The sequence below is a fragment of the Actinokineospora terrae genome, assembly GCF_900111175.1.
GTDB lineage: Bacteria > Actinomycetota > Actinomycetes > Mycobacteriales > Pseudonocardiaceae > Actinokineospora > Actinokineospora terrae.
In genome coordinates this window covers 171,465-402,150 of record NZ_FOGI01000004.1, presented here as the reverse complement: position 1 = coordinate 402,150, position 230,686 = coordinate 171,465, and the positions used below count along the sequence as shown (strand labels likewise).

202 protein-coding genes, 3 tRNA genes and 2 pseudogenes (2 of these 207 only partly in view) are annotated in these 230,686 nt (G+C 71.8%); 127 read left to right on the top strand and 80 right to left on the bottom strand.

Annotation, left to right across the window (positions count from 1 at the left end; all coding sequences use genetic code 11):
- From BMY07_RS10365 to BMY07_RS10340, 6 genes are all read right to left on the bottom strand, one after another.
- Positions 1 to 150: the 5' end (the start) of an acyl-CoA carboxylase subunit beta gene (locus BMY07_RS10365; RefSeq protein ID WP_092776909.1), read on the bottom strand. Its footprint begins 1,293 nt before the window's first position; the window shows 150 of its 1,443 coding nt (coding positions 1–150); the start codon lies at positions 148 to 150; its stop codon lies beyond the left edge, outside the window.
- A 61-nt stretch (positions 151 to 211) separates the two neighbouring features.
- Positions 212 to 1,459, bottom strand: coding sequence for a beta-ketoacyl-[acyl-carrier-protein] synthase family protein (locus tag BMY07_RS10360; protein ID WP_092776907.1), 1,248 nt, complete (start codon positions 1,457 to 1,459; stop codon positions 212 to 214).
- 101 nt (positions 1,460 to 1,560) lie between these two features.
- A complete protein-coding gene (locus BMY07_RS10355; RefSeq protein ID WP_092776905.1) occupies positions 1,561 to 1,812 on the bottom strand; it encodes an acyl carrier protein in 252 nt (83 codons plus the stop codon).
- Positions 1,813 to 1,882: 70 nt separating this feature from the next.
- The gene (locus BMY07_RS10350) at positions 1,883 to 2,857 is read right to left on the bottom strand and encodes a beta-ketoacyl-ACP synthase III (RefSeq protein WP_092776903.1); all 975 of its coding nucleotides are present in this window, start codon (positions 2,855 to 2,857) and stop codon (positions 1,883 to 1,885) included.
- Positions 2,854 to 3,777 (bottom strand): ACP S-malonyltransferase, encoded by a 924-nt coding sequence (locus tag BMY07_RS10345; protein ID WP_092776901.1) that lies wholly within the window; start codon positions 3,775 to 3,777, stop codon positions 2,854 to 2,856. The genes BMY07_RS10350 and BMY07_RS10345 overlap by 4 nt, the downstream gene beginning before the upstream one ends.
- Positions 3,778 to 3,939: 162 nt before the next feature.
- A complete protein-coding gene (locus BMY07_RS10340; protein WP_092776899.1) occupies positions 3,940 to 5,127 on the bottom strand; it encodes a PucR family transcriptional regulator in 1,188 nt (395 codons plus the stop codon).
- A 203-nt stretch (positions 5,128 to 5,330) separates the two neighbouring features.
- On the opposite strand from BMY07_RS10340, the gene BMY07_RS10335 reads away from it, so the two are divergent.
- A complete protein-coding gene (locus BMY07_RS10335; protein ID WP_092776897.1) occupies positions 5,331 to 6,098 on the top strand; it encodes a hypothetical protein in 768 nt (255 codons plus the stop codon).
- Between the two features lie 435 nt (positions 6,099 to 6,533).
- Entirely contained in the window at positions 6,534 to 7,154 is a 621-nt protein-coding gene (locus BMY07_RS10330; RefSeq protein ID WP_092777347.1) for a nicotinamide mononucleotide transporter family protein, read from the top strand.
- Between the two features lie 52 nt (positions 7,155 to 7,206).
- Here the strand turns inward: BMY07_RS10330 and aceE are convergent, their stop codons facing one another.
- Positions 7,207 to 9,972 (bottom strand): pyruvate dehydrogenase (acetyl-transferring), homodimeric type, encoded by a 2,766-nt coding sequence (aceE, locus tag BMY07_RS10325; protein ID WP_092776895.1) that lies wholly within the window; start codon positions 9,970 to 9,972, stop codon positions 7,207 to 7,209.
- A gap of 295 nt (positions 9,973 to 10,267) precedes the next feature.
- Here aceE and BMY07_RS10320 point away from each other — a divergent pair, with 295 nt between their 5' ends.
- The 3 genes from BMY07_RS10320 (at position 10,268) to BMY07_RS10310 (ending at position 11,378) form a co-directional block, all read left to right on the top strand.
- A complete protein-coding gene (locus BMY07_RS10320) occupies positions 10,268 to 10,699 on the top strand; it encodes a DUF3052 domain-containing protein (protein ID WP_092776893.1) in 432 nt (143 codons plus the stop codon).
- A gap of 106 nt (positions 10,700 to 10,805) precedes the next feature.
- Positions 10,806 to 11,264: a peroxiredoxin gene (locus BMY07_RS10315; protein WP_092776891.1), complete on the top strand. Its 459-nt coding sequence runs from the start codon at positions 10,806 to 10,808 to the stop codon at positions 11,262 to 11,264.
- A gap of 42 nt (positions 11,265 to 11,306) precedes the next feature.
- Positions 11,307 to 11,378: transfer RNA gene (locus BMY07_RS10310), tRNA-Val, on the top strand.
- Positions 11,379 to 11,525: 147 nt separating this feature from the next.
- Here the strand turns inward: BMY07_RS10310 and BMY07_RS10305 are convergent.
- The 3 genes from BMY07_RS10305 to BMY07_RS10295 form a co-directional block, all read right to left on the bottom strand.
- A complete protein-coding gene (locus tag BMY07_RS10305; protein WP_177215515.1) occupies positions 11,526 to 13,175 on the bottom strand; it encodes a TIGR04141 family sporadically distributed protein in 1,650 nt (549 codons plus the stop codon).
- A gap of 656 nt (positions 13,176 to 13,831) precedes the next feature.
- Positions 13,832 to 15,028 (bottom strand): hypothetical protein, encoded by a 1,197-nt coding sequence (locus tag BMY07_RS10300; RefSeq protein ID WP_092776887.1) that lies wholly within the window; start codon positions 15,026 to 15,028, stop codon positions 13,832 to 13,834.
- 174 nt (positions 15,029 to 15,202) lie between these two features.
- Positions 15,203 to 17,035 (bottom strand): trypsin-like serine peptidase, encoded by a 1,833-nt coding sequence (locus BMY07_RS10295; protein ID WP_245782304.1) that lies wholly within the window; start codon positions 17,033 to 17,035, stop codon positions 15,203 to 15,205.
- Between the two features lie 227 nt (positions 17,036 to 17,262).
- Between BMY07_RS10295 and BMY07_RS10290 the strand changes: the two genes are divergently transcribed.
- Both BMY07_RS10290 and BMY07_RS10285 read left to right on the top strand, forming a co-directional pair.
- The gene (locus tag BMY07_RS10290) at positions 17,263 to 19,920 is read left to right on the top strand and encodes a hypothetical protein (RefSeq protein WP_143073429.1); all 2,658 of its coding nucleotides are present in this window, start codon (positions 17,263 to 17,265) and stop codon (positions 19,918 to 19,920) included.
- A complete protein-coding gene (locus BMY07_RS10285; RefSeq protein WP_143073428.1) occupies positions 19,913 to 20,149 on the top strand; it encodes a hypothetical protein in 237 nt (78 codons plus the stop codon). The genes BMY07_RS10290 and BMY07_RS10285 overlap by 8 nt, the downstream gene beginning before the upstream one ends.
- Before the next feature lie 2 nt (positions 20,150 to 20,151).
- Here the strand turns inward: BMY07_RS10285 and BMY07_RS10280 are convergent, their stop codons facing one another.
- The 7 genes from BMY07_RS10280 to BMY07_RS10250 all read right to left on the bottom strand — a co-directional run bounded on the left by BMY07_RS10280 (position 20,152) and on the right by BMY07_RS10250 (position 27,215).
- The gene (locus BMY07_RS10280; protein WP_092776881.1) at positions 20,152 to 20,907 is read right to left on the bottom strand and encodes a hypothetical protein; all 756 of its coding nucleotides are present in this window, start codon (positions 20,905 to 20,907) and stop codon (positions 20,152 to 20,154) included.
- The gene (locus BMY07_RS10275; protein WP_092777345.1) at positions 20,894 to 22,381 is read right to left on the bottom strand and encodes a substrate-binding domain-containing protein; all 1,488 of its coding nucleotides are present in this window, start codon (positions 22,379 to 22,381) and stop codon (positions 20,894 to 20,896) included. Before BMY07_RS10275 ends, BMY07_RS10280 begins: the two co-directional genes overlap by 14 nt.
- Positions 22,381 to 23,604, bottom strand: coding sequence for a hypothetical protein (locus BMY07_RS10270; protein ID WP_245782303.1), 1,224 nt, complete (start codon positions 23,602 to 23,604; stop codon positions 22,381 to 22,383). Before BMY07_RS10270 ends, BMY07_RS10275 begins: the two co-directional genes overlap by 1 nt.
- Positions 23,605 to 23,730: 126 nt before the next feature.
- Positions 23,731 to 24,438, bottom strand: a complete 708-nt coding sequence (locus BMY07_RS10265; RefSeq protein ID WP_177215514.1) for a DedA family protein — start codon at positions 24,436 to 24,438, stop codon at positions 23,731 to 23,733.
- Between the two features lie 264 nt (positions 24,439 to 24,702).
- A complete protein-coding gene (gene lipA / locus BMY07_RS10260) occupies positions 24,703 to 25,704 on the bottom strand; it encodes a lipoyl synthase (protein WP_092776879.1) in 1,002 nt (333 codons plus the stop codon).
- 17 nt (positions 25,705 to 25,721) lie between these two features.
- Positions 25,722 to 26,651: an oxidoreductase gene (locus tag BMY07_RS10255; protein ID WP_092776877.1), complete on the bottom strand. Its 930-nt coding sequence runs from the start codon at positions 26,649 to 26,651 to the stop codon at positions 25,722 to 25,724.
- Positions 26,652 to 26,711: 60 nt separating this feature from the next.
- The gene (locus tag BMY07_RS10250) at positions 26,712 to 27,215 is read right to left on the bottom strand and encodes a hypothetical protein (protein WP_092776875.1); all 504 of its coding nucleotides are present in this window, start codon (positions 27,213 to 27,215) and stop codon (positions 26,712 to 26,714) included.
- A gap of 96 nt (positions 27,216 to 27,311) precedes the next feature.
- Here BMY07_RS10250 and BMY07_RS10245 point away from each other — a divergent pair, with 96 nt between their 5' ends.
- The 8 genes from BMY07_RS10245 (at position 27,312) to BMY07_RS10210 (ending at position 35,216) form a co-directional block, all read left to right on the top strand.
- Positions 27,312 to 28,019 (top strand): TetR/AcrR family transcriptional regulator, encoded by a 708-nt coding sequence (locus BMY07_RS10245; RefSeq protein ID WP_092777339.1) that lies wholly within the window; start codon positions 27,312 to 27,314, stop codon positions 28,017 to 28,019.
- Between the two features lie 236 nt (positions 28,020 to 28,255).
- Complete coding sequence (locus tag BMY07_RS10240) at positions 28,256 to 29,146, top strand: hypothetical protein (RefSeq protein WP_143073427.1); 891 nt, start codon at positions 28,256 to 28,258, stop codon at positions 29,144 to 29,146.
- Between the two features lie 89 nt (positions 29,147 to 29,235).
- Positions 29,236 to 30,330: a hypothetical protein gene (locus tag BMY07_RS10235; protein ID WP_143073426.1), complete on the top strand. Its 1,095-nt coding sequence runs from the start codon at positions 29,236 to 29,238 to the stop codon at positions 30,328 to 30,330.
- Positions 30,327 to 31,430 carry a hypothetical protein gene (locus BMY07_RS10230; protein ID WP_092776869.1) on the top strand — a complete coding sequence of 368 codons (1,104 nt, stop codon included), beginning with the start codon at positions 30,327 to 30,329 and terminating at the stop codon, positions 31,428 to 31,430. The genes BMY07_RS10235 and BMY07_RS10230 overlap by 4 nt, the downstream gene beginning before the upstream one ends.
- Positions 31,427 to 32,458 (top strand): hypothetical protein, encoded by a 1,032-nt coding sequence (locus tag BMY07_RS10225; protein ID WP_092776867.1) that lies wholly within the window; start codon positions 31,427 to 31,429, stop codon positions 32,456 to 32,458. Before BMY07_RS10230 ends, BMY07_RS10225 begins: the two co-directional genes overlap by 4 nt.
- Complete coding sequence (locus BMY07_RS10220; RefSeq protein WP_092776865.1) at positions 32,455 to 33,492, top strand: hypothetical protein; 1,038 nt, start codon at positions 32,455 to 32,457, stop codon at positions 33,490 to 33,492. The genes BMY07_RS10225 and BMY07_RS10220 overlap by 4 nt, the downstream gene beginning before the upstream one ends.
- A 185-nt stretch (positions 33,493 to 33,677) precedes the next feature.
- Complete coding sequence (locus tag BMY07_RS10215) at positions 33,678 to 34,565, top strand: hypothetical protein (protein ID WP_143073425.1); 888 nt, start codon at positions 33,678 to 33,680, stop codon at positions 34,563 to 34,565.
- 9 nt (positions 34,566 to 34,574) lie between these two features.
- Entirely contained in the window at positions 34,575 to 35,216 is a 642-nt protein-coding gene (locus BMY07_RS10210) for a hypothetical protein (protein ID WP_143073424.1), read from the top strand.
- Between the two features lie 546 nt (positions 35,217 to 35,762).
- On the opposite strand, the gene lipB is transcribed toward BMY07_RS10210, so the two are convergent.
- The 5 genes from lipB to lpdA form a co-directional block, all read right to left on the bottom strand.
- Positions 35,763 to 36,485 carry a lipoyl(octanoyl) transferase LipB gene (gene lipB / locus BMY07_RS10205; RefSeq protein WP_092776859.1) on the bottom strand — a complete coding sequence of 241 codons (723 nt, stop codon included), beginning with the start codon at positions 36,483 to 36,485 and terminating at the stop codon, positions 35,763 to 35,765.
- On the bottom strand, positions 36,482 to 37,090 hold the full coding sequence (locus BMY07_RS10200) for a phosphatase PAP2 family protein (RefSeq protein WP_092776856.1): 609 nt from the start codon (positions 37,088 to 37,090) through the stop codon (positions 36,482 to 36,484). Before BMY07_RS10200 ends, lipB begins: the two co-directional genes overlap by 4 nt.
- Positions 37,087 to 37,962: a TIGR01777 family oxidoreductase gene (locus BMY07_RS10195; protein ID WP_092776855.1), complete on the bottom strand. Its 876-nt coding sequence runs from the start codon at positions 37,960 to 37,962 to the stop codon at positions 37,087 to 37,089. The genes BMY07_RS10200 and BMY07_RS10195 overlap by 4 nt, the downstream gene beginning before the upstream one ends.
- Positions 37,963 to 38,070: 108 nt before the next feature.
- Positions 38,071 to 39,828 (bottom strand): 2-oxoglutarate dehydrogenase, E2 component, dihydrolipoamide succinyltransferase, encoded by a 1,758-nt coding sequence (sucB, locus tag BMY07_RS10190; RefSeq protein ID WP_092776853.1) that lies wholly within the window; start codon positions 39,826 to 39,828, stop codon positions 38,071 to 38,073.
- A gap of 65 nt (positions 39,829 to 39,893) precedes the next feature.
- Positions 39,894 to 41,264 (bottom strand): dihydrolipoyl dehydrogenase, encoded by a 1,371-nt coding sequence (gene lpdA / locus BMY07_RS10185; protein WP_092776851.1) that lies wholly within the window; start codon positions 41,262 to 41,264, stop codon positions 39,894 to 39,896.
- Between the two features lie 202 nt (positions 41,265 to 41,466).
- Here lpdA and BMY07_RS10180 point away from each other — a divergent pair, with 202 nt between their 5' ends.
- A complete protein-coding gene (locus tag BMY07_RS10180) occupies positions 41,467 to 41,802 on the top strand; it encodes an oxidoreductase (protein ID WP_092776849.1) in 336 nt (111 codons plus the stop codon).
- A gap of 59 nt (positions 41,803 to 41,861) precedes the next feature.
- Here the strand turns inward: BMY07_RS10180 and BMY07_RS10175 are convergent, their stop codons facing one another.
- Positions 41,862 to 43,358 carry a leucyl aminopeptidase gene (locus tag BMY07_RS10175; RefSeq protein WP_092776847.1) on the bottom strand — a complete coding sequence of 499 codons (1,497 nt, stop codon included), beginning with the start codon at positions 43,356 to 43,358 and terminating at the stop codon, positions 41,862 to 41,864.
- 176 nt (positions 43,359 to 43,534) lie between these two features.
- On the opposite strand from BMY07_RS10175, the gene BMY07_RS10170 reads away from it, so the two are divergent.
- Positions 43,535 to 44,740, top strand: coding sequence for a hypothetical protein (locus tag BMY07_RS10170; RefSeq protein WP_143073423.1), 1,206 nt, complete (start codon positions 43,535 to 43,537; stop codon positions 44,738 to 44,740).
- 75 nt (positions 44,741 to 44,815) lie between these two features.
- Positions 44,816 to 45,916: a branched-chain amino acid aminotransferase gene (locus tag BMY07_RS10165; RefSeq protein WP_092776843.1), complete on the top strand. Its 1,101-nt coding sequence runs from the start codon at positions 44,816 to 44,818 to the stop codon at positions 45,914 to 45,916.
- Positions 45,917 to 47,509: 1,593 nt separating this feature from the next.
- On the opposite strand, the gene BMY07_RS10160 is transcribed toward BMY07_RS10165, so the two are convergent.
- The 3 genes from BMY07_RS10160 to BMY07_RS34255 are packed head-to-tail and all read right to left on the bottom strand — an operon-like array spanning position 47,510 to position 48,760.
- Positions 47,510 to 48,214: an alpha/beta hydrolase gene (locus BMY07_RS10160; RefSeq protein ID WP_092776841.1), complete on the bottom strand. Its 705-nt coding sequence runs from the start codon at positions 48,212 to 48,214 to the stop codon at positions 47,510 to 47,512.
- Positions 48,215 to 48,223: 9 nt separating this feature from the next.
- Positions 48,224 to 48,514: a hypothetical protein gene (locus tag BMY07_RS10155; RefSeq protein WP_092776839.1), complete on the bottom strand. Its 291-nt coding sequence runs from the start codon at positions 48,512 to 48,514 to the stop codon at positions 48,224 to 48,226.
- Positions 48,515 to 48,559: 45 nt separating this feature from the next.
- The gene (locus BMY07_RS34255) at positions 48,560 to 48,760 is read right to left on the bottom strand and encodes a hypothetical protein (protein ID WP_092776837.1); all 201 of its coding nucleotides are present in this window, start codon (positions 48,758 to 48,760) and stop codon (positions 48,560 to 48,562) included.
- Between the two features lie 73 nt (positions 48,761 to 48,833).
- Between BMY07_RS34255 and cobT the strand changes: the two genes are divergently transcribed.
- The 3 genes from cobT to BMY07_RS10135 all read left to right on the top strand — a co-directional run bounded on the left by cobT (position 48,834) and on the right by BMY07_RS10135 (position 51,577).
- The gene (gene cobT / locus BMY07_RS10145) at positions 48,834 to 49,934 is read left to right on the top strand and encodes a nicotinate-nucleotide--dimethylbenzimidazole phosphoribosyltransferase (RefSeq protein ID WP_092776835.1); all 1,101 of its coding nucleotides are present in this window, start codon (positions 48,834 to 48,836) and stop codon (positions 49,932 to 49,934) included.
- Positions 49,935 to 50,234: 300 nt separating this feature from the next.
- Positions 50,235 to 50,840: a hypothetical protein gene (locus BMY07_RS10140; protein ID WP_092776833.1), complete on the top strand. Its 606-nt coding sequence runs from the start codon at positions 50,235 to 50,237 to the stop codon at positions 50,838 to 50,840.
- 8 nt (positions 50,841 to 50,848) lie between these two features.
- Complete coding sequence (locus BMY07_RS10135) at positions 50,849 to 51,577, top strand: alpha/beta fold hydrolase (RefSeq protein WP_092776831.1); 729 nt, start codon at positions 50,849 to 50,851, stop codon at positions 51,575 to 51,577.
- Positions 51,578 to 52,185: 608 nt separating this feature from the next.
- On the opposite strand, the gene BMY07_RS10130 is transcribed toward BMY07_RS10135, so the two are convergent.
- A complete protein-coding gene (locus tag BMY07_RS10130) occupies positions 52,186 to 52,638 on the bottom strand; it encodes a universal stress protein (protein WP_092776829.1) in 453 nt (150 codons plus the stop codon).
- A gap of 94 nt (positions 52,639 to 52,732) precedes the next feature.
- Between BMY07_RS10130 and BMY07_RS10125 the strand changes: the two genes are divergently transcribed.
- Positions 52,733 to 53,173, top strand: a complete 441-nt coding sequence (locus tag BMY07_RS10125) for a nucleoside deaminase (RefSeq protein ID WP_245782302.1) — start codon at positions 52,733 to 52,735, stop codon at positions 53,171 to 53,173.
- 12 nt (positions 53,174 to 53,185) lie between these two features.
- Here BMY07_RS10125 and BMY07_RS10120 read toward each other — a convergent pair whose 3' ends face one another.
- Positions 53,186 to 53,593, bottom strand: a complete 408-nt coding sequence (locus BMY07_RS10120; RefSeq protein ID WP_092776827.1) for a VOC family protein — start codon at positions 53,591 to 53,593, stop codon at positions 53,186 to 53,188.
- A gap of 59 nt (positions 53,594 to 53,652) precedes the next feature.
- On the opposite strand from BMY07_RS10120, the gene BMY07_RS10115 reads away from it, so the two are divergent.
- The 4 genes from BMY07_RS10115 to BMY07_RS10100 all read left to right on the top strand — a co-directional run bounded on the left by BMY07_RS10115 (position 53,653) and on the right by BMY07_RS10100 (position 58,644).
- Positions 53,653 to 54,228, top strand: coding sequence for a TetR/AcrR family transcriptional regulator (locus BMY07_RS10115; RefSeq protein WP_092776825.1), 576 nt, complete (start codon positions 53,653 to 53,655; stop codon positions 54,226 to 54,228).
- Between the two features lie 116 nt (positions 54,229 to 54,344).
- Entirely contained in the window at positions 54,345 to 55,676 is a 1,332-nt protein-coding gene (gene ccrA / locus BMY07_RS10110; protein ID WP_092776823.1) for a crotonyl-CoA carboxylase/reductase, read from the top strand.
- Between the two features lie 99 nt (positions 55,677 to 55,775).
- Entirely contained in the window at positions 55,776 to 56,954 is a 1,179-nt protein-coding gene (locus BMY07_RS10105) for a chromosome segregation protein (RefSeq protein WP_092776821.1), read from the top strand.
- A 229-nt stretch (positions 56,955 to 57,183) separates the two neighbouring features.
- The gene (locus BMY07_RS10100) at positions 57,184 to 58,644 is read left to right on the top strand and encodes a peptide MFS transporter (RefSeq protein WP_092776819.1); all 1,461 of its coding nucleotides are present in this window, start codon (positions 57,184 to 57,186) and stop codon (positions 58,642 to 58,644) included.
- 13 nt (positions 58,645 to 58,657) lie between these two features.
- Here the strand turns inward: BMY07_RS10100 and mce are convergent, their stop codons facing one another.
- Positions 58,658 to 59,104, bottom strand: a complete 447-nt coding sequence (gene mce, locus BMY07_RS10095; protein ID WP_092776817.1) for a methylmalonyl-CoA epimerase — start codon at positions 59,102 to 59,104, stop codon at positions 58,658 to 58,660.
- A 132-nt stretch (positions 59,105 to 59,236) separates the two neighbouring features.
- Between mce and BMY07_RS10090 the strand changes: the two genes are divergently transcribed.
- The 5 genes from BMY07_RS10090 to BMY07_RS10070 all read left to right on the top strand — a co-directional run bounded on the left by BMY07_RS10090 (position 59,237) and on the right by BMY07_RS10070 (position 63,951).
- Complete coding sequence (locus BMY07_RS10090; protein WP_092776815.1) at positions 59,237 to 60,424, top strand: acetyl-CoA C-acetyltransferase; 1,188 nt, start codon at positions 59,237 to 59,239, stop codon at positions 60,422 to 60,424.
- A gap of 3 nt (positions 60,425 to 60,427) precedes the next feature.
- Positions 60,428 to 61,429: a methylmalonyl Co-A mutase-associated GTPase MeaB gene (meaB, locus tag BMY07_RS10085; RefSeq protein ID WP_092776813.1), complete on the top strand. Its 1,002-nt coding sequence runs from the start codon at positions 60,428 to 60,430 to the stop codon at positions 61,427 to 61,429.
- A 36-nt stretch (positions 61,430 to 61,465) separates the two neighbouring features.
- A complete protein-coding gene (locus BMY07_RS10080) occupies positions 61,466 to 62,380 on the top strand; it encodes an ABC transporter ATP-binding protein (protein WP_092776811.1) in 915 nt (304 codons plus the stop codon).
- Positions 62,377 to 63,426, top strand: a complete 1,050-nt coding sequence (locus BMY07_RS10075; protein WP_245782301.1) for an ABC transporter permease — start codon at positions 62,377 to 62,379, stop codon at positions 63,424 to 63,426. Before BMY07_RS10080 ends, BMY07_RS10075 begins: the two co-directional genes overlap by 4 nt.
- A gap of 174 nt (positions 63,427 to 63,600) precedes the next feature.
- On the top strand, positions 63,601 to 63,951 hold the full coding sequence (locus BMY07_RS10070) for a DUF3817 domain-containing protein (protein ID WP_092777333.1): 351 nt from the start codon (positions 63,601 to 63,603) through the stop codon (positions 63,949 to 63,951).
- A gap of 121 nt (positions 63,952 to 64,072) precedes the next feature.
- On the opposite strand, the gene BMY07_RS10065 is transcribed toward BMY07_RS10070, so the two are convergent.
- Positions 64,073 to 64,576: a MarR family winged helix-turn-helix transcriptional regulator gene (locus tag BMY07_RS10065; RefSeq protein WP_092776809.1), complete on the bottom strand. Its 504-nt coding sequence runs from the start codon at positions 64,574 to 64,576 to the stop codon at positions 64,073 to 64,075.
- An 81-nt stretch (positions 64,577 to 64,657) separates the two neighbouring features.
- Here BMY07_RS10065 and BMY07_RS10060 point away from each other — a divergent pair, with 81 nt between their 5' ends.
- The 3 genes from BMY07_RS10060 (at position 64,658) to BMY07_RS10050 (ending at position 66,964) form a co-directional block, all read left to right on the top strand.
- Complete coding sequence (locus tag BMY07_RS10060; protein WP_092776807.1) at positions 64,658 to 64,969, top strand: MTH1187 family thiamine-binding protein; 312 nt, start codon at positions 64,658 to 64,660, stop codon at positions 64,967 to 64,969.
- A gap of 44 nt (positions 64,970 to 65,013) precedes the next feature.
- Positions 65,014 to 65,895, top strand: a complete 882-nt coding sequence (locus tag BMY07_RS10055) for an SCO6745 family protein (RefSeq protein WP_092776805.1) — start codon at positions 65,014 to 65,016, stop codon at positions 65,893 to 65,895.
- A gap of 106 nt (positions 65,896 to 66,001) precedes the next feature.
- The gene (locus BMY07_RS10050; protein ID WP_092776803.1) at positions 66,002 to 66,964 is read left to right on the top strand and encodes a tetratricopeptide repeat protein; all 963 of its coding nucleotides are present in this window, start codon (positions 66,002 to 66,004) and stop codon (positions 66,962 to 66,964) included.
- Positions 66,965 to 67,049: 85 nt separating this feature from the next.
- Here BMY07_RS10050 and BMY07_RS10045 read toward each other — a convergent pair whose 3' ends face one another.
- From BMY07_RS10045 to BMY07_RS10015, 7 genes are all read right to left on the bottom strand, one after another.
- Positions 67,050 to 68,537: a neutral zinc metallopeptidase gene (locus BMY07_RS10045; protein ID WP_245782300.1), complete on the bottom strand. Its 1,488-nt coding sequence runs from the start codon at positions 68,535 to 68,537 to the stop codon at positions 67,050 to 67,052.
- A gap of 85 nt (positions 68,538 to 68,622) precedes the next feature.
- The gene (locus tag BMY07_RS10040; protein WP_245782299.1) at positions 68,623 to 70,026 is read right to left on the bottom strand and encodes a neutral zinc metallopeptidase; all 1,404 of its coding nucleotides are present in this window, start codon (positions 70,024 to 70,026) and stop codon (positions 68,623 to 68,625) included.
- Between the two features lie 37 nt (positions 70,027 to 70,063).
- A complete protein-coding gene (gene glgB / locus BMY07_RS10035) occupies positions 70,064 to 72,370 on the bottom strand; it encodes a 1,4-alpha-glucan branching protein GlgB (RefSeq protein WP_092777329.1) in 2,307 nt (768 codons plus the stop codon).
- 9 nt (positions 72,371 to 72,379) lie between these two features.
- The gene (locus BMY07_RS10030) at positions 72,380 to 72,820 is read right to left on the bottom strand and encodes a CBS domain-containing protein (protein ID WP_092776799.1); all 441 of its coding nucleotides are present in this window, start codon (positions 72,818 to 72,820) and stop codon (positions 72,380 to 72,382) included.
- A gap of 132 nt (positions 72,821 to 72,952) precedes the next feature.
- A complete protein-coding gene (locus BMY07_RS10025) occupies positions 72,953 to 74,311 on the bottom strand; it encodes a maltokinase N-terminal cap-like domain-containing protein (RefSeq protein ID WP_092776797.1) in 1,359 nt (452 codons plus the stop codon).
- Positions 74,308 to 76,107: a maltose alpha-D-glucosyltransferase gene (treS, locus tag BMY07_RS10020; protein ID WP_092776795.1), complete on the bottom strand. Its 1,800-nt coding sequence runs from the start codon at positions 76,105 to 76,107 to the stop codon at positions 74,308 to 74,310. The genes BMY07_RS10025 and treS overlap by 4 nt, the downstream gene beginning before the upstream one ends.
- 384 nt (positions 76,108 to 76,491) lie before the next feature.
- Positions 76,492 to 78,459, bottom strand: a complete 1,968-nt coding sequence (locus BMY07_RS10015) for an alpha-1,4-glucan--maltose-1-phosphate maltosyltransferase (RefSeq protein ID WP_092776793.1) — start codon at positions 78,457 to 78,459, stop codon at positions 76,492 to 76,494.
- Between the two features lie 389 nt (positions 78,460 to 78,848).
- Here BMY07_RS10015 and glgP point away from each other — a divergent pair, with 389 nt between their 5' ends.
- Positions 78,849 to 81,389: an alpha-glucan family phosphorylase gene (gene glgP / locus BMY07_RS10010; RefSeq protein WP_092776791.1), complete on the top strand. Its 2,541-nt coding sequence runs from the start codon at positions 78,849 to 78,851 to the stop codon at positions 81,387 to 81,389.
- 46 nt (positions 81,390 to 81,435) lie between these two features.
- On the opposite strand, the gene BMY07_RS10005 is transcribed toward glgP, so the two are convergent.
- Positions 81,436 to 83,328: a hypothetical protein gene (locus BMY07_RS10005; protein ID WP_092776789.1), complete on the bottom strand. Its 1,893-nt coding sequence runs from the start codon at positions 83,326 to 83,328 to the stop codon at positions 81,436 to 81,438.
- A 111-nt stretch (positions 83,329 to 83,439) separates the two neighbouring features.
- Here BMY07_RS10005 and BMY07_RS10000 point away from each other — a divergent pair, with 111 nt between their 5' ends.
- Positions 83,440 to 83,631 carry a hypothetical protein gene (locus BMY07_RS10000; protein WP_092776787.1) on the top strand — a complete coding sequence of 64 codons (192 nt, stop codon included), beginning with the start codon at positions 83,440 to 83,442 and terminating at the stop codon, positions 83,629 to 83,631.
- Between the two features lie 7 nt (positions 83,632 to 83,638).
- On the opposite strand, the gene BMY07_RS09995 is transcribed toward BMY07_RS10000, so the two are convergent.
- Entirely contained in the window at positions 83,639 to 84,784 is a 1,146-nt protein-coding gene (locus BMY07_RS09995; RefSeq protein ID WP_092776785.1) for a tetratricopeptide repeat protein, read from the bottom strand.
- An 86-nt stretch (positions 84,785 to 84,870) separates the two neighbouring features.
- Between BMY07_RS09995 and BMY07_RS09990 the strand changes: the two genes are divergently transcribed.
- On the top strand, positions 84,871 to 85,464 hold the full coding sequence (locus BMY07_RS09990) for a phosphoribosylanthranilate isomerase (protein WP_092776783.1): 594 nt from the start codon (positions 84,871 to 84,873) through the stop codon (positions 85,462 to 85,464).
- Positions 85,465 to 85,493: 29 nt separating this feature from the next.
- Here the strand turns inward: BMY07_RS09990 and BMY07_RS09985 are convergent, their stop codons facing one another.
- The 6 genes from BMY07_RS09985 to BMY07_RS09960 all read right to left on the bottom strand — a co-directional run bounded on the left by BMY07_RS09985 (position 85,494) and on the right by BMY07_RS09960 (position 91,345).
- A complete protein-coding gene (locus tag BMY07_RS09985) occupies positions 85,494 to 85,892 on the bottom strand; it encodes a rhodanese-like domain-containing protein (RefSeq protein WP_092776781.1) in 399 nt (132 codons plus the stop codon).
- 83 nt (positions 85,893 to 85,975) lie between these two features.
- Complete coding sequence (locus tag BMY07_RS09980) at positions 85,976 to 86,518, bottom strand: cysteine dioxygenase (RefSeq protein ID WP_092776779.1); 543 nt, start codon at positions 86,516 to 86,518, stop codon at positions 85,976 to 85,978.
- A 230-nt stretch (positions 86,519 to 86,748) separates the two neighbouring features.
- Positions 86,749 to 88,869 carry a glycogen debranching protein GlgX gene (gene glgX / locus BMY07_RS09975; RefSeq protein ID WP_425426257.1) on the bottom strand — a complete coding sequence of 707 codons (2,121 nt, stop codon included), beginning with the start codon at positions 88,867 to 88,869 and terminating at the stop codon, positions 86,749 to 86,751.
- A gap of 79 nt (positions 88,870 to 88,948) precedes the next feature.
- Positions 88,949 to 89,581: a hypothetical protein gene (locus BMY07_RS09970; protein WP_092776775.1), complete on the bottom strand. Its 633-nt coding sequence runs from the start codon at positions 89,579 to 89,581 to the stop codon at positions 88,949 to 88,951.
- Between the two features lie 49 nt (positions 89,582 to 89,630).
- Positions 89,631 to 90,965, bottom strand: coding sequence for a hypothetical protein (locus tag BMY07_RS34250; protein WP_092776773.1), 1,335 nt, complete (start codon positions 90,963 to 90,965; stop codon positions 89,631 to 89,633).
- Complete coding sequence (locus BMY07_RS09960; RefSeq protein ID WP_092776771.1) at positions 90,962 to 91,345, bottom strand: WXG100 family type VII secretion target; 384 nt, start codon at positions 91,343 to 91,345, stop codon at positions 90,962 to 90,964. The genes BMY07_RS34250 and BMY07_RS09960 overlap by 4 nt, the downstream gene beginning before the upstream one ends.
- Before the next feature lie 103 nt (positions 91,346 to 91,448).
- Here BMY07_RS09960 and BMY07_RS09955 point away from each other — a divergent pair, with 103 nt between their 5' ends.
- The 7 genes from BMY07_RS09955 to BMY07_RS09925 all read left to right on the top strand — a co-directional run bounded on the left by BMY07_RS09955 (position 91,449) and on the right by BMY07_RS09925 (position 98,498).
- Positions 91,449 to 92,297 carry an ABC transporter ATP-binding protein gene (locus BMY07_RS09955; protein WP_092776769.1) on the top strand — a complete coding sequence of 283 codons (849 nt, stop codon included), beginning with the start codon at positions 91,449 to 91,451 and terminating at the stop codon, positions 92,295 to 92,297.
- 56 nt (positions 92,298 to 92,353) lie between these two features.
- On the top strand, positions 92,354 to 93,133 hold the full coding sequence (locus BMY07_RS09950; RefSeq protein ID WP_092776767.1) for an enoyl-CoA hydratase/isomerase family protein: 780 nt from the start codon (positions 92,354 to 92,356) through the stop codon (positions 93,131 to 93,133).
- Entirely contained in the window at positions 93,123 to 94,079 is a 957-nt protein-coding gene (locus tag BMY07_RS09945; RefSeq protein ID WP_092776765.1) for a class I SAM-dependent methyltransferase, read from the top strand. The genes BMY07_RS09950 and BMY07_RS09945 overlap by 11 nt, the downstream gene beginning before the upstream one ends.
- Before the next feature lie 114 nt (positions 94,080 to 94,193).
- The gene (locus BMY07_RS09940; protein ID WP_092776763.1) at positions 94,194 to 94,940 is read left to right on the top strand and encodes an acyltransferase; all 747 of its coding nucleotides are present in this window, start codon (positions 94,194 to 94,196) and stop codon (positions 94,938 to 94,940) included.
- A 46-nt stretch (positions 94,941 to 94,986) separates the two neighbouring features.
- Positions 94,987 to 95,721, top strand: coding sequence for a class I SAM-dependent methyltransferase (locus BMY07_RS09935; RefSeq protein WP_245782297.1), 735 nt, complete (start codon positions 94,987 to 94,989; stop codon positions 95,719 to 95,721).
- The gene (locus BMY07_RS09930) at positions 95,718 to 97,235 is read left to right on the top strand and encodes a 1,4-alpha-glucan branching protein domain-containing protein (protein ID WP_092776759.1); all 1,518 of its coding nucleotides are present in this window, start codon (positions 95,718 to 95,720) and stop codon (positions 97,233 to 97,235) included. The genes BMY07_RS09935 and BMY07_RS09930 overlap by 4 nt, the downstream gene beginning before the upstream one ends.
- A 12-nt stretch (positions 97,236 to 97,247) precedes the next feature.
- Positions 97,248 to 98,498: a glycosyltransferase family 4 protein gene (locus tag BMY07_RS09925; RefSeq protein WP_092776757.1), complete on the top strand. Its 1,251-nt coding sequence runs from the start codon at positions 97,248 to 97,250 to the stop codon at positions 98,496 to 98,498.
- Positions 98,499 to 98,554: 56 nt separating this feature from the next.
- Here BMY07_RS09925 and BMY07_RS09920 read toward each other — a convergent pair whose 3' ends face one another.
- Positions 98,555 to 99,370 (bottom strand): SAM-dependent methyltransferase, encoded by an 816-nt coding sequence (locus BMY07_RS09920; protein ID WP_092776755.1) that lies wholly within the window; start codon positions 99,368 to 99,370, stop codon positions 98,555 to 98,557.
- 144 nt (positions 99,371 to 99,514) lie between these two features.
- On the opposite strand from BMY07_RS09920, the gene BMY07_RS09915 reads away from it, so the two are divergent.
- From BMY07_RS09915 to BMY07_RS09850, 12 genes are all read left to right on the top strand, one after another.
- Positions 99,515 to 100,390, top strand: a complete 876-nt coding sequence (locus BMY07_RS09915) for a helix-turn-helix domain-containing protein (RefSeq protein WP_092776753.1) — start codon at positions 99,515 to 99,517, stop codon at positions 100,388 to 100,390.
- Between the two features lie 216 nt (positions 100,391 to 100,606).
- Positions 100,607 to 101,224 carry a DUF397 domain-containing protein gene (locus BMY07_RS09905; RefSeq protein ID WP_342741531.1) on the top strand — a complete coding sequence of 206 codons (618 nt, stop codon included), beginning with the start codon at positions 100,607 to 100,609 and terminating at the stop codon, positions 101,222 to 101,224.
- A gap of 298 nt (positions 101,225 to 101,522) precedes the next feature.
- Positions 101,523 to 102,308: an electron transfer flavoprotein subunit beta/FixA family protein gene (locus BMY07_RS09900; protein ID WP_092776751.1), complete on the top strand. Its 786-nt coding sequence runs from the start codon at positions 101,523 to 101,525 to the stop codon at positions 102,306 to 102,308.
- 23 nt (positions 102,309 to 102,331) lie between these two features.
- Complete coding sequence (locus BMY07_RS09895) at positions 102,332 to 103,300, top strand: electron transfer flavoprotein subunit alpha/FixB family protein (RefSeq protein WP_092776749.1); 969 nt, start codon at positions 102,332 to 102,334, stop codon at positions 103,298 to 103,300.
- A 168-nt stretch (positions 103,301 to 103,468) separates the two neighbouring features.
- Entirely contained in the window at positions 103,469 to 104,233 is a 765-nt protein-coding gene (locus BMY07_RS09890) for a GNAT family N-acetyltransferase (RefSeq protein ID WP_092776747.1), read from the top strand.
- A 4-nt stretch (positions 104,234 to 104,237) separates the two neighbouring features.
- A complete protein-coding gene (locus BMY07_RS09885; protein ID WP_092776746.1) occupies positions 104,238 to 105,107 on the top strand; it encodes a lysophospholipid acyltransferase family protein in 870 nt (289 codons plus the stop codon).
- Between the two features lie 539 nt (positions 105,108 to 105,646).
- Positions 105,647 to 107,023, top strand: coding sequence for an MFS transporter (locus BMY07_RS09875; RefSeq protein WP_092776743.1), 1,377 nt, complete (start codon positions 105,647 to 105,649; stop codon positions 107,021 to 107,023).
- A 49-nt stretch (positions 107,024 to 107,072) separates the two neighbouring features.
- A complete protein-coding gene (locus BMY07_RS09870) occupies positions 107,073 to 108,293 on the top strand; it encodes a cysteine desulfurase family protein (RefSeq protein WP_092776741.1) in 1,221 nt (406 codons plus the stop codon).
- 3 nt (positions 108,294 to 108,296) lie between these two features.
- Complete coding sequence (gene mnmA, locus BMY07_RS09865; protein WP_092776739.1) at positions 108,297 to 109,385, top strand: tRNA 2-thiouridine(34) synthase MnmA; 1,089 nt, start codon at positions 108,297 to 108,299, stop codon at positions 109,383 to 109,385.
- Positions 109,386 to 109,901: 516 nt separating this feature from the next.
- Entirely contained in the window at positions 109,902 to 111,605 is a 1,704-nt protein-coding gene (locus BMY07_RS09860) for a S8 family serine peptidase (RefSeq protein WP_143073422.1), read from the top strand.
- Between the two features lie 80 nt (positions 111,606 to 111,685).
- The gene (locus tag BMY07_RS09855; protein WP_245782295.1) at positions 111,686 to 114,277 is read left to right on the top strand and encodes a CHAT domain-containing protein; all 2,592 of its coding nucleotides are present in this window, start codon (positions 111,686 to 111,688) and stop codon (positions 114,275 to 114,277) included.
- Positions 114,278 to 114,355: 78 nt separating this feature from the next.
- On the top strand, positions 114,356 to 116,137 hold the full coding sequence (locus BMY07_RS09850) for an AMP-dependent synthetase/ligase (protein ID WP_092776733.1): 1,782 nt from the start codon (positions 114,356 to 114,358) through the stop codon (positions 116,135 to 116,137).
- Positions 116,138 to 116,538: 401 nt separating this feature from the next.
- Here the strand turns inward: BMY07_RS09850 and BMY07_RS09845 are convergent, their stop codons facing one another.
- On the bottom strand, positions 116,539 to 117,543 hold the full coding sequence (locus BMY07_RS09845; RefSeq protein WP_218150640.1) for an S-adenosylmethionine:tRNA ribosyltransferase-isomerase: 1,005 nt from the start codon (positions 117,541 to 117,543) through the stop codon (positions 116,539 to 116,541).
- The gene (locus tag BMY07_RS09840; protein ID WP_092776731.1) at positions 117,540 to 118,253 is read right to left on the bottom strand and encodes an SDR family NAD(P)-dependent oxidoreductase; all 714 of its coding nucleotides are present in this window, start codon (positions 118,251 to 118,253) and stop codon (positions 117,540 to 117,542) included. The genes BMY07_RS09845 and BMY07_RS09840 overlap by 4 nt, the downstream gene beginning before the upstream one ends.
- A gap of 169 nt (positions 118,254 to 118,422) precedes the next feature.
- Here BMY07_RS09840 and BMY07_RS09835 point away from each other — a divergent pair, with 169 nt between their 5' ends.
- From BMY07_RS09835 to BMY07_RS09815, 5 genes are all read left to right on the top strand, one after another.
- Complete coding sequence (locus BMY07_RS09835; protein ID WP_218150639.1) at positions 118,423 to 119,550, top strand: GAF domain-containing sensor histidine kinase; 1,128 nt, start codon at positions 118,423 to 118,425, stop codon at positions 119,548 to 119,550.
- Positions 119,540 to 120,184: a response regulator gene (locus BMY07_RS09830; RefSeq protein WP_092776727.1), complete on the top strand. Its 645-nt coding sequence runs from the start codon at positions 119,540 to 119,542 to the stop codon at positions 120,182 to 120,184. The genes BMY07_RS09835 and BMY07_RS09830 overlap by 11 nt, the downstream gene beginning before the upstream one ends.
- Positions 120,185 to 120,459: 275 nt before the next feature.
- Positions 120,460 to 121,449: an efflux RND transporter periplasmic adaptor subunit gene (locus BMY07_RS09825; protein ID WP_092776725.1), complete on the top strand. Its 990-nt coding sequence runs from the start codon at positions 120,460 to 120,462 to the stop codon at positions 121,447 to 121,449.
- Positions 121,446 to 122,162, top strand: coding sequence for an ABC transporter ATP-binding protein (locus BMY07_RS09820; protein WP_092776723.1), 717 nt, complete (start codon positions 121,446 to 121,448; stop codon positions 122,160 to 122,162). Before BMY07_RS09825 ends, BMY07_RS09820 begins: the two co-directional genes overlap by 4 nt.
- A complete protein-coding gene (locus BMY07_RS09815; protein WP_092776721.1) occupies positions 122,162 to 123,481 on the top strand; it encodes an ABC transporter permease in 1,320 nt (439 codons plus the stop codon). Before BMY07_RS09820 ends, BMY07_RS09815 begins: the two co-directional genes overlap by 1 nt.
- Before the next feature lie 60 nt (positions 123,482 to 123,541).
- Here BMY07_RS09815 and BMY07_RS09810 read toward each other — a convergent pair whose 3' ends face one another.
- Positions 123,542 to 124,435, bottom strand: coding sequence for a serine/threonine dehydratase (locus BMY07_RS09810; protein WP_218150638.1), 894 nt, complete (start codon positions 124,433 to 124,435; stop codon positions 123,542 to 123,544).
- Positions 124,436 to 124,499: 64 nt separating this feature from the next.
- On the opposite strand from BMY07_RS09810, the gene BMY07_RS09805 reads away from it, so the two are divergent.
- Positions 124,500 to 125,537 carry a methionine synthase gene (locus BMY07_RS09805; protein ID WP_092776717.1) on the top strand — a complete coding sequence of 346 codons (1,038 nt, stop codon included), beginning with the start codon at positions 124,500 to 124,502 and terminating at the stop codon, positions 125,535 to 125,537.
- A gap of 2 nt (positions 125,538 to 125,539) precedes the next feature.
- Here BMY07_RS09805 and BMY07_RS09800 read toward each other — a convergent pair whose 3' ends face one another.
- On the bottom strand, positions 125,540 to 126,466 hold the full coding sequence (locus BMY07_RS09800) for a LysR family transcriptional regulator (protein WP_092776715.1): 927 nt from the start codon (positions 126,464 to 126,466) through the stop codon (positions 125,540 to 125,542).
- A 71-nt stretch (positions 126,467 to 126,537) separates the two neighbouring features.
- On the opposite strand from BMY07_RS09800, the gene BMY07_RS09795 reads away from it, so the two are divergent.
- The 7 genes from BMY07_RS09795 to BMY07_RS09765 all read left to right on the top strand — a co-directional run bounded on the left by BMY07_RS09795 (position 126,538) and on the right by BMY07_RS09765 (position 134,578).
- A complete protein-coding gene (locus tag BMY07_RS09795) occupies positions 126,538 to 127,233 on the top strand; it encodes a succinate dehydrogenase cytochrome b subunit (RefSeq protein WP_092776713.1) in 696 nt (231 codons plus the stop codon).
- A 4-nt stretch (positions 127,234 to 127,237) separates the two neighbouring features.
- Complete coding sequence (locus BMY07_RS09790) at positions 127,238 to 129,166, top strand: fumarate reductase/succinate dehydrogenase flavoprotein subunit (RefSeq protein WP_092776711.1); 1,929 nt, start codon at positions 127,238 to 127,240, stop codon at positions 129,164 to 129,166.
- Complete coding sequence (locus BMY07_RS09785) at positions 129,163 to 129,909, top strand: succinate dehydrogenase/fumarate reductase iron-sulfur subunit (RefSeq protein ID WP_092776709.1); 747 nt, start codon at positions 129,163 to 129,165, stop codon at positions 129,907 to 129,909. The genes BMY07_RS09790 and BMY07_RS09785 overlap by 4 nt, the downstream gene beginning before the upstream one ends.
- 34 nt (positions 129,910 to 129,943) lie before the next feature.
- Positions 129,944 to 130,576: a hypothetical protein gene (locus BMY07_RS09780; RefSeq protein WP_092776707.1), complete on the top strand. Its 633-nt coding sequence runs from the start codon at positions 129,944 to 129,946 to the stop codon at positions 130,574 to 130,576.
- A 38-nt stretch (positions 130,577 to 130,614) separates the two neighbouring features.
- Positions 130,615 to 132,789 (top strand): NAD-dependent DNA ligase LigA, encoded by a 2,175-nt coding sequence (ligA, locus tag BMY07_RS09775; RefSeq protein WP_245782294.1) that lies wholly within the window; start codon positions 130,615 to 130,617, stop codon positions 132,787 to 132,789.
- Positions 132,790 to 133,259: 470 nt separating this feature from the next.
- Positions 133,260 to 133,760: a GNAT family N-acetyltransferase gene (locus BMY07_RS09770; protein ID WP_092777323.1), complete on the top strand. Its 501-nt coding sequence runs from the start codon at positions 133,260 to 133,262 to the stop codon at positions 133,758 to 133,760.
- A 104-nt stretch (positions 133,761 to 133,864) separates the two neighbouring features.
- The gene (locus BMY07_RS09765) at positions 133,865 to 134,578 is read left to right on the top strand and encodes a 3-keto-5-aminohexanoate cleavage protein (RefSeq protein WP_092776703.1); all 714 of its coding nucleotides are present in this window, start codon (positions 133,865 to 133,867) and stop codon (positions 134,576 to 134,578) included.
- 93 nt (positions 134,579 to 134,671) lie between these two features.
- Here the strand turns inward: BMY07_RS09765 and BMY07_RS09760 are convergent, their stop codons facing one another.
- Complete coding sequence (locus tag BMY07_RS09760) at positions 134,672 to 135,325, bottom strand: ACT domain-containing protein (protein ID WP_092777321.1); 654 nt, start codon at positions 135,323 to 135,325, stop codon at positions 134,672 to 134,674.
- Positions 135,326 to 135,535: 210 nt separating this feature from the next.
- On the opposite strand from BMY07_RS09760, the gene gatC reads away from it, so the two are divergent.
- Genes gatC through gatB form a run of 4 tightly spaced genes read left to right on the top strand, consistent with a single transcriptional unit; the run spans position 135,536 to position 139,033 of the window.
- Positions 135,536 to 135,835 carry an Asp-tRNA(Asn)/Glu-tRNA(Gln) amidotransferase subunit GatC gene (gene gatC / locus BMY07_RS09755; protein WP_092776701.1) on the top strand — a complete coding sequence of 100 codons (300 nt, stop codon included), beginning with the start codon at positions 135,536 to 135,538 and terminating at the stop codon, positions 135,833 to 135,835.
- A complete protein-coding gene (gene gatA / locus BMY07_RS09750; protein ID WP_092776699.1) occupies positions 135,832 to 137,343 on the top strand; it encodes an Asp-tRNA(Asn)/Glu-tRNA(Gln) amidotransferase subunit GatA in 1,512 nt (503 codons plus the stop codon). Before gatC ends, gatA begins: the two co-directional genes overlap by 4 nt.
- Positions 137,343 to 137,534, top strand: a complete 192-nt coding sequence (locus BMY07_RS09745) for a hypothetical protein (RefSeq protein ID WP_092776697.1) — start codon at positions 137,343 to 137,345, stop codon at positions 137,532 to 137,534. The genes gatA and BMY07_RS09745 overlap by 1 nt, the downstream gene beginning before the upstream one ends.
- A complete protein-coding gene (gene gatB / locus BMY07_RS09740; protein WP_281245055.1) occupies positions 137,531 to 139,033 on the top strand; it encodes an Asp-tRNA(Asn)/Glu-tRNA(Gln) amidotransferase subunit GatB in 1,503 nt (500 codons plus the stop codon). The genes BMY07_RS09745 and gatB overlap by 4 nt, the downstream gene beginning before the upstream one ends.
- A 564-nt stretch (positions 139,034 to 139,597) precedes the next feature.
- On the opposite strand, the gene BMY07_RS09735 is transcribed toward gatB, so the two are convergent.
- Complete coding sequence (locus BMY07_RS09735) at positions 139,598 to 140,782, bottom strand: PQQ-dependent sugar dehydrogenase (RefSeq protein WP_092776695.1); 1,185 nt, start codon at positions 140,780 to 140,782, stop codon at positions 139,598 to 139,600.
- Positions 140,783 to 140,826: 44 nt separating this feature from the next.
- A complete protein-coding gene (locus BMY07_RS09730) occupies positions 140,827 to 141,711 on the bottom strand; it encodes an alpha/beta fold hydrolase (protein ID WP_092777317.1) in 885 nt (294 codons plus the stop codon).
- Positions 141,712 to 142,688: 977 nt separating this feature from the next.
- On the opposite strand from BMY07_RS09730, the gene BMY07_RS09725 reads away from it, so the two are divergent.
- Together BMY07_RS09725 and BMY07_RS09720 are read left to right on the top strand one after the other, a co-directional pair.
- Complete coding sequence (locus BMY07_RS09725) at positions 142,689 to 143,597, top strand: 2-hydroxyacid dehydrogenase (RefSeq protein WP_092777314.1); 909 nt, start codon at positions 142,689 to 142,691, stop codon at positions 143,595 to 143,597.
- A gap of 40 nt (positions 143,598 to 143,637) precedes the next feature.
- Positions 143,638 to 144,336, top strand: a complete 699-nt coding sequence (locus BMY07_RS09720; RefSeq protein ID WP_177215512.1) for a DoxX family protein — start codon at positions 143,638 to 143,640, stop codon at positions 144,334 to 144,336.
- 60 nt (positions 144,337 to 144,396) lie between these two features.
- Here the strand turns inward: BMY07_RS09720 and ilvD are convergent, their stop codons facing one another.
- Positions 144,397 to 146,241 carry a dihydroxy-acid dehydratase gene (ilvD, locus tag BMY07_RS09715; RefSeq protein WP_092776691.1) on the bottom strand — a complete coding sequence of 615 codons (1,845 nt, stop codon included), beginning with the start codon at positions 146,239 to 146,241 and terminating at the stop codon, positions 144,397 to 144,399.
- Between the two features lie 103 nt (positions 146,242 to 146,344).
- Entirely contained in the window at positions 146,345 to 147,010 is a 666-nt protein-coding gene (locus tag BMY07_RS33595) for a PH domain-containing protein (RefSeq protein ID WP_143073421.1), read from the bottom strand.
- Positions 147,011 to 147,347: 337 nt separating this feature from the next.
- Between BMY07_RS33595 and BMY07_RS09705 the strand changes: the two genes are divergently transcribed.
- From BMY07_RS09705 to ilvC, 3 genes are read left to right on the top strand one after another with little or no spacing between them, the layout of a single operon-like run.
- Complete coding sequence (locus BMY07_RS09705; protein ID WP_092776689.1) at positions 147,348 to 149,192, top strand: acetolactate synthase large subunit; 1,845 nt, start codon at positions 147,348 to 147,350, stop codon at positions 149,190 to 149,192.
- A 28-nt stretch (positions 149,193 to 149,220) separates the two neighbouring features.
- Positions 149,221 to 149,727 carry an acetolactate synthase small subunit gene (gene ilvN, locus BMY07_RS09700; RefSeq protein ID WP_092776687.1) on the top strand — a complete coding sequence of 169 codons (507 nt, stop codon included), beginning with the start codon at positions 149,221 to 149,223 and terminating at the stop codon, positions 149,725 to 149,727.
- Between the two features lie 59 nt (positions 149,728 to 149,786).
- Complete coding sequence (gene ilvC / locus BMY07_RS09695) at positions 149,787 to 150,800, top strand: ketol-acid reductoisomerase (RefSeq protein ID WP_092776686.1); 1,014 nt, start codon at positions 149,787 to 149,789, stop codon at positions 150,798 to 150,800.
- 62 nt (positions 150,801 to 150,862) lie between these two features.
- Here ilvC and BMY07_RS09690 read toward each other — a convergent pair whose 3' ends face one another.
- Complete coding sequence (locus BMY07_RS09690) at positions 150,863 to 151,573, bottom strand: hypothetical protein (RefSeq protein WP_143073420.1); 711 nt, start codon at positions 151,571 to 151,573, stop codon at positions 150,863 to 150,865.
- A 125-nt stretch (positions 151,574 to 151,698) separates the two neighbouring features.
- On the opposite strand from BMY07_RS09690, the gene BMY07_RS09685 reads away from it, so the two are divergent.
- The 5 genes from BMY07_RS09685 to BMY07_RS09665 all read left to right on the top strand — a co-directional run bounded on the left by BMY07_RS09685 (position 151,699) and on the right by BMY07_RS09665 (position 159,189).
- Positions 151,699 to 151,974 (top strand): DUF397 domain-containing protein, encoded by a 276-nt coding sequence (locus BMY07_RS09685; RefSeq protein ID WP_092776682.1) that lies wholly within the window; start codon positions 151,699 to 151,701, stop codon positions 151,972 to 151,974.
- Positions 151,975 to 153,349: 1,375 nt separating this feature from the next.
- Positions 153,350 to 154,942, top strand: a complete 1,593-nt coding sequence (gene serA, locus BMY07_RS09680; RefSeq protein ID WP_092776680.1) for a phosphoglycerate dehydrogenase — start codon at positions 153,350 to 153,352, stop codon at positions 154,940 to 154,942.
- 429 nt (positions 154,943 to 155,371) lie between these two features.
- The gene (locus BMY07_RS09675) at positions 155,372 to 156,409 is read left to right on the top strand and encodes a 3-isopropylmalate dehydrogenase (RefSeq protein ID WP_092776678.1); all 1,038 of its coding nucleotides are present in this window, start codon (positions 155,372 to 155,374) and stop codon (positions 156,407 to 156,409) included.
- Between the two features lie 300 nt (positions 156,410 to 156,709).
- Entirely contained in the window at positions 156,710 to 158,377 is a 1,668-nt protein-coding gene (gene cimA, locus BMY07_RS09670) for a citramalate synthase (RefSeq protein ID WP_092776676.1), read from the top strand.
- A gap of 41 nt (positions 158,378 to 158,418) precedes the next feature.
- A complete protein-coding gene (locus BMY07_RS09665) occupies positions 158,419 to 159,189 on the top strand; it encodes a fumarylacetoacetate hydrolase family protein (RefSeq protein ID WP_092776674.1) in 771 nt (256 codons plus the stop codon).
- Between the two features lie 255 nt (positions 159,190 to 159,444).
- On the opposite strand, the gene BMY07_RS09660 is transcribed toward BMY07_RS09665, so the two are convergent.
- Positions 159,445 to 160,689 carry an FAD-dependent oxidoreductase gene (locus BMY07_RS09660; protein ID WP_092776671.1) on the bottom strand — a complete coding sequence of 415 codons (1,245 nt, stop codon included), beginning with the start codon at positions 160,687 to 160,689 and terminating at the stop codon, positions 159,445 to 159,447.
- Positions 160,690 to 161,267: 578 nt separating this feature from the next.
- On the opposite strand from BMY07_RS09660, the gene BMY07_RS09655 reads away from it, so the two are divergent.
- The 3 genes from BMY07_RS09655 to BMY07_RS09645 all read left to right on the top strand — a co-directional run bounded on the left by BMY07_RS09655 (position 161,268) and on the right by BMY07_RS09645 (position 162,439).
- Complete coding sequence (locus BMY07_RS09655) at positions 161,268 to 162,104, top strand: HAD family hydrolase (protein ID WP_177215511.1); 837 nt, start codon at positions 161,268 to 161,270, stop codon at positions 162,102 to 162,104.
- A 100-nt stretch (positions 162,105 to 162,204) separates the two neighbouring features.
- Positions 162,205 to 162,279, top strand: a tRNA-Gln gene (locus tag BMY07_RS09650).
- A gap of 87 nt (positions 162,280 to 162,366) precedes the next feature.
- A tRNA-Glu gene (locus tag BMY07_RS09645) sits at positions 162,367 to 162,439 on the top strand.
- Positions 162,440 to 163,031: 592 nt separating this feature from the next.
- On the opposite strand, the gene BMY07_RS09640 is transcribed toward BMY07_RS09645, so the two are convergent.
- On the bottom strand, positions 163,032 to 163,733 hold the full coding sequence (locus tag BMY07_RS09640; protein ID WP_177215510.1) for an IclR family transcriptional regulator: 702 nt from the start codon (positions 163,731 to 163,733) through the stop codon (positions 163,032 to 163,034).
- 63 nt (positions 163,734 to 163,796) lie between these two features.
- Here BMY07_RS09640 and leuC point away from each other — a divergent pair, with 63 nt between their 5' ends.
- The 3 genes from leuC to BMY07_RS09625 all read left to right on the top strand — a co-directional run bounded on the left by leuC (position 163,797) and on the right by BMY07_RS09625 (position 166,817).
- Positions 163,797 to 165,236, top strand: coding sequence for a 3-isopropylmalate dehydratase large subunit (leuC, locus tag BMY07_RS09635; RefSeq protein WP_092776667.1), 1,440 nt, complete (start codon positions 163,797 to 163,799; stop codon positions 165,234 to 165,236).
- A gap of 12 nt (positions 165,237 to 165,248) precedes the next feature.
- Positions 165,249 to 165,845, top strand: coding sequence for a 3-isopropylmalate dehydratase small subunit (leuD, locus tag BMY07_RS09630; RefSeq protein WP_092776665.1), 597 nt, complete (start codon positions 165,249 to 165,251; stop codon positions 165,843 to 165,845).
- 279 nt (positions 165,846 to 166,124) lie between these two features.
- Positions 166,125 to 166,817 (top strand): HU family DNA-binding protein, encoded by a 693-nt coding sequence (locus tag BMY07_RS09625; RefSeq protein ID WP_092776663.1) that lies wholly within the window; start codon positions 166,125 to 166,127, stop codon positions 166,815 to 166,817.
- A gap of 326 nt (positions 166,818 to 167,143) precedes the next feature.
- Here BMY07_RS09625 and BMY07_RS09620 read toward each other — a convergent pair whose 3' ends face one another.
- The 3 genes from BMY07_RS09620 to cofC all read right to left on the bottom strand — a co-directional run bounded on the left by BMY07_RS09620 (position 167,144) and on the right by cofC (position 170,919).
- On the bottom strand, positions 167,144 to 168,004 hold the full coding sequence (locus BMY07_RS09620; protein WP_425426256.1) for an NUDIX hydrolase: 861 nt from the start codon (positions 168,002 to 168,004) through the stop codon (positions 167,144 to 167,146).
- Positions 168,005 to 168,009: 5 nt separating this feature from the next.
- Positions 168,010 to 170,172 carry an RNA degradosome polyphosphate kinase gene (locus tag BMY07_RS09615; RefSeq protein ID WP_092777310.1) on the bottom strand — a complete coding sequence of 721 codons (2,163 nt, stop codon included), beginning with the start codon at positions 170,170 to 170,172 and terminating at the stop codon, positions 168,010 to 168,012.
- 117 nt (positions 170,173 to 170,289) lie between these two features.
- Positions 170,290 to 170,919, bottom strand: coding sequence for a 2-phospho-L-lactate guanylyltransferase (cofC, locus tag BMY07_RS09610; protein ID WP_425426255.1), 630 nt, complete (start codon positions 170,917 to 170,919; stop codon positions 170,290 to 170,292).
- Between the two features lie 150 nt (positions 170,920 to 171,069).
- Here cofC and BMY07_RS09605 point away from each other — a divergent pair, with 150 nt between their 5' ends.
- Genes BMY07_RS09605 through BMY07_RS09595 form a run of 3 tightly spaced genes read left to right on the top strand, consistent with a single transcriptional unit; the run spans position 171,070 to position 173,893 of the window.
- On the top strand, positions 171,070 to 171,792 hold the full coding sequence (locus BMY07_RS09605; RefSeq protein WP_092776657.1) for a lysophospholipid acyltransferase family protein: 723 nt from the start codon (positions 171,070 to 171,072) through the stop codon (positions 171,790 to 171,792).
- A gap of 5 nt (positions 171,793 to 171,797) precedes the next feature.
- On the top strand, positions 171,798 to 172,802 hold the full coding sequence (locus tag BMY07_RS09600) for an NAD(P)H-dependent glycerol-3-phosphate dehydrogenase (RefSeq protein WP_092776655.1): 1,005 nt from the start codon (positions 171,798 to 171,800) through the stop codon (positions 172,800 to 172,802).
- Positions 172,799 to 173,893: a cystathionine gamma-lyase gene (locus BMY07_RS09595; RefSeq protein WP_092776653.1), complete on the top strand. Its 1,095-nt coding sequence runs from the start codon at positions 172,799 to 172,801 to the stop codon at positions 173,891 to 173,893. The genes BMY07_RS09600 and BMY07_RS09595 overlap by 4 nt, the downstream gene beginning before the upstream one ends.
- A 21-nt stretch (positions 173,894 to 173,914) precedes the next feature.
- Here BMY07_RS09595 and BMY07_RS09590 read toward each other — a convergent pair whose 3' ends face one another.
- Both BMY07_RS09590 and BMY07_RS09585 read right to left on the bottom strand, forming a co-directional pair.
- Positions 173,915 to 174,649 carry an anti-sigma factor gene (locus tag BMY07_RS09590; RefSeq protein ID WP_092776651.1) on the bottom strand — a complete coding sequence of 245 codons (735 nt, stop codon included), beginning with the start codon at positions 174,647 to 174,649 and terminating at the stop codon, positions 173,915 to 173,917.
- Entirely contained in the window at positions 174,646 to 175,245 is a 600-nt protein-coding gene (locus BMY07_RS09585; RefSeq protein ID WP_092777308.1) for a sigma-70 family RNA polymerase sigma factor, read from the bottom strand. Before BMY07_RS09585 ends, BMY07_RS09590 begins: the two co-directional genes overlap by 4 nt.
- 351 nt (positions 175,246 to 175,596) lie before the next feature.
- Between BMY07_RS09585 and BMY07_RS09580 the strand changes: the two genes are divergently transcribed.
- Entirely contained in the window at positions 175,597 to 176,076 is a 480-nt protein-coding gene (locus BMY07_RS09580; protein WP_092776649.1) for a cysteine dioxygenase, read from the top strand.
- Here the strand turns inward: BMY07_RS09580 and BMY07_RS09575 are convergent.
- Positions 176,045 to 176,743 (bottom strand): pyridoxamine 5'-phosphate oxidase family protein, encoded by a 699-nt coding sequence (locus BMY07_RS09575; RefSeq protein ID WP_245782293.1) that lies wholly within the window; start codon positions 176,741 to 176,743, stop codon positions 176,045 to 176,047. The two genes, BMY07_RS09580 and BMY07_RS09575, sit on opposite strands and share 32 nt — an antisense overlap.
- 70 nt (positions 176,744 to 176,813) lie before the next feature.
- On the opposite strand from BMY07_RS09575, the gene pdxR reads away from it, so the two are divergent.
- Entirely contained in the window at positions 176,814 to 178,235 is a 1,422-nt protein-coding gene (gene pdxR / locus BMY07_RS09570) for a MocR-like pyridoxine biosynthesis transcription factor PdxR (RefSeq protein ID WP_425426254.1), read from the top strand.
- Positions 178,236 to 178,246: 11 nt separating this feature from the next.
- A complete protein-coding gene (locus BMY07_RS09565) occupies positions 178,247 to 179,383 on the top strand; it encodes a D-alanine--D-alanine ligase family protein (protein ID WP_092777306.1) in 1,137 nt (378 codons plus the stop codon).
- 40 nt (positions 179,384 to 179,423) lie between these two features.
- Here the strand turns inward: BMY07_RS09565 and BMY07_RS09560 are convergent, their stop codons facing one another.
- Positions 179,424 to 179,999 (bottom strand): DUF3515 domain-containing protein, encoded by a 576-nt coding sequence (locus BMY07_RS09560; RefSeq protein ID WP_092776643.1) that lies wholly within the window; start codon positions 179,997 to 179,999, stop codon positions 179,424 to 179,426.
- Positions 180,000 to 180,018: 19 nt separating this feature from the next.
- Positions 180,019 to 180,252, bottom strand: coding sequence for an Lrp/AsnC ligand binding domain-containing protein (locus BMY07_RS09555; protein WP_092776641.1), 234 nt, complete (start codon positions 180,250 to 180,252; stop codon positions 180,019 to 180,021).
- Between the two features lie 108 nt (positions 180,253 to 180,360).
- Here BMY07_RS09555 and BMY07_RS09550 point away from each other — a divergent pair, with 108 nt between their 5' ends.
- From BMY07_RS09550 to BMY07_RS09530, 5 genes and pseudogenes are all read left to right on the top strand, one after another.
- Complete coding sequence (locus BMY07_RS09550) at positions 180,361 to 181,326, top strand: thiamine-phosphate kinase (protein WP_092776639.1); 966 nt, start codon at positions 180,361 to 180,363, stop codon at positions 181,324 to 181,326.
- Between the two features lie 21 nt (positions 181,327 to 181,347).
- Positions 181,348 to 181,797, top strand: coding sequence for a GNAT family N-acetyltransferase (locus tag BMY07_RS09545; protein WP_092777304.1), 450 nt, complete (start codon positions 181,348 to 181,350; stop codon positions 181,795 to 181,797).
- A gap of 37 nt (positions 181,798 to 181,834) precedes the next feature.
- A complete protein-coding gene (locus BMY07_RS09540; protein ID WP_092776637.1) occupies positions 181,835 to 182,509 on the top strand; it encodes a uracil-DNA glycosylase in 675 nt (224 codons plus the stop codon).
- Between the two features lie 186 nt (positions 182,510 to 182,695).
- Positions 182,696 to 182,818: pseudogene (locus BMY07_RS35315) on the top strand (uracil-DNA glycosylase); the annotation flags it as partial.
- Positions 182,819 to 183,003: 185 nt separating this feature from the next.
- Positions 183,004 to 183,120: pseudogene (locus BMY07_RS09530) on the top strand (uracil-DNA glycosylase); the annotation flags it as partial.
- A 49-nt stretch (positions 183,121 to 183,169) separates the two neighbouring features.
- Here the strand turns inward: BMY07_RS09530 and recG are convergent.
- On the bottom strand, positions 183,170 to 185,332 hold the full coding sequence (gene recG / locus BMY07_RS09525; RefSeq protein ID WP_092776635.1) for an ATP-dependent DNA helicase RecG: 2,163 nt from the start codon (positions 185,330 to 185,332) through the stop codon (positions 183,170 to 183,172).
- 108 nt (positions 185,333 to 185,440) lie between these two features.
- Complete coding sequence (locus tag BMY07_RS09520; RefSeq protein WP_092777302.1) at positions 185,441 to 187,060, bottom strand: DAK2 domain-containing protein; 1,620 nt, start codon at positions 187,058 to 187,060, stop codon at positions 185,441 to 185,443.
- Positions 187,061 to 187,519: 459 nt separating this feature from the next.
- Between BMY07_RS09520 and rpmB the strand changes: the two genes are divergently transcribed.
- The gene (gene rpmB / locus BMY07_RS09515; RefSeq protein WP_018682090.1) at positions 187,520 to 187,711 is read left to right on the top strand and encodes a 50S ribosomal protein L28; all 192 of its coding nucleotides are present in this window, start codon (positions 187,520 to 187,522) and stop codon (positions 187,709 to 187,711) included.
- 141 nt (positions 187,712 to 187,852) lie between these two features.
- On the opposite strand, the gene BMY07_RS35865 is transcribed toward rpmB, so the two are convergent.
- From BMY07_RS35865 to BMY07_RS09490, 5 genes are all read right to left on the bottom strand, one after another.
- On the bottom strand, positions 187,853 to 189,409 hold the full coding sequence (locus tag BMY07_RS35865) for a coiled-coil domain-containing protein (RefSeq protein WP_092776633.1): 1,557 nt from the start codon (positions 189,407 to 189,409) through the stop codon (positions 187,853 to 187,855).
- 105 nt (positions 189,410 to 189,514) lie between these two features.
- Complete coding sequence (locus tag BMY07_RS09505; protein WP_143073418.1) at positions 189,515 to 190,192, bottom strand: DUF6230 family protein; 678 nt, start codon at positions 190,190 to 190,192, stop codon at positions 189,515 to 189,517.
- Complete coding sequence (locus BMY07_RS09500) at positions 190,189 to 190,803, bottom strand: hypothetical protein (protein WP_092776629.1); 615 nt, start codon at positions 190,801 to 190,803, stop codon at positions 190,189 to 190,191. Before BMY07_RS09500 ends, BMY07_RS09505 begins: the two co-directional genes overlap by 4 nt.
- A complete protein-coding gene (locus BMY07_RS09495) occupies positions 190,800 to 191,267 on the bottom strand; it encodes a DUF6114 domain-containing protein (protein ID WP_092776627.1) in 468 nt (155 codons plus the stop codon). Before BMY07_RS09495 ends, BMY07_RS09500 begins: the two co-directional genes overlap by 4 nt.
- Positions 191,268 to 191,279: 12 nt before the next feature.
- Positions 191,280 to 191,993: a DUF6230 family protein gene (locus BMY07_RS09490; protein WP_092776625.1), complete on the bottom strand. Its 714-nt coding sequence runs from the start codon at positions 191,991 to 191,993 to the stop codon at positions 191,280 to 191,282.
- Between the two features lie 330 nt (positions 191,994 to 192,323).
- On the opposite strand from BMY07_RS09490, the gene lepB reads away from it, so the two are divergent.
- The 5 genes from lepB to BMY07_RS09465 all read left to right on the top strand — a co-directional run bounded on the left by lepB (position 192,324) and on the right by BMY07_RS09465 (position 201,614).
- Positions 192,324 to 192,869 (top strand): signal peptidase I, encoded by a 546-nt coding sequence (lepB, locus tag BMY07_RS09485; RefSeq protein WP_092776623.1) that lies wholly within the window; start codon positions 192,324 to 192,326, stop codon positions 192,867 to 192,869.
- Between the two features lie 177 nt (positions 192,870 to 193,046).
- A complete protein-coding gene (locus tag BMY07_RS09480; protein WP_245782292.1) occupies positions 193,047 to 194,147 on the top strand; it encodes a S8 family peptidase in 1,101 nt (366 codons plus the stop codon).
- 164 nt (positions 194,148 to 194,311) lie between these two features.
- Positions 194,312 to 195,439, top strand: coding sequence for a discoidin domain-containing protein (locus tag BMY07_RS09475; protein WP_143073417.1), 1,128 nt, complete (start codon positions 194,312 to 194,314; stop codon positions 195,437 to 195,439).
- A 199-nt stretch (positions 195,440 to 195,638) separates the two neighbouring features.
- Positions 195,639 to 199,013 carry a pyruvate carboxylase gene (locus BMY07_RS09470; RefSeq protein WP_092776617.1) on the top strand — a complete coding sequence of 1,125 codons (3,375 nt, stop codon included), beginning with the start codon at positions 195,639 to 195,641 and terminating at the stop codon, positions 199,011 to 199,013.
- Between the two features lie 300 nt (positions 199,014 to 199,313).
- The gene (locus tag BMY07_RS09465) at positions 199,314 to 201,614 is read left to right on the top strand and encodes an ATP-binding protein (protein WP_092776615.1); all 2,301 of its coding nucleotides are present in this window, start codon (positions 199,314 to 199,316) and stop codon (positions 201,612 to 201,614) included.
- Between the two features lie 210 nt (positions 201,615 to 201,824).
- On the opposite strand, the gene BMY07_RS33590 is transcribed toward BMY07_RS09465, so the two are convergent.
- Together BMY07_RS33590 and BMY07_RS09460 are read right to left on the bottom strand one after the other, a co-directional pair.
- Complete coding sequence (locus BMY07_RS33590; RefSeq protein WP_177215509.1) at positions 201,825 to 202,322, bottom strand: DUF4760 domain-containing protein; 498 nt, start codon at positions 202,320 to 202,322, stop codon at positions 201,825 to 201,827.
- Positions 202,323 to 202,900: 578 nt separating this feature from the next.
- The gene (locus BMY07_RS09460; protein ID WP_092776613.1) at positions 202,901 to 204,988 is read right to left on the bottom strand and encodes a HelD family protein; all 2,088 of its coding nucleotides are present in this window, start codon (positions 204,986 to 204,988) and stop codon (positions 202,901 to 202,903) included.
- 206 nt (positions 204,989 to 205,194) lie between these two features.
- On the opposite strand from BMY07_RS09460, the gene rsmD reads away from it, so the two are divergent.
- A complete protein-coding gene (gene rsmD / locus BMY07_RS09455; protein WP_092776612.1) occupies positions 205,195 to 205,752 on the top strand; it encodes a 16S rRNA (guanine(966)-N(2))-methyltransferase RsmD in 558 nt (185 codons plus the stop codon).
- Positions 205,753 to 205,804: 52 nt separating this feature from the next.
- The gene (gene coaD, locus BMY07_RS09450; RefSeq protein WP_092776610.1) at positions 205,805 to 206,296 is read left to right on the top strand and encodes a pantetheine-phosphate adenylyltransferase; all 492 of its coding nucleotides are present in this window, start codon (positions 205,805 to 205,807) and stop codon (positions 206,294 to 206,296) included.
- A gap of 71 nt (positions 206,297 to 206,367) precedes the next feature.
- Here coaD and BMY07_RS09445 read toward each other — a convergent pair whose 3' ends face one another.
- Positions 206,368 to 206,808, bottom strand: coding sequence for a GNAT family N-acetyltransferase (locus BMY07_RS09445; protein WP_218150636.1), 441 nt, complete (start codon positions 206,806 to 206,808; stop codon positions 206,368 to 206,370).
- 72 nt (positions 206,809 to 206,880) lie between these two features.
- On the opposite strand from BMY07_RS09445, the gene BMY07_RS09440 reads away from it, so the two are divergent.
- The 9 genes from BMY07_RS09440 (at position 206,881) to BMY07_RS09400 (ending at position 213,681) form a co-directional block, all read left to right on the top strand.
- Positions 206,881 to 207,336, top strand: a complete 456-nt coding sequence (locus BMY07_RS09440; protein ID WP_092776608.1) for a guanyl-specific ribonuclease — start codon at positions 206,881 to 206,883, stop codon at positions 207,334 to 207,336.
- Positions 207,337 to 207,492: 156 nt separating this feature from the next.
- On the top strand, positions 207,493 to 208,212 hold the full coding sequence (locus BMY07_RS09435) for a DivIVA domain-containing protein (RefSeq protein WP_092776606.1): 720 nt from the start codon (positions 207,493 to 207,495) through the stop codon (positions 208,210 to 208,212).
- Between the two features lie 156 nt (positions 208,213 to 208,368).
- Entirely contained in the window at positions 208,369 to 208,947 is a 579-nt protein-coding gene (locus BMY07_RS09430) for a YceD family protein (RefSeq protein WP_092776604.1), read from the top strand.
- A 46-nt stretch (positions 208,948 to 208,993) separates the two neighbouring features.
- On the top strand, positions 208,994 to 209,176 hold the full coding sequence (rpmF, locus tag BMY07_RS09425; protein WP_092776602.1) for a 50S ribosomal protein L32: 183 nt from the start codon (positions 208,994 to 208,996) through the stop codon (positions 209,174 to 209,176).
- Positions 209,177 to 209,200: 24 nt separating this feature from the next.
- A complete protein-coding gene (rnc, locus tag BMY07_RS09420; RefSeq protein WP_092776600.1) occupies positions 209,201 to 209,947 on the top strand; it encodes a ribonuclease III in 747 nt (248 codons plus the stop codon).
- A complete protein-coding gene (gene mutM, locus BMY07_RS09415) occupies positions 209,940 to 210,800 on the top strand; it encodes a bifunctional DNA-formamidopyrimidine glycosylase/DNA-(apurinic or apyrimidinic site) lyase (protein ID WP_092776598.1) in 861 nt (286 codons plus the stop codon). Before rnc ends, mutM begins: the two co-directional genes overlap by 8 nt.
- A gap of 556 nt (positions 210,801 to 211,356) precedes the next feature.
- Complete coding sequence (locus BMY07_RS09410; RefSeq protein ID WP_092777298.1) at positions 211,357 to 211,686, top strand: PadR family transcriptional regulator; 330 nt, start codon at positions 211,357 to 211,359, stop codon at positions 211,684 to 211,686.
- Positions 211,683 to 212,861, top strand: coding sequence for a DUF1700 domain-containing protein (locus BMY07_RS34245; RefSeq protein ID WP_092776596.1), 1,179 nt, complete (start codon positions 211,683 to 211,685; stop codon positions 212,859 to 212,861). Before BMY07_RS09410 ends, BMY07_RS34245 begins: the two co-directional genes overlap by 4 nt.
- 139 nt (positions 212,862 to 213,000) lie before the next feature.
- Positions 213,001 to 213,681, top strand: coding sequence for a response regulator (locus BMY07_RS09400; RefSeq protein WP_092776594.1), 681 nt, complete (start codon positions 213,001 to 213,003; stop codon positions 213,679 to 213,681).
- Between the two features lie 87 nt (positions 213,682 to 213,768).
- Here BMY07_RS09400 and BMY07_RS09395 read toward each other — a convergent pair whose 3' ends face one another.
- Both BMY07_RS09395 and BMY07_RS34240 read right to left on the bottom strand, forming a co-directional pair.
- A complete protein-coding gene (locus BMY07_RS09395; protein WP_245782291.1) occupies positions 213,769 to 214,515 on the bottom strand; it encodes a CAP domain-containing protein in 747 nt (248 codons plus the stop codon).
- 43 nt (positions 214,516 to 214,558) lie between these two features.
- On the bottom strand, positions 214,559 to 215,077 hold the full coding sequence (locus BMY07_RS34240; protein ID WP_177215508.1) for a hypothetical protein: 519 nt from the start codon (positions 215,075 to 215,077) through the stop codon (positions 214,559 to 214,561).
- 219 nt (positions 215,078 to 215,296) lie between these two features.
- On the opposite strand from BMY07_RS34240, the gene BMY07_RS09385 reads away from it, so the two are divergent.
- The 5 genes from BMY07_RS09385 to smc all read left to right on the top strand — a co-directional run bounded on the left by BMY07_RS09385 (position 215,297) and on the right by smc (position 222,412).
- Entirely contained in the window at positions 215,297 to 216,802 is a 1,506-nt protein-coding gene (locus tag BMY07_RS09385; RefSeq protein WP_092776590.1) for an alkaline phosphatase family protein, read from the top strand.
- 47 nt (positions 216,803 to 216,849) lie between these two features.
- Positions 216,850 to 217,134 (top strand): acylphosphatase, encoded by a 285-nt coding sequence (locus BMY07_RS09380; RefSeq protein ID WP_092776589.1) that lies wholly within the window; start codon positions 216,850 to 216,852, stop codon positions 217,132 to 217,134.
- Between the two features lie 52 nt (positions 217,135 to 217,186).
- A complete protein-coding gene (locus BMY07_RS09375; protein WP_092776587.1) occupies positions 217,187 to 217,702 on the top strand; it encodes a sigma-70 family RNA polymerase sigma factor in 516 nt (171 codons plus the stop codon).
- Positions 217,699 to 218,433 carry an anti-sigma factor family protein gene (locus BMY07_RS09370; RefSeq protein ID WP_092776585.1) on the top strand — a complete coding sequence of 245 codons (735 nt, stop codon included), beginning with the start codon at positions 217,699 to 217,701 and terminating at the stop codon, positions 218,431 to 218,433. Before BMY07_RS09375 ends, BMY07_RS09370 begins: the two co-directional genes overlap by 4 nt.
- Positions 218,434 to 218,551: 118 nt before the next feature.
- Complete coding sequence (smc, locus tag BMY07_RS09365) at positions 218,552 to 222,412, top strand: chromosome segregation protein SMC (protein WP_092776583.1); 3,861 nt, start codon at positions 218,552 to 218,554, stop codon at positions 222,410 to 222,412.
- A gap of 103 nt (positions 222,413 to 222,515) precedes the next feature.
- Here smc and BMY07_RS09360 read toward each other — a convergent pair whose 3' ends face one another.
- Complete coding sequence (locus BMY07_RS09360; RefSeq protein WP_092776581.1) at positions 222,516 to 223,016, bottom strand: hypothetical protein; 501 nt, start codon at positions 223,014 to 223,016, stop codon at positions 222,516 to 222,518.
- 347 nt (positions 223,017 to 223,363) lie between these two features.
- Between BMY07_RS09360 and BMY07_RS09355 the strand changes: the two genes are divergently transcribed.
- On the top strand, positions 223,364 to 224,281 hold the full coding sequence (locus tag BMY07_RS09355) for a GNAT family N-acetyltransferase (protein ID WP_092776580.1): 918 nt from the start codon (positions 223,364 to 223,366) through the stop codon (positions 224,279 to 224,281).
- Positions 224,282 to 224,332: 51 nt separating this feature from the next.
- A complete protein-coding gene (locus BMY07_RS09350) occupies positions 224,333 to 225,757 on the top strand; it encodes an FAD-binding protein (protein ID WP_092776579.1) in 1,425 nt (474 codons plus the stop codon).
- On the opposite strand, the gene BMY07_RS09345 is transcribed toward BMY07_RS09350, so the two are convergent.
- Complete coding sequence (locus BMY07_RS09345; protein ID WP_092776578.1) at positions 225,754 to 227,265, bottom strand: sodium:solute symporter; 1,512 nt, start codon at positions 227,263 to 227,265, stop codon at positions 225,754 to 225,756. The two genes, BMY07_RS09350 and BMY07_RS09345, sit on opposite strands and share 4 nt — an antisense overlap.
- A 162-nt stretch (positions 227,266 to 227,427) precedes the next feature.
- Here BMY07_RS09345 and ftsY point away from each other — a divergent pair, with 162 nt between their 5' ends.
- From ftsY to BMY07_RS09330, 3 genes are all read left to right on the top strand, one after another.
- Positions 227,428 to 228,843, top strand: a complete 1,416-nt coding sequence (ftsY, locus tag BMY07_RS09340) for a signal recognition particle-docking protein FtsY (protein WP_092776577.1) — start codon at positions 227,428 to 227,430, stop codon at positions 228,841 to 228,843.
- Positions 228,844 to 228,982: 139 nt separating this feature from the next.
- Positions 228,983 to 229,660 carry a response regulator transcription factor gene (locus BMY07_RS35860; RefSeq protein ID WP_092776576.1) on the top strand — a complete coding sequence of 226 codons (678 nt, stop codon included), beginning with the start codon at positions 228,983 to 228,985 and terminating at the stop codon, positions 229,658 to 229,660.
- A 61-nt stretch (positions 229,661 to 229,721) separates the two neighbouring features.
- A protein-coding gene (locus tag BMY07_RS09330; protein ID WP_143073415.1) for a glycosyltransferase family 2 protein crosses the window boundary here: on the top strand, positions 229,722 to 230,686 show its 5' end (the start). Its footprint extends 1,336 nt past the window's final position; only the first 965 of its 2,301 coding nucleotides appear in the window; it begins with the start codon at positions 229,722 to 229,724; its stop codon lies off the right edge, out of view.

Below are 230,686 nucleotides of genomic sequence, written 5' to 3'. Positions count from 1 at the left end.
GCGGACGGCGAACACGCCACTGGCGTCCTCGGGCCGCAACGGCGACAGCGAGTCCTCGTCGAGCAGGGCCGCGAGGCGCACCCGCGGGGTCCGCGGGTCCACCTCGCGCTCGCTGTCGGGGCATGGCGTCAGCGTGACCACGGCGGTCATCCGATCCGAACTCCTCTTGTCCCTAGCCCCCTCTGGCTGGAGACCCGCCGAAGACCCGCGGTCAGGCGGCGGTGAACAGCACGGCCACGTTGTGGCCGCCGAAGCCGAACGAGTTGTTGATCGCCGCGGCGAGCTCGACCTTGCGCGGCTGACCGGTGACCACGTCCAGGCCGACCTTCGGGTCGAGGTTCTCCAGGTTCCTGGTGGCCGGGATCGTGCCGTAGTAGATCGACAGCAGCGTCACGATGCTCTCCACCGCGCCCGCCCCGCCGACCAGGTGGCCGATCGAGGCCTTCGGCGCGGTCACCACGACGTGCTCGCCGAGCGCCTTGCGGATCGCGGCCGCCTCGCCGATGTCGCCCACCACCGTGGAGGTGGCGTGCGCGTTCACGTGGGCGATGTCGCCGGGGGTCAGCCCGGCCATGCGCACCGCGTTGGTCATGGCCGCGATCTGGCCGATGCCCTCCGGGTGGTTGCCGGTGATGTGGTGCGCGTCGGAGGTCATGCCGTAGCCGGACACCTTCGCGTACACCCGGGCACCGCGGGCGGCGGCGTGGTCGGCGCGCTCGAGCACCACCACACCGGCGCCCTCGCCGAGCACGAACCCGTCCCGGTCGACGTCGAAGGGCCGCGAGGCCCGCTCCGGCGCGTCGTTGCGGGTGCTCAGCGTCCGCGACTGGCAGAAGCCCGCCACGGTGATCGGGTGGATGCACGCCTCGGCGCCACCGGCGACCACCACGTCGGCCCGGCCGTTCTGGATCATCTGCCAGGCGTTGGCGATGCCCTCCGCGCCCGAGGCGCAGGCCGAGGCCACCGTGTGCACCCCGGCCCTGGCGCGCAGCTCGATGCCGACGTGCGCGGCCGGGCCGTTGGGCATCAGCATCGGCACCGTCAGCGGCGAGACCTTGCGCAGACCGTGCTCCTCCAGGATGTCGTCCTGGTCGAGCAGGGTCACCGGGCCGCCGATGCCGGTGCCGATGCTGATCGCGAGCCGATCCGGGTCGACCGGTTCGTGCTCGTCGGTCGGGATGGCGAACCCGGCGTCCGCCCAGGCCTCCCTGGCGGCGATGACCGCGATCTGCTCGCACCGGTCGAGCCTGCGGGCCTGCACCCTGGGCAGGACCGCGGTCGGCTCGACGGCCAGCGTGGCGGCGAGCTTGGCAGGCAGGTCGAACCGCTCGACCCACGGTGCCGTGTTGACCCTGACGCCGTTGTTTCCGGCGAGCAGGGCATCCCAGGTGGACGAGACGTCACCGCCGAGCGGCGTGGTGGCGCCCAGCCCGGTGACGACGACATCGACGTTGCTCATCGGGTTTCCTTCGCGAGCGGGATGGGGGAACTCGCCGGCCCTTGGCCGGCACGGAGGGGGAGCGGGTGGAGCCGGGGAGTCGTGCTGGGGGTGCCCGCGTCTCAGACGTGCTTGGAGACGTAGTTGACGGCGTCGCCGACGGTCTTGAGGTTCGCCAGCTCGTCGTCCGGGATCTTCACGCCGAACCGGTCCTCGGCCTGCACGGCGATCTCGACCATCGACAGCGAGTCGATGTCCAGGTCGTCCACGAAGGACTTGTCCGCGGTCACGTCGTCGGTCGCGACACCGGCGACCTCTTCGACGATCTCGGCAAGGCCATCGAGGATCTGGGCGTCGCTCGGCTTCTCCGACATGCGAGGTGTCCTTCCTAGTGTTCGAACCCGCCGGGTACGACACCCGGCGGGGAGTTGCGGTGCCCCCGGATCAGGGGCAGATCACGACCTGTCCCGCGTAGGACAGGCCCGCGCCGAACCCGACCAGCAGCGCCACGTCGCCCGGCTTGATCCGGCCTGCGGCGCGCATGTGGTCCATGGCCATCGGGATCGAGGCGGACGAGGTGTTGCCGGAGTGCACGATGTCGTCGGCGACGACCATGTCCTCCCTGGCGCCCACGGCGCGCAGCTTCTTGGCGATCGCCTCGACGATGCGCAGGTTCGCCTGGTGCGGGATCAGCACGTCCACCTGCTCGGGGCCGACCCCGGCCGCCTCCAGGGCGCGCAGCGCGATCGGCGCGATCTTGGTGGTGGCCCAGCGGAACACCGACTGGCCCTCCTGGAAGATCCACCGGTCGTCGCGCATGCCGATCATGTCGACCAGGTCGCCCGCGCTGCCCCACACCACCGGCCCGATGCCGGGCTCGGTCGACGGGCCCACCACCGCGGCACCGGCGCCGTCGGCGAAGATGATCGCGTTGGCCCGGTCGGTCGGGTCGACCCAGTCGGTCAGCTTCTCCGCGCCGATCACCAGCACCCGCTTCGCCGACCCGGCCCGGACCAGGTCGGAGGCGGTGCCCAGCGCGTAGCAGAAGCCCGCGCAGGCGGCGTTGAGGTCGAACGCGCCTGCGGCCTTGACCCCGATCCGGTCGGCGACCTGGGCGGCGCCGTTGGGGATCGGGGTGGGCATGGTGCAGTTGGCCAGGATCACCGTGTCCACATCGGTCGGCGCCAGGCCCGCGTTGGCCAGCGCCTTGGACCCGGCGGCCACCGCCATGTCGACCAGCTTGAGGTCGGGCCCGGCGAAGCGGCGCTCGGCGATGCCGACCCGCTCGCGGATCCAGGTGTCGCTGGTGTCCATGTGCTGGGAGAGCTCGTCGTTGGTGACGATCCGCTCCGGCTGGAACGAGCCGACCCCGAGGATGCGGGTGGCCGTGGCGGTCTGGGCCAGGCGCAGCGCCGTCATGCCGCACCCCCGACCAGCTCGACGACCGCGTCCAGGTCGTCCGGGGTCTTGAGCGCCACGGTCGGCACCCCCTTCAGCTCGCGCTTGGCCAGTCCCACCAGGGCACCGGCGGGTGGGAACTCCACGATCGCGCCGACTCCGCGCTCGGCCAGGGTGGCCTGGCAGCGGTCCCACCGCACCGGGCTGGTGACCTGCGCGACCAGCCGCTCGAGCACCTCGGTGCCCGAGCCGACCACGGCGCCGTCGGCGTTGGACAGCAGGGTGCGGGTCGCGTCGGCCGGGGCCGACAGGGTCGCCGCGTGCGCGCGCAGCGCGTCCTGCGCCGGGGCCATGTAGTGGGTGTGGAAGGCGCCCGCGACCTTCAGCGTGATCGCCTTGGCGCCCTCCGGCGGCTCGGCGGCCAGCTTCTCCAACGCGGACTTGCTGCCCGCGGCCACGATCTGACCGGCGCCGTTGCGGTTGGCCGCGATCAGGCCCAGCTCGTCGAGGCGGGCCAGGATGCCCTCCTCGGTGCCGCGCACCAGCGCCGCCATCCCGGTCGGCTCCAGCTCGCAGGCGGCGGCCATCTCCCGGCCCCGCACCGCGGCGAGCGCGACCGCGTCCTCGGCGGTGAGCACCCCGGCGATGGCCGCGGCGGCGAACTCGCCGATCGAGTGACCCGCGATGACCGCGTCGTCCGGGATCCGCACCCGGCGGGCCAGCTCCTCGGCCGCCAGCAGCGTGGCCGCGACGATCAGCGGCTGGGTGATCGCGGTGTCCTTGATCTCGTCGGCGTCGGCGGTGGTGCCCAGCCTGGCCAGGTCGAGCCCGACGAGCTCCGACCACGCGGCCAACCGCTCGGCGGCACCGGGCAGCTCCAACCACGGGGCGAGCATGCCAGGGGCCTGGGAACCCTGTCCTGGCGCGAGTAGTGCGATCACGTCGTCCAGCCAACACTGCGTCGGCCGTTCGGCTGCATGCCGCTGCTCACCAAGTCGGGGCACCGTGTTTGTGGAGACCCTCCAAATGTCACCACGCTATTACCACCCGAGACGGCCATTTGTTGTCAGTTGTCGCGCGCGACACCATGCCGTTGCCGTCCGTTACCAGAGACCGCGCGACCGTGACAGCCGTCCGACCGCCAGCGCGACCCGCAGCACGAGCGCGTCGCGCGGGTCGCCCGCGTTGCGGCCCGTGAGCTCGGCCGCCTTGCGCAACCGGTAGCGGACCGTGTTCGGGTGCACGAACAGCTGCCGCGCGCAGGTCTCCAGGACCCCGCCGGTGGCCAGGTACGCCTCGACGGTCTCCTGCAGCGCCCCGCCCGCCTCCTCCAGCGGCCGCGCCACCCGGTCGATCAGCTGCCACTCGGCCTCCGGGTCGCCAGCCAGGGCCCGCTCCGGCAGCAGGTCCGCCGAGCGCACCGGCCGCGGCGCGTCCGGCCAGGCGACCACCGCGCGCAGGCCCGAGAGCGCGTCCGACGAGCTGCGGTGCGCGTCGGCGATGCTCGCCACGGTCGGCCCGGCGACGACGGCGCCGTCGCCGAACGCGGCCGACATCTTCACCAGGACCTCCTGGTCGACGGTGTCCTCGGCCGGTCCGGCGAGCACCACCACCAGCCGGGAGCCCTGCACGCCCAGCAGCACCGGCCTGCTGACCCTGGCCGCCCGGCTGCGCACCTCGTAGACCACGGTCGGCTGGTCGTCCGACGGCGGGTTGCCGACCAGCACGGTCGCCTCCGCCGCCGGGTCCCAGCCCAGCGCCGCGGCCCGCGACAGCAGCGACTCCTCGGCGTCGCCGCGCACGATCCCGTCGACGACCAGCGCCTCCAGCCGCGCGTCCCAGGCGCCGCGGGACTCGGCGGCCGAGGCGTAGGACATCGCCGAGGCGAACGCGACCTCCCGGCCGTAGCGCAGCACCGCCTCGGACAGCACGGCCCGCTCGGCGTCGTCGGCGGCCAGGCCGGGCACCAGGTCCTCGAAGATCTGCAGCGACACCCGCACCATCTCGACCGTCTGCCGGAGGCTTATCCACCGCGACAGGTCCCTCGGCGCGCCGCGGAAGGTGTCGGTGGTCAGCCGCAGCGCCTCACGCGGGTCGCGCAACCACGCGGTGAACCCGGCGACGCCGTTCTGGGCCACCAGCAGCACCGACGCCCGCTGGTCGGCGGGCATCCGCCCGAACCACGCGAACTGCTCGTCCATCGCCGCGACGGCCGCCGCGGCCAACTTCCCCGAAGCCCGCTCGACCGCCCCGAGCGTCCCCGCCGACAACCCGGCCGACCCCGCATTCATCCCACCACTCTCGCACGCCCCCCGCCCTTGTCCCCCGGCCCTACCGCCCACCACACTTCTCGATCACCGGCAGGGGAGGCGCCATGGGGGCTCGGACCAGGATTTCCGCGACAGCACTGGCGGTCGCCACACTCACGTCCTGCGCCGCGGCGGATCACCGGCCACGCGCCCAGACCACACCCGGCGACCAGGGGTCGCTCTCGATGTCGGTCGCCCTCGGCGACCTCCCGCTCCTGCACGACGGCGACCAGGCCGTCGCCACTGGCACCGTCCACACCGAACCGGGCCGCCCACCCCGCTTCTGCGCCCCGGCGCCGGTCCTCGGCACCGACACGAACCCCTGCCGCTTCGGCGTCCCCATCACCGGCATCGACCCCGAGGGCCTGCCCACCCCCGTGACCCTCCGCGGCACCTGGCGCGGCAACACCCTCGAGGTGTCGACCCGGGAACCCAATCCCCCTACCGCGCCGGACACCGACATCTCCGTCCCCTGCCCCACCCCCACCGCCGGCTGGAAACCCGGCAACGACGCCGACACCAAACAGCTGCACGACTACGTCCACAGCCACCCCGAGGACTTCCGCCCCCTCCGCGTCGGCTGGCCCAACGGCTTCCCCACCACCACGACCACCGAGGCCGCCGCCCGCGTCCCCCAGGTGATGGTCGTCGAGGTAGCCCACGGCGACCCCGCGGACGTCCGCAAAGCCCTCGAACCCCTCTACCAGGGCAACCTCTGCGTGATCCCCGCCGCAGCCGACTCCCTCTCCATCGCCGACCAACAGCACGTCCGCGACGTCACCGAGAAGGCGATCGAGCCCTTCATGGCCGACCCCACCACCGGCATCTACGCCACCACAACCGCCGACAAACTCACCGTCGACCTCGTAGTCCTAACCCCCGACCTAGCCGCCCGCTTCACAACCCTCCCCCTAGCCCTGATCACCCTCCACCCCTGGCTACACCCCGCCTAACCCCCGCCCCACACACCCACAGCACGACCAAGAATCGAATGCCCCCACCGGTTCCCTCACGGGCGACAACCCCATTGGTCACAGGCCTTGATGCGATAACCGGAGGCCAAGCGCCTCTCGCTGGTTCCGCCGTCCCCCGCCCCCGCACCGTGGGGGTCTGGGGGGTCGCCCCCCAGATACAACAAACGCCCGATCCCCCTTGAGCGCGTTCCGCGAACACGCAAGGCGAATCGGGCGGGCCGCCCGGCATGTCGGTGCGCTCGATGCCGGGCGGCCCATCTCCCCGGTCCCCACCGGTAGTTCCACTATGGAACGTGGCGGGGGCCGATGCCAGGCGAGGCGGGGGAGTTCCCTCTTTCGTGGCATATCGCCGGGGGGAACATCGGGGGTGGGCCGGGTGTTCGGACTGGGTGTCGCCTGCGGTGAGGGGGAGTGGTGGGGGTTCTGCTGGAGAGTTCGGTGACCGTGTTCGGTCAGCGGATCGCGTTGGCGGAGTTGTTCGGGCAGTTCTTCGCGTTGGCCGTGGTGTTCCTGGCGCGGCGCCGGTCGATGGTCACCTGGCCGGTGCAGTTGGCGTCGGTGGTGCTGCTGTTCAGCGTCTACGCCTCGGCGCACCTGGGTGGGTTGGCGGTGCGGCAGGTCGTGGTCGGGGTGATCGCGGTCTACGGGTGGTGGGCGTGGGCGCGGCGCCGGGACCCGGTGTTCGGGGTGGCTGTGCGGCGCGCCACGGGCCGGGAGTTGGCGGTGACGGCCCTGGCCTTCGCGGCGGGGACGGCGGCGTTCGCGAGCGTGCTGGACGCCCTGGACGCGTCGTGGGCGCCGTGGCCGGACGCGGCGATCTTCGTCGGGACGGTGCTGGCGTTCGCGCTGCAGGCGTGGGGGTTGGTGGAGTTCTGGTTGGTGTGGCTGGTGGTCGACGCGATCGGGGTGCCGCTGCAGTTGCGCGGTGGCCTGTGGTTCAGCGCGATCGTCTACACCGTGTTCGCCGGGTTGGTGATCCACGGCTGGGTGAGCTGGTACCGCTCCGCCAAGCGCCAGGTCCCCGCGACCGTCTAGACGCGAACGGCCGGGTCCCCTCCGACGAGGGGACCCGGCCGTCGTGCGCGGATCAGGCCGAGCCGGGGTCCGAGGTCTGCGGTCCGGCGGCGGCCACGTCGTCGATGCGGTAGCGGCGGGCGGCCTCGACGACCGTGTCGCGCGACACCTCGCCGCGGCGGGCCAGCGCGGCCAGCGTGCCGACCGTCACCGACTCGGCGTCGACCAGGAAGTGCCTGCGGGCCGCGGGCCGGGTGTCGGAGAAGCCGAACCCGTCGGTGCCCAGGGTGAGCATGTCGGTGGGCACCCACGGCCGGATCAGGTCCGGGACCGCGCTCATCCAGTCCGACACGGCCACGACCGGGCCGACGCCCTCGGACAGCACCGAGGTGACGTACGGCACGCGCGGCTCGGCCTGCGGGTGCAGCAGGTTGTGCCGCTCCACCTCGACCGCGTCGCGGCGCAGCTCCGCCCACGACGTCGCCGACCACACCTCGGCGCCGACGCCCCACTCCTCGGCCAGCAGCCGCTGCGCCTTGAGCGCCGCGGGCATCGCGACACCCGAGACCAGGATCCGCGCGCGCGGGCCCTCGGTCGACGGCGCCTCCTGGTAGCGGTAGAGGCCGCGCAGCAGGCCCTCGACGTCGAGGTTCTCCGGCTCCGCGGGCTGCTGGTACGGCTCGTTGTAGACCGTCAGGTAGTAGAAGATGTCCTCGGCCTGCTCGCCGTACATCCGGCGCAGACCGTCGCGCACGATGTGGGCGATCTCGAAGGACCACGCGGCGTCGTAGGAGACCACCGCCGGGTTCGTCGCCGCCAGCAGCAGCGAGTGCCCGTCGTTGTGCTGCAGGCCCTCGCCGGTCAGCGTGGTGCGGCCCGCGGTGGCACCGAGGACGAAGCCCCTGGCCATCTGGTCGGCCGCGGCCCAGAGGCCGTCACCGGTGCGCTGGAAGCCGAACATCGAGTAGAAGATGTAGATCGGCACCATCGGCTCGCCGTGCGTGGCGTACGAGGTACCCGCGGCGGTGAACGACGCCGTCGACCCGGCCTCGTTGATGCCCTCGTGCAGGATCTGGCCCTGCTCGCTCTCCTTGTACGACAGCATCAGCGACGCGTCGACCGAGGTGTAGAGCTGGCCCTGCGGGTTGTAGATCTTCTGCGTCGGGAACATCGAGTCCATGCCGAACGTGCGTGCCTCGTCCGGGATGATCGGCACCAGCCGCGGCCCGAGGTCCTTCTCCTTGGCCAGGTCGCGCACCAGCCGGACGAACGCCATCGTGGTGGCGACCTCCTGCTTGCCGGAGCCGCGCTTGAGCACGTCGTAGACCTTGTCGCCGGGCAGCACCAGCGCCTTGGACTTGGTGCGCCGCTCCGGCAGGAATCCGCCGAGCTGGCGGCGCCGCTCCTGCAGGTACTGGATCTCCGGCGCGTCCTGGCCCGGGTGGTAGTACGGCGGCAGGTACGGGTTCTTCTCCAGGTCCTCGTCGGAGATCGGGATGCGCAGGGTGTCCCGGAACGCCTTGAGGTCGTCCAGGGTCATCTTCTTCATCTGGTGCGTGGCGTTGCGGGCCTCGAAGTGCGGGCCGAGGTTGTAGCCCTTGATCGTCTTGGCCAGGATCACCGTGGGCTGGCCGACGTGCTCGGTGGCCGCCTGGTAGGCCGCGTACACCTTGCGGTAGTCGTGGCCGCCGCGCTTGAGGTTCCAGATCTCCTGGTCGGTCATCGGCGTGACCAGCTCCTTGGTCCGCGGGTCGCGGCCGAAGAAGTGCTCGCGGACGAAGGCGCCGTCGTTGGCCTTGTAGGTCTGGTAGTCGCCGTCGGGGGTGGTGTTCATCAGGTTGATCAGGGCGCCGTCGCGGTCGGCGTGCAGCAGCGAGTCCCACTCGCGGCCCCAGATGACCTTGATGACGTTCCAGCCCGCGCCGCGGAAGAACGCCTCGAGCTCCTGGATGATCTTGCCGTTGCCGCGGACCGGGCCGTCCAGCCGCTGCAGGTTGCAGTTGATCACGAAGGTGAGGTTGTCGAGCTGCTCGTTGGCCGCGACGTGCACCAGGCCGCGCGACTCCGGCTCGTCCATCTCGCCGTCGCCGAGGAACGCCCACACCCGCTGGTCGGAGGTGTCCTTGATGCCCCGGTCGCGCAGGTACCGGTTGAACCGGGCCTGGTAGATCGCGTTCATCGGGCCCAGGCCCATGGAGACGGTGGGGAACTCCCAGAAGTCCGGCATCAGCCGCGGGTGCGGGTACGACGGCAGGCCGCCGCCCGGTCCGGCGTGCGAGAGCTCCTGGCGGAACCCGTCGAGCTGCGAGGTGGAGAGCCTGCCTTCGAGGAACGCGCGGGCGTAGATGCCGGGGGAGGCGTGACCCTGGACGTAGATCTGGTCACCACCGCCCGCGTGGTTCTTGCCGCGGAAGAAGTGGTTGAAGCCCACCTCATAGAGGGCTGCTGACGACGCGTAGGTCGAGATGTGCCCGCCTACGCCCACGCCGGGGCGCTGCGCGCGGTGCACGGTCATGGCCGCGTTCCAGCGGATCCACGCCCGGTAGCGGCGCTCCACCTCCTCGTCACCGGGGAACCAGGGCTCCTTCTCGGTGGGGATGGTGTTGACGTAGTCGGTGCTGGTCAGCGCCGGGACCCCGACGTGGCTCTCCCTGGCCCGCTCAAGCAGCCTCAGCATCAGGTAGCGCGCGCGCTGCTGACCGCCGCCCGCCAGCGCGGCGTCGAAGGACTCCAGCCATTCCGCGGTCTCCTCCGGGTCGATGTCCGGCAGGTGCGCGGCGAGGCCGTCGCGGATGACGCGAACGCGCTCGGGGGCGGGCTGGTTTTTCTGCGTGGCCAACTTGGAGCTCCAGCCTGATCAGAGGACAAGATTTCGCGCGCGCGATACCACGCGCTTGAGTGACACTCTGCCATGTTCCGCTCGCCGGGCGGTGGCGTCGTCCTTACTGTTCGGTAGTGGGTACCCGTCTGAGCCGATCGGCGGGTGTCGGAGCGGCGTGTCGAACAGCGGACGGTTGCGCAGGTGGCCACTGTCAGTGTTCGCTATCGCCTAACCGAACAGGCAGAACGCGGCAGACGGCCCTGGCAGATCAGGTCCTGACCCGTCGCGAGAGCACAACTGGAGGAGTGACACCGTGGTGGCCGCGGGAGACGCCGGGAGTACCGACGTCGCCGACAAGCTGGGGATCGATGCAGGCGCCGTAGTCCAGGAGCTCGGCTGGGACGAGGACGTCGACGACGACCTGCGTGCCGCCGTAGAGGCGCGCACCGGCTCAGACCTGCTCGACGAGGATGCCGACGAGGTCGTCGAAATCGTGCTGCTGTGGTGGCGCGAGGACGACGGTGACCTGGTCGACACCCTCATGGACGCGATCGGACCGCTCGCAGACAACGGGGTGATCTGGGTACTGACCCCCAAGACGGGCAGGCCGGGGCACGTCGAGCCGAGCGATATCGCCGAGGCGGTGCCCACCGCCGGGCTCGCCCAGACCTCGAGCATCAGCGTCGGGCCGGACTGGTCCGGTACCAGGTTGGTGGCGCCCAAGTCGGCCAAGACCAAGCGCTGAGACCGTGTCCGCGGTCACCCGGGTGGTCATCCACCCGGGTGGCCTAGGCTGGTCTGGAACAGTCACGGGCGCGACCGCGCGCCCTCAGCCACGGAGGATGCCGGGTATGTCGGTAGAGGTCGGTTCGAAGGCCCCGGACTTCACGCTCAACGACTACAACAAGCAGCCGGTGACGCTCTCCGAGCAGTACACCGCCCGCAACGTCCTGCTGGTCTTCTACCCGTTCGCCTTCAGCGGCACCTGCCAGGGCGAGCTCTGCCAGGTGCGCGACGAACTGGCCAGCTACACCGACAACAACGTCCAGGTCATCGGCGTCTCCGTCGACACCCCCTTCAGCCTCAAGGCCTGGGCCGACCAGCAGGGCTACCAGTTCCCCCTCCTGTCCGACTTCTGGCCCCACGGCGACGTGGCCAAGCTCTACGGCGTCTTCAACGAAGCCGCGGGCCTGGCCAACCGGGGCACCTTCCTCATCGACACCACGGGCACCGTCCGCTTCGCCGAGATCAACTCCCCCGGCGAAGCCCGCGACCAGAACGCCTGGAAGAAGGCCGTCGCCGAGCTGTAGGTTTGACCCCTGCGACCGCGCCTCGCGCGGCCGCGGGGCCCCGGGCGCATAGCTCAGCGGGAGAGCACTCGGTTTACACCCGAGCGGTCGCAGGTTCGAATCCTGCTGCGCCCACCCGAATCCGCCTGCTGTGTCTGCAAGTCGGTGCAGCGATATCCGCAGGGCGGGTATCGCGGACGTGGCCGCGCTGTCCTCCGAGGAACTCTGGCGTTTGGGGAAGACAGCTGTCTCGCATTGAGTTCGACCGCACGGCTGCCGGGGTCATGCGGCCTGATTGGCCGCCCCCTTGCGTTTCGGCTTCGCGACGAACGGGATGTTGGCGAACTCGAGGGTCACGCCGAGGTACGACAGGTCTTGGACCAGTCGGAGCAGACCCACCTGGGACAGGGTGAACAGCGTGTTCACGTCCCATCGGCGGCCGCCGATCGCCAGGACCACCGTCCGCGGGCGAGTGGTGATCGTTCGGGTGCTGTCGAGCGCCCATACCTTGTCCCGCAGCTGCACCAACGCCTCGGGCTCCAGGCGCTGCGCCCACGCGGAGGCCCGGGCCTGGGTGAACAGGTGGCCCATCTCGGTGGCCCGACTCGGCCACTTCACGTGGACCAGTTCGTCGCCAAGCCCGATGAGGTCCGCCAGTTCGAGCTTGGGGTGCATGGGCGTGCGGGCGAAGTCCTTGTCCAGGCACAGGAAACCGGGTTGCTGCTCCGCCACCAGTTCGCAATAGCGGTGTTCGTCGTCGCGGGCGCCGCTTCGGTGCCAGGTGGAGAACCGCAGGTCGCTCGTGCTGGCGAGGCGTTCGGCCACCAGTTCCCGCACCCGGTTGACCGCGGTCTCGCCGATCTCGTACCAGCGGCCCTGGTTCAGGCAGAACGTCGTGCCCTCAATCGCGGTCTCGAATGCGATCCACCTGCGCATCGTGATCGGCCGGGTGAGCGCTTCCTCGCCTTGGTCGTCTGCGCACGGCGTCAGGTGCGCCCCAGCCAGCTCCGCGAGGCGCGCGCTCTCGGGGACACGGGCGAACCGTTCGGTGATCTCACTGATGTCGAGGTCGGGGTCGAGCCGCAACCTCCCGAGGCTCCCGAAGCTCGTGAAGGTGAAGGAGTCGGCCTCCTCCGCCGCGCGCGCCGCCGCGGTCGGCCAGCAGATGCCGATCGGCCCGAACCGCTCATCGCCCCCAAGGGCGACCGCGAGCCTGGCCTCGAGCCGGGCCACCAGGGGGTGGCTCGCACCGACCGGCCGCACCTCGTTGACGAACCGCAACGGCGAGGTCTCGTCACTGGAGTCGGCCACGCGGCAGATGGCGCGCAGATCGGCCACGAAGTCCTCCGGAGACCGGCCCAGTTGGATGTGCAGCGAGTCGCCTGCCCTGATCTGCCAGGCCTTGCCGCCGGTCGCCCGGTCGTAGGTCAGACCCGCCAGGCTGGCAGGCCCGGCCAGCCGCGTCACGATCTCCCCAGCAGGCTCGATCGGGAAAGCCGACAGCGGGCCACCGAGCGGGTACGAGGTCTGCGTCTGCCTCGACGCCGTGTCCAGGGCGGCGCTGTTCACGGTCCGCAGCGTCGTGGGATCAAGGCGGCGGATGGCGTATGCCAGCCCGAAGCCCTCGTTCAGCAGTGTTTCGTCGAGCAGGTGGCGCGCGGCCGTGCCCCAGGTGGCGGCGCACACCCAGTTCTCATCCACCTCGACCAGCAGGACGGTGAAAGGTGACACCACCGCCAGTGGCAGGTCCAAGCCGGTCACCTGCCGGGGGTGCCCGGCCCAGTGGGCCTCGTCGCCGATGCGTACCCCGGCTGACACGTACGCGGCCAAGCCCGCTATCTCCACGGGGCCGTCGAAGTCGTACTCGGCGTCCTCGGCGGGCTTGAGGTAGTCGACAAGGGGGAGTCCGGCCCGAAGTCGGTAGATCGTCACGGGCGCTGTGGGAAGGGTCTTGCCTGTCAAGAAAATGCCGTCCTTGCCTGTATTGGGCGAGGGCGGCTCGGGTGAGTGCGCGGTCGCCGTCATTTGTTAAGTCCACTGTGTACGGTCCGTCGCGGGTGCGATCGACCGTGGGCGTGTTCCATTCGAACCGTCCGCATGCACGGGAAAGTCACCGAGTGCAGCGAGAACGGGGCAAGCATGCCCCAATCGGGCGACAGTTGTCTTCTCGCAACTGCGGTGTGTCGCCGAGCGGCCGTGATCTCACGGTGGGTGGCTGATGAGTTCAGTCGAACCGATGAGTGGTTGTTAGCCCGATTGTGCCATCTGGGCCACGGGAACAATGACAGGTCAACCCACGGTTGGCGCTGGGTTCGCACCAGATGTGCGAATGCCTGACAAACCCTGGACACATCAGTGACGAGATCGACCAGTCGCGATCGAATGGTGACTGGATGTAGTTTCTCGGCGGTATCGCAAGTTCGGTCCAGCCGAACGGCGAGCGGCCGCGAAGGAACCGTTCGGCGCACCGGATGGCTTCGCGGTGCGAATGGGCAGCTGATGAGAAGCGATGTGAGCACCCGTGCAATTCCGCCGTATTGCGGAATGCTGGACTGCGGTGGGGCAAATGGATTTCTGGGCCCGTGGAGCTAGGCGTGGTCGTGCTGGGGTTCGCGGTCTTGGGTGGGGATAGGCGGTGAGATGGCGCCGGGCGGGGTCGAGTGGCGGAGGCGGTGCCACGGGGTGAAGAGGGCGGTGAAGATGAGCAGGGCCAAGGCTTCCATGGGCAGGGTGGCGGAGGTCCAGCGCAGTTGGATGGCGGTGTAGAGGGCGGCCAGGAGGACGATCCACGGGCGGTGCCAGGGGGACTGGAGGGTGTCCAGGGTGACGGCGACCACGATCAGGACTATGGGGACCATCATGGTGAAGACGCGTTCGGTGTCTGTGGCCATGAGGCGGCCCAGGAGGCAGGTGAGGAGGGTCCAGGCGCTGGTGGGGATGAGGGGGTGGCCTGCTCCGGTGCGGCGCAGGTGGTGGAGGCCGACCAGCCAGATGAGCCAGGTGAAGGACAGGACGCTCCAGATGGCCAGGTGGTCTCGGCCCTGGGCGGTGGAGATGGCGAAGCGGATGTTGTCGACGAGCGAGTGGTTGGCCTGGCCGGTGCCCAGGTTGTAGTCGGCGCCGATGCGGGCGATGGCCCAGGTGCGGAAGGCGAAGTAGGCGCAGGCCGCGAAGGCGACGGCGGCGGTGCCGAGGAGCACCTCGCGGGTGACGCGGCGGGACCTGGTCAGCGCGAGCAGCGGGTACAGCGGCGCCAGCAGGAGCATGGTCTCCTTGTTCACCGACCCGATCACGACCACGGCGGTGAACCACCCCAGCCTGCCGCTGAAGGCCAGCCAGAGGCCCAGCACGATGAACAGGTTGTTGAGCGGGTCGACCAGCCACGGGTTGCCGAACAGGTACGGGGCGTACCAGAACGTGCAGGCCAGCATGGACGCCACCACCACCGCCACGAACCCGCTGACCGCGAACCGGCGGCGCAGCAGCTCGTGCAGCACGATCACCGACGCCAGGGTCGCGGTGAAGGTGAGCGCGATCCACACCGTGTCCGGGCTCAGGCCGGTCAGCCGGTGGCCGGTGTGCACCAGCCAGGGCGACAGCACGCGCAGCGCGAACGGGTTGTCGACCGGGGCGAACGTGCGCTGGCTCATCTGGAAGTACTCGACGGCGTCGCCGCCCGCGCCCAGGTGGGCGTCGCGGCGCCACGGCACGTACGACACGAGGTTGACCCAGCACACGACGAACAGCAGTGACCAGGCGGCGAAACGCTTTTTGAGAACCCCCACCGCAGCGAGGGTAACGACGGCGGACAACCGCGCAAGCGAACACTGTGTTCCGCGCCGGAAAACAGCCGATCGGGTGACACGTCTCTTTTTCGGCGACCGGCGAATCGACTGTGACGCCCACCGCACAATGATCATGAATGCCTGCCCGGTGGCCGGACCGGGCAGGCTACTGCGTCATGGGGCGGTGTAGCCCAGGGTGTACGCGCCGCTGCCGGTCACGGATTTGACCTGGTAGCGGTAGTAGCCCGCGGTTCCGTTGTAGGACAGGGTCTCGCTGGAGCTCGATGTGGTGCCCTGTGCGACGGTCGGCCAGGTCGACCCGTTCCACTTCTGCAGGTACAGGTCGAAATTCGCCGACGCGGGGCCGGTGAGGCAGGCCTTGTGGGTTCCGGAAACGGTTGTTTGGAAGAACGACCCGTCGGGTTGGTATTGGCTGCCGCCCGCGGCCAGGGTCCCGGTTTTGGTGACCTTCATGCCCTGGCACGGCGTCTGTCCACCTGGGACGGTCAGGGTGTAGGTGGCGGGCGCGGTCGTGGCACCGGTGGCCGAGGCCGTGATGGTGTACGTGCCGGGTGCCGTTGTGCTGCCGACGGTGATGGTGAGGGTGCTCTGCTGGCCCGCGGTGACCGCGCTCGGGCTGAACACGGCCGTGGTGCCCGCGGGGGCGCCGCTGGCGGACAGGGTCAGGGTGGGGTTGCCGGTCACCGTGGGGGTTTGGAGGGTGGCCGTCGTCGTGGTGCCGGGGGCCGCGGTGCCCGAGGCGGGGGTCAGCGACAGGACCGGGGTGTTGCCGCCGCCGGAGGTGTTGTCGATGTCGTTGCGGATCTCGTTGTAGACCAGCGTGATCCGCGTGCCCCAGTTCGGGCAGCCGCCGAGGTGGTGCAGCGCGATGACCTTGTGCGATGACCCGGCCAGCACCGGCGAACCGGAGTTGCCGCCTGAGGAGTCGCAGCGGTAGCCGGTGTTGACGCCCGAGGACGCCACGTCGATCTTGCAGGTGGCGCCGCCGTCGGACTCCTCGAACAGGGACATGCGCTTGGGCAGGATGTCGCCGTGGCCCGCGATGTAGATGCGCTCGTTGGCGGTGGGTTCGCGCACGTCCAGGTAGAGGGTGCCGTACTGGCGGATGCTCTCGAAGTTGGTGACGCTGAACAGGGTGTAGTCCAGCTGCGCCAGCGCACTGGTGCGGATCAGGTCCTGGCCGCTGACCTTGGTGCCGGTGCGCGGGTTGTTGCCGCCGCAGGTGGCGCACTGGTAGTCGAACTGGAACTCGCTGGAGCGCAGCTCGGCGGCGTCGGCCACGCAGTGCGCGTTGGTCAGCATCCGGTTGGTGTTGCCGACCCGCCACGCGGTGCACGACCCGAGGCCGTTCACCAGCTGCCGGGCGACCGCGTGCGAGCGCGCGTACTCGGTGGGGTGGCTGTTCTGGTAGCAGACCACGTCCTTGCGCGCGTCGTTGCCGCACACGCTGAACGGTGTCGGGTTCTGCGCGGCGTACTCGGTGGCGCTGTAGCCGCGGTCGTAGCTGGTCACCCGGGTGCCGTAGCCCTGCCCGCTCAGCCGCGCGCCGTCGCGGGCGCCGGTGGCGTGCAGGGTGACCACCGCGGTGTCGCCGTCGATCGACATGGCCGCGAAGCCCGGGTCGCCGTGTTCGGTGAACGGCGACCCCTTGGCCCGGTCGGCGTAGTAGGTGTAGACCTCGCGGCCGTCGGGGGACGCGACGGTCACGTAGTCACCGCCGACGAGTTTCAGCGGCGCGAAATGCACCTTCACATAAGTCGCGCCCGCCGCCTTGATCTCGGTGCGCCACGAGTTCCCAGTATTGCCATACCGGATCGCGGTCTGCGCGGACTCGCTGACCCCGGTCCTGGTGACCCGGGTACCGGCCACCGACTCGGCGCTGACCGGTGCCGCTGTCGGTCCGCCCAGCTCAGCGGCCCCGACCGGCGGTGCGGGACCCAGCGCGGCCGCCACCAGCACGGCGGCCGGGATAAGACGTCGAAGCATTTTCGCTCCTGGCTGCAGGGTGTCAATTCCTAGAAAAGACTGCACTGCCGCCAACACGTCCGGGGTAATCTCAGATCCCCATAACAGAATGGCAGCCGCGATCACCCCGCGTCGCTATCGGCCCCGAGGGAATCGGTCGGCCCCGGCCAACGGGGGTAACGCGCACCGGACGGCGTACGAACTCATCGGGGCAGACCGGACAGCGCAGCCGAGGAGGGATCGCGACCGTGCGGCCGAGGACCCGCCGAACCAGGGGCGACACACCGCTGGAGGGGATGTTGTCCGCCTTGCGCAACGGGATGCCGGTGACCGCCGAGGTACTGGCCGACCGGGGCTCCCGGCTCGTCGAGGCGGCGGGGTGGGACCAGGACCCGGTCAAGGCGCACCGGCAGTTCCGCAGCTCGCTCGACCAGGTCGCCGGGATCGAGGGCGAGGCGCTGCGCGCGGCCATGGGAACCGCCCTGGGCAGCGCCGACACGTTGCGGGAACGCCGGGAGGCGTTCGTCCTGTTCCGGGCGGGCATCGCCGTCGAGAGCTGTCCCGACCTCGAGGAGCGGGCGATCGATGAGCTGGCTCTGCGCCTGCTCGGGGGCCACTACCCCGGCGCGTCCCGGCCCTGCGCGGTCCCCGGGAACGTCCTGGTCCGCCGCCAGGAGTCGACGGCCATCTACCGGCACGCGAGCCTGGTCGGCAGGCGGCACCGGTTCACCGTGATCACCCTTGCCCCGGGTGCGGTGCTGCGCTACCGCGCCCCGGCGGGCACCCGGCTCGACGGCCTCGTCGGCGTCGAGGTGGCGGCGATCGAGGTGGAGGATGATGAGGCGGTGTTCGCGCTGCGACCCGTCCCCGCGCGGCCGGGCGGGCGGGTGATCGAGTTCGGCTTCGCCGAGGTGCTGCCGCGCCCCGGCCACCTCCCGCCGATGAACTGGCGGGCGCGCGACGTGGTGCGGACCCAGTACGCCGTGCTCGACTACACCCCGCGCATCGAGTTCGACGGCGAGTCGACCGACCAGGTGAGCCTGCGCCGCAGCGGGACCGCCCGGCGCAAACTCGTGGTGGAGGGCAAGCAGGTGCCCGCCGAGATCCTTTCCCGGCACCGGTGGCGGCAGACCCGGCACGTCGGCCTCACCGATCTGCGGCCGGACACCGAGATCGCCATGCAGTGGACCTGGGGGCTGCCCGCGTTGTCCAGCCTCGCGGCGGTGTTCGGCTACGCCGCCGCGGCCGCCGTTGACCTGCCCGGCATCATTGGCCACGAGTCCGACGCCTCCCGCAACATGCTCGTGGCGGCCAGGGTCATCTTCCTGTTCCTCGCCCTGCGCGAGGTGTACGCGTACTACCAGCGGTGGCACCGCCTGCGGTTCAAGGCTGGGCACAGTTCCCTGTCGCTGCGCCAGATCCCGATCGAGGCCGTCGACCCGCTGCGGGAGAAGGCGGCGGACACCCGGTTGTGCAGCAACCAGCAGGCGATCCTCTTCTCCCTCGGGATCCTGCACAGCCGCCAGCTCCGCCAGCGCCTGGTGGAGACCTACCAGTTGGACCAGCGCGCGGTGCGCCAGCACGTGTCCATCGACATCGAGGTGCCACGACCGCTGTTCGCGCAGCGCGACCGCGAGCAGACCATCTACTTCCCGGTGCTGATGCCGGTGAAGTCCAAGTTCCAGGACGACTTCAGCGTCCACGGTCCTGACGGCGCGGCCCTGCACGTCTTGCCCTACCGGCAGTACCTGCAGTTGGCGGCCAGAGTCTTGCGGGTGCTGCTGGTGCGGGCCATGGGTGGGACGACCGCGTTCGACAACTCGCCCGCGGCGAAGTCGGCCGAGCGCGAGGCCATCGCGCTGATCGCCGCCCGCCGCACACCCGATGGCGACGCACCGGGCATCGTGCTCAACCCCGGCTGGCACAAGGCGATCGAGATCGATGCCGACGCCGACCCGGCGCGGGACAAGGCGTTGACCGAGGCGCGCGAGTTCGTCGAGATGCTGTCCCACCACTACGCGATCGTCGTCCCGCTGCGCCTCGACGAGAACGGCCGCGCGCTGGTGAAGTTCGAGCAGACGCTGATCCCCGAGCTCACGCTGGTCAGGAAGAAGCGCTTGGCGCTGCTGCTGGGGGCGCGGCCGATAGACATGTCCTTCAGCATCAGGATGGCCAGCACCTGCCAGTCGTACCACCTCAGGGTCGTCGGGACCGACGGGCTCTACCTCGGCGACCAGAACCTGGTCGACAGCGCCGCGACGCTCACCCACCTGGCCAAGCACGAACAGGTCCCACCGCACTTCCGGTTCCGCAAGCGGTTGGGGCAGCCGCACGCCCACGTGTACGCGCGGTTCTTCCCCGAGCCCGCGCGCATCGGCGTCGACGACCGGCAGCGGCTGGAGCGGCCGAGCATCCGGCTGAAGTTCTTCGAGACCCCGCCGGGTTCGCTGCTGCGCGCCGTGGTGTCCGCGCTGGCCTGCCTGGCCCTGGTGTGGATCGTCGGGGTCATCAACACCAGGGTGCCGGACGCCGACACCGACGCGCCCGCGTTCCTGCTCGTCTTCCCAGCCGTGGTGGGGGCGTGGCTCGGGTTCGACTCGGCCGGGCGCCGGTTGCTGGAGGGCACCCTCGCCGCGCGGCTCAGCCTCACCGCGACCGTGCTGCTCTCGATCGTCAGCACCGGCCTGTTCCTCGGCCACAAGGGACTGCAGGAGACCCACCACTGGTACCTGCTGCCCGACGGGTGGTCGCTGCTGTGGATCAAGGACGTCTCGTGGCTCGTCGTGGTGCTGCTGGCACTGGGCAACGCCTTCGTCACGACCGCGCTGTACCTGCGCAGGACCGCGTTCTACTCCTACCTCGCGACGAGATCGCAGGGTGAGGGCGAGGTGCTGGCGCATGGCTGACCGAGCCGAGGAATCCGCTGTCGACACGGGGGTAGTGATGGACTGGACGCGAGACCCGAGCGAGTTGCCGCCCGACTACGCGGTACCGGTCGTGCCGCGCGGGGAAACCGGGTACTGGGTGCGCAACGACCACGACTGGCCCGCGCGGATCTGCGGGTCGTTGAGCCTCACCGACGTGGTGGACATCGCCCGTGGGCTGCTGGGGGCCGAGCAGGACAAGCGGTCGTAGCGCTACTGGAAGATGGCGATGGGGCGGATGACCAGTTCGCCGGTGGTGGACTTCCAGGACTGGACCTTGCCGAGGCAGCGGGCGCGGAAGGGGCCGTCGGGGATCTCGTCGTCGCGGAGACCGTCTTGGTGGCACTCGACGCGGACCTGGGGGCCTTCCTCCGGGTCGTCGGGGTCGCCGAAGGGGGCCAGGAGGACGGTGCGGGTGCCGGTGTGCTCGGAGACCCGGAACAGGCCGCGGACGGAGACGTAGTCGTCGACGGCGCGCAGGCGCAGGGTGGGGGAGTCGGTGTGGACGCGGGTGACCGCGGGGGTGCGGGTGATGGTGCGCTTGCGCAGGTCGACGTGCACCACGCCGTGCGCGGCCTCCAGCACGTCGAGCAGGATGCCGATCACCGCGATCGGTTCCGCGCTGCTGATGTAGCGGCTGACCACCTCGCGCCCGCTGGTGCGGCCGCCGTCGACGCCGAGGTCGTGGACCTTCAGGGCGATCTTGTGGTCGCTGTTGGTGCCGACGCGCTCCTCGACCTCCCTGCGCATCGCGTCGCCGTAGCCGCCGGAGAGGTAGAGGTCCATCACCGACTTCTCGTGCAGGTAGAACGTCAGCCCGGGGACCTCGCGGACCGGGGCGAAGCGGCGCCGCGACCGCCAGGCCCAGCCCAGCGCCGCCAGGGCGACCACGATCGCCACCGCGGTCGCGGTCCACACGAGCGCCCACGGCCACCACACCGACCACCACAGAGCCCTATCGACAGCCACGGATCTCCCTCACCGCCGCCTCGAGCGACGCCTCGGTCGCCTCGACCACCCGACCACCGGTCGAGCGCGCCACCCCGTCCAGTTCCGCCGGGTCTGCCTCGCCCAGCGCGACCGCGTACGTCGGCACCGGTCGCTTGCCCGCGCCGAGGAACTCCGCCGCGCTGATGCCCGCGTTGTTCTCGCCATCGGTCATCAGCACCACCACCGCGTCGCCGCGCACCGACCGGTACGCCTGGTCCAGCGCCGACCAGATCGCCGTTCCCCGCCCGTCCGCCGCGGCCGCGACCACCGGCGCCAGCGAGTCCACATCGGACTGTCCGGTGATGGTGACTTCCTGTTGCTGGAGAACGGTTCCCGCGAAGCGCAGCACCGTGATCGTCTCGCCGAGGTGGAACCGGGCGAACCCGCCGGTGCCCGTCCCGCTCAACGCCGCGAACGCCGCCCGCAGCCGTTCCACCCGCGGACCGGCCATCGACGCGGAGTAGTCCAGCACGAACACGACCTGGTGCGTGCCACCCGAGGTGAGTCGCCGGTACGCGGCGAGCAGGGCGTCCAACACCTCCTGGCGGTCCGGGAAGTACAGGGCGTTGCCGATCGGCGCGCGCAACCGCTGCGGCCGCTCCAGCGCGGGGTCCGCCGCCCGCCGCGACGTGTGCTCCATGATCCAGCGCTGCGCCCGCTCGCCCTGCAACCACGTGGTGGCCCGCTGGTAACCGTCGCGGCGGGCCGGGTCGAGCAGGATCAGCGGGAAGCGGGACAGCATCATCCCGTCGCGCGGGTAGACGATCTCCAGCGGCGCGCGCAGCTTCCCGCTCGCGTTGAGCGCCAGCAGCGTCGACTCGTGCTCGACGACCGCGTCCACCTCGTCCTGGCGCGCGATGAACTGGGCCAGCAGTTCGGTGCTCGTGCGCGGCCGCAGCACCTGCCCGGTGAGGAACCCGCCGAGTGCCACGCAGCTCACCTGCTCGCTGGTCAGCGCGCCACCGGTGCCCGCCGCCGCGGTCGCCACCCCCACCAGCGCCGCCAGCCCGGACCCGGACCCGGCCGGATCGGTCATGCCGAACCGCAGCTCACCGGCCGCCGCGCGATCGGCGATGTCGGCCCAGGACGGCGTCGCCCCGAGCCTCGCCGCCGCCGCGGGCCGCACGCCGACCACCAGCGGCGAGGACATCACCGTGGTCGACGTCGGCAGCGCGTTGCTCCGGCCTTCGGCCTTCTCCCGCAGGTGCAGGTACCGGTCGGTGACCGGCCAGGCGAGGTCGTGCCGGTAGCGGCCAGACGCCAGTTCGACGTCGGGGTCGTCGACGTACTCCATCGCCAGCTCGACACCGGTCTCGCGCCGCAGGTCGTCGAGCAGCGGCCGCAGGTCGGCCAGGTCGCGGTCGGCCAGCACCGTCAGCCGGACCTGCTCCGGCGGGCTCGCCACGCACCCGGCCAGCAGCGCCAGCAGGACCAGCAGGGCCGCGGTCCGCATCAGCACTCGCCGATCTCGGTGATCATCTTCTCCAGCAGCGGCAGCGACGGCAGGAACGTCTCGGTGTCGCCGATCCCGGAGCTGGGCACCGGCAGGTGCCGCTCGGTGAGGAACTCGGCGAACTGGCCGGTGGTCAGCGTGTCGTCCGCCTCGAACACCCGGAAGCCCAGCTCGAGTGCCCGCCTGCGCAGGTGCGGGTCGGTGGTGATCAGCTCGCCGAGCCGCTCGCCCTCGGGTGTCAGCGCCAGGAACTCCGGCACGGTCTGCAGCTGGGCGGCCGGGTAGAGCAGCACCCTGCGGTCGTCGACCTTGCCGGTCTGGCCGAGGGCGCGCAGCTGGTGGGCGAGGAACTGGTGCTCGTAGATCACCGCGATCGGCGCCAGCCCCTGCCCGTCCGGGGCGAGGTAGCTGCGGGACAGGTCGTCGCCGGGCAGGCCCTGCGCGGTCAGCAGCGGTTTGATCTTCCTGGCCAGCGCGACCGCGTCCGCCTCGGTCTGCGGGATGACGTTGCCGTTGGCCACGAACGCGACCAGTCCCAGGTAGGTGGCCGAGGAGTTCGACGAGCACAGGTCCGAGGTCTGCGCGAGCACCCGGTTGCTGTTGTCCAGCCGCCGGTCCGGCGCGGCGAGCCGGTCCCAGGTGGTGCCCCGCTGGATCACCCCGATGAACCGGTCCATCGGCATGTCGTAGTACAGCGGCGGGGTGTCCTGCCGAGCCGCCTTCTGCACCGTGGCCACCGGTTCGGCGGCGGGCTTGGCCAGCACGTCGGCGTACTCGCGGTAGGTCGCCAGGACGATCGGCGAGAAGAACGGCTTGTAGGTCTTCGCGGGCCGGTGCCCGGACTGCGCGAGCCGCTGCTTGATCAGCAGGGCCGCGGGCTGCCCGGACGGGAACACGAAGTCGTAGCCGTCGATCGAGTTGACCGCGATGTCGCGCGAGCCCGCCCGGTCCAGCGACACCTGGATGCCGTGCGCCATCAGGATCCGGCGCACCTCGGCGTCGGTGAAGAACTCCGCCTTCGACGCCAACCGGCCGCTCACCACGACCACGTCGCGCAGCGGCAGCGCCAGCACCCCGCCCGCGAACAGCGCGATGGCCCCGGCCACGGCGACCAGCCCGGCGGGCAGGAACACGCCGAGGAAGCGCTTGCGGCGGAAGATCGATCTCGGTGGCTCGACGACGGTGAACTCCGGCTCGGCCACACCCCCCGGGCTGATGGTCACCAACCCCCTCCGGTTCCCGCGACCCGTCCCACTGTGAGATCGCTCGCCGATCACCGGCATTACGCCCGGCGGCGGCCGATCTTCACGAGGAGATCGGCCGCCGCCGGGGTGGGTTCGTCGACCGGGTCAGACGCGCTCGAGCTCCGGCTCGTCGTCCGGCTTGCGCTCGGAGGTGCCGGAGGGGACGGTCAGCGTGATCGCGGTCGGCTCGGCCTGCGCGGCCTTGGCCTTCTTGCGCTTGCTCAGCAGGATCTTGACCACCACGACCAGCACGACCGCGCCGAGCAGGATCGCCGCGCCGCCGCTGAGGTAGGACTCCAGCCGGTGCGCCGCCTCGCCGAGGGCAGCGCCGATGCTGATGTGCACCGCCGACCAGCAGGCCGCGCCCGCGACCACGGCGGGCAGGAACTTGCGGTACGGCAGGTTCGAGGTGCCCGCGGCCGCCGGGGTCAGCGTCCGCACCACCGGCATGAACCGGGCGAAGAACACCGCCCACGCGCCGCGCCGCCGCAGGATGTCGGTGGCCTTGTCCCAGCCGTCCACCCCGTACTTCTGGATCAGCTTGGTCTCCCGCAGCTTCACCCCGTACTTGCGGCCGATGAAGTAGCCGATGGAGTCGCCGATCCCCGCGCAGACCGTGACCACGGCCCACAGCAGCAGGAACCGGGGCACGCTGTTGACGGTGGTGGCCGCGATCAGCAGGCCACCCTCGCCGGGGGCGATGAACCCGAGGCCGATGGTGCACTCGGCGAGCACGAGGCCGCCGGTCGCGGCCACCAGGGCGGGCTGCGGCAGCGCCTGCAGCCACTCCAGGACGTCGGTCAGCAAGGCCACGGTCGGGTTCCCCTCCACCAGCGGGCACCAGACCCTCCGGTGCCGATCTGCCCGCGCGCCGGTCCCCACCGGCCGCGCTCGGGACATGGGACGCGCCGCACCCGCACCCGGTTGCCGCGCGCCCGCACTCAGTCTTTCGTCCGCGAGCAGCGTGACATAACCGGGATGCCCCCGAGATCGCCCCGGGTGTGGATCCGCCGGGTCATCCCCCGGGGGGAGGGCGGGAGGGAGAAAGGGGGGAGGGCGGGTGTTGACCGGGTGGACCTACCGCTTGAGCAGGGCGCTGATCTCCTGGCTGGACTCGCCCGCCTCGGCCAGGTGGCGCAGGTTCTCCGGGACCTGCTGGCCCCGGTGCTCCACGGCCTGGGTGTAGAGCCGACCGGCCCGGTAGGACGAGCGCACCAGCGGCCCGGCCATCACCCCGGCGAAGCCCAGCGCCTCGGCGGTCTCCTTGTGCGCGAGGAACTCCTCGGGCTTGACCCACCGGTCGACCGGGTGGTGGCGCACGCTGGGCCGCAGGTACTGGGTGATGGTGATGATGTCGCAGCCCGCACCGTGCAGGTCGGCCAGCGCCTCGGTGACCTCGTCCGGGGTCTCGCCCATGCCCAGGATCAGGTTCGACTTGGTGACCAGGCCGTCCTCGCGGGCGGCGGTGATGACCGAGAGCGACCGGTCGTAGCGGAACGCGGGCCGGATCCGCTTGAAGATCCGCGGCACCGTCTCCAGGTTGTGCGCGAGCACCTGCGGCCGGGAGCCGAACACCTCGGCCAGCTGCTCGGGCACCGCGTTGAAGTCGGGGATGAGCAGCTCGACGCCGGTGCCCGGGTTGAGCGCGTGGATCTGGCGGACGGTCTCGGCGTAGAGCCAGGCGCCGCCGTCCTCGAGGTCGTCGCGGGCGACGCCGGTGATCGTCGAGTAGCGCAGGCCCATCGCCTGCACCGACTCGGCCACCCGGCGCGGCTCGTCGCGGTCGAGGTCCGCGGGCTTGCCGGTGTCGATCTGGCAGAAGTCGCAGCGGCGGGTGCACTGCTCGCCGCCGATCAGGAAGGTCGCCTCGCGGTCTTCCCAGCACTCGTAGATGTTGGGACAGCCCGCTTCCTCGCACACCGTGTGCAGGCCCTCACGCTTGACCAGGCCCTTGAGCTCGCGGTACTCCGGGCCCATCTTGGCCCGGGTCTTGATCCACGAGGGCTTCTTCTCGATCGGCGTCTGGCTGTTGCGCACTTCCAGGCGCAGCATCTTCCGACCCTCAGGCGCGACTGTCACCCCGCCAGGTTACGCCTCTAGGCCGGATCCGGGGAAACGCCGGTCAGTTCCGCTGTCCGCACCCACAATGTCCGGCCGATGGTGGGGTCCAGCACCAGTGATCGCGGTTTCGCCGGACCCACGGCGCCGAACATCTCACCCGGTCCGGTGGGGCCGTAGTACTGCCCGCCGGTGACCCCCGGCGCGGTGGCGGCGTAGAGCTGGGGCAGCACGGCGCGGTCGACGGGGGCGGTGACCAGGCGGGTGCCCGCCCGCACGACGGCGGCCACGCCGCGGCCGACCGGACCGGCCACCCTGGCCCTGGCCGAGTTGCTCGCCAGTTCCGTGTTCGCCAGCCCGGGATGTGCCGCGACGCTCACCAGGTCCAGCCCGGCCGCCTGCGCGCGGCGGTGCAGCTCGACGGTGAACAGCAGGTTCGCGGTCTTGGACTGCGCGTACGCGGCGGTCGCCCGGTACCCGCGGTGCTGGAAGTCCAGGTCGTTGAGGTCGAAGCCCTGGTTGCGGTGGGCGATGCTCGACAGCGTCACCACCCGCGCGCCGGGGACCCCGCGCAACGCGGGCATCACCAGCCAGGTCAGCGCGGCGTGCCCGAGGTGGTTGGTGCCGAATTGCAGCTCGAAGCCGTCCGCGGTGGTCGACCTCGGCGGCACCATCACGCCCGCGTTGTTGACCAGCAGGTCGAGCCGGTCGCCGGTGCGCTCCCGCACCTGCGCCGCGGCCGCCCGCACCGACCCCAGGTCGGCGAGGTCCAGGTCGAGCAGCTCGGCCGCGCCGGACACGGTGGCCAGCGCCGCCCGGCCGCGCTCGACCGACCGGCAGGCCATCAGCACGTGCGCGCCCCGGTCGCTGAGCACCTGCGCGGTGCGCAGCCCCAGCCCGGAGTTCGCGCCGGTGACCAGCGCGGTCTTCCCGCTCAGGTCGGGGATGTCAGCGGCGGACCAGGCCATCAGGTGCCTCCTCGGGATCTTGTGCTACCCGAGGGTAGGAAGTCCGGACTGAGGAACCGCTCAGGCGCTCGCGGCGTATCGCCCGAACAGGTGCCGCACCGGTGGGGTCCGGCGCGGGGCGGAGCGCAGCAGCGCGGTGAACGCGGCGCCGACCCGGGTGATCTCCGTGCGCGGCTCGCCCGGCCCGACCAGACCCGCGGCGAGCGCCAGCATCCGCTGCTCGCTCTCCAGGCCCGGCCGCAGGACCTCGGGGTCGGCCGCGGCGTGCGCGTCGATGACCGCCCGGAGCAGGCCGTGCTCGGCGGCGGTGTCCAACCAGGCCGTGGTGACCGCGTCGACCAGGTCGACGTCGGGGTCGCGGTCCGCGTCGGACTGGGCGAGCCCGACCCGGCCGGTCAGCTTGAGCGTCCACCGGTAGTGCAGGGCCAGCAGCACCTGCGCCGGGCTGTCGAAGAGCTCGGCCACCTCGTCGGTGAACGGGACCGGGGCGCCGGGGTCGGGCCGCAGCCGGGCCAGCACGTCGTCGAGCGCGGCGCGCCTGCGGTGGTAGTCGGACCAGCTCATGGCTTCCTCCCCCGGAGGTGGCATACCACGGGTCTGCGGCATACCAGCGGTATGGACCAGGTCCCGGCCAACGTACCACCGGTACGTACCGTCGGTATGTCGTGCCGATGTCCTAGGGTTGTGAGCGTGCCGACAGCCCGCCCCCGCCGGGAGGACTACAGCGAGTCGACCAGGCAGGCCCTGGTCGACTCCGCGGTCGCGCTGTTCACCAAGCAGGGTTACGCCGCCACCAGCCTCGACGCCATCGCGCGCCGGGCCAGGGTCACCAAGGGCGCGCTCTACCACCACTTCAGCGGCAAGCAGGCCGTGTTCGAGGCCGCCTTCGGCGCCGTGGAGCGGGCCGTGCTGGCCAAGCTCGGCCAGGTCGTCGCGGGCCCCGGCACCCCGTGGGACCGGGCGGTCAGCGGGTTGCAGGCCTACGTGCAGGTCTGCCTCGAACCGTCCTACCAGCGCATCGCCATCCACGAGGGCCCGGTGGTGATGGGCTGGGAGCGCTGGCGCGAGGCCGAGGAGCACTTCAGCTTCGGGCTGGTGAAGGGCGCCGTCGAGGCGCTGGTCGAGGCGGGCGAGATCGACGACCTGCCGGTCGAGGTCACCGCGCGGATCCTGTTCGGCGCGCTGCAGACCGGCGCGGCGATCATCGCGGGCGCCGACGACCCGAGGAAGGCCGGGACCGACGTCTCCCGCACCATCATCCGGGTGCTCGAGGGCATGCGGGTCGCGGGCCACGACGGCGGCGCACCGACCGGGAACGCGCAACCGGCCCAGCCCGCGGCGTCATTGCTGCGCAAACTCCGCGGCTAATCCACTCGCGGCCGCGCCGGTGCGCGGTACTACAGTTCGCCCGCTGAATCGCATCTTTCACTGGGGTGAACGAGATGTCCTTATTGACCGAACCCGCGCCGGGAATGCCGGTTCTGGGTGATCCGACCACCGCTCGGCTGCTTGACCTGCGCCCTTTGCTCACCCGGGCCGTGCGGTGGCTTTATCCGGTCCAACTGGCGCTGATCGGTTGGGTCGTTTTCCACCTTTGGCACGGAATGCCGCTCCTGGCATTGATCTCCGGTTCGTTCTTCGCGATTTATCTCAAGTCCCTCTGGTACTGGCGCCGTGATTCCCGCGCGGCCCAGCCCATCGCCGCCCTCGTGCGGGACGCGACCTGGCGCCACGTCGGCGTCACCGTGCTCGGCGGGGTGGCACACCTGACCACCCTCGCGGTCCTGGTGGACGGGGCGACCGTCGTCCTGCGGGTTCCCTCGCTGTACGGGGCGCACCGGACGCAGCTGCGGCGCCAGCAGCAGGCGTGGCTGGTCGGCCCGGACGCCGACGGTGTCGCCGCGTTGCGGATCGACGGCTCGCACGAGGCCCACCCGGCGACCACGGTCCCCGCGCCGACCGGGCGGCGCGCGATCCCCAAGGCCGAGCAGGTCGAGCCGACCCTGGCCTGGGCGCTGCACCTGCGCCGCCTCGCGCGCAGGCCGCTGACCACGCTGGTGCTGGCGGCGGTGTTCGCCACCCCGGTGTTCACCGGGGACACCGACCTGGGGTTGCCCGCGATCCTGATCGTCTCCTGCCTGTTCAGCCTGACGCTGACCTGGTCGAACTTCACGGCGTGGTGCCTGTGGCCCGCTTGGCGGCTGCCGCGCCTGGTGCGCCGCGGCGGCTGGGTGACCGCCCAGGTCGCCGCCGAGCCGTTGCCCGCGGGAGCGCGATCCAGCCGGGGCGCGACCGCGAGGCTGACCCTTCCCGGTGGTACCACGGCCGTCGCCGCCATGCCCTACGTGCTGTTCGACGTGGTGGGCACCTTCACCGAACTCGGGTGGCTGTCGGTGGCGGGCGAGGTCAAGCGGGGCCGTTGGGTGGCACTCGGGTACCCCGGCTACCCGGTGCTGACCATCGCCAAGATCACCTCGGTCGACGGCACCGCCTGACGCCGCGGGTGATCGCCTAGAGTCGTCCTCGGTCGGGGATGGCTACCTGGGGGTCAGTCGTGTTGATCGAACCTGTCCTGGACAGGCCTGTGCTGAGCGATCCGACCACGGAGCTGTTGGTGCGCCTGCGGCCCGGCGCGACGCGGTCGCTGCTGCTGGTGTCGCTCGCCCAGGGCGTGTTCCTCACCCTGATCGCCGTTTTCGTTGCCGCGTTCGGCGACCCGCTGCTGGCCGCGGTGTGCGGGGTGGTGGCCGTGGTGGCCCTCCGCAACGCCTGGCACGTGGGGCGGGTCGTCCGGCTGGGCAGGCTGGGCGCCGCGCTGCTGCCCGGCGCGCACTGGCGTCCCGTCGAGGTCACCGTGCTGCGGCGATCGTTGTACGGCAGCGATCTCGGCGTCGTGGTCGACGGGGTCACGGTCCCGTTCCGCGTGGTCGGGCTGGTCGCCGCGCACCGGGTGGTGGTGCGGCGGACCGGTAGGGCCTGGCTGGTCGACGGCGGTGCTGTCGCGGCGATCCGGGTGGAGGGCTCGCACGAGGCCTACCCGGCGACCCGACTGCCGAAGGCCCCGGCAGCGCGCCCGGTGCCCAAGGCCGAGACCGGCGACCCGATCGCGATCTGGGCCCGGTTGCTCGCCGCGCGCGCCTGGCAGCCCGTGCTCCCGTTGACGGTCGTGGTGCTGCCCTCCGTGTTCGTCGTCGGAGTGCTGGACTCCGACGGGTTGGCCGGCCTGGTGACGGTGCTCGTCATGGCCGTTCTCATCGGCGCGGTCGCGGCGCGGACCTGGTACCGGGTGGTCGACCGCCGGTTGCCCGGGCTCGTCGCGGCGGGTGGCTGGTTGCCCGTGAGTGCCTCGGTCGCGCCGTGGTCGCCCCGGCGGGACTCGTCGGCCAAGACCACGGCGGCCCTGCGGTACGCCGATGGCACCACCGCCGAGGTCGCCCTGCCCAACGCGATGACGGACCTGCTCGGCGCCGTCCACGACACCGGCGGCGCGTGGGTGGCGGGTCGGGTCGAGCCAGGACGCTTCGTCGCGGTCGGGTACCCGGGGTACCCGATGGTCGCCGTTGGTCGCGTCACCACGGTCGGCCACGTGCCGGTGGGCAGTGACGTGGCCGCGGGCAGCTCGGCCTCTTCGGGCAGTGTTGCCGCGCCGCTGGGTGACGCTTCGGGGAGCCAGGCGTGAGCAGCGGGACGTGGTCGGCGCGACGTGACGAAACCCGTGTCGCCGACGATCACGCAGGTGTGCGCACCGACGTCGAACCGCCCGTCGCCGCCCCGCCCGCCGGGGTGATCGCCGTCCGGGACCGGACGACGTCGGTCCTCGTGCGGGTGTGGGACCAGCAGTACCGACCCGGGATCGGCCACCGGGCGATGTCCGGCTTCCTCCTGCTGGTCGTGGCGTTCTCCGCGGTCGTGCAGATCCTGGCGGGCGACCCGGGCGGGTCACCCTCGCGGATCCACCTCGTGACCGTCGTGGCGTTCCTGCTCGGCAACCTGCTGCCGGGCTCGCGCGTGTTCTGGCGCCCCCTCGCCCTGCGCCGGTTGGGCACCGAGCCGTGGCGGGCGGTGCCTGCCAGGGTGCTGCGAGCGGGTCGGCGCTCGGCGGTGGTCGAGGTGACCGACGACGGCGACCCGGTGCGGTACACGGTGTGGATCGACCCGGCGCACCTGGCGATGGTGACCGACACCGTGTACCTGGTCCGCGGCAAGCGGGACCGGGCGGTCGTGCGGGTTCCCGGTTCGCGCGAGCTGTTCCCGGCCAAGGTGTCACGGCGACCGGTGACCACCGTCGAGATCCCCGCCGTCCCTGTGACGCAGCGGTGGGCCGAGGAGCTGCGCGACCGGATCCGCCGGGTCTACGCGCAGGCGGCCGTGGCGCTCGGTGCCGTGCTGGTCATCGCCGAGATCACCACGCCATCGCTCGTCACGGCGCTGATCTGGCTCGGGTTCACCCTGGTCGTCGGGCTGGCCGTGGCCACCACGACGCGCCACCGCGCCCTGGACCTCCAGTTGCCCGCGCTGGTCGACTCCGCCGAGTGGCTGCCCGCCGAGGCCGAGCTCGGCCCGTGGCTCGCCCAGCACGACGGCACCGTGCCCGCGACCGCGACCCTGACCTTCGACGACGGCACCGTCCGCGTAGTCGTCCTGCCCGCCGCCTCGGTCGACCTGATCGGCGCCATCGCCGACAGCGCGGAGCTGTGGATCACCGGAACCGAGGGCCGGGTGGCGGTCGGCTTCCCCGGCTACCCGTTGCTCGCGGTAGGAGAGGTCGTCTCGGCATGACCGGTACCGGCACCCCGCCCGTCGCCGCCCCCCGACCAGAGGTGGTCGCCGCCCAGGACCAGGTGACGTCCACGCTGATGCGGGTGTGGCACCTGCGGTACCGGTTCGGCGCAACGCCCCGCACGTTCGCCCTCTCCACCGGCGCCTTCCTGCTGCTCGGCGCGCTCCAGGCCCTGCTCGCGGGCCCGACCAGCGCGACGTACGCGGTCTACTTCATCGTGTTCGCCCTCGGATTCCAGGCCTGGTACTGGTTCCCCGGCTCAAGCCTGCGCTGGGCGCATCCCGCGCTCGGCCTGCTGCGCGCCCAGCCGTGGCGGGTCGTGCCCGCCCGGGTGCTGCGCGGTGGCCGGTGGTCGGCGGTGGTCGAGGTGGTCGACCGGGTGCCGGTGGAGCTGTCGGTCTGGATCGACCCGGCGCACCTGGCGATGATCACCGACACCGCGTACCTGGTGCGCCACGGTGAGCAGGCGGTGCTGCGGGTTCCCGGGTCGCGGGCCATGTTCCTGGCCAGAGCACGGGGACCGGTCGCGGCCGTCGAGGTACCCGCGGTCCGGGTGACCGAGCGGTGGGCCAGGGTGCTGCGCGAGCGGATCCTGCTCCTGCCGGTCCAGGGCGCGCTGCTCGTCGGTGCACTGCTGCTCGGCGTCTGGCTCACCGACCCTCCCGCCCGCCTGGTCGTGGCGATGGCGGGCTGCTACCTGCTCATCGCCGTGGTCGGGTTGATCGCGGTGAGCCACCGCCTCGCGGATCTCCGGCTGCCCGCGCTGGTCGACTCGGCGCAGTGGACGCGGGCGGACGCTGCTCTTGGTCCGTGGAAGGCCCGCCGGGACGGCACGGCCGAGGCGAAGGTGTTCTTGCGCTTCGAGGACGGCGCGATGCGCGCGGTGGCCATGTCCGCCGCGTCCGTCGATCTGTTGGGCGCTGTCGCGGACAGTTCTGAACTGTGGACTACGGGCACGGAAGGCCGGGTGGCGGTCGGGTTCCCGGGTTATCCGTTGCTCGCTGTAGGGGAGGTCGTCCCAGCATGACCAGCACTCATGACTCGCCCGTCGCCGCGCCGCGGGAGGGGGTGATCGCCGCACACGACCCGACGACGTCGATCCTGATGTGGGTGTGGCACCTGCGGTACCGGTCCGGGGCCAGCACCCGCGCGCTCACGGTCGTCTCCAGCGTGCTCCTGCTGTTCGCCATCGCCATGTTCCTCCTGGCGGAGAGCATCAACACGCCGCTGCCGATCATCCTCGTCGTGAACAACGCCCTCATCCTGATCGGCTACTGGCTGCCGGGTTCGCACTACCGCTGGGTGCGCTCGACCCTCCGGCAGCTGAACATCCACCCGTGGCGGGCGGTCCGGGCACGGGTGCTGCGCGCCGGTCGGTGGTCGTCGGTGGTCGAGGTGACCGACGACGGCGCGCCGGTCGTGTTCCAGGTGTGGATCGACCCGGCGCACCGGGCCATGATCACCGACACCGCGTACCTGATCCGCGAACGGGGCAAGCGCGCGGTCCTGCGGGTACCGGGGTCGCGCGAGATGTTCCCGGCCAGGGTCCGGGGTCCGGTCGAGCCCGCCGAGGTGCCCGCGGTTGCGGTGACCGAGCGGTGGGCGGGCCTGGCCCGTGACCGTCTCTTGTGGGTGGCCGCCCAGCTGGCCCTCGTGCTGGGGGTGCTCTCGCTCGTCAGCGCGCTCATCTGGAGCTCGCCCTACGCGATCGCCTTGGCCGCGGGTGTCTTCGTGTGCGTGCTGGCCGTCGCCGCTTTCGTGATGCGCCACCGCCTCGCGGACATCCGGCTACCCGCGCTGGTCGCCTCGGGGGAGTGGGTCCGCGCGGCCGCGGCACCCAGCAACTGGACCACGCGCCGAGACAGCACCGCCAACGCCACAGCCACCCTGCGCTTCGACGACGGCACCACACGCGTGGTGACCATGCCCGCCGCCTCCGTGGACCTGCTGGGAGCCGTGGTGGACAGCGGCACCCTGTGGGTCACCGGCACGGAAGGCACGGTCGCAGCAGGCTTCCCCGGCTTTCCGCTCCTCGCGGTCGGCACCATCACCCGGCCATGACACCCGCTGCTCGCGACCCGATCACGGCGATCCTGGTCCGCGTGTGGGAACGGCGGTACCGGACGGGGGTGAGCTCCCGGGCCCTCGGTGTCGCGGGTATCGCCTTTTGCTTGGTGTTCTGGGCTTTCGCCGCAGTGGTGGACCACTTTGGACTGCCTGGGGGGTTGACGGCACTTACACCGTTGTTGCTCACCGTGCTGTGGGCTCCGTTGCCGGGCAGTAACTCCACGTGGGTGAACCACGGCCTTCCTTGCCTGCACTCACATCCGTGGCAGACGGTGCCTGCCCGCGTGCTGCGCCGTGGCCGCTGGTCTTCGTTGATCGAGGTGACCGACGACGGCCTGACGGTGTTCGAGGTGCGTATCGACCCAGCCCACCTGGCGATGATCACCGACTCGGTGGACCTGGTGCGCGGGCGGGGGAAGTGGGCGGTGCTACGGGTGCCTGGGTCACGCGAACTGTTCCCAGCCAAGGTATCCCGGCCGCTCCTGGGCGTTGCCGAACCGGCGGCGGTGACAGAATCGGTGGCTGGCGTGACAGGGCAGGTGTCGGGCGCGGCGCCGGAGTCCGCCACAGCGGTGGCAGTGCCGGTGTCGGGGGCGGCAGGGGTGACTGAGCGGTGGGCTAGGACTCTGCGTGATCGGGTGCTCTTGGTGTTTGCGCAGCTCGTTCTGGTGTGGGGTGTGGGGTTGGTGGGCTTGGCCTTGGTCGCTGCGCATTACGTGGGTGTGATGTGGTTGGTGTTCGTGGTGGTCAGCGGGGTGTTCACGGCGCTTGTTGTCGGCCATCGGGGGTGGGACCTGGTGCTGCCTGGGTTAGTCGGCTCGGGGGAGTGGGTGCGGGCGGACGCTGTGCTTGGTGTGTGTGAGACGCGTCGGGGCGGTACTGCTCGTGTGGTGGTGGTGTTGCGGTTCGCCGATGGGGGCAGTCGCGAGGTGGTGCTGCCTGCTGCGTCGGTGGATTTGGTGGGGGCTGCGGGCGACAGTTCGAGTCTGTGGGTCGCGGGGAACGGCAGGCGGGTGGCGGTTGGATTCCCTGGGCTGCCCCACGCCGCTTACGCGCGGGTGGGCTAAGGGGGTGTGATGGTCGTTCGTGCGGTGTTAGCCGTGATCGGGTTGGTCAGTGTTGTGCTGTACGCCGTCCACGACTTGGGGCGTGGGCTGGTGTACGGGGCCGCGGTGGCCACGTTCGCCCTGGGGCTCGCCTCTCCGCACCTGTCCGCAGTGCCGCGGTCGACCCTGGCCAGGGAGGTCCGCGTCCGGGCGGCGATGGCGATGACCCCGGCGGTGGTCGTGGTGCTGGTGTGGCCCGCCGCCGCGGTGGTGACCTTCGCCAAGGCGCCGACGACGTCCGGGGTCGGGTTCCTGGTGGCCGTGTTCTGCCTGACCGGCTTCGGCCTCGCCCGCCTCGGTGGCCGCGTCGCCGAGTGGCGCCTCCCGTGGCTGACCCGCCGCGGCCCCTGGTGCCGGGTCCCCGCCACCCTCGACCCCTGGCCCACCGACTCCGGCGACCTCACCACCGCCGCGGCCACCCTCACCCTCCCCGACGGCACCACCCTCCACGCCACCCTCACCGCCGTCCCCACCCCGCTCGTCGACCACCTGACCACCACCGGCCACATCTGGCTCGCAGGCCCTCCCGCCCCCCTCACCGCCCTCGGCTACCCCGACCACTCCCTGGTCGCCGTAGCCCGCCTCAGGTCGGGCACCCCAGCCCACACCTGACCCACTCCCCGGTGACGCCCCTTCGGCTCCCCGGACCGCTCCTTGGTCGCTGCGGCCGTCTCGAATCCGGCGCGTCCATATCTGACCTATTTCCGGATGACGCCCCTTCGGCTCCCCCGACCATTCCTTGATCGCCGCAGCCCGTCGCAAGTCCGGCACGTCCACTTCCGATTGACGCCGGCTCGGCTACCCGACCGTGCTCTGGCCGCCGTAGCCCGTCCCAATCCGGCACTCCAGTCCACACCGGACCCACTTCCGGGTGATGCCTCCCCGCGCCCCAGCCTCTTTCCCCAGCTCGCGTCCATCCACAACGCCCGACCTGTCCACAGCTTCCGCCAACCCGCTTGGCCCGCAACCGTCACCCGATAAAATGGAGCCGGGGCCGCCCCCCGGAGAGGGTGGGGGCTGGGGTTGACGGGGAGGGCCTCCGGCAGCGCATGGCGAAGCACCCCGGGGCGAGGGCGCCCGGGGGTGTGCCGGTGAAAGCCGTCACCAGAAAGCCGACGCCCCCAGGGGCGGCTCTGCCGCGGCGGTGGGTGTGGCGGGTCAGGCCAGGGCGAAGGTGACGCCGGGGGCGGTGGGGCGGGGGATCCAGTGCTCTGCGACCGGGAGTGCGCCGTCGAGGGCGTCGGGGATTGCGGTGCGGGCCAGGTCGAGGACCTCGGCGACGGTGACCTGGCGGCCGAGTTCCTCGGTCAGGGAGGTCACGCCCGCGTCCTTGATGCCGCACGGGACGATCGTGTCGAACGCCGAGAGGTCGGCGTCGCAGTTGATCTGGAAGCCGTGCAGGGTGACGCCGCGTTGGACGCGGATGCCGATGGCGCCGAGTTTGCGCTCGGGCCGACCCCCGCCCGCGGGGAGCCAGACGCCGCTGCGGCCCTCGACGCGGCCGGTGGTGAGGCCGAGGTGGGCGCACATCGCGATCAGGCCCTCTTCGACGCGGCGCACGTAGTTCACCACGTCGACCGGGTCGGACAGCTTGATGATCGGGTAGCCGACCAGTTGCCCCGGCCCGTGCCAGGTGATCTTCCCGCCGCGGTCGACGTCGACGACCTCGGTGCCGTCGGTCGGGCGCTCCTCGGGCGTGGTGCGCTTGCCCGCCGTGTAGACCGAGGGGTGCTCCAGCAGCAGCAGCGTGTCGGAGCCGGTGCCGTCGGCGCGCGCGTCCACCAGGTCGCGCTGCAGTGCCCAGGCCTCGTGGTAGTCGATGGTGCCGACTTCGCGCACCGAGACCGGGTGGGTGTCGGCGCGGCAGGAGAGGGTGCTCACGGCCCCAGCGTACGCGCGGGCAGCAGCCGGAGGGCGACCCCGGCAAGCAGACCGACCGCCGTCACACCCAGCGTCGCGCCCACCACGTCGGTCAGCCAGTGCACGTCGAGCAGGATCCGGCACAGCGCGGCCAGGGCCACCGCGACCGACGAGATCGCCACCACCAGCCGCAGCCGGTGTCTGGCCAGCCACGCGCACAGCACGACCGCGGTGAACCCGACCGACGCCACCGACACCACGTGCCCGCTGGGGAAGCTGAGGTCCGGGTAGTCGCGCGGCCGCGCCCGGTCGAACAGCGGCTTGACCAGCGACACCGCCCGGCACACCGCCAGCAGCAGCACGCACCGCAGCAGCAGCCCCATCAGCCGCGGCCTGCCCCGGTTCACCACCGCCGCCACGACCAGCCCGAGCGCCGCCACCGCGGGCAGCACCGGCCCGAGCACCAGGCTGCCCGCGTACGCGACCCGCCCGACCCCGCCCTGCCAGTCGGCGCCCAGGGTGTCGGCGACCGCCACGTCCAGCCCCGGTGTCACGTCGGAGACGACCTTGCCCAGCACGAAGAACACGCCGAGCAGCAGGACTCCGATCGCCGCGAGCCGCCTCACCGCGCCTCGGTGGCGGCCAAGGCCCGTTCGACGGTGTCGTACCGGAAGACGAACCCGTTGTCCCGCAACACCTTCGGCGCCACCAGTTGGCTGCGCAGGATCTCGTCGGCGAAGTCGCCGGTCGCCAGCCGCAGCGCCGCCCTGGGCACCGGCAGGACCGCGGGGCGGGACTTGGCCGCGCCGAAGGCCTTGGTGAACTCGGCGTTGGTCGCGGGCGCGGGCCCGACCAGGTTCACCGGCCCGGCGATGTCGTTGCGCAGCACGAACGCCAACGCGTCCACCTCGTCGTCCACGTGGATCCACGGCAGGTACTGGGTGCCGTCGCCCAGCCGCCCGCCGAGCCCGAGGGCGAACAGCGGCCGCAGGCGCCCCAGCAGCCCACCGCGCTGCGACAGCACCTGACCCGACCGCGCCAGCACGACCCGGGCACCGGCAGCGGCCTCCGTCGCCGCTTCCCACCGCACGCACAGCTCGGCCAGGAACCCCGACCCCGCTGGCGTGCTCTCGTCGGCCGGACCGTCTGTGTCGCCGTAGTACCCGACCGCGGACCCGTTCACCAGCACCGGGATCCCGTGCTCGGCGACCGCGGCGGCCAGCACCTCGGTCGGCTCCACCCGCGAGTCCAGCAGCACCTGCTTGCGCGCGTGGCTCCACCGCCGGTCGCCGATCCCGGCGCCGCACAGGTTCACCACCGCGTCCACCCCGGACAGCGCGTCCGCGGCGATCACCCCGGCAGGCGGGTCCCAGGTGCGCTCGTCCGGAGCCTGCGCCCGGCGCCGCACCAGCCGCACCACCTCGTCGCCGTCCGCGCGCAACCTGGCCACGAGAGCGGTGCCGATGAGACCGGATGACCCGGCGACGAGTACGCGCATGTCCTGATCGTCCCAACCAGCCGGGCACCCCGCACGTTCGGGTCGATCAACCCCGGACGCGGCGAGGGCCGCCCCCCACCGGGAGACGGCCCTCGCGCTCAGGTACGACTACAGCCCGAGGTCGCCCTCGAACGCGCCCTCTTCCAGGCGGTTCTTCACCGCGGTGAGGAACCGGCCCGCGTCCGCGCCGTCGACGAGGCGGTGGTCGTAGGTCAGCGCCAGGTACACCATGGACCGGATGGCGATGGTGTCGTCGCCGCCGGAGTCGGTCACCACGACCGGCCGCTTCACGACCAGGCCGACACCCAGGATCGCCACCTGCGGCAGCTGGATGATCGGGGTGTCGAACAGCGCGCCCTGGCTGCCCAGGTTGGTCAGGTTGAACGTCGCGCCGAACAGCTCGTCCGGGGTGACCTTGTTCGCCCTGGTGCGCGCCGCGAGGTCGGCGATCTTGTGCGAGAGGCCGCTGATGCTCAGGTCACCGGCGTCGCGGATGGCCGGGGTGAGCAGGCCGCGCTCGGTGTCCACCGCGATGCCCAGGTGCTCGGCGCCGTGGTAGGTGACCTCGTTGGTCTCGTCGTTGATCGAGGCGTTGAGCTTCGGGTGCTGCTTGAGCGCCTCGACCGCCGCCTTGGCGAAGAACGGCAGGAAGGTCAGCTTGACGCCCTCGCGCTGCTCGAACGCGGTCTTGGACTTGGCCCGCAGCTTGGCGATGCGGGTCACGTCGACCTCGATCACCTGGGTGAGCTGGGCCGCGGTCTGCAGCGACTCGACCATGCGCCGCGACACCGTCTGGCGCAGGCGGGTCAGCTTCTGCGTGGTGCCGCGCAGCGAGGCGTCCGAAGTGGACGCGGACGGCGCCGGCGAGGCCGCCGCGGCGGGCGCCGGGGTGCTGGGCGCGCTCTGCTGCGGGGCCGGGGCCTTCTTGGCCTCGGCGGCGGCGAGCACGTCCTGCTTGCGGATGCGGCCGCCGACCCCGGTGCCGGAGAGCCCGGACAGGTCGACGCCGTGCTCGGCGGCCAGCTTGCGCACCAGCGGGGTCACGTACGGGGAGCCACCGCCGTTGCTCGACGGCTCCGCCTTGGCGACCGGCGCGGGCTCGGCCTTGGGCGCCGCCTGCTGGGGCGCTTCCTGCTTGGGCTCCGGCTTCGGCTCCGCCTTCGGGGCCTCCTGCCTCGGCTCGGCCTTGGGGGCTTCCTGCTCGGGCTCCGGTGCCTGCTCCGCCGCGGGGGCGCTGCCAGCCTCGCCGATCACCGCGAGCTTGCCGCCGACCTCGACCGTGGCGTCCTCACCGGCGCTGATCTCCAGCAGGGTGCCCGCGACCGGCGACGGGATCTCGGTGTCGACCTTGTCGGTGGACACCTCGACCAGCGGCTCGTCGACCTCGACGCTGTCGCCGACCTGCTTGAGCCAGCGGGTGACGGTGCCCTCGGTGACGCTCTCGCCGAGCGCGGGCATGGTCACGTCGGTGCCCTTGCCGTCGCCGCCCTTGGGGGCGTCGGCGGAGGGCTCCGGCTTGGGCGCCTCGGCCTGCGCCTGCGCCTGCTCCGGCTGCGCCTCGGGCTCGGCGGCCTGCTCGGCACCGGAGTCGGAGCTCGCGTCGGAGCCGGCACCCGGGTCGGCGTCCGAGCCGTCGCCGATGATGGCCAGCTGCGCGCCGACCGCCACCGTCTCGTCCTCGGCGGCGACGATCTTCTGCAGCACACCGGCGGCGGGCGAGGGGATCTCGGTGTCGACCTTGTCGGTGGACACCTCGACCAACGGCTCGTCGAGCTCGACGGTGTCGCCCTCCTGCTTGAGCCAGCGGGTGACGGTGCCCTCGGTGACGCTCTCACCGAGGGCGGGCATCTCAACGGAGAACGCCATGGTTGTTCAGACTCCTCGTGCTTGCTGCTTGGCTGACGGGCGGGTTGGGGCTGAGCCGTCCACGGTCAGCCGTGCACGTGCAGGGGCTTGCCCGCGAGGGCGAGGAACGCCTCGCCGAGGGACTCGTTCTGGGTGGGGTGGGCGTGCACCAGCGGGGCGACGTCCTCGGGGGTGGCCTCCCAGCTGTAGATCAGCTGCGCCTCGCCGATCAGCTCGCCGACCCGCTCGCCGACCAGGGTGATGCCCACCACCGGGCCGTCGGGGGACTTGACCAGCTTCACACCGCCGCTGGTCTTGAGGATCTGGCTCTTGCCGTTGCCGGAGAGCGCGTAGACCAGCGTCTCCACCGAGCCGTACTTCTCCTTGGCCTGCGCCTCGGTCAGGCCGACGGAGGCGACCTCCGGGTTGCAGTAGGTGACCCGCGGGATGCCCGCCTCGTCGATGACCTTCGGGTTCTGGCCCGCGATGTCCTCGGCGATGAAGATGCCCTGCTGGAAGCCGCGGTGCGCCAGCTGCAGGCCCGGCACCAGGTCGCCGACGGCGTACACGCCGGGCAGGTTGGTGCGCAGCCGCTCGTCGGTGAGCACGAAGCCGCGGTCGAGCTTGAGCCCGGCCTCCTCGTAGCCGTGCCCTGCGCTGTTGGGGCCGCGGCCGACCGCGACCAGCAGCAGGTCGGCCTCCAGGCTCTCGCCCGACTCCAGGCTGACCACGACGCCGGTGTCGTCCTGGGTGGCGCCGGTGAAGCGGACCCCGGTCTTGAACTTGATCCCGCGCTTGCGGAAGGCGCGCTCGAGCTGCTTGGAGGCCCACTCGTCCTCGGCCGGGACCAGCCGGGGCAGCGCCTCGACGATGGTCACCTCGGCGCCGAAGGAGCGCCACACGCTGGCGAACTCGACGCCGATGACGCCGCCGCCGAGCACGACGACCTTGCTCGGCACGTAGTCGAGGTTGAGCGCCTGGTCGCTGGTGATGATCCGGCCGCCGATCTCCAGGCCGGGCAGCGAGCGCGCGTACGAGCCGGTGGCGAGCACGACGTGCTTGCCGGTGTAGCGGGTGCCGTCCACCTCGACGGTGTTCGGGCCGACGAAGCTGCCGGTGCCCTCGACGACGGTCACCTTATTCGCTTTAAAGAGGCCCTGGAGCCCCTTGTAGAGACCGGAGACGACACCGTCCTTGTAGGAGTTGACGCCCTGGATGTCGATTCCCTCGAGGGAGGATTTCACCCCGAACCGGTCGCCCTCGCGCGCGTTGTCGGCGACCTCGGCGGCGTGCAGCAGCGCCTTGGTCGGGATGCAGCCGCGGTGCAGGCAGGTGCCCCCGACCTTGTCTTTCTCCACCAGGATGACCGAGAGTCCGAGCTCTGCGGCGCGGAAGGCGCAGGCATAGCCACCGGACCCGCCACCCAGGATCACAAGGTCAGCGGAGGTGTCAGTCACGGGATCTCCTCGACGAACGACAGCGACGGTGGTGCCGGTGCGTGGCGTGGTCGCGGACCCCGCCAGCCACCACAAGACATCTTGTCACTACGCGGGCCACGCCTGCGAGGTGGCCGGGGTGTCCCAGACCCCTGTTCGGGTTACTCCCCGGTACCCCGATCGGGGTCGGGGACAATGGTGGTAGCGGAGACGGATAGCGGAGGTGGCACAAGTGGGTCTGTTCGACTCGCTGCGCAGGAAGCAGAAGCCGGGCGTGCTGCGCTCGGCGACCAAGCAGGACACCGCTCACCTGGACGAGTGGGCGGGCAGCAGGCACGGCGTGGAGGCCTACGTCGAACCCCGCACGAACGTGACGGACACGACTGTGGTGCTCGTCGCGCACGACGGCGAGTGGACCAGGCGGCGCATCCCGGACTTCGACGCGGCGCTGGACTTCGGCAAGAAGCGCGGCATCCCGGTCTACGAGGTCGCCAGGGTCGGCTACCCGCAGCGGATGCGCGACTACATGGCGCGGCAGAAGCGGCAGGGCAAAGGCTGAGGGGCGGGTGCGCGACCGCACCCGCCCCCCGCTCAGCCCGGTGTCCGGCCGTTGCCGACTCAGCCGTTCTCGGCGATGTCGGCCAGCACGGCCGCGATCGTGCGCACCGGCACGCCCGTGCCGCCCTTGTGGGTGTAGCCGTACGGGCCGCCGACGTTGTACGACGGGCCCGCGATGTCGATGTGCGCCCACGGCAGGCCCGCCGGGACGAACTCGCGCAGGAAGATGCCCGCCGCGAGCATGCCGCCCCAGCGGTGCCCGGTGACGTTGGCCAGGTCGGCCAGCCGCGAGTCCAGGTCCGCCCGCAGCTCCTCCGGCAGCGGCATCGCCCAGCCGCCCTCGCCGGTGGCGCGCGCGATCTCGGCGACCCGGTCGCGGAACTCGTCGGAGCCCATCACGCCCGCGGTGCGGTTGCCCAGCGCGATCGGCTGCGCGCCGGTCAGCGTGGAGGTCTCGATCAGGTAGTCCGGGGCGTCCTCGGCGGCGCGCACGATGGCGTCGGACAGGATCAGCCTGCCCTCGGCGTCGGTGTTGAGGACCTCGACGGTCTTGCCGCCGTACATGGTCAGCACGTCGCCGGGGCGGTAGGCGTCACCGGAGGGCATGTTCTCCGCCATCGGCACCGTCGCGGTGACGTGCAGCGGGTACTTGAGCTTCGCGGCCAGCACGACCGCGGCGATCACCGCCGCCGCGCCGCCCATGTCGGAGCTCATGACCTCCATGTTGGGCGCGGGCTTGATCGAGATGCCGCCGGTGTCGAAGGTGATGCCCTTGCCGACCAGGGCGACCCGCTTGCGCGCCTTGGCGCCCTTGTAGGTGATGCGCACCAGCCGCGGCTGCCGGGTCGAGCCGCCGCCGACGCCGAGGATGCCGCCGAAGCCCGCCTTGCGCAGCGCCTTCTCGTCGAGCACCTCGACCTCGAGGCCCGCCTCCTTGGCCAGCGTGGTGGCGCGCTCGGCGAACGAGGCCGGGTACAGGTCGTTGGGCGGGGTGTTGACCAGGTCGCGGGCGGTGGTGACGGCCTCGGCGATCGCGGTCGCGGCCTTGAGGGTGGCCCGGTGCTCCTTTGTGCTGCCCTCGGCAGGTGCGGCGAGGTCGACCTTCGCCAGTTCCGCGCCCGCGGCGTCGGACTTGTAGGTGGAGAAGGCGTAGGCGCCCAGGACGGTGCCCTCGACGGCGGCCTGGAGGTCCACAGTGGACAGGGTGTTGACCACGTGCTTGCTCGAGCCGAGCGCGCGGGCGGCGGCACCGCAGGCGCGGCGCACCTGCTCGGGGGTGATCGACCCGTCCTCGGCGGGCTTGCCCAGGCCCGCGGCGACGACCAGGCGCGCCTTGAGCTTGCCCAGGGTCGGGACCTTCACGACCTCGTCCGCCTTGCCGGTGGCGCCCAGCGCGGCCAGCACCTCGGCCAGGTTTCCCTCGAACGCCTCGTCCACCGCGTCGGCGCCCGCGGCGAGCGCGGCACCGGAGCCGTTCTGGACGGTGCCGACGACGATGGCGTCGACGGGGGCCTGCGCTACCGGTGTGGTGGCCAGGGCCAGCTTGGGGGCGGTCACAGGTGTGCTCCTCGGATGTCGCTCTGGTGGACCGGGCCGGAGTCCTCGTGGGACTGTCACGGACCCTGGTCCGGGGGGTCCTACGGCCAGGTAATGACGCATGCTAACGAGTTGGTCGCGGCTTTCAACCAGTGGTCGGATGGAGATCGCGGCGCGTGTCTGGCACGGTTGTGCCCGTGACAGCGATGGGACAGGTCCGCGGTGCCGCCTGGACTAGGGTGCCCGCCGCCGCGGCGGCCGCCCTCGGTGCGGGGGTACCGCTGGTCTGCGCGCCCGCCGCCGCTGCCGCCGGGTGGTGGTCGGTGGCCGGGGTGGCACTGGCCGGGCTTGTGGCCCTGTTGACCGCGGTGTCGCTCGCCGATCTTGCCGCCCAGTCTTGTCTCACCGGGGTTTCCGCGCATGTCAGAACCCGACTGGGCGTCCTACCGGGACGCATGGCGGGCGTGCTCGACATCGGCGGCCGGGTGGTCGGCGCCGCCGCGGTCGCCGGGACGGCGGGCGCCTACCTGGCGCCGTCGCAACCGAAGGTGGCCGCGGTCGGCGTGGTCGTGGTGGTGGCCGCAGCGGCGCTGGGCCGGGCGGCCTTCTCGGCTCCGTCGCGGTGGGTAATCACAGGTGTGACGATCGTCACTCTGGTCGTGTTCGTGACAACGGGGCTGGCCATCGAGCCCGTCCAGCAGGCCGTCGCCGCGACCGCGGGCAGCCCCGGGTCCGATGATCCCACCGGCGTGATCGCCGCCGCGGGCTTCTTCGCCTTCGGTTTCCTGGGCGTCGAACGCGCGGTCGGCACCCGGGCGCGGGTCGGGATCGTCGCGGTCGTCGTCGTGGCTGTGGGTTACCTCCTGGTGTGCGTCGCGGCGCTGCGCCAACTCGGCGGGCCGCGCCTCGGCCTGTCACCCACCCCGTTGCGGGACGCCCTCGCCGCCGCGGACGGCGCCGCGATCGACCCGATGCTCACCGCCGGGATCCTCGTCGGCTCACTGCTCGCGGTGCGGACGCTGCTCGCAGGCGCCGGGGTCGGGCTGGCGGACCTGGTCGAGGCGGGGGAGTTGCCCGCCGCTGCTACCACCCGTCGTCACCTGATCACCGCTGTCGCCGCTGCCGCGGTGGCCCTGATGGTCGACCCGGCGACGGCGGTGGCCATCGCCGCGACCCTGCTGCTGGGAGCCGCGGCGTTCCTCAACTCGGCGGCGCGCACGCTCGCCCGGCCCCAGCGCTCGTCATGGGTGCCGACGGGGTGCTGCGGGCTCGCGCTCAGCGTCGTGGTCGGCGTCAACATCTCGACGGGCTCGTTGCTGGCGGCGGTGGTCGTGCTGTTCATCGGCGTCGGGCTGTGCACGCTGCGTGTCCGGCGGGCCGCGGTGGCCGACCCGCCGGAGTGACGTCAGGTAGTCGGGCGTCCGAGTATCGGGATAGGCGATTTTCCGGCAGCTCATCAGCGGATACTGTGCTCAGGTATGACGCCTACGCTGCCGTTCACGCGGACCCCCAACCCAGACCCGGCGACCCCGGAGCGGGTTGCGGAGGTACTCGCCAGGCCGGGCTTCGGGCAGTTCTTCACCGACCACATGGTGACCATCCGCCACACCGGCGACGAGGGCTGGCACGACGCCAGGGTCGAGCCGTACCGGCCGATCACCCTGGACCCCTCCGCGATGGTCCTGCACTACGGTCAGGCGATCTTCGAGGGGCTCAAGGCCTACCGGCAGCCCGACGGCTCGATCGCCTCCTTCCGCCCCGAGGCCAACGCCGCCCGGTTCAACGCCTCCGCCCGCCGCTTGGCGATGCCGGAGCTGCCGGAGGACCTCTTCCTCGCCTCGCTGCGCGAACTGGTCGCCGCCGACGCCCGCTGGGTGCCGGAGCAGGCGGAGGAGTCGCTGTACCTGCGGCCGTTCATGATCTCGACGGAGGCCGCGCTCGGCGTGCGCCCGTCCAACGAGTACCTCTACGTCGCCATCGCCTCCCCGGCGGGCGCCTACTTCGCGGGCGGCGTCAAGCCGGTCACGGTGTGGCTGTCCACCGAGTACGTGCGCGCCTCCCCGGGCGGAACCGGCGCGGCCAAGTTCGCGGGCAACTACGCCGCGTCGCTGGTCGCCCAGGCCCAGGCCGCCGAGAAGGGCTGCGACCAGGTCGTCTGGCTCGACGCGGTGGAGCGCCGCTGGGTCGAGGAGATGGGCGGCATGAACCTGTTCTTCGTCCTCGGCAGCGGCGCCGACGCCAGGGTCGTCACCCCGGAGCTCTCGGGCGCCCTGCTGCCCGGCATCACCCGCGACTCCCTGCTGACCCTCGCCGCCGACCTCGGCTACGGCGTCGAGGAACGCCGCATCTCCACCGAGGAATGGGAGAAGAAGGCCGACTCGGGCGAACTCACCGAGGTCTTCGCCTGCGGCACCGCCGCCGTCATCACCCCCGTGGGCCACGTCAAACACGCCGACGGCGACTTCTCCATCAGCGGCGGTTCGACCGGCCCGGTGACCACGCGACTCCGCGAAACCCTGACCACCCTCCAGCGCGGCGGCTCCCCGGACACCCGGGGTTGGCTGACGACGCTGAGCTGATCTTGGTTTCTCCCGCGCCCCCGGTCTTGCGGCCGGGGGCGCGGTGCGTTCTCTGTCTATTGTGGACACTCTCGGGCGCTGTCCTGCCCTGGTTGATCTCCGCCTGAACGACTTGCGCCTGCGTGGCTGTTCTTGATGTGGTGGGTTGCCTCCGACCTGGCGATTCCTTGGCTTGGCCGTCTTGAGATTCACCCGGTTCAGCGACAGAAGTTGTCCACATGTGGATCTTCGCCCGGCCGTTTCAAGATCGATTGTCGGCGGCTCCCGGTAGGCTGGGACCTGGGACGCCCCCCGGAGAGGGTGGGGGCTGGGGCCGGACTGGCGTGCGCGCGAAGCGGTCTGGGGCGGTGTAAGCGGCAAGAGGTCCGGCATGGGCAAGAGCGCTGTCGTGGGGCAAGTCTGCGCGGGCTGCTGTCTGGGTTGAGTGGAGCCGGTCGGGTCGAGAGGGTCTGCCCGGGCTAAGCGGGGGCGTCTGGGGTGAGGGGGCTGGCGAGAGGCGGGAGCCCTGGGGCGGGTGGGAGAGCTGACGCGGGGCGCGTGGCTGGCTTGCGGCGAGGAAGCTGTTGTGGGGCAAGGTAACCAGCGCGGGGTGGGGGAGCTGGGCTGGAGCGCTGATGTGAGGCGCGGAAGTCGGCGTGGGGCAAGAGGGCCAGGATGAGGGTGGAAGCCAGCGCGGGCCTCAAGGGCTGGCGGCGGGGTAGGGGAGCAGCGGCGGGCCTAGAAGGTCGGTGAGAGGCGAGGAGTCAGCGCGGGCCTAGAGGGCCGGTGCGGGGTGGGAGAGTTGCGGCGGGCCCAGAGGGCTGGTGTGAGGCGCGGAAGTCAGCTTGGGCCTGGGGGCGAGTGTGGGGCGGAAGCCAGCGCGGGCCTGAGGGCTGGTGCGGGGTAAGAGGACTGGTGTGAGCGCGGATGTCAGCGTGGGGCTATAGGGCGAGTGTGGGGGCGGAAGTCAGCGCGGGCCTAAGGGCCGGTACAGGGTGGGAAATTGCGGCGGGCCCAGAGGGCTGGTGCGAGGTGGGTAGGCCAGCGCGGGGTGAGAGGGCTGGTGTGAGGCGCGGAAGCCGGTGTGGGCACAGGCTGGTGTGAGGCGCGGAGTCAGGGTGGGGCTAGAGGGCTGGTGCGAGGTGAGGAAGCCAGCGCGGGGCTAGAAGGCCAGTGTGAGGCGCGGATGTCAGCGTGGGGCAAGAGGGTCAGTGTGAGGGCGGAGGCCAGCGCGGGCCTGAGGGCTGGCGCGGGGTAGGAGAGTTGCGGCGAGCCTATAGGGCCGGTACAGGGTGGGAAATTGCGGCGGGCCCAGAGGGCTGGTGCGAGGTGGGTAGGCCAGCGCGGGGTGAGAGGGCTGGTGTGAGGCGCGGAAGCCGGTGTGGGCAGAGGGCCAGTGTGAGGCGCGGATGTCAGCGTGGGGCTAGAGGGCGAGTGTGAGGGCGGAGGCCAGCGTGGGCCTAGAGGGCCGTTGCGGGCTAGGAGAGCGGCGGGGCTAGAGGGCTAGAGGGCTGGTGTGAGGTGGGGGGAACCAGCGGAAGCAAGAGAGCTGGCGTCGGGTTGCGAGGGCGACTCGGGTTAGAGGTGGGGCCCGAGAGGCTGGGTGGGCGGGGATCACCACTCGCGGGGGAGGGGGGTTGGGATGTGCGGGGCCACCAGGTCGACCAAGGCGTCAAGAGCTGGGTCGGTGTGGCCTACGAAGAGGTGTTTGCAGGCGGCGAACGGGATTACCTCTGCCTGGGGGATGGCGGCGAAGTGGGTGCGGGCGGCGGCGGGGCGGATGTAGTCGTCCAGTTCGGGGATGAGGCAGCGCAGGGGTTTGCCGGACTCGGCCCACGCGGTGAGGTGTTCGGGTTGGCTGCGGCGCAGGGTGGGGGCCAGCAGCAGCGCGCCCGCCACCTCCGGGCGCAGGCCGTGCATGAGCACCAGGTCCGTGCCGAACGACCAGCCCGCGAGCCAGACCTCCGGCAGCCCCGCCTGGGCCACGAACGCGAGCGCGGCGTCGATGTCGTGCCGCTCGGCGCCGCCGTCGTCGTGGGTGCCGGTGCTGGTGCCGGACTCGCTGACCGTGCCGCGCGTGTTGAACCGGAACGTGGCGATGCCCGCCAGCGCCGGGAGCCGGGCGGCGGCCTTGCGGATCAGGTGCGTGTCCATCGACCCGCCGCCGGTCGGGTTCGGGTGCACCAGCACAACGGTCGCGGTCGGGTCTGTCTCCGCCGGTAGCGCCAACTCCCCGGCGAGGCGTTCGCCGTCGGCAGTCGTCAGGACTACCGGTGTGCGGCGGGCGGGTAGGACTGTGTTCGGTCCGATCCTCGTCACCCGCCCATCTCACCACCGACCGGGCGGGCGGCGGGCGCGGGAGTTCCAGCAGTGCGGGTGCCAGTGCCTGCGCTGCTCCACCGACCCGTACTCCTGCGCGGGCCACACGACCAGGTGCGGCGTGCCCGTCCGGATCTCGTGGTCGCACCCCGGGCAGCGGTACACCTTCGTCGCCTGCGCGCCGGGGATGTGCCGGACCTGCCAGTCGCCGTCACCGCCCGACTCGACGCGCTGGCTGCCGAGGCCACCGCCGAGGGGGCGTGGCTCGTCGTCTCGACGGGAATTGTTGCGGCGCGGCACAGGTCACCAGGTTAGGCGAGGGCGGGTGAGGACCGGGTGACCGTCTCAGGCTGGCGGGCGCAGGCTCATCGGCCCGTACACCTCGTCGGCGCCGTCGAGCAGCACGACCTGCTCCACCCCGGCCGCGAGCAGCCCGGCCCACGCGTCGCCGAACCACGCCTCGGCGGCGTCCTGGTCGGCGAACCCCACGTCCGGACCGGTGACCGGGTTGCCCGATGCGTCCTCATAGCGCCAGCGCAAGCTCACCAGGTCACGGTAGCCCAGGGCTGATCTGGCAGGCTCTTGGTGGACCCCACCATGAGCACGCGGAGGTAGCACGGTGAGCACCGAGTTCCCCCACATCCCGACCCCGGACGCGCAGGCGCACCGGGAGGCTGTGGCGCGCCACTTGACGCTCACCAAGCCCGCCGGGTCGCTGGGCAGGCTGGAGGAGCTGGGTGTGTGGGTCGCGGCCTGCCAGGGCCAGTGCCCGCCGCGCCCGTTCGCCCGGCCGCGGGTCGTCGTGTTCGCCGGTGACCACGGCGTCGCCGCGCACGGGGTGTCGGCGTTCCCGGCGGAGGTGACCGGCCAGATGGTCGCCAACTTCCTGACCGGCGGTGCCGCGATCAACGTGATGGCCGCCGTGGCCGGTGCGACCGTGCGCGTGCTCGACCTGGGGGTGGACACCGACGCGGAGTTCCCCGAGCAGGTCACCGCGCACAAGGTCCGCCGCTCGTCCGGCTCGGTCGACCGGGTGGACGCGCTCACCGACGACGAGGTCTACGCCGCCATCGCCGCGGGCCGCGCCATCGCCGACGAGGAGGTCGACGGCGGCGCCGACCTGCTGGTCGCGGGCGACATGGGCATCGCGAACACCACCCCGGCCTCGATCATCATCGCCGCGCTCTCCGGCAGCGAGCCGGTCGCGGTGGTCGGCCGCGGCACGGGCATCGACGACCAGGCCTGGATGCGCAAGGCGGTCGCCATCCGCGACGGCCTCCGCCGCGCCCGCCGGGTCAGCGCCAACCCGGTCGCGCTGCTCAGGACCGTTGGCGGTGCCGACATCGCCGCCATGGCCGCGTTCCTCGCCCAGGCCGCCGTCCGCAAGACCCCCGTCATCCTCGACGGCCTGGTCTCCGGCGCGGCCGCGCTCGTCGCCGAGGAACTGGCCCCGGGTGCCTCCGAGTGGTGGGTCGCCGGTCACCGGTCGGTCGAGCCCGCGCACGCCCTGGTGCTCGAGCAGCTCAACCTCACCCCGATCCTGGACCTGGACCTCCGCCTGGGCGAGGGCACCGGCGCCATCGCCGCCCTCCCGCTGGTCACCATGGCCGCCCGAACCCTCGCCGAGATGTCCACCTTCACCGACGCGGGCGTCACCGAGGGCGACATCCGGCTCCCCGCGGCCGTGGACGAGAACGGCCGCAACGGCGGCTGGCGCTAACCCGTCTCCTCACGCTCCGCCGCGGCCGACGGCTACCTCCGCGCGCGGATTCCGTGACGCACGGTGGAACGCCCCAGTGAGCGGACCGGGCGCCGGGGTGGTCTTGTCCCGGGGTGGTCGACCGGGATGGTGGGGCTCAGCCGTTTGGTGCGGATAACGGATGGGCGGTTCGTGGTGGCTGGCGAGAGGGGGGTCTCGTGCGATTCCATGGTCATCATGGATCGAGTGCACGCCTTGCCGTGTCCCCAGCCCTGGCGTAGGACCGATGGATCACCGAACCCGGCGGGGGTGCCGAGCGGGGTGGTCGCGACCGTCGAGGCCGAGGGGGCGGCGGGGTTGTTGCTGCCGACGCGGCCCGCGACGGTGGCGGCCGGGGTGGTGCTGGTCCTGGTGGGGTTGGGGCTCGCGGTGCCGGGCGGGCTGCTGATCGCGGGGGGCGGTGGGCTCGCGGTGGTCGGCGGGGTGGTCCTCGGGCTGCTCGGCCTGCTGCTGCTCGCCGCCGGGGTGTTCGCGCTGACGAGGAAGCAGCGCGACTCCGGGATCGTGCTCACCCCCGAGCACGTCGTGCTGACCTGGGTGCGGCCGGTCGTGCGGGTGCCGTGGACGTCGATCACCGAGGTGCGGCCGCTCGCGCTGCGGGTCGGGCGGTCCAAGGGGGCGCTGAGCCAGAACTACCTGGGGTTCGCCGCACGCGACCACGACGTCACCGGGGAGCGGATGCGCAAGGTGGCGGTCAAGTTCGGGCCGGACCTGGTGTGCGCGGTGCCGATGCGGACCCTCAACCTCGACCAGCTCGTCGTCCTGCACGCGCTGCGGTTCTACCTGGCCAACCCGCACCACCGGGCCGAGCTCACCGGCGACGACGCGGTGCGCCGGGTCACCGCCGGGCAGCTGACCGAGGGCTGAGCGCCAGAATGGGCACCGTGCAGCCACTGCTCCTCTTCCACGCCTTCCCGCTCGACGCCCGCATGTGGGACGGGGTGCGCGACGGCCTCGCCGAGCACGCCCGGGTGATCACGCCGGACCAGCGCGGGTTCGGCAGGTCACCGCTCGGCGCCGCCGTCCCGTCGCTGGACGTGGTCGCGGCGGACGCGATCGCGCTGCTGGACTCCCTGGCCATCGACCGCGCGGTCATCGGCGGCTGCTCCATGGGCGGTTACGTCGCGATGGCCTTGCTGCGGGCGGCTCCCGAGCGGGTCTCGGGCCTGTTGTTCGTCGACACCAAGGCCCCTGCCGACACGGAAGAGGCTGCGGCTAACCGACTCGCCATCGCTGAACGTGCCGAGAGAGAGGGCATCGTGCCGTGGCTCGCGGACACCATGCTGCCTGTTCTCGGTAGCCCTGCCGTCCACGGGCAGGTCCGTGAATGGCTAGAGGAGCAGTCACCCGAGACCGTCGCGTGGACACAACGCGCGATGGTGGCTCGACCGGACTCACGGGACACGCTGCGCGCGACCAACGTCGACACGCTTGTCGTGCACGGTGACGCTGACGGCCTGATGCCCGTGTCGCTGGGGGAGGAGCTGGCCGACCTCACGCGCGGGTCGCTGGTAGTCCTACCGGGAGTCGGTCACCTGCCGCCGGTAGAGGCGCCGGAGGCGTTCGCCGCCGTCGTCGGGCCCTGGCTGGCCTCGGTCCGGTAAGGGGTTCCCCGGTCCGAGCCCCGCCCACAAGGGCTCGGACCGGGGGTGGTCCGCTCCGTCCGAGACGCGCCGCCGCCGCGGACCGGAGTCCGGGTACAGGGGGGTGCGGGACACCTCGGATATCGCCACGTGCTCCTCTTCCGGTACGCGGCGGACCGCGGTCCTGGCGGCCCGACGCGGCACGCCGCGTCCGACCCCTGGGTGACCGCGCACCGAGACCGGTCTCCGTGCGCGGGTGCTGAAGTCTGCGCTATCACCCAGTGCTATGACCAGACCCTTGTCGACAAAATCTGCCCCCGATCGCGCGACCGTGACCAGCCTCTTGATCGCTTCACGCCCCTCTCCGTGATGGCTCGCCACCCGTTCGTGGGCTCGCTGCTCGGGGCTGCCTGTGTCGCCGCTGGGCCTGGCCACGCGCGAACATTCACCCGGTTCAGCGACAGAAGTTATCCACATGTGGATCTTGTTCGGGGTGCTTTCAAGATCGACTGTCGGGGGGTGCCGGTAGGCTGGGACCTGGGACGCCCCCCGGTGAGGGTGGGGGCTGGGCCGGGTCGGGACCGCGTGCGCGCGAGGCGGCTGGGTCGGGGGCGTGGGGGCTGCGGGGGTCAGGTTGTGTGGACGATCAGGACGTCGACGGTGGATTTTCGGGCGGTTTCGGCGGGGACCGAGCCGAGGATGCGACCCGCCAGGGTGTTGAGGCCGCGGTTGCCGACGACGAGCAGGTCGGCGTTGTGGTCGGCGACGACTTTGGCCAGGGCCGGGGCGGGGTCGCCCGCGATGACGACGGTGTCGATGGTGGTGGCGCCCGCTCGCCTGGCGCGTTCGGCGGCGGTGCGCACCGACTCCTCGGCCGGTGCCGAGCCGACGACCTGGTAGGCGACGTCGGCGCCGAGGGCGTCCTGGGCGCGCTCCACGTCCCGGCCCGTTCTGGGCTGGTAGGCGGAGGTGATGACCAGGGTCGCCCCGCTGTCGGCGGCGATCGCGGCGGCGCGCTCGACGGCGCGGAAGGACGAGTCGGAGCCGTCGGTGCCGACGACCACGGTCTGGTAGGCGGTCATAGTCCCTCCCGGTGGCTACTTGCCAGTAGACTTAACCAGGACAACGACCGATCAAGCCAGGGGTAGCGGGATCCGGGTCACACGTGGGGAGCACATGACACCTGTCGAGATGCTGGCCGTGGCGATCCGGGAGGCCGAGGCGGGCCGCGCCTCCGGTGGCGTCCCGGTCGGCGCCGCGCTGTTCGGCCCGGACGGCGACCTGTGGGGCAGCGGCCACAACCGCCGCGTCCAGGACGACGACCCGACGATCCACGGCGAGACAGCTGCCTTCCGCGCCGCGGGCCGCCGCCGCTCCTACCGCGGCACGACGATGGTCACCACGCTGTCCCCGTGCTGGTACTGCAGCGGCCTGATCCGCCAGTTCGGCATCACCGCCGTCCTCATCGGCGAGTCCCGAACCTTCACCGGCGCCCACGACTGGCTGGCCGCCCACGGCGTCGCGGTGACCGTCCTCGACGACCCCGGCTGCGTCCGCATGATGACCACCTTCATCGCCGAGCACCCCGACCTCTGGCACGAGGACATCGGCCGCTGACCAGGCTCGGGGTCACAAGCCGTTGGTCGCCATCCACGCCGGGTCGGGGGCGATCTGCTGCACGAACTCCACCACCGGACCCGGCGAGGCGACGAAGAAGTGCCGCTGGCCCCAGGGTTCGTCCCGGCATCCCGCCACGACCTGCACTCCGGCGGCGAGCAGTTCGGACTCCAGCGCCCGGGCGTCGTCGACGACGAACGCCAGCACTGTCCCGGCCGTCGCCACGCGCACCTGCGGTGGCATCGCCGGGTGGTCGCGGTGGACGAAGTCGACCATGAACGACGGGTCGTCCGGGTGGCCGAGGTCGACGTACCAGCCGAGGTCGACTGTGACGGTTGCGCCCAGGTGGTGGACGAAGAAGTCCCGGCACGCCGCCGGGTCGTCGACCATGAACGCCACCGCGAACCTGCTGAACCGCATTCCCGCTCCTTCCACTATGCTTGTAGTACTGTAACCGTAGTGGTCAAGGAGGTTCCACCGTGCCCAACCCGGCCCGCCGGACCGCGCTCGCCGACGCCGCCATCGACGTCCTCGCCGAGGAGGGCGCCCGCGGTCTGACCTTCCGGGCGGTCGATGCCAAGGCGGGGGTTCCGGCGGGGACGACGTCCAACTACTTCGCCAGCCGGGATGCTCTGTTGGCCGCCGCAGGTGCGCATGTCTTCGTCCGCCTCGCGCCCGACCCCGCCGAGGTCGATGCCCGGTTGCGGCAGCCGCGGGATCGCGAGCTCGTCGCCCGGTTCATGCACGACATCCTCGACCGGGCGACCGCCGACCGGGCCGGACACCTGGCGCTGCTCGAACTGCGGCTGGAGTCCACCCGCAAACCCGAACTCGCGGCGCTGTTCACCGACACCATGACCCGCGGCCTGCGCGACAACACCGCCTTCCACCTCGACGCGGGCCTGCCCGGCGACCGGACGACCGTTGAGCTGCTGCACGTCGCGATGACCGGCTTGATCGTCGAGCACCTCACCCTGCCCGGTTTCCTGGGCCGCGCGGCCGTCACCGTGTTGATCGACGCGCTGGTGGACAAGGTCGTCACGCCGGGCGAGTGACCACAGTGGACGACAACGCGCCGTCGTGCTGTCAGTCACATCGGCGCGCTCTGAATCGCTACTCATGAGTAACGTCCCGCTGCACCGCAGGTCCGACGAACCCCAGGAGGTCCGCCGTGCAGGAGATCCTCGACGCGATCCAGGCAGGCGAGCGGGAAGCCGTTGGCGCGCTGCCGGTACCGGAGCACTACCGCGGGATCACCGTGCACGCCGACGAGGTCGAGATGTTCGACGGCCTGGCCGCGCCGGACAAGGACCCCCGCAGGTCGCTGCACCTCGACGAGGTCGCCACCCCCGAGCTGGGACCCGGCGAGGCGCTCGTCGCGGTCATGGCCAGCGCGATCAACTACAACACCGTGTGGACCTCGATCTTCGAGCCGGTCTCCACCTTCAAGTTCCTCGAGCGCTACGGCCGGGTGTCCCCGCTGGCCAAGCGGCACGACCTGCCCTACCACGTGGTCGGCTCCGACCTGGCCGGTGTCGTGCTGCGCACCGGGCCCGGCGTGCACAACTGGAAGCCCGGTGACGAGGTCGTCGCGCACTGCCTCAGCGTCGAGCTGGAGGGTCCCGACGGCCACGACGACACGATGATGGACTCCGAGCAGCGCATCTGGGGCTTCGAGACCAACTTCGGCGGGCTCGCCGAGCTGGCGCTGGTCAAGTCCAACCAGCTGATGCCCAAGCCCGCGCACCTGACCTGGGAAGAGGCAGCGTCACCGGGGCTCGTCAACTCCACCGCATACCGGCAGCTGGTCTCTCGCAACGGCGCTGCCATGAAGCAGGGCGATGTAGTGCTCATCTGGGGCGCGTCCGGTGGCCTCGGCTCTTACGCCACGCAGTTCGCGCTCAACGGCGGCGCTATCCCGGTGTGTGTGGTGTCTAGTAAGGAGAAGGCGGACATCGCGCGCAAGATGGGCGCCGAGCTGATCATCGATCGCAGCGCGGAGGGGTACCGGTTCTGGAAGGACGAGCACACCCAGGACCCGCGCGAGTGGCAGCGGCTCGGCGCCAGGATCCGCGAGCTGACCGGCGGCGAGGACCCGGACATCGTCTTCGAGCACCCCGGCAGGGAGACCTTCGGCGCGTCGGTCTACGTGGCCCGCCGCGGCGGCACGATCGTCACCTGCGCGTCCACCTCCGGGTTCCTGCACCAGTACGACAACAGGTACCTGTGGATGAACCTGAAGCGGATCATCGGCTCGCACTTCGCCAACTACCGCGAGTCCTGGGAGGCGAACCGGTTGATCGACAAGGGTTTGGTCCACCCGACGCTGTCCAAGACCTACCCGCTCGCCGAGACCGGGCAGGCCGCGCTCGACGTCCACCGCAACGCCCACCAGGGCAAGGTCGGCGTGCTGTGCCTGGCGCCGGAGGAAGGGCTCGGCGTGCGCGACCAGGCCAAGCGGGAACGGCACTTGGACGCCATCAACCGCTTCCGCGGCGTGTGACCGCTCCCCGGCGGCCACGCGTTGGGCACGTGGCCGCCGGGGAGCACCACTCACCGATCTACTCGTAAGTGGTCTATCCGATGCAGGTAGCGTGGGCGCATGGGCTTGGGTGAGGAACGCGATCTTGTACCGCTCGGTGCCGGTTTCGACATCACCAAGCGGGGCTACAGCCGCGCGCAGGTGGAAGAGCACCTCGAGCGGCTCGACGCCGAACTGCAGCTGCTGCACGCCGACCGCAACGCCGCCGTCTCGCAGGCGACCGACCTGGCCAAGCAGCTCGAGTCCGCGCGCGGCGACCTCAGCGACCTGCGCGGCCAGATCGACCGGCTCTCCCAGCCGCCGACCACCCTGGAAGGGCTGAGCGAGCGCCTGCAGCGGATGCTGCGGCTGGCCACCGAGGAAGCCCAGGAGACCCGCTCCCGCGCCGACGCCGAGGCCAACGGCATCCGCGCCAAGGCCGAGGCCGACGCCGGTGCGCTGCGGCAGCGCTACGAAGGTCTCATCGCCGAGCTCGACGCGCGCCGCGCGGCCATGGAGGCCGAGCACCGCGGCATCGTGGACAAGGCCCGCGCCGACGCCGAGCAGACCGTCGGCACCGCCCGCGCCGAGGCCGCCCGCCTGGAGGCCGAGTCCGAGCGGCGCCGCACCACGGTCGAGGAGGACTTCGACATCGCGATGTCGGCCCGCCGCACCGAGGCGATGCGCGCGCTGGCCGAGCAGGAGGCCACCAGCAAGACCGAGGCCGAGCGCCGGGTCCGCGAGGCCACCGAGGAGGCCAACCGCCGCCGCCACGACGCCGCGACCGAGGCCACCGCCCGCCTGCAGGAAGCCACCAGCGAGGCGCACCGCCGGGTCCGCGAGGCCACCGAGGAAGCCAACCGCCGCATCAGCCACGCCGCCCAGCGCGTCGCCGCCCTGCGCGCCCTGCGCTCCCGCGTCGCCGACCAGCTCCACTCGGCCCGCGACCTCATCGCCGACGCCCACGTCCAGCTCGCGGACGCCGCCCCGATCCTCGACCCCCTCCCCGAGGAACGCGTCACACCCCCCAAGACCATCGACGGCAGCCCGGCCGACGAATCCCCCACCCAGGCCATGAAGCCGGTCGTCGGCCCGCCGAAGGAACATTGGGAACCAGCCGAGGTCGAACCGGAACGCGCCCCCGCCGCCCCCCAGGGCCGCCCCGCGGAGCCGTCCACCCCCGCCGCCTCCCCAGCCGACCGCACCCAGAAACTGGTCCGGCCGACCACTCAGCCCAAGCGGCCTGCGGCTCGCCGCTAGTTCTACCGCTCTCCACCCCGCAAGCCCGGTGTCCTAGCGACGCCGGGCTTGTTGGCGTTCACTGAGGGCCAGCAACGGCGTGGCGGTGGGTGACAGGCGAGGGGGACGTCACAGTGAGGGGAGGTTTCCGGGTGGGGAACGGCACGTGTCAGGGGGGTGGGGGCGGGGCATGTTGTGGGCGGTTGATGTGTGGCGGCGTGGCCATGCCTGGGTGAAAAGGGACAGACGGGTGAGTAGCGCTACCGGGGTCGGGCAGGAGCGAGGGTTCTTCGGGCACCCGCGGGGGTTGGCGAACCTCTTCGGCACGGAGATGTGGGAGCGGTTCTCCTACTACGGCATGCAGGCGATCCTGCTGTACTACTTGTACTTCTCCGTCGCCGAGGGTGGGCTCGGGGTGGACAAGGCCACCGCGGCCGGGATTGTGGGGGCGTACGGCGGCTCGGTCTACCTGGCGACCATTGCCGGGTCGTGGGTGGCGGACCGGTTGTTCGGGCCGGAGCGGACGCTGTTCTACAGCGGGGTGCTCATCCTCGTCGGCCACATCGGGCTCGCGGTGCTGCCCGGGGTGGCGGGTGTCGCGGTTGGACTGATCTGCGTCGCGATCGGTTCTGGGGGGCTGAAGGCGACGGCGACCACGCTCGTCGGCGCGCTCTACGAGGACGGTGACGAGCGCAGGGACGCCGGGTTCTCCATCTTCTACATGGGCATCAACATCGGTGCCCTGGTCGGCCCGCTGCTGACCGGGCTCCTGCAGACCCGCCTCGGCTTCCACTGGGGCTTCGGCCTCGCCGCGGTCGGGATGGCGGTCGGCTTGGCGCAGTACGCGCTGGGGCGCAAGAACCTCCCCGAATCCGGCAAGGTCGTGCCCAACCCGCTCGACGGTCCGGCGAAGCTGCGCGCGTTCGGCGCCATCGCGGTCGGGATCGCAGCCATCGTCGTCCTCGCGCTGACCGGTGTGGTCGACGCCGACAACCTGGCCACCGTCGTCACCTGGGTGATCGCCGCCGCCGCGGTCACGCTGTTCGCGGTGCTGCTGCTCAGCCGCCAGGTCGACCGGGTGGAGCGGCAGCGCGTCCTGGCGTTCATCCCGATGTTCCTGGTGAGCTTCGGGTTCTGGTCGCTGTTCCAGCAGCAGTTCACCGTGCTGGCGATCTACGCCGAGGAGCGGGTGGACCTCGACCTGTTCGGCTGGCAGATCCCGCCGTCGTGGTTCAACTCGGTCGAGCCGCTGTTCGTGGTGCTGCTCGCCCCGGTGTTCGCCGCGCTGTGGGTGCGCCTCGGCGACCGCCAGCCGTCCACCCCGGTGAAGTTCGCCATGGGCGTCGGCGCGATGGGCGTCGCGTTCCTGGTGATGGCGCTGCTCGGGTTCATCGAGGGCGAGCACGTCGTCCCGCCGCTGCTGCTGGTCTTGGTGCTGATCATCTTCGTGCTCGGTGAGCTCTGCCTGTCGCCGGTAGGACTGTCGCTGTCGACCAAGTTGGCCCCGCGCGCTTACACCGCGCAGATGGTCGCGCTGTTCTACCTATCGCTGGCGCTGGGCAGTTCCGTCGCCGGTGCGCTCGCCGAGTACTACACCGCTGACGCCGAGACCACCTACTTCGGCATCCTCGGCGCGGTCGCGATCGGCCTCGGTGTGGTCATGGCAGCGCTGACCCCGTTCGTGCGCAAGCTGATGAACGGCGTCCGCTAGAGGCCTGGAGCAGCTAATGCCCGGGAGCGGGCTCCACCAGTTCGACCAAGACCCCGCCCGCGTCCTTCGGGTGCACGAAGTTGACCCGGCTGTCGCTGGTCCCGCGCCTGGGCTCGTCGTAGAGCAGCCGCAGTCCCGCGGCGCGCAGGGCGTCGGCGGCGGCCACGACGTCGGTCACCCGGTAGGCGAGCTGCTGCAAACCGGGGCCGTTGCGCCCGAGGAACTTGGCGATCGTGGAGTTCTCGTCCAGCGGCGCCAGCAGTTGGACCGCGGTGCCCGAGCCGTCGTCACCGGGGGCGCGCAGCATCGCCTCGCGCACGCCCTGCTCGGTGTTGACCTCCTCGTGCACGGGCTCCAGTCCGAAGTGCTCGCGGTGGAAGGCGATAGCGGCGTCGAGGTCGGGAACGGCGATCCCGACGTGGTCGATCGCCACGACGAAGGGAGCGACTACATCGCGCATGACGTGAGGATACGCCCTTCCTACTGATGGGTAACCAGGGCCTGTGCGGCTGCTCACACCGGCACGTGGCAAACCGCGTGACCGCGAGTATGGTCCACGTTAACGCCCGTTCGCATCGCTTAGGAGACCGCTGTGTCCGGATCCGTCATCGTCGCCGGGGCCCGTACCCCGATCGGTCGTCTGCTCGGCTCGCTCAAGGACTTCACCGGCGCTCAGCTCGGCGGCGTCGCGATCAAGGCAGCCCTGGAGCGCGCGGGTGTGCGACCGGACCAGGTGCAGTACACGATCATGGGCCAGGTCCTCACCGCGGGCGCGGGCCAGATCCCGGCTCGCCAGGCCGCCGTCGCCGCGGGCATCCCGATGGACGTCCCCGCGCTGACCATCAACAAGGTCTGCCTCTCCGGCCTCGACGCGATCGCGCTGGCCGACCAGCTCATCCGCGCGGGCGAGTTCGAGATCGTGGTCGCCGGTGGGCAGGAGTCGATGACCCAGGCGCCGCACCTGCTGCCCAAGTCCCGCTCCGGCTTCAAGTTCGGCGACGTGACCCTGCTCGACCACATGGCGCACGACGGCCTGTTCTGCGCGTTCGACCAGGTCGCGATGGGCGCCTCGACCGAGAAGCACAACTCCCGCTACGGCATCACCCGCGAGGAGCAGGACGCGTTCTCCGCCGCCTCGCACCAGCGCGCCGCCGAGGCCATCGCCGCGGGCCGCTTCGCCGACGAGATCGCCCCGGTGAGCATCCCGCAGCGCAAGGGCGACCCGGTCGTGTTCGACACCGACGAGGGCGTGCGCGCCGACACCACCGCCGAGGGCCTGGCCAAGCTGCGCCCCGCGTTCGCCGGCGACGGCACCATCACCGCGGGCTCCGCCTCGCAGATCTCCGACGGCGCCGCCGCGGTCGTGGTGATGAGCAAGGCCAAGGCCGAGGAGCTGGGCCTGAGCTGGATCGCCGAGATCGGCGCGCACGGCGTGGTCGCCGGGCCGGACGCGAGCCTGCACGAGCAGCCGTCCAACGCCATCAAGGCCGCGCTGGCCAAGCAGGGCCTGGCCGCCACCGACCTCGACCTGGTCGAGATCAACGAGGCGTTCGCCGCGGTCGGCGTGGTCTCCACCCGCCAGTTGGGCGTCGACCCGGAGATCGTCAACGTCAACGGCGGCGCCATCGCCCTCGGTCACCCGATCGGGGCGTCCGGCGCCCGCCTGGTCGTGCACCTGGCCTACGAGCTCAAGCGGCGCGGCGGCGGCGTCGGTGCCGCGGGCCTGTGCGGCGGCGGTGGCCAGGGCGACGCACTGATCATCAGCGTGCCGAAGGCCTAGCCCTTGGTCAGGCAGCCGCCGACAGCCGAGCTGGTCGACCGCGCGCTCGAACGCCACCCGCGCGCGGTCGCCCGGCTCATCTCCCTGGTAGAGGCCGACAGCCCGCACCTGCGCGCGGTCGCGCGGGCGCTCGCCCCGCACACCGGCCGGGCCAGGGTCATCGGCCTGACCGGGCCGCCCGGCGTCGGCAAGTCGACCACCACCTCGGCCCTGGTGTCGGCCTACCGCGCCAGGGGGCAGCGGGTCGGCGTGCTGGCGGTCGACCCGTCGTCGCCGTTCTCCGGCGGCGCGCTGCTCGGCGACCGGGTCAGGATGGGCGAGCACGCCGCCGACCCGGACGTCTTCATCCGGTCCATGGCCACCCGCGGCCACCTCGGCGGGCTCGCCGTGGCCACCCCGCAGGCGCTGCGCGTGCTCGACGCGGCGGGCTTCGACGTCGTGCTCGTCGAGACAGTCGGGGTAGGACAGTCCGAAGTGGACGTCGTGGCGCTCGCCGACTGCGCGGTGGTGCTGCTCGCCCCTGGCATGGGCGACGGCGTGCAGGCGGCCAAGGCGGGCATCCTGGAGATCGCCGACGTGTTCGCCGTCAACAAGGCCGACCGCGATGGCGCCGAGGCCACCGTGCGCGAGCTCAAGCACGCGATCTCGTTGGGGCGCAGGGAGATCCGTGGCCCGAGCTGGCGCACCCCGGTGGTCAAGACCATCGCCGCGCGCGCCGAGGGCATCACCGACCTGGTCGACGCGATCGAGGCGCACCAGGCGTGGGCGGGGGAGCGCGGCGAGTTCACCGCCAGGCGGCTGGCCCGCGCCAGGGCCGAGATCGAGTCCATCGCGGTGCGCGAGCTGCGCGCCCGGCTCGGCGAGCTGCGCGGCGACCTGCTCGACCGCTTCGCCGCGGAAGTCCGGTCCGGCACCCTCGACCCGTACCGCGCGGCCGACGACCTGATCGCGGTGATCGCCGCGAACGACACGAACGCCACAATCGCGGGCATCCACGACAAGTAGTCGCCGCGAGCCGGTCGCACCCGCTAGGTTCGCGGCATGACCAGCTCTGACGTCGAGGCGATCGTCGTCGACGACATCCACAAGTCCTACGGCGACCTGCGCGCCGTGGACGGTGTGTCGTTCACCGTCGACCACGGCGAGTTCTTCGGCATCCTCGGCCCCAACGGCGCGGGCAAGACCACCGCGCTGGAGATCATGGAGGGCTTGCGCGAACCGGACCGGGGTTCGGTGCGGCTGCTCGGCACCGACCCGTTCCCGCGCAAGGTCGCCCTGCTGCCCAGGATCGGCGTGCAGCTGCAGGCCTCGGCGTTCTTCGACAAGCTCACCGCGCGTGAACAGCTGGAGACGTTCGCCGCCCTCTACGGCGTCGGCCCGGCCCGCGCGGCGGAGATGCTGGAGCTGGTCGGGCTCACCGACAAGGCGAACACCCGCGAGGACAAGCTCTCCGGCGGCCAGCGGCAGCGGCTGTCCATCGCCTGCGCCCTGGTGCACGACCCGGACATCGTGTTCCTCGACGAACCGACCGCCGCGCTCGACCCGCAGGCCAGACGCAACCTCTGGGACGTCCTGCGCGCCATCCGCGAACGCGGCAAGACGATCGTCTACACGACGCACTACCTCGACGAGGCCGAGATCCTGTGCGACCGGGTGGCCATCATGGACCGGGGCAAGGTGCTGGCGCTCGACACCCCCGCCGCGCTCGTCCGCGGTCTCGACGCCCCCGCGCGGATCACCCTCGAACGCGGCGCGCTGACCGAGGCCGACGCCGCCGCGCTGCCCGGCGCCGACGAGGTCACCGCCGACGAGCAGTCGCTCACCATCACCACCCGCATCCCGGCGGCGCTGCTGACCGCGCTCGCCGAGCGCGGCACCCTCGACGGCCTGCAGGTGCGGACCGCCACCCTGGAGGACGTGTTCCTCCACCTCACCGGACGGGAGTACCGCGCGTGAAGGGAGCGTTCAAGAGCCTGGCGGTCGCGATGGCCAAGAGCTTCGTGCGCGACCGGGCCACCCTGTTCTTCGCCTTCGTGTTCCCGCTGATGTTCCTGGTCATCTTCGGCCTGCTGTTCCGCGACATCGGCACCGAGAAGATCAAGCTCGGCGCGTACGGCGACGGCGCGGTGATCACCGCGCTGGAGCGCTCCGGAGTGGTGGAACTGGAGCGCTTCGACACCGCGGCGGCGGGCGAGGCCAAGGTCCGCGACGGCGACCTGCCCGGCATCGTCGAGGCCACCGGCGACACCGTCGTGCTGCGCTTCGCCGCCAGCGACCAGGCGCAGGCAGGCACCGTGCAGGGCCTGGTGTCCGGGATCACCCAGCAGCTCAACGTGGCCGCCAGCGGCAAACCCGCCAAGTACGACTTCCGCGCCGAGCAGGTCGAGGACTCCTCGCTCAAGTCCATCCAGTACCTCACGCCGGGCATCCTGAGCTGGGGCATCGCGGTCACCGCGGTGTTCGGCGCGGCGATCACCCTGGTCAACTGGCGGCGCAAGCAGGTGCTGCGCAGGCTGCGGCTCGCCCCCATCGGCATCGCCCCGATCCTCACCTCGCGGGTGGTCGTCACCATCGGCGTCGCGATCGCGCAGGCCCTGCTGTTCGTCGGCGTCGCCCTGCTGCCCGTGTTCGGCCTCACCCTCGCGGGCACCTGGTGGCTGTCGATCCCGGTGTTCCTGTCCGGGGTGCTGGCGTTCTTCTCCATCGGCATGCTGGTCGGCGCGTTCTGCAAGACCGAGGAAGCCGCGACCGGCGCCGCCAACATCGTCGTGCTGCCGATGGCGTTCCTGTCCGGCACCTTCTTCCCGATCGACCTGGCGCCGCAGTGGCTGCAGGCGGTGTCGAAGGTGTTCCCGCTGCGGCACATGAACGACGGCGTGACCGACTTCCTGGTGCGCGGCAAGGGAGCCGAGGCCCTGCTGCTGCCGTGCGGCGTCCTGCTCGGCTTCACCCTCGTTGTGTCCTTCATCGCATCCCGCGTCTTCACCTGGGAAGAGAGTTAAAGGCACGCAACCTCAGGGGACCGTGACGGTGGCCAGCCACGGACGACCACGCGACGCGATCATTCTTCCGCTACGTGACCACACCAAAAATCCGGGGAGGCGGGCATGTGGGGAGAGCCACTGCCGAGGTGGGGCTTGCAAGGGGTGAGCGCGCTCACGCTCCACACTGGAACCATGTTCACGCCAGCTGGTCGTTTCCGCGTCGTCGCGCTCGCCGAGGCCGTTTCCTGGATCGGTCTGCTCGTCGGCATGGTCTTCAAGTACGCAACCGATCTCGGTGACATCGGGGTCAAGGTCTTCGGCCCGGTGCACGGGGCCGTCTTCGTCGCCTACCTCGTGGTGACCGCGATCACCGCCCGGCAGCTGCGGTGGAGCCGGTGGAGCACCTTCTGGGCGCTGGCCGCCAGCGTCCCTCCACTCGCGACACTGGTCTACGAGCGGTGGGCGCTGCGCACCGGCAAGCTCGACGACTCCGCCACCCAGGCGGGCATCGGCCTCGCCCTGCGACTGCGCCCCGCCGCCTAGTCCTTCCCAAGCCCCCCGCGGTGCACCGGTCGGCGTGGCCCGGTTCACCGCTGGTGGGGATACCCCGGCCCGGATCGACACCGATCCGGGCCGTTCTGCGTGACCTAGGCGGTCGTGGAAGTCAGTCCTGGAAGTCGCCGGTGGCGCGGCGGACCTTGGCCAGCAGGTCGGTCAGCTGGTTCGTCTGCCGCTCGGTGAGCCCGCGCAGGCCGAAGTCGACCGCGGTCACCGCCTCGGTCGCCTCCGCCTGCCGCTGCCTGCCCGCGTCGGTGATCTCGGCCAGCGTGGTGCGCCGGTCGGTCGGGTGCGGGGTGCGCCGGACCAGGCCGTCGGCCTCCAGCCGGTCGACGATGTTGGTGACGCTGGTCGGGTGCAGCTGCAACCGCTCGCCCATCACCCGCATCGGCAGGCTGCCGCGCTTGGAGAAGGTGAGCAGCACCAGCGCCTCGTAGCGGGCGAAGGTCAGCCCGTGCGGCTTGAGCGCGCCGTCCACCGCGGACTGCAGGATCTGCTGGACGCGCATCACGCTGGTCACGGCCGCCATGGTGGTGGCGTCGCCGATGCGGTCCCCCCACAGCTGCGCCGCGCGGGCGATCGGGTCGAACGGCAACGAGCGCGGCCTCATGGGAGTTGAAGCTACCAGTGGGGTTCGCCGGGGGTGCCCGGATAGTGTGCTGGCACCGTCGCGCGTCCCCGAGGAGTCACCATGCTCATCGCCTTCAGCGTCAGCCCACTCGGTGGGGAATCCGAGACCGTCGGCCCCGCCGTCGCCGAGGCCGTGCGGGTGGTCCGCGAGTCGGGCCTGCCGCACCAGCTCACCGCGATGTACACCATCGTCGAGGGCGAGTGGGACGAGGTGATGGCCGTGGTCAAGCGGGCCACCGACGTGCTGCTGGCCGACTACCCCCGGGTCAGCCTGGTGCTCAAGGCCGACATCCGCCCCGGCCACACCGGGCAGCTGACCGCCAAGGTCGACCGGGTCGAACAGTACCTGGCAGACCAGGATCTGGCAGAATAGTAGGACGTCCTACTATTCTGCCGTCGACGAACAGGGGAACCGCCGTGGACCCGCGCACGCTCTGGCAGTGCTTCGAGCCGTATCACGCTGTCACCTACTTCACCCCCGAGTCGATCGCCGAGACCGACGCGCTCGGCTGCCAGGGCCGGTGGATGGGCTACTTCGGCCTGCGCGCGGCTCCGCTGGGGGCCGCCCCCGCGTGGCTGGTCGACAGCCTCTTCTACACCTTCCACGCCTCCCGGGTGCGGCGGCAGGTGCCCGCGGTCTGGTCCGTCGCCGAGCCCGCCGACTTCCTGGCGGCCCGGCTGCGCGGGGTCGACGGGGCGCTGCGGCGGCTGCTGGGGGACGAGGTGGTCGAGGGGCCTGATGTGGCCGAGGCGGCTGACCTGGCCCGGTCGGTCCTCGAGTGGGTGCCCACCGCGGGGCGGCCGCTGGGTGCCGCCAACGCCGCGCTGCCGTTGCCCGAGCAGCCGCACCTGGCGCTCTGGCAGGTCGCCACGACGCTGCGCGAGTCCCGCGGCGACGGGCACGTGGCCGCGCTGGTGACCGCCGGGCTGGACCCGGTGGAGGCCCTCGTCGCCTTCGCCGCCGACCGCGGGCTGACCGCCGAGTACCTCCGGGCCGCCCGCAACGTCCCGGAGGGGGAGTGGGCGGACGCGGAGACCCGGCTGCTGGAGCGGGACCTGCTGGCCGCGCCGGGCGTGCTGACCGACTTCGGGGTGGAGCTGCGGCAGTCGGTGGAGGACCTCACCGACGAGGCCGCCGCCGCGCCGTGGCTGCAACTGGGGGAGCAGGGCACGGCGCGGTTCGTGTCCCTGGTGGCCCCGCTGGCGCTGCGGATCACCCGGCTCAACGACGTGATGCGGCCCAACCCGATGGCGCTGGCCCCCGAGCACCGGCTGGCCGAGCTCGCGGGCGCCGGGTGAGCCGGGCGTGTCCCAGCAGGTGGACTTCCCCGGGTCGCGCGGGCTCCTGCGCCGGGGTTGACCGGTAGGCCGGACGCGGTTCGGGGGAGCATGCCAGGATGATGGGGTGACCAGGCCAGATCCACGCCAGACCGCCGCGCTGTCGGCCGCCCTGTCCAGGGCCGTAGACCTGTCCGCCCTCAAGGCGCGCGCCGACGCCGCGAAGACGGCGCCGCCGACGGCGGGCACGCACCCGTCCACCCCGGCCGCCACCAGCGCCGTCGTCGACATCACCGAGGCCAACTTCGAGGCCGACGTGGTCGAGTACTCGACCCAGGTCCCGGTGGTCGTCGCCCTCGTCGCGGGCTGGTCCGCCCAGTCGACCCAACTGCTGGCCACCCTGGAGAAGCTCGCCGCCCAGGACAACGGCTCCTGGCGCCTGGCCAGGGTCGACGTCGAGGTCAGCCCGCGGGTGGCGCAACTCTTCGGCGCCCAGGCGGTGCCGATGGTGATCGCCATCGCGGGACGGCAGCCGGTGGACGCGTTCAACGACGTCCCCCCGGAGGAGCGGGTCCGCGAGTGGGTCGACTCCATCCTCGACGCGCTGCGCGACCGCCTCCCCGGCATCCGCGCCGCCGAGGCCGCCGCGCCCGCCGGTGACGAGCAGGCCGCCGAACCCGAGGACGAGCGCTTCACCGTCGCCGAGAACGCCCTCAACCTGGGCGACTTCACCGCCGCCGAGGCGGGCTACCGGTCCATCCTCGCCGCGGAGCCCAACAACGCCGACGCCAAGGCCGCGCTGGCCCAGGTCCAGTTCCTGGCCCGCGCCCACGCCACCGACCCCTCGGTCATCGTCCGCGCCGACATCTCCCCCGACGACGTCGAGGCCCAACTCTGCGCCGCCGACCTCGAGATCGCGGGCCAGCAGGTCGACCAGGCCTTCGCCCGCCTCATCAACACCGTCCGCCGCACGTCCGGCCCGGAGCGGGACAAGGCCAGGACCCACCTGGTCTCCCTCTTCGACCTCTTCCCCACCGACGACGCCCGGGTGGCCAAGGCCCGCCGGGACCTGGCCAGCGCCCTCTTCTAGACGCGGACCCGGCCCTCTGGCTCCAGCCCAGCGACAAGCCCGCACCGGAACGTCCGGTGCGGGCTTTCGTTTGTGCCGCCGACCCTCAGCTGAACTGGTTGGCGCAGCCCTTGTCGCCTTCGAAGTAGCCGATTCGGAAGGCTTCTACGCGGGCGAAGCCGGAGGGGACCTGTTTGCCGTTGATGTCGGCGGCGATCAAGCTGTTGTCCTGCAACAGTTCCGCGACCGCTTCGTCCAGGTCGCCCACGGCCAGGCGGAGTTTGCTCTCGTTGGCGTTGCCCGCGAGGTCGGCGAACTTCGCCCACGCGCCGGTCAGGCAGGCCGTGCGCAGGCCGGTCTTGTCGCCCTCCAGGGACACCCCCACCGACTTCTGGATCGACAGCGAGTACCGCGAGGCGATTTCCGCGAAGGCCGCGAAGTCCCCGATCCCGGCCCCGTCGACACCGGGTTCCTGGCCGCGCTTGGGCGGGGTGGCGATCTTCTCCATCGCGTCCGGGTCGATGGCGACCGTGTTCGAGTCCGGGCAGAACGACACCGGTGGGGTGGAGTTGCCCTTCTTGCAGTCGGCGCCGTCGTAGGTGATGGCGGGTGGGGTGGCGCCGGTGCGCTTGAAGGCCTCGTCGAGGCTGGCCTGCAGGAGGTCCTGGACCTTCTTGTTGTCGAACTCCACGTCGCCGTTGCGGGAGTTCTCCATCTCGGTCTCGCCGCGCTCCTTCTCGGAGATGCGGGTGTTGATCTCGTCCTGGTTCATCCGCGCGCACCGGGTCGGGCCCTCGGAGAACCCGGCCTGGAAGGCGAACACGCGGTCGAAGGCCAGGCCGTGGGCGCCCTGCTTGCTCGCCGAGAGGCCCGCCGGGTCGCGGATGAAGAACATGGTGGCCAGGACGTGGTTGAGGCCCTTGCCGGTGTTGACGTCGAAGTGCTTGGCCTTGCCCTCGGCGACCCAGCGGAAGAAGCCGCCCGCGTAGCAGTCGGCCTGCTGCTCCTTGATGATCGTCGGCGTCGTCTGGTTGATGCCGCTGAGGCTGCCCAGCCGGAACTGCACCGCGTGGCCCATCTCGTGCGCGAGCACCGCGACCACCGACATCGGCCCGAACTGCTTGTCCAGCATCGGCAGCAGCACGCCGCGGTCCCAGGCGACGCTGTCGTCGGCGTTGCAGTAGAAGGCGTTCACCAGGTCCGCGGTGCTCTGGCCGCACAGCTTGATGGCCTTGCCCTTGGAGTCGTAGGACGCCAGCCGCTTGATCGGCTCGAACTGCTTGCCGTCGAAGTCGGCTGGCATCCGCTCGGACCAGTAGTCGTAGATGTCGGACAGCGCGTTGACCGCCAACCGGTCCATCTCGCCGCCGTCGGCGTTCTCCACTTGCAGCGCCGCGTCCGCCGCGCCCTTCTTCGGGCCGGTGGGGCCGTCGTTGTTGACCGGGATCCCGGCCGCGGTGCCCGCGTCGATGTCACCGACCCCGCGCGGTCTGCCCTCGATCGGCTGCCCGGCGCACCCGCCGAGCTGCACGAGAAGTACCGCCGCCACCGCCAGGGCAGCCGCGACCCGCGCCCGCGCACTGAGAACCCGCACCGCAACCCCTACCCGAGCCGTCCGACCTGATCTCCGGGAGAGGGTAACCGGGCGCCCGCGCGCCGCGGGTCCGGTTCGCGCTAAGTCACGAAAGACCGCACTGTTGAGCACCCTCAGTGAACCCCTGGCGGAACGCGCGGACCCGGTCGAAGCCCGCCGCCGGGGCGGCGCCCGCCAGGTCGCGGGCCGCGTAGTCGTAGTCCAGCAGCACCTGGACGGCCTCGTCGAGGTCGCCGGGCGACAGCAGCCGCGGCCGGGTCGTGAACAGGGACTGGGTGAACGCCCCGGCAAGGCAGTTCGCCGAGCGCTGCGCGTCCGCGCCGGTCAGCGGCTTGCCCGCCGCGGCCAGGGCGGCCAGCCCGTAGCGGCTCGCGATCAGGGTGCCGGTGGCGTAGTCGCCGATGTCGGCGTGCAGCTCCGGCAGTTCCTTGGCCACGTCCACCTGCACCGACTTGTCCTGCGGGCAGTACGCGACCGGGCCCTGCCTGGTGCCCTCGCAGGTCGGCGCCCCGGTCGACTTGACCACCTTCGGCGCGGTCCACTGCTTGCCCAGCGTCGGCAGCAGCGCCCCGTAGAACGAGTCGAGGCCCAGCGTCACCGACTCGATCATCTGCGCGAACTCCAGGTTCCCGCCGCGGGCCTGGTCACCGGCGTCGATGAACCCGCTGAGGGTGAACACCCGGTTGTCCACGGTCATCTTCGAGCAGGTCACCGCACCCTGCTCGTAGCCGTCCTGGAACGCCGAGACCCGGTCGAACGCGTCGCCGTGCGCGCCGCGGTCCTCCTGCTCGGTGCCGATCGGGTCGCGGAAGCTGATCAGCGACTCCAGCGCGGTGTCCAGCCGGTCCTTGGCGATGGTCAGGTGCTCGGCCTTCCCGTCGACCACCCACCGCACGAACGACCCGGCGTAGCAGTCGGCCATCGCCTCGATCAGGATCGTCGGGTACTTGGCCGGGTCGGCCTTGCGCTCGGTGGCGCCGCTGCCGGTGCGGTCCTGCACCGCGTGGCCCATCTCGTGCGCGAGCACCAGCATCACCGCCGCCTCGCCGAAGCGGTCCCGCAGCACCGGCAGCAGCGCCGCCCGGTCCCAGGCGATGATGTCGGCCTCCGGGCAGTAGAACGCGTTGCCCTCGACGTCGCGGGCCTTGTTGGCGCACGGCGGCGCCGGGCTGTCGTCGTCGGCGGTGTCCACCGAGTAGAACCCGCCCTTGGGTGGCGTGTACTCCTTGCCGAAGGTCGTCGGGAACGCCGCCGTCCAGTACGCCTGCACGTCGGTGACCACCGTGGCCGCCAACCGGTCGACGTCGCCGCCGTCGGTGTTGCGCACGAACGCCGGGTCGACCCCGCTGCCGGTGCCCGGCTCGCCCTTGGACACCGAGCCCTGGCTCACCGCCTGCCCGGGCACCGTGGTCGTGCACGCCAACAACGCGAACACCGCGATCAACGCGGGCAGCAACCGCGCCAGGTCCCCAGGGCTATGCGTGCGCACGCCGACCAGTCTGCCCCAGCCTCCCCTCGCGGCGCTGTCAGACCGCCGGTACGTCCGGGCCGACGTCCACCGCGTCGCCCGGGAAGTCCCTGGCGGGTTGCGCTGGATCAGCCAGGGCGGCGGCAGGCAGGGCCGCGTTGGGGAGGGCGGCGTTGGGAAGAGCGCTGTCGGCCTCGGCGAGGAGTTGGTCCGCGGTGTCCCGCTCGGGGGTCAGCCAGACGACGCCCTGCGGTGGGAGCTGGAGCACCAGTGAGGCGGGGCGGCCGTGCCAGGGCTTGTCGGTGGCGGTGACGCTGCCGAGGTTGCCGACGCCGGAGCCGCCGTACGCCTCGGCGTCGGTGTTGAGGATCTCGCGCCAGGCGCCGGGGCGGGGGACGCCGACCCGGTAGTCGTGGTGGGGGGAGCCGGAGAAGTTGGCGACGCACAGCAGTTCGGTGTCGCCGCCCTGGCGCAGGAAGCTCAGCACGTTGCCCGCCGAGTCGTTGGCGTCGATCCAGGAGAAGCCCTCGGGGCGGCTGTCGTCGAGGTAGAGCGCGGGCTGGTCGCGGTAGACGCCGTTGAGGTCGCGCACCAGCGAGCCGATGCCCCGGTGCAGCGGTTGGTCGGTCAGCTCCCAGTCCAGCGACCGCGACTCCGACCACTCCCTGACCTGGCCGAACTCGCCGCCCATGAACAGCAGCTGCTTGCCGGGGTGCGCCCACATGAACGCCAGCAGGGCGCGCAGCCCGGCGGCCTTGTTCCAGTCGTCGCCCGGCATCCGGGTCCACAGCGAGCCCTTGCCGTGCACGACCTCGTCGTGCGACAGCGGCAGGGTGAAGTTCTCACTCCAGGCGTACACCAGCGAGAAGGTGATCTCGTTGTGGTGGTACGAGCGGTGGATCGGGTCGTGGCCGATGTAGCTGAGCGTGTCGTGCATCCAGCCCATGTTCCACTTGAAACCGAACCCGAGGCCGCCGAGGTGCGTGGGCCGGGTGACCCCCGGCCAGGCCGTCGACTCCTCGGCGACCATCACCACCCCCGGGTGGTGCTTGTAGACGGTCGCGTTGAGCTCCTGCAGGAACCGCACCGCGTCCAGGTTCTCCCGGCCGCCGTGCTCGTTGGGCAGCCACTCGCCCTCGTTGCGGGAGTAGTCCAGGTACAGCATCGAGGCCACCGCGTCGACCCGCAGGCCGTCGATGTGGAACTCCTCGATCCAGTACAGCGCGTTGGCCACCAGGAAGTTGCGCACCTCGGAGCGGCCGAAGTCGAACACCAGGGTGCCCCAGTCGGGCTGCTCGCCGCGGCGCGGGTCGCCGTGCTCGTAGAGCGGGCTGCCGTCGAAGCGGGCCAGCGCCCACGAGTCGCGCGGGAAGTGCGCGGGCACCCAGTCCATGATCACGCCGATGCCGCGCCGGTGCAGCTCGTCGACCAGGTGCCGGAACTCGTCCGGAGAGCCGAAGCGCGCGGTCGGGGCGTAGTACGAGGTGACCTGGTAGCCCCACGACCCGCCGAACGGGTGCTCGGCCACCGGCAGCAGCTCGACGTGGGTGAAGTTGTGCTCCTGGAGGTAGTCGCCGAGCTGCTCGGCCAGTTCCCGGTAGCCCAGGCCCTGCCGCCACGACCCGAGGTGCGCCTCGTAGACGCTCATCGGCGCCGCGCTCCACGCGGTCGCGTCCCGGCGGGCCAGCCACTCGGCGTCGAGCCACTGGTACTCCGAAGTGGACACCACCGACGCCGTCGCGGGCGGCACCTCGGTGGCGCGGGCCATCGGGTCGGCCTTCTCGTGCCACGAGCCGTCCGCGCCGTGGATGCGGAACTTGTACCGGGTGCCCGGCGGCACCCCGGGCAGGAAGACCTCCCACACCCCGGACGAGCCCAGCGACCGCATCGGGTTCGCGCGCCCGTCCCAGCCGTCGAAGTCGCCGCACACCCGAACCCCGCGCGCGGTCGGCGCCCACACCGCGAACGAGGTCCCCTCGACGACGCCCTTGGCGGTGTCGTAGCGGCGCACGTGCGCGCCGAGGATCTCCCACAGCCGCTCGTGGCGACCCTCGCGGAACAGGTGCAGGTCCAGCTCGCCGAGCGTCGGCAGCCAGCGGTACGGGTCCTCCACCAGCTCGGGACCCGCGCCGTAGTCGACCTCGAGCAGGTACTCGTCGGGTGCTTGCTCCAGGTCGACGGCGAACACGCTGTCGCCGACCTCGTCCATCTCGTGCCGCTGGTCGCCGAAGATCACCGCGACCGACTTGGCGTTGGGGCGCAGCGCCCGCACCACCGCCCCACCCTTACCGCTCGGGTGGATCCCGAGCAGGGAGTGCGGGTCGTGGTGCGCGCCTGCGATGAGCCGCTCGATCTCGTCAACCAACAAGAGGTATCAACCCTGGGATATGTAGGACTGGAGCTGGTCGCGGTCGGCTTCCAGCTGGCTTATGTGGCTCTTGACGACGTCGCCGATGCTCACGATGCCCGCCAGCGCGCCGTGCTCGTCGAGCACCGGCAGGTGCCGGATGCGGCGCTCGGTCATGGTGGCGGCCAGGCTGTCGACGCTGTCGGTCGGCAGGCAGGTGCGCACGTCGGCGGTCATGATGTCGGCGACGGTGGTGACCAACAGGGCGCTGCCGCTGCGTTCCAGGCCCCGTACAACGTCCCGTTCGGACACGATGCCGACCACCCGGTCACCGTCGAGCACCACGAGGGCGCCGACGTTGTGCCTGGCGAGCTCGGCGATCAGGCCCTCGACAGTGGTACCGGGGTCGACCGTCGCCACGACGGCGCCCTCGGCACCCTTGCCCCGCAACACATCCGCGATCCGCATGTCGCCACACCCCGATCCTTCAACCGGCGGCACCCCGAGAGCGGGCATTGTCGATCAGGTTAACCACGTTCTGGAATACCCGAAACTCGTGCTGCCCAAAAGTCGCAACCACGTCATGTCCTGATCCGGGCGTCATCGCCTGGCCGTGACCCTGGTGATCGCGGCCAGCGGGATGGGCACCCAGTCGGGGCGGTTGCGGTGTTCGTAGCCCACCTCATACACGGCCTTGTCCAGCTCGAAAGCGCGCAGCAGCACCGCGTCCGCGCGCGGGTCGGCACCCACTTCCGCGTACCCGTCGCAGAACGCCGACCGGTTGCGCTCGGCCCACTCCGCCGCCCGGGTGAGCCGCTGGTTGTCGGGGTCCTCGCCCGCCAGCAGGTGCAACGCGGCGTAGTCGAACGAGCGCAGCATCCCGGCCACGTCCCGCAGCGGCGACTTCGCCCGGTCGCGCTCGGCGGGCGGCGCGTCCGGCTCGCCCTCGAAGTCGATGAGCACCCACCCGGTGGTCGTGCGCAGCACCTGGCCCAGGTGCAGGTCGCCGTGCACCTGCTGGACCGTGGTGCCCGGCAGCCCGCGCACCGCGTCGAACGCCGCCCGCAGCACCGGTTCGTGCTCGGCGAGCGCGGGCACCTCCCGCAGCACCGAGTCCAACCTGGCGTGCATGGCGTCGGCCCCGGCGGCCATCTCGGCCTGCCCGACCGGCTCGGTGCCCAGCGCGGTGGCCAGGTCGGCGTGCACCGCGGCCACCGCCGCGCCCAGCCGCCGCGCCTCGCCCGCGAAGTCGCCGCCAGCCTCGCCCGCGTGCAGGTCGGCCTCGGCCAGCAGGTCCCGCACGCTCGCGGTCGCCGTCGCCCAGCCCTCGGCCGCGTCGCCGAGGAAGCGCTGGGCGAACCCGAGCACCGTGTCGTCCGTGCGCATCACCGCGACTGGCGCCGCCACCCGCGTGCTGCCCGCGCCTGCCAGCGCCCGGTGCAGCTCCACGTCCCGGCTCTCGCCCAGGACGGGCCGCCGGTAGACCTTCAGGATGTAGTGCTCGCCGAACACGATCGAGGTGTTGGACTGCTCCACCCCGATCGGCCTCGCGCGCAGCCCGGTCTGGATCTCCACCCCGGGCTCCGGCAGCCAGTCGACACCACCGGCGGTCGAGTGGGCGGCGAACAGGTCGAGCAGCCCGCCCATCAACTCCGCGTCGTGCGTCGCGTCGTAGGCGTGCAGCCCGTCCTCCAGTTGGCCCACCAGGGCGCCGCGCAGGTGGTCGGGAACCTCGTCGACCACCCCGAGCAGCAACTGGTAGCGCTCACCGTCGGCGTCGACCAAGGCGTGCAGCAGGCTGGGGGCACCGGGTTCGGCGCCCTCCCACAGCAGTGCCGCCCGCTCCACCTGCGCGCTGCCGATGTCCCGGCCCTTGGCCGCGAACCAGCGCTGCGCGGGCAGCCAGGTCGGCAGGTCGTCGGCGAGGGACGCCACCGCGGGCAGGGGTCGGGTGGTCACGGGAGTTCGCCCTCCTCGTGGGGTCGGGTGATCTGGAACCAGTAGAAGCCGTGCCCGGGCAGGGTCAGCAGGTACGGCAGTTCGCCGATGGCCGGGAACCGGACCCCGCCGGTCAGCTCGACCGGGACGTACCCGTCGTACTCCGACAGGTGCAGCTCGACCGGCTGCGGGAACCGGGACAGGTTGTTCACGCAGATCACGACGTCGTCGCCGTGCCTGCGCAGGTAGGCGAGCACGCTCGGGTTCGACGAGCCCAGCTCGGTGAAGTCGCCGAGGCCGAACGCCGGGTGCTCGGTGCGCACCTGCAGCATCCGCCGCGTCCAGTGCAGCAGCGACGAGGTGTTGTTCATGTGCGCCTCGACGTTGACCGCCTGGAACCCGTACACCGGGTCGGCGATCGCGGGCAGGTACAGCCGCCCCGGGTCGCAGCGGGAGAACCCGGCGTTGCGGTCGGGCGACCACTGCATCGGGGTGCGCACCGCGTCGCGGTCACCGAGCCAGATGTTGTCGCCCATGCCGATCTCGTCGCCGTAGTACAGCACCGGCGACCCGGGCAGGCTCAGCAGCAGCGCGGTGAACAGCTCCTGCTGGTTGCGGTCGTTGTCCAGCAGCGGCGCCAACCGCCTGCGGATGCCGATGTTCGCCTTCATCCGCGGGTCCTTGGCGTACTCCGCGTACATGTAGTCGCGCTCCTCGTCGGTGACCATCTCCAGGGTCAGCTCGTCGTGGTTGCGCAGGAAGATGCCCCACTGGGCGCCCGACGGGATCGACGGCGTGTGCGCCAGGATCTCCGAGATCGGGAACCGCGACTCCCGGCGCACCGCCATGAAGATGCGCGGCATCAGCGGGAAGTGGAAGGCCATGTGGCACTCGTCGCCGCCGATGGCCGGGTCGCCGAAGTACTCCACCACGTCCGCGGGCCACTGGTTCGCCTCGGCCAGCAGCACCCGGCCGGGGAACTCGTCGTCGACGACCTTGCGGCAGCGCTTGAGGAACTCGTGCGTGCGCGGCAGGTTCTCGCAGTTGGTGCCCTCCTCCTCGAACAGGTAGGGCACCGCGTCGAGCCGGAAGCCGTCGATGCCGATGTCGAGCCAGAACCGCAGCACGTCCAGCATCGCGTCCTGGACCTCGGGGTTCTCGTAGTTGAGGTCCGGCTGGTGGGAGAAGAACCGGTGCCAGTAGAACTGGCCGCGCACCGGGTCGTAGGTCCAGTTGGAGGTCTCGGTGTCGACGAAGATGATCCGCGCGTCGGCGTAGGCCTCGTCGGTGTCGGACCAGACGTAGTAGTCGCCGTAGGGGCCGTCCGGGTGCTGGCGCGACTCCTGGAACCACGGGTGCGCGTCCGAGGTGTGGTTGAGCACCAGGTCGGTGATCACCCGGATGCCGCGCTTGTGCGCCTGGTCGAGCAGGTAGCTGAAGTCGTCGACGGTGCCGAACTCGGGCAGCACCGCGCGGAAGTCGCTGATGTCGTAGCCGCCGTCGCGCAGCGGCGAGGCGTAGAACGGGGGCAGCCAGAGGCAGTCGATGCCCAGCCACTGCAGGTAGTCGAGCTTGTCGGCCAGCCCGCGCAGGTCGCCGGTGCCGTTGCCGTCGGAGTCGTTGAACGCCCGGACCAGTACCTCGTAGAAGACCGCGCTCTTGTACCACTCGGTCTGCGGCGGCGCCGAGCGCGCGTGGTGGAAGTCCTCCGCCTGCGGCTCGGTCAGGTGACCGTCCGCGGTCACCCCCTCGCCGGTGTGCGGGATGCCCGCGAGTCCCAGTGCCGCGTCGGGCGCGGTGGTGTCCTGAACCGTCATGCCTTGTCGCCCTCGCCCCGTGTCTCGGCCGTGTGCCGGCGTGTCCCTGCCCGGTGCGTCCAGTGCCGGTGCGCCATGCGTACCACGTTTCGCCCCGGTCGACCGCGCACCGCCCTGCGACCTCCCGGTCTCCCCCGACTGTCCTGTGTGGTCGGTGCGGGGGACGCGGGGGCGCCGTCGCCCCGCGCGGTCACACCGGCCAACGAAGGGGTTACCCCCGAACCGGGTGATCCATGCCCGACGGTGATCACCATCTCAGTCGGCGGGAACCGGCGCCGGACCGGCGGAACGGTGCCAAACGACGCCGACGGCACACCACCGCCGTTCGGGTGATGTGCCGCCGCAGCGGTGAAGAGGGGACTTTCGGCTCGGCGCCGGATGTGCTCAGCGTCGGATGTGGACGATGTGCGCGACGCTCACCCACGGGTCGAGCCGGACGTAGTTGCCCGCGCCCCAGCGCCAGCTCTGCCCGGACACCTCGTCGTGCGCGGCGTGCGACGCCTGCGGGTCCAACCCGAGGGCGGCCCAGTCGAGCCAGAGCACACCCTCCTGCGGCGACCTCGGGTCCAGGGTGATCACCACGACCACCGTGTCCCCGGTCTCCGGGTCGGTCTTGGAGTAGGCGATCAGCGCGTCGTTGTCCACGTGGTGGAACCGCAGCGTCCGCAGCTGCTGCAGCGCGGGGTGCGCCCGGCGGATCGCGTTGAGCCGGGTGATCCACGGTTGCAGCGACCGGCCCTCGGCGAGCGCGCCCGCGTAGTCGCGCGGCCGCAGCTCGTACTTCTCCGAGTCCAGGTACTCCTCGCTGCCCTCGCGCACCGCCTGGTGCTCGTAGAGCTCGTAGCCGGAGTACACCCCCCAGGTGGGCGAGAGCGTCGCGGCCAGCGCCGCCCGGATCGCGAACGTCGCCGGGCCGCCCACCTGCAGCGACTCGTGCAGGATGTCCGGGGTGTTGACGAACAGGTTCGGCCGCGCCTCGTCGGCGTGCGCCACCAGCTCGACCCCGAACTCGACCAGCTCCTGCTTGGTCGTGCGCCAGGTGAAGTAGGTGTAGGACTGGGTGAACCCGAGCTTGGCCAGCCCGTAGAGCCGCGCGGGCCTGGTGAACGCCTCGGACAGGAACAGCACGTCCGGGGCGACCGCCTTGACCTGGCGGATCAGCCACTCCCAGAAGTCCGGCGGCTTGGTGTGCGGGTTGTCCACCCGGAACACCCGCACCCCCTGCTCGACCCAGAGCAGCACGACCCGCAGCACCTCCTGGTAGAGGCCCTCCGCGTCGTTGTCGAAGTTGATCGGGTAGATGTCCTGGTACTTCTTGGGCGGGTTCTCCGCGTAGGCGATCGTCCCGTCCGGCCTGGTGGTGAACCAGTCCGGGTGCTTGATCACCCACGGGTGGTCGGGGGCGCACTGCAGCGCGAAGTCGAGCGCGACCTCCATGTCCAGCTCGCGCGCCCTGGCCACGAACGCCCGGAAGTCCTCGAAGGTGCCCAGCTCCGGGTGGATCGCGTCGTGCCCGCCGTCGGCCGAGCCGATCGCCCAGGTCGACCCCACGTCGCCGGGCTTGGCCACCACGTTGTTGTTCGGGCCCTTGCGGTTTTCCTCACCGATCGGGTGAATCGGCGGGAGGTAGACGATGTCGAAGCCCATCGCCGCGATCCGGTCCAGCTCCTTGGCCGCGGTGGCGAACGTGCCGTGCACCGGCTTGCCCTCGGTGTCGAGGCCGCCGGTCGAGCGCGGGAAGAACTCGTACCACGAGCCGTACAGCGCGACCTTGCGGTCGACCCACAGCTGCATCGGCTTGCCCTTGGTCACCAGCTCGCGCACCGGGTGCTGGTGCATCACCCGCCTGGTGGTCTCCGCCAGCGCCTCGGCGATCCGCGCGGACAGCGGGGTCGTCTCGTCGCGCAGCGCCCGCGCCGCGGACACCAGCAGCTTGCGGTCGCCGCCGCGGTCGGGCCGCCTGCCCACCCGCTCCAGCAGCCGCGCGCCGACCTCCAGGTCGTTGGCCAGTTCCCCGGCCTGCTGCCCGGCCGCCACCTTCACCTCGACGGTGTGCACCCAGGTCGCCCACGGGTCGCTCCACGCGTCCACCCGGAAGGTCCACAGGCCCTCGGTGTCCGGGACGATGTCGGCGACCCACCGATCGGGTTCCAGGCCGTCCGGGCGCATCCTGGTGCGCCGGGCCTTGCCGTCGCCGGGGCCGCGCCACGCGACCGTCGCCGCGACCGCGTCGTGCCCCTCGCGCCACACCGTCGCGCGCACCGGGATGTGTTCGCCCACAACGGCTTTGCCCGGATACCGGCCACAGGACACGAGCGGGGACACGTCATCGATGCCAAGCCGACCGCTCACCGGTCAGGCTCCTCTCCGTCGGGTGCTTGCCCCCAGTCTGCCGGGTGCGGCCGGATCCGACCCACCCGGGCGGGGGATGGATCTTGACAAACCGCGGCGCGCCGGCTGGAGACCACAGGGGGACCTCTACCGGAAGTACCCCGCCTCGGCCAACGGGAACCGTCACCCGATCGACGGTGGCGTTGCCGCGGCCTGACACCTCGGGTCCGCGGCCGGTTCGTCCTGTGTGGTCACCCGGTCGGTCACGCTCCCCGCCCGCGGCGCTCGGCGACATTGCGACCATTCCCAATTGGGCGCACCCTGGTTGATCTGCGGTTACTCCGGATCAGGTGCCCGGGGGCCGCGCGCACGGCTTGCTCGATCCAGGCAGGCCAGTAGGGTCGGTCTCCGTGAAAGCCGTACGTCGATTCACCGTCCGCGCCGGGTTGCCCGCGCCGCTCGCCGACCTCGGGGTGCTCGCCACCAACCTGCGGTGGACCTGGCACCCGCCGACCCAGGACCTGTTCGCCGATGTCGACCGCGACATCTGGGCGGCCGTGGGCGGTGACCCGCTGCACCTGCTGGCCAAGGTGCCCGCGGAGCGGCTCGACCGGCTCGCCGCCGACCCGGCCTTCCTCGACCGGGTGGCCGGGGTCGCCGACGACCTGCGCCGCTACCTGCGGGAGCCGCGCTGGTACCAGCGCCACGACACCGGGAACAACGGCAGCAGGCTGCCCGCCTCGATCGCCTACTTCTCGATGGAGTTCGGCGTCACCGAGGCGCTGCCCAACTACTCCGGCGGCCTCGGCGTCCTGGCGGGCGACCACCTCAAGGCGGCGTCCGACCACGGCGTGCCGCTGATCGGCGTCGGGCTGCTCTACCGCTCCGGCTACTTCCGCCAGTCGCTCTCGCTCGACGGCTGGCAGGTCGAGCACTACCCGGTGATCGACCCGAACGGGTTGCCGCTGGAGCCGCTGACCGAGCCGTCCGGCGCGCCGATCCTGGTGCACGTGGCGATGCCCGGCGGCCGGGTGCTGCGCGCGCGGATCTGGAAGGCCCAGGTCGGCCGGGTGCCGCTGCTGCTGCTCGACTCCGACATCGAGGAGAACGCCGAGGACCTGCGCGGGGTCACCGACCGGCTCTACGGCGGCGACCAGGACCACCGCATCCGCCAGGAGATCCTGGCCGGGGTCGGCGGCGTCCGCGCGGTCCGCACGTACTGCGAGCTGACCGGCACCCCGCAGCCCGAGGTGTTCCACACCAACGAGGGCCACGCCGGGTTCCTCGGCCTGGAGCGGCTGCGCGAACTGGTCTCCGGCCAGGCGCTCGACTTCGACCAGGCGCTGTCCGCGGTCCGCGCGGGCACGGTGTTCACCACCCACACCCCGGTCCCGGCCGGTATCGACCGCTTCCCGGTCGACCTGGTCCAGCACTACTTCGGCGACGGCACGCTGCTGCCCGGCATCGACCTGCGCCGGGTGCTCGCGCTGGGCGCCGAGGACAACCCGGGCATGTTCAACATGGCCCACATGGGACTGCGGCTGGCCCAGCGCGCCAACGGCGTGTCCCGGCTGCACGGCGCGGTCAGCCGCGACATGTTCGGCGGCCTGTGGCCCGGGTTCGACACCGACGAGGTGCCGATCAGCTCGGTCACCAACGGCGTGCACGGCCCCACCTGGGCGGCCCGCGAGATGACCGAGGTCATCGGCGACCCGGCCGACGAGGGCTACACCGGCGTCGCCGACTCGGTGTCCGACGGCGAGCTGTGGGCGCTGCGCGGCACGCTGCGCCGCCGCCTGGTCGACGAGGTCCGCAAGCGGGTCCGCGCGGCCTGGTTGCAGCGCGGCGCCTCGGCGCTGGAACTGGGCTGGACCGACTCGGTGTTCGACCCCGATGTGCTGACCGTCGGCTTCGCCCGCCGCGTCCCGACCTACAAGCGGCTCACCCTGATGCTGCGCGACGCCGAGCGGCTGCGGGCCCTGCTGCTGCACCCGCAGCGCCCGGTCCAGCTGGTCGTGGCGGGCAAGTCGCACCCGGCGGACGACGGCGGCAAGGCGCTGATCCAGCAGATCGTCCGCTTCGCCGACGACGCGGGCGTGCGCCACCGGATCGTGTTCCTGCCGGACTACGACATGAACATGGCCCGCTACCTCTACTGGGGCTGCGACGTCTGGCTGAACAACCCGATGCGCCCGCTGGAGGCCTGCGGCACCTCGGGCATGAAGGCGGCCCTCAACGGCGGCCTCAACCTGTCCATCCGGGACGGTTGGTGGGACGAGTTCTACGACGGCAGCAACGGGTGGGCCATCCCGACCGCGGACGGCGTCACCGATCCCGTGCGCCGCGACGACCTGGAGGCGGCGGCGCTCTACGAGCTGCTCGGCTCCCAGGTCGCGCCGCTGTACTACGACCGCGACGCCGCCGGGGTCCCGGCGCAGTGGATGGCGATGGTCCGCCACACCCTGTCCTCGCTCGGCCCGCGCATCCAGGCGACCCGCATGGTCGGCGAGTACGTGGAATCCGCCTACGCCCCCGCGGCCGCCGCCGGTGCCATGGCCCAGGTCGACGACTTCCGGGTCGCCAAGGACCTGGCCGACTACCGGCACCGCCTGTTCACCGCGTGGAACCGGATCAAGGTCGTCGACTGCGAGCTGGCGGTCGAGGACAACCACTCGCCGGTGATCGGCGAGACGGTCCGGGTCAACGCCACCGTCGACCTGGCCGGTCTCGACCCGTCGGACGTCGAGGTCCAGGCCGTCATCGGCCGGGTGGGCGACAGCGACGACCTCAGCGACGTGGTGACGGCGGTGATGTCGCCGACCGAGGGCGGGCACTACACGACGGAACTGGCCCTGCCGCACGCGGGCGCGCTGGGCGTGACCGCCCGGGTGCTCCCGAAGCACGGGCTGCTGGCCACTCCGGCGGAGTTGGGCAAGGTCGTCCTGGCTTGACCGCTCGTTGCGCCCGCGTGGGGAAACTCGCGCGGGCGCAACGGTTCTACTGCTCGATCCAGCGGACCAGGAAGCTCTTGGGCCAGGTGCCGGTGTGCACGCCCATGGAGCGGTTGAGGGTCGTCAACGCCCAGGTGCCCTGGTCCGTCTCGATGATCCCCGACACGGCGTCGTACGGCAGGTCCGTGCGTTGGGACCCGCGGCCCGCCACGTGCTCGACGTGCCCCTGCCTGGTGGCCAGCCACGCCGAACGGCCGTCGCGCCCCACCGACAGCGAGTAGTGCCCGCCACCCGCTTCGACCTCGGGCAGTTCCGCGGCGGCCACCGGCTCGGCGTCGTTGTCCACTGTGGTCGCCAGTGCCACGGGCGGGAAGGCGGTCCAGGCGACGCCCGCCGCGGTGACCACGGCGTCGTCGACCCGGGGGAGCTTGGACTGCGCGCCCGCCGCGAGCAGCGTCGCCGGGTCCCGCCTGATCAGTTGGTACTGCCCCGAGAGCGACTCCGCCTCGGGCAGGTGCAGCGTCCAGATCGAGCCCGCCCCGGCCATCACCCGCGCGACCCGGCCCCCGGTGTCCACCTGCCCGAGCGCAGCGCCGGTGGTCTTGTCGTAGGCGGCCAACTTGCCCGCGGTCGTGCCGACGTAGAGGAACCGGCCGAGGATCGCGAACTCGCCCGACACGTTGTCCGGCAACCCGACCACGTCCCGTTGATCGTCGGCGAGGTCGACCAGCCGCGACGGTGTACCCGGGACCAGCGCGAGCACGCGACCGTCGACGACCGCCACAGCGCTGGCGGTCAACGGAATCGGGTGCGCGCTCTTCGCGGCGAGGTCCACCCGCACCACACCGCCGTCAGCCTGCCGGACCCACGCCTGGTCGCCGCCCGCGTGGTGCACCGAGACCGCTTCCGCGGGTAGGGCGATCTCGGTGCGGACGTGCACGACCGGAAGTGCTCGCGCGGCACCGTGGTCGAGGGTGAACTGGCTGAACACCGCCACGACGAACGGGATCACCAGCACGGCGAGCAGGATCCCCAGCCGTCGCCGCCCCGCCGTCGCGGCCTCGGCGGCGTACGAGAGCAACGGCCGGTCGTCGAGCTGCCTCGGCGCGGTGCCGAACACGGCCCGGACCGCCTCGCGCGGCGACGTGATCGGCGGGGGGTCGTGCGCCGGGACCTTGCCGAGGACCGCGAGGATCCCGTGGAACACCCCGCGCAGCGCGGACGGGCCGACGAGGACGAACACGAGCACCGCCGGTCCCAGACCGAGCAGGACCCGCCAGAGCGGGACGCCGACGACACCACCGAAGATCAGGAAGATCAGGGTGAACGCGGGACCCTCGAGCACCATGAGCGCGAACCCGGCGGTGGCGAGCACGTAACCCGCGCGCTCGGGCAGGTTCACGTCCCGGCGCGTCGCCGCCAGCCACGACAGCGTCAGCGTCGCGGCGAGCGGCACCCCGTAACCCAGGATCGCGTTGGCCAGCAACGGGAACCACCACAACGGGTAGGTCGGGTTCAGGTGGTGGCCGCCGAGCTCGGTCAGCCGGGTGATGCCGTAGAACGCGCCGCCACGCCCGCTCTGCACCACGGTCACTGCCGTGAGCGCCAACAGCACACCCCCGGCGACCGTGAAAACCCCCAGCGCCCACGCGAACCCCTGCCAGAACCGGGCATCCCCCAACCGCAGGACGAAAACCAGCCCCAGCGTCACCCCCGCGACCCACCCGACCGGCGGTGGCGGCACATCCCAGACCGCGGCGACCAGCGCCCCGACCCCGATCGTGCCCAGCACCACACCCAGGGGCACCACCTGCTGCCGGGACCAACCCCCCACCCGCGCCCGCCACCGCAGCACCAACCCCACGACGAGCAGCCCCACCGCGGCCACCTTGAGACAACCCTGCACCGCGCTGAGAACCCCGATGACCGACTCGACCACGATCCCCTCCCGCAGCCACCCGCAAGATCGCCTCAACCAGGACGTCGCCCACCCCCGAACCCCTGTTACGGCACACCCCGGACGGACCAGGGGAGTGCGGGGCACTGGTCAGTGGGCGGAACGCACGCGCACTACGAGTGGACGTCCGCAGGCTTCGACGTGTTGTCGTTGGACGCGTTGGTGGAGGAGTTCCATACCGTGGTGGAGAGTGCGACGACGACGCGTTTCGGGGTACGGACGAAGGCGTCCACCGAGGCGTGGGCGTTCGAGATCGCTCGGCGGCGGATCGTGGGGTGGTCGTAGGGCCCGCCTAGGCGATGTCGAGGCGGGTGCGGGTCTCGGCTACCCGGGGCCACCAGGGGACCACCTGCTCGGCTTCGGTGAGGGCCGTGCGGGCGGCCTTGTTGTCGCCCGCGGCCATGTGGGCGCGGGCGAGGGTGGCCAGGTCGTCGGCGCGGCCCAGGCGGTCGTCGGTGGTGTTGGCGGAGTGGCGGGCCAGGGAGATGGCCCTGGCGGTGTTGCCGAGGATGAGTTCGCGCAGGGCCCGGCAGCCGTCGAGGCGGTGGGTGGGGTAGCCGAGGGTCTCGGCGTTCTCCAGGGCCTGGTCGGCGGTGCCCATGCCGAGTTCGGCGGACAGCTGGCCGGACTCGACGGTCGCGTAGGCCAGACCGGCCAGGGCGGCGAAGGACACGGCGGCCTCCTGCGGGGTCTGCGTCGTGTCGCCCGCGATGGCCATCGCCTGCAACAGTGCTTCGGCGTACCGGCCTTGTGCTTGCAGGACCAGGACTCGCGCGGCCGTTGCGGTGCGCAGGCTCGGGTAGCGATCCGACAGTTCCGCCGCCATCGCCGATGCGCGGGCGAGTTCGCCGTCCTGCACCGCGTCCACCGTCGCGGTCACGAGCGGCGCCGCGTCCAACTGTTGCGCCTGGACGCCGCTCATCCGCGGCAGGTGCAGCACGAGCCACCCCGTTGACGTCGACCCGGGCAGTTTGCGCGGCACCAGCGCGTGCGCCACCGCCGCCGCGCAGGCGATCGCCAGGCCCAGGCTGAACCCGTCGGACACCGCCAGCGCCGTCGCCGCCACTGTTGCGATCGCCGCGAACGCCGAACACAACGCCGCGCCCCACATCCGCTTGCGTGCGGGTGCCTTGCCCGGTCCCACCGACACCGACAGCAGCAGCGGCACCGCCCGCAGCACCACCGCACGCCGCGCGGTGGTCCAGTCCACCAGCCTGGTCCCGATGCCGATGACCACCTTGTGCACCCGCGCCCCCAGCAGCACGGCCCCCACCAGCATCCCGACCTGCAGCGACATCAACCCCAGCAGCAGCCCCACCAGCGCGCCGACGACGCCCCACCCGACCTCCCCGGTGGACCGGTAGCCGAACCCGACGGCCGCGCACACGACCGCGGTGAGGATGGTGAGGGGGTGGCGGACCACCCGGGTGAGGCGCACGAGCAACAGACGCCCGGGGTCGAGGTGGGGTTCCGCAGGTCAGGGACGTGAGGAATCCGCGTGTTCGCCCTGGTTAGGCTCAGGGCATGTTCGTCAAGGTCTGCGGGTTGCGCACCCCCGCCACCGTCGCCGCCGCCGTCGAGTCCGGCGCTGACGCGCTGGGCTTCGTCTTCGCCGAGAGCGTCCGCCGGGTTGGTGTCGAGCAGGCCCGCGAGCTGGCCGCCGCCGTCCCCGCGCACGTGCTCACCGTCGGTGTCTTCCGGGGGATCGACGCCGCCGACGCCGCGCGGATGACCGTCGACGCCGGGCTCGGCGCGCTGCAACTGCACGGCGACTACCCGCGCGCCGCCTTCGACACCGTGGTCGGCGGGCCGTTCCAGGTCATCCGCGCCACCTCGCTCGGTCCCGACACCGACCTCGACCCCTGGGGCGCCGACATGGTGCTGCTCGACGGGGCGGTCGCCGGGTCGGGGGAGCGCTGGGATCTGTCCACACTGGACACCAGGCGCCCCTCGGACCCGTGGCTGCTCGCCGGGGGCCTGAGCCCGGACACCGTCGCCGAGGCCATCGCCGCCGCCCGCCCGTGGGGGGTGGACGTCTCCAGCGGCGTCGAGTCGAGCCGGGGCGTCAAGGACGCCGGGCTGATCCGCGACTTCCTCGCCGCCGCCAAGGGGGCGTGACGGCCCGGCGCACCCCGGGCCGCCACGGCTCAGGGGACGGCGGGGGTCCCGCCCGCGCGCACCGGCAACCCGGCCGCTGCCCAGGCCCGGAACCCGCCGACCAGGTCGGTCGCGTTCACCAGCCCCAACTCCTTGATGTCGCGCGCCGCGAAGCTCGACGCGTACCCCTCGTTGCACAGCACCACCACAGTGGTCCCCGCGTCGAACCCGTCGATCCGGTGCTCGCCCTCGGGGTCCAGCCGCCACTCCAGGTGGATCCGCTCGACCGGGATCGACCCCGGGATCTCCCCCTCCGCGACCCGGTTCACCACCGGCCGGATATCGATGAACACCGCCTCGCCGCGCTCCCGCAGCACATTCGCCGCCCCCGGCTCCACCCGCGCCAACCCGGCCCGAGCCGCCGCCAACCGATCGTCCACAGCACTCACCGCACGCCTCCCTCTACCGACCGACGCTGTCCATTCACGTCGCGCACCGCGTCAGTCAAGGACACGTGTGCCGCGTAAACCGCTCATCGGGCCAGGCGGGGGATGGGCAGGGCGGGGATCTCGTCCGGCACGTCCCGCAGGGTCGCGTACTCGCGGGTCGGCACCAGTGGCGGCGAGTAGGCGTGCACGCTGGCCGCCTTCACCTGGCCCAGGTTGCGCACCTGGTGCGCGCGCCCCTGTCCGAACCCGATCGACGCCCCCGCCGAGTGCTGGTGGTCGCGGATCGGCCCGGACGGGTACCGGTAGGTCTCCGCGAGTTCGCCGAACAGGACGGTGAACGAGCCCGCCGCGCCGCCGTGGTCGTGGGGGGCGGTGCCCTGGCCGGGGAGCCAGGACAGCAGCCACAGCTCCACCTCGTCGGTCACCGCGAGGCGGGTCCACCAGCGCTGGGGGCTGGCGAAGCGGACGACCTCGACCAGGCGGGTGCGGAAGTCGGCGGTGACCGTGGCGGTCAGCTCGCGCAGCTCCCTCGGCGTCCACAGCGGATCGCGCGGGGCGACCAGTTCGTGCAGGCCGGGGTGGTCGAAGCGGGGGTGGATGTCGGTGGTCAACGCCGGTGCGGTCATCGCTGGGCTCCTCGTCGGGTGTGGGCGGGCTCACACGCGGCGGCACCCGGTGTCAGTCGGACACGGGGGTGCGCCGCGCGCGGCTACAGCCGCAGGAGGCGACGAGGAGCAGGTCGACGACGCGGTCGCACCACAGCGGCGGGGACGACACGGACCTGGTCACAGGCCGATCGTGGCATGGGCCAACCGGCCCAGCCACGGATCTCACTGTCTGGTACTGATCACCCGGGTCACTGGTTGACGCGCGGCGCCCGCAGCAGCACCGTGGTCCGCCCGGGCAGGGTGATCCGCTTGCCCGGCGGCAGCGGGTCCGTCTCCTTGGGCACACCGCGCGGGGTGCCGGAGTCGAGCACCGGGATGTAGCGGCGGCCGTACCGCTCGGACGGCAGCACCACCTCGACCCGGTCGGCGCCGGAGTGCACCAGCAGCAGCCACGAGTCGTCGGCGACCAGTTCGCCGTCGCGGTCGCGGGAGAGGCACTCGGACCCGTCGATCCACATGCCCAGGGTGCGGCGGGACTCGTCGAACCAGTCCTGTTCGGTCATCGGCTCGCCGTCCGGGCGCAGCCACAGCAGGTCCGGTTCACCCGAGCGGGTGGGCCTGCCGTCGAAGAACTGCGGCTGGCGCAACGCGGGCGACGAGGCGCGCAACGCGATCAGCCGCCGGGTGAACGCCAGCAGGTCGTCGGCCCTCGGGTCGGCGCTCCAGTCCACCCAGGAGGTCTGGTTGTCCAGGCAGTACGCGTTGTTGTTGCCGTGCTGGGTGCGCCACCGCTCGTCCCCGGCCAGCAGCATCGGGGTCCCGGTGGACAGCAGCAGCGTCGCCAGCAGGTTGCGGGCCTGCCGGTCGCGCAGCGCCAGCACCGCCGGGTCGCCGGTCTCGCCCTCGACCCCGCAGTTCCACGACCGGTTGTCGTTGGTGCCGTCGGCGCCGTGCTCGCCGTTCTCGTGGTTGTGCTTGTGGTCGTAGGACACCAGGTCGCGCAGGGTGAACCCGTCGTGCGCGGTGACGAAGTTGACCGATGCCCACGGCCGCCTGCCCGCGTACAGGTCCGACGACCCGGACAGCCGGTACGCCAGGTCCCGCAGCCCGGTGCCGCCGCGCCAGAAGTCGCGGGCGCCGTCGCGGAAGCGGCCGTTCCACTCGGCCCACTGCGCGCCGAACCCGCCGACCCGGTAGCCCTCCCCGGTGGCGTCCCACGGCTCGGCGACCAGCTTGCGGTTGGCCAGGACCGGGTCGGTGGTGATCGCGGTGAGCAGCGTCGCGTCCGGGTCGAACGCGCCGGAGTGCGGGCGGCCCAGCGCGCTGGCCAGGTCGAGCCGGAACCCGTCGACGCCCAGTTCGGCGGCGAAGTAGCGCATCGAGTCGACCACCAGCCGCACCACCGTCGGCGACCCCGGGTCCAGGGTGTTGCCGCAGCCGGTGATGTCGCGGTCGCGGCCCTCGTCGTCGATGGCGTAGTAGGCGGGCGCGTCGAACCCGCGGAACGACAGCGTCGGCCCGGCGACCCCGCCCTCGCAGGTGTGGTTGTAGACGACGTCGAGGATCACCTCGATGCCGACCGCGTGCAGCGCGGCCACCATCGTCCGGAACTCCTCCACCTCGTGCCCGGCCCGGCTGGCGTAACCGGCGTGCGGTGACAGGAACCCGAGCGTGGAGTAACCCCAGTAGTTGTGCCTACCGGAGCGCAGCAGCATCGGCTCGTCGGCGTGCGTGTGCACCGGCAGCAGCTCTACCGCCGTCACGCCCAGCCGCACCAGGTGCTCGATGACCGCTGGGTGCGCCAGGCCCAGGTAGGTGCCGCGCAGGTGCTTGGGCACGTCCGGGTGCAGCTTGGTGAAGCCCTTGACGTGCAGCTCGTAGACCACGGTCTCCTCGAACGGCACGTCCGGGCGCCGCCCGGTGTCGGGGCCGCCGGGGGAGGTGACCACCGACAGCGGCACCCCGCCGAGCGAGTCGATCCGCGACGGGCCGCCGGTCATCGGGTCGCCCCGGTAGCCGCGGGTGGCGGCCAGGTCCGGCACCGCGCCGGTGATCCGCCGCGCGTACGGGTCGACCAGCAGCTTGTGCGGGTTGCAGCGCAGGCCGCGGCGCGGGTCGTACGGGCCGTGCACCCGGTAGCCGTACCGCTGGCCGGGGGTGACACCGGGGACCACGCCGTGCCAGATGCCGAAGGTCCGCTCGGTCAGCTCGACGCGCTGCTCGGTCTGCTTGCCGTCCTCGTCCTCGGCCACCAGGCACAGCTCCACCGCGTCGGCCACCGACGAGGCCACGGCGAACCGCACCCCACCGGCCTCGGGGTGGGCACCGAGCGGGAACGGGCTACCTGGGCGCGGGGCTGAGTACGGCACCACCCCATCCTGGACCAGACGGCCGACGCTATCGAGACGCGCGGGCCATCGAAGATCGGATCGAGACGTGACCCGCGGCTCAGAGCCGGTAGGTGTGGTGCTCGAACGAGTCATCCGGCGGCGCTTGCGCCGATCTCCGCCGCACCCGCGGTGGCTGCTCGGACCCGGATGGCCCAGCCGATGCCACCAGTTCGGTGAACAGCGCCTGGTGCTCCGCCCACCCCCGCACCGACGGCGCCGACAGGGTCAGCAGCAGCATCCGCCCCGTCCCCGGCTCCGGCACGAACCCCTGCAACTGCGCCACCAGCGGCTGCCGCGCCCTGGCCTGCTCCACCCCGGGAACCCGCTGCGCCACCACGACCGGCCCGACCCCGCTCGCCACCAGGATCGTCTGCCGCACATCCGGCCCCCCGACGTCCTCCACGGAGTCCCGCACCGCGTCCGCCGTCCCGATGTCCCACCCCTCCGGCACCAGGAGCACCACCCCGGTCAGCAACGCCGGATCAGCCTGAGCGGGCGTCACCACGGCCATCAGGAGAGCCCCCTCCCGCAACACCCCTTCAACGGCCTCCGCCGCCAACGCCTCCAGATCGGCCTCCGCCCCCCGCGGCGCGTCCCGCAACGCGCCGATGATCCCGGCGTACTCCTTGACAGCCCGCACCGGATCATCCAGCGGTATCCGCCGCGCCTCCGCGGGCATCGCCAGCCTCACTCGACGTCTCCCATCGCTTCGATGAATGGGGTGGAAGCCTCAGTCAGCGTCACTTGACGTGGTCCCTGGTGCTCGCGGCGACCGTGTTGACCACCGCGCTCTCCGCGCTGGACCGGCCTGGGTTGCCCGCCAGCTTGAGCAGCTCCAGCTCCCGCCGTTGCTCCGGGGTGAACTGCACCCCCGCCGCCTGGGCCGAGCGCACCGCCGCGTCCACGCTCGCCGAGTACGCCTCGCCCGCCGCGCGCAGGCGTCCGAAGGCGTCGCGTTGGGCGGGGGTGAACTTGGCCGGGTCCTGGAAGCGGGAGGCGATCTTGTCGCCCTTGTCCCGCAGGTCCTTGGCGGCCTTCTCCCGCAGCGCGGCCCCCGTGGAGCCCTGTTCGGCGGCGAGGCGGCGCAGGGTGCGGACGTCCTTCACGGCCTTGCCCGCGCCCGCCGAGGTGAACCCCTCGACCGCCCCGTCGCGGGCGCCCTTGACCGTGCGGCGGACCCGGTTGCCCGTCTCCACCGCGTCGTCGGCCAGGCCCTTGCCCGCGCCGACCACGCCCGAGGTGATCGTCCGGCCGGGGACCAGCCCGAGGCCGATGTCCACCCACGACGGCGCGTTCGACGACCCGGCCGCCTTCTGCGCCAGGCCCGTCAGCGCGTTGATGCCGCCCGACGCCGCCGACACCGTCCCCGCGATCGGCGCCACCACCTCGCCGACCCCCGGGATCAGCAGCGACCCCGCCGCGATCGCCGCCGACGCGCTCGACACGATCCCCGAGGTCTTGCCGACGCCGTCGAGGGTCTGCACGACCCAGCCGTCGTTCTCCGGCTTGAAGACCTCGTCCGGGCCGCTGCGGATCTTCGCCGCCGCCTCGTCCGCCTCCTTGCGGTGCTTGCGTTCGAGCCGGTGCGCGTCCGAGATCACCTGCTCGAAGGCCGCCCGAGCCGCGCCTGCCGCCCGCACCGCCCCCAGGAACGCGTCGTACCGAGCGCCGTACGAGGGGCTGCCGACGTCCCGCGGGATGGCCCCGGCGGCCTTGGTCTGGGCGTCGGCTGCGGCGTCGACCTGCTCCTTGAGCCTCTTGGCCCGCGCCTCCAGTTCCCCGGCGCGGTCCTGGTTGGCCTTCATCCGATCCGCCCAGGTCGTCAGCGCCTGGCTGACCTCCTGGATCGACTCGGCGCCCTTCGCGATGCCCCTGGGCAGGTCGTCGCCGTGGTCGCTGAACTCCTCGGCCGCCGACCCGCCCCACTCGGCGTCGTCGGTGATCTTGCAGGCCTCGGTCAGCCTCGGCCCCACCGCGGCCAGCATGACCTGCGCCTCCGCCAGTTCGACCAGCATCGACCGCACCGCGGACTGCTCACCGGGCGTCGGGTCGAACCCGAGCGTGGGGTAGTTCACGGCGTGCCCCCGGTCAGGTCGTTGAGCCTGGCCTGCTGCACGGCCGCGCCCCCGCGCAGCGCGTTCAGCTGGGCTTCGGCGACACCACGCTCGACCGCCAGCCGCATCCGGTCCGCGCCGCCCTGCTCGACCTGCTCGTAGTTGGCCACCGCCGAGCGCACGTTGTCGGCGATCTTGCCGATCTTGTCGCGCATCGCGCCGAGGTCGTCGCGCCACTGGTCGGCCACCTCCTGCGCCGCCGCCGCGATGTCGCCCGGCCCGAGATCACCCGCCGACAGCGACAACCGGTTCGCCGCGACCTCGACCTCGTCGGCCAGCGCGCGCAGCTCGCCGACCCGGATGGCCAGGCTGGTCGTGTCGACCGTGTACCCCGATGACATGGGCCGCTCCTCTCGTGCCGGGCAAGTCAACCCCGCACCGGGCCGCGGCAGGAGCCGGGGTGCGCAGGGAGGCAAACGCACAGCACCGGTGGGCAAAGGCAGAATGACGGCCGTGACCTCGCGGACTCAGGCCGACACCGGACCCGACAGCACACCGGAAGACCTCGACGACCTCGTCCTGCACATGGCGGGGGTCGGGGTGCGGCGCGGCAGCACCGATCTCCTCAAAGACCTCGACTGGCGCGTCGAACTCGACGAGCGCTGGGTCGTCCTCGGCAGCAACGGTGCAGGTAAGACCACCTTGTTGCGACTGGCTGGCGCGGAGCTGCACCCCAGCACCGGCGTCGTGCACGTGCTCGGCGAGCGCCTCGGCCGGGTCAACGTCTTCGAGCTGCGCACCCGCATCGGCTTCGCCACCGCCGCGCTCGCGGGCCGGGTGCCCGCCGAGGAGAAGGTGCGCGACGTCGTCGTCAGCGCCGGGTACGCCGTGCTCGGCCGCTGGCGCGAGGAGTACGACCAGCTCGACACCGGCCGCGCCGACGACCTGCTCGAGAACCTGGGCATCGCCGGGCTCGGCGACCGCACCTTCGGCACCCTGTCCGAGGGCGAGCGCAAGCGCACGCTGATCGCCCGCGCGCTGATGACCGACCCCGAGCTGCTGCTGCTCGACGAGCCCGCCGCCGGTCTCGATCTCGGCGGCCGCGAGGACCTGGTCGCGCGGCTGACCGACATCGCGCTCGACCCCGACGCCCCCGCCACCGTCCTGGTGACCCACCACGTCGAGGAGATCCCGCCCGGCTTCACCCACCTGCTGCTGCTCTCCCAGGGCGGCGTGGTGGCCCAGGGGCTCATCGACGACGTGCTCACCAGCGAGAACCTCTCGGCCGCGTTCGGGCAGTCGCTGGAGCTGGAGCGCTCCGGCGACCGGTTCTTCGCCCGCCGCCGCGCCTGAGCACCTACCGACAGGTAACCTTCCCGGAATCGCGGACCAGCAGGAGGACACAAGCCGTGGGTGAGTTCGTTTCGCTTGAGGTCGAGGACGGCGTCGGCACCATCCGGCTCGCGCGGCCGCCGATGAACGCGATCAACCGGCAGTTGCAGGCCGAGTTGCGCGAGGTGGCGCTGGAGGCGGGCAGCCGCGCGGACGTCCGGGCGGTGATCGTCTACGGCGGCCCCAAGGTGTTCGCGGCAGGTGCGGACGTCAAGGAGTTCGCGGAGATGTCCTACACCGACATCGCCGACTACGCCCCCGAGCTGAGCGCGTCGATCACCACCGTCGCCCGGCTGCCCAAGCCGACCGTCGCCGCGATCACCGGCTACGCCCTCGGCGGCGGCTACGAGCTCGCGCTGGCCTGCGACCGGCGCATTGCCGGGGACAACGCGAAGGTCGGCCAGCCCGAGACGCTGCTCGGCCTGATCCCCGGCGCGGGCGGCACGCAGCGGCTGGCCAGGCTGATCGGCCCGAGCCGCGCCAAGGACATCGTCTACACGGGACGGTTCGTGGGTGCCGACGAGGCGCTGGCGATCGGGATGGTCGACGAGGTCGTCGCCCCCGACGACGTCTACGCCGCCGCGCGCCGCTGGGCCGGGCAGTTCAGCCACGCCGCGTCCCGCGCGCTCGCCGCCGCGAAGGCCGCCATCGACACCGGCCTGGACACCGACCTCGGCAGTGGCCTCGCGGTGGAGACCAACCTGTTCGCCGCGCTGTTCGCCACCGAGGACCGCACGACGGGGCTGCGGTCGTTCATCGAGAACGGTGCCGGGAAGGCGCGCTTCGATGGCCGCTGACCCCATCCCGAACCCGCACGCCACCGCTGAGCAGGTGCAGGCCGCGTTCGCCGACCCCAAGCTGGCCAACGTCCTCTACCACGACTGGGAGGCGGGGACCTACGACGAGAAGTGGTCGATCTCCTACGACCAGCGCTGCATCGACTACGCCACCGGCCGCTTCCGCGCGGTCGCCGGTGACGAGGGCTGGCCGTACAAGACGGCGATGGAACTGGGCAGCGGCACCGGGTTCTTCCTGCTGAACCTGATGCAGGGCGGCGTGATCGCGAAGGGCTCGGTCACCGACCTGTCGCCCGGCATGGTCGAGGTCGCCCTCCGCAACGCCCGCGGTCTGGGCCTGGACGTCGATGGCCGGGTCGCCGACGCCGAACGCCTCCCGTACGACGACGACACCTTCGACCTGGTCGTCGGCCATGCGGTGCTGCACCACATCCCCGACCTGCCCGCCGCCTTCCGCGAGGTCCGCCGGGTCCTCAAACCGGGCGGCCGCTTCGTGTTCGCGGGCGAGCCCACCCGCATCGGCGACCGCTACGCCCGCCGCCTCGGCCAGGCCACCTGGTGGCTCACCACCAACCTCACCAAGCTCGGCTTCCTGCGCTCCTGGCGCCGCCCGCAGTCCGAACTGGACGAGTCCTCGCGCGCCGCCGCCCTGGAGGCCGTGGTCGACCTGCACACCTTCGACCCGACCGAGTTGGAGACCACGGCGCGCGACGCGGGCCTGGTCGAGGTCAGGGCGGAGACCGAGGAGCTCACCGCCGCCCTGTTCGGCTGGCCGGTGCGCACCTTCGAGGCGGCCGTCCCGCGCGAGAAGCTCGGCTTCGGCTGGGCGATGTTCGCCTTCCGCACCTGGCAGCGGCTCTCCTGGCTGGACGACACGGTGCTGCGCAGGGCCCTCCCGCGCGAGCTCTTCTACAACGTCATGATCACCGGCCGCAAGAGCGGCTGAGGAGTCCACTCCGGACACCCCGCTGGTACCCGGGCGGCGCGTCGGCGCCGCCGGTGTACCAGCGGCCAACCCGTCCCGTTCGCGTGCTCCGGGGATCGGTTAGCGTTGCGGCCCATGACGTCCATGTGGGGTTCGCCCATCGCCGGGCGGGTGCGGTCCTGGTCGCGGCGGGACCCGGAGCAGGCCCGGTTCCTCACCGCGGCGTCGCTGCGCTGGGTGCTGCGGCACCGGGCGTACACCCCCTGGTACCTGGTGCGCTACTGGCGGTTGCTCAAGTTCCGCCTGGCCAACCCGCACATCGTGCTGCGCGGCATGGTGTTCCTCGGCAAGGACGTCGAGATCCACGCCCGCCCCGGGTTCGGGCGCCTGGAGATCGGTCGTTGGGTGCACATCGGGGACGGCAACGCGATTCGGTGTCATGAGGGGTCGTTGCGCATTGGCGACAAGGCGGTGTTCGGGCGGCAGAACGTGGTCAACTGCTACCTCGACATCGAGATCGGGTCGGCGGCGCTGGTCGCGGACTGGGTGTACGTCTGCGACTTCGACCACGTGACCGCCGACGTGCACCAGCCGATCAAGGACCAGGGGATCGTGAAGGCGCCGGTGCGGATCGGGCCGGACACGTGGTTGTGCACGAAGGTCACGGTCACCAAGGGCACCCGGATCGGGCGGGGCAGCGTCATCGGGGCGCACGCGGTGGTGCGGGGGGACATCCCGGATTACGCGGTCGCGGCGGGGATCCCGGCGAAGGTGGTCCGGGATCGGCGGGACGCCTACGAGGCGGATGCCGTGCGGCGGGCGGCGGTCGAGGACATGGCGCGCAAGGCCGCGAAGGCGCTGCGTGACACCCTCGACTCGTAGTGACCCCGGGCGGGTACCCGTCAGTAGCCTCGGTTACCGTGCGCGGGTGACGACTCTGCCGCTGACTGGTGAACGCACTGTGCCAGGCATCGACGAGGAGAACTACTGGTTCCGTAGGCACGAGATCGCGTATCTCCATCTAGCCGCGCACTGCGAAGGTAAGACCACCCTCGAAGCAGGCTGCGGTGAGGGCTACGGCGCCGCGCTTCTCGCTGAGCGGGGCAGCGTAATCGGGCTCGACTACGACGAGTCGGCTATCGCGCACGTGAGCAAGAAGTACCCGGCTGTCCGCGCCGTCCGCGGGAACCTGGCCTACCTGCCGCTGCGGGATGGTTCCGTCGACGTGGTCGCGAACCTCCAGGTGATCGAACACCTCTGGGACCAAGCGGGGTTCCTGCGGGAATGCCACCGCGTCCTGCGCCCCGGTGGCCGATTGTTGGTCACCACGCCCAACCGGATCACCTTCTCGCCCGGCCGCGACACCCCGCTGAACCCGTTCCACACCCGCGAACTGGCACCGTCCGAACTGGACGACCTGGTGCGCGCGGCCGGGTTCACCACCGAGTACCTCGGCGGCGTCCACCACGGCCCCGCCCTGCGCGACCTCGACGCGCGCTTCGGCGGCTCGATCATCGACGCCCAGGTCGAGGTCGCCGTCGCGGGGACCGGTTGGCCGGATGACCTGCTGACCGCCGTCGCCGGTGTCGCGGCGGCGGACTTCGAGGTGACCGAGCGGGACCTCGACGCCAGCCTCGACATCGTCCTGGTCGCGCGCGCATGACCGAGGTCGGCGGGTTCGCCCTCGTCCTGCACAGCCACCTGCCCTGGCTGCCGCACCACGGCACGTGGCCGGTGGGGGAGGAGTGGCTCTACCAGGCGTGGGCGCACTCTTACCTCCCCCTTGTCGACATGCTGCGCCGCCTCGGCGACGAAGGTGCGCGCGACGTCCTGACTCTCGGCGTTACTCCTATCCTCGCCGCGCAGCTCGACGACCCGTACGCGTTGCGCGCCATGCACGACTGGCTGGGCAACTGGAACCTGCGTGCTCAGTTCGCGGGCGTCCAATGGCGTGGCGACGACCCGAGGCTGCGAGAGATCGCGGCCAGTGAGTACCGAGCGTCGGCGGCAGCCTTATCCGAGTTCGAAGCTCGTTGGCGCCATGGGTTCTCCCCGGTGCTACGGCCCTTGGTCGACGGTGGGGTTATCGAGCTGATCGGCGGCCCCGCGACCCACCCGTTCCAACCGCTGCTAGACCCCCGACTGCGAGCGTTTGCGCTCAGGCTTGGTCTTGACGACACGGCGCTGCGCGTCGGTCGTGCGCCAGAGGGCATCTGGGCGCCAGAGTGCGGATACGCGCCAGGCATGGAAACCGGGTATGCGGCGGCGGGGGTACAGCGCTTTCTCGTGGATGGCCCAGCGCTCCACGGAGACACCGCGTTCGCCCGCACGGTAGGTGACTCGGACGTCCTCTGCTTCGGCCGCGACCTTGAGGTCACCTACCGCGTGTGGTCACCCAAGGCCGGTTACCCCGGCGACAACGCTTACCGGGACTTCCACACCTACGACCACCCGTCCGGTCTCAAGCCCTCACGCGTGACCGGGAGAAACGTCGCCCCGCACGACAAGAAGCCCTACGAGCCCGCCCTCGCCGCAGAGGCACTACAGCGCCACGTCCACGACTTCGTCGACACCGTTGTCCGACGGCTCAAGGAACTCCGCGACCTCCACGGCCGCCCAGGGCTTGTTGTCTCTGCCTACGACACTGAGCTGTACGGCCACTGGTGGCACGAAGGTCCCGCCTGGCTAGAGGGCGTGCTGCGTGCGTTGCCCGAAGCCGGCGTGCACGTGACAACACTTCGCGGTGCCATCGATGCCGGTTACGTGGCGGGCTCGGTAGAGCTACCGGCATCCTCTTGGGGATCCGGCAAGGACTGGCGTGTATGGGATGGCGCGCAGGTAGCGGACCTGGTCGACGATGGCGCTGCCCTGCAACGCGACCTGCTAGACCTCATCGACACCACCCCTGCGTCAACAGGCCGTGACCCCGTTCTGGACCAGGTAGTCCGTGAGGCGCTTTTAGCACTGTCCAGCGACTGGGCGTTCATGGTCACCAAGGACTCCGCCGCCGACTACGCGCGTCGCAGGGCCGCCGTGCACGGTGAGCGCTACGCGGAACTCGCGGCGCTTGTCAGGGCCGGGTCGACCGGGCGCGCGCGGGCCAGGGCGGGAGAGCTGCGGCAGGTCGACGGCCCGTTCGGCGGCCTCGACGCACGCGCCCTGCGTACCCACGAGTAGGGTCGCACCACCATGCGCGTGCTGATGTTGTCCTGGGAGTACCCGCCGGTGGTCGTCGGCGGCCTCGGCAGGCACGTGCACGCCGTCGCCAGGCACCTCGCCGCGCTCGGCGACGAGGTCGTCGTGCTGTGCAGGCACGAGGCGGGCACCGACGCGCACACCCACCCCACCGAGGACGGCGTGCACGAGGGCGTCCGGGTCGTGCGGGTCGCCGAGGACCCCGCGCACCTGGTGTTCGAGAAGGACCTGGTCGCCTGGACGCTGGCCATGGGGCACGCCATGATCCGCGCGGGCCTCGCCCTGCTGCGCGACTGGCGCCCCGACGTCGTCCACGCCCACGACTGGCTGGTCACCCACCCCGCGATCGCGCTGGCCGAGCAGGCGGGCGCGCCGCTGGTCGCCACCATCCACGCCACCGAGGCCGGACGGCACAGCGGCTGGCTCTCGCAGCCGCTCAACCAGCAGGTCCACTCGGTCGAGTGGTGGCTCGCCCACCGCGCCGACGCGCTGATCACCTGCTCGTCGGCGATGCGCGCGGAGGCGGCCCACCTGTTCGAGGTCGACCCGGACGCGATCACCGTGATCCACAACGGCATCGAGCCCCGCGACTGGCGCATCCCGGCCCGGTCCGTCCGCGCCGCCCGCGCCAGGCACAGCCCCGACGACGCGCCGCTGCTGGTGTTCTTCGGCAGGCTGGAGTGGGAGAAGGGCGGCCACGACCTGATCGCCGCGCTCGCCAAGGTCCGCCGCTCGCACCCGGGCACCCGGCTGGTCGTGGCGGGCAAGGGCTCCCAGGCCGACAACCTCGCCGACCTCGCCCGCAAACTCCGCGTCCGCCGCGCCATCGACTTCGTCGGGCACCTGTCGGACCGCTCGCTGGTCGCCACGCTGTCGGCCGCCGACGCGGTAGTGCTACCCAGCCGCTACGAGCCCTTCGGCATCGTCGCCTTGGAGGCCGCTGCTGCCGGCGCGCCTCTGGTCGCGTCCACGGCCGGAGGGTTGGGCGAGGTCGTCCTCGAAGGCGAAACCGGCCTGTCCTTCACCCCCGGTGATGTCGACGCCCTCGCCGCCGCCATTCGCCGCGTCCTCAACGACCCCACCGCCGCCCGCCGCCGCGCCCGCGCCGCCAAGGCCCGCCTCCCCGAGGCCTTCTCCTGGACCACCATCGCCACCCAGACCACCACCGTCTACCGCGCCGCCCAATCCCGCCCCCACGCCCCCCTGGGCCGCCCCAAGATCCCCACCGGCAACGCCTTCACCTGACCCGCGTTGTCATCGCTCCGGGCGGAAGGGGCCAGGGGTTCGGAAGCCGGGCCGGGTCAGCGTTTGATGCCGAGGCCGCCGACTATGCAGTACTGGACCTCGTCGAGGGGCTTGAGGCGGGGGCCGTCCGGCCACCACTCGGCGCAGAGGGTGACGCCGGGGGCGATCATCTCGAGGTCGTGGAACATGGCCTCGATGGCGGGGCGGGTGCGGAACAGGCCGGTACCCATGGGGCTGTGCAGGAACACGTCCTCCATGCGGCGGGCCAGCGGGGAGTACCGGGTGGTCTCCGGGTCGAAGAAGTGCGAGATGCCGACGACCGAGCCCGGCGGTAAGGCGTCGATGTAGGTGGCCATGATGTCGGCGGGGGAGCGGGCGCCGTCGTAGTGGTGGATGGTGCCCATCTGGAACAGGGCGACCGGCTCGGTGAAGTCGAGGTTGCGCCGCACGGTCTCGTTGGCCAGGACCGCTTCCGGCTCGAAGATGTCCTCGGCGATGAAGTGCGTGCGGTCGTTCTCCTCCAGCAGCGCGCGCCCGTGCGCGAGGACCACCGGGTCGTTGTCGACGTACACCACCGTCGAGTCCGGGCGGATCCGCTGCGCGACCTGGTGGGTGTTCTCCGCGGTCGGCAGGCCGGAGCCGCAGTCGAGGTACTGGCGGATCCCGGTCTGCAGCGCGATGAACCGGGTGGCCCGGATGAGGAACTCGCGGTTGTCGAACGCCAGCTGCGCGGCCTCGGGGGCGACCTGCTGCACCTGGCGCAGGACCTTGCGGTCGATCTCGTAGTTGTCCTTGCCGTTGAGGAAAGCGTCGTACACCCGGGCGATGCTGGCCTTGCTCGTATCGATGTGGACCGGCTCGCGGGGCACCATGGCTTCCTCACAGAACGTCGTAGACCGTGGACGTTGCGCACTCAAGGAGTACGCTCACCCTAGGGGTACCCGTGGTGTCGATGCCACGCTGGGTTCCGGCGCCGTGACCGGCGGTGGTGGGACGAGCGGCGGGAGGGACAGGTCGTGGTCGAGGTTCGTGGAGACGGTGGGCAGAATCCGGGGCCGACGGCGCGCCGGATCGTGCTCGGCTCGCAGTTGCGCAGGCTCCGGGAGCAGGTGGACATCACCCGGGCGGACGCGGGGTACCACATCCGCGGCTCGGAGTCGAAGATCAGCCGGATGGAGCTGGGCCGGGTCGGCTTCAAGGAGCGCGACGTCGCCGACCTGCTGACCCTCTACGGCGTGCACGACCAGATCGAGCGGACCCAGTTCCTCGACATGGTCAGGCAGTCCAACGAGCCGGGCTGGTGGCACCGCTACAGCGACCTGATGCCCACCTGGTTCAACGACTTCGTCGGCCTGGAGGAATCCGCGGCGCGGATCCAGACCTACGAGCTGCAGTTCGTGCCCGGCCTGCTGCAGACCGAGGCCTACACCCGGATGCTGGCCAGCCGCGGCAGACCGGAGCTGCGCGAGGACGAGGTCGACCGCCGGGTCGCGCTGCGCATGTCGCGGCAGAAGGTGTTGCAGCGCCTGGACGCGCCCAAGCTGTGGGTGGTCATCGACGAGTCGGTGCTGCACCGGCCGATCGGCGGGCCGCGGGTGCTGCGCGAGCAGATCGACCACCTGCTGGAGATGACCCGGCTGCCCAACATCACCCTGCAGGTCATGCCGTACCCGCTCAGCGGCTACGCGGCCGAGGGCTCGTTCACCATGCTGCGCTTCACCGAGGCCGAGCTGCCCGACATCGTCTACATCGAGCACCTGCTCGGCGCGATCTTCCTCGACCGCGTCGACGAGATCGAGCGCTACAGCCGGGTCGTGGACCGGCTGACCGTCGACGCCGAGACCCCGAGCCGGTCCCGGCAGCTGCTCAGCAAGCGGCGCGAAGAGATCTAGGAAGTCCGTTTTCCGCGCCCACCACCCGTTTGGGCTGGTGGGCGCTTTCGCGTGTGGCACAACGGAAGCGGTTGCCGAGGCAACCTTCTCGTGCGGTTGCCCCTTTCGGATGCACGTGCATTTGCTGGGGCGCCCAGTCGTGTTACGGTCGTCACGATCAACGCACGTGCACCTGCACTGAGTGACCGACTGAGTGACTGCCGAAGGCGAGGTCCAGTGTCTGAGTTTCGCAACGGAATGGCGGCTGACGGGGTGCCAGCAGCGCGGTGGCGCAAGAGCTCCCGCAGCGGCGCGGTGGGCAACTGCGTCGAGCTGTCGCCGGTCGACGAGATCCACACCGCGGTGCGCGACTCCAAGAACCCGACGGGTCCCGCGCTGCTGTTCCCCGGTGCGGTCATCGCGTCGTTCACCCGTGCGGTGAAGAACGGGCACGTCGCGACCACCGACGCCTCGCACGCCGCGGAGGCGTACCTGCGCAGGCTCGTCTCGCGCGGGTTCGAGTTCCTGCACCCGCGCGACGCCAGCGGTGAGATCGCCGCCGTCGTCGGGGTGCGCGCCCACCACAACGTGATCGATGTCGTCCGGTTGCACGCCGAGGACGAGGTCATCGCCACCCGGTTGCCCGGGGACACCGACGACGTGCTCAACCCCCGAGTGGTGCTCTGGCACCGCGAGGGCTGGGCCGCCGAGGTGCTGCGGCAGATGATCGACCTCCCCGACGACCGCACCCCGGGATCGCTCGGCCAGCTGCGCGACGGAGTGGAGACCGTCGTCAACGGCTGCTGGGTGCCCACGTCCCCGGGCCGGTCGAAGTGGCTGCCCGCCTCCGCGTGAGGCGAGCAGGTCGAGGCGACGACCGGGCGCTGTGATCGGACCAGCGCGCCCTGGTCAATCACACTCCTGAAGGCCACCCCCGCGTCTCGGGGGTGGCCTTCAGGTGTTTGTGGGCACCGTCACGGGGCTCCTGCGATCGCGCCGTCCACTACTGACAAGTAACATAGGGGTGGCAAAGCCCACCGTGCCCGGTGCCGCGGCGGCATGGCAAGGTCAGCCGAACCGCACGAAAATCGGGCTGGTCGGCACACCCGCCGTCCGCCACACGGTGCTCGTCCCAGGAGGTCGAACAAGACCCATGCCAAACATCGTTGTCCTGGTCAAGCAGGTGCCTGACACCTACTCCGAGCGCAGGCTCGCCGAGGCCGACCACACCCTGGACCGCGAGTCCGCCGACGCGGTGCTCGACGAGATCAACGAGCGCGCCGTCGAGGAGGCGCTGCTGATCAAGGAGGCGCAGGGCGGCGAGGTCACCGTGCTCAGCGTCGGGCCCGAGCGCGCGACCGAGGCCATCCGCAAGGCCCTGTCCATGGGCGCGGACAGGGCCGTGCACGTGTCCGACCCCGCGCTGCACGGCTCGTGCCTGCTGCAGACCACCCGGGTGCTGGCCGCCGCGATCGGCAAGGTCGACGGCGTCGACCTGGTGATCGCGGGCAACGAGGCCACCGACGGCCGCGGCGGGGCGATCCCGGCGATGCTGGCCGAGGTCCTGGGCTTCCCGCAGCTCACCCACGCCCGCAAGGTCGCCATCGACGGGACCACGATCACCGTCACCCGGGAGACCGACACCGGTCTGACCCACCTGTCGGCGACCCTGCCCGCGGTGGTCAGCGTCGGCGAGAAGATCAACGAACCGCGCTACCCCTCGTTCAAGGGGATCATGGCGGCGAAGAAGAAGCCCGTCGAGACCTACACGGTCGCCGACCTGGGCATCGACGCCGCCGAGGTGGGCCTGGCCGCGGCGAGCACCACCGTCCTGGAGGCCACCCCGAAGCCGCCGCGCTCGGCGGGCCAGCGGGTCGAGGACTCCGGGGACGGCGGCGGCAAGATCGCCGAGTACCTCATCGGCCAGAAGCTCATCTGACAAGCAGCGAAGGAGGAACGACAGTGTCCGAGGTCCTGGTCCTCGTCGACGAGATCGACGGCGAGGTCAAGAAGGTCACCTTCGAGCTGCTGACCGCGGCCCGCGAGATCGGCGAGCCCGCCGCCGTCGTGGTCGCCGCTCCCGGCACCGCGGCCAAGGTGAAGGAGTCGCTGGCCGCCTACGGCGCGGCCAAGGTCTACGTCGCCGAGTCCGACGACGTGGCCAACTACCTGGTCACCCCCAAGGTCGACGTGCTCGCGAACCTGGTGGGCGCCAAGTCCCCGGCCGCGGTGCTCATCCCGGCCACCGCGGAGGGCAAGGAGATCGCCGGTCGGCTGGCCGTGCGCACCGGCTCCGGTCTGCTCATCGAGGCGATCGGGGTGGAGAGCTCCGGCGGTGACGTCGTCGGCGTGCAGTCCATCTTCGGCGGCGCGTTCACCGTCAAGGCCAAGTCGACCAGGGGCACCCCGGTCGTCACCGTCCGCCCCGGCGGCGTCGAGGCCGTGCAGGCGCAGGGCGCCGCGGCCGAGGAGACCGTCGAGGTCCCCGCGGTCGACGCGGCCAAGGCCACCACCGTCACCGGCCGCGAGCCGGTCGTCGGCGGCGACCGCCCCGAGCTGACCGAGGCCTCCATCGTGGTCTCCGGCGGCCGCGGTGTCGGCTCGGCGGAGAAGTTCGAGGTCGTGGAGAAGCTCGCCGACGCGCTCGGTGCCGCGGTCGGCGCCTCCCGCGCCGCGGTCGACTCCGGCTACTACCCGGCGCAGTTCCAGGTCGGCCAGACCGGCAAGACGGTGTCCCCGCAGCTCTACGTCGCGCTCGGCATCTCCGGCGCGATCCAGCACCGCGCGGGCATGCAGACCTCGAAGACGATCGTCGCGGTGAACAAGGACGCCGAGGCGCCGATCTTCGAGATCGCCGACTTCGGTGTCGTCGGCGACCTGTTCGCCGTCGCGCCGCGGCTGACCGACGAGGTCGCGAAGCGCAAGGGCTGATCGTCTGGTCCGGCGTGTGAGGGGCGGCTCCCCGGGAGCCGCCCCTTTCCCTTTTCCCGCCCCGGATACACCCGAGCGGACCGACGTACCGGCAATTCACTCAGTTGCCACTATCGCGTCACGGCAAAGAACACACCCCCGATGCCGACATCACCCTAATCTCCTGGTATGACGCAGGCCCAGGTGCTGGTCAGCACTGCGAAGCCCGGAATCGACGCACCCACCTACTCACTGCTCGTCGCGCACGACGGCTCCGAGGTCGAGGCCGCCCAGAGACTGCGCTACCAGGTGTTCGCCGAGGAGATGGGGGCGACGCTGCACACCTCCACCCCCGGTCTCGACATCGACCACTTCGACCCGTTCTGCGACCACCTGGTCGTCCGCGAGGACGCCACCGGCGCCATCGTCGGCACCTACCGGATGCTGCCGCCCGAGCGCGCCGCCGACGCCGGGTCGCTGTACTCCGACACCGAGTTCGACCTGGCCGCGCTGGCCGGGATCCGCGGCGCGCTGGTGGAGACCGGCCGCTCGTGCGTGCACCCCGACCACCGCAACGGCTCGGTGGTGAGCCTGGTGTGGGCCGGGATCGCGCGCTACATGTTGTTGTCCGGCCACAGCTTCCTCGCCGGGTGCGCCTCGGTCCCGTTGGCCGACGGCGGTTCGCTGGCCGCTGGCGTGTGGCAGACGGTCAGCACCAAGCACTACAGCGGCGACGACCAGCGCGTGCGGCCGCGCACCCCGTGGGACTTCTCGGCGGTCGAGACTCCGGCCAGGGTCGCGGTGCCGCCGCTGCTCAAGGGGTACCTGCGGCTGGGCGCCAAGGTCTGCGGGCCGCCCGCCCTCGACGCCGACTTCGGGGTCGCCGACTTCTTCGTCCTGCTCGACCTGGCCAACGTCGACCAGCGCTACCTGAAGTTCTTCCTGGGGGAGTAGAGCCATGGCGCACGACTGGATGCCCACCTCGCCGTGCGGACCGACCTGCCTCACCACCGGTGAGGCGGGCGTCGGCCGGGCCCGCGCCGCACTGCGCCTCACCGGCGCCGTCGCCGTGCTGCTCGTGGCCGCGCTGTCGGTCCCGCTGATGCCCGTGATCGGCCGCGCCGGGCGGGAACTGCTCGCCAAGCGCATCTTCCGCGCCGTGCTGCGCGCCTTCGGCGTCCGGCTCGTCGTCCGCGGCGGCGACGCACTGCGGGCGGGCGGCAACCGCGGCGCCCTGGTGGCCACCAACCACATCTCGTGGCTCGACATCGCCGCGGTCAACGCCGTCCGCCCGATGCGCGCCATCGCCAAGGTCGACATCCGCTCCTGGCCGGTGTTGGGCCGGGTCGTCGCCGCGGCGGGCACCCTGTTCATCGACCGCGAGCGGCTGCGCACCCTGCCCGACACGGTCGCCGAACTCGCCACCACACTGCGCTCCGGCTCGCTGGTGTACGCCTGCCCCGAGGGCACGACCTGGTGCGGCCAGGGCATCGGCAAGTTCCGCCCCGCCCTGTTCCAGGCCGCCATCGACGGCGGCGTCCCGGTCCGCCCGATCGCCCTGCGCTTCCGCCTGGCGGGCGGCCGCGAGACCACGACCCCGGCGTTCATCGGCACCGAGACCATCATCGACTCCATCTGCCGCGTCGCCCGCCTGCGCGGCCTGGTCCTGGAGCTGACCGTCCTCGACGAACTCGCCCCCGGCCGCGCCGCGAACCGCCGCGAACTCGCCGAGCTCACCGAGGCCGCCATCAACTCCGCCCTCCACCGCGTCACCCCCATCCCCACCCAACGCCCCCGCCGCCGCCCCACCCGCATCCCGGCGGCCTGACCTGGTCCGCTAGGCCTCTGTCGATTGACAGCACCGCCCTCCCGCCGAGGGCGGTGCTTTTTCGCGACTTGGCTTCCGTGCGGCCGCCGCGAGTGCTGTGTGACGCCCCGGGTGCCGGTGACCTGCGCGAACCCCGTGCTGTCGTCGCCGAGATTCACCCGGTTCAGCGACAGAAGTTATCCACATCTGGATCTTCGGAGCGCTGTGTGAAGATCGTTTGTCGGTGGGTGCCGGTAGGCTGGGACCTGGGACGCCCCCCGGTGAGGGTGGGGGCTGGGCCGGGTCGGGACCGCGCGCGCGAGGGCGGGTGCGGCGGTGCGATGGCCGGGGGCGGCGGGGGCGATGTCGAGGCGCGATGGGCGACTTCCCGGGGCTGTGGTGGGCGATCCACCAAGGCCGCGGTGGAGTTGGCAAGGTGGGTTCGGCGGGGAGCCTGGGGCGCGGTGAGGAGTTTCTGGGGCCGGGGGTGGGGCTGGTCACGGGGGTCGGGCCGGTAAAGGGGTGGACCTCCACCCAGGTGCAGGTCAGAAGATGAGCGGGTGACCACGACCGAGACCGCTGACGAGTCCTCCGCCCGGGCGCAGCTCTGGGGTCCCAGCAACCGCGCCACCACGTTCGGGATCTTGTTGCTCATCACCATCGCGGCGTTCGAGCACCTCGGGGTGTCGACCGCGTTGCCGAGGATGTTGGCCGAGCTCGACGGGGGGCACCTGTACTCGTGGCCGTTCACCGCGTTCCTGTCGGCGACCGTGGCGGCGACGGTGTTCGGTGGGTGGGTGTGCGACCGCAGGGGGGCGCGGGTGGTGCTCATGGTGGCGCCCGCGGTGTTCCTGGCGGGGTTGGTGGTGGCCGGGACCGCTGATTCCATGCCGGTCCTGCTGGCCGCGCGGGTCTTGCAGGGGTTGGGGCTCGGCGGCGAGGTGGTCGCGATCTACGTGCTGGTGGCGGCCGTGTACCCGGAGCGGGTGCGGCCCGCGGCGTTCGGGTTGTTGGCGGCGGCGTGGGTGGTGCCGTCGATCGTGGGGCCGACGCTGGCGGGGATCGTGACGGAGCGGTTCGGGTGGCGGTGGGTGTTCCTGGGGTTGGTGCCGCTGGCCGTCCTCGGGGTGGTGCTGCTGGTGCCGACGCTCAAGGGGTTGCCGAGGCCGGAGCGGGCGGGGCGGCCGGTGCGCAGGTGGGTGCCGTTGGCGGCGCTGGCGGCCGCGGTGGGGATCCCGGCGGTGAGCTGGGCGGCGCAGCACCCCTCGCTGGGCACGCTCTGGCTGGGGCTCGGCGGGCTGGCGGTGCTCGTGCCCGCGCTGCGCCTGCTGCTGCCCAGGGGCACGCTGGTCGGCAGGTCCGGCCTGCCCAGGGTGATCCTGGCCAGGGGCCTGTTCGCCGGGGCGTTCTTCGGCGTGGAGGCCTTCGTGCCGTTGACCCTCACCAGCGTGCACGGGCTGTCCCCGGCGCTGGCGGGGCTCCCGTTGACCGTCGGCGCCCTCGGCTGGTCGTTCGCGTCCGCGTGGCAGGGGCGGCGGCCCGACATCCAGCGCACAACGTTGATCCGCCTCGGGTTCGTGATCCTCTCCGGCGGGCTGGCCGCCATGGTGTTCGTCGCCGTCCCGTGGGGGTCGCCGTGGTTGGCAGGCCTGCTCTGGACGGTCTGCGGCGCCGGGATGGGGCTGGCGTTCCCGTCGATCAACGTCCTCGCGCTGCGCCTGGCACCGGAGCACGAACGGGGCTTCACGTCGTCGGCGTTGCAGGTCAGCGACATCATCTTCTCCGCAACCCTGGTCGGCCTCGGCGGCGTGCTGCTGGCCGCGCTGGCCTCGACCGCGGCGCCCACGGCCGCCGTGGTGCCGATCGACCTGGTGATGGCCGCGGTGGCGCTGCTGGGGGCGCTGGTCTTCCGGCGGTCGTCCGATGACCGGGTGTGAGCTGGCCGCTTGCCGGGTGGCGCCGGGTTCGGTCTACCCTGGGCGTGCGATGACCTATCTCGACCACGCGGCCACCACGCCGATCCTGCCCGAGGCGGCCGCGGTACTCACCGGGGCGTTGTCCGCGTATGGCAACGCCTCCTCGCTGCATTCCTCCGGCCGCCGGGCCCGCCGCGCCGTCGAGGAGGCCCGCGAGTCGATCGCCGCCGCGCTGGGTGCCCGCCCGTCCGAGGTCGTGTTCACCTCCGGCGGCACCGAGAGCGACAACCTGGCGGTCAAGGGCATCTACTGGGCCCGCCGCGCCGCCGACCCCAGGCGGGTGCGGGTGCTGGTCTCCTCGGTCGAGCACCACGCCGTGCTCGACGCCGCGCTGTGGCTGGCCGAGCACGACGGCGCCGAGGTCACCCTGCTCGAGGTCGACGACTTCGGCCGGGTCCACGAGGACACCCTGCGCGCGGCCATCGCCGAGGACCCCGAGGGCGTCGCGCTGGTCAGCGTCATGTGGGCCAACAACGAGGTCGGCACCGTCAACCCGGTGCGCGAGCTGGCGACGACCTGCGCCGCGCACGGCATCCCGTTCCACACCGACGCCGTGCAGGCGGTCGGCGCGCTCCCTGTCGACTTCAACCGCAGCGGCGCGAGCGCGCTGACCCTGTCCGGGCACAAGGTCGGCGGCCCGTTCGGCGTCGGCGCGCTGCTGCTGCGCCGCGACGTCACCTGCGCCCCGGTGTCGCACGGCGGCGGGCAGGAGCGCGACGTGCGCTCCGGCACCCTCGACGTGCCCGCGATCGTCGCCATGGCCACCGCCGTGCGCCTGGCCACCGAGCAGCGCGTCGAGCGGGCCGCCCGGCTCGCCGCCCTGCGCGCGGACCTGGTGCGCGCCGTCCGCGCCGTCGTCCCGGCCGCCCAGCTCAACGGCGACCCCGGTGAGTCCGAAGTGGACGGCGGGCCGTCGCGGCTGCCGGGCAACGCGCACTTCAGCTTCCCCGGCTGCGAGGGCGACAGCCTGCTGATGCTGCTCGACGCCAGGGGCATCGAGTGCTCGACCGGCTCGGCGTGCACCGCGGGTGTCGCGCAGCCCTCGCACGTGCTGCTGGCCATGGGCGTCGAGCCCGCGCCCGCCCGCGGGTCGCTGCGGTTCTCCCTGGGCCACACCTCCACCGCCGCCGACGTCGCCGCGCTGGCCGAGGCGATCGGGCCGGTGGTGGAGCGGGCCCGCAACGCCGGACTGGCCGGGCTGCGCCGAGGCGCGTCGCACGCGGAGGTGTAGACCATGCGGGTACTGGCCGCGATGAGCGGTGGGGTCGACTCGGCGGTGGCCGCCGCGCGCGCGGTCGAGGCCGGGCACGACGTGGTCGGGGTGCACCTGGCGCTCTCGGCCAAGCCGGGCACGCTGCGCACCGGCTCGCGCGGCTGCTGCACCGTCGAGGACGCCAACGACGCCCGCCGGGTGGCCGACCTGCTCGGCATCCCGTTCTACGTCTGGGACTTCGCCGAGCGGTTCACCGAGGACGTGGTCGAGGACTTCGTCGCCGAGTACGCCGCGGGTCGCACCCCCAACCCGTGCCTCAAGTGCAACGAGCGGATCAAGTTCGAGGCACTGCTGGACAAGGCGGTCGCGCTCGGCTTCGACGCGGTCTGCACCGGCCACTACGCCCGGCTGGCCACAGTCGACTCCCGCCCGCAGCTGCGCCGCGCCGCCGACCTGGACAAGGACCAGTCCTACGTGCTGGCCTCGCTGACCAGCCACCAGCTCGCGCACGCGATGTTCCCGCTCGGCGACTCGGTGAAGTCCGCGGTGCGCGCCGAGGCGACCGAGCGCGGCCTGGCCGTGGCCGAGAAGCCCGACAGCTACGACATCTGCTTCATCCCGGACGGCGACACGCGGGCGTTCCTCACCACCAAGCTCGGCGCCCGGCCGGGGACGTTGGTCGACGACGAGACCGGCGCGGTGCTCGGCGTGCACGCGGGTGTCCACGGGTTCACCGTCGGCCAGCGGCACGGGCTGGGCATCGACGCCCCGGCCCCCGGTGGGCGGCCGCGCTACGTGCTCTCGCTCGAACCGGTCCAGGGCACCGTCCGGGTCGGTCCCGCCGAGCGGCTCGCGGTGCGCGAGATCGTCGGCACCCGGCCCACCTGGCCCTCCGGCGACCCGCTGACCGGCACCGTCGAGTGCGTGGCGCAGATCCGCGCGCACGGCGGCACCACGGCCGCCACCGCGTCGCTTGTGGACGGTGAGCTGCTGGTCCGCCCCGCCGCCGGGCTGCGCGGCGTCGCCCCGGGACAGGCCGTTGTCCTCTACCGGCCCGACCCGGCCGGTGACGTGGTGCTCGGCAGCGCCACCATTTCCCGCACCCGCTAGTCCCGCGCATTTCCCGGCGCATTCGAACACGGGTGCGAATTCGGGTCCGGTTGCCCGCTCGCGCATTCCCGCCATCGGGTCCACAGTGGATTTCTCGACGACCAAGATCATTTTCGGGGTGGACCGACCACGTGTTCGATTAATGTGACCACACACAGTGGACAACCGCGCACGGTGCGCTCCTCGGGTCCATCTCTTACCCGTTAGGGGCGTTGCGCTGGACCGGGTCTTGCGGTTCGCTACCTCCTGGTCGGGCTCGCGCGGCCGTCGGCGGGAATCGCACGGGGCACCACTGGGCTGTCCGAGTGGACGTTGTTGGTTCCGCCGCGGCCATTCGATCACGGATCGTCACCCGGGTATCAGCGCAGAGTTGAAGCCAAATCGTCGTTACGCAGGGGCTTTCTCAATCGACGTATCTGGTGACCCCGTTACTGCTCTACTACGGATGAGCAGGTCGGCGGGACAGCGACACCGACCGTGACCAACGACTTCGGGGTGGGGTATTCGATGGCGGATGTGAGCGCCAACGGGGGGCAGCGGCATGACACGACGAATCCGGTGCCGACCGACCTGGCTCGGTTCCCGCAGGTGATCGGACTGACCGAGGACGTCCTCGTGCGGCACCGGGCCAGGGTGCTGAACCCGTCCACCGCCGTGCCGGGCGCGCAGGGCAGACGCCCCGACTCCACCGCGTACCGGTCCAACACGCTGCTCGTCCCGCTCGCGGTGGCCAGGGACGCCAAGGCGATCGCCCGGTTCAACAAGGCGCTGACCAAGGTCGGCGTGGAACTGGTGGTGCGGCTGCCCAAGACCCCGCGCTGGCGCGAGGCGGTCGACGCCTTCGACGGCGACCTCGCCGTCCCGGTCCTGTTGCACCTGCGCGAGGACGCCGTCACCGAGGCCGCGCCCGACCCGTGGACCGTCCTGGCGAACCTGCGCCGCGTGTTCGGCCCCGAGGTCACCAGGGGCATCGGGCTCGAACACCTCGCGCTGGCCGCCTCGGTCGGCATGTACGGCGCCACCTACGGCAGCGGCGCCCCGTTCGGCAACGGGGTCCCCTTCGGCAACGGTGTCCCGTTCGGCAACGGCGTGCCCTTCGGCAACGGTGTCCCGTTCGGCAACGGCGTCGGCGGCGGCGCCATCGCGCTCGGCAACGGTGCCCGCAACGCGGTCCGGTTGTTCCTGCCTAAGCCGCACCGCCGCGACCCGGCCACCCTCACCCCGGGCCGCCGCCCGGTCGTCGCGGTGCTCGACACCGGCATCGGCGAGCACCCGTGGCTGACCGTCGGCTCCGCGGACACCGACCCGGTGGTCGAGGTGTCCGAGGAGTTCCAGGGCCTGCTGGCCGACCTGGAGACCACGCTGACCGACCAGAGCGGCGGCGCGCTGCCCTCGCTCGCCTCGCCGACCGACGAGCGCGACGTGCTGCAGCCGCTGCTGGGCATCACCGACTCCCACTCCGGGCACGGCACCTTCGTCACCGGCCTGGTCTTCCAGAACTGCCCGGACGCGCGGGTGCTCTCGCTGCGCGTGCTGCACACCGACGGCATCACCACCGACGGCTCGGTGCTGCTGGCCCTGGAGTGGCTGCGCGAGCGGGTCACCTCGGCGCTGGCGGAGAACCGGCCGGGCGACCTGGTCGACGTCGTGTCGATCTCGCTGGGCTTCTACCCGGAGAACACCGACCAGACCACCGGCCTGCAGTTGGCCGAGGCGGTGCGCAAGCTGACCGACCTCGGCGTCGTCGTGGTCGCCGCGGCGGGCAACGACGCCACTACCCGGCCGTTCGTGCCCGCGGCCATGGCGCTCAACGCCGACGGCTCCAACACCGGCAACCCGCTGCTCATCGCGGTCGGCGCGCTCAACCCCTCCGGCAAGTCGGTCGCCGCGTTCAGCAACGAGGGCGCCTGGGTGACCCGCTGGGCGCCGGGCAACGCGGTGGTCAGCACCGTCCCGCTCTGGCAGGGCGCCGAGGGTCCCGACCTCACCACCACCGGGCCCGGCCCGCTGCCCCGCGCGACTCTCGACCCGGACGACCTCACCAGCGGCTTCGCCGTGTGGGCCGGGACTTCCTTCGCCACCCCGGTGGTGGCGGGCATGATCGCCAACCGGCTCACCGGGCTGGCCGACGCCGCCTCGGTCGAGGACCGGGTGGCCAGGGCCGGGCAGGCCCGCGACCTGGCCGACGCCGACCTCACCGACCTCGGCTGGCGCAGCTGACCCGACCGATCCGCCGGGTACCCGCCATGACCCACGTGCCGCGTCCACCACGGGTGGACGCGGCACGTAGGGTTTAAGCCATGCCCGCTGTCCGGCGTGCAGGCGCGCTCTACCGCCGCGGTCGCAAAGCCGTGTACGCCTACACCTTCGCCCGTGCGCGGGCACTGCTCGGTGAGGCCTTGGTCGTGCTGGACACCGCGCAGGTGCCGACCGCGCCCGAGGCCATCGAGTTGCGCGTGCGCGTCCTGGTCACCCTGGCCTACGCCGAGACCGAGGGCGCCACCATCACCCAGGGCATCGCCCGCCTCTCCGACGCCGACGCCCTGCTCGCCCAGCTGCCCGAGGGCCCGCTGCACGCCGAGCTGGCCGGGCTTTCGTTGGAGCAGCGCGGTTTCCTGCACATCCGGGCAGGCAACCTCGAACACGCCCTCGAGCTGCTCTCCGAGGCCGCCGAGCTGCTGCGCGCCGGTCTCGCCGACGGCGCGGGCGACCCGTACGTGCTGGCGAGCCTGTACCTCAACCGCAGCCTCGCCCAGATCGAGCGCGCGCACACCGCGGCCGCCATCGAGGAGCTCGACACCTGCATCGAGCTGTGCGAGCGCTACGGCCTGCACGACATCGCCATCAAGGCCAGGCACAACCGGGGCTACGTCGCGCACATGACCGGTGACGTGCCGACCGCGTTGCGCTACTTCGCCGAGACCTCCCGCGACTGCGCCGCCCGCGCCCCCGGCATGCTCCCGGTGGTCCAGCTCGACCAGGCCCGCGCGCTGCTCGCCGGTGGCCTGGTCGACGAGGCCGCCCGCCACCTCGACGACGCGCTGCCCCGGCTGCGCCGCCAGCGCGTCGGCCAGGACGCCGCCGAGGCCGAGATCGCCAGGGCCGCGGCCGCCCTGCTGCACGGCGACACCGCCCAGGCCCGGCGCAGGGCCCGGCGCTCGGAGCGGATGTTCACCCGGCGCGGCAACGTCCGCTGGGCCGCGGTGGCCGCGTTGGCCGCGCTGCGCGCCGACACCCTCGACGCGCTGGAGGGCAAGGGCCCCAACGGGTCCCCCCGCCGCGTCGACACCGCGCTGCCCGCGACCGCGGTGGCCCTCGCCGAGCAGCTGCGCGGGTTGGCGCTGGAGGACGAGGCCGCGCTGGCGCTGATGATGGCGGTGCGGCTGGAGATCCGCCGCGGCGACCTCGACACCGCCGCGAAGCTGCTCGACCAGGTGCCCGCGCCCCGGGTCACCACCCCCGTCGACCACCGGATGCTGCTGCGGCTGTGCCGGGCCGAGCTGGCGGTGGCCGAGAAGGACATCCGGGCCGCGCTGGCGCAGGCGCGCGCGGGCCTGTCCGAGCTCGGGCACACCCGCGACCGCATGGGCGGGCTGGAACTGGTGTGCGGCACCGCGGTGCACGGGCGGCACCTGGGCGAGCTGGCGGTCCGGCTGGTGCTGCAGGGTCCCCGGCCGGACGCGCGCAGGCTCTTCGGCTGGCTGGAGCGCACCAGGGCGCAGGTGTACCGCTACGAGCCGATGCCCGACATCGCCGACCCCCGCGTCGCGGAGAAGGCCGCCGAGCTGCGGCTGGCCAAGCGGACCGCGCAGCTGGTGCGCCTGGCCGGTCGGTCGGCGGACAAGCTGGAGAAGCAGACCGCCGCGCTGGAGCGGGAGGTCGAGCGGCAGGGCTGGTACGCCAGCCCGTGGGGCAGGCCGCGGCCGGTGGCCACACTGGAGGCGGTGGCGCCCGCGCTCGACGGCCGGGTCCTGGTGTCGTTCGCGACCTCCGAGGACGAGATCGTCGCCGTGGTGGTGTCGGGGACCGGGGCGCGCATGGTGCGGCTCGGGTCCGCCAGCGCCGCCGCGGAACTGGCCGCCCGGCTGCACGCGGACCTCGACGTGCTCGCCCCCGACACGCTGCCCCCGCCGGTGGTCGACGTCGTGAAGGCGTCCGCCGCCCGCAGCGCCGGGGGGTTGGACAAGCAGTTGATCCAGCCGCTGATCTCTCTCATCGGGGACAGCGAGCTGGTCATAGTCCCCACTGGCGCGCTCTATGCCGTGCCGTGGGGGAGTCTGCCGTCGCTGTGGGGGAGACCGCTGGTGGTAGCGCCATCGGCGACGGCGTGGCTCAGCGCGGCCACGGGTGCTGCTCCCAAGGGACGCACCTTGCTGGCGCGTGGTCCCATGCTGACCGGGTTGGTCGCTGAGGACGGACCGCTGCGTGAGGTCTACCCGGACGCGGTGGCACTGGACAAGGAACACGCGACTGTCGCGAGCGTGCTCGACGCGCTCGACGGCGCCGAACTCGCGCACATCGCCGCACACGGCGAGCACGAACCGACCAACGCCCTGTTCTCCCGGTTGGAACTCGCCGACGGCCCGCTGTTCGCCTACGAGGTCGCCCGGCTGCGGCAGCCACCCCGGCAGGTCGTGCTGGCCGCGTGCGAGCTGGCGCTCAACTACGTGCGGCCGGGCGACGAGGCCCTCGGGTACGCGGGCGCGCTGCTGGCCAGCGGGGTCCGCACCGTCGTCGCGGCCACCAGCCGGGTCGGCGACGAGGCGGCGGCCACCGCGATGGTCACCTACCACCAGTTGCTCACCGCGGGTCTCACCCCGGCCAAGGCGTTGGCCAAGTCCATCGCCGAAGACCCTTACCGGCGCCCGTTCATCTGCCTCGGCGCGGGCTGAGACTGTGGACAGGTAGGGCGGGCGACCCTACTATCCGCTCACCTGTGTCGTAGGACACAGTGGTGAGAGGCGGTCACCGTGGACGAATACCCGACCCTGTGCGCGGCTTTCCAGGACACCGCACAGATCAACCCGGCCCAGATAGCCCTGCGCACACCCGTTGGCGTTGTCTCGTACACGTGGCGCGACTACGAGCAGCGGGTCCGCAGCATCGCCGCGGGGCTTGCCGCTCTTGGCGTAGTCCGGGGTGAGGCTGTGGGGTTGATGCTCACCAACCGCCCCGAGTTCCACCTCGTCGACACCGCCGTCTTACACCTGGGGGCCTTACCCTTCTCGGTCTACAACACCAGTTCGCCGGACCAGTTGACGCACGTGTTCGCCAACGCGGGCAACAGGATCGTGGTGACCGAACGATCGTTCGTGCCGGTGCTGAGGTCCGCGGCGCCGCGGCTGCGGCTGGTGTGCGTGGACGGCGCGGTCGAGGGCGCCGAGTCGCTGGCCGTGGTGGAGGCGGCCGGGGCACCGGACTTCGACTTCGACGCCGCGTGGCGCGCCGTCGAACCGGACGACGTCGCCACCATCATCTACACCTCGGGCACCACCGGCCCGCCCAAGGGCGTGGAACTGACCCACGCCAACGTCATGGCGGTGGCCGCGGCGGTCAAGCAGGCGTTCGAGCTCTTACCCGGCGACCGGGTGGTGTCGTTCCTGCCCTCGGCGCACATCGCCGACCGGGTCGCCTCGCACTACGCGTCGATCCTGTTCGGCACCGAGGTGATCTCGGTGGCCGACGCCCGCAACCTGGGGACCGCGTTGCCGGACGCGCGGCCGCACCTGTTCTTCGCGGTGCCCAGGGTGTGGCAGAAGTTCCAGCTGGCCATCGAGTCCGCCGTCGCCGCCGAGCCGCACCGGCTCAAGCGCGCGGTCGCCGCCTGGTCGCTGGACGTGGCGCGGCGGCACCTGCGGCGGCCGCGGTCCTGGTACCTGGCGGGCTGCCACGCCGTCGCGGACCGGGTGGTGCTGCGCCGGTTGCGGGCCCGCCTCGGCTTGGACGAGGTCAAGGTCCCGGCGTCCGGCGCGGCCGCGATCCCGGTGGAGACGCTGGAGTTCTTCTGGGCCATCGGCATCCCGGTGTACGAGATCTGGGGCATGTCCGAGACCGCGGGCCTGGGCACCTCCGGCCGGGTCGGCCACAACAAGATCGGCACCGTCGGCACCCCCGTGCACGGCACCGAGGTCCGCCTCGCCGACGACGGCGAACTCCTCATCCGCGGCGCCTCGGTCATGCTCCGCTACCGCGGCGACCCGATCCGCACCGCCGCCACCATCGACCCGGACGGCTGGGTGCACACCGGCGACCTCGGCGTGATCGACGACGACGGGTTCGTGTCCATCGTGGACCGCAAGAAGGAACTCATCATCACCTCCTCGGGCAAGAACATGTCGCCCACCTACATCGAGAACGCCATCAAGGCGGCCACCCCCGCCATCAGCCAGGTAGTGGCCATCGGCGACAACCGCCCCTACATCTGCGCCCTGATAGTCCTGGACCCGGACGCCGCCGCCACCCTCGCCGCCACCCACAACCTCCCCACCACCCCCGACGCCCTGGCCGCCGCCCCGCCCATCCGCACCCTCGTCACCGCCGCCATCCGCGCGGCCAACACCAAGCTCTCCCGCGTGGAACAGGTCAAGCGCTTCCACATCCTCCCCACCTACTGGCCCCCCGGCGGCGACGAACTGACCCCCACCCTCAAACTCCGCCGCAAACCCATCTCAGAGAAGTACGCCCAAACCATCACCAACCTCTACGCCGAAACCCCCACCCCCGACACCGTCAACCTGGCCACCGCCCCCTAACCCCCACCCCACCCCCCACGCCGCCGGTGTCCCTAACGCCCCCACAACGTTGGCCCCCACCCGGCCCTCACAGACGTTGGCCCAACGCGCCCCTGAACAACGTTGGCCCACACGCGCCCCCAAACGACGTTGGCCGACAAGCGCTCCTCGGAGTCGCTGGTGCCAGGCCGGCTCGATGGGGTGGACTTGTTTTGTGTGGGGGGACGGCACTCGTAGCGTCGCTCACCGTGGCAGGGCCTGCTTGTGGGCCCCTGCTTTGTGGTTCTGCCCGGGTGTCGTAGGGGCCCGCGCAAAACAAGTTCGCCGCATCGAGCTTGTCGCTTAAATCGCGCCCCCACGCAATGCCGAAGGCGAGCCGTCAACCGTCGACGCCGCAGGCGAGACCGAGAGCCGCCCACCCCTCACCGCACCAACAAATTCACATCCCCAAACTCATGCCACAAATACCCTCCCCCCACCGCTTCCGCGTAACACCGCTCAACCACCCCCCTCCCCGCCACCGCCACCAACATGTCCACATGCGACGCCGAAGCCTCGTGAAACCCCGTCAACAACCCGTCCACCACAGCCACCCCGCGCTCCGGCGTCACCACCAACTCCGTCCACCCACAGGCCTCCCGCACCACCCCATCCCGAACAGCCGACTCCACCGCCCGCACCGCCGTAGTCCCCACCGCGATCACCCGCCGCCCATCAGCCTTCGCGGCGTTCACCATCCGCGCGGTCTCAGCGGAAACCCGGAACCACTCGGGATAAGGCCGCTCATGCGCCTCCGGCGACGCCACTCCCGTGTGCAACAAAACCGGCGCGAACTGCACCCCCGCCGCCACCAGCCGGGTCACCAATCGATCAGTGAACGGCCGACCCGCACTAGGCATCTCAGCGCTACCGGGGTCCACACCGAACACCGTCTGGTAATACCGCAGTGGCCACGAGTGCGGCACGTACCCATACCGAATCGGTTCCCCCACCGCCGCCAGGTAAGCCTGCACGGTCGCGAAGGGCCCCGGGTCGATGGTCGCCTCCCACAGCCGGTTCCGCGAGTATCGCCCCCGCAACAGGACAGATGCGCCGCCGACCAAAGGCAAGCGATCGCCTGCGGCACCGAACGGATACGGCTGGGTTCCCGAGCGCAGTTCCAGTAACCACGTTCCGTCGGCGTTCTCCGTGGACAGGTGCACGCGCAGCGAACCGCCGACCACCGCCACGGACGCGGGTAACGTGCCGGAGGTGTTGACCACCAACACATCTCCCGCGCGCAACACCGAGGGCAGGTCGCTGAACCGGTGGTGGCTGAGTTCGCCGCCGTCGCTCACCAGGAGGCGGACGCCGTCGCGGGCGAGGCCGCGGGCCTCGGGGGGTTCGTGGGCGTCCAGGCCCGCGGGCAGGGTCAGGTCGGTGGTCACAGGGCCACCTCCGGCAGGCGGATCCGGCCGGAGCGCGGGCGGGTGGACACCACGTGCAGCACGGCGGGGACGATGGTGTCCGGGGCGGGGCGGTCGCTGATGTCCTCGCCGGGGAAGGCGTCCTGGTGCATCCGGGTGCGGAGGTCGCCGGGGTCGGCCCACCACACGTGGATCGCGGGTTCCTCGACGGACAGGACGCCGCTGAGCAGGTCCACCGCCGCTTTCGAGGCGCCGTAACCGCCCCAGCCCTCGTAGTGCGCGACGGCGGCGTCCGAGGTGATGTTGAGGATCGCGCCGCCTCGCCTGCGCAGCCCCGGTAGCGCTACCTGGGTGAGGCCGAGCAAGGCGACCACATTGGCCTCGAACACCTCGCGCAACCCGTCGAGCGGGTACTCCGCGAGGCCGGGCAGTGGGCTCGGGCCCAGCGCGCCCGCGTTGTTGACCAGCAGGGTGGCGCCGCCGAGCGCGTCGGCGGCGGCGACCAGGTCCTCCCGGTGGTCGGCGTCGGTGATGTCGCCGGGGATCGCCTCGACCCGACCGGGCAGCGCCGCCGCTGCCGCCACCAGCTCGTCGGCGCCCCTGGCGTCGAGCACCAGGTCCCACCCGGCCCCGGCGAGCCCGGCGGCGACCGCGTGCCCCAACCCCCGCGAGGCACCAGTGACGATGGCCACCCGGCGCACGCCGTCCCCTGCCGCATCCGCTTCCCGCATTGCCTTCCCCCATTCCTCCCCGTGCGCCGGGCTTTCCCCGCACACGAAACGACTGCCATCGACGTTAGGCACCGCCGCGGGCCGTGCCATCGGACCCGAGGCGGGACTTCCCTCCGACTTTGGTCCTAGGACCAGCGGTTTCGTCGGTCCGCCTCGGTACCGTGGACCCGTGACCGGGATCGGGAGGAACGAACTGCGCGCCGTCAGCGCCGCCGTGCTGGCGGTCGCGACACACCTGTCGGTGCGCGACGTCCTGCGCACGATCCTCACTTCCGCGCGCAGGCTCGTCGGCGCCCGCTACGCCGCGCTCGGCGTGCCGGACGAGGCGGGCGGCTTCGCCGAGTTCCTCGCCGACGGCGTCACCGACGAGCAGTGGGCCGCGATCGGCCCGGTACCGCGCCAGCACGGTCTGCTCGGGGTGCTGCTGCACGAGCCGAACCCGGTCCGGCTCGACGACATCCGCGCCCACCCCCGGTTCGAGTGGTGGCCCGCGGCGCACCCCGAGCTCACCGACTTCCTCGGCGTGCCCATCGCCGACGGGGACGAGATCATCGGCGAGATCTTCGTGGCCAACAAGACCGCCGCGGGCGGGTTCACCGAGCAGGACGAGGAACTGCTGGCGCTGCTGGCGGCGCACGCGGCCATCGCGATCGTCAACGCGCGGCTGCACGAGCGGGCCAGGGAGCTGTCCATGGTGCAGGAGCGCACCAGGATCGCCAGGGAGCTGCACGACGCCGTGACGCAGAAGCTGTTCAGCCTGCGGCTGGCCGCGGAGTCGGCGGCCGCGCTGGCCGGTCGCGACTCCGCGCGCGCGGCGGTCCAACTGGACCTGGTGCGCGCGCTGGCCGGGGAGGTCAGCGACGAACTGCGCGCCGCGGTCGTGGGACTGCGCCCGCCCGACCTCGCGGGCGACGGGCTCGACAGCGCCATCAGCAAGCAGGCCGAGTTGCTCAACCGCGTGCACGGAGTGGACATCGTCTACCGGGGTGGCGACGTCCCCCGACTGACCACGACGCGGGAAGAAGCGGTGTACCGGGTGCTGCAAGAGGCGCTGCACAACGCGTTGCGGCACGCGCGCGCCCACCGCATCAACGTGGACCTGCGGTTCCACTCCGAGTCGGTGGTGTTGGAGGTCAGCGACGACGGCGTGGGGTTCGACGCCGAGGGCAGCCGGGACCGCAGGCTCGGGCTGACCTCGATGCGGGAGCGGGCGCGCACCGCGGGCGGCAGGCTCCGGGTCACCTCGACCAGTCCCGGGGGGACGACGGTACGGCTGGAGGTGCCCGTTGGCGGCTGAGGTGATCCGGGTGCTCGTCGTCGACGACCACCCGGTGGTGCGCCAGGGGTTGCGCACCTTCCTGGACCTGCAGGACGACATCACCGTCGTCGGCGAGGCCGCCGACGGCGCGTCCTGCGTCGCCGCGGCCGAGTCGCTGCTGCCGGACGTGGTGCTGCTGGACCTGCGCATGCCCGGTACCGACGGCGTCTACGCGCTCAACGCCCTGCGCGAGGCGGGCAACAAAGCGCGGGTTCTTGTCATCACGAGCTTCACCGAGCCGGTGGGCATAGTCCCCGCCGTGCGCGCGGGCGCCGCGGGTTACGTCTACAAGGATGTCGACCCGTTGGCGCTGGCCGCCGCCGTCAGGTCAGTGCACGCGGGCCATGTGTTGCTGCACCCCGATGTGGCGCGGCTGCTCGCCGAGGGCGACACGCGCCCGGGCGGTGCCACGCTGACCGCGCGCGAGCGCGAGGTCCTCGCCCAGGTAGCGCAAGGGAACTCGAACCGGCAGATCGCCCGCGAACTCACGCTGTCGGAGAAGACGGTGAAGTCGCACATGACCGCGATCCTGGGCAAGCTGGGTCTGCACGACCGCACCCAGGCCGCCCTCTACGCGGTGCGCACCGGCCTGGTGTCCCCGGCCGGTCGCTGACAAGCGCCGCTGATCGGCACCACTGACGGTGTGGTTGACCGGTCGCTGCCCAGTGTCGCCGACCGGTCGCTGAATGCTCCCTCGGCCGTTCGGCCACCCGGGTCGGCCGATCGGCCGGACCTTCGCACATCGGGCAACCCCGCGCGCTGATCTGGCGTCTTTTCCCCGTAGCGGTGCGTGAAACTCCTGTGGGTACTGGCCGGGGACACCACTATTCATCGTGTGTATAGTCCGGTCGCGTACCGGTTCACGAACTTGGGGATATGGGGGTACCGGTGAACTTTCGGCTCATCATCACCGCACTCGTCGCGACAACCGTCGTCGCCGGGTGCTCGACCTCGTCGGCGGGCCCACCGGTGCCCGGCCTCGCCGAGCGCGGCACCACGATGACCACCGCGACGCTGACCCGCAAGGACCTCACCACCAAGGTGAGCCTCAAGGGCAAGGTCGCGCTCAACCCGGTCTACGGCCTGGTGGCGCCGGTCGACGGCCAGGTGCGCTACCTGGAGGTCAAGGACGACAAGAAGGGCACGCCGACCAAGCCGACCCGGGTCGGCGCGGTGTGGGCGGCGGGCAAGCCCACCCACATCGAGGTGCCCGCGGGCTCGACCTTCGCGGGCAGGCTGGTCGACGACAAGGCCACCGTCACCGCCGGGATGCCCGTGGTGTCCGCGAAGTTCGGCGGCTACGCACTCGTCGCCGACATCGACGGCGCGCAGGCCTACGCACTGGCCGAGGGCCTCGGCGCGGTGCGCGGGCAGATCAAGAGCGGCCCCGGGCCGTTCGACTGCGCCGTGCTCGGCACCACCGCCGCGCTCCCGCCCGGCACCATCCCCGACCCGCCCGCCCCACCCGCGCCCGCCGCACCGGTACCCGGCGCGCCCGTCGAGGCGCCCCCGGTCCAGGCGCCCGCGCCGCAGCCGGAGCAGGACTCGCGCACCCCGTCCGAGTCGACCGGCATGCGCCTGGTGTGCGTGCCGCCCGCGGGCATCAAGCTGATCAACGGCGCCGAGGCCACCCTCGAGGTGATCACCGCCCAGGCCAAGCAGGTGCTGGTCGCCCCGGTCGAGGCCGTGGCGGGCCAGCAGGGCGCGGGCAAGGTCGACGTGCTCGACGCCAACGGCACCCGGCAGACCAAGGACGTCGTGCTCGGCGGCACCGACGGCGACGTCGTGGAGATCAGGTCCGGGCTCACCGGCACCGAGACCCTCGCCCTGCCCGGTCCCGACCTGCCCGCGCCGCAGGACGGGACAGCGGGCAAATGACCGTCACCCCGATCCAGCAGCCGCTGATCCAGCTCAACGGCGTCACCAAGACCCTCAAGGGCCAGGGCGAGCCGCGGCCCATCCTCTCCGGTGTGGACCTGACCGTGCGGGCCGGGGAGAGCGTGGCGATCCTGGGCCGCTCCGGGTCCGGCAAGAGCACGCTGCTCAGCCTCATCGGCCTGTTCGACCGCCCGGACGGCGGCCAGTACCTGCTGCACGGCGCCGACATCACCCGCGTCCCCGAGCGCCGCGCCGCCCGGCTGCGCAGCCAGGAGTTCGGGTTCGTGTTCCAGCGGTTCTTCCTGCTCAAGCACCTCACCGCGGCGCAGAACGTGGCGATGGCGCTGGTCAACGGCCAGGGCTGGCTGGCCCGCCGCAAGCGCAGGGCCCGGGTGCTGGCGGCGCTGGAGCAGGTCGGCATCGCGCACCTGGCCAAGCACCGCCCAGCCCGGCTCTCCGGCGGCGAGCAGCAGCGGGTCGCCATCGCCAGGGCGCTGGTGCGCCAACCGCGGATCCTGCTGGCCGACGAGCCGACCGGCGCGCTGGACACCGAGACCGGCGCGCTGGTCATCGACGTGCTGCACGCGGCGACCGACCGCGGCTGCGGGCTGATCCTGGTCACCCACGACCACGCCCACGCCAACCGGATGGGCCGGGTGGTGCGGCTGCGCGACGGCCTGCTGGTGCCCGACCGGGCGGGGGTGGCGGTCTGATGGCGCTCACCGGGCGGCTCCGCTCCGCGGTGGTCATCGGCGGCCAGGGCATCCGCGCCCGCAAGCTGCGCACCTTCCTGTCGATGATCAGCCTGTTCCTCGGTGTGCTGGCGATCGTCGCGGTGCAGGCCAGTTCGGTGCTGGCCAACCGCGCGCTGCTGGCCGACATCGAGATGAACGAGGGCAAGGACGGCACGGTCGTGGTGGGCGTGCCCCCGGGCACCGAGTCCGTGAGCGCCGTGCTCGACCTGGTGACCGGGCACCCGGGTGCCGTCGCGACGACCTCGACCGGCGCGATCATCGGCGAGCCCGGCCTGACGCCGGTCAACCCCGGCGGCGTGCCGCTGCGCTACGCCGACCAGGGCGGCCCGGCGATGAAGATGGTCTGCGACGGCCGGGGCAACTGCTACAGCGAGGTCTCGGACGACAAACCGCCACCGCGCGGCAACGCCGTCGAGCTGCTGGTGGTCGGCGTCACCGGCGACATCCGCCAGTTCCGGCCGTTCCAGCTGGAGGCGGGCAGCTGGCTCGACTTCGGCGGCCAGCCGTCGATGTCGCCGCGCCTGGTCCTCAACCGCGAGGCGGCGGAGGCGTTCACCCGCTACCAGTTGCCCGCCGAGATGACCATCGGCGGCAGTGGCAGCCAGCCGTCCCCCGGCTCGCCGCACCCGACCCCGCGCGTGGTCGGCGCCGTGCACGACGGCAGTTCCCAGCCCACGGCCTACGTCCGGGCCGACGAGCTGCTGCGCTGGCTCCCGGAGACCTCGAACGCCGCGCAGAGCATGGGGATCCTGATGACGCCGCAGGCGTCGGCCTCGATCACGCCCGCCCTGCGCGCCAAGCTCGGCCCCGAGCTGGCGGGCCAGATCTACACCCACACGGTCGACTCCCGCGAGCGCATCGGCGGCCAGCTGGACATGATGAAGTGGATCTTCTACGGGATGGCGGCGCTCGTGCTGCTCATCGGCGTGGCGGGCATCCTCAACGTCGGCCTGGCGACGGTCGGTGAGCGGGTGGAGGAGTTCGCGCTGCGCCGAGCCGTGGGCACGCCCCGGCTCCTGCTGGCGGGGATCGTGCTGGCGGAGACCCTCATCATCGGCTTGCTCACCGCCGCGGCGGCGATCGCGGTGGGAGTCGTCGGCCTGGAAGCCGCGGGCCAGGTCTTCGGCGCCAACCGGCCCACGCTGCAGAACGTGGAGTTCCCCTGGGAAGCGGGGGTGGCCGGGGTGGCGGCCGGTCTGGTCGCGGGTGTCCTCGGTGGACTGTTCCCGGCGATCCGCGCGGCGCGGATCCCGATCGCCACCGTCATGCGGGCTTAACCCCAGGCTGGGTGGGTGGTGGTGTGGCGGGCCCACCCACCCAGCCGCCGGGGTCCAGGTCTAGGCGGGGATCCACTCGCTGTTGGCCCCGCACACGACCAGGCAAGGTAGATCTGCCTCGACCCGTCCGGCCAACCAGGCCGCCAAGGGCACCGCGGCCGCGGGCTCGACCGCGATCCGGAACTCCTCCCACAGCAGGTCCCGCGCGGCCAGCAGTTCCCCGTCGGTGACCAATACCGACCGCGTGTCGCCGGAGCGCACTACCTCGAACGGCAGCGCCCCCACGCGCGTGGCACCCAACGCGGACGCGGCCACTGAGTCCACCACCGAGTCGACCGGTGTACCCGCGGCCAGCGCGTCGTGCATCGCCTGGCAGTTCTCGGGTTCCACCAGAACGACCGACCGGCCGCCCGCGCCCAGCACGGTGCCGGCAGCCAATCCGCCACCGCCGACCGCGACGACGAGGGCGTCGACCTCCGGCGCGTCCGCGACGACCTCCGCCGCGCACGTCCCCTGGCCCGCGATCACCAGTGGGTCGTCGTAGGCGGGCACATATCGCGCACCACTGGTGGACGCCTCGGTCAACGCCGCCGCGGCGGCCTCCGCGTAGGCGCTACCGTGCCGCACCAACTTCGCCCCGGCCGCCTCGATGCGGCGCGTCTTCGACTCGGGTGCGCGTTCTGGGACATAGACCGTCGCCGGTAGGTCCAAGAGGCGTGCGGCGGTCGCGACTGCCAGGCCGTGGTTACCTCCGGAGGCCGTCACGACGTGCGTAGGACGCGGTCCGCCGAGCAGCGCGTTGAGGGCGCCCCGCAGTTTGAACGATCCCGTGCGTTGCAGGTGTTCCAGCTTCAGCACCAGGGGACGACCGTCCAGTTCGGTGCGCAGGATCGGGGTGTGGCGGGCGTGGGGAGCTATCCGCCCCGCTGCCGCGGCGACATCGGTGTGGTCCACGCCCACCGATGCTAATCGGGCCGGTGGTGTGGGGCGCCCGGAGGCGATCCACCAGACTGCTCCCGTGAGCACCGCACCCTGGCCGCCCGGTAGCGCTACCGGGATCGGCTCGCTGCCTGGGACAGACCCCGTCGAGGCCGCTGCCACCGTCCTCGGGGAACTGCCAGACCTACCGCACCTACCCGAGCTCCCCGCGCGTGGACTCGGCGCGGACATGCTCGGTCGCACGGCGGCGTTGCTCGTAGACCTCGCCATCGAGCTGGTTCCCTCTGGCTACCGCGTGGCCGCGCACCCGGGTATCGACCACCGGCGGGCGACGGACCACATCCGCCGCGACCTCGACGCCATCGAGGAGGCCGTGGAGCGGCTCGGCACGCCGCCCCCGGTGGTGAAGGTGCAGCTCGCGGGTCCGTGGACGCTCACGTCGGGGTTGGAGCTACCGCGCGGGCACCGGGTGCTGACCGACCGCGGCGCGCTGCGGGAGTTCACCGAGTCCCTCGGCGAGGGCCTGACCAGGCACGTCGCGGAGGTGCGCAGGCGGCTGGGCACCGAGGTGGTCGTGCAGCTCGACGAGCCGGGCCTGCCGACCGTGCTCGCCGGGGCGCTGCCCACCCCATCGGGGTACGGCACGGTGCGCGCGATCGCCGAACCCGAAGCCAGGGACGTGCTCGGCGCGGTCGTCGAGGCAGCCAAGGCCGCGACCGGGCAGCCCGTGGTGATCCACTGCTGCGCGTCGAGGCCGCCGTTCGCGCTGCTGCGCTCCGCGGGCGCCGACGCGATCGCCTTCGACGTAGCGCTGCTGGCCAAGGCGGGCGCGGCGGCGTGGGACGAGATCGGGGAGGTGTGGGACTCGGGCACCGTGCTGTTCCTCGGGGTCGTGCCCAGCACCGACCCCGGCAAGCCGGTCGCCCTGCGCGACGTGGCGGGCCAGGCGTTCCGGCTGACCGACCGGCTCGGCTTCGGGCGGTCCATCCTGGCCGACCGCGCCGTGGCCACACCGACGTGCGGCATGGCGGGCGCCACGGAGACCTGGGCGCGCCGCGCCATGTCCCTCGTGCGCGATACCGGCAAGGCGTTCATGGAGCCACCGGAGGGCTGGTAGCCCTACCGCAGCGGTTCGACACCCGGCGGCAGGGCGTTGGCCGCGACTAGAGCGTCGATGTGCCCGAACAGCGTCGACCGGAACGCCCGGGCCGCGGCTGTCGGTGGGGTGTCGGTGCGGTGCGCGAGGGCGATCGTGCGGCGGATGGGTGGGCTCGCCAACGGAGTCGCGCGCAGACCAGGGCGGCCCGGTAGCACCAGGCTCGGCACCAGCGCCACGCCCAGTCCGGCCTCCACGAACCGCAGCACGGCGTCCATCTCGCCGCCCTCCACCGCCAGCGTCGGTTCGAACCCGACCTCCCGGCAGGCGTGCAGGGTGGTCTCCCGTAGGTCATAACCGCTGCGGAACATGACCATCGGCCGGTCGCGAAGCGACTCCAGCCGAACAGTGCCCGGTAGGGCTGCCTCCGCCGCCGACGACGCCACCATGAGGTGCTCGCGCAGCACAGGGGTCATGGTTAGCGCTGACTCGACACCCTGCGGCGGAACGATCAGCAGCGCCAGATCCAGTTCGCCCCCCAGCAGCGCGGATGTCAGGTCACGGGAGCCGCTCTCCTCGACCTGCAACCGGATACCGGGGTAACGATCGTGATAGCGCCGAAGGACGTCGGCTAGGACGCCCACACACACGCTCGGTGTCGCGCCGAGGCGGATCCGCCCTTGCCTGAGGCCGACCAGTTCCGCGACCTCCAACCTGGCCGAGTCCACATCGGACAAGATGCGTTTGGCGATCGGTAGGAGTGCCTCGCCCGCCGCGGTAAGAGCGACGTTGCCCCTCGCGCGGGTGAACAGGGCCGCGCCCAACTCCGCCTCCAGGCTGGAGATCTGCTTGCTCAGTGAGGGCTGCGCCACATGTGCCCGCTGGGCCGCGCGCGTGAAGTGCCGCGTCTGGGCCACGGCCAGGAAGTACACGAGCTGCTGCAGCGTCATAGCCCCAGGCTATCGAGCTGAGCCGATTCATGTATTGGACGACTTGTCGAGTGCACTCCTAGCGTGGGGGCATGGCTCTGACCCTTCAGCGCGGATCGCTTGGCAGGCAAGGGTTCCCGCGCAGGCTGTGGTCGTCGACGGTGGGCAAGAAGGCCGTGATGGCGGTCACCGGCGGCATCCTGCTCGCCTACGTGGTCGCGCACATGGTGGGCAACCTGACGATCTTCCTCGGCGACATCGACGGCTACGGCGTCTTCCTGCGCCGACTGCTCGCCCCGGTGCTGGGCCACGGCGGGTTCGTGTGGGTGATCCGCGTGGTGCTGCTGCTCGCCGTGGTCCTGCACATGACCGCCGCCATCCAGCTCGCCCGGCGCGCGGCCAGGGCCAGGCCGGTGGGGTACGCGCGGCGGCCGAGGGTCCAGGGCGGGTACGCGGCGCGGACCATGCGGTGGGGCGGGGTGATCATCGCCCTGTTCGTGGTCTACCACCTGCTCGACCTCACCGCGGGCGTGCTGAACCCGCACGGTGTCGAGGGGCAGATCCACGCCAATGTCATCGCCGACTTCCAACACTGGTACGTCGTGGCGGCCTACACCCTCGCCGTTGTCGCTCTAGGCCTGCACCTGCGCCACGGGATGTGGAGCGCACTACGCAGCCTTGGCCGTGCCCCCGGCGCTTCCAGTGTGATGGCGCTGGTCGTGTCCGTTGGCATCACCGTCGGGTTCTTGTCCGTGCCGTATGCCGTCCTCTTCGGAATCGTGAGGTGACGCAATGCTCTACCGCGACGGCGACCCGATCGCTGACACACGCGCCCCGGAAGGCCCCCTGGAGACAAGATGGGAGCGACGGCGCTTCTCCGCCCGACTGGTGAACCCGGCCAACCGACGCAAGCTGACCATCGCCGTCGTGGGCACTGGCCTGGCAGGTGGCTCTGCCGCCGCCACCTTGGGCGAACTCGGCTACAACGTCCTGTCGTTCTGCTACCAGGACAGCCCAAGACGCGCACACAGCATCGCCGCGCAAGGTGGCATCAACGCCGCCAAGAACTACGCGGGCGACGGTGACAGCGTGCACCGCCTCTTCCACGACACCATCAAGGGCGGCGACTTCCGGTCCCGCGAGTCCAACGTCCACCGCCTTGCCGAGGTCAGCACGAGCATCATCGATCAGTGCGTCGCCCAAGGCGTGCCCTTCGCCCGCGAGTACGGCGGTCTGCTGGACACGAGGTCCTTCGGCGGCGCCCAGGTGTCGCGCACGTTCTACGCGCGCGGGCAGACCGGTCAGCAGCTCTTGCTCGGCGCGTATCAAGCGCTTGCGCGGCAGGTCCACGCAGGTAGCGTCAGATCATTCCCTCGAACCGAGATGCTCGACCTCGTCGTCTCGGACGGGCGTGCGCGCGGTGTCGTCGTGCGCGATCTCGTCACCGGTGAGGTCACGACCCACTTAGCTGACGCGGTAGTCCTAGCGACCGGCGGATACGGCAACGTCTTCCACCTCTCGACCAACGCCAAGGGTTGCAACACCACCGCGATCTGGCGCGCGCACAAACGCGGAGCCCTCTTCGCGAACCCGTGCTACACCCAGATCCACCCCACCTGCATCCCCGTGAGCGGTGACCACCAGTCAAAGCTGACGTTGATGAGCGAGTCCCTGCGCAACGACGGCAGGGTGTGGGTACCGGTCGAAGCGGGAGATAGTCGACCTCCCGACCAGGTCCCCGAATCCGAGCGTGACTACTACCTGGAGCGGATCTATCCGAGCTTCGGCAACCTGGTCCCGCGCGATATCGCCTCACGCGCCGCGAAAGCCGTGTGCGACGCCGGTAGGGGAGTGGGACCGGGCGGGCTCGGCGTGTACCTCGACTTCGCCGACGCCATAGCGCGACTCGGCAGGGACACCGTCGCTGCCCGATACGGGAACCTCTTCGAGATGTACCAACGCATCACCGACGAGGACCCGTACCAGGTCCCGATGCGGATCTATCCCGCGGTGCACTACACCATGGGCGGACTCTGGGTGGACTACGACCTGCGCAGCACCATCCCCGGCCTGTTCGTCATCGGTGAGGCCAACTTCTCCGATCACGGTGCCAACCGCCTCGGTGCCAGCGCGCTCATGCAAGGCCTCGCCGACGGGTACTTCGTGCTCCCTGCCGTCATCGGTGACTACCTCGCCGATGGCCCGTTCGGCCCCGTTGACCCCAACGCCGTCGATGAAGCCGAGGACGGTGTTCGCGAACTCGTCTCGACTCTCCTGACCATCAAGGGCGACCGTACACCTGAGTCCTTCCACCGAGAGCTGGGCAGGCTCATGTGGGACCTCTGTGGCATGGAGCGGTCGGAAGACGGCCTGCGCAAGGCACTCGAACGCATCCCCTCCCTGCGCGAGGAGTTCTGGCGTCGGCTCAAGGTCACCGGCACCGGCGGCGAGCTCAACCAAGCTCTGGAGAAGGCAGGCCGGGTCGCGGACTTCCTCGAGCTGGCCGAACTGATGTGTGTTGACGCTCTTCACCGGAGCGAGTCCTGCGGCGGTCACTTCCGCGTCGAGAGTCAGACCGCCGAAGGCGACGCGCGCCGCGACGACGACCGCTTCTCCTATGTGGCGGCGTGGGAGTTCACGGGCGTCGGTGAGCCACCCATGCTGCACCGCGAGCAACTGCACTTCGAGGCCGTCAGGCCCACCGTGAGGAGTTACAAGTGAGGTACCGAGTGCGGGTCTGGCGACAGACAGGCCCAACAGCCAAGGGACAGCTCGTCGACTACGAGATCGATGGCGTCACTGCTGAGATGTCGTTCCTGGAGATGCTCGACGTCCTCAACGAACGACTCCAACTCGAAGGCGACGATCCCGTCGCCTTCGACCACGACTGCCGCGAAGGCATCTGCGGCGCCTGCGGCGTCATGATCGACGGCGTCGCGCACGGCCCGGGCAAGGCGACCACGACCTGCCAGCTGCACATGCGCCAGTTCGACCCGGCCGACCCGATCGTGGTCGAACCCTGGCGGGCCGCGCCGTTCCCCGTCCTGCGGGACCTCGTCGTCGACCGCACCGCCCTCGACCGCGTCATCGAGGCGGGCGGCTACATCTCCACCCGGGCCGGTGCCGCCCCGGACGCGCACGCCCTCCCGGTGCCCAAACCCGACGCCGACACCGCCTTCGAGGCCGCCGCCTGCATCGGCTGCGGTGCCTGCGTCGCCGCGTGCCCCAACGGCTCCTCGATGCTGTTCACCGCCGCCAAGGCCACCCACCTCGGCGTTCTCCCGCAAGGGCAGCCCGAGCGGTACACCCGCGCGCGCGACATGGTGGAGACCCAGGACGACCTCGGCTTCGGCGGTTGCACACTCACCGGGGAGTGCACAGCCGTCTGCCCCAAGGGCATCCCGCTATCCACGATCTCCCGCCTCAACCACGACGTGCTCTCAGCCGTCCTGCGCTCGGGCTAGGCGGCGCACATGCGGGCTAGGCCAAGATGGGCGGATGAGCTGGTTCCGCAGGAAGCCACAACCCGAGCCCCTCGAACCGGAGGCGCTCGCGGACCGGTTCTGGGCAAGGTGGCACGAACTGCTGCCGGAGGTCGCGGCCGCCCTCGGTGAAGGCGAGCCGCACCGGGTGGAGAACCAGCTCTGCGACCTCGTCGCCGACCTGCACCCGGACCTGCACTTCGCCCTCGAACGCGGCGGGAGGTCTATCTACGCGCTGGTCGTCTCCGGCCAAGAGGACCCGAGACTGCGGCCATTCACCGACGCGTGGAAGGCGGTAGCGCCGCCGGATGACGCTATCTGGGAGTTCCACGACTCAGTCCCACCTGTGCCCGACCCGACCGAGGTGACCGTCAACCTCGGCCCGCACCGCATCCGGTTGGCCGACGTTCGCGTGCACGCCCAGGTCGACGAAGAGGCCGGGGTGGTCGACGTGGCCGTGCACCACCCGCTGCTCCGCGAACTCGACCCGGCGGCCCGCTCCGCGATGACGTTCCTGCCCCTGGACGCCACCCTGGGTGAGCGGCTGGCCGGTCGGCGGCTGCGCAGGGTCGAGGCCGCCCTCGACGCCCCCTCCGACACCATCGACCTGCTTGACCTGCGCGAACTCATCCACCGGCTGGCGGGCTGAGCACGCGGGTTGTCGGTGCCCCTCGCTACTCTGCACGGGTGACCAGTGCTGATCAGGACCTACCGCGACACGCCCACGGAGCCGAGGCCGAGGGCGTCGAGGACGTGCCCGCCGAGGCCCGTGAGCGGCACGCCGTGCTCGCCGAGGAGCTGCTCGGCCACCAGTTCCGCTACTACGTGCTCGACGCGCCGACCATCTCCGACGGCGAGTTCGACGCGCTGCTGCGCGAGCTGGCGGCCATCGAGCAGCGGCACCCGGCACTGGTCACCCCCGAGTCGCCGAGCCAGCGCGTCGGCGGCACCTTCTCCACCGAGTTCGCCGCCGTCGACCACCTGGAGCGGATGCTCAGCCTGGACAACGCCTTCGACGTCGACGAGCTCGGCTCCTGGGTCGACCGGGTCACCAAGGAGGTCGGCGACGCCGCGCACTACCTGTGCGAGCTCAAGATCGACGGCCTCGCCATCAACCTGCTCTACGAGAACGGCAGGCTCACCCGCGCGCTCACCCGCGGCGACGGCCGCACCGGCGAGGACGTCACCCTCAACGTGCGCACCATGCGCGACGTCCCCGAGCGGCTGACCCCCAGCGACGAGTTCCCCATCCCGGAGCTGGTCGAGGTCCGCGGCGAGGTCTTCCTCCGCGTCGAGGACTTCACCGAGCTCAACGCCCGCCTGGTCGAGGCCGGGAAACCGCCCTTCGCCAACCCCCGCAACACCGCGGCGGGCTCGCTGCGGCAGAAGGACCCGAAGATCACTGCGAGCAGGTCGCTGCGGATGATCTGCCACGGCTTCGGAAAGAGGGTGGGTTTCGAGCCAACGACCCAGTCCGAGGCATACCGCGCACTGACCGCGTGGGGCCTACCTGTCTCCGAACACACCACACTGCTCGACTCCGCGGACCAGCTCGCGGCGCACATCAAGCACTGGGGCGAGCACCGCCACGACGCGGTGCACGAGATCGACGGCGTCGTGGTCAAGGTCGACGAGGTGTCCCTCCAGCGCAGGCTGGGCAGCACCTCCCGCGCGCCGCGGTGGGCCATCGCCTACAAGTACCCGCCGGAGGAGGCCACCACCACGCTGATCGACATCCGGGTCAACGTGGGCCGCACCGGGCGGGTCACCCCGTACGCGGTCATGGAGCCGGTCAAGGTCGCGGGCTCGACGGTGGAGATGGCCACCCTGCACAACGCCAGCGAGGTCAAGCGCAAGGGCGTGCTGATCGGCGACCGCGTCGTCATCCGCAAGGCGGGCGATGTCATCCCCGAGGTGCTCGGCCCGGTCATCGAGGCGAGACCCGAGGACGCGCGCGAGTTCGAGATGCCCACCGAGTGCCCGGTCTGCGGCACGACGCTGCGCTACGAGAAGGAGGGCGACGCCGACATCCGCTGCCCCAACGCGCGGACCTGCCCCGCGCAGTTGCGCGAGCGGCTGTTCCACCTCGCGGGCCGCGGCGGGTTCGACATCGAGGTGCTCGGCTACGAGGCGGCGGGCGCGCTGCTGGCCGCTGGCGTGATCGCCGACGAGGGCGACGTGTTCTCCCTCACCGAGGACGACCTGATCGAGGTCGACCTGTTCCGCACCAAGTCCGGCGAGCTCTCCGCCAACGCCCGCAAGCTGCTGGCCAACCTGGAGACGGCCAAGGACCGTCCACTGTGGAAGGTGCTGGTCGCGCTGTCGATCCGGCACGTCGGGCCGACCGCGGCCCGGGCGCTGGCCCAGGCGTTCGGCTCGATCCAGGCGATCGAGGCCGCCGACGAGCAGCAACTGGCCGACACCGAGGGCGTCGGGCCGACCATCGCCGCCGCGGTCGAGGAGTGGTTCGCCGTCGACTGGCACCGCGACGTGGTCGACAAGTGGCGCTACGCCGGGGTGCGGATGGCCGACGAGCGCGACGAGGGCGTCCCCCGCACGCTGGAGGGCCTCTCGATCGTGGTCACCGGCAGCCTCACCGGCTACTCCCGCGACGAGGCCAAGGAGTCCATCCTGGTCCGCGGCGGCAAGGCGTCGGGCTCGGTGTCGAAGAAGACCGCGTTCGTGGTGGTCGGCGACGCCCCGGGGTCCAAGTACGACAAGGCTGTCCAGCTCAAGGTCCCGGTGCTCGACGAGGACGGTTTCCGGGTGCTGCTCGCCGACGGACCGCAGGCCGCTACCGAGCTGGCCACCATCGGCGACCCGGAGGCGGAGCGGGAGGCGGTGGAGTCCACCGAGGACTGATCGCGTCCAGTCGGAAGGGTTGCGCAGTCAACCTTTTTCCCGCGCGCCGGGTACCCGCGCGTACGGGAACGCTCCCGTGCTGGGCCATCCGTGTGAGCGCGGTGGACAGCGGTGTTCGGCCACCGGTGCGCCCACCGCAACGCGTCGCGAATCCGCTGTGCCGGGTGGTTGGCAGGGTCGCGATCCCTTGGCAGGGTGGGGGGAGCGGGCCGGTGCTGCGGCCCGGTGTCGGCGGGCGGAGGGGGATCTGGCTGGGGCACGGTCGGAGTCGACGGTCCGGGATGGGGTGAGTGGCCGGTCGCGCGCGCAGGTGCGCCGACCGGATCCGGTCGGACCGGTCGGCGCGCGGGACAGGCAACCGCGCGCGGGCTGGGGCGTCGGAGGAGTCCGGTGGGTTTCCCGCGTCGAACCCGGCGCCGGGGGTCCCACCGGGACGACACGACGAACGTGGGAGGCGAGGCGTGGCTGAGGTGGCTGACCTGGTGGTGCGCCAGGCGCGGTCGGACGAGGTGCGGCGGGTCGGTGCGCTGACCGTGGAGGCGTACCGGGCGGTCGGGTACCCGGGGGACGGGGGCGGGTCCGGGTACGCGACGCTGCTGGCCGACGCCGAGGCGCGGATGCGGTCGGCCGAGCTGCTGGTGGCCGCGAACCGGGAGGGGTGTCTGCTCGGTACGGTCACGGTCGCGCTGCCCGGCACCCCGTTCGCCGAGATCTCCCGCGCGGGCGAACTGGAACTCCGCATGCTCGCCGTCGCCGCCCCCGCGCGCGGCAGGGGAGTGGGGGAGTTGCTGGTGCGCGCGGTTATCGCAAGAGCCCGCGAGCTGGGCCTGGAACGGGTAGTCCTGTGCAGCCCGGCAGCGTTGTCCCCGGCACACCGGCTCTACGAACGCCTCGGCTTCGCCCGCTTACCCAGCCGCGACTGGCACCCGGGCCCCGAGGTCCAACTCATCGCTTACACCCTGGACGTGTGAGCGCCCTACCTGCGGTGTGTCCTGGGCGGGACAGTCGTCCCGCGTGCGTCCATCCGGGCTAGTGGCAACAGGTGGAGACCCTCGGCCTCTGCTTCACTGGCCCGGTGGAGCTCCAGGCGTGCCTCAACGGCGAGCGCTCACCCGCCGACCACCCCGTCGTCCCGGTGACCGCGGCGCAGGTGGCGTCAGCCGCTGCTGATGTCGCCGCGCTCGGGGTCACCGCGGTGCACCTGCACCCGCGGGACGCCACCGGCCGCACGACGCTGCTCGGGTCCGAACTGGCCGCCACCGTGGCCGCTGTCCGCGCGGCAGTGCCAACCGCCACCGTTGGCGTCACCACCGGCGCCTGGGTCGTACCGGACCCACGTCGTCGAGCCGCTCTAGTCGCCGCCTGGACCGGTCTGGCCGCCGGACGTCCCGACTTCGCCTCGGTCAACGTCCACGAGGACCGCTGGTGGGAGGTCTGCGCGGCCCTGCACTCGGCGGGCGTCGCGGTCGAGTTGGGCGTCTTCGACCCGCCCGCCGCGGCCACCCTCCGCGCCCAGGGCATCCCACCGGCCGCGATCCGGGTCCTGGCCGAGGTGCGCCCCGACGCCGAGCCGGAGCCTCTCCTGGACGCCCTGGACTGGGTGCCGCTGCCGGTCCTGCTGCACGGCGAGGAGGCCTCCACCTGGCCCGTGCTCACCGCGGCCGTCCACCGCGGCCTGGCGACTCGCATCGGCCTGGAGGACACCCTCCGCCTGCCAGACGGAAGCCCGGCCGCCGACAACGCGGCCCTGGTGCGGGCGGCGCTGGAGCGGACCGCGGTCCAGTCCTGATCAACCCGGTAGCACTACCGCCCTGACCAACCTGGCAGGACCGTCACTCCGGCAGGACCACCGCTCTGTCAATCCGGTAGGACTACCGCTCTGTCAATCCGGTAGGACTACCGCGACGATGCCCGCCAGGTGGGCCAGCCGGGCCACCTCGGCCGCGCGGAACATCGGGCCACCGGGGCGGCCGACGAGCAGGACCCGGTCCGGCTTGCCCAGCGGCGTCGCCGCCAGTTCGGTGCCGAGCTCGCGCCAGGTCGCGGGCACCCACGACTCCTCGCCGTCGAGGACGGTGGCCCTGGCCAGCGGGAGCCACGGCAGGGTGATGGTCTGGATGTCGGGCGCGGCGGTGCTGGCCGCCAGCCGGGTGGCGCCCTCGGCGGTGGCGGCGACGATCAGCGCCCACCCCGATCGGATGATCTTCGGGACGCCCGCGGCGAAGATGGCCAGGCCGTCGCGCGGGTCGGCCGCGACGTCTTCGACCAGTTCCAGCTCGCGGTGTGTGTCGAGCAGGCCCGCGTACGGGCGCACCGCGTCCACCTCGACCCCGGGGATCGACTCGGCCGCGGTGATCAGCACGTCCGGCAGCCTGCCGCCGGGCAGCTCGACCACCAGGTCGTCGATGGCGACCCCACCCGCGCGTTCCACCACGTCGACGCTGAGGATGTCCGCACCGATGGCGCCCAGCGCGGTCGCGACCGCGCCCAGGGTGCCCGGGCTGTCCGGGAGCTGCACCCGGATCAGGAACGACAAGGCGAACGCCTCCCGCACGTAAGCAACCCCCGCGCGGACGCGCGGATTTCCTCGACCGCCGATTGTCGCAGACCCTGGCCGCGCCGCCCCGGCTGCCACCGGGCACCGGTTTAGCACCGCGGCGCGCTCGGAACAACCCGTTCGGGGTTGCCGAACCGCGCGAAATAGACTCACCAGGTCCTATCACAGACAACCCCGGGGGTTCGTCGAGTGCCCAGCATCTCCCGCGACGAGGTAGCCCACCTCGCTCGCCTGGCCAGGTTGGCCGTCACCGAAGCGGAACTGGACCTGTTCGCAGGTCAGCTCGACCAGATCGTGGCCGCGGTCGCCCAGGTCGGGCAGGTCGCCGACCAGGACATCCCGCCCACGTCGCACTCGGTGCCGTTGACCAACGTCTTCCGCGCCGACGTCGTCCGCCCGGGGCTCACCCAGCAGCAGGCCACCGCCGCCGCGCCCGCGGTGGAGGACGGCCGGTTCCGCGTGCCGAGGATCCTCGGGGAGGAAGCATGACCGAGCTGACCCGCCTCGACGCGGCCGATATCGCGGCCAAGATCGCGGCCAAGGAAGTCTCCGCGGTCGAGGTCACCCAGGCCCACCTGGACCGCATCGCCGCGGTCGACCACGCCGTGCACGCCTTCCTGCACGTCGACACCGAGCGCGCTCTAGCCGCCGCCAAGGCCGTTGACGACAACGCCGCCGCGGGCCTTCCCGCCGCGTCGCCGCTGGCAGGCGTACCGCTGGCGCTCAAGGACGTGCTCACCATGCAGGGCGCGCCCACGACCTGCGGCTCCAAGGTCCTGGAGAACTGGCAGCCGCCCTACGACGCCACCGTGACGCAGCGGTTGCAGGCGGCCGGGGTGGTGATCCTCGGTAAGACCAACATGGACGAGTTCGCGATGGGCTCGTCCACCGAGAACTCCGCCTTCGGGCCCACCCGCAACCCGTGGGACCTCGACCGCATCCCCGGCGGGTCCGGTGGCGGTTCCTCCGCCGCGCTCGCCGCGTTCGAGGCGCCACTGGCGATCGGTACCGACACCGGTGGCTCTATCCGCCAGCCCGGCGCGGTTACCGGAACGGTCGGCGTCAAGCCCACCTACGGGACCGTCTCCCGGTTCGGTCTAGTCGCCTTCTCGTCCTCTTTGGACCAGGCAGGCCCGTGCGCGCGGACCGTGCTCGACGCGGCCCTGCTGCACGAGGTCATCGCCGGGCACGACCCGCTCGACTCGACCTCCATCGACGCGCCGGTGCCGCCGGTTGTCGCTGCCGCCCTTGAGGGCGCCAACGGCGACCTCAAGGGCGTCAAGGTCGGCGTCGTGACCGAGTTCGCGGGCGACGGCTACGAGCCGGGCGTCGCCGAGGCGTTCACCGCCGCCGTCGACCAGCTGCGCGCGCTCGGCGCCGAGATCGTCGAGGTGTCCTGCCCGAGCTTCGACCTCGCGCTGCCCGCCTACTACCTGATCGCGCCGAGCGAGGCCTCGTCCAACCTGGCCCGCTTCGACGCGATGCGCTACGGCCTGCGCGTCGGCGACGACGCCACCCGCAGCGCCGAGGAGGTCATGTCGCTGACCCGCGCCGCGGGCTTCGGGCCTGAGGTCAAGCGGCGCATCATCCTCGGCACCTACGCGCTCTCCGCCGGGTATTACGACGCCTACTACGGCTCGGCGCAGAAGGTCCGCACGCTGATCATGCGCGACTTCGACGCCGCGTTCGCCAGCGTGGACGTGCTGGTCTCGCCGACCACGCCGACCACCGCGTTCAAGATCGGCGAGCGCACCGCGGACCCGATGGCGATGTACCGGGCGGACCTGTGCACCATCCCGTCCAACCTGGCTGGCAACGCCGCGCTGAGCGTCCCCTGTGGACTCTCCGACGGGCTGCCGGTCGGCCTGCAGATCATGTCGCCCGCGCTGCAGGACCAGCGCGGGTACCGGGTGGCCGCCGCCTACGAGGTCGCCCGCAACGCCGCCCAGGGCGGTCCACTGATCAACCGTGTTCCTGAGTTGGAGGTCGCGCACTGATGGCCGGGTCCAAGTACAAGGGCGTGTTCGGGATCGTCAGCGCGGTCACCTCCGCCACCAGCGCCGCCCGCGGGTTCGCCGCGGCCCGCGCCGACAAGGACAAGCTGGTGCTGGCCAACGCCATCGGCAGCGTCGTCGTCGCCATCACCGGCGTGCTCATCGCCGTCCGCGCCTACCGGAGGGCCAAGTGACCACAGCGGAGCTGATGGACTACGCCGAGGTCATCACCCGGTTCGACCCGGTGCTCGGCCTCGAGGTGCACGTCGAGCTGTCCACCGCGACCAAGATGTTCTGCGGCTGCTCGAACAGGTTCGGCGGCGAGCCCAACACCCACGTCTGCCCGACCTGCCTGGGCCTGCCCGGGTCGCTGCCGGTGGTCAACGCCGTCGCGGTCGAGTCGGCCATCCGGATCGGGCTGGCGCTCAACTGCGAGATCGCGCCGTGGTGCCGGTTCGCGCGCAAGAACTACTTCTACCCGGACATGCCGAAGAACTTCCAGACCTCCCAGTACGACGAGCCGATCGCGTTCAACGGCTACCTCGACGTCACCCTCGACGACGGCGAGGTCGTGCGCGTGCAGATCGAGCGCGCGCACATGGAGGAGGACACCGGCAAGTCGCTGCACGTCGGTGGCGCCACCGGCCGCATCCACGGCGCGGAGCACTCGCTGCTGGACTACAACCGGGCCGGGGTGCCGCTGATCGAGATCGTCACCAAGACGATCGAGGGCACCGGCGAGCGCGCGCCCGAGGTGGCCCGCGCCTACGTGTCCACGCTGCGCGACCTGCTCCAGGCGCTCGACGTGTCCGACGTGCGGATGGACCAGGGGTCGCTGCGCTGCGACGCCAACGTGTCGCTGATGGAGCGCGGCGCCGCCGAGTTCGGCACCCGCACCGAGACCAAGAACGTCAACTCGCTGCGCAGCGTCGAGCGGGCCGTCCGCTTCGAGATGACCCGCCAGGCCGCGATCCTGGCCTCCGGCGGCTCGATCCTGCAGGAGACCCGGCACTTCGAGGAGGCCTCCGGCACCACCCGCGCCGGGCGGCGCAAGGAGACCTCCGAGGACTACCGCTACTTCCCCGAGCCCGACCTGGTGCCCATCGCGCCGTCGGCGGAGTGGGTGCAGGAGCTGCGGGGGACGCTGCCGGAGTTGCCAGCCGAGCGCCGCAAGCGCGTGCAGGCCGAGTGGTCGCTGACCGACCTGGAACTGCGGGACCTGGTCAACGCGGGCGCCATCGACCTGGTCGCGGCCACCGCCGACGCGGGCGCCCCGCCCGCCGAGGCCCGCTCGTGGTGGATGTCGTACCTGTCCCAGCAGGCCAACGCCCGCGGCGTCGACCTGGGCGCGCTGCCGATCACCCCGGGGCAGGTGGCCAGGGTCATCGCCCTGGTCGCCGACGGCGCCCTCACCAACAAGCTCGCCCGCGACGTCGTCGACGGCGTCCTCGCAGGCGAGGGCGAACCGGACCACGTCGTCGAGACCCGAGGCCTCAAGGTCGTCTCCGACGACTCGGCCCTCTACGCCGCCGTCGACGAGGCCCTCGCCGCCAACCCCGACGTGGCCACCAAGATCCGCGAAGGCAAACACGCCGCCGCAGGCGCCATCGTCGGCGCGGTCATGAAAGCCACCCAGGGCCAAGCCGACGCCAAACGAGTCCGCGAACTAATCCTCACCCGCTGCGGCGCCTAACACCCCAGCCCGATGCCGCCCGCCCCTCCCCCCGAGGACCGGGCGGCATCGTCTTGTCTACCCACCCTCTTAGCCTGCGGGCCCTGGGCCTACTCACGCCGTACTTGGCACCCCGCGAGCGGCCCCGCTGCACCGGTTCACTCACGCTGCGCTGGTTCCGCACGCCCCGCACCAGCTCCGTCAAGCCAGCCCTCTGACCGATGTCCGGCGCTCTGGCCCCGCACGGCCCACTTACCCTGAACCGGCCCCGTAGCCACTCACCAGCCCGATGGCTTCAAACCAGGGCGCCCAACCCGAACCCGGCATCTAGCCCCCACCGAACCCGCTTCGCGCGCCCGCGCCAGTCCGGCCCCAGCCCCCACCCTCTCCGGGAGGCGTCCCAGGTCCCAGCCTACCGGCACCCCCCGACACGCGATCTTGAAACAAGCCCGCCCAAGATCCACATGTGGACAACTTCTGTCCCTGAAACGGGTGAACTCGAGTCACCCACAGGCGCCACAACAGCAGGTCAGGGGTCCAAGCAGCGCGAGCGAGCCGCCAGTCGGGAGCAAGTCGTGAGGGGGGCTAGTCCGCTCCTCCGCCGCCGCCCTGGGGTTGGACGAGGATGGCGATGGCTCGGTCGTCGCTGGAGACGGTGGGGCCGGATTGGCGGTTGGTGGTGCCCGCGATGGCGATCTGCTCGGTCATCAGGTCGAGGCCGTCGACCTTGCCGAAGCCGTCCGGGGCGGCGAGGGCGATCTGGGGTTTGCCGGTGAAGGTGCCGTCCGGGGCCTGGGGGAGGTTCTCCAGGTGGCCCGCGGTGGCCATCGCGACCCACACCAGCTGCGAGGTCGCCGCGCAGCCCGCCACGCCCGGCTTCTCCGGCCACGACCACGCCGGGCTGCTCAGCGGCTTGCCCGGCGTCACCCTGTAGAGCACGTCCGCGGCCGCCGTGCGGTCGGTCACCCAGGTCTGGGAGCCGTCGAGCGACGCGCAGATCCCGCCGGGCGCGTGCAGCCCGGCCGCGAGCACCGCACTGCCCGCCGTGGGGTTGCCCGGCGCGGGCTTGCCCTCGCCGGTGATCCGCAGGACCTTGCCCGCGAGCGACTTCGGGTCGGCGGCGGCCGTCGGCGACCCCGCGTCCCCGGTCGCGAGGACGAGGGCGCCGCGGTGGTCGCGTGCCAGCGAGCCGCGGTTGCCGGTCGCGCCGCGGGGGATGCCGGTGAGCACGGGCTTCGGCTTGTCACCGGGCGCGATGCGGACCACGCGGTTGTCGGTCGGTGTCGTGATGTAGGCGAAGACCAGCTGGTCCTCGTCGTAGGTCGGAGACAACGCGAGGCCGGTAAGCCCACCGTCTGTGGACGCGTCAACGGGGACGGTGGCGAACACGGTCGGCGGGTTGTCCTTACGCACGAACAGGATTCGCCCAGTCTTACGCTCGGCCACCAACGCGGTCGGGTTCGAACCGTCGCCAGGTAGCGCTGCCACCGCGACAACCGTGTCGAGACAGGTAGCCAGTACGGCTGGATGGAAGTCCTTGCACCCGTCAGGCGGGGGTACCTTCGTCGGCTCGCCGCCCGGCTGTGCGCCCTCGACCGCGCCGCTACGGCCACCGGTCTCAGGTTCGGGGGCGGCCTGGGGGGTCAACGGCGCGTTGGCCTGCCAACTGCTGGCGGGAGGCTGCTCGGCGAAGGTAGCGCAAGAGGACACGGCGAGCGCCACACACGCCGCCGTGAACAGGCGAAACGGGGTACGCAGCACTCCAGCCATGATGCCCGACCTTACGTCCAACAAGGTGAATCCCCGGTGAGCAGCTACCGCCTCGCGCGCTCCACTACGGCGACCCGATCAACCAGTAACTGCAATTCCTCGGCGATCACCTCGGGTGCCTCTAGCGGCAAGAAGTGACTGGTAGGCACTACACGCACCCTGGCCTGAGGTAGGCGAGACGCGGCCTTGGTCGCCTGCCTCGGGTCGGCGATGACGTCGAAGCGGGCCGCGAGCACCGTCACCGGGCAGGTGATGCCCGCGAGGTCCCGTGGCGGGATGTCGGTGAGCGCAAGGGCCAGGGTGACGTACCAGCGCCAGTCGTGGCCCAGGAAGCGGCGCACCGCCCGCGCGACGTCGGCCGGGTCGGCGCCGGGCAGCATGAACCCGCTGTGTTGCAGAAGCGTCGCGGTGATGCGATTGACCGGCACCCGGTGCAGCACGGCGTCGACCAGCGGCCCCGCCGCCCGCACGGCCATCGCGCTCCCGATCACCACTGGCCTGCGCACGGCGGCCGGTATCCCCAGCACGCCGAGCACACCCCCGAAGAGGTCCCCCGGAACGCCCGCGGCCAGCAGCAACCCGGACACCCGCTCCGGGTACCGCCGCGCCAACTCGGCGGCCACCATCACCCCGACCGACCAGCCCATGACCACACACCGCTCGACCCCGGCCGCGTCCATCACCGCCACCGCGTCCGCAACGTGGTCATCCAACCCGATCCGCGTCGCAACATCCGGCCGATCCGACCCCATGGTGCCGCGGTGATACCAACTCAGCACCCGAACCCCGGACGACGGCAACACCAACGCGGGCCAAGCCTCGGGGATCGTGCCCAACCCCGGACACAACAACACAACCGGTCCATCGGACTCGGTGCACCACCCACGCAGCCTGGTCCCATCGGCCGCCCGCACATCGTGTTCCCGCATCACCGGCCAGTCTGCCGCACCACCCGCCCATTCCACCCACTTTCGCCCCGCCACCCATCACCCACCCATTCGTGGAGCCCCCAACACCTCGCTGACCTGTGTAAGCCCAGATCCCTGGCTGGTCTCATGTCACCTGGTTCAGGGACAGAAGTTGTCCACATGTGGATCTTGGGTGGGCTTGTTTCAAGATCGCGTGTCGGGGGGTGCCGGTAGGCTGGGACCTGGGACGCCCCCCGGAGAGGGTGGGGGCTGGGGCCGGACTGGCGCGGGCGCGCGAAGCGGGTTCGGTGGGGGCTAGATGCCGGGTTCGGGATAGGCGCCCTGGTTCGAAGCCATGGGGCTGGTGAGTGGCTACGGGGCTGGTTCAGGGTAAGTGGGCCAGTGCGGGGCCAGAGGGCCGGACGTCGATCGGGTGCTGGCTTGGCGGAGCCGTTGCTGGGTATGGGCCAATGCGAGTCAGCGGGACCTGTGCGAGGCCTGGGCCAGTACAGGGCCAGGGGACCAGTGCGGGGTTGGGGGACCGGTGCGGGTCAAGGGGAGGGCCATTTGCGGGGCTGGTGGGCCGGGTGTTGGTCGAGAAGCTGGCTTGGTGGTGCTGACGCAGGGCGCGTGGGTGGGTGCGGAGCGTGGGCTGGCGCGGGTAAGAGGTTGGGTATGAGCGGGGGGGCAGTCGCGGGTGAACGGTGGGTGCGGGGTTGGTGGGCGGTTTGGGGTGAGGGGATGGCCTGGGGGCCGGTGCGCGAGCGAGGGGGTGCGCGGGGGAGGTTGGTGCGAGAGGCCTATGCGAGGGGTTGCGCGGGGCAAGGGTCGCGGGGCTGAGATGGCTGGTCGGGGGTGAGGGCTGGCGTGGGGTCTTAGAGGCATCGTGTGGGGGGCTTAAGAGATGCCGGTCTTGGGAATGGCGGTGTTGGGGAGTTGGCGAAGAGGGGGAGGGGCCTTTGTGGAGTGTGGGGGTGGGGCGGACGTAGGGTGGGGTGGTGACCGTGACTGTGTTGGTGCCTGATGCGCACGGGGTTGCCGCTCTTGCTGGGGTGCGGGGGGTTCGGGTGGTCCAGTACGACCCGGATGACCTGCCCGTCGAGGCCGCGGACGCCGAGGTGTTGGTGCCGGGGTTTTTGTCGGCGGACAAGGTTCGGTTGGTGGGGCGGTTGCCGCGGCTTCGGTTGGTGCAGTTGTTGACCGCGGGGGCTGAGGCGTGGGTGGGGCAGTTGCCCGCGGACGTGATGTTGTCCACGTGCGGTGGGGCGCACGGGGGCAGTACGGCAGAGTGGGCGATGGCGGCGTTGTTGGCCGTCTACCGGGACATCCGGGAGTTCGAGGACAGTCGGCGGGCGGGGCGGTGGGACTCGCACCAGACGGAGACGTTGCAGGGCAAGCGGGTTCTCGTGGTGGGCGCGGGGGACCTCGGGCAGCAGATGCGGCGCAAGCTCGAAGCCTTCGACGCGCAGGTGACGATGGTCGCCAACACCGCGCGTGACGGGGTGCGGGGCGTTCACGAGTTGCCGGAGTTGTTGCCGGAACATGACGCTGTGGTGTTGATGGTGCCGATGACCGCGGCGACGCATCATCTCGTTGATCGAGATTTCCTGGCGAAGCTGCCCGACCGCGCCGTGGTGGTCAACGCCGCGCGGGGGCCCGTCGTGGACACCGAGGCGCTGCTCGCGGAGTTGACCTCGGGCAGGCTGCGGGCCGCGCTGGACGTCACCGATCCCGAGCCGCTGCCGGAAGGTCACCCGCTGTGGACGGCGCCCGGGCTGCTGCTCACCCCCCATGTCGCGGGTAGTTGCACCGGCGTGCACGAGCGCGCCTACAAGGTCGTCGCCGCGCAGATCGAGCGATACATACGAGGCGAGAAGCCCGCGAACCTGGTGCTCGGCGACTACTAGTTGATCGGCGGGGGGTTGACCCATCGCTTACTGTGCGGGCGTGAGTACCGAAGACGACCGCCCGCGCCAGAGCGGCGGATACGCGGACAGCGGCTATTTCACGCCGTCGGAGAGCAAGTACCCGACGACCCCCACCAGCGGTGACGACATCCACGGCAGCGGTGCCACCACCGCGGCCCTGCCGCGTCCCACCGACAGCGACTACGACAGCGGGCACGGCGGCCGGGAGGAGGTGCTCGACCCCCAGCCGCACGCCTGGCACCTCGGTGCCGACCTCGGGCTGTTCGTGCTGCGGGTCACCCTGGGCGCGTTGTTCGTCGGCCACGGCCTGCAGAAGGTCTTCGGGCTCCTGGAGGGCCCGGGGATCGACGGGTTCGCCAAGGCGCTCGCCGCGCTCGGGTTCCAGCAGGCCACGTGGCTGTCCTGGATCACCGGCTTCACCGAGCTCGGCGCCGGTGCCCTGCTCATCCTCGGCCTGTTCACCCCGGCGGCCGCGGCGGCCGTGCTCGGTGTCATGGCCAACGCCATCTGGGTCCGGGTCGACATCGACCTGTTCGCGGGTGGCGTCGAACTGGAGGCGATCTACGCGGCGGCGGCGTTCGCGCTGCTGTTCGCCGGGGCGGGCCGGATCTCCCTCGACCGCAACACCCCGTGGCTGCGCCGGGCCCCGGCGTTCGGCTTCATCTTCCTCATCATCGCCGCGGGGCTGAGCGTGGTCACGCTCGTCGTCCTGCGCTGACCCGGCACCACGCGAGAAGGCCCCCGCCACACCAGGTGACGGGGGCCTTCGCGTGTCCGCCTAGCGGCTCGGGTCGCGGACCGCGCCGGTGGAGGCGTCGGTCGCCATCCGCGCGTAGGCGCGCAGCGCGTTGGTCACCTGCCGCACCCGGTCCACCGGCTGCCACGGCCGTTCCCGCGCGTCCATCTTCGCTCGCCGCTCGGCCAGCACCTCCGGCGCCACCAGCAGCTCCAGGGTCCGCTGGTGCACGTCGATGCGGATCTGGTCGCCGTCCTCGACCAGCCCGATCGTGCCGCCACCGGCCGCCTCCGGCGAGACGTGCCCGATCGAGAGCCCCGACGAGCCACCGGAGAACCGGCCGTCGGTGATCAGCGCGCACTTCTTGCCGAGGCCGGAGCCCTTGAGGAACGCCGTGGGGTGCAGCATCTCCTGCATGCCCGGCCCACCGGCGGGACCCTCGTAGCGCACCACCAGGACCTCGCCCGCCTGGACCTTCTTGCCCAGGATCACCGACACCGCCTGCTCCTGGCTCTCCACGACCCGCGCCGGGCCCTGGAAGACGAACAGGTCCTCGTCGATGCCCGCGGACTTGATGACCGCGCCGCGCTCGGCCAGGTTCCCGTGCAGCACGGCGAGACCACCGTCGGCGGTGTGCTTGTGGTCGAAGTCGCGGATGCAGCCACCCGCCGCGTCGGTGTCGAGCGAGGACCACCGGTTCGACGTGGAGAACGCCTTGGTGGTGCGGACCCCGCCCGGCGCGGCGTGGAACAGCTCGACCGCCTCGGCGGTGGGGTTCGCCGCGCGGATGTCCCAATCGGACAGCCACTGCGCGAGCGAGGTGCTGTGCACCGACGCCACGTCCTCGTTGAGCAGCCCGGCCCGCCACAGCTCACCGAGGATCGCCGGGATGCCGCCCGCCCGGTGCACGTCCTCCATGTGGTAGTCGGAGTTCGGCGACACCTTCGACAGGCACGGCACCTTGCGGGAGATCGCGTCGATGTCGGCGAGGGTGAAGTCGACCTCGCCCTCCTGCGCCGCGGCGAGCACGTGCAGCACCGTGTTCGTCGACCCGCCCATCGCCATGTCCAGCGCCATCGCGTTCTCGAACGCGGCCCGGTTGGCGATCGTGCGCGGCAGCGCCGACTCGTCGTCTTGCTCGTACCAGCGCTTGCACAGCTCGACGACCGTGGTCCCCGCGCGGGAGAACAGGTCCCGGCGCGCGGCGTGCGTGGCCAGCGTGGAACCGTTGCCCGGCAGCGCGAGCCCGAGCGCCTCGGTGAGGCAGTTCATCGAGTTCGCGGTGAACATGCCGGAGCAGGAGCCGCAGGTCGGGCAGGCGGAGCGCTCCACCTCGTCGAGCGCGGCGGCGTCGACCGTGCTGTTGGCGGAGGCGGCGATGGTGGTGATCAGGTCGGACGAGGGGTGCGCGACCCCGCCGACCACCACCGCCTTGCCCGCCTCCATCGGTCCACCCGAGACGAACACCACCGGGATGTTGATCCGCATGGCCGCGTTGAGCATGCCCGGGGTGATCTTGTCGCAGTTGGAGATGCACACCAGCGCGTCGGCCTGGTGCGCGTTGACCATGTACTCCACCGAGTCGGCGATGATCTCGCGCGACGGCAGCGAGTACAGCATCCCGCTGTGGCCCATGGCGATGCCGTCGTCGACGGCGATGGTGTGGAACTCGCGGGCCACCCCACCCGCGGCGGTGATGGCCTCGGCCACGATGTCGCCGAGGTCGCGCAGGTGCACATGCCCCGGCACGAACTGGGTGTAGGAGTTGGCGATCGCGATGATCGGCTTGCCGAAGTCGCTGTCGGTCATGCCGGTCGCACGCCACAGCGAGCGGGCGCCTGCGGCGTTGCGACCGTGCGTGGTGGTGCGGGAGCGCAGCGCGGGCACGGCTCCTCCAATGTCGACGGGTGCGGGTCTGGCGATTGCGTGGGTACTGCCTGGCGGCGCCCGGGGTGCGGGGCCTGCCGGAGGGGGAGCGGTGCCGCCCAGGTTACTCCCGTGTCCCGGTGCGGTGTCCCGCCTCTTCGGTGACCTCCGCCGCGCCCGCGCCCGACCCGGGCTCGACCGGGGCCTCGGCCGCGGACTCGGCCGGTGGCGCGACCGGGGAGTCGGCCGGGGACTCGACCGGTGACGCGGCTGGGGGCTCGACCAGGTCCTCGGCCGGGGCGTCGACCGCTGACTCGACCGCGGACTCCGCCTGGGGCTCGGCTGGGGACTCTGCCGGGGCCTCGACCAGGGCCTCGTCGTCCGGCTCGCCCTCGGGACCGCCCTCGGTCGGGTCGGCCAGCCGCCCGCCGCTGACCAGCGCCAACGCGGGCAGGTGCCGGGTCCTGACCTGCGGCAGCGCCACCTCGGTGTCGTCGTGGAGCACCGCGCTCACCCGGCCCGCCGCGTTCAGCCGCAGCCCCTTGAGCAGCTTCCACGGCAGCGGTCGCGAGCTGACCACCTCGCGCACCACCAGTCCTTCCGCGTCCGCGGTCGTGCGCACGCGTAACACCCAGACCACCAGCGCGATGGGGATGACGTACACGGCGACCAGGCCCGGCGCGGCGAACGCGAACGGGGTCGCGCAGATCGCGAACAGGAGCGCGGCCAGCACGGCGATGCCGGGTACGCGGAAGACCAGCCGGGACGGCACTTGCTGCTGCTCAGACACCCTTAGATGGTGCACCCGCCGTGCTCCCCGGCCGCCTCCGGGTCCCGGATCACAGTCCACCATCCGGGAGCACCGTCCCGCAGAGTTGACGCTCTACCCCGAACGCACTAGCGTCTGCGACGTGCCAGCTCACTCCATTCTCGTACTTCCGCCGCGCGTTCGACGCTGACGGAAGGTCCTGACGTCGAACGCGCGACCCTCGTGCGACCCCTGTGGTCGACGGGGGTTTTTTCGTGTCCAGGCCCGTACTCGCACCACCGATAGTCCGACTTCCCAGCAATCGCCCCGGATCCCGCGCCAGCCCCACGAGAACACTCCGACCCACGAGGCAGAACCGATGACCAGCGCACCATCGCGGCCCACCCCGGCCGCAGCGAACCCTGGGACGGCCGCCGCCACCGCGCAGCCTGCCCGGCCCAAGCCCGCGCCGCCGACCGGAACACCCGTCCGGGTGACCGGAGCGCAGTCGCTCGTCCGCTCGCTTGAGGCCGTCGGCGTCGAGATCGTGTTCGGCATCCCCGGTGGCACCATCCTGCCCGCCTACGACCCGCTGCTCGACTCGACCAAGCTGCGCCACGTGCTGGTCCGCCACGAGCAGGGCGCCGGTCACGCGGCGACCGGGTACGCGCAGGCCACCGGCAAGGTCGGCGTGTGCATGGCCACCTCGGGCCCCGGCGCGACGAACCTGGTCACCCCGCTGGCCGACGCCAACATGGACTCGGTGCCGATCGTGGCCATCACCGGCCAGCAGACCCGCGGCCTGATCGGCACCGACGCCTTCCAGGAAGCCGACATCTGCGGCATCACGCTGCCGATCACCAAGCACAACTTCCTGGTCACCGACCCCGCCGACATCCCGCGCACCATCGCCGAGGCGTTCCACCTGGCCAGGACCGGCAGACCCGGCCCGGTGCTGGTGGACATCCCCAAGGACGTGCTGCAGGAGACCACCTCGTTCAGCTGGCCGCCGGAGCTGCGGCTGCCCGGCTACCGGCCGACCACCCGCCCGCACGGCAAGCAGGTCCGCGAGGCCGCCAAGCTGCTCTGCGCGGCCAAGCGCCCGGTCCTCTACGTCGGCGGCGGCGTGATCAAGGCGGACGCCTCCGCCAAGCTGCTGGAGCTCGCCGAGCTGACCGGCATCCCGGTGGTCACCACCCTGATGGCGCGCGGCGCCTTCCCCGACTCGCACCGCCAGCACCTGGGCATGCCCGGCATGCACGGCACCGTGCCCGCTGTCGGCGCCATGCAGCGCTCGGACCTGCTGGTCGCCCTCGGCGCCCGCTTCGACGACCGGGTCACCGGCGTGCTGGACAGCTTCGCCCCCGACGCCGCGATCGTGCACGCCGACATCGACCCGGCCGAGATCTCCAAGAACCGCCGCGCCGACGTGCCGATCGTGGGCGACTGCAAGGAGATCCTGGTCGAGCTGATCGCCGCGGTGAAGGCCGAGCGGGCCAACGGCGTCGCCGACATCACCGCGTGGTGGGCGCTGCTCGACGAGTGGCGCGGCACCTTCCCGCTGGGCTACGAGTGGCCCAGTGACGGAACCCTGTCGCCGCAGTACGTCATCGAGCGCATCGGCGCCATCGCCGGACCCGAGGCTGTCTACACCGCGGGCGTCGGCCAGCACCAGATGTGGGCCGCGCAGCACGTGCGCTACGAGAACCCGCGCACCTGGCTCAACTCCGGCGGCCTGGGCACCATGGGCTACGCGGTGCCCGCCGCCATGGGCGCCAAGTTCGGCAGGCCGGAGGCGGTGGTCTGGGCCATCGACGGCGACGGCTGCTTCCAGATGACCAACCAGGAACTGGCCACCTGCGCCATCGAGGGCGCGCCGATCAAGGTCGCGGTCATCAACAACGGCAACCTCGGCATGGTCCGGCAGTGGCAGAACCTGTTCTACAGCGAGCGCTACTCCCAGACCGACCTGGGCACCCACAAGCACCGCATCCCCGACTTCACCCTGCTCGCCGAGGCGCTGGGCTGCGCCGGTCTGCGCTGCGAGACCAGGGACGACGTCGACTCGGTGATCCACCGCGCGATGGCCATCAACGACCGCCCGGTCGTGGTGGACTTCGTGGTCGGCAAGGACGCCCAGGTGTGGCCGATGGTCGCCGCCGGGACCGGCAACGACCACATCATGGCCGCCCGCGGCATCCGGCCGCTGTTCGACGAAGCGTGACCCGGCGGACCTGAGGAGGACCGAGCCCATGACGAAACACACCCTCAGCGTGCTGGTGGAGAACAAGCCGGGCGTGCTGGCCCGGGTCGCCGGGCTGTTCTCCCGGCGCGGGTTCAACATCGACTCCCTGGCCGTCGGCCCGACCGAGCACCCCGACGTGTCCAGGATGACCATCGTGGTCGCCGTCGAGGACCTGCCGCTCGAGCAGGTCACCAAGCAGCTCAACAAGCTGATCAACGTGATCAAGATCGTCGAGCTCGAGGCGACCGCCGCGGTGCGCAGGGAACTGCTGCTGGTCAAGGTCCGCGCCGACGCCACCGTGCGCAGCCAGGTCCTGGAGACCGTGCAGCTGTTCCGCGCCAAGGTGGTCGACGTGTCCCCGGAGGCGCTGACCATCGAGGCCACCGGCACCGCGGACAAGATAGAGGCGCTGCTGCGCATGCTGGAGCCCTACGGCGTCCGCGAGATGGTCCAGTCCGGCATGGTCGCCATCGGCCGAGGCCCCCGCTCCATCACCGCGACCGCCGTTCGCTGATCTATCCCTAAGTTCACTGGCTTCCGCCAGGTACCGCCAGAAAGGCAGACACAACTCCCATGTCCGTCGAGATCTTCTATGACGCCGACGCCGACCTCGGCATCATCCAGGGCCGCAAGGTCGCCGTCATCGGCTACGGCAGCCAGGGCCACGCGCACGCGCTGAGCCTGCGCGACTCCGGTGTGGACGTCCGCATCGGACTGCCCGAGGGGTCCAAGTCCCGCGCCAAGGCCGAGGAGCAGGGCCTGCGGGTGCTCACCCCGGCCGAGGCGTCCGCCGAGGCCGACCTGATCATGATCCTGGCGCCGGACACCAAGCAGCGCTTCATCTACGCCGACGACATCGAGCCCAACCTCAACGACGGCGACGCGATCTTCTTCGGGCACGGCTTCAACATCCGCTACGACCTGATCAAGCCGCCCGCCAACGTCGACGTCGCCATGGTCGCCCCCAAGGGGCCCGGCCACCTCGTGCGCCGCCAGTTCGTCGACGGCAAGGGCGTTCCCGCGCTCATCGCCGTGCACCAAGACGCCACCGGCGGCGCGCAGGCACTCGCCCTGTCCTACGCCGCGGCCATCGGCGGTGCCCGCGCGGGCGTCATCAAGACGACGTTCACCGAGGAGACCGAGACCGACCTGTTCGGCGAGCAGGCCGTGCTCTGCGGCGGCGCCTCCGCGCTGGTGCAGACCGGCTTCGAGGTGCTGACCGAGGCGGGCTACGCCCCGGAGATCGCCTACTTCGAGGTGCTGCACGAGCTCAAGCTGATCGTCGACCTGATGTACGAGGGCGGCATCGCCCGCCAGCGCTACTCGGTGTCCGACACCGCCGAGTACGGCGACCTCACCCGCGGCCCGCGCGTGATCACCCCCGCGGTCAAGGCGGAGATGAAGAAGATCCTGGGCGAGATCCAGGACGGCACCTTCGCCCGCGAGTGGGTGGCCGAGGACGAGAGCGGCCGGGCGAACTACCAGCGGCTCCAGGAGGAGGGCGCGAAGCACCCGATCGAGGAGACCGGGGCCAAGCTGCGCGGCCTGATGTCCTGGGTGGACCGGCCGATCACCGAGACCGCCTGACGGACAAAGCGAATCGAGGAGGGGACGGTGTCCGATTCCTGGGCACCGGTCCCCTCCCCTTGTCAGAAGTCCGGTTCGGTGCCCAGCGTGATCAGGGCCGCTGGCGCCAGCTCCGGGGCGAACGAGTAGCCCGGGAAGCCGCCCCAGCGGACGGACTCCCGCAGGTACTCGACCAGCGTGACGCCCTCGCGGCCCGCGACACCGCGCAGCACCGGGTCGGCGACCAGCGACGGCAGTTCCAGGTCCTGGGTGCCGCCGGGGACGTTCGCCTTCTTGCGCTCGTCCGGCGCCATCGGGAAGACGAACCCGGGCTCGCCGCCGTACTCGTCCCAGTCCGCGGCGAGGGTGTAGGCGCTCGGCAGGCACAACGGGTCCGGGTACTCGGGTCCAGGCGGTTGCCCGCGGGGCACCGGCTCCAGGTGGTAACTCAGCAGAAGCGCCTCGCAGTCGCCGGTGAACCACACCCGGCCGACCCGGCGCAGGCACGCCTCCAGCGCGAATGGCAGGCCGACCTTGTCCGCCAGGGTGTCCGCTAGCGCGATGGCGCCCTCGGTCGGCGGCTCGTGCGGCTCCACCCCGTCCGCCGACACCCAGCCCAGGTCCGGCAGCGCCGCGGCGATCCGCGCCACGTCCTGCCCGACCCGGATCATCGTCTCGTCGGCGACGGCGGCCACGTCCTCGGCCAGCGCGTCGGGCACCGGCCCCAGGGCGCGCAACTCCGCCCACACCGCGACCCGCTCGCCCCGCAGGTAGCGCCGGAAGTACGAACTCACCCGGGTCACGTTACGCACCGCGACCGGTCCGGGACGCCAGCGACACGGTGCGTGCGGGCGCGCTGGTGGCCTGCGGTATACCTGATCCCCGGCAGGAACCCCGCCACCCCCACCGAGGAGACGTGATGGACAGCGCACCCATCTACGACGACAAGGCCGAGATCCGCGGCAACCTGGACCTGGCCAAGGCCGAGTGGCAGCGCGCCGCCGAGCCCGACGCCGACCCCGACGGCGAGTACGTCGAGATCGCCTTCGTCCCGCACGACGACGGCAAGACCTACATCGCCATGCGCAACTCCAAGTTCACCGGCCCCGACGACACGGTCCTGGTCTTCACCGAGTCGGAGTGGGACGCCTTCGTCGAGGGCGCCAAGGCCGGGGAGTTCGACGAGCCGTGGTGACCCCACCCGGCGAGGACCCCGGCCGACCCACCCCGGTCTGGATCCCCCCGGAAGCCCTCGCCGCGGCGGGCAAGACCCCACCTCGCGCCACCCCACCGGCCGACAGCGGCACGGCACCACCGACGTCCGGCCCCGCGGGCACACCTCCGGGCGCACCGGCCATCGCGTCGACCGGGAACCCCGCGGGTGCGTCAGCCCCGGGAGGAGATGACCTGCCCTCCCGCGTGACACCACAACGTCCGGTCGCCACCGTGGCGCCCCGGCCCGAGGACGAACCCGGTCAGACCGAGGCCATCCAGCACCCCACGGTCGCCCTCCGCCGAGCGCCTCCGCTGGGGTGGTCGGCCGAGTCGGGTGTCACCTCGGGGAACCTTCCGGCGCCGGTGCCCGTGCCCGGATCCGGTCCGCGGGCTGGTCATTCGGGCAGGCTGCCCGTGCCAGGCGCGCCTACCGACACCGGTCGACAGCCTCCGGTGGATCGTGGTCAGGTGCCCGCGCGGCCAGGCGACCCCAGGCCTGTGGCGCCGTTCCCGCCACGGGGGTCGGGTCACGCGCCTGGGACATCCGGCCAGTTCGGGGCTCCCGTGCGCGACACCGGGGCGCAGCCGCCACGGCCTGTTCCCGGTGGTGATGTGCGACAACCGATTCCGCCGACGATGGGCAGGTCGCCAGGGGCGGTGTCGCAGCCGTTCCCGGCCCAGCCGCCGCGTCCGCACGGACAGCCGCACCAGACCGGGCCGCAGCCGGTGCTGCCGCCTGCTGGACCGCCGGACACGTCGCGGCCTGGGTTTCGCCCGGTTGGGCCATCTCGCCCCGATATGTCCAGTTCTGCTTCTCCTCCAGTAGCGCCACCTCGTCCCGGGGCGTCGAGTGGCAGCTTCTCGCCGGTAGTCCCGCCTCGACCGCCCGCCTCGCCGCGTCCTGCCCCAACTCCTCCCGCATCGCCCAGGAACAACCCCACGGTCGCGCTCTCGCGCCGCGAGCCACCGCCAGGCTTCCCGCCGCTGGCCCAGGCGCCGCCCCCGTTGGAGGCGTTCGGGCAGGGGGGTTTCGGCCCGACCGGGTCCGGGGGCTACCCCACCGGCAGCACGCCCATGCCGCTGCGGCCGGCTCAGCCTGATGATCTGCCGACCGTCAAGGATCAGGTGCGCAAGCGGCCTGCGTACCTGGTCGAGGGGGACGACGACGAGATGTTCGGCAACGACGAGTTCACCGCTCCGCCCGTCATCGGGGAGTGAGCGGGGGGTGGCGAAACACTGCCATGTCACCTGCCTCACCCTCGGGTTGAACGGTTCAGTGGCGCGCCTAGACTGAGCTGCCTTGGGTTACAGCGCCGTAACCACGTCCCTCGCCGAGCCAGCCCAGGAGCCGCAGCGTGACCAGTACGAGCCGCCCCGTCGTCCTCATCGCCGAGAAGCTCGCGCCGTCCGTGTTGGAGGTGTTCGGCGCGGAGTTCGAGGTCCGCCAGGTCGACGGCACCGACCGCCCCGCGCTGTTGGCCGCGGTGTCCGGCGCGGACGCGCTGCTGGTGCGCTCGGCCACCCAGGTCGACGCCGAGGTGCTCAAGGCGACCGACACGCTCAAGGTGGTGGCCCGCGCCGGGGTCGGCCTCGACAACGTCGACGTGCCCGCCGCGACCGACCGGGGGGTGCTGGTCGTCAACGCGCCCACCTCCAACATCGTCTCCGCCGCCGAGCACGCCGTCGCGCTGCTGCTCGCGGTCGCCCGCCAGATCCCGGCCGCGAACCAGACGCTGCAGGATCGGACCTGGAAGCGCGGCGCGTTCTCCGGTGTCGAGCTGCTCGGCAAGACCGTGGGCGTCGTCGGACTCGGCAAGATCGGGCAGCTGTTCGCCCAGCGCCTGGCCGGGTTCGGCACCACCCTCATCGCCTACGACCCGTACGCCTCCGCCGCGCGCGCCGCGCAGCTGGGCATCGAGCTGGTCGAGCTCGACGAGCTGCTGGCCCGCGCCGACGTCATCTCCGTGCACCTGCCCAAGACCCCGGAGACCAAGGGCCTGATCAACGCCGACGCGCTGGCCAAGACCAAGCGCGGCGTGCTCATCGTCAACGCCGCCCGCGGTGGTCTGATCGACGAGGACGCGCTGGTCGACGCGGTGCGCAGCGGCCAGGTCGGCGGCGCGGGCGTGGACGTGTTCACCCAGGAGCCCACCACCGAAAGCGTGCTGTTCGGCGTGCCCGGCATCGTCGTGACCCCGCACCTGGGCGCCTCCACCGGCGAGGCGCAGGACCGCGCGGGCACCGACGTGGCGCACTCGGTGCGGTTGGCGCTGCGCGGCGACTTCGTCCCGGACGCGGTCAACGTGGCCGGTGGCGCCGTCGGCGAGGAGGTCCGCCCGTACCTGCCGCTGGTGCAGAAGCTGGGCACCGTGCTCTCCGCGCTCGGCGGCAAGGCGCCCACCTCGATCACCGTGCTCGTCCGCGGCGAACTGTCCACTGAGGACGTCTCGATCCTGCCGCTCGCCGCGCTGCGCGGGGTGTTCGCGGGCATCGTCGAGGACCAGGTGACGTTCGTGAACGCGCCGCGCCTGGCCGAGACCCTCGGGGTGACCGTCGAGGTCGCCAAGGAGAGCGAGAGCCTCAACCACCGCAGCGTGGTGACCCTGCGCGGGGTCTACCCGGACGCCTCGGTGGTGACCGTCAGCGGCACCCTGTCCGGCCTCGGCCAGGTGGAGAAGCTGGTCGAGGTGCACGGCAGGTCCTTCGACCTGCGCGCCGAGGGCGTCGTGCTGCTGCTGGAGTACCCGGAGCGCCCGGGCGTGATGGGCACCGTCGGCACCCTGCTCGGCGAGACCGGCATCAACATCGACGCCGCGCAGATCAGCCAGACCTCCGGCGGCGACGCGGTGATGCTGCTGCGGGTGGACCGGGTGGTCGACCAGTCGGTGCTGGAGTCCATCGGCGCCTCGGTCGGCGCCACCCTTGTGCGCTCCGTCGACTTCGGCTGAGCCTGCCCTCCTGCTCGACCCCGGGGAGAACACAGTGCGCTCGGTCGACTTCGGCTGAGCCTGCCCTCCTGCTCGACCCCGGGGAGAACACAGTGCGCTCGGTCGACTTCGGCTGAGCCTGCCCTCCTGCTCGACCCCGGGGAGAACACAGTGCGCTCGGTCGACTTCGGCTGAGCGGGCCTCACCTACTACCAGCTCCGCGGCGCGCCCGGGTCGTCCACGGGCTGGGACGCCCGGCACGCGGTGAACGGTGCCCGGATCGGTTGGTCGACAACCGATCCGGGCACCGTTCGTGTCAGCCGGGGGGCGCTGTGACCACGAATCGCCACCCAGAGGGGTGGCGAGATGCGGCGACCGGACGACTTCCCGGTAGCCTTCCCTCGACTACCAGGCCCTGACAGTTCGGGCCGATATCCGGGAGGTGTGTGCATGCGGCTCGCGGTGATCCCAGGTGACGGGATCGGGCCGGAAGTGATCGCCGAGGCACTGAAGGTGCTCGGTGAGGTCGTTCCGACCGCGGAGATCACCCGATACGACCTCGGCGCGGCGCGGTGGCACGCGACCGGGGAGCTGCTGCCGGAGTCCGTGCTCGCCGAGTTGCGCGAGCACGACGCGATCCTGCTCGGCGCGGTCGGGGACCCCTCGGTGCCCAGCGGCATCCTCGAGCGCGGCCTGCTGCTGCGGCTGCGCTTCGAGCTCGACCACCACGTGAACCTGCGCCCGGCGCGCCTCTACCCCGGCGTGAAGAGCCCGATCGCCGACCCAGGCGAGATCGACATGATCGTCGTCAGGGAGGGGACCGAGGGCCTCTACGCTGGCAACGGTGGACTGTTGCGAAAGGACACTCCGCACGAGATCGCCACCGAGGTGAGCGTCAACACCTCCTTCGGCGTCGAGCGGGTGGTGCGCGACGCGTTCACCCGCGCCTCCGCCCGCCCCCGCAAGCACCTCACGCTCGTCCACAAGACGAACGTGCTGACCCACGCGGGTTCGCTGTGGTCGCGGGTGGTGGAGGAGGTGTCGCTGCAGCACCCCGACGTGACGGTGGCCTACCAGCACGTCGACGCGACCACCATCCACATGGTCACCGACCCGACCAGGTTCGACGTGATCGTCACCGACAACCTCTTCGGCGACATCCTCACCGACCTGGCCGCGGCCGTGACCGGGGGCATCGGGCTGGCCGCCAGCGGCAACCTCGACATCACCCGGCGCAACCCGAGCATGTTCGAGCCGGTGCACGGCAGCGCGCCGGACATCGCGGGCCAGGGCATCGCCGACCCGACCGCCGCCGTGCTGTCGGTGGCGCTGCTGCTCGACCACCTCGGCGAGGTGGAGGCGGCCAGGCGCATCGAGGCCTCGGTCGCCTTCGACCTGGCCACCCGCGACCACGGCTCGCCCGGCGGCACCTTCGCCATCGGCGACCGGTTGGCCGCGCTGGTCTCGTCGAACGCCAAGACCGGCTAGGGAAGCACTCGATCCACGCGCGACGGCCGCCCCGGTCCTGCCGGGGCGGCCGTCGGCGTTTGCGGCCACTAACCGCTCCCAGTCGATGGGACGGCGGGTCCGTGGAGTGGACCGGGGCGAGTCCACTGTGCCACTATCGGTGCATGGCTTCCGTTGTCATCATTATTGACCGGCGCGCTGGGTAGCTCCTCTTCCGAGCCCAGCGCGCAGACCTCTCGCACCTTCGCGGGGGGTCTTTTTGTTTGCCAGGAATCCCCACCGCCCACCCGAGAACCCGGCAGCACCAAGGAGCGCAGCACCGTGACCAGCCCAGCCCGATCGGTTCCCGCGGGCACCCCGCTCGGCGACACCTTCCACGTCTACGACACGACCCTGCGCGACGGCGCCCAGCGGGAGGGCATCTCCTACTCGGTGGCCGACAAGCTCGCCGTGGCGCGGCTGCTGGACGGGCTCGGCGTGGGGTTCATCGAGGGCGGCTGGCCGGGCGCGATGCCCAAGGACACCGAGTTCTTCGCCCGCGCCGCGGCGGGGGAGCTGGACCTGCGCCACGCCGCGCTCGTCGCGTTCGGCTCGACCAGGCGCGCGGGCACCACCGCCGCGCAGGACCCGCAGGTGCGCGGGCTGCTCGACTCCCAGGCGCCCGTGGTGACCCTGGTGGCCAAGTCCGACCGCAGGCACATCGAGCGCGCGCTGCGCACCGACGTGGCCGAGGCGGTGGCCATGGTGCGCGACACCGTGGCGTTCCTGGTCGCCGAGGGCCGCAGGGTGTTCCTCGACGCCGAGCACTTCTTCGACGGCTACGCCTTCGACCCGGACACCTCGCTGCGGGTCCTCACCGCCGCGATGGAGTCCGGCGCGGACGTGGCCGTGCTGTGCGACACCAACGGCGGCCAGTTGCCGCTGGGCCTCGCCGAGACCGTCGGCGAGGTCATCGCCCGCACCGGGTTCCGGGTGGGCATCCACTGCCAGGACGACACGTCCTGCGCGGTGGCCAACAGCGTCGCGGCGGTACAGGCTGGCGCGAGCCACGTCCAGTGCACCGCGAACGGCTACGGCGAACGGGCAGGCAACGCCGACCTGTTCGCCGTCATCGGCAATCTCGTGACCAAGCTCGGCATCGACGCGTTGCCCACCGGCGCGCTCGCCGAGCTGACCCGGGTCTCCCATGCCCTTGCCGAGATCGCCAACATCGCACCCGACACCCACCAGGCCTATGTCGGGTCGTCGGCCTTCGCCCACAAGGCGGGCCTGCACGCGAGCGCGATCAAGGTCGACCCGGTGCTCTACAACCACCTCGATCCGGTCACCGTCGGCAACGACATGCGGGTCCTGGTCACCGAGATGGCCGGTCGGGCCAGCCTCGAGCTCAAGGGACACGAGCTCGGGGTTGACCTGGCAGGCAGGCCGGAAGCGGTCACCAACGCGCTGCGCAAGGTCAAGGACCTGGAGGCGCGCGGCTGGTCGTTCGAGGCGGCGGACGCCTCCTTCGAACTGCTGCTGCGCGAGGAGATCGCGGGCATCGACCCCACCGAGGCCGACCCGGTCACCCCGTTCGAACTGGAGTCCTACCGGGTCATCCTCGACCACGACCGCGACGGCTCGGTGGTGTCCGAGGCGACGGTGAAGGTCAGGGTCAACGGCCAGCGGGTCATCGCCACCGCGGAGGGCAACGGCCCGGTGCACGCACTCGACGCCGCCCTGCGCACGGCCCTGTCGCCGCACCTGCCGTGGCTCGACGAGGTGGAGCTCACCGACTACAAGGTCCGCATCCTCACCTCCGGCGGCGGCCCCCGGGGCACCGACCACGGCACCGACGCCGTCACCAGGGTCCTGGTCCAGTCCTCCGACCGCGAACGCGAGTGGACCACCGTCGGCGTGCACGGGAACATCGTCGAGGCGAGCTGGCTGGCCCTGTGCGACGCACTGGCCCACAAGGCGATGCGCGTCCGCGCCACCCTCTCTTCTTGAGCCGCGGAACCGGCCTCGGCGGTTGGGCTTAGGGTGGGGACGTGCGTATCGCTCGAATTGCCCATCCTGATGGCGTCGCGTTTGTCACTGTCGAGGGGGATGAGGGGGCCGAGGTCGCTGCCGAGGTCGCCGAGCACCCGTTCGGCAAGCCCACGTTCACCGGGCGGCGGTGGCCGCTGGCCGACACCAGGTTGTTGGCGCCGATCCTGCCGAGCAAGGTCGTGTGCGTCGGCAAGAACTACGCCGACCACGCGAAGGAGATGGGTGGGCAGGCGCCCGCCAACCCGGTGATCTTCCTCAAGCCGTCCACCACCGTCATCGGGCCGGGTGCGGCGGTCAAGCTGCCGCCCGACTCGTCCCGTGTGGACTTCGAGGGGGAGTTGGCGGTGGTCATCGGGATGCCGTGCCGGGACGTGCCCGCCGCGCGGGCCAAGGACGTGGTGCTCGGCTACACGATCGCCAACGACGTCACCGCGCGCGACCAGCAGCACGCCGACGGCCAGTGGACCAGGGCGAAGGGGCACGACACGTTCTGCCCGCTCGGCCCCTGGATCACCACCGGCGTCGACGCCGACGACCTGCGCCTGCGCACCACCGTCGACGGCGAGCTCAAGCAGGACTCGCGCACCTCGCTGCTGCTGCACGACATCCCCAGCGTCATCGAGTGGATCTCCCATGTCATGACCCTGCTCCCCGGCGACGTCATCCTCACCGGCACCCCGGCAGGCGTGGGCCCGATCACCGCCGGCCAAGAGGTCGCGGTCACCATCGAGGGCCTAGGCACGCTCACCAACCCCGTCGCCAACCGCTGACCAAGCCCACCCAGATGCTCGATGGGGCGGACTTGTTTCGCGTGGGGGGACGGCGCCCGTAGCGTCGTTCGCGGACAGGGCCATGCTTTTCGGCCCCTGCTTTGCGGTCCTGCCACGGGTGTCGTAGGGGCCCCGCGCGAAACAAGTCCGCCCCATCGAGCCCCCCACCCCCAGCCAGACGACGCACCCGACCACCCCACCCAGCCCGCGCACTCCAGCTAGAGGGAGAAGTCACCCGTCTGGGTGGATTCCAGCTCAGCGAGCTGCCCTGCGGGCGAAGTCCGGCGTCGACTCGGTGATCACACCCCGCCCGACGAGCTGCGCGGGCAGCCACTGCAGCAGCGGCACCCGCGCCATCACCCGCAGCGCCAGCGGCGGCTTGGTCGACCCCGCGATGTCGACCCGGCCCTCCAGCGCGGGGCGCAGCGCCTTCTCGTGGATGACCCGCTGCATGGTCTGCACCAGCACCGTCGGCAGCAGCCGCCTGCGCCGCACCCGCGCCAGGTCCGAAGTGGACACCGTGCCCGCGCGCAGCGGCCTGGCCAGCACCGCGGCGGCGGCCACCGCGTCCTGCACCGCCAGGTTGATCCCGACCCCGCCCGCCGGTGACATGGCGTGCGCGGCGTCACCGAGGCAGAGCAGCCCGTCGACGTGCCAGCGGGTGAGCCGGTCGAGCTTCACGTCCAGCGTCTTCACCTCGTCCCACGAGCCTACCGCGTCGACCCGGTCGGCCAGCCACGGCAGCACGGCCGCCAGGTCCCGCAGCAGGTCGGTCACCGGCCCGTTGCGCGCCACCGGGTCCGAGCCCTTGGGGATCAGCGTGGCCACCTGCCAGTAGTCGCCGCGGTCGATCAGCACGCTCGCCCGCCGCGGGCTGAGCACCGGCACGATGCCCGCCGGGTCGCTCTCGGCGCGCGGCACCCGGAACCACCACACGTCCATCGGCGTGGTGAACGACTTGGGCACCAGGTGCGCCTCGGCGCGCAGCCGCGACCCCCGCCCGTCGCAGGCGATCACCAGGTCGGCCTCGACCGCGCCGGTGTCGCCGTCGCTGGTGCGGTAGTCGACGCCGGTGACCTTGCGGCCGCTCCAGCGCAGGCCGACGGCCTCGGTGTTGCGCCGCAGGGTGAAGGTGGGCTCCTCGGCCGCCGCGCCCGCCAGCAGGTCGAGCAGGTCCCACTGCGGGACCATCGCGATGTGGTTGTTCGGCCCGCGCAGCGCCTTGAGGTTGGCCACCCGCAGCGCGCCGCCGCGGAAGGGCACCTGCACCTGCTCGACGAGCCGGTGCGGCAGCGCGCGGAAAGCCGGTCCCAGGCCGAGGTCGTCGAGCAGGTCGAGCGTGGGCGGGTGGACCGTGTCGCCGCGGAAGTCGCGCAGGAAGTCCCCGTGCTTCTCCAGCACCGTCACCTCGACGCCGCCGCGCGCCAGCAGCAGCCCCAGCACCATCCCCGCGGGCCCGCCGCCGACCACGCACGCCGTCGTCCTGGTTGTCGCTCCCATGACCCCTCCCCGATTTCAACACTGGTTGAATAAGACGAGCATGCACCCGCCGCGCCCGCCGGTCAAGCGGGATCGGCTGTTCGGGTCAACCGCCGCGGACCAGGTCGGGCGGCCGGGAAGTGTCCACCCGGGACCCGCCGGTGTCCGCTGTTGGTCACCTCGACGACCGAGGTGGTGGTGGCGGGCGCGCCAAATGGCCACAGTGGACAGTGGTGGCGGCGCGCAGTCGCCCGCTTCCTTTGGGTGACCGCGCTGGTGGCGAACCCCGATCCGGTCGCGGGCCGGGAGGTGCTGTCCGGCGGGCCTGGACAGCCAAGCGGCACAAGGCTTTCGGCCCTGTTCGCGCGGGCGGGCCACCCCGTACGGTGTCCGCACCAGGTCGGGGCCGCGGTGTTGGCCGAGGGTGATCGCCCTCTCACCCGATTGCCCGGCGGACGCCGCGTAACGAGCGCGGACCGCGGCGCGATTAACGGGGATTTGGCTCTGTACCGCGGGCTTCGCGCTTGACCGTGTCAGAAGCCCAAACATCACCTGGGCAGACGAATCGGCGGGCGCGCTCGGAGATCTAGCCTCGCTGGATGACTTCCGCGCTCGTGCCAGCACCGTCCACATCAGCCGGTCCTGGGCGGGTGGTGGCCAACAGCGGGCACGAGCCGCCGGCGATCGACGCGATCTGCCTGGACATCGACGACACCCTGATCGACTTCACCGGCTCGGCCCGCTCCGCGCTCTCGGTGGTGATCGGCTCGGTCCCGATCGGCCTGGTCCCGGTCGGCGGCGACGACCTGTGGCCCGCCTGGCAGCGGGTCACCGAGGAGCACAGCGCGCTGTGCGTGGCGGGCGAGCTCGACTACGACGCGATGCGCCACGCCCGCACCAAGGCCTTCCTCGCCGACCTCGGGCGCGACCTCGACGACGATACCGTCGCCGCGCTCGAGGACCGCCGCCTCGCCCAGATGAGCCGCGCCTGGCGCCCCTTCCCCGACGTGGTGCCCTGCCTGGACTGGCTGCGCGCCGCCGGTCTGCGCCTGGCCGCGGTCACCAACGCCTCCGGCCCCCGCCAGCGCGAGCGCCTCGCGAGCCTCGGCCTGGAGCGCTTCTTCGACGCCGTCGTCAGCGCGGGCGAGCTCGGCGCGGCCAAACCGGACCCCGTGATCTTCCACACCGCCTGCGACCGACTCGGCGTCACCCCCGCCACCACCGCCCACATCGGCGACCGCCTCGACCACGACGCCCAGGGCGCCCGCGACGCGGGCCTGCACGGCATCTGGCTCGACCGCGCCCACACCCCCGCCCCACCCACCCCCGGCATCCCCGTCATCGACACCCTCGCCGACCTGCCCGCCCTCCTGGTCACCGAGTACCGCACACCCACCGTGACCAGCACCTCCACCCTCCCCGTCCCCCGACGGTAGGGGTCGATTTCTCGATCACCGGGGTTGTGGTCTAACATCTTCCCCGGCACGCAGGAACGCCCTGGACCCCTCGCGGGACCAGCGCAACTCGGCGAGCCATTGGGGTATGGTGTAATTGGCAGCACGACTGATTCTGGTTCAGTTAGTCTAGGTTCGAGTCCTGGTACCCCAGCCAGAGAGACAAAAGATCACCCTGCTAGAGTCTCTCCCGGCGGAAACGCCAAGCACCACCAGTTCCACACAACTGAATACGAAAGTTCCTGGCCCCGTCGTCTAGCGGCCTAGGACGCCGCCCTCTCAAGGCGGTAGCGCGGGTTCGAATCCCGTCGGGGCTACGTAAGAGGTGGAAGAGGCCTGCTCGGATGCTTGTGCATCCTTGCGGGCCTCTTTCGTCATTACACCTGGGGGGCGACCCCCAGACCCCCACGGTGCGGTGGTTGCGGGTGTGCGCACCGGGCGGTGGATGTGGGTCGAGGACGGAAAGATCACAAGCGGCAGGCCCAAGCAACGTTGGCCAACCACCCGGCCCTCACAGACGTTGGCCCCAACGTGCCCCTCACAGGCGTTGGTCCCCACGTGCCCCTCTGCAACGTTGGTCCGAAAGCGCTCCTCGGAGTCGCTGGTGCCAAGTCGGCTCGATGGGGCGGACTTGTTTTGTGTGGGGGAGCAGTGGCCGTAGCGTCGTTCGCGGACAGGGCCATGCTTTTCGGCCCCTGCTTTGCGGTCCTGCCACGGGTGCTGTCGGGGCCCCGCGCAAAACGAGTTCGCCGCATCGAGCTTGGCTCGTAACTCGCGCTCCAGTGCAATGCCGAAGGCGAGCCGTCACCCCCGCGATGCCGAAGGCGAGCAGTGTCCCTTGCCCCAAGGTAAAGAGAAACGCCTGCGGAGGTGGGCCGCAGGCGTGAGGGGTGGGGAGAAGGTGAAGGGCTAGAGCCGGTTCTGCAGCGCGTCCGCCGCAGCCAACAGGTCCGCCGCCCACCGCGACCCAGGCCGCCGCCCCATCCGATCAATGGGCCCGGACACCGAGACAGCCGCCACCACCGCCCCCGAAGCATCCCGCACCGGCGCGGAAACGCTGGCCACACCAGGTTCGCGCTCAGCCACGCTCTGGGCCCACCCGCGGCGGCGCACCTCCAGCAGCGCGCGCTCGCCGAAGACCGCGTCGGCCAGCAGGCTGCGCTGCGTCGCCGGATCGGCCCACGCCGCCAGGACCTTCGCGCCGGAACCGGCGGTCATCGGCAGCCGCGCGCCGACCGGGACGGTGTCGCGCAGGCCGCTGGGCGGCTCGGCGGAGCACACGCAGATCCGGTGTAGACCATCGCGGCGGTAGAGCTGCACGCTCTCGCCGGTGCGGTCGCGCAGCCGGGGCAGCACGGCCGTCGCCGCGTCCAGCAGCGGGTCGGTCGCGCCGCCCGCCAACTCGGCCAGCGCGGCGCCCGGCCGCCACCTGCCGTCGCTTCCCCTGCGCAGCAGGCGATGCACCTCGAGGCCGACCGCGAGCCGGTGCGCCGTCGCCCTCGGCAGGCCGGTCTTGACGCACAGCTCCGCCAGCCCGCAGGGCTCCTTCGCGACCGCCTGCAGTACGGCCATTGCCTTGTCCAGAACTCCGATGCCGCTATGCTGTCCCACGTCTCGATACTACTTTCCCGTTATGTGGGAAGTCCAGTCCGTGGGAAGCAGTGGTGATCAGCGGTGGCCAAAACGCTCGCCGAGAAGGTGTGGGACCGGCACGTCGTGCGCAGGGGCAGCGGTGCCGAACCCGACCTGCTCTACATCGACCTGCACCTCGTGCACGAGGTGACCAGCCCGCAAGCCTTCGAGGGTCTTCGCCTGGCCGGGCGGCCGGTGCGCAGGCCCGACCTGACGATAGCGACCGAGGACCACAACGTCCCGACAGTTGGGATCGACCTCCCGATCGCTGATCCGGTGTCGCGCACCCAGGTCGACACGCTGCGCCGCAACTGCGCGGAGTTCGGCGTGCGGCTGCACCCGATGGGCGACGCGGAGCAGGGCATCGTGCACGTGGTCGGCCCGCAGCTCGGCCTGACCCAGCCCGGGATGACGGTGGTGTGCGGCGACAGCCACACCTCCACCCACGGCGCGTTCGGCGCGCTGGCGTTCGGGATCGGCACCTCCGAGGTCGAGCACGTGATGGCGACCCAGACGCTGCCGTTGCGGCCCTTCAAGACCATGGCGGTCACCATCACCGGCGAGCTGCGCCCCGGTGTCACCGCCAAGGACATCATCCTCGCCGTCATCGCCAAGATCGGCACCGGCGGCGGGCAGGGCTACGTGCTCGAGTACCGCGGCGAGGCCATCGAGAAGCTGTCGATGGAAGCCAGGATGACCGTCTGCAACATGTCCATCGAGGCGGGCGCGCGGGCCGGGATGATCGCCCCCGACGACACCACCTTCGCCTACCTCCAGGGCCGCCCGCACGCGCCGAGCGGCGAGCTGTGGGACACCGCCGTCGCCGACTGGCGCGGGCTGCGCACCGACGACGGCGCGGTCTTCGACGCCGAGGTCGTGCTCGACGCCGACGAGCTGACCCCGTTCGTCACCTGGGGCACCAACCCCGGCCAGGGCCTGCCGCTCTCGGCGCGGGTGCCCGACCCCGAGCAGATCGTCGACGAGAACGAGCGGGTGGCCGCGGAGAAGGCCCTGTCGTACATGGACCTCGTCCCGGGCACCCCGCTGCGGGAGATCTCCGTCGACACCGTCTTCCTCGGCTCCTGCACCAACGGCCGCATCGAGGACCTGCGCGCCGCCGCCGACGTGCTGCGCGGCCACCGGGTCGCCGACGGGGTGCGGATGCTCGTGGTGCCCGGCTCGATGCGGGTCAAGGCGCAGGCGGAGGCCGAGGGCCTGCACGAGGTGTTCCTCGCCGCGGGCGCCGAGTGGCGGCAGGCGGGCTGCTCGATGTGCCTGGGCATGAACCCCGACCAGCTCGCCCCCGGCGAGCGCAGCGCGTCCACATCGAACCGCAACTTCGAGGGCAGGCAGGGCAAGGGCGGGCGCACCCACCTGGTGTCGCCGCTGGTCGCGGCCGCGACCGCCGTGCTCGGCACCCTGTCATCACCGGAAGACCTGGTCACCGCGGGTGCGGCCACCGCCGCAGCGGCCGAGAACTGAGGGGTAGCACTGATGGAGCCGTTCACCACCCACACCGGCGTCGGGGTGCCGCTGCGCCGGTCCAACGTGGACACCGACCAGATCATCCCGGCGGTCTACCTCAAGCGGGTCACCCGCACCGGGTTCGAGGACGGGCTGTTCGCCGCCTGGCGCTCCGACGAGCACTTCGTGCTCAACCAGGAGCCCTACCGGGCAGGCAGCGTGCTGGTCGCCGGTCCGGACTTCGGTACCGGGTCCTCCCGCGAGCACGCGGTCTGGGCGCTGTCGGACTACGGGTTCCGGGCCGTGCTCTCCACCCGCTTCGCCGACATCTTCCGCGGCAACGCGGGCAAGGCGGGCCTGCTCGCCGCCCAACTGGAGCAGTCCGACATCGAACTGTTGTGGAAGTTGCTCGAAACCGAGCCCGGCACGCAGGTCACCGTCGACCTGCGGGAGAAGACCGTCCGCGCCAAGGACTTCACCGCGCCGTTCGCGGTGGACGACTACACCCGCTGGCGGCTGCTCGAGGGCCTCGACGACATCGGCCTGACACTGCGCGAAGTGGCCGCGATCGACGAGTTCGAGCAGGCCAGGGCCGATTACCTGCCTGTCACAACACCCCTGGCCTGACCCGCCGTCGCCCGGTTCGCAATCCCCTTCGCACACCGGGGATCCGGCCGCGCCGACCGTCGGTCCGCACCTGACAACCCATCTCGCACACCCCGTTCGCGGCCCCCCGCGACGCCCGAAAACCTCCGGTTCGACCCCCCGCGGGGGGTGGAGCCCGCATGCGGCAAGGAAAAATCGGGCGCGTCGCGTGGAAATCGCGCGCCATTAGGCCTATCTTTGCCAGAAGTCGGCTGATTCGGCCGTGAACGGCAGTGTGGCTCTCTTACGGAGGACTGAAGGGTGAACAAGGCCCAACTCATCGAGGCGTTGACCGAGCGCCTTGGCGACAAGAAGGCCGCAGGCGCTGCGGTCGACGGTCTCGTCGACGTGATCGTTCGCACGGTCAACAAGGGCGAGAAGGTGAACATCACCGGCTTCGGTGTGTTCGAGAAGCGCGCGCGTGCGGCCCGCACCGCCCGCAACCCGCGCACCGGCGAGACGGTGAAGGTCAAGAAGACCAACGTCCCCGCCTTCCGCGCGGGCACGATGTTCAAGGAGGTCGTGAGCGGGGCCAAGAAGCTGCCCAAGGTCGCGGCCACCAAGAGCACCGCGGGCACCACCGCCCGCGCCACCACCGCCACCCGGGGCGCGGCAGCCACCACGACCCGGGCCGCGAGCACCCGGGCGACCGCGGCGAAGCCCGCGGCGGCGACCACGCGCAGCACCACCACGCGCACCCGCGCGGCGGCGGCGAAGCCCGCGGCAGCGGCGGCGGCGACCACCACCGCGCCGAAGACGACGCGGACCCGCGCCACCGCGGCGAAGCCCGCGGCCACCGCGACCAAGGCGGCGGCGGCACCGAAGACCACGGCGGCGAAGACCACCGCGGCGAAGAAGACCACCACCGCGGCGGCGAAGACCACCGCCGCGAAGAAGACGACGGCCGCCAAGAGCAGCACGCCTCGGGCGACCGCCAAGGCCACCAAGAAGTAGGACGGCCACCGGCGCCTGGACCGGCCCGCTCGGGGCGGTTCAGGTCGCGTCTTCACTGGTGTTGAGCACATCGCGAGAGCCCCGCACGCTTCCCCCGTGCGGGGCTCTCGCGTGTCCGCGTCCACCCCGGTCCGTCCGACCGCGACACCGGCGCTGACCTGCTCGGTTGCTCTGTCGCGCACTATTGCGCGCGGGTGTCCGGGGGATAGCGGCACACAACGGTTTCCGCGGCCGCCGGGAGCGCTTTCGCGTGGCCGTCGAGAGTTCTCACCGGCCTTCGGGCGAACAGGCGCGGCGGCGCCATTGCACCCGTTCGGGGTGGGGTGTCAGGCGGTCTGGATGTGGTCGGCGGCGACCACCCGGTCACCCGCGAAGGACAGCACCCAGACACTGCCCTTGCGGGCACGCACATCCGAGACACCGGTCAGCGCGGTCACCACGTCCGGGATCACCCCGCCCTGGCTGCACACCACCGGCGTGCCGCCCGCGGCGGCGATCCGCAGCAGCGCCGCCGTTCCCGAGCCGTGCTCGCGGTGCACGGGCTCGGACAGCTCCGGGGCGGGTTCCACCGCGACCCCCAGCGCCGCCGCCAGCGGCGCCACAGTCGCCGTGCAGCGCAGGTTCGGCACCGACACCACCCGGTCCGGTCCGAACAGCGGCAGCAGGCCCGTCAGGGCCTCGACCTGCCGCAGTCCCAGCGCGGACAGCGGGCGCTGGTCGTCGGGTCCCGGCCACTCGCGCTTGCGGCCCGCGTGCGCGTGCCGCACCAGCAGGACCGTCGTGGTCGCCGCGGGCGCGGCGGTGAACCGCTCCAGCACCACCCGATCGTGCGGGTAGGTCAGCAGCGGCGCCGCCTCGTCGACCGGCAGCCAGCGCAACCGGTCGACCTCGTCGTTCGGCTCGAACTCCCCGCTGACAGCGCGCGCGGCGAAGTACTCGACCGTCTTGTGCCCGTCCGGCACGGAGTACTCGACCCTGGCGAGGTGGCGGCCGAGCGCGGCGGCGAACCCGGTCTCCTCGGCCACCTCCCGCACCGCGGCGGCGTGGACGGTCTCCCGCCGGTCCAGCTTGCCCTTGGGCAGGCTCCAGTCGTCGTAGCGCTGCCGGTGCACCACCGCCACCTCGGTGGCCCCACCGGGGTCGGTGGACGGTCGCCACAGCACCGCTCCCGCGGCCCGAACGTGCACCGGGCTCAGCCGAGCGCGTGGTGGCTGGCGAGCAGCTCGGCCTGGTGGTCGCGCACGGAACTGCCGTCGGCGGGGGAGGGCACCCACTCCCCGCCCGGGGTCAGCACCCAGCATCGGGTGGACGGGTCGAGCGCGGAGTCGAAGATGGTGTCCAACTGGGCGGTCAACCTCGGATCGGTCACCCGGACCTGCACCTCCACCCGCCGGTCGAGGTTGCGGTGCATCATGTCCGCGCTGCCGATCCAGCGCTCGTCGGCGCCGACGAAGTGGAAGATCCTGGAGTGCTCCAGGAACCGGCCCAGGATCGAGCGGACCCGGATGTTCTCGCTGAGCCCGGGGATGCCCGGCTTGAGCGCGCAGATCCCGCGCACCACCACCTCGACCGGCACACCCGCCTGCGACGCCCGGTACAGCGCGTCGATGACCTGTTCGTCCACCAGGGAGTTCATCTTGATGCGGATGCCCGCGGCCTTGCCCTCGCGCAGCAGCGACACCTCGCGCTCGATGCGCTCCACGATCCCGCGCCGCACACCGTAGGGCGCGACCAGCAGGCTGCGGTACTCGTCCTGGCGCGCGTAGCCGGTGAGGACGTTGAACAGGTCGGTGAGGTCCGCGCCGATCGACGGCTCCGCGGTGAGCAGGCCGACGTCCTCGTAGAGCCGCGCGGTCTTGGGGTTGTAGTTGCCCGTCCCGATGTGGCAGTACCGGCGGATCGTGGACCCCTCCTGGCGCACCACCAGCGAGGTCTTGCAGTGCGTCTTGAGGCCCACCAGGCCGTAGACCACGTGCACGCCCGCCTTCTCCAGCTGCCGCGCCCACTTGATGTTGGCCTGCTCGTCGAAGCGCGCCTTGAGCTCCACCAGCGCCACCACCTGCTTGCCCGCCTCGGCCGCGTCGATGAGCGCGTCCACGATCGGCGAGTCACCCGAGGTGCGGTACAGGGTCTGCTTGATCGCCAGCACGTGCGGGTCGCCTGCCGCCTGCTCGACGAAGCGCTGCACGCTGGTGGAGAACGAGTCGTACGGGTGGTGCACCAGCACGTCGCCCTCCCGCAGCGTCGCGAAGATGCTGCGCGGGGTCTCCCGCTCGCCGAACGCGGGGTGCGTCGCGGGGCGGAACGGCGGGTCCTTGAGCTCCTTGCGGTCCACGCCGTAGAGCTGCCACAGGCACGACAGGTCGAGCAGGCCGCGCACCACCACGACGTCGTTGGGGTGCACCTCCAGCTCGCGCAGCAGCAGTTCGAGCATGTGCTCGCTCATGTCGTCGGCGACCTCCAGGCGCACCGACGGCCCGAACCGGCGCTGCGCCAGTTCCCGTTCCAGCGCCTTGAGCAGGTCCTCGTCGCGGTCCTCCTCGACCTCGAGGTCGGCGTTGCGGGTGACCCGGAAGGCGTGCTGCTCGATGACGTCCATGCCGGTGAACAACGTCGGCAGGTGCGCGGCGATGAGTTCCTCCAGCGGCAGGAACACCGCGACCTGCTCGTCGGCGCTGCGGTCGATCGGCACCAGCCGCGGCACGTTGTCCGGCACCTTGACCCTGGCGAAGCTCTCCCGGCCGGTCTCCGGGTTGCGCACCGTCACCGCGAGGTTGAGCGAGAGCCCGGAGATGTAGGGGAACGGGTGCGCCGGGTCGAACGCCAGCGGCGTCAGCACGGGGAACACCTGGTCGCGGTAGTACGCGGCCAACCTCTTGTGCTCGTCCGCGGTCAGCTCGGTCCAGCTGGCGATGCTGATCCCGCGCTCCCGCAACGCCGGGCGCACCTGCTCGGCGAAGACCCGGGAGTGCCGCTCGACCAGGTCCTGGTTGCGCTTGGAGATGTAGCCCAGCTGCTCGCGCGGGGTCAGCCCGTCCGCGCTGCGCACCGACAGGCCGGTCTCGTTCCTGCGCTTGAGGCCCGCGACCCGCACCATGTAGAACTCGTCGAGGTTCGAGGCGAAGATGGCCAGGAACTTGGCCCGCTCCAGCAGCGGCTGCGAGGCGTCCTCGGCCAGCGCGAGCACCCGGCCGTTGAAGTCCAACCAGGACAGTTCCCGGTTGAGGTAGCGGTCGTCGGGCAGGTCCGTCTCGGTGGCCGCCGGGGTGACCGCGGGCGGCGCGGACGGTGCCCGGTGCGACTCGGCGCCCTCGGCGGCGTCCGGGGTCGCGTCGGTGTCGCCGCTGGTCGGCAGGGCCTGGTCCGTGCTGCTCTCGTCGCTCACCGCCCCATTGTCGGGTACGGGGGACGTCCGGGCGCACCCGCGAGGCGTACGGAGACGTGAATTCTCGCCACATCCGCGCGGCGCGGCTCACCGCACCCGGCAGGCGCCCTCGGCCAACCGGGCGCTGCGCGCGCCGAGCCCGATGCCCGCGGCCAGCCGCAGGTCACCGGGGGTGTCCACATCGCAACGCAGTGCGGGCAACCGGTCGCCGACCCGGACGGCGCCCGCGCCGTGCGCCGCGGCCGAACCCGGCCCGAACCCGGGGTCCAGCGCGGCACCGGGCGCACCGAGCAGCAGCGTCGTCCCGGTGCCCTGCCGGTCGGCCACGAACGCCCGCCTGCCACCGGCCTCGGCCAGCGCGGCGGCCAGGTCCTCGGGGCGCAGCGCGGGGAGATCCGCCTGCATGGCGCCCACGGCGGTGTCCGGATCGGCGCGGCGCAGCACCTGCGCGCCGAAGTCCAACGCGGCGTTGAGCCCGGGCAGGCCGCGTTCGTCGACGACCTCCGCGCCGGTGCCCGCGAGCGCGGCGACCACCCGCGCGTCCTCGCAGACCACCAGGAGCCTGCGCACGCCATCGGCGGCCAGCGCGGCGGTCACCGTGTCCAACACCACAGCGAGCACGAGTTCGCGGTGCGCGGCCGCGCCGCCGGGTACCGCACCGCGCAACCGGGACTTGGCCCTGTCCAGGTTCTTGACCGGCACCACGAGGTCGACCACACCACCGATCCTGCCGCACCCGCGCGCGGGGTGTCGGCGCCACCCGCCGGTGGACCCGTGTGGACCCGGGGCGGGTCAGCCAGGGAGACTCACGGGTCACGCGCGGCGGCAGCGCCGCGGCGGTTCTGGCGGAGCACTCGAGGAGCGGCGTTGGGCAAGCGTGAGAAGGGCGGGTTCTGGGTCGGGGTGTCCGCCGCGGCGTTCTACCCGTTGACCTGGTTGGCCAAGCGGGACTACCGGCACGCCGAGAAGCTGCCCGCCGAGGGCGCGGCCCTGCTGGTGATGAACCACGTCTCCCACCTCGACCCGCCGAGCGACGCGGTGTTCGTGCACCGCAACGGCCGGGTGCCGCGGTTCATGGCCAAGGACAGCCTGTTCCGGATCCCGGTGTTCGGCAAGATGCTCGCGGGCTCCGGTGGCATCCCGGTCTACCGCGGCACCTCGGACGCCCGCGGCAGCCTCAGCGCGGCGCACGACGCGTTGCGCGACGGGAAGTTGGTGCTCATCTACCCCGAGGGCACCATCACCAAGGACCCGGCCGGGTGGCCGATGTGGTCGCGCACGGGCGTGGCGCGGCTCGCGCTGGACAACGACGTCCCGGTGATCCCGGCGGCCCGCTGGGGCACCCAGGAGATCTGGAACGGCTACGACAAGAAGTTCCGGCCGTTCCCGCGCAAGCGGGTGGTGACGATGGTCGGCGACCCGGTCGACCTGTCCGCCTACCGGGGCAGGCCGGTCACCAACCAGCTGCTGCGCGAGGTCACCGACCTGCTGATGGACCGGGTGCGCGCGCTGGTCGCCGAGATCCGCGAGGAGCCCGCGCCGACCGAGTTCTACCGCGCGAGTGCCAAGCGCGACACCGCGGCGGACTGACGACCATGGCGGGCAAGATCACGGTCATGGGCGCGGGGTCGTGGGGGACCGCCTTCGCCAAGGTGCTCGCCGACGCGGGCACCGAGGTCGTGCTGTGGGCCAGGCGCCGCGACGTCGCCGACGGCATCGCCGAGACCAGGCAGAACCGCGACTACCTGCCCGGGGTGGTGCTGCCCGCGCCGCTGACGTCCACTTCGGACCCCAGGCTGGCGCTCGACGGCGCCGGCACGGTCGTGCTCGCCGTGCCGAGCCAGACCCTGCGCAACAACCTGACCGCGTGGCGCGCCCTGCTGCCGCGCGGCGCGACGCTGGTCAGCCTGGCCAAGGGCGTCGAGCTGGGCACCCTCAAGCGGATGAGCGAGGTCGTCGTCGACGTCGCGGGCGTGCCCGACGACCAGGTCGCGGTGGTGTCCGGGCCGAACCTGGCCAAGGAGATCGCCGAGGAGCAGCCGACCGCGACGGTCATCGCCTGCCGCGACCACGACCGCGCGGTCGCGTTGCAGCAGGCCTGCACCACCGGCTACTTCCGCCCGTACACGATCACCGACGTCGTCGGCTGCGAACTGGGCGGCGCCTGCAAGAACGTCATCGCGCTGTCGTGCGGCATGGCCGACGGGCTCGGCTTCGGCGCCAACACCCTGGCCACGCTGATGACCCGCGGTCTCGCCGAGACCAGCAGGCTCGGCGCGGCGCTGGGCGCGGACCCGATGACGTTCGCGGGCCTGGCCGGGCTGGGCGACCTGGTGGCGTCGTGTTCGTCGCCGCTCTCGCGCAACCGGACCTTCGGCGCGCGGCTGGGCCGCGGCGAGACCATGGCCCAGGCGCAGGCCGCGGTGGGCGGGCAGGTCGCCGAAGGGGTGAAGTCCTGTTCGTCGATCCGGGAGCTGGCGATGCGCCACGGGGTGGAGATGCCGATCACCGAGGTGGTGCACCGGGTGTGCCACGACGGGTTCGACCTCACCGAGATGGCGGGCCAGCTGATCGGGCGCAAGACGAGGCCGGAGCGATGAGCCTCGGCGACGGCACCAGGTGCGTGCACGGCGGTCTCGTCCCGGCCGCGCCGGGTGGTCCCGTGCCACCGCAACCGGTCATGGCCAGCCAGTTCCACCTGTCCGACGATCCCGCCGCCGACTTCTACGGCCGGGCGGGCAATCCGACGTGGCGGGCACTGGAGACGGCCATCGGCGACCTGGACGGCGGGTCGTGTGTGGTCTACCCGTCGGGTATGGCCGCTGTGTCGTCTTTGCTGCGGGTGCTGCTCAAGCCGGGCGACACGGTCGTCCTGCCGTCCGATGGCTACTACCTCGGCCGCTCTTACGTGAACGAGTACATGAGCGGCTTGGTGGTCAGGGAGGTCCCGACCACCGCCGAGTGGACAGCGGAAACAGTCGCGGGCGCGCGCTTGGTGCTGCTGGAAACCCCGTCCAACCCGGGACTGGACGTGTGCGACATCGCCGCCATCACCCGGCTGGCGCACGCGGCCGGTGCCCTTGTCGCTGTGGACAACACCACCGCGACCCCGTTGGGGCAACGCCCGTTGGAACTCGGCGCCGACATCGCCCTGGCCAGCGACACCAAGGCCCTCGCGGGCCACAGCGACGTGCTGCTCGGCCACATCACGACCGCGGAGCAGGACCTGGCGGCCCGCCTGCGATCCGAGCGCACCGTCAGCGGCGCGGTGCCGGGCCCGTTCGAGGTCTGGTTGGCACACCGGGGACTCGGCACGCTGGACCTGCGGCTGGCGCGGCAGGCGGAGAACGCGGCGGCGCTCCACGAGGTCCTGCGCCAACACCCGGCGGTGCGGTCGGTGCGGTGGCCCGGTTCGCCGCTGGACCCGGCGCACGAGGTGGCGTCGCGGCAGATGCGCCGCTTCGGCGGGGTGCTCACCTTCGAGCTGGCCTCGGCCGAGGCAGTCGCCGGATTCCTGGCGGCGTCGCGGTTCGTGTCGTCGGCGACGAGCTTCGGCGGCCTGCACTCCAGCGCGGACCGCAGGGCCCGCTGGGGCGACGCCGTGCCGGAAGGGTTGCTGCGGCTGTCCTGCGGCTGCGAGGACACCCGCGACCTGGTCGCGGATGTCCTCACAGCCCTGGGCCGGCTGTAGTGCCTTGTCGGTCGGGCAGGGCTAGTCGGGTAGCGCCATCTTCATCACGACCTGGCCGTGCGGGGTGTCCGACCCGCCCGCGGCCTCGATGCTGACGCCGACCTGGTTGGCGGTCCCGATGCCCGAGCTGTCCACGATGGACGCCCGACCGGTGTCGTCCGGGCGCAGCAGGCCGACCGAGCGCGGGCTGCCGTCGTCCTGCATCAGCCACGCCTGGTAGGTCTTGCCGTCCGGCGCGGGCGGCATGTTCGCCGCCAGCAGCATGACCTGGCCGCGCGAGCGCGACACCACCACGGTGCCCGCGAGCCCCGAGGTCGTCGAGCCGCTGACGAACCGCGCGTCGTCGGCCGAGAGCAGCTCCGTCATGGCCGCCGCCTGCGTCTTCTGGTCGTCGAGCTCCTGCTGGCTGCGCAGCAGCAGCGCGCCCAGCGACACCGACACCACCAGCAGCGCGGCCGCGGCCACCGCGGTCAGCCGGGTCGCCCACGGCCTGGCCCGGCGCGCGGCCGGTCCGGTGTGCTCGATCGGCGGGAGTTGGCGGACCTCGGCGATCCTGGCCAGCACCCTGGCCTTGAGCTCCGCGGGCGGGGCCTCGGCCGCCGCGTCGCCGAGCCTGGCCGCGGTCGCCTGCAGCTCGCGCACCTCTTGGGCGCACGCGTCGCAGTCGGCCAGGTGCCGTTCGAACGCGGCGCGTTCGATCTCCGGGATGGCGTCGAGGGCATACGCGCCGGTCAGCGCGTGGATGTCAGCGGTCATCGAGCCACCCCCAGGCAGTCGCGCATGCGGATCAGTCCGTCACGCAGTCGAGTCTTGATCGTCCCCAGCGGGGTGTCGAGCAGTTCGGCCACCTCGCGGTAGGTCAAACCGCGGTAGTAGGCCAGTTCGACCGACTCCCGTTGCAGGTCGGTGAGCGAGGACAGGCAGCGGCGCACCTGCTCGTGCTCGAGCCGGGTGCCCACCTGCTCGGCGACCTCGTCGAACGGCCTGCTCGCCTCCCTGCGGTAGGCGCGGTCCTCGCGGTCGGTCGCCGACTGCGCCGAGCGCACCCGGTCCACCGCGCGCCGGTGCGCCAGGGTCATCACCCAGGTCATCGCGCTGCCGCGCTCGGGGCTGAACCGCGCCGCGGTCCGCCACAGCTCCAGCAGCACCTCCTGGGTCACCTCCTCCGACTGGGCCGGGTCCCGCACGATGCGCCGCACCAACCCGAACACCGGGGCGGACACCAGCTCGTAGAGCCGTTCGAACGCGCCCTCGTCACCCCGGGCGACCTGGAGGAGCAACGCCTCCGGGTCCGGGGCGCGCGCCTCGTCGGCCGCGTTCACGCCCGCGATCCGCCGAACCCGCTCCGCCATGACCACCCGCTCTCCTCGACCAGCCGCGGGACCGGCGTCCGCACGTCGAGGGTCATTCGGCGCACCGGCCGCACCGGATTGGCCACCGGGTCCGCGCCGCCGCGGCAGGCAGGCCGCTGGTCACCCGGCGAGTGTCCCACGGTGTGGGCGCGGCCGGGGCGGGCTTGCGCCGTGGGAAACCCACTGCCACGCTGTGCCGCGTGTTGCTGCGCGCCATCGCCGACCGCCGGGGTCACGTCGACCTCGGTCTTGTCGCGAGCGCGCTCTGTCCGTGTCGTTGATCCAGCCCATCCGCCGACCCGTGCCCCGGGCCGCCTGCTGAGTTCACCGCCACCTAAGGACTTCCCGCGCATGTTCGCCGTCCCGCCCAACACCGTCGCGCTCGCCGCCACCCCGGCCACCGCGCACCCCGCCCTCGTCGCCCGCCGCTACGCCGAGGACCGCGCCTCGTGGGCGCCGCTGCTGCGCTACGACCCCGCCGAGCGGTTCGCCGCCCTGGTCGACCGGGTCGACGGCCAGGAGGTGTGGCTGATGAGCTGGCTGCCCGGCCAGCAGACCGACCTGCACGACCACGGCTCCGTCGCGGGCGCGTTCACCGTCGTGTCCGGCTCGCTGACCGAGCGGGTCGCGGCGCCGCACCGGCCTGCCGAGGTGCTGCACTCGCTGGCCCAGGGCCAGAGCAGGGTGTTCGGTCCCGGCTACCTGCACCAGGTCGGCAACGACTCCGCGGACCCGGCGGTCAGCATCCACGTCTACCGCGACGCCCGCCCGGCCATGCGGAACTACCGCATCGACCCGGTCACCGGACCGGAGCGGCTGCCCGCGCGCTGACGTGCCCCGGCAGGTCGAGTTCGGCCGCCGACTCCGGCTCGCCCCAGACCTCCCGGATCGGCAGCACGCCTGCCCACGCGGTGTTCGCCTCGACGTCGTCCTCGTCGTCGACCGGACCGCCGGTGCGGGTCTTCACCGCGGCCTCGGTGAGGTCCAGCGCCAGCACCGCCGTCGCCGCCAACTCCTTCTGGCTCGGCTGCCTGGTGTGCTCCCACGAGCCGGGCGCCATGTGCTCGGTCAGCACGCGCAGGCCGTGCAGCCTCTCCGCCGGGTCGGTGACCCGCACGGCGGTGCCGTGGATGACCGCGGACCGGTAGTTCATGGAGTGGTGGAACACCGACCGCGCGTAGACGATCCCGTCCACCAGGGTCACCGCGACGCAGACCTGCACCCCCGACATCGCCGTCCGCAGGCTGAGCGCGCCGGTCGAGCCGTGCAGGTAGAGGGTGTCGCCGTCGCGGCCGTAGCCGGTGGGCAGGACGAGCGGGAAACCGTCGACCACCGTGGCCAGGTGGCAGATCAGACCGGCGTCGAGCACCGCGTGCAGCGCCCCGCGGTCGGTCACGGCGCGGTTGGCGCCGCGCTTGATGGTGCTGCGCGGGGTCGGCGACAGCTCGGCGGCCCCACCAGGGGTTCCACCGGACGGGGGCAGGCAGGTCTCGGTCACGCCGTTTACGCTGCCGCACGCCAGTGGCATCCTGACAGGGCCACAGCTCGGTGATTTCAGGAGGCCACTGGTGTCGGAGAGCCCAGCCCTGCCGGTGACCCTCGACCGGGGGTCCCCCACACCGCTGGCCGTCCAGCTCGCGCAGGAGCTGCGCGCGGCCGCCGGGGACGGCAGGCTGCGCAGCGGCGACCGGCTGCCCTCCACCCGCGCGCTCGCCCTGCAGCTCAACGTCAGCAGGACCGTCACCGCGGCCGCCTACGAGCAGCTGCACGCCGAGGGCTGGATCACCGGCAAGCACGGCTCCGGCACCTACGTCACCACCGCGCCGCCCGGCTCCCCGTCCGCGCGGCCCAAGGCCAAGGCCACCGAGTCGGCCGACGTCGCCGCGGTCGACCTGCGGCCGGGATCGCCGTGGGCGAGCGGGATCGACCGGTCGGCGTGGCGGCGGGCGTGGCGCGGCGCAGCGGATGTGGCTCCGCTGCCCAGACCGACCCGCGCGGGCGTGCCCGCCTACCGGGCCGCGGTGGCCGAACACCTGCTGCGCCACAGGGGGTTGCGGGTCAGCGGCGAGTACGACGGGGGAGAGGGCGAGTCCGTCCTGGCGACCGCGGGCACCACCGCGGCGGTCGCCGAGCTGGCCGCGTCGGTGCTGTGCCGCGGCGACGTCGTGGCGGTCGAGGAACCCGGCTACCAGCGCGCGGTCCAGACCATGCGGGCCGCCGGGCTGGTCGTGGTGCCGGTGCCGGTCGACGCGGACGGGCTCCTGCTCGACGCGGTCCCCGCGGGCGCCCGAGCGGTCTACTGCTCGCCCGCGCACCAGTACCCGCTGGGCAGGCGGATGTCGGCCGCGCGCCGGGTCGAGCTGGTGGACCGCGCCCGCCGCGACGGGTGGCTGGTCATCGAGGACGACTACGACGGCGAGCTGCGCTACGACGTGGCCCCGCTGCCGCTGCTGGCCTCCCTCGCCCCGGACGTGGTCGTGCACCTGGGCACCACCAGCAAGATCCTCACCCCCGCGCTGGGCGTCGGCTGGATGGTCGCGCCGCCGCCGGTCGTCGCCGCCGTGCTGCACCACCGCGACATCACCGGCACCAGCCCCTCGGCCGCCGGGCAGTTCGTGGTGGTGGAACTGGCCCGCAACGGCGACCTGGGCAGGCACCTGCGCAAGCTGCGCCGCGAGCTGTCCGAGCGGCGCGGCATGCTCGTCGACGCGCTCACCGGCGCCGGGGTCCGCTTCCTCGGCGACGACGCGGGCGCGCACCTGGTGGTCCCGCTCTGCTCGGCCGGGCAGGAGCACGAGCTGATCGAGGCGGCGACCGGCCGCGGCATCGTGCTCGACGGCCTGGCCCGCCACCACTGCGGACCGGCGACCTGGTTCGGCATCGCGGTCGGCTACGCGGCGTGTTCACGCGAGCAGCTGCAGGCCGCGATCCCTGACCTGCTGTCGCTGCTGTCCCGGTCGAGCGACCAATGGGGTACTCCGTCCGGGTAGTCTCGTTCACCATGCCGACCTCCCCGCTGCCCGACCCCGAGCGCTCGCCCCACCCCCAGGACAGGCCGAAACTGCGGGTGGCGGTCGTGTTCGGCGGCCGCAGCACCGAGCACACCATCTCGTGCGTCTCCGCCGGGAGCGTGCTGGCCAACCTCGACGGCGAGCGGTTCGAGATCGTGCCGGTCGGCATCACGCCCAGTGGCGCGTGGGTGCTCGGCCCCGGCGACACGAGCGCGCTGAGCATCCGGGGCCGGGTGCTGCCCGAGATCACCAGCGGCACCGCGCTGACCCTGCCCGCCGACCCGACCTCCGCCGGTCTCGTCGTGCTGGAGCCGGGCAGGCAGGGCGAGGTCATCAGCGGTGTCGACCTCGTCTTCCCCGTGCTGCACGGCGCCTACGGCGAGGACGGCACCATCCAGGGCCTGCTGGAGATGGTCGGCGTGCCCTACGTCGGCCCCGGTGTGCTGGCCAGCGCGGTGGCGATGGACAAGGGCTTCACCAAGCGGCTGCTGGCCGCCGAGGGCCTGCCGGTCGGCCGGTTCGTGGAACTGCGCCGCGACCGGACCACCCTCACCGAGGACGAGCGCGCCCACCTCGGGCTGCCGGTGTTCGTCAAGCCCTCGCGCGCCGGGTCCTCCACCGGCATCAGCAAGGTCACCTCGTGGGACGACCTCGACGCCGCGATCGCGCACGCCCGGGCGATCGACCCCAAGGTGCTCGTCGAGGCCGCCGCCATCGGCCGCGAGGTCGAGTGCGGCGTGCTGGAGTTCCCCGACGGCACCGTCCGCGCGTCGCTGCCCGCCGAGGTGCGGCTGGCCGAGGGCATCGACTGGTACGACTTCGACGCCAAGTACCTCGACGCGGTCTGCGAGCTCGACATCCCGGCGAAGCTGCCCGACGAGGTGGCCGAGCGGCTGCGCGAGGCCGCGATCACCGCGTTCCGCGCGCTGGACTGCCAGGGCCTGGCCAGGGTCGACTTCTTCGTCGGCCCGGACGGCGAGCTGACCGTCAACGAGGTCAACACCATGCCCGGCTTCACCCCCACCTCGGCCTACCCGCAGATGTGGGAGGTCAGCGGGATCGACTACCCGACGCTGCTCAGCGTGCTCGTCGACACCGCGCTGGCCCGCGGGACCGGCCTGCGCTGAGGCAACCGCCGGTGATCCGCGCCACGGCTCGCGGGCGCGGTCACGGTCGGACCTCGCGCACCGGCAGCGCCCGACCGACCACTTCGGACACCGTCTGCAGCGGGCCGGTGCCGAGCCCGGCGGGAAGCGTCAACGCGACGTAGACCGGGCGGTCGACGGCGAACCACGTCGAGGCGCCGTCGCCGTCGATGACCAGCCAGCGCACCTTCGACACCTCGCGCAGCGCCGCGGTCGGGGTCAGCTCCGGCGGCTTGCCCAGGCCGCAGCGCAGCACCACCGGATCGGCCACCTGGTCGCCCCACGCCGCGGCGCCGACGGGGGCCGGGTCGGCGATCGGCAGGCGGGGCAGCGACCCCCCGCCGTTGGGCAGCGCCTGGGGCAGGGCCTGGGTGAGGGCACCGCAGTCGGGTGCGGCGGCGTCGGGCGCGTCCACCGGGACCAACCCGACCGGGCCGGTGCGCGGCGCGGCGGCGGACTTGGTCGCCGCCACCCGATCGGGGGCCTCCGGCAGGAACCGGCTCGCCACCACCACCCCCGTCACCAGCAGGCCCGCCAGCACGGCGGCCGCGGTGACGGCGGTGCGGGACAGGCCTGTCGTGGTCGGCTGCTCGCTCACCCGACCAGTGGACCACGCCTCAGAGGTGGACCACCGGGCAGGTCAGGGTGCGCGTGATGCCCTCGACGTTCTGGATCCTGGCCACGACCAGCTGACCGAGCAGGTCGACGTTGTCGGCCTCCGCGCGCACGATGACGTCGTACGGGCCGGTCACGTCCTCGGCCGTGGTGACGCCCGCGATGCCCGCGATCTCCGCCGCCACCGCAGCGGCCTTGCCGACCTCGGTCTGGATCAGGATGTATGCGTGGACCACGGCGCGCCCCTTCGCGGTTGGGAGTCCCCTAGAGGTAGGAACGTGTCCAGCAACGTACCCCAGTTGCCTTTCGTTGGGGATTCCGAATATCGGTGATCGGAGGAAGCAGTGAGTCCGAACACGCCTGACGGCGCGGAAACCGTTGCCGAGGTGGGTGAGTTCGGGCTCATCGATCGGGTTACCCGGGGCAGACCCCAGCCGAGGACCACCCTGCTGGGGCCGGGCGACGACGCGGCCGTGGTGGCCGCGCCGGACGGCCGGGTGGTGGCCGGGACCGACGTGCTCGTCGAAGGCGTGCACTTCCGTTTCGACTGGTCGTCCCCGGAACACGTGGGGCGCAAGGCGGTCGCGGTGAACCTGGCCGACATCGCCGCCATGGGCGCGGTGCCGACCGCGGTGCTGGTGGGCATCGCCTGCCCGTCCACCATCGCCGCCTCGGTCGTGGAGGAGCTCACCGCGGGCATGTGGCAGGAGGCCACCAGGGCCCGCGTCGGCATCGTCGGTGGGGACATGACCGAGTCCGCCACCCTTGTGATTTCCCTCACCGCATTGGGTGATCTGCGTGGGCGGGCACCGGTCACCCGCGGCGGAGCGCGGCCGGGCGACGTCGTCGCGGTCGCGGGCAAGCTCGGGTGGAGCGCCGCCGGACTGGCCGTGCTCGGCCGCGGTTTCCGCTCCCCGGTCAGCGTCGTCGGCGCCCACCGCGCCCCGGAACCGCCCTACGAGTCCGGTCCCGCCGCGGCCGACGCGGGCGCCACCGCCATGATCGACGTCTCCGACGGGCTGCTCGCCGACCTCGGGCACATCGCCGCCGCCTCCACTGTGGCCATCGACGTGCGCTCGGACCTCGTCGAGGTGCACCAGCGGCTGGTCGACGTGGCCAGCGCGCTCGGCGGCGACCCCAGGCACTGGGTGCTCACCGGCGGCGAGGACCACGCGCTCGCGGCGACCTTCCCCGACCCGCACGGCGTGCCCGAGGGGTGGAAGGTGATCGGCACCGTCGCCAGGGGGCAGGGCGTCACCGTCGACGGGGCCACCTACACCGGCACCGCGGGCTGGCAGCACTGGCGGTAGGCGACAATCGCGGGCGTGCGCATCGAGATCCGGGACTACACCCACCCCGACGTGGCGAAGCTGATCGACGAGGTCCAGCAGGAGTACGTCATCCGCTACGGCGGCTTCGACGAGACGCCGGTCGACCCGACCGAGTTCGCCCCGCCGTCCGGTCTGTTCCTCGTCGGCTACCTCGACGACGTCGCCGTCGCCTCCGGCGGGTGGCGCGCGCACGACACCGCGACCGCGGAGATGAAACGGCTCTACGTCAACCCGACCGCGCGCGGCCGCGGCCTGGCCCGCGCGGTGCTGGCCGAACTGGAGCGGACCGCGCACGAGCGCGGCTTCCGCAGGCTCATCCTGGAAACCGGCTCCGAGCAACCGGAGGCGATCGCGCTCTACCTGTCCAGCGGGTATCAGGACATCACCCCGTTCGGCTTCTACGCCGACTCGCCGAGGGCGCGCCACCTCGGCAAGATCCTCACCCCGTGACCGGGCCCACTCACCCGGGTGGGTATGGTCTGCCGCCGTGGCACGACCGCTGAGCGAGATCGTCGAACAGGGCTGGGCCCTGGCACTGGAACCCGTGGCCGACAAGATCGCCGCGATGGGCGACTTCCTGCGCGCGGAGGTCGCCGCCGGGCGCACCTACCTGCCCGCGGGGGAGAACGTGCTGCGCGCGTTCCAACAGCCCTTCGCCGACGTCCGCGTCCTCATCGTCGGACAAGACCCCTACCCGACCCCCGGCCACGCCGTCGGCCTGTCCTTCTCGGTAGCCCCGGACGTCCGGCCGATCCCCAAGAGCCTCATCAACATCTACAAGGAATACGTCGAGGACCTCGGCCACCCCACCCCGTCCAACGGCGACCTCACTCCGTGGACCGAACACGGCGTCCTGCTGCTCAACCGAGCGCTGACCGTGGAACCCGGCAAGTCCAACGCCCACCAGGGCAAGGGCTGGGAAGACGTCACCGAACAAGCCATCAAGGCCCTCGCCGCCCGCGGCGGCCCCCTGGTGGCCATCCTGTGGGGCCGCAACGCCCGCAACCTGCGCCCCATGCTCGGCTCCGTCCCCGCCATCGAGTCCGCCCACCCGAGCCCCCTCTCGGCGCACAACGGCTTCTTCGGCTCCAAGCCCTTCAGCCGCGCCAACGAACTCCTGGCCGAGCAAGGCGCTGCTCCGGTGGACTGGAAGCTCCCGTAGGTCTTCGCGGTCGGGCACGCGCCACGGCGTGCTCGACAGGCCTTGTCCGCCACTAGGCCTTCGTCTGCCGGTGGTGGCTTGCTGGGTCCGTTCGCGATCAGAGGCGGCAAAACAACGGTCGGAGCGGCCTGCGACGACGGCGACCTCCCCCTGCGGAGGCTCGCGTCGGCCCCATCGCGGGCGGGCGAGCTTGCCCACCTGAGTCTGCTGTCGGCGCACAGCGGGTTCTTCGGCTGCGAGCCTTTCAGCCGCGCCAACGAACTGCTGTCCGATCAGGGCGCCGCCCCGGTGGACTGGAAGCTCCCGTAGGTCTTGGCGGTCGGGCACGCGCCACGGCGTGCTCGACAGGCCTTGTCCGCCACAAGGCCACCGTCTGCTGATGGTGGCCCGGGTAGTCGGGCTGCTGAGCCTGGTCGCGATCCAGAGGCAGCGCCACGACGGCCTGCGATGGCGGCGATTTCCGACTACGGAAGCTCGCGTCGGTGGGCGGGCTTGCCCACCCGAGCCCCCTCTCGGCGCACAACGGCTTCTTCGGCTCCAAGCCCTTCAGCCGCGCCAACGAACTCCTGGCCGAGCAAGGCGCTGCTCCGGTGGACTGGAAGCTCCCGTAAGGGTTTGGGGACACCATCAGGTGGTGGTGTCCCCGGTTTCGGCGGTGCGCTAGGCCTTTTCGAGGTATTCGGCGCGTTCGGCGTCGACGACCTGGTGGACCATTCCGGCCAGGCCGGGGTGGGCGGTCAGGGCCGGGTCGTCGGCGACGAGGGCCTGGGCGACCACGCGGGCGTCGGCGATGACCTGTTCGTCGCGGATGAGCGAGAGCATCTTCAGGCCGGACTTGGCGCCGGACTGGCTCGCGCCGAGGATGTCGCCCTCGCGGCGCAGTTCGAGGTCCATCCTGGCCAGTTCGAAGCCGTCCAGGGTGGAGGCGACGGCGTCGAGGCGGTCGCGGGTCGAGGTGCCGCCGGGCATGTCGGTGACCAGCAGGCAGACGCCGGGGGCCGAGCCGCGGCCGACCCGGCCGCGCAGCTGGTGCAGCTGGCTGACACCGAAGCGGTCGGCGTCCATGATGACCATGGCGGTGGCGTTGGGCACGTTCACGCCGACCTCGACCACCGTGGTGGCCACCAGCACGTCGACCTCCGCCGCCGCGAACGCCCGCATCACCGCGTCCTTCTCGTCGGCGGGCAGCCGCCCGTGCAGGATCCCCAACCGCAGCCCCGACAACGGGCCCGCCGCCAGCATCTCCGTCACCTCGACCACGGCGAGCGGGGGACGCCGACCGTCGTCGGAACCGCCGGGCCCGTCCTCCTCGTCGCCGATGCGCGGGCACACCACGTAGGCCTGGTGTCCCTTCCCGACTTCCTCGCGCACCCGCTGCCACACCCGGTCCAGCCACGACGGTTTCTCCGCGACCGGCACGACCGTCGTGGAGATGGGCGAGCGGCCAGCCGGGAGTTCGCGCAGCGCCGAGGTTTCCAGGTCGCCGTAGACGGTCATCGCGACCGTGCGGGGGATCGGGGTCGCGGTCATCACCAGCACGTGCGGGCTCAGGTTCTCGCCCGCCCTGCCGCGCAACGCGTCGCGCTGCTCGACGCCGAAGCGGTGCTGCTCGTCGACCACCACGAACCCGAGTTCGGCGAAGGACACCTTGTCCTGGATCAGCGCGTGCGTGCCGACCACGATCCCGGCCGCGCCGCTCGCCGCGTCCAACATGGCCTGCTTGCGCTGCGGCGCGGTCAGCGAACCGGTCAGCAGCGTGACCTTCGTGGCGTTCTCCGCCGCCCCCAGTTCGCCCGACTGCCCGAGATCGCCGAGCAGTTCCCGCAGCGACCGCGCGTGCTGGGCGGCGAGGACCTCGGTCGGCGCCAGCATCGCCGCCTGCCTGCCGGAGTCGACCACCTGCAACATCGCCCGCAGCGCCACGATCGTCTTGCCGGACCCGACCTCGCCCTGCAGCAACCGGTTCATCGGGCTCTCACCGGACAGGTCGGCCGCGATCGCCTCGCCCACCTCGACCTGCCCCGCGGTCAGCGTGAACGGCAACCGCTCGTCGAACGCGCTGCCGATCCCCCCGGTGGTGGGCGGGCACGCGGGCGCAGGCCGCGCGTTCGCGGCCTGCCTGCGTTGCGCCAACGCCAACTGCACCGACAGCGCCTCGTCCCACTTGAGCCGGGTGCGGGCCAGTTCCAGGTCCGCCCACTCGGCTGGCCGGTGGATCGACCGCACCGCCTGCTCGTACGGCGGCAGCCCGAGCTTGTCGCGCAACGCGTCCGGGAACGGGTCCTCGATCTCGTCGAGCACCGCCAGCGTCTGCTGCACGCACTGCGCGATCTGCCAGGACTGGATCTTCGCCGACGCCGGGTACACCGGGATCAGCCCACCGGCGAACTCCTCCACCGACCCGGTCTCGGCGTCGCCGTCGAGCAGTTGGTAATCCGGGTTCGCCAGCTGCAACTTCTGCCGGAACGCGGTGACCTTACCCGCGAACAGCGCGCTGATCCCCGGCTTCAACTTCTCCATGTGCCACGGCTGGTTGAAGAACGCGCAGTCCAGCGACCGCTTCCCGTCGGTCAGCGCCACCTCGACCAACGTCCCGCGCTTGGTCTTCATCTGCCGCTTGGTCACCGACACGACCTTGGCCATCACGGTGACGTGCTCGCCCACCTCGAGCCCCGCGATATCGGTCAACTGCCCCCGCTCGGCATAGCGCCGCGGATAGTGGCGCAACAAGTCCCCGGCGGTCCCCAACTTGAACGCCCCCTCAAGCGCGTCCGCCGACTTCTTGCCCACCAACCGGTCCAGCCGCTCGCCAAGCCCAGTCATCCCACTCCAGTCCGCTCCGCGCCCGCCTACCGCGCACATTCTGTCGCGACCCACCGACAGGCGGTCACCCGTGCCCGATCAACCCCACACCGATCGTCGAGCACCGCGTCACTCCACGCCGAACAGGACTACCGAGTCGGTCTGGCCGCCGCGGTGGGTAGCCAGGTCGGCGTCTGGGCGTTCTTGGCGGAGGTGTCTGGCCACGGCTTCAGTCAGTCCCGCGGGCGCGGTCTGGCCCACCACCGCCGTCACCAGTTCGCCGCCTGCGGCCAGCATTCGCTCGACCACCCCGACCGCGGCCCTCGTCAGTGCCTCCGGACCGGCGGGGCCTGGCTCGATCAGCACCACCTCGCCATCGGCGAAGCCCAGGACGTCTCCGGCCGCGCACGGGCCCACCCAGGTGATGCCGTCCGCCTCCGCGACCACCACCTCGCCGCGTCTGGTCGCGGCCGCTGCCTCGGCCATGGCCACCACGTCGTCGCCGGAGCGTCGGCGGGGGTCGTGCACGGCGATCGCCGCTAGAGCCTGCACTGGCGACGCGCACGGCACCACCACCACGTCCTGGCCCCCGGCCACCGCCCGGATCGCGGCCTCGTCGGCGACCGACATCAGGCCGGTGTCGCCCGGTAGCACCGTCACGTGCGCGGCGGCCGTCCCGGTGATCACCTCCAGCAGCGCGTACGGGTCCGGCTCCGCCGCGCCGACCCGCAGCACCGCGACCCCCTCGGCGACGAACAGCTCAGCCAGGTCCTCCCCGCGCACGGCGGCCACCACCGCCCGGTCGCGGCTGTAGCGCTGCGGTTCGGCGGGCGTGGTGTCGGCGAAACGGGCCACCCGGATCCGCCTCGGGCGCCCCGCGTCGATGCCCGCCTCGATCGCCGCGCCGATGTCGTTGCAGTGCACGTGGACGGTCCACAGGCCGTCGCCGTCGCCGACCACCGAGACGCAGTCGCCGAGCCGGTCCAGTTCGTCGCGCAGCCGGTCGGCGGCCGGGTCGTCGGTGTCGTGCAGCAGGTACATGACCTCGTAGCCGTACAGGTCCGAGCCGCCCTCCCTGGCCGTCACCAACGAGGTCCCCAGCTCGTCAGCGCGCGCCTGGGCCGCTGCCGCCAACGCCGCGGGCCGCTCGGCGACCACGGCCACCAACGCGTCCAGCAGCACGACCACCCCGCGCCCGCCCGCGTCGACCACGCCCGCCTCCGCCAACACGGGCAGTTGCTCGGGGGTCCGCCGCAGCGCCTCGGCCGCCGCGCTCGCCGCCGCCACCGCGACCCCGTGCAGGTCATCGCCGACCGCCGTGGCCGCGGCGTCCAGGACGCTCAGCATCGTCCCCGGCGCGGGCTCCGACACCGCCGCCGCCGCCATCCGCGCCCCGGAGCGCAGGGCCGCCACGAGGTCCGGCCCGGTGACCGCGTCGACCCCGCGCAGCGCGGCCGCCATCCCGCGCAGCAACTGGGAGGCGATCACCCCGGAGTTCCCGCGCGCCCCGGCCAGCGCGCCCCGCGCCGCCACCCCGAACGCGGCACCCGCGTCCACCCGCTCCGCCGTGGGTGCCCGCAGCAGGGCCTCCAGGGCCGCCCGCAGCGTGTCCAGCAGATTCGACCCGGTATCCCCATCGGCGACGGGGAAGACGTTGATCCGGTCGATCCCGGCCCGGTGCGCGTCCAACGACTGCACGCAAGCCGCCACCCACCGACGCACCTCCCCAGCGTCCAACGCCTCGAGCACGGCCACCTCCACCCGGTCTCCGCGAGGGTAACCCGCCTCGCACCCCGGCCCCCGCGGCCCGCAGCGCGACCCCAGACCCCGCGACCCCAGACCCCGCGGCCCGACCCGGCGGCCTGGACCCGGCAGCCCGGACCCGGGTCGGGACCTAGCGGCCCGGCTCCAGCGGTCCGGACCTGGCAACCCGCTGTCTGGACCTGGCGGTCCGGAACTCGGCGGCCTGCGGCAGGGCCCGGCGGTCTGGGTCCGGCAGTCCGGACCTGGTAGCCCGCAGTCCGGACCCGACGGTCCGGACCTGGTGGCCCGTCGTGTGGCCCCGGTTTGGAGGTGTGTGCGGCCACCGGTTACCCTGTGCCGAAGTGCCTGGGCCTGCCCAGGTCCTCGTACGTGCGCCCGTCACCGGATCGTGTGTCTTGCGGTTCGGGCAGATGCGGGTAATACCAACGCGAAGGAGTGTCTGACGTGGCTGCCGTGTGCGACGTCTGTGGCAAGGGGCCAGGCTTCGGCAAGTCGGTCTCGCACTCGAACCGGCGGACCAACCGCCGCTGGAACCCGAACATCCAGACCGTGCACGCTCGCCTGGGCATCTCCCAGCGCAAGCGCCTCAACGTGTGCACCTCCTGCCTCAAGGCGGGCAAGGTCGTCCGCGGCTGATCGTTCGGCGAGTCACCCACAGCTTTCACCAGCAGGGCCGGTACCCACACGGGGACCGGCCCTGCTGGCGTTCCCGGGGCGGCCCGGAAAGGAGAACGGGCGGTACCGGAGGGAATCCGGTACCGCCCGTCCTGGGGTGTTCTAGCGCGCGCCTGCCTTGGCGGGCGTGCCGTTCTTGGCGCCAGCGGACTTCACCGCGGCGCCGAGGCTCTCGGCGAAGTGCTGGCGGGCTTCCTCCAGCACCGCGAAGGTGCCCGCGACCTGCTCGGACACCCGGCGCTCGAAGGCGTCGGCCTGTTCGTGGCGGGCGGTGGCGTCGGCGAGCTTGGCCTCGGCGTCGGCCACCAGCGCGCCCGCGTGCTTGTCGGCGGCGTCGCGCTGGGCCTTGATCTCGGCGTCGGCGGTGGTCCTGGCCTGGGTCAGCGCCTTCTCGGTGTCGGCCTTCTGCTTCTCGGCGTCGGCGACGAGCTTGGCGGCCGCCTTCTCCGCGGCCTCGCGCTGCGCCTTGATCTCGGCGTCGGACTTGGACCTGGCCTCGGCCAGCGCCTTCTCGGTGTCGGCCTTCTGCTTCTCGGCGTCGGCGACGAGCCGGGCGGCGGCCTTCTCGGCGCTGTCGCGCTGGGTCTTGATGGCGGCCTCGGCGCTGGCCCGCTGATCGGCGAGGGCCTGCTCGGTCTCCTCGGTCTGCGCGAGCAGCGCGGCCTCGATGGCGGCGGTCTGCTCGGCCAGGTTCGTCTCGACCTCGGTGGTGCGGGCGGCCAGCGCCTGCTCGACCTGCTCGGTGCGCTGCGCGATGGCGGCCTCGGCGCTCGCCCGCTTCTCGGCGAGCTCGCGCTCGGCCTGCTCCTCGGCGGCGGTGCGGCGGGCGGTGGACTCCGCGTCGAGCGCCTCGCGGACGCCCTGCGCCTCGGTGTCGAGCTGGTCGCGGTGCGCGGCGGCCTCGTCGTAGAGCTGCCCGATGCGCGTCTCGTTCGCCTTGGCCTGCTGCTCGATCTCGGCGCGGGCGTCGGCGAGCAGCTTCTTGTGCTCACCGGCGAGGGTGGCCCGCATCGTCTCGTACTCGGCGTCGAGCTCGGCGTGGTTGCGGGTGTAGTCGGCCTCGAGCTGCTTGCGCCGCTCCTCGAGGTCGACGATCAGCTTGTCGTGCCTGGCCCGCAGCTCCTTGGCGTAGGCGTCGGCCTCGCCCCTGGTCTTGGCGGAGGCGTCGTCGGCCTGCTTGGCGGTCTTGACCGCGTAGGCCTCCGCGTTGAGCCGGGTCTGCGCGGCGTAGTCGTCGGCGGCGGTGCGCGTTGCCGCCGAGTACCCGTCGGCTTCCTTGCGGGTGTTGGCGCCGTAGGCCTCGGCCTCGGCGCGGGTCGCGGCGCCGTAGTCGTCAGCCTGCCGCTTGAACTCGGCGATCTCCTCCTCGGCCAGCTGCATCATCAACCGCACCCGCTCGGTCATGCCCTCGGTGCTGTTGGGGTTGGCGCTGATCCGGTTGAGCCGGGTCGTGGTCTCCAGCAGTTGCTGCTGCAGCGAGCCGAGCGACTTGGTCAGCTCGGCGACCTTCGACGCTGCGTCGTCGCGGCCCTTGGACGCGTGGCGCAGGTCGTAGGTGAGGCGGGTGACCCGTTCGTTGACCTGGCGTGGGTTGTACCCGCGCAGAACGGTGTCGAAGTGCGGAAGTCGGTCGGTGGACTCGGCGTCACCAGAGGGCATTGCCCCACTTTAGTATGACCTCCGCGGGAGTGAACCCGCCGGAGTAGTTAATTCTCAGAGTGCGCGACACTGCGGAGTCGCACCACCGCGGTGGCCCCGACTCCGCTATGGATTGCCCTGCGGCGCCACGGGAGCGGCACATTGCCCGCGGCCCGGCTCCATCCGCAACGCCAGGTTGGGGATGCGCAACGGCCGCGGGATCGACATCACCGCGATCTGCCCGCGCACCTGGCGGAATTCCGCGAATGTCGCATCGATCCCGATCCGGTGTTCGGCGGCCGGAACGCGAAGCGGATTCGGTACGGAATTCCCCGCCGCGTCCTTGATCGTCGTGACGTCCTCCCCTGGCACGCCGATCTTCACCACACCGTCCATGTCCAACGCGCCGGTGGCGGTCACCACGTCGAGTTCCACGTTGTCGGTCCGGATCTCCCAAGTGGACCGGTCGCCGTCGCCGCCGGTGATGTAGACGGTGAACCAGGACCCCAGGACCTGTTGCTGGAACGACAGGCACAGCTCGTTCAGCCTGCCCTCGGCGAACCCCAGCCGCCCCACCCGCACCGACGTGGTGCTCCCGTCGGCGTTCTGCCGGGTGACGTCGCCGACCGACAGGCCGAAGTCGGTCCCGTACAGACCGCTGGTGGACAGCGACAGCGTGCCGCCTTGGACCACCACTTCCGACGCGATCGCCCCTTGGGCAACACGCGCCCCGAGAACCCCGGCAAGAGCCAGCGCGGGCAGCGCGAGCACCGCGGCTTTGCGCCAGTGCGTTCGCCCTTTCACGAGGTGCCCTTGCTGCTGACGGACAATGACGCACCAGGCAGCCGTACCGGATTGTCCCTACCCGAGGTGGGCGACGGGTTGAACGCTTTCAACGCGTAGAGGTCCATCCGCACGTCGCACAGGTGCACGCTCAACGAGATGCCCAGGCTCAACAGCCACGCGGCGGGCAGCACGCACAGCAGCAGCGGGCTGGACGCGTAGAGGTTGTTCGCCCACAGGTCGGTCTGCATCTGCTGCCCCGCTGCGTTGGTGCCGCCGAGTTGGGCGGTGCCGCTGGAGCCGAGGGTCAGCGCGTAGTCGGTGCGGCTACCGTCGGAGATGGTCAGGTCGTCGAGGGTGAGCGCGCGGAAGGTGTAGTGCGCGGCCTGGAACGACACCCCGTTGGCGTCGACGACCGTCTCGGTCCCCTTGTACTGGATGGAGGCCGCGTACCCGGCCCGCGCCGTGACCTTGAGCGGCTTGTCCCTCGGCGTGGTCAGGAACCCGATCTGCGGCGCCGGGGCAGGGGAGGCGACCAGGGCCGCGTCGGCGCTCAGGTAGGGCAGGTCCGGCACGACCGCGGTGCCGACGACCAGCGCGAGCGTCGCCCCGAACGCCAACGCCCGCCTCACGCGCCCACCCCGGCCTCCGGTGCGACGGCCCCGGGTGCGACGGCATTGGGCAGGGAGTCCTTTTCGGACTCGCGGACCCGCTTGGGCCCCCAGCCGAAGGTCATCGACCCGCCCAGGATGCCCAGCAGCATGCCGACCAGGAACCCGCCGAGGTTCGACCCGACCAGCGACGCCACCGCGAACAGCACCCCGAGGAACCCGGCCAGGTGCCGTGCCCCCGGCGCGAACCACGCGCACAGTCCGAACAGGACGAGACCGCCGCCGAGCAGGTACCCGGCGACCCCGCCGAACCCGGCGCCCAGCACCACCGCGATCGGCGCGAAGGTCAGCGACATGATCGCCCAGCCGCCCAGCACCATCCACAGCCCGCCCCAGAACGGCCTGGTCCGCCGGAAGTCGGCGAACCACCGCCACCCGGCCCCGATCACCCGGCCCGCTCGACGCAGTTCGCCCGCTGTCGTCATCGCGCCTGCCCCCTAGCAGTTGACGGTGCCGGGCACGATGCCCAGGTTCAGCCTCGGCAGCGTGATGTTGCCGCTGATCTCCGCGGTGTAGGCGTCGGCGGTCAGGCCGGTCACCTGCACCACGCCCGCCTCCAGGCCGAACGCGCCGACCGTGCCGCCGTCGAGCGGCTGCCCGCCCATCTGCACCTGGTGGGCGGTCTTGCCCAGCACCATCTCGGAGAACTGGCTCTGCGTGCCCTGCACGGCTTTCGCCTCCAGGATCAGGTTGTAGGCGTCGATGACGTCGGGCCCGCCGTTGGGCGTGCCGTCGACGGGGGAGCCCGCGTTGAGCTTGAGCGTGTAGGGCAGCCCGAGGATCGTCTGGTGGATCACCGCGCACAGGCCGTCGAGCTTGGCCGACTGGAACCCGGCGCGCGCCATCGCCTCGCCCCTGCCCGCCTGGCTGCCGTCCGCGAGTTGCCTGCTGTGCAGGAACGCGGCGAACCCGCTGCCGTTGACCTGGTCGGAGCGCAGCGTGAACGGCTGGCCCGCGACGAAGAAGTTGGCCGCGAGCGCGCCCTGGGCCATCGCCACGCCCAGCGCGGTGGTCAGCGCGGCGGCGGGCAGCGCGACGAGGGTGCTGCGACCCCACCTGGTGCCGTTGCGGGGTCCTCCGGCCTCGGCCCGCATCCGCTCGTTCCAGGCGCGCAGCGCGGCCCGCAGTCGGCTGTGCTCCGGTCGGGGCATCGGCGCTCCCAGCTGTGATCGGGCACCGGCCGCGGCGGGCAGACCCGTGCTGACCTGCGCGGGAGCCCGTCCGCCCCGGTGGTGGGGGACACCATGGCAAACGGCGTCGGGTACCGACAAGGGGCCAGTCGCCGTAGTTTGTGACCTTGGGTCACAGTTACTTGGACGTAACAGCTACACACCGTGAGGTCGGTAGACAAAGATTGCGAGTGATCTCAATGGTCAGTGCCCCGCGGGCAGATCAACGCCGTCGTGTCGCTCGTGACACCAGTCACTCTGCGTCGATATGTAACGTTTTGATAAGTACTACTGTGAGGTAACCTCACGCGCGTGGGAATCCGGGTCTGGCGGGTGGTCGGGGTGGTGACCGGGGTGCTCGGCGCGTTCGTCGTCGCGGCCGTCGTCGCCGTCGCGGTGCTCGCGATCCCGATCACCGGCGGGAGCATGGAACCGACCTTCCACGACGGTGACCGCGTGCTGCCGCACCCCTTCCTCGGCCCCGACGACGTCGAGCGCGGTGACGTCGTGGCGACCCGGTTCAGCGCCGACGGCCCGCTGGTCGTCAAGCGCGTCATCGCCGTCGCGGGAGACCGCGTGCGCATTGATCCCGGTCCGGTGGTCCGGGTGCTCCCCGCGGGCGAGAGCGAATGGCGCGCCATTCCCACCGCGGCCGACTGGGGTGCCAAGCCGGTCGAGTGCTGCGGCCCAGATGGAAAGGCCGCGCCCGTCGCCGCCGATGCCCTGGTGCCCGCCGGGAAACTGTTCCTGCTCGGCGACAACCCCGGCGGTTCCGACGATTCCCGCGCCTCCGGTTGGGCGCCCCGCGACCTGGTCCGTGCAATTGTCTGGACCACCGTGTGGCCGATCGGCGGCTGACCGCGAAAGGGATCACCGGGGCGTGGCAACTGGTGAACCTTGCCGCGGACCAGGTGCCCCAGTACCGAATTGCGGATGGACATCTCCCCGCACAGCGGATCTACCGGAACTTCCGGGCGAGTGGTGCGCGCCGGGCTCTTCGCCCTTCTGAGCGCCACGGCCCTGACTGCCACCGCCATGTCCTTCACCCCGACCGCGACCGCGGCGCCCGCCCCGACCCAGGGCTACGTCGTCGTCTTACGCCCAACCGAGGCAGCGGAGTTCGGCACCAGGGTCACCGCCCTGGCCGACCGCTACGACGCCCGCGTGGACCACCGGTACACCGCCGCCCTCACGGGTTTCTCCGCGCGCCTCACCGGTTCGGGCGCGAAAGCACTGGCCGCCGACCCCGCGGTCGCCTACGTCGTCCCCGACAGCCCCGTGCGGGCCCTCGGCGGGCAACCCAACCCCCCGTCCTGGGGCCTTGACCGGGTCGACCAGCGCAAGCTCCCGCTGGACAAGCGCTACCGCTACGACACCCTCGCCGACACCGTCACCGCGTTCATCCTCGACACCGGCGTCCGCGCGACCCACGTCGACTTCGGCGGCCGGGTCCGCGGCGGCCGTGACTTCGTCGACAACGACAACGATCCCGATGACCTGAACGGCCACGGCACGTTCCTCGCGGGCGTCGTGGGCGGTAAAGACTACGGGCTGGCAAAAGGTGTCAAGCTCGTCCCAGTGCGGGTGCTGGACAGGAACGGCTCCGGCAGTGTCTCCGGTGTCATCGCGGGGATCGACTGGATCACCGCCAACGCCGCCGGTCCGTCCGTGGTGAACATGAGCCTCGGCGGCCCCGCGAACCAGGCGCTCGACGCCGCCGTGCGCGCGTCCATCACGGCGGGCATCACCTACTCCGTGCCCGCCGGATCCTCTGGTGGCCAGGCGGGATCGGTCTCCCCGGCGCGGGTCACCGAGGCCATCACCTCGGCCAGTCTCACCAAGACCGACTGCGCCGCGGTGAACTCCAACTCGGGCCCCGCGGTCGACCTGTACGCGCCCGGTGTCGGCATCGTCGGACCCTGGATCACCGCCAACGACGCCAAGGCCACGCTCAGCGGCACCTCGCTCGCCGCGGCCCACACCACCGGCGCCGCCGCGCTGCGCCTGGCCGCCGACCCGACCCTCACCCCGGCGGGCGTGCAGACGGCGCTCGTGCGCGCCGCGAGCACCGGCGTGTGCGAACTCCCCGTGAACACACCGGATCGGATCCTCTACACCGGACCGTTCACCCGCTGAGCCGGTTGCCGCACCGGCGCGGCCGTCCGGGTGAGACCCCTGGCGCGACCGCCCCGGTGCCGGCAGCATCCCCGCCGGTGTGTCCGGCCTGGGGGCCTCGCGCGCGGACCCGCCGCACGTCACGTTCGACGGGACGCGTGTCGTCCTGACCGAGAGGATCCACCGTGCCCCCAGGTGGGAGGCGGCCGCGCGGCATGCCGTTCGCCGTGCTGCTGACCGTCGTCGGCGCCGCGCTCGGCACCAGCCCGGTCCCCGCGTCGGCCGACCCCGAGCCCGACCGGTTCGTCCCGCGCGGCAGCGTCCGCGAGGCCCCGGTCGACCTGCCCGGCGCCATGGCCCGCTTCTGGGCGGCCTACTCGGCGGGCGACGACACCCGCAAGGTCTCGGCGATCCTCGACGCCCTGCTGCGCGCCGAGGGCCCGTCCAGCGACCAGGCGCGCCGGGCGGTGCGGATGCTCGCCGCGCACTCGGCAGGCGACCAGCGGCGCGCCTGGTGCGAGCGGCTCGACCTGCTCGGCGCCCCGGCCCCGCTCCGGCACGCCGCCTTCGTCGGCGCCGCGCTCACCGCCTCCGACCGCGCGTTCGGCCTGACCCGGCAGGCACCGGTGTCGACGGCGCCGGCCGCCTACGCCGGTCACGTGGCAGCCAGGATGACCGATGGCGACGCCGCGACCTTCTACTGGAGCGACGGCGCGCCCCGGCCCGGCACCCAGTTCGTGCTCGACCTCGGCCGGGTCCGCCCGGTCCAGGGCGTCGCGGTGGCCATGGGCACCGCCAGCCGCCCGCGCGACTTCCTGCGCGCCGGGGTGCTGGAGGGCTCGGTCGACGGCGTCGCCTGGACGACCGTGCGGCAGCTGCCCGGTTTGCCCACTGTGACCGCCACCCTGGGCCCGGACCCGCGTGATGTTCGTTACCTGCGGTTGCGCGCCACCGCGGGCCAGCGGCACTGGCTGGCCGTGCGGGAGGTCTCGGTGCGGCCCGCCCCCGCCGACGCCGCCACCGACGGCGACGCCACCACGGCCTACCGGGTCGCGGGCGGGCCCGTGGTGGTCAACCTGGGCGTCGACCAGCCGGTCGACCGGATCGTGGTGCTCGCCGACCGCGGCACCCACCAGGGCACCCCGGTGCAGGTCCGCGACGGGGGCGGGACCTGGCGCACCGTGGGCAGGCTGGGCGGCGAGTACACCGACGTGGCCGCCCGCGGGATCGTCGCCGGGCAGGTGCGGGTGCTGTTCGGTCCCGACTCGACTGGGACCGCCGTCCGTGAGATCGTGGTGCGGCCCGCGCGGTGAACGCCCGTTAATCGGTGCCGCCGAGACAAGGGGCCGATCGGGGCGCAAATCTTCCCAGAACCGGCTCGAAGCGGCGGAAAACCTAGAATCCCGATCGATCAGGATGGCGCCTGTCACGTGGGACTATGTTCCCGACGCGTGGGACATCCGGGATAATCTCCTCCGACCGACTTCTCCAGGTAGCAGGAGGTAACCGGGCATGTTCCGCAAGGTGCTCGTCGCCAACCGAGGCGAGATCGCCATCCGGGCGTTCCGAGCCGGGTACGAACTCGGCGCTGGGACTGTCGCGGTCTTCCCCTACGAGGACCGCAACTCCCCGCACCGGATGAAGGCCGATGAGGCCTACGAGATCGGCGAGCCCGGTCACCCCGTGCGCGCCTACCTCTCCGTCGAGGAGATCGTGAAGGCCGCGCGCAAGGCGGGTGCCGACGCGGTCTACCCCGGCTACGGCTTCCTCTCCGAGAACCCGGAGCTGGCCAGGGCCTGCGCCGAGGCCGGGATCACCTTCGTCGGCCCCGACGCCGACATCCTGGAGCTCACCGGCAACAAGGCGCGCGCCATCGCCGCCGCCCGCGAGGCCGGGCTGCCGGTGCTGCGCTCCACCGCGCCGTCCACCGACGTCGAGGCGCTGCTGACCTCGGCCGAGGAGATCGGGTTCCCGATCTTCGTCAAGGCCGTCGCCGGCGGCGGTGGCCGCGGCATGCGCCGGGTCGAGGACGCCTCGACGCTGCGCGAGTCGCTGGAAGCGGCCATGCGCGAGGCCGAGTCGGCCTTCGGCGACGCCACGGTGTTCCTGGAGCAGGCCGTGCTCGACCCGCGGCACATCGAGGTGCAGATCCTCGCCGACGGCGCGGGCAACGTGATCCACCTCTACGAGCGGGACTGCTCGCTGCAGCGCCGCCACCAGAAGGTCATCGAGATCGCGCCCGCGCCCAACCTCGACCCCGCGCTGCGCGACCGCATCTGCGCCGACGCGGTGGCCTTCGCCCGCCACATCGGCTACCAGAACGCGGGCACCGTCGAGTTCCTGCTCGACACCCGCGGCAACCACGTCTTCATCGAGATGAACCCGCGCATCCAGGTCGAGCACACGGTCACCGAGGAGGTCACCGACGTCGACCTGGTGCAGTCGCAGCTGCGCATCGCCTCCGGGGAGACCCTCACCGACCTGGGCCTCACCCAGGACGACATCTACCTGCGCGGCGCCGCGCTGCAGTGCCGGATCACCACCGAGGACCCCGCCAAGGGCTTCCGCCCGGACACCGGCATGATCAGCGCCTACCGCTCGCCCGGCGGCAGCGGCATCCGCCTCGACGGCGGCACCGCGGCGGGCGCCGAGGTCAGCGCCCACTTCGACTCGATGCTGGTGAAGCTCACCTGCCGCGGCCGCGACTTCCCGGCCGCGGTGCGCAGGGCCAAGCGGGCCGTCGCCGAGTTCCGCATCCGCGGCGTGGCCTCCAACATCCCGTTCCTGCAGGCCGTGCTCGACGACGAGGACTTCGTCGCGGGCCGGGTCACCACCGCGTTCATCGAGCAGCGCCCGCACCTGCTGACCGCGCGCAGCTCCGCCGACCGCGCCACCCGGCTGCTGACCTACCTCGCCGACGTCACGGTGAACAAGCCGCACGGCCCGCGCCCGCACGTGATCGACCCGAGGGAGAAGCTGCCCGCGGTGGACCTGGCCGCCGAGCCGCCCGCGGGCACCAAGCAGAAGCTCGTCGAGCTCGGCCCGGAGGGCTTCGCCCGCTGGATGCGCGAGAACACGCGGGTGGGCGTCACCGACACGACCTTCCGCGACGCGCACCAGTCGCTGCTGGCGACCCGGGTCCGCACCAAGGACCTGCTGGCCGTCGCGCCGCACGTCGCCCGCACCACCCCCGAGCTGTTCTCCGTGGAGTGCTGGGGCGGCGCCACCTACGACGTCGCGCTGCGCTTCCTCGCCGAGGACCCGTGGGAGCGGCTGGCGGCGCTGCGCGAGGCGGTGCCCAACATCTGCCTGCAGATGCTGCTGCGCGGCCGCAACACCGTCGGCTACACCCCGTACCCGACGGAGGTGACCGACGCGTTCGTCCGCGAGGCCACCGACACCGGCATCGACATCTTCCGCATCTTCGACGCCCTCAACGACGTCGAGCAGATGCGGCCCGCGATCGAGGCGGTCCGCGAGACCGGCACCGCGATCGCCGAGGTCGCCCTCTGCTACACCGCCGACCTGTCGGACCCGGCCGAGCAGCTCTACACCCTCGACTACTACCTCAAGCTGGCCGAGCAGATCGTCGGCGCAGGCGCGCACGTGCTCGCCGTCAAGGACATGGCGGGCCTGCTGCGCCCGCCCGCCGCGGCCCGGCTGATCACCGCGCTGCGCAAGGAGTTCGACCTCCCGGTCCACCTGCACACCCACGACACCGCAGGCGGGCAGCTGGCCACCTACCTGGCCGCCATCCAGTCCGGTGTGGACGCCGTGGACGGTGCCGTCGCGTCGTTGTCGGGCACCACGTCGCAGCCGTCGCTGTCGGCGATCGTGGCCGCCACCGACCACAGCGACCGGGAGACCGGCCTGTCGTTGCAGGCGGTGTCGGACCTGGAGCCCTACTGGGAGACCGTGCGCCGGGTGTACGCGCCGTTCGAGGCGGGCCTGCCCGCGCCGACCGGCCGCGTCTACCACCACGAGATCCCCGGCGGTCAGCTGTCGAACCTGCGCACCCAGGCCGTCGCGCTCGGCCTCGGCGACCGGTTCGAGGACATCGAGACCATCTACGCCGCCGCGGACCGGATGCTGGGCCGCCTGGTCAAGGTCACCCCGTCCTCCAAGGTCGTCGGCGACCTGGCGCTGCACCTGGTCGGCGCGAACGTCGACCCCAAGGAGTTCGAGGCCGACCCGGGCCGCTTCGACATCCCGGACTCCGTCGTCGGCTTCCTGCACGGCGAGCTGGGCGACCCGGCCGGTGGCTGGCCGGAGCCGTTCCGCAGCAAGGCGCTCAAGGGCCGCCCCGCGCCCAAGGGCGTCGCCGAGCTGACCGAGGCCGACCGCACCGGCCTGGCCGAGGACCGCCGCGCGACCCTCAACCGGCTGCTGTTCCCCGGCCCCACCAAGGAGTACCTGGCCCACCGCGACCAGTACGGCGACACCAGCGTGCTGGCCAGCAAGGACTTCTTCTTCGGCCTGCAGCAGGGCAAGGAGTACGCCGTCGAGCTCGACCGCGGCGTGACGCTGCTGCTGGAACTGGAGGCGGTCGCCGAGGCCGACGAGCGCGGCATGCGGACGGTCCTGGCCACCCTCAACGGCCAGCTCCGCCCGATCCAGGTCCGCGACCGCTCGGTCGCCTCGGACCTGCCCGCCGCGGAGAAGGCCGACCGGTCCAACGCCAACCACGTCGCCGCCCCGTTCGCGGGCGTGGTCACCCTCGCGGTGGCCGAGGGCGACGCGGTCGAGGCGGGCGCGACCGTCGCGACCATCGAGGCGATGAAGATGGAGGCCGCGATCACCGCCCCGAAGGCGGGCACCGTGACCCGACTCGCGATCGGCGCCGTCCAGCAAGTCGAAGGCGGCGACTTGCTCGTCGTGCTCGCCTAGGAAACTGCCGGTCCGCACCCCACCGCACCCGTTGACGACAGCGGGGCGGTGGGGTGCTGCCTGTCCGGGAAACTACGTACCCCGGGCGTGACCTGGCTCCCAGGACGCGGTGAAAGCCCAGGCCAATGCGCCCGCACCCGCTCCGGGGCCGCCGTGGCGGTGGAGTGCGGCGCCGCCGCCGAGTAGACATCCGGGGGTCGGGGTGCTGGTGCGGGCCGCCTGCTCCCAGCCCGTGGTGCGCGCTTGGGGGTGGGCTGCGGCGTCGGGCGGCCCGCCGGGCGATCGGCCTAGGGTGGCTTGGTGGCCACTGGGGACGAGCTGACCGCGGCGCGGCGCGTTCCGGTCTCGACGTTCGTCGGCCGGGACCGCGACCTGCGCCTGCTCGCCGACCGCGTGCGCGCCACCAGGATGCTGACCGTCCACGGCGCCGGTGGCGTCGGGAAGACCGAGCTGGTGCGCCGGATGGTGCCGGACTACCCGGCGCCGGTGCACTTCGCCGACCTCACCCAGGTGGCCGACCCCGGTCTCCTCGCGACGGTCGTCGCCGACTCGGTCGGTGTCCGCGACCACTCCGCGCGGCCCCCGCTGGCGGCCCTGGTGGACCACTTCGGCGAGCGCGCCGCCTTGCTGGTGCTGGACAACTGCGAGCACCTGGCAGGCGAGGTCGCCGACCTGGCCGCCGCGCTGCTGGCCAGCGCCCCCGCGCTGCGGGTGGTCGCGACGAGCCGGATCGCGCCGCTGCACGTGCCGGGGGAGCGGCTGTACCGGTTGGAACCGTTGGCACTGCCCGCACCCGGCGCCGCGCTGGCGGACGTGCTGGCGACCGACTCGGTGCGGCTGCTGGTCGACCGGGCCGGTGAGGCCACCCCGGACTTCGCCGTCACCGCCGCCAACCTGGCCGACGTGGTCCACCTGGTGCGCAGGCTCGACGGCCTGCCGCTGGCCACGACCCTGGCCGCCGCCCGGCTGCGGACGCTGACCGTCGGGCAGTTGGCGCACCGGCTCGACAGCGCGTTCACGGTCCTGGCGTCGCGGCGGCGTGACCTGGCCCCGCACCACCGCGCGCTGGTCGGGGTCCTCGACTGCACCCACCGCCTCTGCGACGTGCAGGAGCAGCTCGCCTGGGAGCGGCTCTCGGTGTTCGAGGCCGGGTTCGACCTCGACGCGGCCGAGGACGTCTGCGCGGACGGCGCGGTGATCACCAGGGACCGGGTGCTCGACCTGGTGGACGGTCTGATCCAGAAGTCCGTGCTGGACCGCTGCGGCGAGGACGGCGTCGCCCGCTACCGGATGCTGGAGACGACCAGGCAGTACGCGGGGGAGCGGCTCGCCGACCGCGGCGAGACCGCGCAGGTGCGCGACCGGCACCTGCGGCACTACCACGACTTCGCCACCACGGCGGCCGCGAAGTGGTTCGCCCCTGGAGAACGGGAACTGCACTGGGTCAACCGCGCGGTCGCCGAGTTCGCGAACCTGCGCGCCGCCATGCAGTACGCCAGCGACACCGGCGGCGAGACCGCCGTGGTGGGCCTGGGCATCGCGGCCGCGCTGGCGAACCTGCGGGTGTGGTTCTTCCGCGGCACCATCCGCGAGGGCTACCACTGGCTCAACCAGCTGCTGGCCGTGCAGCCGCCGTCCTCACCGCTGCCGCCGCGGGTCGAGGCCGCGGTGAACGCGTGCTGGATCGCGGTCTGCATGGGCGACAAGGCCCGCGCGGACGCCGCCCTGGCGCGCTGCCGGGCCCTCGCCCCGCGCGACCCGGCCACCGCCTTCGCCGAGGGCACCCACCGCCTGGTCATCAACGGCGACTCGGCCGCCATCCACCAGCTCGCCCGCGCCAGGCAGGAACTGTCCACCGCGGGCCGCCGCGGCGCCGCGCACATGGCGGGCCTGTTCTGGGGCATGGCCGCCGCGTTCCTCGGCACCGCCACCCAGGCCCGCGCGGTCAGCGCCGAGATCCACACCGAGGCCACCACCCACGGCGCCGCCTGGGCCACCAGCTGGACCCGCTGGGTCCAGGCCCTCACCGAACTCCGCCACGGCTCCCCGACCCGGGCGGTGACCCTGTTCCGCCGCTCCCTGGCCGAACAACGCTCCTGGGACGAACGCTGGGGCGCCGTCTGGAGCATCCACGGCATAGCCTGGTCCCTCGCCGCCGCGGGGGACCACACCCACGCCACCCAAGCCCTCGGCGTAACCCACACCCTCCGCACCACAACCGGCGTCCAGATCATCGCCATGCCCCCCTTCGGCGACCTGCACACCGAGGTTGAGCGTCAGTGCTTGCGTGCTTTGGGGCTGGCTAGGTACCGGGAGCTGTTCGAGTCCGGGGCTGGGCTGGGGCAGGCTGAGGGGCAGGCTGTCGCGTTGGCCGAGGTGTCTACTGTGGACGATCCGTGGTTGGAGATCACTGCTCGGGAGCGGGAAGTGGCCGAGCTGGCGGCGCAGGGGTTGAGCAATCGGGAGATCGCTGAGCTGCTGCGGATCGGGGTCCGGACGGTGGAGACGCATGTGCGGCGGTTGCTGCCGAAGTTGGGGCTGCGGAGACGGGCGCAGTTGCCGCGGTGGTTCGCTGACCATGCTCGGCCGCGGAGTGCTTGAGGGGCGGGGTGGCCCGTAGGACTGCTTGCCAGTCTCTCGCTCCGCAACAGCTTGCTGGAGGCGTTGTGCGACGGACTCGGTTCGGGTCGCTGTGGCGATTCTTTCGCAGGCCCTCAGGGTGGCGTTTCGTCGATGATCGGTAGACGCCCGCCACGCAGAGGTGTCTACCCAGCGTGGCGCGAGTGCTGGCAAGTCGCTTGGCGCAAGGAGCTACAGCGTGTCCAGATCGGAGTACTTTGGCCGTCGCCGACCCCTCGCTTGCGTCTCGGATACGTATTTTTCGAGTGTCCGGAACGGGGAAATGCTGTCTGCTCCGAGTAGCTCACGCTCGGCCTTAACGAACACCTCTATAGCTTGCCACAGCTTGACGGCGCGGTAGTTCACGCTGGAAAGAAGCTCAGGATCCAGAATCTTCGTGCCCCGCAAGACTGCTAGTCCTTGGTAGAAGTACGCGACGCTATAGACAGCATCTCGGACCTCCTTGGGAAGTCCCGATATGCCCAGTTCGGCGTCGTACTCCTGTCTGAGCTTTGAGCAGATGAATGCATAATTGTCGTGGAAGTCGCCTGAACGGAACTCGTTGAGTAGCAGCACGTAGGCGGGGAGGAAGGTCGACCTTCGTTGAAGATTCCGTTGCTGCGTCGCGAGTATGGTCGACGCTATCAGAGCGATGCCCGATAGGCAGATGGCGACAATGTTGATCGGCACGGACACTAAGTCGTTCGCAGTCGACGAAATGTTTCGCTGGCAGGTTGAGAGTGTGCGGCTCTAGTGGGACTGCCTCGATAGTGCTGTGAGGGCTATTCGGGGAATCGTCAATCCAGTCTTGTGCGACCCCTGATCGTGCAAGTGGTGGCCCGTTTGGGGCAGTTCGGGGGGGGGCTTTGGTGGGTTGATCTTGAGCTGAGGGCAGTCCGGCTCTTGGTCTCGGCTTCGCCGTCGATGATCTCGCCTCGCCTTCGGCATTGGCCTGGGCGCGAGTTTTGAGCTTTGCTCGATGGGGTGGACTTGTTTTGTGCGGGGCCTTGGCAGCACCCGTGGCAGAACCACAAAGCAGGGGCCGAAAAGCAGGCCCTGCCGCGTGGACGACGCTACGGGCACTGCTCCCCCACACAAAACAAGTCCACCCCATCGAGCAGTTGGCACCAGCGACTCCGAGGAGCGATTCAGGGCCAACGTCGTAGAGGGGCGCGCGAGGGCCAACGTCTGTGAGGGCCGGGTGTGGGCCAACGTCTGTGAAGGCGTGGGTACTGCTGCTCTCCTACGCCGCCCGGAGCGTTCAGGGGTTAGTCGGGCCAGGTGGGGTTTGAGGTGATTACGGTGAGGCGTTGGGTGGCTCGGGTCAAGGCCACGTAGAGGGTGCGGGGGCCGGTGGAGGACTCGCGGATGAGCTCCTCCGGTTCCACCAAGACCACCGCGTCGTACTCCAAGCCCTTCGACTCCAGGCCGTCTACTACGCGGAGGCGGGGGTTGCCGACTTCTTCGGCTGCCGTGCGCAAGGTGTCGACGCGGCTGGTGGCGGTGATGATGCCTACTGTGCCGTCGACTGTGGTCAGGAGGTCTTGGGCTGACTCGATCGCGGACTTCGTCAGGGCGGTGGTGACCAGGATGATCGGGTCGACGCCGGTGGAGCGGACGGCGTGGGGGAGTTGGTCGGGGGTGGCGACGTCGCGGACTACCTTGCCTGCCAGGTCGAAGATCTCGGCCGAGTTGCGGTAGTTGGTGCGCAGGCCGAAGCGGCGGCGTTGGGTTCGGGGGCCGCCGAAGGCCGCGTCCATGGCCTGTCGGGCCTCGGCGGGGTCCGGCCAGGAGCTCTGCACCGGGTCGCCGACGACGGTCCAGCTGGCGTACTTGCCGCGGCGGCCGACCATGCGCCACTGCATGGGGGACAGGTCCTGGGCCTCGTCGACGACGATGTGGGAGTACTCGTCGTAGTCCTGGCGGCGGCCGCTGGCGACCGACACCGGGGCGAACGGGTCGTGCTCCACCCGCCTGCGCCGCTTCGGGGGCCTGCCCAGCAGCACGCGCAGTTCGTCGAGCAGCGCGATGTCGGCCACCGACCAGCCCGGCTTGGTCCACGAGTCCGCCACCATGTCCACTTCGGACCGGGTGAGCACCCGCCCGGCGGCCCGCGCCAGCACCTTGCGGTCGGCGAGACCGCGCAACACCTCCGCGGGCGACAGCAGCTGCCACCACATGACCACGAACTTGTGGAAATCGATGCGCTCACCGATGTCGCGGATCAGCTCCGCCCGCTTCACCGGATAGTCCTCGTACGAGTCCGCCTTGCGCCACAACGCTTCCAGCAACGCCTCCGCGGCGTCCACTCGCGACTGGTTCGGCGGCCTGCGCCCGTTGTGCACCGCGGCGCGCACCCCCACCAGGTCCCGCGCCTCGAGCTTGAGCACCTCGCCCCGGTACATGATCCGCAGCTCGGTCGGCGCGTCCACCGGGGCCTCGCGGATCGCGCGCTTGAGGATCCGGCGCATCTGCAGCGACCCCTTGACCGCGGCGACCGGCGCCGGGTCCACCCTGGTCGCCGCCGCGCCGTCGAGCAGGTCCGACAGCGACCGCAGCTCCACGTTGTCCTCGCCCATCGACGGCAGGACGCGCGAGATGTACGAGGTGAACGCGGGCGACGGGCCGACCACGAGCACGCCCGTGCCGCCCATCCGCCGCCGGTCCCGGTAGAGCAGGTACGCCACCCGGTGCAGCGCGACCGCCGTCTTGCCGGTGCCCGGCCCGCCGGTGATCTCGGTGACCCCGCGCCACGGCGCCCGGATCGCCTCGTCCTGCTCCTTCTGGATGGTGGCGACGATGTCGCGCATGTTCTCGCCGCGCGCCCTGGTCAGGCTCGCGATCAGCGCACCCTCGCCGACCACCGCCATCGAGTCCAGCCTGCTCTCCGGCATCAGCAGGTCGTCGTCGATGTCGACCACGGACTGTCCGGTCGAGCGGATCACCCTGCGCCGGATCACCTGCATCGGCATCTCGGCCGTCGCCTGGTAGAACGGCGCCGCGGCGGGTGCGCGCCAGTCGGTCACCAGGTTCTCGAAGTCCCCGTCGCGCACCCCAAGCCTGCCGACGTACTGCGTCTCGCCGTCGGTGCTGTCCAACCGGCCGAACACCAGGCCCTCGTGCTCGGCGTCGAGCGTGCGCAGGATCTGGGTGGCGTGGCGGACCATCACGTCCCGCTCGAACAGCATCGCGGCCTGCTCGAACACGGCCTCGTTGCGCGCGCCGTGGGCGAGCGCGTCACCCCGGGTGCGCATGGCCTCCGCCTCGTGCCGCATCTCGGCGACGCGGGCGTAGACGACGTCGACGTGCTTCTGCTCGACCGCGATCTCGGCCTCTCTCACAGAGGTTTCCGACACGCAGCTCTCCCGGGGTGTTCTTCGGACGGAAGAGTGAGATTACGCGTTCGCGTGCGCGGGTGAATCGGTCGCCGGGTGGATGTGCTGTGCCTCACCCGCCCACCGCCCCCTGCCTCACCCGCCCGCCGCCCCCTGCCTCACCCACCCACCGCCCCCGGACTCACCCGGTTCCCGGCGAGCGGGCGGTCGTCGGGCACGATGACCGGGTGACCAGGATCGTGGCGGGCGTCGCCGGTGGCCGCAGGCTGGCCGTGCCGCCCAAGGGGACGCGGCCCACCGCCGACCGGGTCAGGGAGTCCCTGTTCAGCGCGCTCGCCGCCGCGGTCGACCTCGACGGGGCCAGGGTCCTCGACCTCTACGCGGGCTCCGGCGCGCTGGGTCTGGAAGCCCTCTCCCGCGGCGCCGCCCTGGTCACCCTGGTCGAACACGACCGCACCGCCGTGACCGTGCTGCGCCGCAACGCCGAGACCGTCGCGCTCCCCGGCGTCGACATCCGCGCCTCCCGGGTGGACCGCGTGCTCGCCGTCCCCCCGGGCCGCCCCTACGACCTGGTCTTCGCCGACCCCCCGTACGCCCTCGACGACGCGGAGCTGGCGGAGGTGCTGGCCGCGCTCGCGGTGGGCTGGCTCGCCGAGGACGCCACCGTCGTGGTGGAGCGGTCCACCCGGTCCGGTGACCCGAGGTGGCCCGCCGCGCTGGTGCCCACCCGCTCCCGCCGCTACGGGGAGACCACAGTGCACTGGGCGGCCCACCGACCCGGGTGAGCGCGGTGACAGCGGCCCGTGCGCGGCCGGTCCGGCTGCTACGGTCCGGATCATGACGCGCGCGGTCTGCCCGGGCTCATACGACCCGCCAACCAACGGCCACCTCGACATCATCGAGCGGGCCGCCGCCCTGTTCGACGAGGTCGTGGTCGCCGTCATGATCAACAAGAGCAAGCGCGGGCTGTTCACCGTCGACGAACGGCTGGCGCTGCTGGCCGAGACCGCGGCGCACCTGCCCAACGTGCGGGTCGACTCCTGGCACGGCCTGCTGGTCGACTTCTGCCGCGAACGCGACGTCCAGGCCATCGTCAAGGGCCTGCGCGCGGTCAGCGACTTCGACTACGAGCTGCAGATGGCCCAGATGAACCAGGGCCTCACCGGCGTCGAGACCATGTTCATGCCGACCAAGCCGCTCAACAGCTTCCTGTCCAGCTCCCTGGTCAAGGAGGTCGCGACCTACGGCGGCGACGTCACCCACCTGCTCCCGCCCACCGTGCACAAGCGACTCCTCGCCCGCCTGGCCGAGAACCGGGCCGCCGACTGACACCGGACCGTCGCTGCCAACTGGGGAACGATGCCGGGCGGGGACGTGGGGGTGGGTGGCGGGAGAGAGTGTTACAACGGCAGCTTCATCCCGATGTGGCTGGCTACGAATCCCAGGCGTTCGTAGAAGCGGTGGGCGTCCTTGCGGGACACGTCGGTGGTCAGCTGCACCATGATCGCGCCGCGGTCCCCGGCCTCGCGCACCGCCCATTCGATGAGCGCCTGGCCCAGTCCGCTGCCGCGGTGCGCCGAGTGGACCCGCACTCCCTCGATCGTGGCGCGGGTCGCCCCCAACCGGGACAGCCCCGGCGTCAGCGTCAGCTGGAGCGTCCCGACCACCTCGTCGTCGACCTCGGCCACCACCAGCAGCTGCCTCGGGTCGGCCGCGATCTCGGCGTACGCCTCGTCGTAGCGCGGGTCGCCCGGCTGCTCGCGCGTCGCGCCGAGCGGGTCGTCGGCGAGCATGGCCACGATCGCGGGGACGTCCTCGGCGCGGGCGGGGCGGATCAGCACGTTCACAGCCTGCCACAGCCCGGTTCACGCCACCGACAGCTGATGATCACCCAACCTGGTTACTTTCGGTGAATGAGCAACCTCGCTGTGAAGTCCCCCGCTGTGCAGTCCCAGGTGACCAGGACCAAGAGCGTCACCGCCGTGCTCGCCCTCGTCTTCGCCGCGCTCGGCTTCTTCGGCGGACAGGCAACCGCGACCCCGGTCGCCACCCCTGTCTCCGCCGCCCAGCCCGCGTGTGGCAATACGTCCTCTTACACCCGCGTCGCCCTGTCGAGCCTGCCCTCGCAGGCCACCGACACCTACCGTCTTATCCGCGCCGGCGGTCCGTTCCCGTACCCGCAGGACGGCGTCGTCTTCCAGAACCGCGAGCGGATCCTCCCCGCCTGCTCGACCGGCTACTACCACGAGTACACGGTCAAGACCCCCGGCTCCTCGACCAGGGGCGCCCGCCGCATCGTCACCGGCAACGGCGGTGAGTACTTCTACACCTCCGACCACTACGCCTCGTTCCGCCTGATCACCTTCTAGTCCCTACCGACCAGTCCCTACCGGGTCCGACCGAGGTCGCGACGTGGCCGCCGGGGGACACGCCGGCGGCCACGTCCCCCGAGGGCCGTCGCCGAGCGGGCAGAATCTCCGCGCGGGGGTGTCGTGCCCGTACGGCGACCGGGCGGAGGAGGAGTCGTGTACAAGGTCTTCGAGGCCATCGATGAGCTGGTCACGATCGTGGAGGAGGCCAGGGGCCTGCCGATGACCTCCGGCTGCGTGGTGCCCCGCGGCGACGTCCTCGAGCTGCTCGACGAGATCCGCGACGCGCTGCCCGCCGAGGTCGACGACGCCCAGGACGTGCTCGACCGCAAGGACGAGATCATCGGCTCCGCCGAGCACCAGTCCGAGCAGGCGCTGAGCAAGGCCACCATGGAGGCGGAGAACGCGATCGCCGCCGCCCGCGCCCAGGCCGAGTCGCTGATCGCCGAGGCGACCGCGCACGCCGACCGGCTGGTGGCCGACGCCCGCGACGAGGCCGACCGCGCCGTGGCCGCCGCCCGCGCCGAGTACGAGAGCCTGGTCGGCCGCTCCCAGGTCGAGGCCGACCGGATGCTGCAGGCGGGTCGCGAGTCCTACGAGCGCGCCATCGAGGAAGGCCGCTTCGAGCAGGGCAGGCTCGTCTCCCAGACCGAGGTCGTGCAGGCCGCGCACGCCGAGTCCGCCCGCGTGCTCGACGCGACCGCCGAGGAGGCGGCCCGCCAGCGCGCCGAGTGCGACGCCTACGTCGACGGCAAGCTCGCCGAGTTCGAGGACCTGCTCACCCACACCCTGCGCACCGTCGGCAAGGGCCGCTCGCGCCTGCGCGGCCCGGTGAGCGTGTCCGCCGCGGTGCCCTTCGACTACGACGGCGGCTGATTTCCGGCTGGCCACCGCCGTCGCGTACTCTGTCGTGGCTGTGCTTGGGCAGAGCGGCCGTGTTCCGACCCGGCTGCTCGCGCTCCGGCGCGGCAGGCAACCACTTGCCACGAGAACCGCCAACCCCCCGCGTCGAAGGTGCTGACCAGAACCGCCATGTCCGCGAACCGCAAGGGCTCGTCCCGCCAGGTGCTCTCCGGCCCGTGGGTCATCGATACCCGCGAGCTGGGCAGGCGCCCCGGCTCGAGCAGGTCGGTGCGCCGCACCGCCACCGCGACCTACGTCCTCGGCCTCGAGGGCGTCATCGGCGTGCCGGTCGGGGCCGAGGTCGAGCTGGACCTGCTGCTCGAGTCGGTGGTCGAGGGCGTGCTGGTCACCGGCACCGCCGACGGCCCGCTGGCCGGGGAGTGCTCGCGCTGCCTCGACCCGATCACCGACGAGGTTACCGTCCGCGTCACCGAGCTGTTCGCCTACCCGGACAGCACGACCGACGAGACCACCGACGACGACGAGGTCAGCAGGCTGGTCGACGAGCGGCTCGACCTGGAGCCGGTGGTGCGCGACGCGGTCGTGCTCGCCGTCCCGCACGTGCCGCTGTGCGCCGAGGACTGCCCCGGGTTGTGCGCGGGGTGCGGCGGCAAGTGGGCCGATCTCGGGCCGGATCACCGGCATGAGACCATTGACCCTCGGTGGGCCGCGCTGCAAGAGCGGTCCCAACAGGACCAGGGGCACTAGGCCCCACCCGCGTCCTGCACAACAGCTCGGCAGAGGAGAGTCAGTCGTGGCCGTCCCCAAGCGGAAGATGTCGCGTTCGAACACCCGCGCGCGCCGTTCTCAGTGGAAGACCACCGCGGTGTCGCTGGTCAGCTGCTCGAACAAGGCCTGCCGCGCGCCCAAGCCGCAGCACATCGCCTGCCCCACCTGCGGCCAGTACAACGGCCGCCAGGTTACGCAGCCCGCGTAACCCCGGCGGAAGCAGATCCACGGCATGGGGGGTAAAGCGTCCCGAGGTCCGCGCGCGGACCCGGAAACGCTGCTCGACGCGCTCGGCGTCCGGTTGGGCGCCGAGCTGCTCGTGCTCGCCTTGACGCACCGCTCGTACGCGTACGAGAACGGCGGCCTGCCGCCCAACGAGCGGCTGGAGTTCCTGGGCGACGCGGTGCTCGGTCTGGTCGTGACCGACCACCTCTACCGGGCGCACCCCGACCGCCCCGAGGGCTACCTGGCGAAGCTGCGCGCGAGCGTGGTCAACATGCACGCGCTGGCCGACGTCGCCAGGACGCTGGGCGAGGGCGGGCTCGGCGCGCACCTGCTGCTGGGCAAGGGCGAGGAGCTCACCGGCGGCCGCGACAAGGCCAGCATCCTCGCCGACGGCATGGAGGCCGTGATCGGCGCGGTGTACCTCGAGCACGGCATCGAGGTCGCCAGGGCGGTCGTGCACCGGCACTTCGACCCGAAGCTGGAAGCGGCGTCGGGGATGGGCGCGGGCCTGGACTGGAAGACCAGCCTCCAGGAGCTGACCGCATCGGCCGGTCTCGGCGTGCCCGAGTACCGGGTCCGCGAAGAGGGCCCGGACCACCGCAAGGAGTTCACCGCCATCGTCGTGGTGAACGGCCAGGGTTACGGCAACGGCGACGGCCGGACCAAGAAGGAAGCCGAGCAGAAGGCCGCGGAAGCGGCGTGGACCGAGCTCAGCGCGAAGGTCAAGTCACCCTCCCCAGACGACGGTGCCTGAACTCCCCGAGGTCGAGGTGGTCCGGCGCGGCCTGCAGGACCACGTGGCAGGCCGGGTGGTGTCGCGGGTCGAGGTCATGCACCCGCGGGCGATCCGCCGCCACCTGCCCGGCACGGTCGACTTCGGCGGCCGCATCGCCGGGCGCGAACTCGTCGCCGCCCGCCGCCGCGGCAAATACCTGTGGGTCGACCTGAGTTCCGGTGAGGCCGTGCTGGCGCACCTGGGCATGAGCGGCCAGATGCTCGTCCAACCGCCCGGCACCCCGGACGAGAAGCACCTGCGCGTCCGGCTGACCTTCGCCGACGACGGCCCCGAACTCCGCTTCGTCGACCAGCGCACCTTCGGCGGCCTCTCGGTCGAACCCGTGGTCACCGTCGACGGCGTGCCGCTCCCCGCCCCGATCGCCCACATCGCGCGTGACCCCATGGACCCGGCCTTCGACCGCACCGCCGCGATCGCCGCCCTGCGCCGCCGTCGCACCGAGGTCAAACGCGCCCTCTTGGACCAGACCCTCGTCTCCGGCATCGGCAACATCTACGCCGACGAAGCCCTGTGGCACGCCCGCCTCCACTGGGCCCGCCCAACAGACGCTCTTACCCCGCGCAAAACCGGCGAACTCCTCGACGCCGCCACCGCCGTCATGAACGCCGCCCTCGACGTCGGCGGCACCTCTTTCGACGCGCTGTACGTGAACATCAACGGCCAGTCGGGCTATTTCGACCGGTCCTTGAACGCTTATGGCCAAGAGGGCCTTCCGTGCCCACGCTGCGGCCGCGCGATTCAACGGGAGCCTTTCATGAACCGCTCCTCTTTTTCGTGCCCCCGCTGTCAACCCCGCCCCACCACTTCCTGACCCCCCTCGGCAGCCCGCCCCGCGCTATGGCCCTGACCTGCCGATTCCCAGTTGTCCCCATCCCCTCCAGTTATCCCCACCCCGCCCCTGACCTCTTGTTCCACCCCCGCCGCCTGCCGTAATCTTGGCTTCGGGGCGGCCCCCGGGTGGGTGGGGGCCTGTCCTTTTTTGGACCGGCGGCGGCGGAATGTCAAGGGCTCGAGCGGATTAATTGCCGAGGGGCTGAGAATCCTGGTCGGGCCGAGAGAATTTGGCCGATAGCGTGTTCTTCGCGGCTGATCGAACAAGCAGAAATCCGTTGTGCGGGACAGGGCACGGGTTCTGGCTGGCGAGTCAAGTCGGTTGGGTCGGCGGACCAGGGCGAAAGGGCCAGTGGGTCGAGGGCGAGCGGGGAAGCCGTCGTGCTGGGGCGCGACGGGGCCGGGCCGAGGGGCGAGCGGGAAGACGTCGCGCTGGGGGCAAGGGCTGGACCGGAGAGCGAGCAGGGGGGTGTGGCTTGCGCGGTAGTGCGCAATGCGCAATAGTGTCGACAGTGCGATAGCGGGAGGGGGTGCGCGTGGACACCAGTCAGTTGCTCAAGGGAGTGCTGGACCTGGCCGTGCTGGCCGTGCTGCGGGACGAGGACGGGTACGGGTACGACGTGCTGCGGCGGTTGCGGGGTGGGGGGTTGGAGGAAGTGGGGGACGCGTCGGTGTACGGGACGCTGCGGCGGTTGTACCGGGCCGGGTTCCTCACCTCGTACGTGGTGCCCAGCGATGAGGGGCCGCACCGCAAGTACTACGGGGTCAACGACGCCGGGCGGGAGCGGTTGGTCGAGTCGGAGCGCGACTGGCGGGCCTTCGCCGTGGCGATGGACGGGATTCTGACGAAGGGGGTCGTGGCGTGAACGCGACGGAGGCGCGGCCCGGGGTCGCCGACTACCTCGGCCGGGTGCGCGCGGCACTGGCCGACCTGCCCGCCGACGAGCTGACCGAGGTGATGGAGGACGTCGAGCCGCACGTCACCGAGGTGTTCGCCGAGGCGGGCGACGCCGACGAGGTGACCCGCAGGCTGGGCACCCCGGAGGCCTACGCGGCGGAGCTGCGGGCCGCGGGCGGGTACCCGCCGCCCATCCCGGTGCGCGGCGGCACCAAGTGGGCCGCCCGGTACACCCTGTGGGTGACGCTGTTCGTGACCGTGGTCGCGTTCGGCACCGGGGCGGTCGCGCTCGCCGGGCGCAACGGGCAGTTCGCCGCACTGGGGGTGTGCGTGATCTTCGCGGTTCCCGCACTGGTGTGGCTGTTCACCGGCCGGGTCCGCCCGGCCGACGTCGAGGCGCTGGCGGAGTACCGGTTCGGTCAGCGCAAGGCGCGGGCCGTGTTCGCCCGGCTGCCCGACCGGGTGGTCGACTACCTGCGCTCGCTCAAGCCCGCGTGGTGGCTGGTGCGGATCGGCCTGGTCGTGGTGGCCGTGTTCGCCAGTCGCGGGGAGGCGGCGGTCGTCCTGCTCGGGGTGGTCGTGCTGGTGACGTGGGCGCAGCCGCGCTCGCGGGAGGACCGGCGGCTGGTGCCGGTCGTGGTGGCGGCAAACGCTTGCCTGGCCGGGGTCGTGCTCGCCCTGCTGGCCTTCGCCATCGACTCGGGCTCCCAGGAAAGCCGCGACTACTACCCCGTCTACAGCACCGGCGGCCTGACCTACGACGGCTCCTCGCTCAGGAACGTCTACGCGGTCGACGGCGACGGCAAGGCGATCACCGAGTTCTACCTCTACGACGAGGACGGCAGCCCGATCAAGCTGTTCGGCCGGTTCTGCGACGAGAACGGCTACGAGTCGGAGGGCTACGTCAACAGGTTCCCGCTGCCGCGCGGGGTCCAGCAGGGCCCGCGGCACACCTGCGACCCCGAGTCCGGGATGCCGTTCGTGCCGCTCCCGCCCAAGGCGACCGACACCAAACCGACCGACACCAAACCGACGACCGCGCCAACCCCGTCCACCACAGCGGTTCCCACCTCGGCGGCCGTCCCACCGACGGCGGCGACCTCGACCCCGCCGACCACGCCCGCCCCGACGACCACCAAATAGCGTCAACGTCGCGGGGCTCGGCGTCAGGATTCCATCAACGCGTGACCGGTCCGGCCGCGAGAGGCGCACTCTTGCGGCCGGACCGCCCGCGTGGTGCGAGGATGCACCGAGGGGTGACCCGCACTGATCTGGAGCCGCCGTGACCACCGTGCTCGTCGTCGACGACGAACCCCAGATCGTCCGCGCGCTCCGCATCAACCTCACGGCGCGCGGCTACGACGTCCGCACCGCCCATGACGGCGCCGCCGCACTACGAGCGGCCGCGGAGAGCAAGCCCGATGTGGTCGTCCTCGATCTAGGCCTACCGGACATAGATGGCGCCGAAGTGATCGAGGGCCTCAGAGGCTGGACCTCGGTACCCATCATCGTTCTCTCCGCACGAGGCGACTCCACCGACAAGGTCAAAGCTCTAGACGCGGGCGCGGACGATTACGTCACCAAGCCCTTCGGGATGGACGAACTCCTTGCCCGCCTTCGTGCTGCCGTGCGTAGAGGCACCACAACGCCCGCGACAGAAGAAGCCGTGGTGACAACGGCGTCCTTCGCGGTGGACCTAGCCGCGAAGAAGGTCCACCGCGACAACGCGGAAGTACACCTCACCCCGACCGAGTGGGGGATCCTGGAAGTGTTGGCGCGCAACCGGGGCCGGTTGGTCGCGCAGAAGCAGTTGCTGCAAGAGGTCTGGGGTCCGGCTTACGCCAACGAAACGCACTACCTGCGCGTGTACCTGGCCCAGTTGCGCCGAAAACTCGAACCCGAACCCTCGCGCCCGCGCCACCTGATCACCGAGGCGGGCATGGGTTACCGCTTCGAACTCTGAACCTAGCGACCGAACTCGCTCATCTACCGAGCTCGCCTATCTACCGAGCTCGCCTATCTACCGAGCTCGCCTATCTACCGAGCTCGCCTATCTACCGAACATCTGAGTCCAGTAGTACCCGTTCTGCACAAAGCCGAGCCCCATCGTCTTCAGCCCGCAGTTGAGGATGTTGGCGCGGTGACCGGACGAGTTCATCCACGCGGTCATCACCTCCGCCGCCGTCCGCTGCCCCTTGGCGATGTTCTCCGCGCCGGGGCTCGGGTACCCGGCCGCCTTCGCCCGGTCGACGAACGTGCGGCCGTCGAGGCTGGTGTGGGAGAAGTAGTTCTGCGCCGACATGTCCGCGCTGTGCGCCTGCGCGGCCTGGTTGAGGCGCGCGTCGAGCACCAACGGCGCGCACCCGGCCTTCGCCCGCTCGTCGTTGGTGATCGCCAGGACCTGACCTGCAGCGGACGGGTCGACCGGGGCTGGCGGCTTGGTCGTCGTCGGCTTCGGCGGCGTGGTGGTCGGCTTGACCGTCGTCGTGGTGGTCGTCGTGACCGGCGCGGACGAGGACGTCGTGGTGGTGGTCGTCGTCGGGGTGGTGCTCACCGACGACAGCGTGGTGGGCGCCGTCGTGGTGGACTCGGCGCTCGGGTCCGCCGTCGCGCCCTCGACCAGCGCGATCTCGCGATCGAGTGACGCCTCATCGGGGGAAGCCAGCGTCCCGTCACCCACGCTGGGTGCGGTCGCCAGGGTGGCCACTCCCGCCGTGCCCGCCCCGACAGCCAGGGCTACGAGCACGGCGGGCACCAAGCGGGTACGGCGACCGCCGGAATGGTGTCCACGTGTCACGGTTTGGCAACGTACCACTAATGGGTGACGTCGCCACCGTCGGTCACGGAGTCGGCGAGGGCGGCGGAGTCGTCGTCGTGGTGGTCGTGACCGGCGGCGGAGTCGTCGTCGTGGTGGTCACCGGCGGGTTGATCGTCGGACTCGGCGTGCCCGGGTTGGGCGGCCGGGTCGTCGTGGTGGTGGTCGGCCGACCGGGACGCTTGCTGGTCGTCGTGGTCGTCGTCTCCGACTCGGTCGTCGTGGTGGTCGACTCCGTGGTCGTCGGGTCCGTCGTGGTGGTGACGCCCGTGGTGGTGGCGTCGGTCGTCGTGGTCGTGGTGGGGGTCGTGGTGTGCGTCTGGTTGACCGTGACCTCGGCGCCGGGGGACTGGGCGTCCTCGCCGTCGCCCGCGGCGAACGCGGCCACGGCGGCGAACACCGTCGCGCTCACCACGCCCGCGACACCCAGGATGGCGTACGGGGACCGGCGGTTGGCCGGGCCGTCGTCCGGGTAGTCCACGTCGGTCGCGTGGTCGGGATCGGTCGCGGGGTCGTCAGCGCGGTCGTCGGCTGGCTCGGACATGCGGTCCTACCTCCCTGACCCGTCGGCAAGGCGGGCCACGGCGCGGCAAGCTATCACCCGCTCCGGTGAACGCGAACGGGCACCCGTCGAAACGGCGGTCGCCGACTCCCGGAGTTCACGCACAGTTCGGTCGGCGAACCGCCGCCGTCCGTTGCCGATGACTTGTCTGTACAGGAACCTACCGCGGTACTCGCCGGACCGAGTCCTTGGAGGAACCCCTTGCGGCGAACACGTCTGTCGGCCCTCACCACCGCCCTGGCCGTCACCGCAGGTGCCCTGATCGCCCCCACCCTCGCCCCGACCGCTGCCGCGGCGGCGGCCAAGACGCCGAAGGTGCTGGTCATCGGCATCGACGGACTGCTCTTCGACAAGATCGCCCCGGCTGACGCCCCCACCCTCGACAGCCTCATCGCGTCGGGCTCGTCGAGCAAGACCGCCCTCTACGCGCCCCCGTTCGCGCCCACCCTGTCCGGGCCGGGATGGGCGACGCTGGCCACCGGAACTTGGCCAGACAAGCACCGCGTGCTCAGCAACAGCTGGGGCACCTCGACCAACCTGGCGACCTACCCGGACTTCCTGACCCGCGCCGAGCAGGCCAGGCCCGCGCTGTCCACCTTCGCGGCCGCCACCTGGGACCCGCTGGTCGACGACTCGGCGGGCAAGGCGATCTTCTCCAGCGCCGTCGACGCCAGGGCCAACGGCGCCAACGACACCGACACCACCAACCAGACCGTGGCCCGGCTGCGCGACGTGGGCCCGGACGCGAGCTTCGTCGTCCTCGACGACGTGGACGCCGCGGGCCACAACTGCGGTGCCGCGACCACCTGCTACCTCGACGCCGTCGCCGCGACCGACAAGCGGGTCAAGCAGTTCGTCGACACCGTCCGCGCCCGCTCGAACTACCCGAACGAGGACTGGACGTTCCTCGTCTCCGCCGACCACGGCCACACCGACGCGGGCGGCCACGGCGGCAACTCCACGCCGGAGCGGTCGTCGTTCATCATCCGCAGCGGCCCCGGCACCACCCCCGGCACGCCCGCGATCGCGCCGAAGAACGTGGACGTGGCCCCGACCGTGCTGTCGCTGCTCGGCGTCGCGATCCCGGCGGCGCTCGACGGCCGGGTGCTGGGCACCGCGACCGGCGACCCGTTCGACGGCCTGGTCGGCTCCCTGCAGGCCAGGGTCGACGAGACCGGCATCCCTGCCGCGGTGCGCGGCTGGACCAAGACCACCCCGTCCGGCTGGACGATCGACAACTCAGCCATGGGCACCGGCGGCGTGACCGAGTGGCGCGGCTGGTCGTTCGCCACCGACGAGTTCTGGACCAGGACCGAGGCGGGCCAGAGCCGGGAGAGCAACGTCCGCGCCCGCGGCGTGTTCGCGGTCGCCGACTCCGACGAGTGGTCGGACAAGGCCACCTCGGGCACCTACACCAGCGCGCTGACCTCGCCCGCGGTGTCGGTCGCCGGTAAGCGCACGCTCAAGGTCGGCTTCAGTTCGCACTACCGCAAGGAGGGCAACGAGACCGCCACGGTCACCGTCTCCTTCGACGGCGGCGCCGCCCGCACCGCCCTGACCTACACCGGCGACGCCATCGCCAAGATCGAGTCCCTCTCGATCGCCGTCCCCGCGGGCGCCCAGTCCGCGAAGGTCACCTGGCGCCTGGCCAACGGCGCCAACAACTGGTACTGGGCGGTCGACGCCCCGGTGTTCACCACCGCCTAGTCGGCACGCCGACGATCCCCGGCACCGGCCCGTGCGACCATGGGCCGGTGTCGGGGAGTGCCGCGGTCCGGCTGACCGCGTTCGTGCGAGGCCAGGTCCAAGGGGTGGGTTTCCGCTGGTGGACGCGGTCGCAGGCGTTGCGCCTCGGGCTCGTCGGGTGGGCGCGCAACACCGACGACGGGCGGGTCGAGGTGGTCGCCGAGGGAGCGAGGCAGGCGTGCGACGACCTGCTGGCCGCGCTGCGCTCGGGGCAGACCCCGGGGACCGTCACCGCGGTCATCGAGAGGTGGGATGACCCGAAGGGGAACCTGCGGGGGTTCCTCGAACGTTGAGTGACCGGGTCCACAGTGAACCAACCGGCTTCGGGAGGCGTAAGCCCTGAACGTGGGGAGCCCGGGGCAGGACGACGAGTTCGTCCGACAGCTCTACAGCCGATACCGGCGACCGCTGCTCGGCTACGTGCTGCGCGCGGTCGGCGGTGACCACCAGCGCGCCGAGGACGTCGTGCAGGAGACACTGTTGCGGGCATGGCGGCACGCCGAGTCGCTGGAGGCCGACAAGGCGGGCCCCTGGCTCTACACCGTGGCCAAGAACCTGGTGATCTCCGGTTACCGCAGGCAGAGCGCCCGGGTGGCCGAGGTACCGATCGACGACGCCGACTGGCCGCGCGCCGGTGACGAGTTCGAGCAGGTGCTGCAGGGCTGGCAGGTCGCCGAGGCCATGCGGGTGCTCTCCCGCGACCACCGCGCGGTGATCGCCGAGCTGTTCTACCGCCGCCGCACGGTCGCCGAGGCGGCCAAGGTGCTCGGGGTGCCGCCGGGCACGGTCAAGTCCCGGTCGTTCTACGCGCTGCGCGCGCTGCGCGACGCGTTGGAGGAGCGTGGGGTGACCGAGCTGTGACCTGTTCGCACACCCTGTCGCTGGGTGCGTACCTGCTCGGGGCGCTGGACCCGGTGGAGCGCTCCGCCTTCGAGGCGCACGCCGCGCGCTGCGCCGACTGCCGCACCGAGCTGGTCCGGCTCGCCCCGCTGCCCGGCCTGCTGCACCGCATCTCCGCCGCGGACTTCGAGGACACCCCCGAGGTGCCCGCGGACCTGCGCGGCGGCGAGCCCCCCGCCTGGTACGAGGAAGAGCCGGTCACCGAGCCCGCCCAGGGGCGGGTCCCGGCCGTCACCCTGGTCCCCGATGCCCTGGTCCCCGATATCGATGCCCCCCGGAAGGGCCGCAGGCTCGCCCTCATGGCCGCCGCCGCGGCCGTGGTGGTCGCGCTCTCGGTGGGCGGGGTGCTGGTCTACGAGGCGGTGCGCGGGCAGGAGAACCAGCCGCCGCTCACCGTCAGCTGGTCGGCGACCGACCAGGCCAGCGGGGTCCGCGCCGATGTCGACCTGACCGACCGCGCCTGGGGCACCGAGGTCAAGATCCGGCTGCACGACGTGCCGCCGGGCAAGCCGTGCAAGCTGGTGGTGCGCGGCCGCGACGGCTACCGCGAGGTCGCGGGCTGGTGGGCGACCAGCTACGGGCAGGGCGAGTCGATCCCGGGCAGCACCTCCATCGACCTGACCCGGATCTCGCGGGTCCAGGTGGTCACCGACGACGACATCGTGCTTGTGGACGTCCCTCCGCCGTCCTGACCAGCCGTGGCCGCCGGTATGGGCCCCGCCTCCCCGGAACGGCCCGCCCGCACGGGTAGTCTCGGCCGGATAACGGCGGCTCGTCGTCCCCGGAGCCTCACCTGAAGGGTCTCGACTCGTGCACCTCAAGAGCCTGACGCTGAAGGGGTTCAAGTCCTTCGCCTCGGCCACGACGCTCAAGTTCGAGCCGGGCATCACCTGCGTCGTCGGACCCAACGGCTCCGGTAAGTCCAACGTGCTCGACGCGTTGCGCTGGGTGATGGGCGAGGGCAGCGCCAAGGGTCTGCGTGGCGGCAAGATGGAAGACGTCATCTTCGCGGGCACCGCCGGTCGCGCCCCGCTCGGCCGCGCCGAGGTGACCCTGACCATCGACAACGCCGACGGCGCGCTGCCCATCGAGTACACCGAGGTGTCGATCACCCGCCGGATGTTCCGCGACGGCGCCAGCGAGTACGAGATCAACGGCCAGGGCTGCCGCCTGATGGACGTGCAGGAGCTGCTCTCGGACTCCGGCATCGGCCGCGAGATGCACGTCATCGTCGGGCAGGGCCAGCTCGCGGCGATCCTGGAGTCCAAGCCGGAGGAGCGCCGCGCGTTCATCGAGGAGGCCGCAGGCGTCCTCAAGCACCGCAAGCGCAAAGAGAAGGCCATCCGCAAGCTCGACGCGATGCAGGCCAACCTCACCCGGCTCAACGACCTGACCGCCGAGCTGCGCCGCCAGCTCAAGCCGCTGGGCAAGCAGGCCGAGATCGCCCGCAAGGCGCAGACCACCCAGTCGGAGCTGCGCGACGCCCGGCTGCGGCTGCACGCCGACGACCTGGTCACCCAGCGCGGCGACATCGCCCGCGAGGAGGCCGACGAGGCGACGGCGCGCGGCAAGCGCGCCGAGGTCGAGCAGGCCCTGGAGATCGGGCAGGCCAGGCAGACCGAGCTGGAGGACGCCCTCGCCGTCGACCAGCCGAAGCTCGCCGCCGCCCAGGAGACCTGGTACCGGCTCTCCGCGCTGGAGGAGCGGCTGCGCGGCACCGTCCGGCTGGCCGTCGAGCGCGCCAGGCACCTGTCGGCCGCGGTCGAGGCGCCGCGCGGCGGGCGCGACCCGGAGGAGCTCGAGGAGGAGGCCGAGCACACCGCGATGCGCGAGGCCGAGCTGTTCGAGGCCGTCGCTGAGGCCCGCTACACGCTGGCCGAGGCCACCGAGCGGCGCGCCGAGCTGGAGCGGATGGTGCAGGCAGCCGAGAAGGCGCACCTGGCCGCGGTCCGCGCGATCGCCGACCGCCGCGAGGGCCTGGCCAGGCTCGGCGGGCAGGTCGAGGCGCTGCGCAGCAAGGCCAACGCCACCGACGAGGAGATCGAGCGGCTCTCCTTCACCCTCGGCGAGGCCCGCGAGCGCGCCGAGATCGCCGCCGAGGAACTGGCCATCGGCCAGGAGGAGTCCGGTGTCGAGGACACCGACGACGTGGCGCTCGCCGAGCGCCACACCCAGGCCACCGCGTCGCTGGACGCCGCCCGCGCCAGGGTCGAGGAGCTGGTCCGCGCCGAGCGCCAGGCCGAGAAGGACATCGCGTCCTGGCGGGCCAGGGTCGACGCGCTCTCGCTCGGCCTGTCCCGCAAGGACGGCGCCGGGGCGCTGCTCGCCGCGTCCGGCCGCCTGCCGGGACTGCTCGGGTCGGTGGCCGCGCTGCTGACCGTCGAGACCGGGGCCGAGGCCGCGCTCGCCGCCGCGCTCGGACCCGTGGCCGACGCCGTCGCGGTGTCAGACCCGGAGGGCGCGCTGGAAGCGTTGCGGCTGCTGCGCAACGGTGACGAGGGCCGGGCCGGGATGCTGGTCGGCGGCCCCGCTGTCCCGCTCGACCGCGCGGGCTGGCCCGCTCTGCCCGCCGGTGCCAGGTGGGCGGTCGACCTCGTGCGCGCGCCCGACGCGCTGGTGCCCGCCGTGCACCGGGCGCTGGACCGGATGGCCGTGGTCGACGGGCTCGCCGAGGCGCGGTCCCTGGTCGCCGACCACCCCGAGATCCGGGCGGTCACCCGCGAGGGCGACGTCCTCGGCGCGTACTGGGCGGTCGGCGGGTCGGAGAAGGCCCGCAGCGTCATCGAGGTCCAGGCCGCCGTCGACGAGGCCAACGCCAAGCTCTCCGCCGCCGAGCGCGCCGTCGAGCAGGCCTCCGCCGCGCTGGAGGGCGCCCGCGCCGAGCAGCAGGCCCGCCGCGCCGACGTCGACGCGGTCAAGGAGGCACTCAACGACGGCAAGGTCCGCGCCGCCCGCTCCGCCGAGCGGCTCAACCGGCTGCGCGCCGCCGTGCGCTCCGCCGAGGCCGAGGTGCAGCGCGCCGAGCACCAGCGCGGCAAGGTCGAGCAGGCCCGCGCCGACGCGCTGACCAGGCTCGCCGAGCTGGAGGAGCGGCTCGCGGTCGTCGAGCAGGAGCAGTCGGTCGACGACGAGCCCGACTCCAGCGAACGCGACGAGTACACCGCCTCCCTCGCCTCCGCCAGGCAGGAGGAGATGGAGAGCAGGCTCACCCTGCGCACCTCCGAGGAGCGGCACCGCGCGCTGCAGGGCAAGGCCGACCAGCTGCGCCGCGCCGCCCGCGCCGAGCGCGAGGCCCGTGAGCGCGCGTCGAGGGCGATGGCCTCCCGCAAGCGCGGCGCCACCATCGCCACGGCCGTGGTCGAGGGCGGTGAGCTGGCCCTGGAGCGCATCGCCCGGTCGCTGGCCCGCTCCGCGCAGGACCGCGACACCATCCAGGCCCAGCGCGCCGAACGCGAGCGCGTCCTGGCCGACGTGCGCGGCAAGGTCCGCGAGCTGGGCACCGAGCTGGAGAAGCTGACCGACGCCGTGCACCGCGACGAGGTGCTGCGCGCCGAGCAGCGGCTGCGGCTCGAACAGCTGGAGGTCAGGATCGCCGAGACGTTCGGCATCGGCCTCGACGACCTGGTCGCCGAGTACGGGCCGACCGTCCCGGTGCCGCCGAGCCCGGGGGAGCTGGCCGAGTACGAGGCGGCCAAGGAGCGCGGCGAGGACGTGACCCTGCCGCCGTCGACCCCGTACGACCGCGAGACCCAGGCGCGGCGGGCCAAGCGCGCCGAACGCGACCTGTCGCTGCTGGGCAAGGTCAACCCGCTGGCCCTGGAGGAGTTCGCCGCGCTGGAGGAGCGCTACAAGTTCCTCTCCACCCAGCTCGAGGACCTCAAGGCGACCCGGCGCGACCTGCTCACCGTCATCAAGGAGGTCGACGACAAGATCCTGGAGGTCTTCGCCTCCGCCTACGAGGACGTCGCCCGCGAGTTCGTGACCGTGTTCAACGTGCTGTTCCCCGGCGGCGAGGGCCGGATGATCCTCACCGAGCCCGAGGACATGCTGGTCACCGGGGTCGACGTCGAGGCCCGCCCGCCCGGCAAGAAGGTCAAGCGGCTCTCGCTGCTCTCCGGCGGGGAGAAGTCGCTGGTCGCGGTGGCCATGCTGGTCGCCATCTTCCGCGCCCGGCCCTCGCCGTTCTACGTGATGGACGAGGTCGAGGCCGCGCTGGACGACACCAACATGCGCAGGCTGATCGGGCTGCTCGAGCAGCTGCGGGCCAGCTCCCAGCTGATCATCATCACCCACCAGAAGCCGACCATGGAGATCGCCGACGCCCTCTACGGGGTGAGCATGCGCGGCGACGGCATCACCCAGGTCATCTCGCAGCGGCTGCAGCACCCGGGCCGGGCCATCGCCGGGGCCGCCAAGATCGCCGAGGACGCGGCTCGCCGCGCCGCCGAGGTCGCGGCCGCCACACCGGAGAACACAGCGCCGGACAACACAGCACCGGAGGCCGCCGCGCCAGAGCCTGTTGAGGGTTCGGCGCCCGCCGAGTCGACCGCCGAGACCGAGTCAGTCGCCGAGCCCGGTGCCGTGGTGGTCGCGGTGGCGATCCCGGAGCAGGGCGTGACAGCGGAGCAGGCCGACCACGGCGACGCCGAGGGTGCCACCGCGTCGTCCTAGCGAGTGTCCTGACAGGACTCCCAGAACGTGGAAAAGCCCCGACCGCCTTGGCGGCCGGGGCTTTCCCGTCACAACGTGGTGCGGTGTTGCCGAGTGCGGTTGCTCAGGCCGGGTAGCCCGGCGCCGGGGGCGCCTGCGGCGGGACGGTCTTGCGCGAGTTGGTGAAGGCCAGCCCGGCAGCCACGGCGGACACGATGGCCGCGACCAGGCCGAGGTAGAGGCCAAAGCCCGCGCCGACCGAGATGCCGCTGTCGTCGAGGCCGTAGCTCGACGCGCTGGGCAGGGTCAGCCAGCGGATGAGCAGGATCACCACGGCCGCGGCGGCGAGGCCGAGCCAGATGGTGACCAGGTTCGGCACCGCGGTGCCGACGTGCGGCAGCACCAGGATCACCGCGGCCGCCACCAGCAGCAGCACCGGCAGCCAGCCGCCGATGCCGAGGCTCCACGCGCTCGCGGACTGGTCGAAGCCCGCGAAGCCCAGGCCGCTCGGGCCGTTGTAGGACACCGAGTACCACGAGAAGAAGCTGAAGATGAACGCCAGCGCGCCAGCGCCGATACCCGCCCACTCGATCGGGGTGACGCGCTTGGGGTCGAAGTTAGCCATCGGCAGGGGCCTTCCTGGGGAGAACTCTGGGGGTCGCACGCACGCACCCGCGCGCGCGTGCGGGTCGCGGTGAGGATCGCACAAAGTATGGTCTGATCCGATCGTTTCGCAAATAACGGGACCGTCTCGGGTCGACGAACGCGGCCTTCCGGACCACCAACGGTGCCCATCGGGGCGCTCCCGGCTGAAAACGGTCACTGCCAGCGGCGACGCGGTCGCGGTGCGCAGCCGGACCGTCCACTTGGTGCGGTGGGCGCCGGGGTGCCGGACGCGCGCACCGCTCGCCGGGCGGGCGTCCCCGGTAATCCAGTCGCGCTGGGCGGTACACGGCGTTCACGCTTTCCGGTATGTACGAGTTCCGCTCCGCGACCGAGGCCGACCTGGCCGCCGCGGTCGACCTGGTGGCCCGGCTGCAGGCCGACCCCGGGCACCACATCGGCTACCACGGGACCACCGAGGAGGAGGTGGTCGAGGAGCTGACCCGGCTGACCCCGGACTGGGCCGGTGGCGCCGTGGTCGGCGTCGACCCGGCCGGTGCGGTGCGGGCGCTGCTCAGCGCCGAGGTCGACCCCGAGTCGGGTCGGGCCTGGCTGTACGGGCCGTTCGTCGACGTCCCCGCCGACCACCCGGCCGTCCGCCGGCTCTGGCACAACACCGCCGATGACCTGCTGGACCTGGTCACCGCGCGGCCACGGCTGGCGGGTGTCACCGACCTGGAGCTCTACGGCCACCGCCGCAACCGCAGGCTCGGTGACTTCGCCGCGCGCCACGGGTTCGCCGCCGGGTCGGCCAGTCGCGTGTTCACCCTCACCGGTGCCGCGCTGCGCTCTGTGCTCATCAGCGCGGCCGAGCAGGCGGTGGGACCGGGCAAGTTGGACGATGACCGCACGACGCGCGCCCAGGTGGTCGATCTGCACGAGCGCTGTTTCCCCAACCGCACCGTCAGCGGTGAGCAGTTGGTCGAGGGGACTCGCGGCCACACGGTGGTAGTGCTGACGGGTGCTGACGGCGTAATCGGCTACGCGGCTGGGTTCTTGCAGGAAGAGGAGTTCTACGTCGACTACGTCGCGGTCGATCCCAACATGCGTGACGCGGGAGCGGGCCGCGCGTTGGTACGGGCGCTCCTGCGCACTCTCGCCGCGGAGCAGGGCGCGCGGTGCCAGGCCGCGGCGGTGATCGCGTTGGGCAACGACGCCTCCGAGCGGATGTTCACCGCGCTCGGCTTCACCCTCCACCTGGAACTGGTCGCCTACCGGCTGCGGTGATCGGCGGTTATCGTGGCGCCGCCCGTGATCAACTCTGGCGAGGAGTGCCGCATGCCCAACCGCCGTCAGGTCCTGACCCTAGGTGCCGCGATCGTCGCCTTCGACGCGCTCGGCGTGGGGTGGGTGACCCAGGCCCAGGCCGACACCGGTGCGGCGGGCTTACCCGTGCCGCGGCTGGACGGTGACCTGGTCACCGACGCCGCCGCGCTCGCCGAGGCCGCCGACGACTACGGCCAGATCGCGCACCGCCGCCCCCGCGCGGTGCTGCGGCCCGGGTCGGTGTCCGATGTGGTGAAGGTGGTGCGGCTCGCCGCCGAGCACCGGATCCCGGTGGCGGTGCGCGGGCAGGGCCACTCGACGTTCGGGCAGGCGCAGGCGCCCGGTGGCGTCGTCATCGACTCGCGGACCCTGGCGACGGTGCACCGGGTCTCGGCCCGGGGTGTCGTTGTCGACGCTGGAGCCACCTGGCTGGAGGTGACCAAGGCAGCGTTGGCGGCCGGGTTCACCCCGCCGGTGGCGACCGACTACCTGGGACTCTCGGTGGGCGGCACGCTGTCGGTCGGCGGCATCGGTGGCGCTACCTCGCGGCACGGGCTGTTGGTCGACACCGTGCGGGAGTTGGAGGTCGTGACCGGCGAGGGCAAGCTGGTGCGGTGTTCGCCGACCGTCGAACGGGATCTGTTCGAGGCGGTGCTCGGCGGCTTGGGCCAGTACGCCGTGATCGTCCGCGCGACCCTGGACCTGGTGCCCGCGCCCACCACTGCCCGGATCTACCACCTCTCTTACCCAGACCTGCGCTCTATGACCGCCGCGCAGCGGATCGCCCTCGCCGATGGTCGCTTCGACTACCTGGAGGGGCAGGTGGTGTGGTCCGGGACCGGTTGGAGCTACCTGCTTGAGGGCGGCGTTTACCACTCCGCGAAGACCCCGGACGACAAGGCTGTCGTGCGCGGTTTGCCCACTGCCGCGAAGACAGAGACCACGAGCCTGCCGTACTTCGAGTGGCTCAACCGGGTCTACGCCGTCGTGGAGCAGTTGCGGCCGCTGAAGTTCCCCAACCCGTGGCTCAACCTCTTCCTCCCCGACCGCGCCACCGACTCCTACATCGAGGGCCTGCTAGCGAAGCTCACCCCGGCCGACACCGGTGGCGGCCCGATCCTGCTGTACCCGTTCACCCGCAAGCGCCTCACGCGTCCGATGGTGTCGGTCCCCGACAGCTCTGTCGTGTTCATCTTGTCCATCCTGCGCGCGGTAGCCCCACCGGACGAGGCAGTGGTCCGGACGTTGTTGGTGAACAACCGGTCTGCCTACGACAAGGCCTTGGCCGTAGGGGGCACCCAGTACCCGATCGGCTCTATCCCGGGCCAACCGGGTGACTGGCAACGCCACTACGGCACTGCCTACGGCCGCGTTCGCCGTTTGAAGAACCGGTTCGACCCGCGCGGCATCCTCGCGCCGGAACAGGGGATCTTCTAGACAGCGCTGTCGGTGCGGTGGCGCAGGGAGAGCAATCCGCCCACGACCAGCGTCACCGCCACCCCCAGCGGCGTGTACCAGGGGAAGGCGAGTGCCACCGAGTCGCCGCGCGCCTTGGCGAAGTCGACGCCGAGGAACTGGCCGGTGGCCTTGCTGAACTTCATCCCCAGGATCACGAACGCCATCACCGCCACCGTCACCACGAACGCGACGATCGCGTCGACCTGCCGGGCCCGCCTCGCCACCAGCCCGAGGACGAACGCGCCGAGCAGCGCGCCGTAGGTGTAACCGGTGATGGCCAGCGCTGTCTCGACGATCGGGTTCTTGGTCGTGGTGAACATCGACGCGAACACGATAAGAGCGCCCGCCCACACAACCGTCCACATACGACCCATCCGCAGCGCCTCGGCGTCGGTCAGCTCCCGGCGCACCACCCGCTGGTACACGTCGGTGACGGTGGACGAGGCCAGCGCACCCAGCGACGAGCTCAACGCGGCCGCGAGGATCCCCGCGATGACGAACCCGGACAGGCCGCTGGGCAACTCGGTGACGATGAACGAGGCGAACAGCTCGTCGCCCGTGGTCAGGCCCAACCCGGACACCGGGTCCAGGCCGCGGTAGAACGACCACAGCATGGTGCCGATCAGCAGGAACATGGCGAACTGCAGGAACACCACCACACCGCTGGCGATCAGCGCCTTCTGGCTGGCCCGCACGTCGTTGCAGGCCATGAGCCGCTGCACCACCAGTTGGTCGGCGCCGTGGGAGGCCATCGACAGCACCGCGCCGCCGAGGATCGCGGTGACGGCGGCGTACTGGTTGCTCAGCGGCGCGGACGCGAAGTCGAACAGTTGCGTCTTACCCGCGTCGACCGCCGCGCCCAACCAGCCGTCCGGTAGCCGCCACGCCAACACCCAGATCACCGCGATACCGCCCAGGACGTACCAGAGCATCTGGATAGCGTCGACCCACACGACCGCGCGTACCCCACCGAAGAACGTGTACGCCACCATCGCCACGCCCAGCACCGCGACGATCAGCCAATAGGCGGCGTCCACCCCGTACGCCGATAGCACTACCTTCACCGGGATCGCGGTCGCGAACAGTCGCACCCCGTCCGCGAGCAAACGGGTCAGCAGGAACGTCACCGACGCGGTCGCCTGCAACCCACCCCCGAACCGCTGCCCGAGGAAGTTGTAGGCGGTGGTCATGTTCCCGGCGACGTAACGCGGCAAGAGGACGAAGGCGACCACGGCTCGGCCGATGACGTAACCGATCGCCAGTTGCAGGTAGGTGAAGGCGCCGAGGTAGGCCACTGTCGGCACGCTCAGCACCGTGAGCGTGGAGGTCTCGGCCGACACCACCGACAGGCAGGCCACCCACCACGAGATCTTGCCGTCCCCGACGAAGTAGTCCTTCGCGGAGCGCTGTTTGCCGCCGATCAGCACCCCCAGCAACGGCATGCCGATCAGGAACACCACGATGATCGCGAGGTCGAGCACGCGCACGGCAACGGCTCCCGCCGGTCGGAGGGCTGGGCAGGGTCGGCAGGACCACGACGGGCGCCGGGGACGGGCCGACGGAGGTCACCGGGGGCCTATTGGACCACGCCGGGCGCGGCCCCGGCCGGTGTCCGGCACCCCGGTACCCGGGGATGCGAGGATGGCCCGGTGTCGAACACCCTGATCGTCGTCCTCGTCGTCGTGCTGGCGTTGCTCGTCGCCGCCCTGGTCACCGGGGTCCTGCTGGCCAGGCGCAGGCGGATCAGCCTGGACAAGCCGAAACCCGAGGTGGCCGAGCGGCGCAGGGGCGGCGGCTACCAGGCGGGCGGCGGGATCAGCCTGGCACCGGGTGGGCAGCAGGCACCGCCGCACCCGGCCGGTGAGCGGACCGAGGTGGACGGCCAGCCCGGGGTCGGCGACGACGCCTCGGTGCCGCGCGACTCGCCCAAGCGGCCGATCGTCGACATCACCCTCCCCGACGCGACCGCGCCGACCACCGCGCCGGACGCCACCGACACCCCGGACGCCACCGAGCCCGCCGAGCCGGTCCAGCCCGTGCTCCCGGTGCTGCCCGAGGTGGTCGTCCCGGAGCCGATGCCGGTCATCGTCCCCGAGGCGGTCCGCCCCGAGCCCGAGCCGGTCGAGGAGATCGCGCCGACCAGCGGTCGCCTGGAGCGCCTGCGCGGGCGCCTGGCCCGCAGCCGGTCCACCCTGGGCCAGGGCCTGCTCGGCCTGCTCGGCGCCGGTGACCTCGACGAGGACTCCTGGACCGATGTCGAGGACACTCTGCTGCTGGCCGACCTCGGCGCCACCACCACCGAGGAGATCGTCCAGCGGCTGCGCACCGAGCTGGTCTCCCGCGGTGTCCGCACCCCGGACCAGGCCCGCGCTCTGCTGCGCGAGGTGTTGTACGACGTGCTGCGCCCGGAGATGGACCGCGCGGTGCGCGCCCTCCCGCATGGCGATGGCGACAACAAGCAGCCCGCGGTCGTGTTGGTCGTTGGGGTCAACGGCACCGGTAAGACCACCACCACGGGCAAGCTCGCACGTGTTCTTGTCGCTGACGGGCGCTCTGTCGTCCTCGGTGCCGCGGACACGTTCCGCGCCGCGGCCGCCGACCAGCTCCAGACCTGGGCGGACCGCGTGGGCGCCCAGGTCGTCCGCGGCAAGGAAGGCGCCGACCCGGCCGCGGTGGCGTTCGACGCGGTCAAGCTCGGCCGGGAGAGCGGCGTCGACACCGTCCTCATCGACACCGCGGGCAGGCTCCACACCAAGACCGGCCTGATGGACGAGCTGGGCAAGGTCAAGCGGGTGGTGGAGAAGCAGGGCGAGGTCGACGAGGTGCTGCTCGTGCTCGACGCCACCACCGGCCAGAACGGCCTCACCCAGGCCCGCGTGTTCGGCGAGGTCGTCGACGTCACCGGCATCGTGCTCACCAAGCTCGACGGCACCGCCAAGGGCGGCATCGTCTTCCAGGTGCAGCGCGAGCTCGGCGTCCCGGTCAAGCTGGTCGGGCTCGGCGAGGGCGCGGACGACCTCGCGCCGTTCGACCCCCGCGCGTTCGTCGACGCCCTTCTCGACTGACCAGCCCTTCTCGACTGACCAGCTCTTCTCGACTGACGGCCCTGCTTGGCAGGCAGCAGGCACCCCCACCACACGAATGGGTGACTCTCCTCCATCTGGATGAGGACAGCGGCGGCCCGCTGCTGCACCGTGTCCGGCCGTGGAGCTCATCAAACTCTGGCTCGTCGACGACCACACGCTGCTCACCGAGGCGCTGACCGCGCGGCTCGCCGCGTTCACCGACCTGTGGGTGGCGGGCCGCAGCGCCAGCGACGACCCGAGGTTGGGCGGCAGACTGGCCCAGGAGCGGCCGACGATCATCACCGTGGAGCCGGAGGCGGTCCGGGTGCCGCAGGCCGAGCTGTTCGCGACCCTGCGCGCGGCCGCGCCCGAGGCGCGGCTGGTCGCGCTCACCGGGAGCAAGGACCCGGCTCGCGCGCTCGCGGCGGCCAGGGCCGGGGCGGACGCGTGGATCTCGAAGGCGTCGGGGATGGCCCACCTGGTCGAGGTGCTGCGCGGGGTGGCCAGGGGTGACGCGTGGTTCCCGCCGCGGCTGCTGGGGGCCGTGCTCCGCGGCTTGCGGGACGACCTGCGGCGCGGCGCGGACGGTCCGCTGGACGCGTTGTCCGGCCGGGAGCGCGAGGTGCTGGAGTGCATGGTGGACGGCATGCGCGGTCCGCAGATCGCTGCCGAGTTAGGACTGTCCACTAATACCGTCCGAACGCACACCCACAGTGTCTACGCCAAACTTGGTGTGCACAGCCGATTGCAGGCTGTTAGCGCTGCCCGCGCCGCCGGTCTCTTGCCCCGGGCGAAGGATCCCGTCCAGACGTCGTAGGCCGCCTCATCCAGCGGGGTGAGCCGGTTTCGTCCGTTGGAACCTACGGTCGCCTCGTCGGATGGGCTGGGGGTGGCGTGGTGGGCGGCGGCGGACCGGTGCCGAGGTGATCCCGGCGTGGGTGTTGGCGGTTGTCGCGATCGGCGTGGGCTTCACCGTTGCCTCGGTCCTCGGGGTGTTGCGCAGGGACCGTGAACACGGCTCGTCGTCGGTCGACTCGATCTCGCGCGTGCACCGCTCGGTCGTCGTGCTCATCAACGGGCGCGAAGAGGACTCCCCTGTCGCGATCGAGGCGGCGGAGAGGCTGGTCGCGCGCGAGGACATCTACGTCGGCACGGTGCCCCCCGAGGGCTACGAGTACGTGCTGCTGCTTGAGCCCGATCACCGACCGGACCCGCGGTTCCTCGACCGCACCATGCCGCTGTTCGACGACCCCGACGTCGTCGGGGTGGCCGGGTACGCGCGCGTGGACTGGCGTGGTCCGCGTGTGCTGACCGCGTACCGCGCCAGGGCGTTGGCTCTGGGCCAGTGGTTGCTGACGGTCGCCAGGTCCCGCCCGCGCACCGAGGTCGCACGGTTGGCCCCGAGCCCGGCGCGCCTGTTCCGCACTCGCGTGCTCGCCGACCTCGACCTCGGATCCAACCTCTCCCAACAGATCTACCGCCGTCGACTGGGCCGTGTCCTCGTCGTTCGCGGGGCCATCGTGGACATCCCGGCCCCAGCAGGCCTGGGGGAGTACTGCACGCAAGTCAGCACTTGGGCGCGGGACTTCTGGCGAAGCTCTTGGCGTAACCGGTTCCCCCGGGGCACACCGGCCTTCGCGGTCGAGACGGTTATCGCCTCGGCCTTGTGGTTGGCGCTGCCTGTCCTGGTTGTCACCGGCGTGGTCACCATCCCGGCGCTGCTCTTGGGCGTGTTCCTGCCCGATGTCCTGCTGACACTCGTTGTGGCGTTGCGACAGCGAGAACAGCGCTACCTGCTCGTGGCGCTCTTACTGCCATTCGTGCGTGTCCTCGATGCGAGTCT

Coding starts and splice junctions, on each gene's coding strand:
- treS (WP_092776795.1), bottom strand. CDS start 76,107: ATGACGGTTCAGGACACCACCGCGCCCGACGCGGCACTGGGACTCGCG.
- BMY07_RS09790 (WP_092776711.1), top strand. CDS start 127,238: ATGCTCTACCGCGACGGCGACCCGATCGCTGACACACGCGCCCCGGAA.
- BMY07_RS09730 (WP_092777317.1), bottom strand. CDS start 141,711: ATGCGGGAACACGATGTGCGGGCGGCCGATGGGACCAGGCTGCGTGGG.
- BMY07_RS09480 (WP_245782292.1), top strand. CDS start 193,047: ATGTCCTTCACCCCGACCGCGACCGCGGCGCCCGCCCCGACCCAGGGC.
- BMY07_RS10125 (WP_245782302.1), top strand. CDS start 52,733: ATGACACCTGTCGAGATGCTGGCCGTGGCGATCCGGGAGGCCGAGGCG.
- BMY07_RS09940 (WP_092776763.1), top strand. CDS start 94,194: ATGACGTCCATGTGGGGTTCGCCCATCGCCGGGCGGGTGCGGTCCTGG.
- BMY07_RS09490 (WP_092776625.1), bottom strand. CDS start 191,993: ATGCCCCGACCGGAGCACAGCCGACTGCGGGCCGCGCTGCGCGCCTGG.
- BMY07_RS09430 (WP_092776604.1), top strand. CDS start 208,369: ATGTCCGCGAACCGCAAGGGCTCGTCCCGCCAGGTGCTCTCCGGCCCG.
- BMY07_RS10360 (WP_092776907.1), bottom strand. CDS start 1,459: ATGAGCAACGTCGATGTCGTCGTCACCGGGCTGGGCGCCACCACGCCG.
- BMY07_RS10065 (WP_092776809.1), bottom strand. CDS start 64,576: ATGAGGCCGCGCTCGTTGCCGTTCGACCCGATCGCCCGCGCGGCGCAG.
- BMY07_RS10295 (WP_245782304.1), bottom strand. CDS start 17,035: ATGCTTCGACGTCTTATCCCGGCCGCCGTGCTGGTGGCGGCCGCGCTG.
- BMY07_RS09780 (WP_092776707.1), top strand. CDS start 129,944: ATGAGCTGGTTCCGCAGGAAGCCACAACCCGAGCCCCTCGAACCGGAG.
- sucB (WP_092776853.1), bottom strand. CDS start 39,828: ATGGCGTTCTCCGTTGAGATGCCCGCCCTCGGTGAGAGCGTCACCGAG.
- BMY07_RS09855 (WP_245782295.1), top strand. CDS start 111,686: ATGCCCGCTGTCCGGCGTGCAGGCGCGCTCTACCGCCGCGGTCGCAAA.
- BMY07_RS09900 (WP_092776751.1), top strand. CDS start 101,523: ATGCCAAACATCGTTGTCCTGGTCAAGCAGGTGCCTGACACCTACTCC.
- coaD (WP_092776610.1), top strand. CDS start 205,805: ATGACGCGCGCGGTCTGCCCGGGCTCATACGACCCGCCAACCAACGGC.
- ilvN (WP_092776687.1), top strand. CDS start 149,221: ATGACGAAACACACCCTCAGCGTGCTGGTGGAGAACAAGCCGGGCGTG.
- BMY07_RS09685 (WP_092776682.1), top strand. CDS start 151,699: ATGGACAGCGCACCCATCTACGACGACAAGGCCGAGATCCGCGGCAAC.
- BMY07_RS09440 (WP_092776608.1), top strand. CDS start 206,881: ATGAGCAACCTCGCTGTGAAGTCCCCCGCTGTGCAGTCCCAGGTGACC.
- BMY07_RS09350 (WP_092776579.1), top strand. CDS start 224,333: ATGCCCAACCGCCGTCAGGTCCTGACCCTAGGTGCCGCGATCGTCGCC.
- BMY07_RS09930 (WP_092776759.1), top strand. CDS start 95,718: ATGACCGAGGTCGGCGGGTTCGCCCTCGTCCTGCACAGCCACCTGCCC.
- BMY07_RS09815 (WP_092776721.1), top strand. CDS start 122,162: ATGGCGCTCACCGGGCGGCTCCGCTCCGCGGTGGTCATCGGCGGCCAG.
- ilvC (WP_092776686.1), top strand. CDS start 149,787: ATGTCCGTCGAGATCTTCTATGACGCCGACGCCGACCTCGGCATCATC.
- BMY07_RS10130 (WP_092776829.1), bottom strand. CDS start 52,638: ATGACCGCCTACCAGACCGTGGTCGTCGGCACCGACGGCTCCGACTCG.
- BMY07_RS10195 (WP_092776855.1), bottom strand. CDS start 37,962: ATGCGCGTACTCGTCGCCGGGTCATCCGGTCTCATCGGCACCGCTCTC.
- BMY07_RS09980 (WP_092776779.1), bottom strand. CDS start 86,518: ATGACCGCACCGGCGTTGACCACCGACATCCACCCCCGCTTCGACCAC.
- BMY07_RS09360 (WP_092776581.1), bottom strand. CDS start 223,016: ATGGCTAACTTCGACCCCAAGCGCGTCACCCCGATCGAGTGGGCGGGT.
- BMY07_RS10335 (WP_092776897.1), top strand. CDS start 5,331: ATGTCGGTCGCCCTCGGCGACCTCCCGCTCCTGCACGACGGCGACCAG.
- BMY07_RS09925 (WP_092776757.1), top strand. CDS start 97,248: ATGCGCGTGCTGATGTTGTCCTGGGAGTACCCGCCGGTGGTCGTCGGC.
- BMY07_RS10060 (WP_092776807.1), top strand. CDS start 64,658: ATGCTCATCGCCTTCAGCGTCAGCCCACTCGGTGGGGAATCCGAGACC.
- rnc (WP_092776600.1), top strand. CDS start 209,201: ATGGGGGGTAAAGCGTCCCGAGGTCCGCGCGCGGACCCGGAAACGCTG.
- BMY07_RS10355 (WP_092776905.1), bottom strand. CDS start 1,812: ATGTCGGAGAAGCCGAGCGACGCCCAGATCCTCGATGGCCTTGCCGAG.
- BMY07_RS10105 (WP_092776821.1), top strand. CDS start 55,776: ATGGGCTTGGGTGAGGAACGCGATCTTGTACCGCTCGGTGCCGGTTTC.
- BMY07_RS10245 (WP_092777339.1), top strand. CDS start 27,312: ATGTCGTGCCGATGTCCTAGGGTTGTGAGCGTGCCGACAGCCCGCCCC.
- BMY07_RS10210 (WP_143073424.1), top strand. CDS start 34,575: ATGGTCGTTCGTGCGGTGTTAGCCGTGATCGGGTTGGTCAGTGTTGTG.
- BMY07_RS09920 (WP_092776755.1), bottom strand. CDS start 99,370: ATGGTGCCCCGCGAGCCGGTCCACATCGATACGAGCAAGGCCAGCATC.
- BMY07_RS10240 (WP_143073427.1), top strand. CDS start 28,256: ATGCCGCTCCTGGCATTGATCTCCGGTTCGTTCTTCGCGATTTATCTC.
- BMY07_RS10315 (WP_092776891.1), top strand. CDS start 10,806: ATGTCGGTAGAGGTCGGTTCGAAGGCCCCGGACTTCACGCTCAACGAC.
- BMY07_RS09955 (WP_092776769.1), top strand. CDS start 91,449: ATGACGGCCGTGACCTCGCGGACTCAGGCCGACACCGGACCCGACAGC.
- BMY07_RS09885 (WP_092776746.1), top strand. CDS start 104,238: ATGGCGCACGACTGGATGCCCACCTCGCCGTGCGGACCGACCTGCCTC.
- BMY07_RS09990 (WP_092776783.1), top strand. CDS start 84,871: ATGTTCGTCAAGGTCTGCGGGTTGCGCACCCCCGCCACCGTCGCCGCC.
- BMY07_RS09735 (WP_092776695.1), bottom strand. CDS start 140,782: ATGGCTGGAGTGCTGCGTACCCCGTTTCGCCTGTTCACGGCGGCGTGT.
- BMY07_RS34240 (WP_177215508.1), bottom strand. CDS start 215,077: ATGTCCGAGCCAGCCGACGACCGCGCTGACGACCCCGCGACCGATCCC.
- BMY07_RS09960 (WP_092776771.1), bottom strand. CDS start 91,345: ATGTCATCGGGGTACACGGTCGACACGACCAGCCTGGCCATCCGGGTC.
- BMY07_RS10250 (WP_092776875.1), bottom strand. CDS start 27,215: ATGAGCTGGTCCGACTACCACCGCAGGCGCGCCGCGCTCGACGACGTG.
- BMY07_RS09600 (WP_092776655.1), top strand. CDS start 171,798: ATGGCGGGCAAGATCACGGTCATGGGCGCGGGGTCGTGGGGGACCGCC.
- BMY07_RS09565 (WP_092777306.1), top strand. CDS start 178,247: ATGCCGACCTCCCCGCTGCCCGACCCCGAGCGCTCGCCCCACCCCCAG.
- BMY07_RS10135 (WP_092776831.1), top strand. CDS start 50,849: ATGGGCACCGTGCAGCCACTGCTCCTCTTCCACGCCTTCCCGCTCGAC.
- BMY07_RS10165 (WP_092776843.1), top strand. CDS start 44,816: ATGACGCCTACGCTGCCGTTCACGCGGACCCCCAACCCAGACCCGGCG.
- BMY07_RS10220 (WP_092776865.1), top strand. CDS start 32,455: ATGACCAGCACTCATGACTCGCCCGTCGCCGCGCCGCGGGAGGGGGTG.
- BMY07_RS10255 (WP_092776877.1), bottom strand. CDS start 26,651: ATGGCCTGGTCCGCCGCTGACATCCCCGACCTGAGCGGGAAGACCGCG.
- BMY07_RS09820 (WP_092776723.1), top strand. CDS start 121,446: ATGACCGTCACCCCGATCCAGCAGCCGCTGATCCAGCTCAACGGCGTC.
- BMY07_RS09660 (WP_092776671.1), bottom strand. CDS start 160,689: ATGGGAGCGACAACCAGGACGACGGCGTGCGTGGTCGGCGGCGGGCCC.
- BMY07_RS09890 (WP_092776747.1), top strand. CDS start 103,469: ATGACGCAGGCCCAGGTGCTGGTCAGCACTGCGAAGCCCGGAATCGAC.
- BMY07_RS09800 (WP_092776715.1), bottom strand. CDS start 126,466: ATGACGCTGCAGCAGCTCGTGTACTTCCTGGCCGTGGCCCAGACGCGG.
- BMY07_RS10080 (WP_092776811.1), top strand. CDS start 61,466: ATGACCAGCTCTGACGTCGAGGCGATCGTCGTCGACGACATCCACAAG.
- BMY07_RS09655 (WP_177215511.1), top strand. CDS start 161,268: ATGACTTCCGCGCTCGTGCCAGCACCGTCCACATCAGCCGGTCCTGGG.
- BMY07_RS10340 (WP_092776899.1), bottom strand. CDS start 5,127: ATGAATGCGGGGTCGGCCGGGTTGTCGGCGGGGACGCTCGGGGCGGTC.
- BMY07_RS10030 (WP_092776799.1), bottom strand. CDS start 72,820: ATGCGGATCGCGGATGTGTTGCGGGGCAAGGGTGCCGAGGGCGCCGTC.
- BMY07_RS10225 (WP_092776867.1), top strand. CDS start 31,427: ATGACCGGTACCGGCACCCCGCCCGTCGCCGCCCCCCGACCAGAGGTG.
- BMY07_RS09870 (WP_092776741.1), top strand. CDS start 107,073: ATGACCTATCTCGACCACGCGGCCACCACGCCGATCCTGCCCGAGGCG.
- BMY07_RS09355 (WP_092776580.1), top strand. CDS start 223,364: ATGTACGAGTTCCGCTCCGCGACCGAGGCCGACCTGGCCGCCGCGGTC.
- BMY07_RS09580 (WP_092776649.1), top strand. CDS start 175,597: ATGTTCGCCGTCCCGCCCAACACCGTCGCGCTCGCCGCCACCCCGGCC.
- BMY07_RS10120 (WP_092776827.1), bottom strand. CDS start 53,593: ATGCGGTTCAGCAGGTTCGCGGTGGCGTTCATGGTCGACGACCCGGCG.
- BMY07_RS09675 (WP_092776678.1), top strand. CDS start 155,372: ATGCGGCTCGCGGTGATCCCAGGTGACGGGATCGGGCCGGAAGTGATC.
- BMY07_RS09745 (WP_092776697.1), top strand. CDS start 137,343: ATGGCCGGGTCCAAGTACAAGGGCGTGTTCGGGATCGTCAGCGCGGTC.
- BMY07_RS10350 (WP_092776903.1), bottom strand. CDS start 2,857: ATGACGGCGCTGCGCCTGGCCCAGACCGCCACGGCCACCCGCATCCTC.
- BMY07_RS09590 (WP_092776651.1), bottom strand. CDS start 174,649: ATGACCGCTGACATCCACGCGCTGACCGGCGCGTATGCCCTCGACGCC.
- BMY07_RS09945 (WP_092776765.1), top strand. CDS start 93,123: ATGGCCGCTGACCCCATCCCGAACCCGCACGCCACCGCTGAGCAGGTG.
- mce (WP_092776817.1), bottom strand. CDS start 59,104: ATGCGCGATGTAGTCGCTCCCTTCGTCGTGGCGATCGACCACGTCGGG.
- BMY07_RS09470 (WP_092776617.1), top strand. CDS start 195,639: ATGTTCCGCAAGGTGCTCGTCGCCAACCGAGGCGAGATCGCCATCCGG.
- BMY07_RS09595 (WP_092776653.1), top strand. CDS start 172,799: ATGAGCCTCGGCGACGGCACCAGGTGCGTGCACGGCGGTCTCGTCCCG.
- BMY07_RS09795 (WP_092776713.1), top strand. CDS start 126,538: ATGGCTCTGACCCTTCAGCGCGGATCGCTTGGCAGGCAAGGGTTCCCG.
- BMY07_RS10285 (WP_143073428.1), top strand. CDS start 19,913: ATGGCTGACCGAGCCGAGGAATCCGCTGTCGACACGGGGGTAGTGATG.
- BMY07_RS09840 (WP_092776731.1), bottom strand. CDS start 118,253: ATGCGGGAAGCGGATGCGGCAGGGGACGGCGTGCGCCGGGTGGCCATC.
- gatA (WP_092776699.1), top strand. CDS start 135,832: ATGACCGAGCTGACCCGCCTCGACGCGGCCGATATCGCGGCCAAGATC.
- mnmA (WP_092776739.1), top strand. CDS start 108,297: ATGCGGGTACTGGCCGCGATGAGCGGTGGGGTCGACTCGGCGGTGGCC.
- BMY07_RS10275 (WP_092777345.1), bottom strand. CDS start 22,381: ATGCGGACCGCGGCCCTGCTGGTCCTGCTGGCGCTGCTGGCCGGGTGC.
- BMY07_RS35865 (WP_092776633.1), bottom strand. CDS start 189,409: ATGCCCTCTGGTGACGCCGAGTCCACCGACCGACTTCCGCACTTCGAC.
- recG (WP_092776635.1), bottom strand. CDS start 185,332: ATGACTGGGCTTGGCGAGCGGCTGGACCGGTTGGTGGGCAAGAAGTCG.
- BMY07_RS09585 (WP_092777308.1), bottom strand. CDS start 175,245: ATGGCGGAGCGGGTTCGGCGGATCGCGGGCGTGAACGCGGCCGACGAG.
- BMY07_RS09495 (WP_092776627.1), bottom strand. CDS start 191,267: ATGACGACAGCGGGCGAACTGCGTCGAGCGGGCCGGGTGATCGGGGCC.
- leuD (WP_092776665.1), top strand. CDS start 165,249: ATGGAGCCGTTCACCACCCACACCGGCGTCGGGGTGCCGCTGCGCCGG.
- BMY07_RS09705 (WP_092776689.1), top strand. CDS start 147,348: ATGACCAGCGCACCATCGCGGCCCACCCCGGCCGCAGCGAACCCTGGG.
- BMY07_RS10070 (WP_092777333.1), top strand. CDS start 63,601: ATGTTCACGCCAGCTGGTCGTTTCCGCGTCGTCGCGCTCGCCGAGGCC.